We start from the raw sequence: 176,110 nt of genomic DNA, 5'->3' as shown, positions 1-176,110 counted from the left end.
TCACGAGTTAAAGCGATTCGTAATAATTTTAGAGTGCTAGACACACATGATTTATTTAAAATCTACTGTAATGATTGCTTTCATATTTAGCTATATTAACTCATTGGCCGAAACTTTTAATGCCTATAGAATATTTTATCATCAAGATTCTAATATCTCTTTAGCTCGTCAATTTATACAAGATAGAATTAGCTTAAAAGATTCAAAAATCTTTATTGTAAAAAACCAAGAAAACTGTGTCGTTGGCTTTATTCAGCTTTATTCAGCTTTATCCAACATTTTCATCTGTATCTATCAGTAAAGCTTGGATTTTAAATGACTTATATGTAGATAAAGATCACCGTAGACAAGGTATTGCTGAACATCTCATGACAAAAGCCATTGAATGGGGCCAAATAACCCAAGCTAAATATTTAGCACTAGAAACTGGCTTAGACAACCTAGCAGCCCAAACACTGTATAAACGTATGGGTTTCATTGAACAAAACCAGACTATGTTCTTTGAATTTCCTTATTAAAAAACTTGAATCACCTCATATTTAAATATGGGGTGAAAAACGACATTATTATGTAAATCATATTAGGAGTAATAGGTTAGTTAAATTTTGCAATTCAAAGAATTATTTATAATCATACTTACGTGTTAAATAATCTGAAATAAATGTAAATGTTAAGCATAACGCAATTAAAACGATAGACAACATACCCACCACCGGAAAGTCCGTGCCACCATCTGAAATTTTACTATACAGTACTAAAGGTAAAATATTCAGTTGGGTCCCTGACAGTGCTAAAGCTGTGCCATACGCCCCTAGAGCCACAGAACACATCACACATAAAGAGGTAATCATTGCAGGTAATACTTGAGGAAACAAAATAAAACGATAACTTTGTAATGTCGTTGCACCAAAGCTTTTAGATACATCAATCTGACGCCAGTCAAAGCTTTGAAATACAGGCAATAAAATAAATACTGCTCTTGGAATCAGGTAATAACAATACGCCATGCCCAAACCGATTGGGGTAAAAATAATATTACCAATATACTGATCTGAAAAACCCACTTGGCCTAGTAACTGCGTAACAAAACCTGCACGACCAAAGACCAATATAAAGCCATAAGCCACAATTAATCCACTAAAGACCAATGGTAAAGAAATCAGTATGCTAAAAAACTGTCTCGTAGTATCAGAACAACGGCTTAAATGAAATGAAATAAACAAAGCAACTACAAGCGATGCAAAAGAAGCCATCACTGAGAGCACAATACTGCCCGTAATACTACTTAATAAATAGCTGTCTGATAACATTCGGTTAAACGTTGCAACAGGTGCTTGCAACGGTTCATAAAAAACAAAGACCACTGGAGCAATGAAAAAAAACAAATAACACACCAGTACAGGCACAATTGCCAACCAACCATTAAATATTTTTTTAAAACTCACAATGGTCTCCTTAAATTTATTGTGAAAGGACTGCAGAAGCCCAACGCTTATCTAACTCAGGTTTAATCTCTGCCGCTGCATTTAAATCGAGTGGTTTAATTTGAGAAGCTGGTTTAAGCTTATCTTTCACACTCTCAGGTAATGGCGTACTTGTAACCACAGGACGAACAAAACCTTCAGCAAATAACGCTTGCCCTTTTGATGACATTACGTAGTTGGCCCATAGTTTTGCCGCCTCAGGGTTCGGGGCATTTTTAACTAAAGACATCGCATAAGGTGCGGCCAAAGATACTTCTTTTGGAATCACAACAGCCACGTGATCACCCATACCATCTTTATTCATGGCTTTTAGACCGTCATTTTCATAACCAATCCAAATTGGAATCTCGCCCTTTAAAAACTGTGCATATGGCGTTGTACCTACAACACGTAAAATATTGCCCGATTTTTGCAATTTACCAAAATACTCAACGCCTGGGTTAATATTTTTCATTGTACCGCCCTGACTCAAGTTGGCAGTCAGCACGACCACTTGACCTTGGCCTGTCGTACGAGGGTCTTGATACACAATACTATTTTTATATTCAGGTTTTTGTAAATCGGCCCATGACTCAGGTACATTTTTAACGAGTTTTTTGTTGACTAAAATTGCAACCGTTAGCGAATGAACAGTAAACCATTGGCCATTGCCCTCTTTAAATACTTGCGGAACTTTATCAAAATTTACAGGTTTATAAGAGGCCACTAAATTTTTCTTAGCTGCATCAATTGCAGATGCACCAAAATAATATGCTGTATCTGCCTGCGGGCGATGCTTTGATTTTTCCAAAGCCACGACAGTTGCAGCTGAGCCTAAGTCATTATAAACAATTTCAACGCCAGGATAGCGCTTTTTGAAATCAGTAAATAAACTACTCCAATTTGCCCAAGTTGGCCCAGTATCAAAAGACACCACCATGCCTTCTTTTTTGGCTTTCTCATACTGTTGCTGTTCGTTTGGGTATAACTCTCCCCCTTCCAAAGGATTTGCAAAAGTAGATGCTGCTGACATAAACAGTACAGCACCAAGCATTGTATTTAACAGTGTTGATTTCATAATGAATTTTCCATAATAAGATGTATTGCATATGCAGGGATTGAAATACGCTGTAATTGATCACAAGGAAAAGCCGTATGTACTTTGACTACTTCACCTTGACTTTCAACGACATACTCATTAAAACCACCTAAAAATTGAGAACTGACCACTTTATTTATATCAATCACATTTACTTCACTGACAGATGGATTAATAATAATTTTTTCAGGTCTAACCATCACATTGACTTTTGAGCCCACTGCCAAAGATGTTGCTGTAATGCTTAAAACTCCTAACGCAGTTTTCACAGTGTCTTGCGTAAGTACCGTACCAATCCATACATTTGCTTTACCCACAAACTGAGCAACTGCTAACGAGTTTGGTCGATGATAAATATCTTGCGGTGATGCAGACTGTTGAATTTTCCCTTTACCCATGACAGCAACTTGATCGGCCATAGTCATGGCTTCTTCTTGATCATGTGTAATTAAAAATGTCGTAATATTAAGTGCTTTTTGAATACGTTTAATCTCTGTTCGCATCTCTTCTCTAAGTGATGCATCTAAAGCAGATAAAGGCTCATCAAGTAACAAAGCTTGTGGTTCAAAAATTAAAGCCCGTGCCAATGCAACACGTTGTTTTTGACCACCCGACAACTGACTTGGATACTTCTCTTCCATACCCGCCAAGCCAACCAAATCAATCATGTCTTGAACTTTGGTTTGAATGTCTTTTATACGATTAATTTTTAAAGGGTAGGCAATGTTTTGTGCCACGGTATAATGTGGAAATAATGCATAATCTTGAAAAACAATGCCCAATTTACGCTCAGCACATGAAAGATGATGCTGATTCTTATGGTTAATCCAAATTTCACCGGTATTAGGCTGCTCAAAACCCGCTAATAATTTAAGTAAAGTCGTTTTACCACAACCACTTTGCCCCAATACCGCAACAATTTCGCCTGTTGCAACCGATAAAGAAATATTATCAACACCAGCGCCACTGTTCGGATAAGTAAAAGATACTGAACGAAACTCTATCATGAGATTAAAAACCCTTTCTTTTAGTCCAAGGCTGCCAACTTGACAATAACGACATACTGGTCGCCATACACAGTAAAATGACTGTTGCCGCACAGGCCAAACCTGTTGCACCATAAAATGCTTGTAGCAATAAAGTTGGATACGTTCGGTTCATAAAGCCTGCAATAAAGTTGCTGAGTTGGAACTCACCCAATGAAATTGCAGCAACTGTCACTAAACCTGAAAAAATTGACTTTGATGCCAACGGTAGGAATATTGTTCTGAACCGTGTTAATCCATTTGCACCAAATGACTGCGCAACCTGATCTAAAGACACCAAAGGTGAACGAGAAATTTCAGCAGTCACAGTAAAATAAAAATATGGAAATGTAATCGCCCAGTGCCCAAGTATAAGTAACCACGTTGTACCTAACCAAGGCGTTACTTCTTGACTAAAAACTAAAATAAATCCAAAAGCTAAAATCAATTCAGGTACAGCAATTGGCAATAAAGCTAAAGTACGTGTAATACGCTGTATTCGCTTATTTTCACTCATGTGTAGCTGATAAACCAACGGTGTAATCATGATAAAGTTGAGTAAACATACACAGATACAGACAATTAAACTGGTGATTAGCGCACGTTTATAGGATGTAGATTCCCAAATTTCGAGATACCACTGCGTAGTAAAACCTGTTGGGAGTAAGCTATTTGTCCAACCTTGCCCAAAAGAGCCAACTATTAATAAAATAATTGGCAATAACAAATAGATTAAATACAAATAGGTGACTTTTTTCATGATCACAAAGATTTAAAATGATTGTTTATGATCATATTTTTAAAACATGACAAAACAATGAAATATATTATTGGTCATAAAAATTTAATAATACTGCAACTACTGCCGACAAAATCTCATCAATCTTATCACTCACCACCACACCTTGAACAACAGGTGCAGTCGATGTTGCAAACACAGGCTTACCGTAATGTAGGCCATAAGCTATTTCACTTAATGTGCCCATACCACCACCAACAGCAATTAAACTAAAAGCAGACAATGCGATCAAAGAGTTTCTTGTTGGCCCCATATTTGTAGTAACAATTTGTTTTACATACTTATTTGCATCAAAAATATGGTCTGTTGGAATTAAACCAATACTTGTACCCCCCTTTTGATATACTCCTTTACATACGGCTTCCATCACGCCATTACGGCCACCACAAATCACGGGCAAACCAATATCAGCCAAACACTCACCTAGTTTTTCAGCAAAAATATACTCTTGCTCAGACGCCTCTTTAGGACCAATCACCCCAACAGGTGCAATCTGTAAGTATTGCGCATATTGTTTTAATAAAATCAGACACTGTTTTGTATCATGGCATTGTGTTAAAGCATCTATTAAATGATTGTGTAATGAAATGAGTCTAATCTGTGTAGAACGTTGATTACAGTACAAGATATGGCTATCTGTACATACTGTAAATTTTAAATTTGAGATTATTTTATGCATAAGATCATATATAATTCATAAAGTATGATTAAATTTGATCATAAAAGATCATTATGACATTTTAAGGAAAACTATGTCTAAAATTAGACAACACCAACTACTCGAAATTGTTAAAAAAAATGGCTATACCTCTATTGAGCAATTAGCAGTACAGTTGGAATGCTCACAACCCACCATTCGTAGAGATATTACAAAACTATGCAATGACAACCTACTACAACGTTTTCATGGTGGTGTGAGTCTGATTCATAGCAATGATGTACGCTTAGGGCATACCTTCAAATCATCTTATATGGTGAAAGAAAAAAGCCAAATTGCTCAATATTTACTAGAAAAAATAAAATCAATAGAAAGTGTTTTTTTAGATACAGGCACAACCTGTGACCAAGTTGCTTATGAAATGAATAAGCTCAGCAACAAACAAGTCATTACCCACAATTTATCAGCTGCACTTATTTTAGCAAAACAAGATAAACACACAGTAATTGTTTTGGGAGGCATTATTCGTGGTAGTGATGGTGCTGTAACAGGAGATGAAACTTACCGTCAAATTAAAACTTACATCGCAGATATGAGTATTGTATCTGCATCGGGTTTAGATCTTACTGGCAACGTACTCGATTTTGATTTAGAAAAAGTAGAAGTAAAAAAATCAATGATGCGGGCATCAACCACGCGAATTTTACTTTTAAGTTCTGATAAATTTAGAAAAACAGGCGTAAAAATTGTTGCATCTATTACAGACTTCGACTATTTGATTACAGACCAACAACCCGAACCGGCATACACACAAATGCTTAAGGCAAATCGAGTTAAGCTCATTGTGGCATAAAAAAATACCCTAGCATTCTAAAACACTAGGGTTTTCAGATTATAAAATAATCCTACACAAGAACGATTAACGGTTGTTTTTATCTTCGTCTTGATTATCTTCAAATTTTTGCTCAGCTTCAAAGTTATTGCTTTGAGGTGCTGCGCTGAAGTTGCCTTGGTTAAAACCACCACCGAAGCCACCTTGGTTACCACCACCGAAGCCACCTTGGTTACCGCCACCGAAGCCACCTTGGTTACCGCCACCGAAGCCACCTTGGTGCCCACCACCAAAACCGCCTTGATGTCCACCACCGAAGCCACCTTGGTTACCGCCAGCGAAACCACCTTGGTTACTACCACCACCAAAACTGCTTTGGCTGTTCGGATTAAAGTTTGCACCTTGCGTTGTACCAGTTGCAGGAGCACCTGCTGGACGAGGGTTTCTTGCTGGTACAACTGTAGAAATCGCGTGTTTATAAACCATTTGGCTGACAGTATTCTTTAAAAGTACAACGTATTGGTCAAATGACTCAATGTGGCCTTGTAGCTTGATGCCATTTACCAAGAAAATAGATACTGGAATACGCTCTTTGCGCAAAGAGTTTAAGAAAGGATCTTGTAAGGTCTGGCCTTTAGACATGTTATTTACTCCAAAAAAATAAAAATGAAACTAGCGCAAAACTGGCTTTAGTTTTTTAAAAATTTATAAAAAAGACAGTTTGCAGATTTTGCGTTATCTGTAACAGTTTCGCAAGTGTTCTTGTGCTTGTTTTATAGATAAAAACGTTACAATTCGATGTTTTTCACCTAAAGAACGTAACCAAGTGAATTGTCTTTTCGCAAGTTGTCTGGTTGCAAAGAGTGCTTTGTCCTCCATATTTTTAGTATTTGCATCTTTTTGTTCTTCATTGAGTAAGAACTCAAGTGCTTGGCGATAACCCACTGCCCGCATGGAGGGTGTTTCGGCTGTAAGATCATATTTACTTGTTAAATATTTTACTTCACTTAAAAAACCGATATCCCACATTTTATTGAGTCTTTGCTCAATTGACTGATGTAATTTTAGCCGATCTGGGACTAAAGCATAATTATGAAAATTGTAATGATATGGTAGTGATTTAGGTTGTTCTCTTTGTATTTGTGTAATTGAACGCCCTGTTAAACGATACACCTCTAATGCACGAATCATTCTTTGCTTATCTGAAACAGAAAACTTTTCAGCTGCATCAATATCAACCCGTTGCAACTCTTCATGTACAGATTGCCAGCCATGCAGCTCTGCCTGCTTTAATATTTCATCACGTACACTCTGATCTGCACTCGGTAAATGGTCAGATAAGCCCTCAAGCAATGCCTTAAAATACAGCATTGTACCGCCCACTAAAATAGGTACTTTACCCTGTGCGTGCGTTTGATCTATAACACGTTTTGCATCTATAACAAACTCAGCCGCAGAATAGACTTCTAACGGCGTAATTAAATCAATTAAGTGATGTGGATACTGCTGTTGCTCTTCTACAGATGGTTTTGCTGTTCCAATATTCATATCTTTATATACTAAAGCTGAGTCTACTGAAATCAACTCAAAGCCACCTTGTTCATATAGCTCACAAGCCAGTGCAGTTTTACCACTAGCAGTTGGTCCCATTAAATTAATGACAGGTAAGGTATTGCTCATGAATCACTACTCTCCTCGAGCAAATAATTTATCTAACTGTGATAGTGGAAAAGCACGCCATGTTGGTCTGCCATGATTACACTGGCTTGCAAATGCCGTCTGTTCCATTTGACGTAATAACGCATTCATTTCGGGTAAACTCAATTGCCGATGCGCACGCACCGCACCATGACACGCCATGCCTGCTAAAATTTGATCTCGTTTTTGCAGCAAGCCTAAAGCTTGGTCATTTGGGTCTAAGTCATTGAGTAATTCAGATACCAAATGCGTTAAATCTGCTTGATGTAAAATTGCAGGTACACCACGTACAATCAGTTCATGTTGACCATATAAATCAAGCTCTAAACCGAATTTTTCAAATTGTGCTTTACGTTGTTCAAATTTTTCAATTTGAGATACGCTTAGGCTAATTATTTTAGGAATTAACAGCTGCTGCGATGCCCAAAACTCGGTATTGTCCCAGCTCGCTTTCATTTGTTCAAAAACAATTCGCTCATGTGCAGCATGCATATCTACAATAATTAAGCCTTCGGTATTTTGTGCCAAAATATAAATACCATGTAACTGAGCAATTGCGATACCTAAAGGGTGTTCATCTTTAGTTTGCGCTGTTTCAATCTGTTCAGCGTCACGTAATGGCGCCAAATATGACTGCAAAGCATTTTGAAAATGTGGCCCAGAAGGTACACTTGTCGGCCGACCATAGTTTACCGAAGACTTAACTTGCGCTTGATTGAATGTTGTTGTTAATCCATCATTACTTTCATGCGATATTGAGCCTTGTAGAGGTGTTTGTTTAACTGGCTGTTGATGTAAACCAAGCGTCTCTTGTAGTCTAGGCTGGGGCATCATTGTTTGATGCACGATAGGTGCTTTAACAGCTTGGCTTAAATCAGCAATCGCGGTTTGAAATTGTGCCAAAACCTCTTTTGCAGTATGACGTACAAACTCATGCACACTTCTTTGATTTAAAAAGCGCACTTCGTGCTTTGTCGGGTGAACATTAACATCTACAGTGTCTGGCTCAACTTCTAAAAACAACAAATACCCTGCATACTGATGTCCATGCAAAATACCGTCATACGCCATACGTAGTGCATGAGAAATGGTTTTATCTTTCACAATACGACCGTTCACATATACATATTGTAAATCGGCTTGAGGGCGTGCATCTGAGGGGTGACCTAACCAACCACTCAAACGTATTCCTGTCATTTCTGCATCAACCCAATATGCGTTGTCTGCAAAAGCCTTCCCTAAAAGTTTCTGTACACGCTGTAATCGCAATGCGCCACTGGTTGCTTTGGGTAAATTAAGCTTAATTTGATCATTATGCTCAAGCATAAAACGCACATCAAAATACGTCAGGGCTAAACGGCGTACTACCTCTTCTATATGTATAAACTCAGTGGATGGTTTTTTTAAAAATTTACGCCGTGCAGGGACATTAAAAAATAAATCTTGTACACGAATATGTGTACCACGATCACACGCACAGGCTCTCACCTGTTGGTGATTAAATGCAGTACCATTAATTTCAAGCTGATAGCCCACACCTGAGTCATCTTGGCTACTTGTAAGGCTTAAACGAGAAACTGCAGCGATAGACGCTAAAGCTTCCCCACGAAAACCTAAACTGGCAATCGCATGCAAATCATCAGGCGTTTTTATTTTACTTGTAGCATGACGCATCACAGCAAGTGCTAGATCATCGGCATGAATACCAACACCGTTATCTATAATCTCAATGAGTGTGCTACCACCTTGTGCCACTCGAATAATGAGCGAGTTTGCCCCTGCATCAATCGCATTTTCGAGTAACTCTTTCACCACAGATGAGGGGCGTTCAATGACCTCACCTGCAGCAATTTGATTGGCTAAGGCCGCATCTAACGTTTCAATTCGCTGTAGATTAGCGTTTTGCATTCAGATGTTCCTGTATTAACTCAATTAATCGTTTAGAATCACTTTCAAAGGTAAATTTACGGGCCTGCTCGTCTTCTGTTTTTTCAATGCGTAAAGTAATGTCCGCCATTGGAATTTCACCATCACCTTTCGATGGCCACTCAAATAAAAATAAAGCATGATCTTCTTCTAAATAATCACGAATACCCATGAGTTCAAGCTCATACGGATCATCTAAACGATATAAGTCGAAATGGAAGATATTACGACCATCAATATGATATGGTTCAACAATGGTATATGTCGGGCTTTTCACCGCCCCTTCATGCCCAAAAGACTCTAAAAAGTAACGTGTAAAGGTGGTTTTACCCGCCCCTAAATCACCAATTAAATACACGACCCCTTCAGTAAAACAACTGGCTAACGTATCTGCATAACGCTGAGTGTCTTGTATAGATAAAACATCTAAAGTGAGGCTGTGTAACATAGTCTTAAATCATAGAAAAAAATACCTTAGCATGATAACATTGCAACACTTGAAAACCTACTATTCACCGTTTATTTGCCTACACTATAGCACCTCATTTATGTCAGCTCACGACCTTAAACCACCCATGATACACGGCGTCAGTGCCAGTTGTGTTGTACTGCCATCACATACCAACTATAAGACCATTTTTGAGTTTTTATGTGCACATTTTCAACATATTCACGCAAGTGAATGGCAAAAACGCTGTGATGATGGCTTGGTCTTTGATCAATATTTAATGCCTATAAATACATTCACGCCATATCAAGCTCAGCAACATATTTTTTATTATCGTTTTTTAGCGCATGAAGTAAACGTACCGTTTCCACACCACATTATTTTTGAAAATAACGATATTCTTGTAGTCGACAAACCGCACTTTTTAACAGTCAGCCCTACAGGGCGTTATGTACAACAAACACTTTTAGTTCGTTTAAAACAACAGACTGGTATTGAAGATTTAAGCCCCATTCATCGCCTAGATCGTGAAACAGCCGGTTTAATCATGTTTTCTAAAAAGCCAACAAACCGTGCTGCATACCAACAACTATTTGCAGATCGTAAAGTTACCAAGCATTACCATGCGATTGCACAATATACATCAAGATTATCTTTTCCATATCAATTTCAGTGCCATATGAAAAAGGGAGAACCCTTTTATACCATGTGTATTGACCCACACTTACCCGTAAATAGTGAAACAATGATTGAGTGCCTCATGCATAACCAAAACTATGCAAAATACCTACTCAAACCCAGTTCAGGTAAACAGCATCAACTGCGTGTACATTTGAATGCTTTAGATATTCCAATTCTGTATGACCCGTTTTATCCTCTCGTCACGCACAAGGAAGAACACGACTTTCGCCAGCCTTTGCAATTGCTTGCATACATGTTGGCCTTTACAGATCCAATCACAAAACAAAATATGCAGTTTTTTTCTCGCCAAAGCCTGACATTGCCATAACAATGTAATGACAAAATAGTGCGTATAGATATTGTAATTGCTTAAATTTTAGCTAAAATAAATGCATATTAATTTACAATGAATTGGCTTAGCGTCATGAGAAAAACTGAAGTCTATCAAGTGCGTTTAGACTCACAAGAAAAAAAGCAAGCATTTGCCGTATTCAAACAATTGGGGATTACGCCTGCGCAAGCCGTGCGTCTTTTTTTTAAGCAAGTCGTTATTACTAAATCGATTCCATTTTCTATTGAAAATCAGAATATCAACCTAGACTCACTCAAAAATAAAAAGACCAACACTGCTTACGAACAACACAACATGAATGATGATGAGTTTTTACAAACGCTCCAAGCACTACTCAACAACAAAGATAATCCGTAAATATTTATTGATGCTGTAGTTTTAATAAGTCAGAGGCCTCTAAATACTGCCACTCGCCTTCTGCCAAAGTTTCAGGCAAAACCCACTCCCCGATTTGACTTCGATGCAACGTATCTACTGCATTCCCTGTTGCTGCAATCATACGCTTTACCTGATGATAAATACCCTGATGAATCGTGAGCTGTAAAGTGTACTCATCAACCTGTACTAGATCTGTGGCTTTATATAGACCAATTTCATTACGCAGTGCAACGCCTTCTGCTAACTGTTCAATCTGTGTGGCATCTATTGGGTCTTTTGTTGTCACTAAATATCTTTTTGCAATATGTTTTTTCGGATGAGTTAATCCATGCAACCACTTGCCATCATCTGTAAATAAAATAAGTCCTGTTGTATCTTGATCTAAGCGTCCAACTGCTTGTAAGCCACGGTTAATAAGTAACTCAGGCACTAAATCAAATACACTTAAATGATAGTCTGGTCGGTGTGAACACTCATAGCCTTGTGGTTTATTGAGTGCCAAGTACACATTTTCACGGTACTGGTACACCGTATCATTCACCGAATATTCAAGTCCTTTAGGATCTACATGCTGTTTAATACTTTTACAGACTTCACCATGCACAGAAACAGCACCAAGCTCAATTAAAAATTGGCATTCTTTTCTTGGGCCAAAACCTTGGGAAATTAACAATTTATCTAAACGCATTTGACTAACCTAAACCATGTATAAACTACAGTTTACTAAAAGGTTGTGATTTTATGAACTTTTTATGACTTATATATCAGCAATACAGATAAAACAGGCTACAATGTCGTAAAACAACGACTTAATTTCGCATATGGCTTCTATTGATATCAATCTCACCGCACTTTTTATTCTCTTGGCCTGTGGTGTGATGAGCCAAAATTCGTCGGTCACCATTGCAAGTGTCATCTTAATTATTGTGCGTATTACACCGCTGTCTCAATATTTTCCATTCATTCAAAACCATGCTTTAAGTTTAGGTGTCACCATACTTACCATAGGTGTTTTAGCCCCAATTGCAAGCGGTACCATTGCAGGAGAAACGCTTCTTAAATCTTTTGCCAGCTATAAATCAATTTTAGCCATTGTGATTGGTTTAATCGTTGCTTGGCTTGGAGCACGCGGTGTTCGCCTCATGAGTGCACAACCAGATGTTGTTGCAGGGCTATTGATTGGTACCATTGCAGGTGTAGCACTTTTAAAAGGCGTACCTGTTGGTCCACTCATCGCAGCAGGCATTTTATCTTTGTTTATATATCAGTCTTAGCGCATCTACAATAAGGTGTATACCGCTTATCATTTTAAACAACGCTTCACCTAAGATGGGTAAAACTCCTTATACTTTCTGTATAACATTAAAGATTAATCATATGAAAATTGCTGTCATTACCCCATATTTTAGCGAAAGTATCGAGATGATTAAACGCTGTCATAACAGCGTATTAAAACAGCAAGATAATATCGTACACTTTCTTATTGCAGATGGCTTCCCACACCAAGAAATTAATACGTGGGAGTGCCAACATATGACTATACCAAATACTGCAGATTATGGTGATACTCCAAGGGGAGTTGGTGCTGCAATTGCCTCTGCTTTAGATTTTGATGCAATTTGCTTTTTAGATGCAGACAACTGGTACGATGATGAACATATCAGTAATATTGTTTGGACCTATGAAAACTACGGTAATTCACCTGTTATTACAGTGGCTAGAACATTATATATTGCACCACAACAACGCTTAGGTACATGCACACACTCTAATGGTAAAGATTTTGTTGATACGAACTGCTATTTTTTTAGAAAGGAAGTATTTTCTTTACTACGTTTATGGCTTTTTAAACCCAAGGCACAATCACTCTATGGTGACCGCATTCTTTGGGATATGTTAGTCAAAACAGATATTATGAGAACCCATATTACTACACCAAGCGTTAACTATACAACTGACTATGCGGCGCATTATGCACAATTTGACAAACCCACTCCACCTCACGCACGTGTATATTGCACTGAAAAGAAACACTTCATTCGCTTTGACGAATATTTAAAGCAAGTTGAAGTAAAAAAAATACAATAGCGCCAATGTGGCTTTAGAATATAAAAAAATATGGCATGTGTTAAGTGCTATTCTTGCTATTAAATGCTTAATAATATTGCACACGCTTTTTTGAAAACTTTTCTAGTTGTTTTAAAAAGCCTTCAAAGTAACTTTTGTCTTTACCTTCTGTACGATAACCTGCATATAAAGTACGGCGTAATCCTTGCGGTGAAACACACGTTAAACGTCGACTAGTGACCCAACCCTTTTGCTCGTACTCATTAACTACCCAATCAGGTAATGCGGCTATACCACGCCCACTTGCAACCAATTGAATTAACATTTGCGTCAAATCTGTCGTACGCACACTTTTCGGCTGTATTTTTGCAGGGATAAATAAATGTGACATAATATCTAAACGGTGTTTATCTACAGGATAGGTGACTAATGTTTCATTGGCCAAGTCTTGTACAGCAATCTGTTGAGCACGAACCAAAGCATGTGTATTTGAAAGTACTAAACGAGACTCGTACTCAAATATTGCAAAATATTCAATGCCTTTAAGCTCTATAGGATCTGCTGTAATCAGTACATCAAACTCACCATTTTGTAATAATTCATGTGGATTAGACTCAAATGCTGGTGCAAAATCTAGATCTACATCTGGATACTGGTGCCGATATTGATTCAATAAGGGCATTAACCAATCAAAACAGCTATGACACTCAGAGGCAAAAATAATACGCCCAGTTTGGCCATGTATAATTCGTGTTATATCACTGTGTGTGAGATGAATTTGCGGTAAAATGTCATCAGCCAATTTAAGCAAACGCTGTCCAACACTAGAAAATTGTACCGGCCGACTACGGCGATTCACCACTTCAACACCATACCAATGGTCTAACTCTTTCAATTGGTGTGAGATCGCAGATGGGGTTAAACATAAATCACCAGCAGCAGCAACGAGTGACCCATGCTCTCTTAAAGCCAATAATGTTTTTAGATGACGAATTTCTAACATAGTCACTATATTTCACTTAATAAAATTCACTATATCATAAATATAATGAATTTTAATCACCTTGTACATATTTCATAATGATATGCCTATTGTCGCATATAACTTTCGCCATATCGGAGCAGTAAACTTCATAGATTTATTTAACCATATACACTATAAAAAATAGCCATATGTAAAAATGAGTGTAAAGCTTATAAAACCAATAAACACTAGACCAAATCGGATACAGTCCATGTTTTATTTTATCTTTATGTGAATAACAGCACACTAGAGTTCAAAGCAGGTTATTTTTTCTTGTAGAATGGAAATAACTATTTTTTTAAAATAATCATATGAATACACAAAATCAGTCCAATCACTCTTTATTTTTTGCTTTACTTTCACTCGCTATTGGTGGCTTTTGCATTGGTACCACTGAATTTGCAGCAATGGGATTACTTCAAGAGATTGCAAGCAACCTCAATATTTCTATACCCAGCGCAGGCCATTTAATTAGTGCCTATGCATTAGGTGTACTTGTTGGAGCACCTGTTTTTGCTATATTGGGTGCAAGAATTCCAAAAAAGAAATTCCTTATTGCACTAATGTTATTTTATGGCCTTGCTAACATTACTACAGCATTTGTACACAGTTACGATATTATTTTGCTCTCTCGTTTTGTTGCAGGCTTACCTCATGGTGCCTACTTTGGCATAGCTGCCTTAGTGGCGGCAGAACTGGCTGGGCCAAAACGTCGTGCTACAGCTGTAGCACGAATGATGCTGGGTTTAACTGTTGCCAACGTGATTGGTGTGCCTTTAGCCACTTGGATTGGTCAAAACTTCGGTTGGCAAGCAGGCTTTGGTTTTTCTGGTACTGTAGCGTTCATCACGATTGCTGCTATTTTATTTTTCGTACCTAATATTGCGATTAAAGACAATGAAAGCATTTTAGAAGAACTACGTGGTCTCAAAAATATAAACATGTGGCTTACGCTTGCTGTAGGTGCAATTGGTTTTGGTGGCATATTTGCGGTTTATAGCTATATTTCACCCATTTTACTCAATTATACCCACCTGAGAAATGACCTTATTCCTGTGGTATTGGCCATTTGGGGCATCGGTATGGTTTGCAGTAACTTTGTTAGCGGATATTTTGCAGACAAGAATCTGACCAAAACAACCATAGGTATTTTAATTTGTTCTACTTTATCATTTTGTATTGCATTAATGATGATGGGCAACATATATACCGCTGTATTGGCACTATTTTTAATTGGTATTAGTGTGATGGGCCTTGCGACTACACTCCAAACACGTTTAATGGATGTGGCCGGAAATGCTCAATCTTTAGCAGCAACACTCAACCATTCAGCACTTAACTTTGCAAACGCACTTGGAGCATTTTTAGGTGGTTGGGCCCTGAACAAAAACTTAGGTTGGCTATCGCCCATTTGGATTGCGATTGTCTTAACTTTAGGTGGATTAATTATTTTTTTAATTGCGCTAAAAGTAGAAAAACGCACCCGTATTCATTAAAAAGCTAATCATCCGCTGTGGGTTTCTGTGTACGATATAACCCACAGTTTCCTGAAAATAAATATGCAAGTAAACAAATGATCGTTGCATAAACAATACTTGATGTACCAAATAATTCTACGGCCAAAATTAAAGAGGTGATTGGGGCTTTACTTGCACCTGAAAATATACCAACCAAACCCATCGCCGCCAATAATGACAATGGCAAAGGTAAGAAGCCACCGAGTGCATTACCAAGTGTTGCACCAACAAAAAATAATGGTGTAATTTCTCCACCTTTAAAGCCAGACCCCAATGTTAATGCAGTAAATAAGGTTTTATTCAAGAAATCTGTTACAGGTAAAGGTACATAAAAAGCTGCAATCACTTTATTTACACCCAAACCATTAAACTCTTGTGAACCCACCCAGAGAGTAAGTAACATTAAAACAATACCACCAACCATTGCTCTAAATGGCATAAATGGAATCACTTTTTTGAAGCCTACACTTGCATAATGAATTGACGCAATAAATAACCGTGCAGCGACTCCAAAAATCAAGCCTGCAACAATTAAACTTAAAAGTATTTTTAAATTAATGTCAGGATAGCTACTGACCACATAAAATACGTGGGGGTGTACAATATCAAAAGCCTCTGGAATTTTTGCTGCAATTAAAGAGGAAATAAAACAAGGAAAAACGGCAGAGTAACGCAAATTACCCAATGCTGTAATTTCTAGTCCATACATAGCTCCTGCTAGAGGCAAGCCAAAAATACCTGCAAAACCAGAGCCAATACTTGCCATAAGAAAAATCTTACGATGATCTCTTGATACTCGTAATACTTGTGCAATATGGTCTGTAAGTGCTCCTGACAGTTGTACAGCAGGCGCTTCTCTACCTGCAGACCCACCAAACAACTGCGTCAAAATCGCACTAAAGAAAATAAGTGGGCTCATTCGTTTTGGAATAAATGATTTAGGCTCGTGAATTTCGTCAATCAACAAATGGGTGCCTTTTTCAATAGGCGTACCAAAGCGATAAAACAGATAACCAATAAATAGTCCAACGAAAGGCAAAAAATAAATTAAAGCTGGATACAGAGCACGGACTTTATTGGCAATATCAAAACAACTAAAAATAAGTGTTGAAGCTAAGCCAGAAATTAGTCCGATTGCAATAGATGCACACAACCAATACCCAGTATATTTTATAATTTGATGATATTCAGAAGATGGAAAGATTTTCATGGCTATGATTACTGGCACATGATAACCATGTGACCAATCTTTATTAATATTACATTTTATTATACACACATTGAACGATGACCTATACGTTATCTAAACGTAATTTTCACCAGATTTGATGATTGTAGCACTACCTATTTCAAAATGAGACATCGTAAATGATGTCTCATTTTGAGAAAATACTACATATAAAATTTTTATGATTTCTTTGCTTTTGAAAACTCTGTTTCCATGCTTTGAGCACGATCAATCGCGGCTTGCATGGCTTCATCTACAGTTGCTTTTAAACCATTTTTATCAAAAACGTTCAGCGCTTCAAAAGTTGTACCTCCTTTTGAGGTTACATTCGCTCTTAGCTGATTAAAGCCTAAATCTTGCTCGTGTTGTGCTAAAGCAACAACACCTTTCGCTGTTTGTAAAATCAGCTCACGGGCTTGAGCTGAATCAAAACCCAAAGCCATTGCTTTATCTTGCATAGCCTCTAAAAATAAAAATAGGTATCCGGGCGCACTCCCTGCAATGGCAATTACATGGTTAATTTCACTTTCCTTATCAACCCAAACCACTTTCCCAACAGCAGACATTAAATCTGTTGTAAATGATTTATCTTGTACAGTGATTGCATCATCTGCAAATAAACCACTGACACCCTCACCCACGAGTGACGGTGTATTAGGCATAATACGAATAATTTTTAAATTTGGACTTAAAATATCTCGGTACAGTTGTACAGCTGTTCCAGCTGCAATCGTTAAAAATAGCTTTTGATCTATATTTGAAATACCTTTTAAACCTTCACAGACTTCTCTCATTAGCTGCGGTTTTACCGCAAGTACCACAACATCTGCTTTAGACGCGGCATCTACATTATCTGCCGTTGCTAAGACACCAATTTGATCGCTAAAGCGTGTGCGTGTTGCTTCACTCGGTGCAGATACTGTAATTAAACTTTTTTCATAGCCTGATGCAATCAGCCCAGAAATAATCGCAGCGGCCATATTTCCACCACCAATAAAAGCAATCTTACGTTGCATCATCATCCCACTCCCAAATATTTAGTATGCTTTAATCTTACATAAAAAGATGAATAAATAAATCAACAGATTACATTTCTTTAAATAGCCTGTGACCCAAATAGGCTACCTCCATGCATTATTACTGTCCATATGATCTATTTCATTCGCAATAATTATGCAACATTACATTTTTAATATGACTTAAAGAGGTTTGTATCTTTAAATACGCAATCAAATGTAAATAACATCCATTGATTTACTGTATGTTATTTTTTAGATACTTTTGCAATCTAACCATCAGACTGTTTTTCTTTTAAATAAATATAATCATAAACTCATAGATCTTCACTTGTAGCACTCGAATATGATCACATCCCTCTCACTTCAAGGTAAAATAAATCAGAAATTAGCTAAGATTGCTTTAAATCTAAATACAAAGTTTCTTTAATTTCTTCCATGACAATATAACTATGTGATGACGCCGATGCGGGCAATTTTTTTAAAATATCTGCTAAAAGTCTACGGTAAACACCCATTTCCTTTAGTCGAGCTTTGACCAAATAATCAAATTCCCCTGAAATTAAATGACACTCTAGCACTTCTGGAATATCAGATAAGTTTCTAGCCACATGATCAAACACATCCCCAGATTTAGCAGAAAGTTTTATTTCCAAAAAAACCAATAGATTACGATCTACATAAGCAGGATTAAGCCGAGCATGATAACCTGTAATCACACCTTCTCGCTCTAACCGTTTCACACGTTCAGAACAAGGTGTCGTAGATAAATTAACTTGTAATGCCAACTCACTAATCGCAATACGACCTTGTTTTTGCAGTATATCTAAAATTTGATAATCAATTCGATCTAACTTACGCATTTTTACTCATTTTACCTAGTTTGACGTGAAAATATATTGAATATTGACTATTAAAGCATTAAAAATAGCAAAATTCACTCTTAAAATAGCAATATACTAGGTAAATTCACTTATAAATTTTGCAGGAAATCCTCATGCACGTGATTGTTCTTGGTAGCGGTGTAATTGGTACAACCAGTGCTTACTATTTATCAAAAAGTGGTGCACAAGTGACGGTCTTTGATAGACAACCCAATCCTGCAAAAGAAACCAGTTTTGCCAATGCAGGCCAAATTTCTCCGGGATATTCAACTCCGTGGGCTGCGCCCGGTATTCCAATCAAAGCGATGAAGTGGATGTTTCAACAACATGCACCACTTGCAATCAGCCTCGATGGTAGTGCATGGCAATTGCAGTGGATGGCACAAATGCTCAAAAATTGTAACCCTAAAAGCTATGCAATTAATAAAGAGCGTATGACTCGTGTGGCTGAATATAGCCGTGATTGCTTACGTGAATTACGCAGTGATACAAATATTGCCTATGAACACCGCTCAAAAGGGACACTACAAGTCTTTCGTAAAGAATCTCAACTTGAAGCCGTGCAACGTGATATTGCTGTACTCAAACAATGTGGTGTGCCCCATCAACTCCTTTACAGCAATGATTTAGAACATGTAGAACCCGCTTTAAGCTTTGCAAAAGATAAATTGGTGGGTGGGTTACACTTACCCAATGATGAAACCGGCGATTGCCATATGTTTACCAATGCTTTAGCCAAACTTGCCGAGCAACAAGGTGTTGAGTTCAAATTTAATCAAAATGTACAACAGTTGGTTATTGAAGGTAATGAAATTAAAGGTGTTCTAGTCGATGGTGTTGTACACACTGCCGACCGCTATGTATTAGCTTTTGGTAGCTATAGCCGTGACTTTTTAAAACCATTAAATCTAGATATTCCTGTTTATCCTGTTAAAGGCTATTCACTAACCGTTCCAATTACAAATGCAACACGAGCACCAGAATCAACAGTACTTGATGAAAGTTATAAAATTGCCATCACACGTTTTGATGATCGTATTCGTGTTGGCGGTATGGCAGAGCTGAGTGGTTTTGATTTAAGCCTCAAACAAAAACGCCGAGCTACTTTAGAAATGGTTACCAATGATTTATTTCCGGGTGGCAACACCACTGAAGCTACTTTTTGGACAGGTCTACGCCCAATGACGCCTGACAGTACGCCAATTATTGGTGCAACACGGTACAATAACTTGTTTTTAAATACAGGGCACGGCACACTCGGTTGGACCATGGCTTGTGGCTCAGGAAAACTCATCAGTGATTTGGTGCTCAATCAAACGCCAGACATTAGCACTGATGGCTTATCTTTACAGCGTTACATGTAAGCTCGTACTTATTATACAGGAAGTTGAAAATGCCACGCCCTATTCAGGCCATTATTCATAAAAGTGCATTGAAAAATAATCTTGCTATTGCACGAAAACATACAGGCAATACACAAAGATTACTCACAGTTGTCAAAGCCAATGCCTATGGTCATGATATTGACAATGTATATGATTGCTTTAAAGATGCAGATGGTTTTGCCTTACTCGATTTAAACGAAGCTGTACGCTTAAGAACATTAGGGCACCAAGGTCAAATTTTATTGCTAGAGGGTCTATTCCAAGAGGCAGATTTAAACATATGCGTACAATATCATTTGAGCTTTGCAATCCATGGCTTTCATCAAATTGAATGGTTAAAATCTTATCAAGGTGAAGCAAAATTTGAAGTATTTCTAAAAATGAACAGCGGTATGAATCGCTTAGGTTTTAAACCTACAGCTTACTCGTCCGCTTGGCACACGTTAAAACAACTCAATTGTGTAGAAAAACTGCATCACATGATGCACTTTTCAGATGCAGATGGTGACCGTTTTGGAAAAAATGGCACTGACGAGCAATATCAAAACTTTCAACGTACAATCAGTGATTTGCCAGGAAAACAATCCGTCAGCAATAGTGCAGCCATGTTACGCCACCACAATATCCCTTCAGATTTTGTACGAGCAGGTATTGCACTCTATGGCAGCTCACCCGACTACCCTACCCATACTGCCACAGATTGGGGGCTAGAACCAACAATGAGTTTACGTAGTGAAATTATTGCCGTACAACACATTGATACAAATGAAAGTGTTGGTTATGGATCGAAATTTATTGCCAAGCAACCTATGAAAATCGGTATTGTTGCTTGTGGTTATGCAGATGGTTATCAACGTATTTCACCAACGGGTACGCCTATCTTAGTCAATGGCGAACGCACAGTGCTCATTGGCCGAGTAAGCATGGACATGTTAGCGGTTGATTTAACACAAACCAATGCGGAAATTGGCGCTGAAGTAGTACTTTGGGGGAAATCTCAATATGGCACAATACTGCCCATCGATGAAGTAGCAGCGGCTTCAGGCACTTTAGGCTATGAGCTGATGTGTGCAGTAACTACACGTGTACAACTTAAGCTCGCCGATTAAACCCCAAAAACAAAAAATAGGGCTAAATCAGCCCTATTTCTATTTTTCAATAAAAAACCACGTTCGTATAAACGACGCATGGCAGTCCAAATTTGGACAAAACTGTGATAAAGCGTTTTTACTTCGCTTTATATATGTATATAGCCATCATCCCATAAAAACATATAAATGCCTAGCACTTATATGTTACTAATCGTAGCTAAATTTTTATTCAATCAACTAAGAGCTCAAAAGCTCAATATTTGTTTTACATACGGTCAAAGATATACTATTTTGCTACCAATCTATTTGTTTCAATACATATTGTGCATATTAGGCACTGTTTTTGTATGCCTGTTACATACAACATAGCATTCAAACTACCCATTTATATACTAAAATTAGGCGATTAAGTATGAATAGAGCATTAGTTTTGTTTTCTGGAGGGCAAGATTCAACCACATGTTTAATGTGGGCACTTGAGAATTTTGATGAAGTGTATACGGTGGGTTTTGAGTATGGACAAAAACACCATGTTGAAATGCAATGCCGTAGCCAAATTTTACAATCTATAGAATCTCTAAAACCAACATGGAAAAACAAATTAAAATTAGATCATATTTTTAATTTAGATTTCTTATCGCAAGTTAATACAACGTCTCTTACTCACGAAGTCAATATTGAACAAACTGAAAAGTACCCAAATACATTTGTACCTGGTCGTAACTTAATTTTCTTAAATGTTGCAAGTACTGTGGCTTATAAGCATGACATTGAACATATTGTCACAGGCGTATGTGAAACAGACTTTTCTGGTTATCCAGACTGCAGAGACAATACGATGAAAGCACTTCAAGTTGCTCTCAGTCTAGGACTAGATAAAAAGTTAGTAATTCACACACCACTCATGTGGATTGATAAATGTGAAACTTGGGCTATGACCCAGTCTCTAGGCAGTCAAAGTGCTGTAGATTACGTAATTACAGAAACACATACTTGCTACAATGGTGACCGCACACATTTATACCCATGGGGATACGGTTGTAATGCTTGCCCAGCATGTGAGCTCAGAAAAAATGGATTTGACGCGTTTATAGCAAATAAGACGACCTAGTATTCATTGAGTTTATATTTTAATCTTTACTCAGACAAAAAACCGTATAACACTTTTGGCCTACTGCCATTTTGCTATACGGTTTATACTATAAAACTATATGCACCTACTTAAAATAATAAAGTACACACCATTTTTTGAGTTTCATTATCTATTTCTATAGGCAAATCCTCTGTTTCAGTCATCAGAATAAAGCCATGTCTCAAGTAAAACTGTTTTGCAATCATATTACTTTTAGAAACGTTTAATACCGCCTGATGATACCCATTATATTTCGCCAATTTTTTCATAAATACCATAAGCTGGTCGGCAACCCCTTTTCCGCGAAACATTGGATCAACCCACATTGCGATAATCTCAAACTCAAGTAGCGTATTTTTAGTCCATCCAATCATACCTATCGGTACTTTGTCATACATTGCTAAAGCATATTGATGTTGGTTTTTAGATGATGCTCGATTACACCACTCTAACTTAGTATATTGTTGAGCAGTTGTATACGTTGTTGCAAAAGCACTTGGACTATCTAACAAAGATCGTAGACGAATATTTTTCAAAATCATCCAATCTTCTACTACGGTTAAACGAACCAAAATTGTATGATGAGCATCTGATGTCATAACACCCAACCTATTCAACGCTACCAATTCAAATGAGTAAAAATTTAATCACATTTTTATTTATAATGAATATTACTGTGGCCCTAACAGGCGGTTCAAAATTCACATTCATAATGGTTAAAATTAGATTTTTAATAACCATATCATTAACTGATAAACAAGATATAGCTAATTCTTTCAACTCAATGAAAATATACTCTAGTGCTTCAAGGTTATTTTTATGAATTATAACAAATACATGGCAGATAATTAAGATTCAATCACTCAAAAGATTCTTGTTATCGAGCCATGTGTGTTTCACACTATACCATTATTAGTACTGTACCAATGGCACAAGCTTACCTAAAAGCTCTATTAGGCTTGGTGTATCAGTCACACCAAAATACTCTACACTGTCTGTATATAAAGCAAAAATTACAATATATTGATATAAATCAGTTCTTACATCTTTTGCAATCAATACAGTAATATATTTAGGTGAGTTTTCAGGATTAAAAAACAAACTTTGATCACAAATATAACCTAACTGTTCAATTGCTTGCTCTTGAGTCGTCGGCTCGCCCAAAGCTTCGACTTCTTTATTTAACTCTGTACTAAAGTCATATTTAGCTTCACCCCAGCCTGTTCTATAGTTATATTCATACATAATAAAATTTACTCGACACCATGAAAACAGCTTTCACCATATCATGAAGCTGTATTTATCCCTAATCGATTTCATCCAAAGTAAAATATTCAGTGTACTCATTTAAATTTTAACAGGAAAAATATGCAGAATATTGAAACGCATCCTCTAGAGCCATTTCTACCGGCTGGTACGAAAATACTAATGCTAGGTAGTTTTCCACCGCCTCAAAACAAATGGAAAATGAATTTTTATTATCCAAATTATCAAAATGATATGTGGCGAATTATGGGGGTTATTTTTTTTAAAGATAAAGATTATTTTTTAGATCTACAGCATAAACAATTTAATTTAGACCGTATCACACGCTTTTTAGAAAAAAATTATATTGGTATTTTTGATACAGCATACAAAGTCATTCGCACCAAACAAAATGCATCAGACTTACATTTAAATATTGTAGAACCAACCAATCTCTTAAAATTACTCAAAAAAATCCCCAATTGCCATACAATCATGACAACTGGGGAGAAAGCAACACAGGCGATGATGTTGCATTTCCCCGATACAGCCATACCTAAAATTGGTCAATCAAGCCAAGTTACTATTCAAGATAGATCATTTGGCTTATATCGTTTACCCTCTAGTTCTAGAGCATATCCTTTAGCTTTAGAAAAAAAGGTGGAGGCATATCGGCATTTTTTTCAAGAGGTTCAAGCTCGTTAAGAACTTAATGTACCGCTTGAATTTTATCCAAGAAAATACGAGCACGTTCATGACGTTCGTCAATATTTTCAAAGAAATCTTTTGTAGAGCAGTCTTCTAAAATCTCACCTGCATCCATAAAAATCAAACGGTTAGATACTTTCTTAGCAAAGCCCATTTCGTGAGTTACACACATCATGGTCATACCTTCATTTGCAAGTTGAACCATAACGTCTAGAACTTCACCAACCATTTCAGGGTCAAGCGCAGATGTTGGCTCATCAAACAACATACAAACTGGGTCCATACATAAACCACGTGCAATCGCAATACGTTGTTGTTGACCACCAGAGAGCTGACCTGGAAATTTATCTTTATGGGTGATCATACCAACACGTTCTAGGTACTGTAGTGCTTTCTTTTGAGAGTCTGCTAAGTTACGGCCCAATACTTTCACTTGAGCAATAGTTAGGTTTTCCATCACAGTCATGTGAGGAAATAGCTCAAAATGTTGAAACACCATACCCACATGTGATCTAAATTGTGCCAAATTGGTTTTAGGATCTTTTAGCGATACACCATTAACAATAATATTGCCTTTTTGAAATGGCTCAAGTGCATTAACAGTTTTAATGAGTGTTGATTTTCCCGATCCCGATGGACCACATACAACAACCACATCACCTTTTTCAATTGAGGTTGAACAATCTGTCAATACTCGGAAGTCACCATACCATTTAGAGATATGTTGGATGTCAATCATTGGCATATTTAATTTCCCTACTAACGTATGATGGCTATTTTTTCTTGTAAACGTTTCACTAAACGAGACAAGAAGAAAGAAATAGCAAAATAAACGATCGCAACTACTGCATAAAATGTTGCTTTAGTTTCTGGGCCATAAGTATTGGCGAGTGTATCGGCATTACCTAAAAAGTCAGGTGCACTAATAACATAGACCAAAGAAACATCTTGAAATAAAATAATAGTTTGTGTGAGTAGCACAGGAAGCATGTTACGAAAAGCCTGTGGTAACACAACGTAGCGCATGGATTGGCTATAGGTAAAACCAATCGCATAGCCTGCTGAAACTTGTCCTTTAGAAATAGATTGTATTCCTGAACGAACAATTTCAGAGAAAAACGCCGCTTCAAAGATTGCAAATGTAACTACACTTGAAAACAGCGGACCATAATAAGTATCTGTTTGGAATTCAAAAACTTTTGGGAGTAAAAAATAAAAAATAAAAATAACTTGAATTAGTGGAATACCACGAAAACAATCTACATACACTTTCGAAAAATTACTAGCAAACTTATTGTTTGATAAACGCATCATTGCGAGTGGGGTACCAATTAAAATACCACCAATCATCGATAAAACTGTGACTGTCAGCGTAAACTGTAAGCCTTTTAAAAGTGCCTGAGATACTTCTGCATGTTGTAGTAAACTAAAATCCATGCTTATTTACCTCCCGAACCTAGACCAGGTACAGCCATTTTTTTCTCAATCCAAACCATTAAATATTTGATTGAATACGTTACAACCAAATAAACAGGTGTAGATAAAATCAAAATAACAATATCTTGAGATGTTTCTTCTCTCATGGTTTTTGTATAAGCAAAAAAGTTCAATACACTTAATGCATATAACACCGCCGAGTTCTTAAACACGTTCATTGCTTCTGATGTTACTGTTGGCCAAACCATGCGGTAGGCAACGGGTAACACTACGTAACGATAACTTTGTGCTGTGGTAAAACCCATTGCGGAAGCTGCAAATTTTTGACCACGAGATACTGTTAAAATACCTGCACGAATATGTTCAGATACACGTGCTGCTGTGTACAGACCTAAAGCAAACACACCTATTGCAGCAGGATGCGTATTCAGTAAACCCTTCCACCAACCACCAGCAACTAATTCACCACTACCACTACTGATACTATGTGGTAAAAATTCTGGGAAAATGAATGCCCAAAAGAACAACTGTACAATTAATGGTACGTTTCGAAATATCTCTACATAGACATTACCCACACCCGCTAACCATTTGTTAGGTAAGGTACGAGAAACGCCAAGTAACGATCCAAGAAAAAAAGCGATTAAAAATGCGCCAAATGCTGTCCACACCATAGTGAACACACCTGAGCCAAGCATTTGTAACCATGTTGGTGCTTCTGCAGCTGCAGAGTAGCTTTGTCCACCAATATGTTGGCATATTGACTCAGCCCACCCAGCCTTATCTACCCCAAATTCATTTGAAGCAGAGCAAAATGCTGTCCAATTTAATGAACCAAATGACATAAATCCCCCTAAAAAAATAGACTGACCACCTTTGGGAAGATGGTCAGTATTTAGCCCGCTGGTATATTAGATACCAACGTCAGTAGGATGTTGTTTCAAACGCTTGAACGATTCACTTTGATGCATGTTCAAGTTTACATTTTTAGGTGGAATTGGTGATTGGAACCATTTTTTGTACAATTGATCCATTTGACCAGACTTCCACATACCTGTAACAACACGATCTGTAACTGCTTTAATTTTTGTATCGCCTTTAGCAATCATAATACCGTAAGGTTCAGATGAAAGCACAGGACCTACAATTGCAAAGTCTTTTGGATTAGATGATTTTGCAATTAAACCTGCAAGGATATTGTCATCCATTACAAATGCTGCTGCACGACCAGATGCAAGCATTGCGAATGAATCTGCATGATCTTTACCGTAAACGTTTTGTACATTTACTTGCTGACCTTTTTCATTCATTTTAATGTATTTGTCTGATGTTGTACCTTGTGTGGTTACAACAGCTTTACCATTTAAATCAGCAATACTTTTAATACCAGAATTTGCCTTAACAGCCATACGAACTTCAGTTGCATAGTAGTTTGTAGAGAAACCTACTTGCTCTTGACGCTGTTTAGAATTTGTAGTTGTACCACATTCCATGTCAATATTGCCTGACAAGAGTTCAGGAATACGAGTAGATGATGTAATTGCCTTATATTCTACTTTCAGGTTTGGCATTTTTAATTCTTTTTTAATTTCATTTGCAACATTGTCACAAATATCAACAGCATAGCCTACAGCTTTGCCGCCAGAAACATATGAAATAGGATCCGATGATTCACGGTGACCAATAATAATTTTGCCACTTGTTTTAATTTTTTCTAATGTATCAGCAGCGTTTGCCGCAGTTACTAGACCGCCAAAGCTAGACACCATTAATGCTGAAACTAGCACAGATTTTGATAAAAATTTCATTCCGTAAACCTCTATGACTTCGCCCTGTTTTAGTTTCTTTTTAAAGATAAAAAAGATTACCAAAACCCTAACTAGATATAAGCAAATACTGTACCAACTTTGAATCAATTATCATATTTGGTTAAAAAGTGTCTATCTGAAATGATTATCATACTGTATTGGTTAAATTAATTGTTTTTGTAAATTAATATTTATTTAATATAAGTTAGGTATGTGTATTTTTTCACACAAAACCCTATCGCACCAAAATTAAGCAAATAACAAAAATAACGCCCAATTAATGGGCGTTAAATCACTTTAAATTACAATGCCTTTTTGTATATATGATAAAGATTGTGCTAGAACATCTTCAGGTGACTGGGTCGCATCTATTCTTTTCACTCTTTGAGGCTGTGTTTGATATAAATATTGGTACCCTGAACGCACTTTATTAAAAAATGAAATTTTTTCTTGCTCAAAACGATCTAATTCACCCCGTGCTTTCGCTCTAGCAATACCCACTTCTACAGGAGCATCAAGCCAAATCGTCAGATCCGGCATACGAGTAATAAATTTTTGGTTAAGTATCTCTAATTTTTCTGATTCAAGTCCACGTCCCATTACTTGATAAGCAAAACTTGCATCAGTAAAACGATCACATAATACAATCTGGTTGGCATTTAATGCAGGTAAAATAACCTGTGTTAAATGTTGGCTCCGGGCAGCATACATCAACAAAAGCTCTGTATCAGAGCACATTTTTTCTTGGTGAACTTCCAACAACAATGCTCGGATACGCTCAGCAATCACTGTACCTCCTGGCTCACGTGTTAGAGTTACCTCCTTATTTTCTTGTAGTAAGGTATTATTAATTCGCTGAATGAGCGTGCTCTTACCGACACCTTCTGTGCCTTCAAAACTAATAAACATTTAAGGTGTTGCTCCATCTTTTTTAGATCTGAGTACCGAAAGGTAGTCTTGCACTGCTTGGTTATGGTCAGTTAAATTTTCACTAAATTTATGACCGCCATTACCTGTTGCCACAAAATAGACATTTTTTGAGTCATCTGGGTGCATCACTGCATTTATAGATTTTGCGTCTGGTAGTGCAATAGGTGTTGGTGGCAGTCCAGCAATCGTATAAGTATTGTACGCTGTTGGTGTACGTAGATCTTGTTTAGTAATTTTACCATTGTAACGCTCTCCCATACCATAAATGACTGTGGGATCTGTTTGCAGACGCATACCTAACTCTAAACGACGGGCAAAAACACCTGATACTTGAGTCAGCTCACGATCAAGACTGGTTTCTCTTTTAACAATTGAAGCCATGATCAGTGCTTCATATTTATTTTTATAAGGTAAACCCTTTGCCCTGTTTTGCCATTCGTGATCTAAAGTATCCATTTGGCGATGATATAGATGTAAGATAATTTTTTTATCTGTTTCACCTTTCATAAAAAAATAGGTATCAGGTGCAAGTAACCCTTCTAAATTTTGATAAGGAATAGCCAAAGCTTTCATCATCTCTGCTTCAGGCAAGTTTACAACTGTTTTTACAACATTTGGGTCTTTTCTCAAACGCTCAATCAGTTGTTTTGATGTTGTTCCATCAATCACCATAATTTTATTCATTTGTGCATTATCTGCATCTGACATCAAGTCAAAAACCTGTTTTACAGTCATTCCTTGATGAATTTCATATACACCCGCTTTTAATTGGCTCTGTATAAATAGTTTACGGTACAATTTCAGCACAAAAGGAAAATTAATTTTGTTTTGTTCAGCTAATTTATCAATTAAACCGCCATAAGTTTCTCCAGTATTGATCGATACAAACTGCTTATTGGCTGTAATTGGGTAAACTCTCCCTAAACTCATTTTATATATGACAGAACTCATCAGTATTGCCACAACAATAAAACATATGAGCCACACTCGTGCTGTCAGTATTTTTTTTACTTTCGTTTTCAATGATTTTGTAACCATTATACTTGTTCCAATACCAGCAGATTAAATAGCGATTTCGTTATAAAAGTGTTCAAATCACGCCCTGAGAGGGTGTGTACTGCCTGCATTGGACAGAGCGCATTACAAAAAAATAAAGCATCGACTTTGTCCAACATATGCTTAAATATATCTGTTTCGTACACAACAATACCTAAATTACGCATTCGAGATAAAATTTCTGTCCGCATCACACCATGTACTCCATTGCCACTTAATTCAGGGGTATGCCATGCACCATTTAGATATAAAAAGCAGTTACTACTCACCCCTTCAACCACCTTGCCTTCATGGTCTAAAACCAATGCTTCGCTCAAGCCTTTACTGTTTAATTCATGCTTTAGCAAAACTTGTTCTAAACGATTTAAAGATTTCACACCAACCAATGCTGGCATCAATTGTGTCGCGATAGGTAATGCTAAGACATCAGCAACAATCTCATTGTAGTTCGGTTTAACCACCTGACTTGCGTAAAATAACACATAAACATCTGCTTTTTGTGAAGCAGAAAATCCATAACCACGTGGGCCTTCTCCACGACTTATAATCACTTTAATCGTACCTGTAAAATACTGAAGTTGACTGGCTTTTTTCATATCTTCAATAAGATATTCTACGTAGTGCCAATCTGGTGTCAGCATGAGCTTTGCACAATCTCGTTTTAGACGTTGTACATGTAAAGGCCAAAGTGATATATGGTTTAGCTGTATTTTTGCCGTTGTAAAACAGCCATCACCATACTGAAAGGCTCGATCTTGAATTGCAACGCAATAGGGTTCGAATAATACCCCATTTTTCAAACACAGCTCCACACCTACCCCTTATACATATACATTGACGCACATAGTTTAGTGGGATTATGCTTTAATTTCTTGCTATTTTATTTAAAAAATCATGTTTTACCGACAATCTTAATACGTTACGCTTTACTGATGAGAAATTTGTGAATATTGTTTAATCAAAACTAAATCTTATAAAATAACAGTGTATCTTGAGACAGTATTTAATATCTTGTAGGAAAAATATCATGCAACCTTTCAAAATACATGTGATCGATGTCGGAAATGATTCACAAAACTATATTTGGCTGATTGAAGAGCAAAAGACTAAAAATACTGTAGTGATTGATCCAACTGAATCTGCGTGTGTGATTGATTACTGCATCAAACATGAACTGAATATGAAGTGTATTTGGCTGACTCATTGGCACAAAGATCATACAGGCGGTGTCTGTGGCTTACTTGAAATGCATCAAGTCCCTGTTTATGGTCCTATGTACGAGCAACAAAAAATCCCAATGATCACGCATGCTTTAACAGATGGTGATTTTTTTGAATTTTCAGACTTGAAAATAGAAGTTATCTATACGCCCGGGCATACACTTGGACACATTTGCTACTACATCCCTGAGATATCCAGTGCTTTTGTTGGTGACACTCTATTTGCATTGGGATGCGGTCGTATTTTTGAAGGAACACACCAACAAATGTTTAACTCATTACAACGTTTGTCAGCATTACCTGTAAATACCCGTATTTACTGTGCTCATGAATATACGCTGTCGAATGCTCAATTTGCACTTACCATAGAGCCACACAATTTATTATTACAAGATCGTGCTAAAAACATAAAAGCCCTGCGGTCACTCAAGAAAATCACGTTACCAACCACTTTATCAATAGAACTAGAAACAAATCCATTTTTACGTGTTGAATCTATAGATGAGTTTAGTCATATTCGAACATTAAAAGATCACTTTTAAAAAAATTGATCTAAATACTTTTAAATACCCTTTACAAAAGTAAAAAAAAATCACAATTATTATATCAATTCACCCTTTAAAATATATGAAATAGCCCTATAAACTATCTTAATGATCAACACTAAGGGGTGTTATTAAAATGAAAAAAGTCGTTAAAGCAAAAAATTTAATTGCGTTTAGAATTTGGCTAGAAAACCTAGGTTATTCAGTGAAAAGTCTTACAGACAATCGAGGCTTTACTTTTAGTTTTAAAAAGGAGTATGGGTTAGTAACCTGTGAACTATCTGGAAATCCGCTTGCAATGCAATTGGGCGAAGAGTTTGAGGATCATTTAAAAGCTTAAAATTATCTATATTTTACCAGTTATTAAATAGATGAATTAATTCACTGCAGTTAATTTAGAACATAACGGCCATAAAATCACAAATAAGACCGTTATTACTCATATAAATTTTAAATGCTTGAGAATATACATACTCCTCAAGCAAAAGCACAACAACGTAAAAATATTCTTAGAATTAAGAAAACTACTTTTATACTGCAAGCATCGTATTAAAAATTAAGACATACCATCTAGTAATGTGACCATAACTTCGCCAGCCCCTTGTCTGATTTGTTTGATTTGTTGATATTCTTTAGAAAAATAACATGCTTTTGCTTGATCTAAAGATTCAAACTTTATCACTACGTGTTGCTGATATGATTGACCTTCTAAATTTTCAGACTGTCCACCACACACAAGTAGCTCTCCATTATATTGATTAATCACACTTGGCGCTTTTTGCATATATTCATTAAATTTTGCTCCATCTGTAATGTTTACGTGTGCAACCCAATATGCGGCCATACTCTTTTCCCTTTAAAATTGAGCTGGAGATTAGCTCTTTATGACTATAAATAAACCTACTTAGACACATGTTTTAATCACTGATGACAACTGGTCTTTACAACATATGGATGAATATAGACATAATAAAATTAGACTCTACCCATCCAACATTGCATTTTTACTAGATTAACCTAAAATAACGGAAACAAAGTTGATTTTAATTACCACCAATGTTTCCAAAAAGGAAAGAATTATTTGTTATGCAAGAGCTAAAAAATTTAGTTGTATTTACAACTGTAACGGAGCTACATAGCTTTTCTAAAGCAGCTGACAAATTGTTTCTTACAAAATCAGCCATTAGCAAAATTATTTTTAAATTAGAACAAGACTTAAAAGTTACTTTATTTCATCGAACAACCAGAGAACTTGCATTAACCAATGAAGGTGCTATTTTTTATGAATACAGCAAAAAAGCAATTAGGGAATTAAATATTGCCAAAGAACTTATTCATAATCATCAACAAAAGATTGTGGGAACGGTCAAAATATCAGTTCCTGTAATTTTAGGAAAAAACTATATCAGTCCACTACTAAGAAACTTATTAAAAGAACAGCCAGAATTAGTTTTATACACATCATTTAATGATAAATTTATTGATTTTAATCAAGAAGATATTGATATTGCTGTCCGTACAGGCCATATACTTCCAAATAGTAATTTATCCTATTGTAAAATAGGCAATCACAAAATGATTGTTTGTGGATCACAAAAATATTTCGAAAATAAAGGCATTCCTATGTCGTTAGATGACTTACAAGACCATGACGCTCTAATTTATGTACGTGACGGATTTATTCATAGTTGGAAGTTTTTAGATGGCCAATCCAACATTATGGAAATACATCCCAAAAGTAGATTTATCACAGATAACAGTGAAGTTATTTTTGAATCCGTATTGGCTGGTGAAGGTTTAGGTTGGTTGCCTTCATGGCTTGCTCAGCCTTATATTGAAAAAGGACTACTCAAAGAGGTTTTACATACTTATCCTAGTTTGAACTTTCCAATCCATATTGTTTGGAAAAAGTCGAATTTTTTACCCTCTCGTATTAGACTCGTTATAGATACCCTTAAATCTGCACATTTTTCTTACTTCAAGTAATGCGTTACATTAAAACCCAAATAGAGTTATATACTCAAATTTCTTTATACTTATTCATTATAGCTATTGTTATGGGTAAATTATTACTTTTCGGAAAACTATGCTCATAATATTCATATAACCATATTATATATATCTGAAATAATTCAAACATTTACTCTAAAATTTCATTAAAAAAACAATGACATTAAAAAATTAATATTTTTTTCAATTTAAAAATGACTAAAAATAGAATAGTAAAAACTTATTATCATGAATATCCAAATAAAGAATTTAAAAATTATATGATGATCTTCAATTTTTTTACTTACAAGAAATGATAGAAAAACACCTAAATACAAAATCAGTAAAATTTTAAAAAAAGATACTAAACTTAGCGTCATATTTATAGTGGATATCGCTGGAATACTAAGAATTGTCGAAAAAAATAGTAAATTCGAAAAAAATGATAAATAGTATATTCTATAATCCAATCCATTTTTTATCAAAAAGCATAGGCTACTTCTATATTTATAATTAAATAGATACCCAATTTTCCCTAAAGATACTGCAATAAAAGAAATAATACTTAGAGAAATTAAATTTATAATTTTAATGTTTTCCCAATAAAAGTAACCCTTTATAAAATAGATAACTAAAGGTAATATTGAGATGATTATTAAAATAATTTTTTGGAAAAAGATCTCTTTTAATAAAATGTACTGCAATATAATTTTATTAAGATTAAAATTCAAACTAGAATTCCTACTTATTTTTATGCAATTAATGTTGTAATATCTTGTATTTGATTTTTCATTTAAAATCTGAATATTATTTGATAATTTATAGAATGAAAAGATTAATAAGATAATATTTATTAAAAGCGATATATATAATTTCCCTAATATTGGAATAAGAAAAATACTTATATATGTAAATAAACATAGAGATAAAAAAATAATCCTATTGGCTGTAACGATCGTTAGCTGAATATTCAATAGAAGTAAAATATAAGACAGTATCGTTAAAAAACTTAAAAAAATATTTAAGTGATTATTGTGATAAAAAATACTAAACAGTGATATTAAAAATGGGATCAATAGCACAGTATTAGATATAAGTATAATAAAAATATTTAAAAAATAGTGACTATATTTTCCTAAATTATTTTTTACTAAAAAATAGTACTCTACTCCACCTAATATAGATTTTTTTTGTGCGAGTACTGATACTAAGTAAATAACTAAAAAACCACTCCAAATTAAAAAACTATCTAATACAGATATAGGATCAATTAACCTCACTACAAATGTAGACAATGAGCTTAGAATGAGAAAAAACATTGGTCCTAAAAGTAATGTTAAAAGTAAAAAAATATTTCTATAGTTTTTTAAAACACTAAAAGTCTGTTTTGAAAAAAATAATATTCTCCAGTAAAAAACTGTATAAAAGGCTTTAAAATTTAAAAACATATAAGACCTAATGAAAGTTATTCAATCGATTAATTTCTATTTTTCTTACAAAGGTATTGTTTAAAATACATTCATCATGACTCGTAATAAATATTATTCGATCTAAACTCATTTTTAGTAAAATATCATTAAATATATCGACTGAATGACAATCAAGACCATTCGTTGGTTCATCCATTACTAATATTTTACAATCTGTCATGAGTGCAGAAATTAACATAAATTTTTTTGCTGTCCCTAGTGACATATTTTCAAACTTTGTATGTTTATGTTTTTCTAAGTTAAACGCATTCATTAAAAAAATACATCTTTCAAATTGAACTTTTCTAATCGTAGATATTAATTCTAAAAATTCAATTCCTGTTATAAATGGATACGCTAATACCTTATCTGGGATATATGCTATCTCAGTATAATTCGTTTTATCGTTACAGATCTGATTATTCATCAAAACATGCCCTAAATCTGGTTTTAAATCGCATGCAATAATTGATAGTAATGTCGATTTACCAGATCCATTTTCTCCCACAAAAGCATATATTCCATATTGATTGAAATCATGGTTAATGGCATTTAAAATTACTTTTTTATCAAATTTTTTTGTAATATTGACCAATTTAAAACTAAAGTCTTCCATACTCCCCCTCTCCCCCTAAATAAAATTTTATAGTGAAACCAGTCAGAAAAATTTAATAAGTAAAAACTACAAAATACTGGCGCAAAAGCTTTTAATATTATTTTCTGTACGCAGAATTCGTAATTCTTACTACAAGAATTATCAATACTTTTTTAATTTATGAAATGATACCCTATCGATGACTGTAACCACACTAACACACCATAGTACTGGCTCATATGTACTTTTTTATTCATAAAGTTATTTTACAAAACATTAAACTAAACTACCTAATAATCACTTATACATTTTAACAAAATCATATTTAAATCAGTATAAAGATGCTTGATTATTCATCCGTGTCAAAACGATAGATTAGATGGCTATAACGATAGTAAAACATAAATGATTCAATGGTAAAATTATTCCTTCCCATTGGTGAATTTAAAAAAATGAAAAAAACGCTTCTATTTGACTTAGATCAAACCCTTCTTAATCGAAATGAATCTTTAATCAAATTTCTTAACTGGCAAGTGAATTTCTTTAAATTAGTTCCACCAAACCTAAAAGCATCTTTCATTCATCGATTTATTGAGCTAGAAAATAATGGAACCGTATGGAAAGATATTGTTTATAATCAGTTAATTAAAGACTTCAACATTAAAAAATATAATCAACAGCAGTTGCTTGAATCATATATTAATGATTTTAATAAGTTTTCTACATCATTTGAATGTGTAGAAGAAACAATTCAATTGCTTCATAAACAAGGGTATCAGATGGGGCTAGTATCCAATGGAAAAACACCTTTTCAAGAGCATAATTTTTATGCTCTTGGGCTATCTGAGTATTTTTCTCTTGTTGTCGTTTCAGAAGCCATTGGTTTAAGAAAGCCTGATCCACAGATTTTTATATATGCCTGTACACAATTCAATTGTATGCCTTTAGATTGTATTTTTATTGGAGATAACCCCAAAGCTGATATTGAAGGTGCAAAAAAAGTAGGTATGCAAACAATTTATTTTCATCCAATACTAAGCCTTGAATCTCCATTTTCTGATGAAAGTATTCATCACTATAACCAGTTAGAAGATGCAATAAAAAGATTGGAAGAAAAAATTATTTTATAAATATTCACATTTAGATTTGACCACTTAACGGTTGGATTAAGTACTTAGAAAGTACGATAGCTAATTTAATAGTTAATAGAATTCGAAGAGGATAAGGAAATAAAGCCTGAAATGCTAAAAAATGAAAATGCTTTAAATAAATATGATATATATTTGAAGGCCTCATCATTCATCTAAACCTTTATATCATATGAAAAATAAAATATAGAATGACATAAACATCATATGGTTTTTCTTATAAAAAAACTAAAAAAGGAGCTTTGATTTGTTTAAAAAAAGACCCTCTCATTCTGCATGGATACTTAACGAGTTTAGAGTCATTTGGTACTCGCAGGCTATTGCAACCATAGGTATAGCAATACACAATATTGCTCTTCCAATCATTGCCATCCATTTTTTACATGCATCTGTAATTGAAATTAGCTTAATATCTACAGCGCGCTATTTACCAAATTTACTATTTAGTATTGGTATCGGGTCTTTTGTTGATCGAGCAGATACAAAGCGAGTTGCAATTTATGCAGAGTTGACTCGGTTTATTCTAGTTTTATCCATACCTGTTTTATACTTTTTTTATACCATTAATATTCAATTCATTATAGCAATTGCGTTTTTAATTGGTATCGCTCGAATATTTTTTGAGCTGTCCATGTCTTCATTATTTCCAATAATCATTCCTTCAGATAAACGCCTTTCTGCAAACTCAAATCTTGAGGTGATTTCATCTGTGGGTGAAATTAGTGGTCCTGGCATAGGCGGATTTATTATAAGTATTATAGGGGCGATATTTTCATTATTAATTAATGCCTTAACATTTTTTATTTCAGCACTATTTATTACTCAGCTTAAAGTACAAGATAAAGATAAAAAAAACCTTACTTCGCTTCCTAAATATTCATTCTTCGATGGATTTCGTGAGCTTGCATCAAGGCCAACACTTATGGGGATTGTACTCGTAAGTGCAATATCAAATTTAGGATTCATGGCTGTCCAATCTGTCTATTTTGTAGTGACTCTAAATTTATTTGGATTTAACACATTAATTGCCTCTACTCTATTAATTTTTAGTGGTATCGGCTCACTTTTAGGAAATTTGTTGGCACGATGGCTCTGCCAATTTTTTAGTGTCAAATTTTTAATGCTGTGCTCAATCACAATCATGGTTATGGGCTCTATCATTATGATACTTGCAACAGGACCTATTTGGATTACTGCTATATTTATTTCACTCGGATACTTTTTGTGGGGACTTTGCCTTGGATTATTTAATATATATTCAACGACTTACCGTCAAAGTGTTGTACCACCAGAAACTATGGGAAAGATTGTAGGTACTGCAAGAACATTAATTTATGGCACAATGCCTTTAGGTGCACTGGCTGGTGGATTCATTGTCGAGTTTTTAGGTTCAAGACAAGTATTTATTTTCAATTGCTTAATTAATTTAATCTCATTGATGATTCTATTTTTCAGTTTACGCAAATCAGAGGACATTATTTTCTGATGGTTAGAATAAATTTGCAAATAACCATTTTGTTCGTATCATATAATGTCTATTAAACACATGTCATGACTTCGTTTAAATTGAATAACTTATAAATGATGTAAATCAGAGAAACTCTTTTCTAAATTTCAGACACAAAAAAAGCAAGACTTTTAATCTTGCTTTTTTAATGGTGGGGATGAAGAGACTCGAACTCTTACACCTTGCGGCGCTGGAACCTAAATCCAGTGCGTCTACCAATTTCGCCACATCCCCAATCATGGCAGAGGATAAAGGATTCGAACCTTTACGAACGGTTTTGGAGACCGTCATGCTACCATTACACCAATCCTCTATAACACACTTTCATGTGTTGGTGGGGGCGAAGAGACTCGAACTCTTACACCTTGCGGCGCTGGAACCTAAATCCAGTGCGTCTACCAATTTCGCCACGCCCCCAATGGCTGTGTATATTATAGATAACCATTATTGCTGACAAGCCTTTTTATTAAAAAAATTACCGCATGTGCAAATATCAATCAAAATTAAGAAAAATACATATAATTTCAAGCAATCTGTTGATTTAATATACTTTTTAACTGCTGTAAGCTCTGTTTTCTTTGTTCTACTCGCTTGCTAAGCATAATATCTAAGATCGGCTGTAACACTTTATATACCTCAGGCAAAGTATAAAACTCACACTGACAATGTAAAACTGCCCAATCATGATAATCTTGAGCAAATAGTTTTTTTTGTGTGAGCCATTCATAAATCACAATACCAAGCGCATAAAAGTCACTTGCTTGCGTTTTTAAAGCACCATGAAACAACTCTGGTGCCATATAACGTGGGGTGGCATGTGTACCTATAATCGCTGTGCTGTAATGAAAGCTATGTTCAAAATCAATTAAATAAAGACCTTGTAAATCTGCTAAAAAGTGATGTTTTTTTATATCGCCATGCACATAACCTAGAGCATGGAATTGAAATAATACCTGACAGACTGCTTTTATTCGTTGCTGTACTTCACAGAAATTTTGAGGAGCTAACGCAAAATGGGGATTTTTATGAGGCAATAGTATTCCCTCTCCCCCCATCTCAATACCATTTATCTGTGTAACATTTACAATTTGATTGGGTAGTACACATCTAACATTTTTATGCATTTGATAAAAAAGGAACTCTCTTTGCCATCCTTCTACATACACCTGACTATATGCTTCAATACTTTGAGTTTGCTGACATTTAAGCCAATATTGTTGTTCATTTTGTATCAGTCGATATAACTTTCGACCATACTTTTCACTGCTTTTACGGTGGCATGCGTGCACGGCATAAGGCTTATTTAAATCAAAACACATTGGACATTAACTCGTATTTTGTTGTTTTTCTAAATCAGCCACAATGTGCTCAATGGTCTTACCTACACGTGCATGCATTTCTATCATAGATAATTTTGGCCATGTGGCACGTTCGCCTTCAAGTTGTAATTTTTTAAAAATTTCAGACGTTGGATTTTGTAATAAATAGGTATAGTGGCGTAAACTATATTGACCAATAATATTAATATCACCATAGTAATGCTGGTCTACAATGCCATAACCATGATCAAGTAGTCGCCTAACTTGTGGCACAGCACCAACACGCTCACGGGTGAAATCCATCACACCTTTCACCAACAATTTTCCTTGCTGGCGTACTATTTTTTCGGGCCAACTCAGTACATCTTGTCTATAGCGTTCTACATCGGTTTGCATAAATGGCACAACATGGGGGTTGGCTTGACTAGCAATACTGTAATTCATGTTATACAAACGAGCCATTTTTTCTTGTGGAAAATCACTGCGCACACTGCCATCAACCCACTGGGTATCCCCTAAAAATGGCACATATTGCCCATCATTACGTTTTGCCAAAAGCTTAATGGGCGAAAATAATATTGGCACAGCACAAGAAGCCAATACCGCACTCCAAATCAAAACATCTGGCGAGGTATACTGATTTAACAACTGGGGCTTTTGTGTTGCATTATACGGCGCAACAGCAATATTTAAATGCAAACCTGACTTTTCATACGCTTCAGCAAAAGTAAGATCACCTAAATGCGCCATTAAGAATTTCTTTAATGCTTCATTACTAGTAAAGCCACTCGGTTCTTTTAATAGCATTTTAAACGATTTAAACTGAAACACATCACTAAATAAATTTTCACTTTGTGTGAGTACATCCAACTTATCTGCATCAATTGTACCTAATAACGCTGCCATGACTGCACCCGCACTGGCTCCAGACAATACATTAGGCAACAAGTCTTGTTCTTTAAGTGCTTTACACACACCACTATGAAATAGCCCAAGTGTTGCCCCACCTGAAAACATTAAAGCAGGCTGGCCATATGCAATTTGGCAATGGTTAAAAAACTTCTGTTTTTGCTCAAGATTCATTTCTGCATTTGGCAACTGGGAGATATCACTCAAACACGTACTCACCTCCGCCACATAATCTTCAATGACTTGTTTTGTACCCAAACGGATGACTGAAAAAAGCATAGGATGACAAATGTTAGCAATATCGTAACTGAGCCCCTCTCTAAGTAAATGAATAACTGCAGGGATATTATGTTGTGCTCTGTATTGTCTTAATGCATTCAGCCGGCTTAAAATCACGTCTGCATCAAAATAAGAAGACTCTAAGTCATGTTTCCATGCCAAAGCATCTGTATATTGGTCTAATTCAAAAGCAATATGTTGCCACTGTTTATAGTTCTCTGCTTTAGCCAGCTGATGTTCTAATTTTTTTATTTTAAACGTCTGTTGAATATTTGACGTATGTTTGGAAATTAAATCAAGCATAACTTACCTCGAACCCATCATCACATGCACTATAATCACAGCAATGTTTTGTTTGTTGTGATTTAAATATAGCATTTATAAAACTGCTTATCGTAAAGAATTTACGACGTTCATCTATACATTATGTAAAAAACACGCCAAGATCATGTGCACATTCGATTTTTTGGCCATAACAATGCAATTACACATTCCAGATGCACTCATAAATACCCTCTCTGATGTACTTAAAAGACTGCAACAAAGCCTGCCCGAATTAAGAAAAGATACCGATTTTTCTGCCCCTGCCTACCATTGGAAAAATAAACAACTTATACCGATTTATAATCCAAAAGCCATTTATTTAGATGATTTAAAAGGGATTGAGCGACAAAAAGAAAAAATCATTCAAAATACCTTACAGTTCCTTCATGGCTTACCTGCAAATGATATTTTACTTACAGGCTCACGTGGTACAGGTAAATCTTCAATTGTAAGATCTTTATTACACTCTTACCAAAGCCAAGGTTTGCGTCTGATTGAAATTGAACGCAATGATTTATGTGATCTACATTTAATTGAGAAGTTATTGGTTGGCCGACCAGAGAAATATATTATTTACTGTGATGATCTTGCATTTAATGCCGAAGATGAAAATTACCGTAGCTTAAAAAGCGCGCTAGATGGCTCACTACAGTCTGGTAATAACCAATTTATTGTTTATGCAACCAGTAACAGACGACATTTACTACCAGAGTTTATGCATGAAAATACACCTGTGACTCGTGTTGATGTCCCTCAATACAACGAGTTGCATCCTCAAGAAGCCATTGAAGAAAAAATTTCCCTTTCTGATCGTTTTGGCTTATGGCTTTCTTTTTATCCCATGGATCAAAATTTGTATTTAGAGATTGTAGAACACTACCTACAAAAATCAGGTCTTGAATATAATGAACATGTGAGAGCTGAAGCATTAAGATGGAGCCAAAGTCGAGGACAACGCTCAGGGCGTGCCGCATATCAATTTTCTAAACATTGGGCCGGTATGCAACAACTTAGCCAACTTTAATTTATGAATGACAATAAAAAAGCCTCCGGCATTGCGGAGGCTTTTTTAGATCACTTTTTAAAATTAAGCAGTCATTGTTTTTACTGAATTTACAATTGCTTCAACAGTAATACCAAAATGCTCAAACAATGCTTTTGCAGGTGCAGACTCGCCATAAGTACTCATACCAATCACTTGACCATCTAAACCAACAAATTTCCACCAGTAATCTACATGTGCAGCTTCTACCGCAACACGTGCACGAATGGCAGCTGGTAATACTGATTCACGGTATGCAGCATCTTGCTTCATGAATTCTTCAGCACATGGCATAGACACAACACGCACACCCTCTAATTGAGCATACGCTTGCATTGCAAGATCAACCTCAGAACCTGTAGCAATAATAATTGCTTGCAACTCACCTTTTTCTTCAGCAAGCACATAACCACCTTTCACAATATTTGCAATTTGTGCATCTGTACGTGTTTGGAAAGCCAAGTTTTGACGAGATAAAATCAATGCAGATGGGCCATCTTTACGTAATAAAGATGATTTCCAAGCCACTGCTGTCTCTACAGTGTCGGCAGGGCGCCATGTATTTAAGTTAGGTGTATTACGTAAAGATGCAATTTGTTCAATCGGTTGGTGCGTTGGACCATCTTCACCCAAACCAATCGAGTCATGCGTATAAACATGAATGACACGTTGTTTCATTAATGCAGACATACGTACTGCATTACGCGCATATTCCATAAACATCAGGAATGTTGCAACATAAGGAACAAAACCGCCATGCAATGCAACACCATTTGCAATCGCTGTCATACCAAACTCACGTACACCGTAATACACGTAGTTACCTGCTGGATTGTTTTGTACGCCTTCACAACCTTTCCATAGTGTTAAATTTGAACCAGCCAAGTCAGCCGAGCCACCTAAAAACTCTGGAAGTAATGGGCCAAATGCTTGTAGCGTATTTTGGCTTGCTTTACGGGTTGCAATAGTTTCTGCTTTTGCTACAGTTTGTGTAATAAACTCATCTGCTTGAGCCACAAAGTTTACAGGTAAGTCACCATGCGTACGGCGTAATAGCTCTGCAGCTTCAGTTGGGTATTGTGACTCATACTTGGCAAACAACGCATTCCATTGTAATTCAGACTGTTGACCTTTTTCTTTAGCATCCCACGCATCATAGATGTCTGCAGGTACTTCAAATGCTGGCGTATCCCAACCAAGCGCTTGGCGTGTTAATGCAATCTCATCTGTACCTAGTGGCGCACCATGGCTTGACTCTTTACCTTGTTTATTTGGTGAACCTAAACCAATCACTGTTTTACATACAATAAGCGTTGGCTTATTCAGCTCTTGTCTTGCCTCAACCGTTGCGTTACGAATCGCATCTTGGTCATGGCCATCTACATGCAATACTTGCCAACCATATGCTTTAAAACGCTGGTCTGTATCATCACTAAACCAACCTTCTACTTCGCCATCAATGGAAATACCATTGTCATCGTAGTAAGCAACGAGTTTACCTAGACCTAAAGTCCCCGCTAAAGAACATGCCTCATGGGAAATACCTTCCATTAAACAACCATCACCTAAAAATACATACGTGAAATGGTTTACGACATCAAAGTTTTCTTTATTAAATTGTGCAGCAAGGGTTTTTTCTGCCAAAGCAAAACCAACTGCATTGGCAATACCCTGACCTAGAGGGCCTGTTGTTGTTTCAATACCTGGTGCATAACCCAATTCTGGGTGACCTGGTGTTTTTGAATGAAGTTGTCTAAATTGTTTTAAATCATCTAAAGATAAGTCATAACCTGTTAAATGAAGCAGTGCATATTGCAACATTGATCCATGGCCATTTGAAAGGACAAAACGGTCGCGGTTCAACCATTGTGGATTCGTTGGGTTGTGGCTAAAAAATTCGCGCCATACAACATCAGCAATATCTGCCATCCCCATTGGTGCACCTGGATGCCCTGAGTTCGCTTGTTGAACAGCATCCATCGCTAATACACGAATCGCATTGGCAATGCGACGTTCATTTAAAGGGGTAGTCATAGATCAGATCCAAAAATAAATCAAAAAATGTGAATAGGTATTTGAGCTGTGCGTATTGTCTTAAAAAAAAGCGACGGGGTAAAGACTCTAAGTCATGATTTATGTACTAAAAGGGGTTCTATTACTAGAAAACATTCAATATGTGTATTTTTTAGTGACAATTAAAGACTGTGGCATAAACAAAGTCATATTTTTAAAGATAATCATAAATCGTAAATGACAGCGCTTCTATTACTGGTTTATTTTAAAGGCATGGTTGAACCTCTAGTGAGCGATAGAAAATTAAGAACGATTGATTACGCTAAAAAGTACAAACAGATCTATTTTGAAACCTTTTTAAGTTACAACTTCACAACAAGACTATGTCAGGACTCAACCAATTTATAAACATCTATTAACAGCAAAAAATCTAAATATTGCTAACATTATTATGTGTTTCATATATTTAAGGTATAACAATGAAAGTTAAAAATACAGTTTTAGTCGGTACTCTTTGCTCTATAGCCAGTTTGAGCACATTTACACATGCTGCTGAAACAGCAACCAATAGCAATGGCGTCCTACAAACAATTTCACAGGACTATCAAGACGTTAAAAAATCTGCAACGACACGTGCAGAAGATCTAAAAGGTGATGCTAAACAAGCTTGGCAAAAAGCTGAAGAAAAAACAAATGCAGCAGGTAACAACATTAAAACAGATTCGAGCAAAGCAGACACCACAGTGAAAGATAAGTATACTGAGGCTAAAGATGCAACAAAACATAGCTATGAAAAAAACAAACAATCTGTTGAAAAAACGGCGAATGAAGGAAAAAAGTACACATCAGAAGCATTGAATAAAACCAAAACAGATACAGCAGGCAAATGGGATAAGACAAAGAACTATACTGCAGACAAATGGGACAAAAGCAAAAATTATACTAGTGAAAAATGGGATAAAACCAAAGGCTACAGCAAAGAAAAGACAGCTCAAATGAACCAAAGCTTGAAAAAAGAGACTCAAGCTGTTTCAGAAAAAACTGGAGAAATGAGAAAAGATGCTGGTAATAAAGTAGATAGCTTAAAACAAGCTATTACTAATTAATCGACTCACCCATTTAAAAGCCTGTTTAATCTCAAAACAGGCTTTTTTTTAACAAAAATAATGAATAAAACTAAAAGAATTGTTTCTTTGCAAGAATTTTATTCAATTAATGCAACTGCCTCTAGTGATTCTACCGAACTCAATGTAAAATGCTTGGTCTTTAAAAAATTACTGCTATAGGACTTTCATGCGCGAGTACGCTGTTTTTACTTCGGAATCTGTAAGCGAAGGTCATCCAGATAAAATGGCCGACCAAATTAGTGATGCAATTCTAGATGCTATCTTAAAAGAAGACCCTCATGGTCGGGTTGCCTGTGAAACATTAGTAAAAACAGGGGCTGTTGTACTAGCGGGTGAAGTTACGACTACAGCAAATATAGATATGGAGTCTATCGTTCGCAAAACAGTCAACGACATTGGCTACAACCACTCTGACTTAGGTTTTGATGGTTCAACATGTGCTGTGATTAACATGATTGGTAAACAATCTCCTGAAATTGCGCAAGGAGTTGACCGTCAAAATGCTGAAGATCAAGGTGCAGGTGACCAAGGACTCATGTTTGGCTACGCAAGCCGTGAAACAGATGTACTCATGCCTGCGCCCGTATCTTACGCACATCGTCTAATGGAACAACAAGCAAGACTACGCCGTAATGGCACGTTGGCATGGTTACGCCCAGACGCAAAAAGCCAAGTGACTTTTGCGTATGAAAATGGTCGTCCAGTACGTTTAGATGCCGTTGTACTGTCTACACAGCATGACCCAGACATTTCACAAGAGCAACTCAAAGAAGCTGTTATTGAAGAAATTATCAAACCAATTATTCCTGCCGATATGTTTCATGCTAGTACCAAATTCCATATCAACCCTACAGGAAAATTTGTTATTGGTGGCCCTGTAGGTGACTGTGGTCTAACAGGTCGTAAGATTATTGTTGATACTTATGGTGGTATGGCACGCCATGGTGGTGGTGCTTTTTCTGGAAAAGACCCATCAAAGGTAGACCGTTCAGCAGCTTATGCAGGTCGCTATGTTGCTAAAAATGTTGTTGCTGCTGGCCTTGCCGACAAATGTGAAATTCAAGTCAGTTATGCCATTGGTGTTGCAGAACCAACATCCATTTCAATTAATACATTTGGCACAGCTAAAGTAGATGAATCACTGATTATTGCTTTGATTCGTGAACACTTTGATTTAAGACCATATGGTATTACACGTATGCTTAACTTAATTCAGCCAATGTACCAACAAACAGCGACTTATGGCCACTTCGGCCGTGATGGTTCAGACCATGCATTTACTTGGGAAAAAACCGATAAAATGCAAGCATTACGCGATGCTAGTGGCTTATAATCATATGACATCATAAAAAAAACCCACGTTTATGTGGGTTTTTTTAATTTCAATGGAAAGGATATATTTTTAATGTTAATTAACCAAGGCAAGTTTAGAGAAAGAGCCAACCGTAGCAAAGGCTATAAGGGCTCTGAAAACCATGTCTGTAAGCTAACTAGCCATGGTTATGATAAAACAGAGAAAAAAATGCCTGTAAAAAACGAAAATTTGTTAGAAGTTAAATCTAAAGAAGAAGACTGATTTAGGTACATTCTACTCATCTAAAATAAACTATTTAACGTCTTTCATATTAATCTTTTTAACATCAGGGTTCACTTCTTTCGCTTCCCCATCAATCACTTGAGAACCACTTTTTCCACGTGATGAGTTTTGTTGTCCTTGCATTTGCTTCATAAGGTCTTCAAATGGATTTGCACCGCCTACTCCACCCCCCATCATACCGCCCATCATTTTATCCATCATGGCCTGCTGACGTTTTGCCATCGCACCCATCAGCGCAGAAACTACCATTTTTTGTACAGGCGGTAGTAAAATAAGTAATGCAATTAAATCTGAAATAAGACCAGGTATAATCAATAAAATACCCGCAATTGCCATGGCAACCTTACGTGATACATTGGCATCTAAAGCCATTTGTCCTGACATTTGCATTTGTTGCAACTGTGGCATAATAGTCGCAGTACTCGAACGCAGTAACTTAAAACCAATCAGTGCAGCAAAGATAAACCAAAAAAACACATACCAGCCACTAATAAACTGAGCAACGCCAATCCATACTGCAATTTCTAAAATTGCGCCGATAACAACCATAAAAACAATATTCATGAAATTTTGCTTACCTTTTAACACTCAAATAAAATCAGATAAAGTTGTCGCAAAATGCAACACTACTTTTATATTTCCGTTTATAAGATAAGGCCTTTTTATAAAAATTAAAGTCAATTTAAATATAAATTAAACAAATAACATGCTCTATTGGCATAATCATGCTTAAAACGTTCTATACTGCCCTAAGAAATCTACAAACTGCTTTTTATTATGTCTTTAATTATTGGGATTGATCCGGGTTCTCGCCTCACAGGTTATGGCATTATCGAATGCCAAGGCAGTGAGCTTAGATTTGTTGATGCAGGTACCATTAGAACAGAAACCCAAGAAATACCAGAAAGACTCAAAAGAATCTTTGCCGGTGTAGAACGTATTGTTAAATTCTATGGTCCAACAGAAGCTGCTGTAGAACAAGTATTTATGGCACAAAATCCAGACTCAGCATTAAAACTAGGACAAGCACGTGGAGCTGCAATTGCAGCACTGGTCAATTTAGACTTAAAAGTTGCAGAATATACCGCAAGACAGATCAAACAGTCTGTTGTGGGCTATGGTGCTGCAGATAAAGAACAAGTCCAAATGATGGTTATGCGCATTTTAAAGCTCACCATTAAACCCCAATCCGATGCGGCAGATGCCCTCGCTGCCGCCATTTGCCATGCACATGCTTCTGGTAGTATGAGTAAAATGGCTGTACTTAATGCGCTCGGTGGCATGGCTCGAGGCCGTAGTCGCACTAGCTCTAGGCGCAGATAAATCAAATAATGTCATACGAAAGATTTACAAATCCAAAGAAGTTTGGAGTATTTTGCCTAATCACAACAGATTATTTTCGGTATGATGACACTATAAAATGACACTGCAACTGATGTGGAATACAACATGACTGTAAGAAATGATTGGAGCCGTGAGGAAATCCAGAAACTTTATGATCAACCCTTTTTAGATCTTGTTTTTGATGCCCAGCGTATTCATCGTGAGAATTTTCAAGCAAATAGTATTCAAGTAAGTACTCTCCTCTCTATTAAGACAGGTCGTTGCCCTGAAGATTGTAAATATTGCTCACAGTCATCTCGTTATGACTCTAAATTAGAAGCTGAAAAACGTATTGCCATTGAAAAGGTAATTGTTGAAGCAAAAGCAGCCAAAGAAGCAGGTTCTTCTCGCTTTTGTATGGGAGCCGCTTGGCGTAACCCACATGAACGTGACATGCCATATGTATTGGAAATGGTTCAAGAAGTAAAATCTTTAGGACTAGAAACCTGTATGACATTGGGTATGTTAAATCAATCACAAGCTGAACGCCTAAAAACAGCAGGGTTAGATTATTACAACCATAACTTAGATACCTCTCGTGAGTATTACAGTAATATTATTACAACACGTACTTTTGATGATCGCTTAGACACCCTAGATCATGTACGAAATGTCGGTATGAAAGTATGTAGCGGTGGTATTGTTGGCTTAGGTGAAGGCAAACAAGACCGTATTGGTTTATTACATGAATTGGCAACACTGCCTATTCACCCAGAGTCTGTACCCATTAACATGTTGGTTCCGATTGAAGGTACACCACTTGCAAATGTAGATAAACTCGATACCACAGAATGGATCAAAACCATTGCTGTAGCCCGTATTATTATGCCAAAAAGTTATATACGCCTTTCAGCAGGACGTGAGGCACTCAGCGACTCAGATCAAGCTTTAGCATTTATGGCTGGTGCAAACTCTCTATTCTCTGGTGAAAAGCTACTGACTACGCCAAATGCAGGTGAAGGCAAAGACAAAGTATTATTTGCAAAACTGGGTTTAACCCCTGAAAAACCAAAACCAAGCGTTGCCGAGTTGTCAGTTGATGCAATGGCACTCTCTGCTTAAACAAATCCAATAAAAAAGCCACGTTCAAATGACCGTGGCTTTTTTATTTATTATTTTGTTACCTTTTAATCAAAATTAAATCATTCAAACACTACACTGAAAGTATTCGATAAAAATAGATAGTCATACAGACATGCATTATAAAATTTTAGCTACACTCACAACAGCATTTATGCTCATTGGCACATGTCAAACCCATGCAAATAGCACAGAACAATATCAGTTAGAACAAGTCGTCACTTTAGTCCGTCATGGCATTCGCCCACAAACAAATACTGAAGCACTCAACGAAGCGACAGGGAAAACATGGCCAACATGGTCTGTACCCGATGGCCATCTTACCGCCCGTGGTTATAAAGGTATTGTAAATCAAGCACAGTATCAAATTGACTTGTGGCAACAACAAGGCTTAGCGATCACACCAGCACAGCCGTGTGAAAAACAGCAAAGCCAGATTTTTATTTGGGCTGCACCTGATGAGAGAACACAAAAAACAGCGCAAGCTTTTTCTGAAGGTATTAATCCACAATGTCATTTTAGCGTCAATGTGAGTAAATATGAACAAGACCCGTTATTTGATGCATTAAAAATGGGGAGTGCTGAATCGAATTTTAAGCAAATTAAGCAACAATTCAAACAAAAAATAGTCAGCCAAGAATATGCTCAAGCACGCTACAACAATGCAGGACAAAGCTTAAAAAATGCGGTATGCGCTCCCAACGGTTGCCAATTTTTAAGTGAGCCATGGAAATTAAAACTGAGTCAAAAAGGCCAGCCTAAACTCAGTGGCCCTGCCAATGAAGGAGCAAATATTGGAGAAACCATTCGCCTACAATATAGTGAAAATTTCCCACTTGACCAAGTGGCTTTTGGTCATGTTCACAATGCCGATGATGTCAAAACAATGATGCAATTGCATCAGGCAAAATATATATATCTTAACGACCTTATGCCTTATGCCCAAATGGGCGGGTCTATTTTATATCAACAAATACTCAATGCACTTTCAACGACAGAGACTGCAAGCCCACTACACCGCCCATTGGTTATTTTTGTGGGCCACGATACCAATATTTCTGAAATAAAAACCTTACTCGGTTTTCACTGGCAACTTCCACAATATTTAGCAGATGATATTCCACCGGGAGGTAGTTTAACGTTTAGCAAATATAAAGAAATTAAGACTCAAAAGCAGTTTGTTAAAATAGACTTTAGTGCGAGAACACTCGACCAATGGCGACAACTCACATCACTTTCAAACAAACAGCCTCTACCTCAAGCGACACTACAATATAACTACTGCAAGTCAACGCCTGTAGGTGTACTTTGCCCACTTGATCAATTTTTGAATGATGCACAGAAAAAAATTGTACCAACCACAATAAAACAGCCATTATTTCAATAATCAGTATTCTTCTTCGTCATGAATTGTATACAATTCATGACAGCTTTTCGTTATAAATTGATACGGTAATACAATGCAAAAAACTTGGTCTGACCTTGATCACTACATCGAATCTCACCTTATTCCTCAAGATGTAAGATTACAACAAGCAATAGATAACACAGACCAACACGGTTTATCTAATCACCTTGCAGTTGCCCCAAATCAAGGCATGCTATTACAAATGCTGATACAAATGAATAATGCAAAACGGGTGCTAGAGATTGGAACATTTGCAGCCTACAGCACATTGTGGCTCGCGCGTGCGTTACCTAAAGATGGTTATTTACTTACCATTGAAGGTAGAGATAGCCATGCTGCTGTTGCACAAGAAAACATCAGAAATGCGAAAATGGATGTCAATATTGACTTACACATTGGTATGGCTACAGATGTACTCAATGCACTGCCTCAAAATACACCGCCTTTTGACTTTATTTTTATTGATGCAGACAAAGGGAGCTACCCTACTTACTTAGAACTGGCGCTTCAATTTAGTCACACTGGTAGTATTATTGTATTAGATAATGTAATTCGTGCCGGAGATATTATAGATCCGAGTAATAATAAACCAAGTATTACTGGAATTAGAGAAATGTTTGAAGCATTAAAAGACCATCCGAAACTTCTTTCTTGTACTGCATTACAAACAGTTGGTAGTAAAGGCCATGACGGTTTAGCGATTGCTATTGTCAAGTAAACAAAAAATAGCCAAACAAAATTTTATCTTTATAAACAATTAGATAGTTATAAAGAAATATATTATCCATAAAGTTATCCACAGTTTTTGCGGATAACTTTACGATCACGATTATTTTGCTACAATTAACGGTACAGTAATTTCACGGTACACTTTTGTGGTAATACTACCTAAGAAAAATTGTTGAATGCGACTTTGGCTAAATGCACCTAGAATAACAAATTGAATACCATGCTCGCGTTGATATTCAATAATCCCTTGTGCAACATCACCATGACGATGTTCTACTACAACATCAAAACCATGTTCTTTTAAATAAGCCTGCGGTGTCTCTAATACTTCTGGATAATCACCGACGTATAGTAAATGACATTGTAAATGTTTAAACAAATCACTTTCTACAACACTGTGAAGCATTTTTGTACAGACTTCTGAGTATTCATAAGCAAAAATAAACCGTGTTGGTGGCTTGAAATGTTCACTTACCGTCATAACTGTGCATTTTGCACCACGAATAAAGTTTTCAACATTACCACCGAGGTCTTTATTCTTTTCGACAGAACTATCACCAACTTTACCAATCAGTGCAATATCATCTTCTTGTAAAGCACCTAAGCTTTGTTCTAAAAAGTCACCTTTTTCTTGTACAATAGAAACACTTAAACCATGTTTCTCTTCAATTTGTTGCTTAATGTGTTTAAGTAAATTATTACTATAATCTAACGCAAGACTACTTTGTTTTTGCTCTAATTCAGCGAGCTCTTTCAAAAGCATTGCATTACTTTCAAAACCAATAACACCACTAATTTCGCCTAAATGATAACTAGATGGGTAATAATCTAAAACTTGTAATAACACAAGCTCACGGTGAGTTGTTTTTGCAATCCACGCGGCTGCTTCAGCAATAGCATTAACACATGGAGATGAGTCAATACACGCAATAACACGTTTCATTTTTGCCTCTCTTACGAGTTTGTTTTATACATAATCGTTATTTTTAAACTTAACACAAGTAGATAACCGTGCAACTGTTTTATGTGAATTCAATAGATAAATCCGTTCATTTATGTATCAATCATTACGAAACTTTAGCCATTTGGCAGGATTTCCAGCCACAACTGCATAAGGCTCTACATTTTTCGTCACCATGCTGTTCATACCAACGACTGCATGATCACCAATTTTCACACCATCTCTGATGCCACTATGCGCCCCTAGCCAAACATCTTGGCCTATTTCTATGCCTTTAGATGTGACAGGTTGTTGATAAATCGCAGTATCTTGCGCTGTCCCATGATTAAATGCATACAAATGTGTATAAGCCGCTAACCTTGCTTGGTCATGTAAAATAATACCTGCTCGCCCACCATCTAAAATACAATGGTGATTAATCGCGACCTCTTGACCAATTGTTAACGGACCATGTAATACGCAATCTGCGGCAATAAATGTATTGTCTGCTATGGTTATTTTTCTCCCACGTTCAGCAAAAATATGAGCCAAGGGCGAAATAAATACATTTTTACCAATCTCAATGGTTTCCATATCCATTAAATAGGCTTGGTATTCTTGTTGCCACGCCACAGCCCACTGTTTATGATTATCTTTTAATCGCCAATATAACCATGGCATATAATTTAAACGATGCTTATGCTGTTCTCTATATTTAAGCAGTGGATCAGTCATCATCAAGTCCTTTGAGCCGTTCTCTACCACGGGTTATATCTTGAATTTTTTGTGCAAGTGTATCTTTTTGATGTACTTGTATTTTAGCCACCACACCTACCCCATTGGCATGATATTCTTCAGTAAATATAATATCTTGTTGTAGTAATTCGTACTGTAAAATAGGCCACTCACTAAAATTACACTCAAAACAAACTTCTATTTTTTCTACCAATTCTATTTTTTCTACTAAAAGTAATGCTTTTCCTGCTGTTCCACCATAAGCACGTACTAAGCCACCAGTACCTAATTTTACACCACCATACCAACGATTCACCAATACTAAAATATTGGTCAATTCATTGCCCTCAATGGTTGCTAAAATTGGTCTACCTGCTGTACCTGATGGCTCACCATCATCATTGAACCGTATATTATGGCCAATTTTCCATGCCCAGCATTGATGAGTTGTCGAAGTATCTTTGTAGTCATCTAGAATATTTTTTACGTCTTCTTCGGTTTCAACAGGTATTGCAAATGTTTGAAACCGACTTTTTTTTATGTCCTCTTCATAAGCCACTGTTTCTAAAATCGTAAAAGACATACTCACCCATGATAATATTAAATTTAAATAACCCGAACCCTTAAACATGATTCGAGTTATATAATAGGCGTTTTATATAACCATCATTTAAGTTTCGGGATAAATTATGCACGTACCACACGGTATTTACCAACACTATAAAGGTCAAAAATATCAAGTTATAGGCACTGCCAAACACAGTGAAACACAAGAACAGCTCGTAGTATATCAATGCCTATACGGTGATTTTTCAGTTTGGGTTAGACCTTTAAACATGTTTATAGAACAGGTCACTTTGCCAAGTGGTGAACGTGTGGCTCGTTTTCAATTTATTGAAGTGAATTGCTAGGTTTATTTAAATCCGTCATTGGCCAACGAGGTGTTGTCGTAACCACTAAGCTATCGCATGCACCTTGTTTTAAACGCTGATACCCCGCAAAAGCAATCATTGCACCATTATCTGTACATAAAGCTGGCTCTGCATAAAACACCTCTGCTTTGATTTTAGGCAAAGCCTGCTCTAGCTGTTCACGCAAACGCACGTTTGCACTCACACCACCTGCTATGACTAAACGTTTTAATCCAGTCTGTTTTAAGGCATTCACTGATTTTTTAACTAAAGTATCTACAATCGCTTCTTGAAAAGATGCTGCAATATCTGCATCTCTATTTTCACCATCAAGTTTTTTTAATTGTACTGAAACAGCAGTTTTTAAGCCACTAAATGAAAATACTAAACCTTTATGTAGCATTGGCCGTGGAAAATCAAATGCTTTAGTATTTCCTTGCAAAGCAAGTTTGGCGATATTTGGTCCACCAGGATAAGGTAAATTCATCATTTTAGCGACTTTATCAAAAGCCTCGCCTGCCGCATCATCAATTGATTCGCCTAGCATCTCATACTCACCAATACCATATGCTGCCATGAGTTGAGTATGACCACCTGAAACCAATAGGGCGACAAAAGGAAATGCGGGTGGTTGCTCTGAAAGCAAAGGGGCAAGCATGTGTCCTTCCATATGATGCACACCAATTGCAGGTTTGTTTAAAGCAAAAGCCAAGGTACGGCCAAATAAAGCACCTGTCATCAGCGCACCCATTAATCCAGGGCCTCGTGTATAAGCCACGGCATCAATCTGTTGCTTTTGAATATTTGCTTGACTCAATAAACGATCTAACAATGGCACCATTTTGCGCACATGGTCACGAGAAGCGAGTTCAGGTACTACGCCGCCATACTCCGCATGCAATTGCATTTGTGTATAAAGCACTTGACCAAGTAAGCCTTTTTCACTGTCATACAGTGCAAGTCCAGTTTCATCACAAGATGTTTCCAAGCCTAGAACAATCATTTATACGCCTATTTTTCATATTCAATTCACAGCAAAGCCATTATAGGCTTGTAGTCTGAGATGTAAATGAGTAAAATACTGCACTTCACTTGTTTTCTAGTGCATACCGTACTAGATTTTATCCATAATATTGAGGATTCTTAATGCCACAAGTTAAATTGAAAGAAGGCGAACCAGTAGACGTAGCAATCCGTCGTTTCAAACGTTCTTGCGAAAAAGCGGGTGTTTTAGCAGATGTTCGTAAGCGTGAATTCTATGAGAAACCAACTCAAGAACGTAAGCGTAAAAAAGCTGCTGCTGTTAAGCGCTACCAAAAGAAATTGACTCGCGAATCTGTACGTACTACTCGTCTTTACTAATTAATTTGTGACTCAGGCTGCTTGTATGAATAACTTAAAAAACCAAATTACCGATGCATTAAAAACCGCTATGCGTGCGAAAGAAATGTCAACGTTAACTGTTATTCGTAGCTTACAGGCAGCAATTAAGCAAATTGAAATTGATGAGCGTGTAGACCTTGATGAAAATCGAGTGCTCGCAATTGTCGAAAAGCAAGTTAAACAACGTAAAGAGTCAGTAAAAGCTTTTGCTGCTGCTGGCCGTGACGATTTAGCTAGTAAAGAGCAAGCCGAAATTGAGATTTTATCTCAATTTCTACCAGTTGCTATGACTGAGGAAGAACTTGACTCTATTATTGCACAGATTATTTCTGAGCAAGAAGCTACTAGCATGAAAGATATGGGTAAGGTGATGAATTCTCTACGTCCGATCATAGCCGGACGTGCCGACCCTTCTGTTGCATCTACTAAAATTAAAGCACAGCTCAACAATTAACTAATAATTTGGTGAGTTAATCGCTTTTAGCATTTCCCATAATACTCTCTTTTCTTTAGGATTATTGATCAAATCAGTAATACCTACCGTCTTAATAGCAATATCTAAATCCAATACTTTTGGTAATCCCCCAAGTAAAATAATACGTTGCCCCAATGATGTACTGTCAATAAATCCATTAACGTAACTGTTTACATAATCACTTTGCTGAAAATCAGCCAAGTTGATTGGCCAACGCAGTTCGGTTATTGTTGCGCCCAAAGCAGATCTCAAACTTTCAACAAATATTTTTTCTTGCGCTAAAAGCTCAGTATAATTTAACAAGATACTACATTGATCTATTGTTAATAAAGCCAAGGTAAATGGCAATATTTGTAGTGCAATTTCTGAAGTGACTTCATGCACTGAAGTAACCTCTAGAGACCTAGTTTGATGCTGATCTTTAGTTAAACCAATAATCTCTTCATTTAATATCTGTATGTCATGTTTTGATTGAAGATGTGGCTTTTCCACAACGATATTTTGTAATGTAGGTAATGGCTCTATTACTGGTTCATTCAGATCAAATTTTTCATAGGCCTGATCACGCCAAAATTGTGTTGCCACAAAACTTTTAGGCTGCGTTTCTTTTAAAATCCACACATCAACACCCATACTATTTAATAGGTGTCGCTGTTGCTGTGACATCAGATCATTCATAAACTGTGAAACTTACCTCTTGGGCTTAGTATTTTATCATTTCATCGGTCTAGATAAACTACATTATCATCATATTATTATGATTTAATACTCGATCAACCATCACGCTGCTTTCAAAACCAAAACGCCAGTACAGTAATTTGAGCACATCTAATTCTTCTTGTGTAATTACACGGTCATTCCATAAACACTGTTCAGCAATATATAAAAACTTCAATCGATCTCTAAGCAATAGGCCTGACATGTGATGTAAAATTAAGCCAAGATCTACCTTCGTTTGATCGATAAGTATATCTTCACCAACAAGTTGTAATAAGATTTCTATACGACGTTTTTTTTGACTCTCTTTCCCAAGGTGTTGCACATGTAACAGTGCATCAACCAATACAGTAAGTTCTGTTGAAATACTATCGCTTGATGTTGGCATATGTACAGGCAAAAGGTTTAGTTTAGCCTTTACTTTTTCTAACAATAAAATATCAAGTAGGCCTATATAACCATCACTTTGTGTAATACTTGCTAAACGTGTTAAAAATTTGCGTGCCATACTTAATGGCATTGGCTTGAGTTGTTCACACGCATCTAGAAAAATTTGTATATGTAAACGATGATCTATATTTTCCAATGCTTCAATAATTGCGTGGCTTACAGCAGCTGTTTGTGGAATAAAAGCTTTATATTGTCGAATCATCAAAATAGCCACTAAAACCTCTCTAACTCCTGTCGCTGTTTGTAATGCACGAATTACAACCTGAGGCTTTTCTATGGTTTTTCGTGCAATCGGATTAAGCGCATATACTTGCTCATGTTCAAAATCTAGAGCATGAGCAAATCGAAGAGAAGGTAAAGGTTTAGGTGCAGACCATAAAATGTGTGTTGCCCCAAATTCTTCATATTCAAAGGGTCTAAATAATTTAAAAGATGTTAAATGCGTGAGTTTTTTTAATTTTTCTTGCTGTAATTCTTTAATCAAATGAGGCGATAAGCAATAAATACGACTTTTAATACTAGGATGTGTATTTAACCAACTTTGTGGACTCAGTGAATTTGCAAAACACATATGAGCAATTGATTCTGAATATGAGCTATGTATTTGAGAACCGGCATGATGCACATAAATTCTCAGAAGCGTCTGCAAATTAGTATCACTATGGAGTAATACTTGCGTCTGTAAGTCATTTTTAAATGTTCGACCAGACAATGTAAAATACTTTACCAGTCGAGAGATTAAAAGTCCTAAGCTTCCCATCAACCAAATCATACCGCCAACAGCAATTAATACTGTTTCAAACTTATGACGTTGTTCCTTTTCATCAGAAATATCAGAGCGAAATCCTCGACGTGCAATTTCACTGCCGAGTTGATTGAAAGTAATCAATGCGCTAAATAAGATTTTTAAACGAATATTTTGCTGTGCTTCACCGGTAATGATTTGATTAAATGTATAACTTAACAAGCCATGTAATTCCAACTCATCTAAATTTTGTAATGCGCCCCAAGTTAAAATAATTACTGTATCTGTGTCATCTGCTCCCGCAGTTAATGCATTCACCCCTACTTCATCGGGTAAAATATAAACCGAAGGCACAACAATATTAAACTGTTCAGCAAGTGACTCTGTGATTTGCACTGCAATTAACTCTTCTGGCGTACACTCAGAAATATCCAAATAACGAGCATTCATTTGCCGTGCTAATGAGTGGCCACCTTTTCTAAAAATGTATATTTCATACATTAAAGAAGTGACCATAATTGCCATTACACAAATGAGAAAAGTTTGACTATAGCGGTTCCACCAAATCGACTGTGTTTGGTCTAAGTAATAGACAATAAAACCAAATGAAAAATTCAAAATCGCCAATGTAAGCACAATGGCAAATAAACAAATAACCGTTGCAATAAACAGATTCTTTTTATGCATGGTCGTTGCTCTATGCTGTCTCAATTTCAACCATTCCTAGGTAAGACTATTCCATGTTACATATCTAATATGGTGATGAAAAAGAGAGAATTATTTGACAACAGCTTGCCAAGTTTATATCTCCACTCTCAAAACCAGTTTTTTATTTTTATAAATATGCTTTTTATCTACAATAGCATAAATCAACCATGATTATACTCAAAACACGAGATCGTTCAGCAAATAAAAAGTGGGCTTACACCCACTTCTTAGTTGTTTATTTAGGCTTCTGTGATTCCGGTCAAATCAACAGATGCTGCATCTATATTGACATCAATATAACTGTCTTTTTCCTTCGCTTTGTCTGAACGGCTTTGTTCCAAGTGATTCAGATAAGCTGTATCTATGTCACCTGTCACATATTGGCCATCAAATACAGAACAATCAAAGTCTGTTACTTGTGGGACTTTAGGTATTCTAATCGCATCTTTTAATTCCTCCAAATCTTGGAAAATTAAACGATCTGCACCAATCAATGATCTGATTTCTTCAACACTACGTTCAGATGCAATTAGTTCATTTTTTGCTGGCATATCAATACCATACACGTTTGGATATTTCACCATAGGTGCTGCAGAAGCAAAAAACACTTTTTTAGCACCAGAGTCACGTGCCATTTGAATAATTTCGTTACACGTGGTACCACGTACAATAGAATCATCAACCAATAAAACATTTTTCCCTTTGAACTCAAGTTCAACTGGATTCAGTTTTTGACGTACAGACTTTTCTCTTTGCTGCTGTCCTGGCATAATAAAAGTACGGCCAATGTAACGGTTTTTCATAAAGCCTTCTCGAAACTTTACACCGAGAACATTGGCTAACTCTAAAGCCGAAGTACGACTGGTATCTGGAATTGGAATCACAACATCAATATCGTGAGTTTCACCCCATTCTTTTAAAATGCGGTGAGCCAGTTTTTCACCCATCTTTAAACGTGCTTTGTAAACAGAAATACCATCAATAATGGCATCTGGACGTGCAAAATAAACATATTCAAAAATACATGGGAAGTATTTTGGATTAGTCGCACATTGCTTAGTGAACAGATTACCTGCTTCATCAATATAAATGGCTTCACCTGGTTCGATATCACGCTCGACTTTAAAACCAAGTGCTGTAATTGCAACAGATTCTGATGCAATAATGTATTCTTTTTGACCATTATCGAGTTCGCGTGAACCATAAATGAGCGGTCGAATGCCATTAGGATCACGAAAACCAACCAAACCTTGTCCTGTAATCATGGCTAACACACCATATGCTCCACGACAACGCTGATGCACACGATGTACTGCGTAGAAAATATCTTCTGGTGTTGGACGTAATGTTCTCAGTTTCTGTAACTCATGTGCAAACACATTCAGTAGTACTTCTGAGTCAGAATCAGTATTCATATGACGCAAGTCAGTTTCAAACAGATCTTGTCTGATGTCATCTGCATTGGTCAAATTACCATTATGAGCCAATGTAATGCCATACGGCGAGTTGACATAAAATGGTTGCGCCTCTGCACTGCTTGACGAGCCTGCAGTTGGATAGCGGACATGACCAATGCCGTAATTGCCTTGCAAAGCACGCATATGGCGCGTATGAAACACATCACGCACTAAACCATTGTCTTTTCTCAAAAACAAACGCCCGTCTTTGCACGTGACTATGCCCGCAGCATCTTGGCCACGATGTTGTAACATTGTCAAAGCGTCAAACAATAATTGGTTTACCGGTGATTTTCCAGCGATCCCAACAACTCCACACATAGCAACCTCGCAATCAAGCTTGGATTAATTAAAAGGATTTTCTGTAGCATGTTCAGATGAACTTCTTTTCAATGAAGATTCTGAACTAACAGGTGAGACAGGCTGTGTCTCTGTTTGATGAAAATGTTGTATTGCCTCATGAGCAACATCTTTTGTTACACCTGTAGCAATCGGAGCATATGGCAATAGTGTTTGTACAATACGTGACTGCTGCCAGTTCTGTGTAGTATTGACCCAAGGCTCTATGCCTTGCATGGTAATCAATATAACAAAGACACTTTTAAGCACGCCCAATATACCGCCAGTAAAACGATTGAGTGGGCCCAAATTTAAACTGACAAAGATTTTATTGATAATCGCAGAAACCAACCATGTTAACGCGACAACCATTAAAACTAAAGTCGCAAATGCAACAATTTTTTGCACAACCATGTCATGACTTAAACCGGACATCAGGGGCGCAAGGTCACCTGCATATTTTGCACCAATAAATAGTGCAAAGAACCAGCCTACCAAGTTCGCCAAGGCTTGAATTAGTCCTTGTCGCAAACCACTTACTCCTCCCAACACCACCATCACAACAATAACAATATCTAAGGTATTCACTTATTAAGCCATCGCTTGAATACTATCTTGCACAAGTTTTGGGCCTGTATAAATTAGGCCTGTATAGATTTGTACTAATTGAGCACCTGCATTTTGTTTTGCTAATGCTTGATCACCCGTTAAAATGCCACCAACACCAATAAGCGGTATATCTTGTTTTAAGCGTTCTGCAAACTGCTTCAAACACACTGTACTTTTTTCAAAGACTGGTGCACCAGATAAACCACCTGCTTCATCTGCATGCGCGAGGTTTTCTACACCTTCACGTGATAGTGTCGTATTGGTCACAATTAACCCATCAATATTATATTGAAGTAAAGCGGATGAAATAAAATCAATATCTTCTGTAGTTAAATCTGGAGCAACTTTTAAAACCAGCGGTACGTAATGTTGATACTGTTCTGCAAGCTCAAGTTGGCGCGCTTTCAGTGTAGAAAGTAGGAGTGTTAATGCATCGCCACTTTGCAAACTTCTTAAATTCTTTGTATTAGGTGATGAAATATTTACTGTAACATAAGAGGCATAATGATAAACCTTATCTAGGCAGTATAAGTAATCATCGACTGCATTTTCTACAGGTGTATCTGCATTTTTACCAATATTAATGCCAAGTATGCCCGTATATTTCGCCATTTTCACATTTTCGACCAATTGGTCTACACCATCATTATTAAAACCCATACGGTTTATAATGGCTTGTGCTTGAGGTATTCTAAATAAACGTGGTTTAGGATTTCCACTTTGGGGCCGTGGTGTCACTGTACCTATTTCGATGAAGCCAAAGCCTAAACTAGCAAGTGCATCAATGTGTGCACCATTTTTATCTAATCCAGCCGCTAATCCAACAGGGTTTGGGAATTCAATTCCCATACACGTGACTGGCTTTTGTATCGTTTTCGACTTAAGGAAGCCCAATCGATGTGCTCGATCTAACCAAGATAATGTCAACTCATGTGCACGCTCTGGTGACAAAGAAAATAACAGAGGTCGAGCGAGTGAATACATCATATGCAATCAAGTTTATTTGCTTTAACTTGGCGTATTATAGGGCATTTAACTTTATAAATACTATGCTTTATGAGTTATTATTTTTCATAAAACTGTCACACTGTGTATAAACGACTATTTATTCTTGGGAATAAAAGAATCCGTTAGCTCCGATAAACCTTTAGCAATGACTGCTTGGTTATATACGCGTGATTCAGCCAATGCAAATGGATGAAAATTTTTCGCCAATAGTATTTCTTCAATATGTGCCACTACATTCATATGGCAGACCACAACAATATGTTCAAAATCGATGTAGGATAACCACTCTATAGCAGCTTCAGCATCATCATCAGGTTTAATATAATCACATAGCATCACGGGAATATTCGAATACTGTTGTTGTATATGTTTAAGTGTTTGTTGTGCTCTAAGCAATGGACTTACTATAAATAAATCTGGCTGAATAATGGCATTTTTCAAATACTGTGCAGTCTGTTCAGCTTGATCATGGCCTCTTTGTGTTAATGGCCTAACCATATCATTACCATCGGCTCCAGCTGGATGTGCTTCACCGTGACGAACCAATGTAAGTTGCATTTTCACACTCCAAAATTATTTAGACAATAGATTATGTTGATGTGGCAGAACAAATTCAACATCACTACGATGACCATTTTTCATAAGCGACAATGCCATATTAAGTGCAGGTGCTTGTTCAAAAATAACCTCATATAAAGCATTTGTAATTGGCATATACACATCTAGTTCCAGCGCACGTTTACGTACCTGTATCACCGTATTAATCCCTTCAGCAGTTTGCCCTAATGCTTTAATGGCTTCATCGAGTGATTGCCCTTTTCCAAGTGCAAAACCAATTTGATAATTACGACTTAGTGCACTGTTGCAAGTAGCAAATAAGTCACCAACACCTGAAAGCCCTAAAAATGTGAGCGGATTTGCCCCGAGTTTTACTGCAAAGCGGCTCATTTCTGCTAGAGCACGTGTCAGAATCATACTACGGGTGTTCTCACCAATCTTATATGCAGCAGCCATACCCATGGCAATTGCGTAAATATTTTTGAGTGCACCACCTAGCTCTACACCATAAATATCATCACTAGCAAACACACGAAAGACTGCGCTATGTAATGAAGTCTGTACAGCATGTCGAACAAGGTCTGAATGACTTGCTACTACTGTACCAGTTGGCATACCTGCTACAATTTCTTTCGCTAAATTAGGGCCAGAAACTACACCATAAGGTACTTGCGGTAACTCTTGTTGAATAATTTCACTCATAAAACAAAAGCTATTCGGCTCAATCCCTTTGGTCAAAGAAATCACAGCTTGCGCAGTCATAAATGGTTTAATTTGCTGTAAAATTGCTCGAAAAGAGTGGCTAGGTATAGCAACCAAAATCAAATCACAACCTAAAACAGATTCTTCTAATGAAGCAGATATTTTAAGCGCACTATCTAATTCAAAATCGGGGAGATATTTTTTATTAATACGCGTCTGAGTAATTTCGGTCGCAACATCAGCACTGCGGATCCACAATGTGGTATCACAACCATTTCTCGCCGCCATATTGGCCATCGCTGTTCCAAAACTGCCACCACCCAAAATCGTAATTTTTAGTTGAGCCTGATTACCCTTAGGTTTTGTTACTGCTTCAGAGAATACCTGTTCTATCATTTTCAAATTACTTCGCTACTAAATCCGCATCACTTTGCCATACAGAAATGTGACCATCTAAAGGATGATTTGTACGTTGTTGTAACGCTTTATCCGTTGTTCCAATATAAATGATGCCAGAAATGTAATCGCGCTCTTGTAAGCCAAGTGCTTTTTTTAATGTACTCGATTCAACCACTGCGCCTGTACGCCAAATAGTGGAAAACCCTTGTGATTGCAGTGACAATAAAAAGTTTTGTACTGCTGCACCTGTACTTAAAATTTGTTCATAGTGCGGTACTTTAGGATGATCCGTGAGCGTTGTGAGCGCAAGAACTAACAGTGGCGCTCTGAGCGGATGAGCTCTTACACGCTCTACTTGAGCTGGATCTATACCATCAAAATCTTCCATAGAGTGTGATAGTAAATCACCAAAGGCTTGACGTTTTTCATCATCAACAATGACAAAGCGTGTTGGTTTAAGACGATGGTGATCTGGTGCTGTGAGGGCGGCTTGAAAAGCACGGTCTAGTTGCTGCTTATTTGGTGCAGGTTCAGCTAAAAGCCCAACTGATTGGCGTTGAAGCATATTTTCATGTATTAAATCAACAGATGATAATGTCATAAATCTCTCAATCAGCTTTATTAAATTTTATTTAGGTTAGCACAATCTAAAAAAAGTACGCCAGTATTATTACGTAGACTAAACACAGCGAACATATTATTTTTATTTAATACAATCTAAAAAAAACACAAGCCCATCATATGAACTTGTGTACGTAGAATTAACAGTAGCCGTCTAAACGTGTCAAAGGTAATTTTTGCCCAATCGCTTTTTCTATATCGGGTAAGTAAAAAGCATCATCTTCTGAAAGAAAGCTTATACTTACGCCTTGCGCACCAGCACGACCTGTTCGGCCAATACGATGAACATAATCATCCGACTGCTCTGGTAACGTATAGTTAATCACATGTGAAACACCATCAACATGTATACCGCGCCCAGCAACATCTGTTGCAATCATAATATGATGCTTACCCGACTTAAACTGATCAAGCATTTTCAAACGCTTATCTTGTGAAATCTCACCTGACAACATCACTACAGCATAATTGTCTTTTTTAAGCTGATCATAAATTTTACGTACTTGATCACGCCTATTTGCAAAAATCACTACTTTTTCAATAGGTTCTTTAGACAAGATTTCTTTAAGCAACTTGTATTTATCTTGTTTTGATACCACATAAACACGTTGCTCTACATCTGCATTGGTTTTCTTTTCCGGTTCAATTTCAACAGTTACAGGTTCACATAACCACTGTCTAGCTAAATTGAGCACGTCATAGCTGAACGTTGCAGAAAACATAAGGGTTTGACGTTGTTCTTTACGTGATGCAAAACGAACAATTTTCTTCACGCTAGGAATAAAGCCCATGTCAAGCAAACGGTCTGCTTCATCTATAACTAAGAATTCAATTTGATCAAGCCAAATCTCTTTTTGTTCAGTAAAGTCGATTAAACGGCCGGGGGTTGCCACAATAATATCTATAGCATGTTGATCAAGCTGTTTTTTCTGCTTATCAAAATCTACTCCGCCCACTAAAGTCAAAACATTTAATTCAGTAAATTTAGTCAGCTCTTTGGCATCTTGCTCAATTTGAATCGCTAACTCTCGGGTTGGCGCCAAAATTAAAGCCCGTGGTTCGCCACGGTATCGTTGTTGTTGTATTGGATTGTTCAACAAATCATTAATAATACTAATTAAAAATGCAGCAGTTTTCCCCGTACCTGTTTGTGCACGGCCAATGGCATCATGCCCTGCTAAAGTAAACTGAAGTACGCGTTGTTGTATGGGAGTCATCGATTTAAAACCAAGCGCATCAATCGCTTGTTTTAACTGTGGGTGTAAATTAATGGTTTCAAAACCTGCTGCCATTCTAAATGAATCTCTAACTCGATTTAATGAAAGAGCATTATAAACAAAAACACCCCGAAGTGTTAACTATCGGGGTGTCATATTCAGCAATTTGCCAAATACTTAGTCTAAAGGCTGAACTTCTTCAGCTTGAAAACCTTTTTGACCTTGTACAACAGTGAATTCAACACGTTGACCGTCACGTAGTGAACGGTGGCCATCGCCTTGAATAGCACGGAAGTGAACGAATACATCGTCGCCGCCATTGCGTTGAATAAAGCCAAAGCCTTTAGTATCGTTGAACCATTTAACTACGCCTTGTTCACGTACTGTCATAAGTTAATCCTCAGTGATATTGAAAAGGACCACCCGGTGTTGCAAACAGCAGAGTTAACAAGGGTTAAAAAATTTATTATTTCTAAGCCTGTGATCATTTCTGTAAAACTATCAACAAAATCCGGTTACATCCAAAAAAAATGCACTTAGAGCAAAGCTGTGATATTCAACTTCTCTCTAATTACTATTCGAGAGTAACATGCTTAAGACGTAATTGATACAATATTTTCAACAAATCTTTTATTGTTTTTATGAATTATAGTGTTGGACTAACATTACGTTTTTAATTCTTTAAATATAGCTTTTTAAATCAATATGTTTTTGCTAACATAACCTGAATATTTGAAGTATTTACAGATTTTTATGAACTCACAACACGTACAAAAATTTGTTACTGTTGATGCAAAAAATAAACCTTGCCCTTTGCCACTACTCATGCTCAAACGTGCGCTTAAAGAACACCCTCATCAAGCGTTAAAATTAATCACTTCTGATCCCAATAGTGAATTAGATGTTATACGTTTTTGTCATTTACGCAACATAGAGTGTGATTTGACTCAAATATCAGAAATAGAGTTTCATTTCAACATTCAATGTAACGGCAAAAATACTTAGAAACCAATAATTGATATACTTATTTACATTTATATACGCTTTTCACCTTAATCTATCTTGTAAAGCGAATTATCATAAAACCCACGTGAAAACGTATCCCATTAAGGAGTATCCATGACTGACAGCAGCAGCAATCTACCGATGCCCCTGTCGTTGTCTGCACCAGGTGCAAATCTGGGTGCATATATCAGTAGTGTCAATCAGATTCCCATTTTAACGCCTGAGCAAGAAAAAGAGCTGGCTAATCGTTATTTTTATAACCAAGATTTAGATGCTGCAAAACTACTTGTAATGTCACACCTTCGCTTTGTGATTCATATTGCACGAACTTATGCAGGATATGGCCTACCACAAGGTGACCTCATACAAGAAGGGAACCTTGGCCTCATGAAGGCAGTAAAACGTTTTGACCCAAGTATGGGCGTACGTTTAGTTTCATTTGCAGTGCATTGGATTAAAGCTGAAATTCACGAATATGTGATTAGAAATTGGCGTATTGTTAAAATCGCAACGACTAAAGCACAGCGCAAACTGTTTTTTAATCTTCGAAGCTTAAAAAAATCAAGTAAACGCCTTACACTTAAAGAAGCAGAATCAATTGCAAAAGATTTAAACGTTACACCAGAACAAGTCTTAGAAATGGAAGGGCGTTTAACATCCTATGATGCAGCATTTGAAAGCCAAAATGACGATGATGATGAATCAAGTCACTATGTCGCACCTGCCCTTTACCTTGAAGATAATCGCTACGACCCTGCCCGTCTTGCTGAAGATGAAGACTGGGAGGAACAAAGTAACAATGCGCTTCATGATGCAATGAGTGACTTAGATGACCGTTCAAGAAATATTTTACAACGGCGCTGGCTCGATGATGATAAATCAACATTACATGAGCTCGCATCTGAATATAATGTTTCTGCTGAACGAATTCGCCAGTTAGAAAAAAATGCCATGGAAAAAATTAAAGTAGCGATGTCTTCAAATTAATTCAACTATATTATCTTGATGATCCAATGAACTGGTAGCGATAAACGCTACCCTTTCTTTTTATGCATGCTTATACTTATGTCCACAATCATAGATTAAAGGATAGCAAAAGATGTGGCTTGCGATTTCTGCAATTAATTTAGCAATAGCTGTCATTTTGGGTGCTTTTGGCGCACATGGACTAAAAACACGTGCAAGTGCCGAACAACTTACATGGTGGCATACATCAACAGAATATTTTTTCTATCATGCCATTGGACTCCTTGCACTCGCGATATTAGCTAAAGCTGTCCCTCTATTTCCAATTAAAGCAAGCTTTATACTCATTCAGGTCGGTATTTTATTTTTTTGTGGATCGCTCTACATCATGAGCTTAGGTGCACCACGTATTTTTGGCGCAGTCACCCCTTTTGGGGGCTTACTTATGATTTTAGGTTGGTTAACACTAGCTTACCATGCTGTAAAATTTAAAGCCTAACAATCAAATCAAATATATCGTCACACTATACTTACATCATGGTAGTGTGATTTTTTTACGTCTACGACCAAGCCAAATATGAAACGGAATAAGGCCAATCACTAAAATACCAACCCAAATATGTATGAGCTTAACAACCCCAATCCACCCCTCACCGCTGTAATACAAACCAACACCACTAAAAGCCAATAACAACATAAACACCAGTGTAGGAATACCCGATTTCACATTACGTTTAGTTTCTAATGAACGTTGAATGTGTATTGGAATGAGTGTACCAATTAAAATCAACATCATACTGGCGCACACTCCATGTAATTTTAAACTATAGACTGTCATTTCACTCGGGTCGTATCCTTTCCAATCTTGGCTATACGCAAAATACAAACCAGTCACACTTAAAATAAACCAGATCACATATAGCGTATATTTCTGAATTTTAGGCAATCGAATTGATGTTTTCATCATTCACTCTCAAATTTTTCTGTAATTAACCCTTGTGCCCCAAAACGTTTAAAACATTCATGATGAGTATTTTGGCTGAGTACCAACACTTTTGTTAAAGCATCTGCTAACCATGCCTGTGGTGCGATGACAGTAAAACTTTTTTCAGTAATCATAGACTGTTGTGTCAAAGGATGAATTAAATGTGATACTTGCTGATGATGATGGTTTTTTGTCGCAAAATAACTGCCTGAAGTTGCCATTGCACCCTCAGATAAACGTCCTAAATATTGTACCTGTTGCGGCTGAACAGGGTTACGGATATAAATGGGTTCCTCAATATTTCCCATCACACGTAAATCACCACCTGCATTAATTACAGCATTTGTAATACCCTGTTGTCGTAAACAATGTATCGCAAGATCTACTGCAAAGCCTTTTGCAATACCACCCAAATCTAAACATAAAGGCTGCTTAAACAATATTTTATGATCAGGAAGTAATATCATATCTTGTTGAGAGGCTCTCAGAAAAACTCTATTTTCATGTGCATGATGTGCTGGTAAAAAACCATAGTCGACTAAGATTGGTGCAATACTGCAGTCAAATAAACCATTCGAATAGTCATGTATTTTTTGGGCACGCTGTAATATTGCATACACCCAAGGGTGGGTTTGAACCGCATTTAAATGTGCTGTTGCATTGAGTTGATTAAGAGCACTGCTTTTATCATGAAAGCTCATTAAAAATTGTATTTCTTCAATCACTTGATATGCTTTAGATATAGCAACATGAACCCACTCTATAGCATGTTGCATCTTATTTGGCACATATACATGAATGTCTACAAAGGTACCTAACAACGGACGAGAGCGTGTTATTTTAATGATTTCAGTTCCATTGCATATAAAGCCATTGCACGATGCACACCATCTGTTAAATGTTTAGAAGACAATGTTGCACCACTAATATTTTTAATATCTTTACCTAATGTCAAAGCAGAACTTGCAGTTTTACCCACAAATTGATCACGCCATGATGCATTTCTGACTTGATCACCATATGTTTCTGTATATTGCATGACTTCAATCTGCTTAATACTGCCATTGGCATGAATCCCGACTGCATAAGTAATCATTTCATGCTTACCAATCACCTGATCTATAATCAGCCAATCGCCTTCTTTTGTTTTAAAAATTTGATCTGTTTTAAGTGCTGAATCAATACCTGAAATTTGCTTAAGTTGTTTAATTTGCTCTGGTTTCAATTGAATATTTTCCTTTATCAACATTTGATTTGGAAAAATAACTTGTTTCACTTGTTCAGTGGTGAGATATATTGTTGCGTGGGAAACAATAGGGGTTATAAGTAATGCTGTACCCAAAGAAGTTGTCCATTTCATAACCACTGGCCTTTATGTTTTTATTGGGCTGTATTTTTCATAATCTATCTTAAAGATAAATTAAAAGATTGTACAAAAATTAATAAAAATTTAAGAAAAAATGATAATCATTAACACTCAATAAAAAAGAGTAACCAAAGTGCTACGAATTTCATTACAAAAAACGATCTTATCTTTATGCTTAGCATGCAGTCTGAGCAGTGCTACTCACGCAGGTGAAGGCCTTTTTGGGTTTTTATACACTCTAGATATGCAACCTAAAGGTACATATGAATTTGAGCAACGTGCGGATGTCACACATGGACAACAAACAGGTTCATACAATTTAGGAATGTACCGCACTGCTCTCGAATACGGCTTATCAGATAATCTACAAGTTGCAGGCTATTTAAATGCCTACTCTATTCAAGCCAAGAAAAACTACACTAATCCAGACATGTGTGATGGCGATGCTAATCCGTGTAATGCAGGTTTTGGTGTGCCATCCAGTGCACACGATGCAGATTCATACAGAAAATTCACGGTTGATGGTGGCTCATTAGAGCTCATTTGGCGAGCAATTAATCCTGTAACTTCACCTGTTGGTGTAGGTTTATATGTTGAACCAACGCTTGGCCGACTTGAAGACTCTCTTGAAGTACGACTTTTACTTCAATCAAACTTTCTAGATGACCGCCTTATTGTTGCACTGAACTTATTATACGAACCAGAAAAAGAGAAGTACGATAATGCAGGTACGATTCGTAACTCTATGGGAGATATTTTATACGGTGCAAGCTACCGTTTTGCACCCAATTGGTCTGCAGGGATAGAAGGACGTTTACATACAGACCATGATGGTTATTTCTGGAATGAACATACGCAAACGGCTCACTTTATTGGCCCAACAATCCACTATGCATCACAAAAATGGTGGGCTACTGCAGCATGGCGCTACCAACTTCAAGGTAAGTGCTTTGCAGATGGCACAGCAGACTGTGCAACAGGCTATAACAAAGTTTCAGATAACCACGGGCGCAACCAATTTGTTGTTAAATTTGGCTTACCATTTGGTTAATAATTCAAATAAAACCTCTGAGATTTATTTTTCTCTCAGAGGTTTTCACCATCACAAGACCAAGTGATTACTGTTTTAATTCAACCAACATATACACCCAATCGAGTTCAGGACAGATATAACCTAATTGGGTAAGCGCAGCAGTTATTTGCCCTCTATGATGCGTTGCATGATTAAATACATGTAATAATGTTTGGCCATAGGGTAAACAATACTCAACGCCTGTAGATGACCTATAGCGTAAATCACTCTCTAATATAGATATTGGTATCGTCTCAATAAATGATTGCCACTGTACTGTTTTTTCTTGTAACCCAAGGAGTAGATCCATTTTATTTGGCAAAACCATTTGGTTTAACTGCCATCGAGGTGGTTCTAACTGATTAAATCGAGCAAACCACAATGTTTCACCCACATACATATGATTAAGCGTACCTAAAATACTATTAAAAAATAGACCTCGATCTTGTATAAAGTCTTGTTCAGACACCTGCATGAGCGTTTCATTTAAACGAGCAGTTGCCCAAATATGATAATCAGAAAAATGTTTTAATGTCTCAATGTCCAACCCAACCACCTTTGCTATGATGCAAGATACGAATAGCATACCGTTAGCAGTAAAACAAAAAATAGCCAACCCCAAATATAAACTCAACATGAAAAACCTTTATTTATTATATATTATATAAAAAAATGCACGTGCCTATAGCACGTGCATCCAAGCACTCAATTTATACTGTCACAGGGGTTAAAACTTCACGGCCATCTAAATGAGCCTTAATATTGTCAGAGACTAAATCTGCCATCGCTTGGCGTGTTTCATACGTACCACTAGCATAGTGTGGCGTTAAAACGACATTATCCATGCTCAATAATGGACTATCAACACAAGGTTCCACTTCAAATACATCTAACCCTGCCCCTGCAATTTGGCCTGTTTGTAAACTATGAATTAAAGCATCTTGATCAATCACTGAACCACGCGCAATATTAACTACAAAAGCAGTCTTTTTCATTTTCGACAACACGTCTGCATTTAAAATATGTTGAGTTTGACCTGTACTTGGAAGTGCAAGCACCAGTACATCGGCTTGTTTAGCCAATTCATCTACGCTGTCTACATAACGATATGACACATGTGATTTTTTACTACGGTTATGATAAACAATTTCCATACCTGCCGCTTCAGCACGTTTTGCAATCGCTTCACCAATATTTCCCATACCTAAAATCGCACAAACTTTTCTTGCTGTATTTCGAGTCAGTGGATACTCTGCTTTGGCCCACTGCCCTGTTCTTACAAAACGATCTGCTTGTAAAAGCTGTCTAGACAATGCATATGTCATCATCATGGCTGTATCTGCAACACAGTCATTCAAAACATTTGGGGTGTTCGTTACAACAATATTTTTTTGGTTTGCATATGCCACATCAATGCTGTCAAAGCCCACACCGAAACTGGCAATAATTTTTAATTCAGGCAATTGGTCTATTAACGCTGCTCGAATACCTACATTATTACTCGTAGCCACAATGTTAAAAGTATGACCATGTTGTTTTAAAAAATTACTGGGATCTTTCTCTAGTACAAGCTGATGTACTGTACTAAATGTGGCTTCTAGTGCCTGAATATAAATCTCAGATTGCGTACCAAGGAGTAATATTTTTGTATCTATTTTGCCAGCCATGTTGAGCTCCGTTATATGAGAGGTGAGTTTTATTGCTTTATTTGACTATGCCTTAAAAAGTAAGCAGATGCTACATGTAAACACTAAAAATGATTAAAATAAAATCAAATATAACAATAGACTGGACCATACAAAGTGGTTAAAAAATAATAGATTAAATGCTTTTTATTTACTCAAGATTGGCATGTATCTATACAACCTATTTATTCAACGTTTTTTATAGTAAAGTCACTTCACATTGTTCTAGTTTTTTATTAAATTTAAGGCCTGCTTGTGTCAACACTCAATCAAATTTTTGAAAATATTGCAGCACATACACCCATGATGCAGCAGTATCTAAATGTAAAAATCCAACACCCGCATAGCTTATTATTTTATCGTATGGGTGATTTCTACGAATTATTTTTTGATGATGCAAAAAAAGCTGCCAAACTACTCGGTATTACCCTCACTCATCGAGGAAAAAGTGGTGGTGACCCTATTCCTATGGCTGGCGTACCTCACCATGCAGCAGAAGGTTACTTGGCTAGACTTGTTAAACGTGGTGAAACCGTTGCGATTTGTGAACAAGTCGGCGAAGTCACAGGCAAAGGGCCTGTAGACCGACAAGTTGTACGTATTTTAACCCCAGGTACACTGACTGATGATGCACTGTTAAATAGTACACAAACATCGAACTTAGTTGCGTTAAGTATTAAACAAAATCAAGTGGGTATTGCTTTACTCGATTTAAGCTCTAGCCTTTTTAAAGTACAACACATTGAATTTAAACCTGAATTACTTAGTATTGAACTGTCTCGGCTTATGCCAAGTGAAATTTTGATTGATGAAGATTTAATTGATGAAAACATCATAGATTTAATTAAAAAACAACAAGAATGCCCGATTACAAAACGTCCCAATGTAGACTTTAATGTTAAAAATGCACATAAGACGCTATGTGACCAGCTGAATGTTTCAACACTTGCAGGCTTTGGGATAGATCATTTACCACTCGCTCAAGCGGCAGCGGCAGCGCTCATTCACTACGCCAAAGAAACCCAAAAAACGGCGTTACCACATATTCAAGCCATACAGGTTGAACAAAGCCAAGACTTTATTGCTCTAGATCCTGTTACACGGCGTAATCTCGAAATTGTTGAACCGCTATTTGAACACGGTACATCTTTATTTGACTTGGTGAATGACTGTCAAACAGCAATGGGGGCTCGCTTATTACGCCGCACACTCATGCAACCGCTCAGAGACAGCGCAATACTCGAACAACGGCTCGATGCCATTCGCCATATGCTTGAGTATGACCATGAAAATAATATTAGAGCTCCACTGAAACACATTGGTGACATTGAACGTGTTTTAAGCCGAGTGGCTTTAGGGACAGCTCGTCCTCGTGATTTGGTTTTAATTAGACAAGCATGTGCTCAACTTCCCGAACTCAAACATACCTTAGAACCTTTACTCAGGTTAACGCCATCAACCAAGCTACTTCACTATTTAGCCCAAGAAATTGGTGATTTTGAATCACTGCACCACTATTTATTGGCTGCAATTGTAGAAACACCACCGGTGTTACTACGTGATGGACAAGTGATTGCAGAGGGTTTTGACCCAGAGCTTGATGAGCTCAGAAAAATACGTGACCATGCAGGACAATTTTTAATTGATCTTGAAGTCAAAGAAAAACAAGCGACAGGTATTAACACTTTAAAAATTAGCTACAACCGTGTCAGTGGCTATTACATCGAACTTTCAAGAGCGCAAGCTGAGCAAGCGCCCACACACTATATTCGCAGACAAACGCTTAAAAATGTTGAGCGTTATATTACACCTGAATTAAAGGCCTTTGAAGATAAAGTGCTCTCTAGCGAATCACGTGCTTTAGCCCGTGAAAAAATGCTGTTTGAACAGATTCTTGAACAACTGCGTAGTCATTTAGGTCAACTTCAGTGTATGAGTAGTGCCATTGCACAGCTTGATGTACTCAGTAATTTTGCTCATCAGGCAAGACTTAACCATTGGACACAACCTGACTTTACTGTAGAAACAGGCATACACATTACTGCAGGTCGTCACCCTGTGGTCGAATCACTCAATAAAAGTCCGTTTACACCCAATAATACCCATTTAGACCATCAACATCGTTTGGCTATTATTACAGGGCCGAATATGGGCGGTAAATCTACATTTATGCGCCAAACAGCACTGATTACCTTATTGGCACATTGTGGTAGTTTCGTGCCTGCTGAACAGGTTTTACTTGGCCCAATAGACCGTATTTTCACACGTATTGGTTCAGCAGATGACTTGTCTACAGGCAAATCTACATTTATGGTAGAAATGACAGAAACATCTCAAATTTTACACCATGCAACACCGCAGTCTTTAGTACTGATGGATGAAGTTGGGCGTGGTACAAGTACCTATGATGGCTTATCTTTAGCATGGGCATGTGTACTCGACTTATCGAAGCGTATTAAATGTTTATGCTTATTTGCGACCCATTATTTTGAACTGACCGAACTCGGTTCAGACCCCAATATAGATAATTATCATGTGACTGCCAAAGAAATAAATGGCAACCTCATTTTACTACACAAAGTACAAACAGGCCCTGCCAGTCAAAGTCATGGTTTGCAAGTAGCAAAATTGGCAGGTATTCCAAACAATGTCATCAAAGAGGCTCAAAAAAAGCTCAAGCTGTTAGAGAAACAACAGCTCTCTATGCCAAATACAGCACAACAAAGTGACCTATTTAGCCAAATTGAACCTGAAGTGCTTGAAAAAGTCATTCACATTGAAACACCCTCACGCATCGATCAAATGGTTCGTGAGCTAGATCTCGATGACATGACTCCCAAACAAGCACTAGAAAGACTTTATGACTTGAAATCTAAGCTTTAATCAGACAAAAATCTCGTACTTACACCATCATAAGTACGAGATTCAATATATTATTTAATGCTTAGAATATCGGTTAATCGACTTTGCACATGGTGCAAGGCATGCGCATAACCTTGTTCATAAACCTGTGCCTGATGTGTGGCTTCGTGCCAGTGTTGGGCATACTCTTGTTCTAACTCCTTCATGAAACGTTGTAACTTTTGTATTTTATGTTTGTTTATATCTTTAGCAATACTGGGTTTATGTCCACCACGCTTTGCGTTTTTAATTTGTTTTTGTTGATTTAATTCTGTTTTACTATTCATTCGACCATCCATATAAGCCATCTAAAGAACATCTCAAACAACCACACTATGAGCATGCAAAAATTTGTTTAAAAAAATATGACAATAACTTTTTTTTCACAATTTGAAACACACATTAGATGATATTAATTATCATTAATCAGAAAAATTCATATGCAAGTGCCTTATTCATAGATTTTAATAATTAATATCAATAAAAGGAATTGTTAGTTACCCCATTTTTTGCCTACAATATGAGAATCAAAAATCAACACCAAATTTTTTAGGTAGCTGTCGCTATGACCTTTGTTGTCACTGAAAACTGTATTAAATGTAAATATCAAGACTGTGTTGAAGTATGTCCTGTAGATTGCTTCTATGAAGGACCAAACTTTCTTGTTATTCACCCTGACGAATGTATTGACTGTGCATTATGCGAACCTGAATGCCCAGCCAATGCAATTTTTTCTGAAGATGAATTACCTGAAGGCCAAGAGGTATTTATTGCAATAAATGCAGAATTAGCAGAAGCCGAAAACTGGACTAACATTACCGAAATTGGTGAACAACCTGAAGACCGTGACGAATGGAATGGTAAAGCTGACAAATTACAATATTTAGAAAGATAAATTGAAAGACCAGTACTTACTGGTCTTTTTTTATTTATACACAAATTAATTATTTTTCTATTTAAAATATCACGTAAAATACGCTCAAGTCGTCTTCTCTCAACTTGATCTCTTCATATGACTGCACTACCACGTAAAAAGTCTTTTTTGTGTTTTACACTGTCATTTCTGTTGATGTCATGTCAATCAGTACAAGATCCTATTGTTGTTACACCTAAAAATATACCCTCTAAACAACTTATCATTGATACCAATACACCTGTTCGTGTAGAAAACACGACTTTAGCTCAGGCTAAACCCATACCGACAAGCTACACACAATGGTTAAGTCAAAAGAACCATGCTCAACAAGCCAAGGCTTATGAATCTTTTTTAGAAAAACACCATTTGGCCAATCTAATACCCTCATTCGAATTACTACGCACAGCAAGAGATTGGCAAAAATGCTTTGGACAAGAATATGCTGTACCTAGCCAAGAGCTTTGGCAAAATCAGATCGCTACACTCAATGTATTCAAACAGCTGATAGAACAGCATGTACTTAGTGATTTTGAGGTGACATCTGTCTACAGAGATTTGCCAACCAACCAATGTGTCGGTGGTGCAAGCGAATCACGCCATTTATATAACTCAGCAATAGACTTTAGAATTGGACCTTCAAACCCACAAGCCGCTGACCTAGAGCGTATTGCATTGGCTAAAGCTCAATTATGTAAATTTTGGCAACAATATGGTGCTGGCCTCAATATGGGTTTAGGCGTGTATGCCTCTGGGCAAATTCATATAGATACCCAAGGCTATCGAACATGGGGTGCAAATTTAAACCGTAATACATCTGCATGTACGTTTTAAGGCAAAAGGGAATTTTATGAGCAACCGTCTGAGTCATTTTTTACTGAGCCCAGAATTACTACCTTTTCATTTATGTGTGGTTGGCTTAATCACTATGAGCGCAATAGAAACCATTGGTTTTTATTTTGGGAAACATCCATTTTACTTTTTAAAATCAATCACTCCAACGCCTTTATGGCAAAGCTTTTCATCAGTGAAGTTCTCTAAACTCCTTATTTTACTTTTCTTTTTACTTAACTTTAGTTTTGCAGGCTACTTTGTCCAATTTGCTTATTTTTCCTACCAGAAAAGTTTTAGCACCATGCTATATGTCTTACCATTGACTACGATTATTGCAACTTTTTTTACCATATTTATGGTGCATTGCTTAAATCAAGTCATCACACCACGTTATCGCTATAAAGCGCCGAATTTAGTGGGTCGACTGGCAACCATTTCGAATGGTCAAGCTTCAAGTACTCGTCATGCCGAAGCAAGAGTACGAGATGAATATGGAAAATTACACTATATTCAGGTCTTTGCCGACTTTGGTACAATACCTATACGTAGCCAAATTATTATTGTGAAAGCATCTCGTCAATTTTATATTGCAAAAAAGATCAGTGATTCGCACCACTTATTTGATACCCAACATATCACACAGTAGCAGTGAGGTTTCCCACTGCTCCTTCTACACTCATTCTAATGTGATGATGTTATGTCGTCTGTGGTTTTTTTGACAGCAGTAGCTTTACGTTCAACAGCAAAATGATTAAAGAAAATATTTAAAAATACCGCAACAATACAAGTTGTGCTAATCCCCGAATGAAATAATGTTTGTACCCATTTTGGGAAGTGCATAAAAAAGTCAGCACTAATAATGGGGATCATTCCTGCTGAAATGGCAACAGCAACAATAATAAGGTTTTTTTGCTCACGAAAATCAACTTGTGCCAAGGTACGAATACCGCTAGCTGCCACTGTACCAAATAATACGAGCCCAGCACCGCCAAGTACAGGCGTTGGAATTGCAGCAACAAAACGACCCATAATAGGTAATAAACCCAGTAATACTAAAATTGCACCACCTGCTGCAACAACAAAACGGCTTTTAATGCCCGTAATTGCAACCAAGCCCACATTCTGTGCAAAAGCACTTTGCATAAATGTACCAAAAAATGGCGCAACTGCCGATGACAGCATATCTGCACGTAAACCATTAGCAATACGTTTTTGGTCTGCCTCTGTACCTACAATTTCACTCACTGCTAAAATGTCTGCTGTCGTTTCAGTCAATGTCACAATCATCACAATACACATGGCAATGATTGCAGGCAGTTCAAACGTTGGCATACCAAACTCTAAAACACTAGGGAACGCCATCCAACTTCCTGTTGTCACTTTTGAAAAGTCACAGAATCCAAGTAAATAGGCGAAAAGTGTTCCAAGTACAATCGAAGATAAAACGGCTAAACGGCGTATTGCAACTGAACCGAACTTACTTAAAAGCAATAAGATCAATAGAGTCATGGCAGCCAAACCCAAATTTTCTAGCGAGCCCCAATTTGGTGCTTTATTATTTCCACCCATGACCCATCTCAAGGCAACAGGCAGTAATGACAAACCAATAATCGTAATCACACACCCCGTCACCACTGGTGGGAAAAATCTGACAATACGTGCAAAAAATGGCGCAATAATTAAACCAACAATTGCGCTGGCAAATACAGCCCCTAAAATGGCCTGAAACCCACCGCTAGATGTACCAATCGCAATCATGGTTGCCACACCCGCAAAAGATACCCCTTGTACCAAAGGCAATTTTACACCAAACCATTTCACACCAATCGTTTGCAGCAATGTTGCTAAACCGCCTACAAATAAAGAGGCTGTAATTAGCATACCAATTTGACTGGCATTCAAACCAACCGCTGTACCCACAATGAGTGGTGGCGCAACAATACCACCATACATCGTTAATACGTGTTGTAAGCCATAAGCAAAACTCTTCCCAAGTCCTAAATATTCATCTTCTGGTGAAGAAAACCCTTTTACTTTGCTCATGGAAAACCCTATTTATTGTTTATTTCATGTAACACCTGAAGCAATAGCTGTGCCAAAGCCTCTAAAAAAGCACTATAGACAATGGTCTAATCTTATAATTCACCATTACAAGCCATCATTTTTTTTAAATACAGTTCATAATTTTGTTATAATAAAGTGACTTTGATTACATTGTTTTCTTGTGAAAAAACAGCATCAACGCCCACATATTCCCATTGGCTCACACTTAATTGTGAAGCACTTAGGCTACAGTCACCACGGCATATATGCTGGTCGGGGGCGTGTTATACATTATTCAGGTTTTGCACATCTTTTTAAAAAACACCCTATCGAACTTACTCAATTTAAAAAATTTTCACACGGTAAACAGGTTTATATTCGTACTTATCAATACCCAAAATTTTCAGGCAAAGCCATTGTACGGCGTATGCGTTCACGTATGCATGAAAATCAGTACCATCTCATTATTAATAATTGTGAGCATTTATGTAGCTGGGCCATTACAGGTGTAGAAAGTAGCCCTCAAGTGGTTAAAATGATGAATCGACTCACCACCATTGGCTATGTCAGCTCACTCATGAGTTATATGAATGGTCTGTTTATTACCATTGCAACAGCATGTTTTGCACTCGTACTTTATATCAAGAAAAAATTACGCGATAAAACTAAGCACAATTTTATAAAAAGGAACAATAAAAAATAAAGGCTTTTGATATATATCAAAAGCCTTTAGGTGTAGAGAAATAATGACTTATTTAACGTCAGGTTTAAAACTATCTTTTAAATCTAATATACGATTAAACACTAATTTATCCACACTATGATCATAGCGATCTGCAACAAAGTAACCTTCTCGCTCAAACTGAAAGCGATCTTCTGCAACTGATTGAGCAAGTGCAGGTTCAACCACTGCTTGTACCACATTCAATGAGTCTTGATTTAAATGCACCAAAAAGTCATCACCTGCATCTGGATTCGCTTCGTTAAACAAGCGATCATAAATACGAACTTCGGCAGGTATACCATGTGTCGCTGATACCCAGTGAATCACACCTTTTACCTTACGACCCTCTGGTTTTTTACCCAGTGTATCTGCATCGATTGAACATTTAAGTTCAATCACATCACCTTGCTCATTTTTAATGACTTCATCACAGCGTACAACATAAGCATGGCGTAAACGAACTTCACCGCCCACAGTCAAACGTTTAAAACCTTTCGGTGGTACTTCTTCAAAGTCTTTACGATCAATGTAAATATCTTGCGTTAACGGAATGACTCGTTCGCCTAAATCTACATTTGGGTGGCGTGCATGTACCAAATCCATCGCTTCAGGTAAATTGGTCAGGGTCACTTTTAAAGGCTCTAGCACCGCCATACCACGTGCTGCGGTATGTTCTAATGACTGACGAATACAGAATTCGAGCATTGCTACATCTACAATACCATCCGTTTTAGATACACCTACGCGCTTACAAAAATCGCGTAAACCTTCGGGTGTAAACCCACGGCGACGCATACCGACCACTGTTGGCATACGTGGGTCGTCCCATCCATTCACGTAACCACCTTCAACCAAACGGCGCAGCTTACGTTTTGAAGTAATCGTGTAGTCAATATTTAAACGAGAGGACTCATACTGACGTGGTACATCTTTTGAATGCACCTTAGCAATCACCCAATCATAAAACGGACGGTGGTCTTGGAACTCTAGCGTACATAAAGAATGTGTTACCCCTTCAATCGCATCAGACAGTGGGTGTGCATAGTCATACATTGGATAAATTTTCCATGTATTGCCTGTTTGATGATGTGAGGTATGTAAAATACGGTACAAAATCGGATCACGCATATGTACATTCGGGCTAGCCATATCTATTTTAGCACGCAGTACAGCCTGCCCTTCGCTATACTCCCCCGAACGCATTTTTTCAAACTGCTGTAAATTGTCTTCTACACTCACATCACGGTAAGGTGAATTTTTACCCGCTTCAACAAAGTTACCTCGGTTGAGTTTAATTTGTTCAGGTGTCTGTAAATCGACATACGCATCGCCTTGTTTAATCAGCACAACTGCCCACGCATAAAGTTGCTCAAAATAACTTGATGCATAACGAGCTTCACCGCTCCACTCAAAGCCGAGCCATTGAATATCATTGGCAATACCAGTGACGTATTCTTGTTCTTCTGCATCTGGGTTTGTATCATCAAAACGTAAATTACACTGACCATTAAACTCGTTTGCCACCCCAAAGTTTAAACAGATCGCTTTTACGTGACCAATATGTAAATAACCATTTGGCTCTGGTGGAAAACGTGTTACCACTGTTTGAGTACGCCCCTCGGCCAAGTCGTCAGTAATAATTTGACGTACAAAGTCTAAGCCGGCCTGTTGTTCTTGCTGCACAGACTCAGTAGAGGCTAGACGGTCTGTCGTCGGGTGATTAGGCAGATTTGAAACAACATCGTTTGGCTTCATAATAGATTATTCACTTCTATAAAGTTAAATTTTGACTAAATGGAACATCATCTTGGCTTTTTTCAAAGATAATTGATGTTTATACTTGCTATCTAGTTTACAGTTTGCTTATGCTTCTCTCAACCAAAAACCCATGGCGAATGTGCCCATGATTAGGAGATTATGAAATGAGTTTTCCTCTTGTCGAGTTAAACACCAATAAAGGACGCATTGTTCTTGAACTGAACAGTGATAAAGCACCAAAAACTGTGGCTAACTTCTTAGAATATGTTCGTGAAGGTTTTTATAACGGTGTAATTTTTCACCGTGTGATTGAAAACTTTATGGTTCAAGGCGGTGGCTTTGACGAAAACTTTAAAGAAAAGTCAACACGTGATTCAATTGAAAATGAAGCAGATAACGGCCTAAGTAATGATGTAGGTACTGTTGCTATGGCACGTACCCAAGCACCTCACTCTGCATCTGCACAGTTTTTTATTAATGTAAAAAACAACAGCTTCTTAAACCATTCAGGTAAAACCACACAAGGTTGGGGTTATGCTGTTTTTGGTAAAGTAACTGAAGGCTTAGACATCGTTGACAGCATTAAAGCAGTTCGTACAGGTAACCGTGGTTACCATGCTGATGTTCCTCTAGAAAATATTGTGATTGAATCTGCTAAAATTATTTCTGAATAATTACAGCACATCATCATAGTGACAACCTACCTATTTATTTCAGACTTACATTTGTCTGAACAGCACCCTCGACTGGTTCGGGGGTTCTTCAATTTACTTGAACACTATAAAGATAAACACACACAGCTATATATTTTAGGTGATTGGTTTAATGCTTGGATTGGTGATGACCAGCAAAGCCCTTGGTTAGATGAAATAATTGATCAATTACAACGCTTCCAACAGGCAGGCAATTGCATTTATTTTCAAGCAGGCAACCGTGATTTTGCACTGGGTCCAAAGTTTTTAAATCATTTTGCAGGGATACATCTACCCGAAACCTATACTGTACAGATTGCAACAGAAACCTACCGTTTAGAACACGGTGATGCGCTGTGTACAGATGATATTTCATATCAACGCTTTAAAAAAATCATTCGCCACCCTCTAATACTTTCAAGTTTAAAAAAAACACCACTCGCTTTTAGAAAAAAACTCGCCAATGGCTTTAGAAAAAGAAGTTCTCAAGCGCACCAGCATAAAAAACCAACAATTATGGATGTCAACTCAGATGCGGTACACCATGCCATCGCTCCTGTCAATTTTCTTATCCATGGACATACTCACCGCCCACAAATACACACTGTAGCGCAAAAAAATCGTATTGTATTAGGTGATTGGCGTGAAGATATTGGTGAAGCCTGTGTTTTAGAAGTATCTGAAAAAGGACTACAGCACTACTTCAAATGGCAATTTTAATTATATTTAAAGGCCTATAGTCATCGTACTGAACACTTTATATCTAATTCATTGATTAACTTATCTAGCTATTGCTTAATTTTTAAAAGCAGTTGGATATATATCTTTATATATTTCCACAATATTTTCTGGAGGTTGCCCTAGTAAATATTGTGCAGTTTTATTATAAAATAAAAATATAGATGAGCTTAAAATTAAGACTCCTGTTATAAATATACTCGTTTGGACATTAAAATTAACAGTAACCCAGCCCATAAATTGAATAGAGAACGGATTTAAAAAAGATGATAGAAAAGCAACCCCAGCGATCATTCTTGACAAATAATTTTTAGGTGTAGCTAGAGACCTTAAAACGCATATATTAATGTTAAAAATAATAAATCCAAAACCACCCATCACAAAATATAAAATATTTAAATAAATATTATTTGAGAGAGAGCTAAAAATAAAGCATCCGCCTAATAAGATTACGCCAATAATGATCGTATTAAACTTTCCAAAGGTATTTATCATTATCTTATTTAGAAATAAACTTCCCATAAGTATTCCAAAACAAAAAGCTGACTCTATATAAGAAATAAATAGTGGATTGGCATTAAAATTTGTATTAACCCATATTACAAGAGTAGCAGTGAAAAATGGAAATAACCCAGCATTCAATAACACACATGTTAATGCCATATCTCTTTCAGATTTTGTTAAAAACACACAAGCAATGCCATTAGATATATCTGTAAACCAGTTTTTTATATATTTATTAAAATTCCCTTTGATTTGATTGGTATCATCTAATTGTATTCTCAAAAATTTAAAAGATAGAATCAATGAAATTAAAACTAAAACAAACGAAATAATAAATACTAATGAGGTTCCACTTGTTGCTAATAAATAAGCTCCAAAAACTGGTGCAACCATGCTTAGGGTAGATTTAAGTGATGATCTAATAGAATATGCATCTGTAATTTCCTCAGGATTCGACAATATTCTAATCAAACTTGATCCTGTCGTATCCCGTAAACTAGATACTAAACTCATACTTATTAAAATGATTGAAAAAATATAAATGTGGAAATTCGAATGATAAGATAATACAGTTAATGCAAAAATGAAGATTAAATTTAAAAAGACACAGAACCTGTAAATTAATATTTTATCAAAATAATCAGCTATTGGTGATAATATTGGAGTGGAATATATTTCAACAAATGTTGATAAGGTAAATAATAAAGAAAAAATCATTATAGAATTAGTTTCTTTTAACGCATACCAAGAAATACTAATGCGAACACAGTTGCTGGCTAAACTGACCAGAACCTCACAAGCAAGAAAAATATATAAATTTATACTCAATCTCATTTTTAATGAATATCTCAAAATAAAAAATGATGGATTTTATGCCATCATTTTTTGGTGTATCAAAAGTATGCTGAATAAAAGACGGGTAAAACTTTAATAAAATAGAGAAATACAAATCACTCTACATATCAAATGCCCTACCTGCCTGAGTAATAATATAAAGAAAAATGTCAAAAATATGTTTTTTGCTCACTCTTTGTCTTACTCAATATTTTTTCTTCGTTTAGAAACAATGACACCTGAAATAATGACTAAGATCGCTAAAATACCAGTAGATGTAATTTCATGTGTATGTTTCGGATCAAAAAACATCACCGTCAATGCTACTGCAATAAATACGATCACCGCCCATGTAAGATATGGATACAACCACATTTGCATACGTATAGCTGTACCACTTTGAATTAACTGCTTACGCATTCTTAATTGAGAGACAGCAATGACCAAATACACCAACAAGGCTATTGCACCCGAGCTATCTAACAAAAAGTTAAATACTGCTGCAGGAGCTGCATAGTTTGCAAAAGTACATAAAAATGCGACTGCTGTTGACAGTAATACTGCATAAGCTGGCGTTCTTGATTTATTCAGTGTTTGTAAAATTTGTGGTGCATCACCACGTTTTGACAATGAAAACACCATACGTGATGCAGTATAAAGTGCTGAGTTTAAACAACTTGTCACTGCAGTAAGTACAATAATATCAACAATTAATTTGGCATAAGGGATATTCAGTAGTTGTAATACCGCTTGATACGAGCCCATTTTTGCAAGCATTGGGTCATTCCAAGGCACTAAGCTCACTACAATAAAAATTGACAACAAGTAAAATAATGCAATTCGCCAAATCACTGAATTTGTTGCTTTAGTAATTTGTTTTTCAGGATCTTTTGATTCTGTGGCTGCAATTGTTACAATCTCAGAACCCATAAATGAGAACATTGTTGCAAGCAAAGCACCGAGCACAGCTCCCCAACCATTAGGTAAGAAACCACCATGTGCATATAAATTACTCACACCACTTACGTGAGGATTGGACGAAAAACCAAAAATTGCAGCGAGTCCAATAAAAATAAACGCAATAATAGATACGACTTTAATGGTTGAAAACCAAAACTCAAATTCACCATAATTTTTAACGCTAAATAAGTTGGTGATCGTCAGCACCGCTGTTACGACAAAAGCAAACACCCAAATAGGAACGTCAGGAACCCAAGAGTTCATTATCGCAGCTGCCGCATTGGCTTCAAAAGGAATCACTAAGACCCAAAACCACCAATACATCCAACCAATCGTAAAACCTGCCCACTTGCCAATTGAACGATCTGCATATGTTGAAAATGAACCACTGTCTGGTTGAGCAACTGCCATTTCAGATAACATTCGCATCACCAGTACAACCAACGTACCTGCAGCCAAATAAGATAAAAGTACAGCAGGACCTGCTGACGCAATTGCATGGCCTGAACCCACAAACAATCCTGCACCAATTACCCCTGCAATAGACAGCATGGTTACATGCCTATTTTTTAGCCCCTGAGAGAGGTCTTGTGAAGTTTCTTTTGTCATAAGATCACCAAATCCATTGTAAATATTTTTATTACATTCTTACACTAAGAAAGCACATATAATGCCAATCCAAGAAGACTAGCTATATTTTTAACTATAAAAAATAAAAACAACCAACTATTGTTTTTTATTTAATCAAATAAACCTTACTTTAACCTAAAAATAGAAGTTTAAACCAAATTAACTTCAGCATTCACTTTCAAAAAACATAAACTAAGACCCAGATTTACAAACGATATAGTCCTAAAAGCACCAAATAAGTGCACACTAATACGCTTGATCAAATAGCAATGGAACTTTAGCGGCTGTTGCAATACGGTTCATATAACGTAGTGTTTGCGGTGCAAACTGTATACACGCAACAATACTCAAGCTACGTAACCATGGAAATATAATAAAATCTGTTAAATTAATATGCTCGTGTTTAGAAATTAATTGATCTAAAGCAGCCAATTGTTTATTCATCATTGGAATATAAATATCACTTTGCTCAAGCAATGCATCTAATGCGCCAAATACCTCTGTTTCTCGTTCAATAAAAGCTTGTCGTGATATAGGTGTTGAAATTTCTGTAAAATCTGCACGGACAAAACGAGGCACAATTAATTTTGTAATGAGCTTTAAATTACTATCGACCCATGCTTTTAATTCACTATTAACAGGATCTTGTGCGTAACGAGGTTCGTTCAATGTATCTAGATAATGTACAATATCTAGACTTTCTGTCATATATTGACCATCTGGACGTTGCAATATGGGCACCACTTTTTTTCCCACCAAATGCATCGGAGTTTCAGCGTCCCCCTCCATAATGACAGCATATTGCATGGGTAAGTTTTTAAAACCCGCAATCATTCGTACTCTCAAGCAAAATGGGCAGTGCTCATAAATATATGCTTTCATTACGATGAACTCTTTTAGATGAATATTTTTATCTTACGCAATGCCCGTAACTCTGCAATACTTATCTGCAATTATTCAATAAATAATAATGCTAAACGCACTTGATCATATCCCATACGAGGCTGGGTGAGCTCTACAATTGGGCGTAGTTTAATCGAACCGCTCTCGGAAAAATGGTCTGAATCTTTAGATTTTTGCAGTTTTTTATAAATTTTTCTCACTTGTTCAACGACATCTCCACCAGGGCTTGCTGTACTAATATCAAGACCATGCTCTTTTTGAAGCTTTTCTAAATGCTTAATAATGGTCGATGGTGCTAAACCACGCTCTTGAGCAATATCTTGAATATCGTAACCATTTTCAAATAAATCTCGAGTCGCCTCTAAAGTATTTAAGTTGAGGGTACTTTGGGCATGCTGCGTAATTTTGTTTTTATTCTTCTTAATTTCAACCTCATTAAGCGTACCACCACAATGCCTTATAAACGCTTTATGTTGTTGCTCTAGATCAGTATTTTCAAAATGTTGCTGCGCTTCTTCAGATAACTCTTGAAATCTTCGATCTGCTTTCATAGCAAGTGGATCTAGTGCCAATGCTTTTGCATCAAAACCAAGCAACCTTAAACCATGAATTGACTTCAGACGTGACAATGCAACATAGCCTTGCCCATTTTCAAAGGTATTAGAAAGGTTAATTTCTGCAGCATCTAATGTCATTCCTTGGCTTTTATGAATCGTAATTGCCCAAGCCAATCGCAATGGAATTTGTTGAAAGCTCGAAATAACTTTACCTTCTTCATTTTCAACAGACCATGTTTCTGGTGCGACCAATAAAGTTGTACCATCTGTAAGCTGTACTTCTGGTAATAAACCAAACTCATCGTCATCTTCAAAACCAATTACCTCACCCAAACTGCCATTGATATATCCCATATCAAAGTTATTTTTAACGAACATGACTTTAGCATGTTTTTTTAATACTAGCGTTTCGGGTGCCCTCACAGATGATTTTAACGTTTCTAAGAGCTTAGCATTACCTTCTAATGTCGCTGGAAAAGTATGTGATTCTTGGCTTAATTGCTGTAAATGTTGTTCATTTAAGCTGTCTACATCCATATTATGGGTATACAGACGAGTATATGTTTCACCAATTTTTTGCTGCTTTGTTTCTTTCAATGCCAACTCATGCGTTGTCGTAATTGAGGCTGAACGAATGGCATTTAAAATTTGGTTGAGTGTTTCATCTTCTTGACGATGTTGCTCTGTGAGATAGCAAATTCTAAATTTGGCTTCAACCCATGCTTCAGACATAAAACAAAATTTGTCTCTATTACGTTCACCTTGGCGACCTACAGGAGGTAACTGAAAGAAGTCACCCGCTAAAATTACTTGTATACCACCAAACGGTTCATCACTTTCTTTAAAATACTTTAATACCTGATTGACTAAATTGAGCTGTTTGGCATGCAGCATAGAAATTTCATCAATCACTAAAACTTGTGCACTTTCTAAGTGTTCTTTTAAATATTTACGCTCTTTCATACGCTTAAGATCATCTTGTGTTAGATAATCTTTAATACCTATACCACTCCATGTGTGAATCGTCATACCATTCATATGCGTGGCTGCAATACCTGTAGACGCTGTAATCGCCACAGTCACTCTGCGCTCTTTTAGGTATTGTATATATTGATTCAGTGTGTATGTTTTACCTGCCCCTGCCGACCCTGTCAAAAATACATTTTCACCTGCTTTTAATAGTTTCAACGCAGTTTCTTGTTTCATACGGCCACTTCAAAAAAATAATTTAGATAGCCTACCTACTTTTCTAGCGAATGTTAAGCTTTTAGCCACTAAAAGCTGTGCTAATATACTTTATCGCTTACGCCATCTCACACGAATAAAGGTATTGCTTATGCATCACTCGCATCAAATAATTTATGCCATAAAACATGTTGCTTTTGAGGACTTAGGCTCACTTGAAGATATTTTTTATGCGCATGGCTATCGTGTACGTTATTTCGATGCAGGCGTTGACTCACTCGAAACTGCCCTAAACTATGAAGGCTTAACTGTTATTTTAGGCGGTCCAATTGGTGTCAATGACAGTGCAAGTTACCCTTTTTTAAAGCACGAATTAGCCTTACTTAAATTACGTCTGATACATAATAAACCGACTTTGGGCATTTGTTTAGGTGCTCAGCTCATGGCAAAAGCTTTAGGTGCTGACGTATATGCAGGTCAACATAAAGAAATTGGCTGGGGTCCATTAGAAGTTATAGGCCATAACAACATTTTATCGCCTTTGGCAGATATTCCCGTATTACACTGGCACGGCGATACCTTTGACCTACCTACTAGAGCCAAATTACTGGCGAGTTCTAAATACTACCCGCATCAAGCGTTTCAAATTGGTCAAAGTCTAGCATTACAATTTCATTTAGAAATAGATACGTATTATATTGAACAATGGCTCATTGGGCATCACCATGAACTTTTTCACCATAAAATAAATATTGATCAAGTCAGAGAAGAGAGTGAAAAATATGGTGACCTATTAAAAGCAGCAGCAAAACAAGTCATTACGCAATATTTACAGCAAATTCACTATCAGAGTTTATAAATATGTTGTAAGACATATCTCATTCAAATCATGATTGACTGATCGTACACTCAATAAATCTAAATAAATGGGTCACCTAGGTATCCCTAATATATAAAAGATACAGCCCATGAAATATTATTTATGTACGATCCACGCTATTTTTATAAGTACATACCTTTATTTTTCATGGCACCAACCTTTCGTAAAAGTTAAATAGCATTTGACTTCATCATGGCAGTACTTAAAATAGCGTCTTAACAATGTGATGTGATGTGATGTTTAAAATGACGAGTAACAATCCAATTGACCCTCAAATTGTCGAACTTGATGATTTGCACGAGCATCGTGAAATTGTGACATTTATGCGCCGTTCTTCACCATTGAACACCTCACAGCGTACTGCACTTGAACAACACCAAAACTTTATTTTATCTTACCCTGTCGGTGATTTACGCCAATACTTTGAGAAGCCAGAGCAGCCTCTGACTGTAGAAATTGGCTTTGGTATGGGAAGATCTCTCGTACAAATGGCATCTGCCAACCCTGAGCGTAACTTTGTAGGTATAGAAGTCCATGTACCGGGTATTGCACAGTGCGTATATGAAGCAGGTATTGCAAATCTCAACAACTTAAAAGTACTCGATGCAGATGCGATTCATGTACTGAAAGCCATGCCAGACCACAGTATTAACTGCATACAGCTTTATTTCCCAGACCCTTGGCAGAAAAAGCGACATTTTAAACGCCGTTTTGTTGCACATGAACGTATGGCATTGGTTGAAGAAAAACTGGAAATGGGTGGTACATTCCATTCAGCAACAGATTGGGAACCTTATGCAGAATGGATGTTAGATGTGCTCGATAACCGTCCAAACCTAGAAAACCTTGCAGGGCGTGGCAACAGCTACCCTCGCCCAGATTGGCGACCACTCACTAAGTTTGAACGTCGTGGTATTGAAGCAGGCCACGTGATTAATGACTTTATTTTTAAAAAAATAAATTAAAGTCATACTCTTTTATTTTTTATCAGATGGAATTTTTACATGTCGATGCTGAATTTGCTCACTCAATAATTGGTACGTAGTAGCATAGCTTGGCATGTATTGCTGCAAAAACTCTAGATGTTGCTGTAAAATCCCTTCATCATGTCGCATCGCTGGCCCTGTTTGAGCAGTTACGGGGTCAATTTGCGTCGCTTTTTGTGCAGTTGCCAAAATGAGTGGGGCAAGAAGTTTAAAATCAACGCCCTGTGCTTGTACAATCTGCTGTGCAATATCATAACAATAATTAGAAAAGTTACAGGCAAAAACCGCAGCTAAATGTAAACTTAAACGCTGTGCTGAACTATATTCATACACTTTTTTTGATAACTGCTCGCCTAGCTCGTACAAAATATCAATATTTTCGACAGCATTCGCTTCAATAAAAATAGGAACATTTGACCAATCTATCTGAGATCCCATACTGAAGGTTTGCAGTGGATATAAAACACCAGCATTTTTTATGTGATCAGAAATCACTTTTACATCTGTGCTACCAGACGTATGTACCACTAAAAAACCTGATGATTTATCTAACTTAGAAACAACGTCTTTAATGGCTTGATCTGCAACAGCAATAATTAAAAGGTCTATATTTGTATTTATATCACTGATATCAGTTAATGCACGTGCACCTAATGTGTGTGCAAGTTGCTCGACATGGGACTGCTTCCGACCACATACATCAACCCATATATGACCATAAGCTTTTAAAGCACTGGCCAAATGCGTTGCGACTCGACCCGAGCCTATGATACTTATACGCATTTTTCACTCCCTATACCCAAATAAATAAAGCGCCCAAAGGCGCTTTATTTGCAAGTCATTACCCATTTATGCTTCTGGGCTGCTTTCTTCAATTAATGGCTTTAATTCGCCATTTTGGAACATTTCAAGAATAATATCACTACCACCAATCAATTCGCTTTTCACCCATAGCTGAGGGAATGTTGGCCAGTTCGCAATTTTAGGCAATGTTGCACGAATATCTGGATTATCTAAAATATTCACATAAGCAAACGGACGACCAATTTGACTGAGTGCCTCTACCGCACGTGCAGAGAAGCCACACTGTGGAAATTGTGGTGTACCTTTCATGTACAATAACACTGCATGTTTCGCGATTTGTTCGTGAATCAATGCTTCTGTGTCGCGTGCTTGTTCAGTCATTTTTGTTCCTTAGTTCATTTACACTTCATTGACTATGATAACGCATAGATGTTGTCTTGTGTACAGCTTTTCAGCAAAGACATGATGCAGCATTAACGATATGCTACAAAGTGTACGGCGCCAAAAATAGCATGAGATTAATTCACAGGAACAACCAGTGTCGGATCAATTGCTTTACCATCCGATCTTACTTGGAACTCAAGCATGACACGATTGGTACCAGACGACCCCATTTGAGCAATTTTCTGTCCTGCTTTTACTCTTGCACCACTTTGTACAAGCATCATACTGTTGTGTGCATACGCACTAATGTAACCATTACTGTGTTTAATTAAAATGAGATTACCAAACTCTTTTAAACCATCATCTGCGTAGACCACTTGACCATCTGCAGCAGCAAATACTGGATCTCCTACCTGACCTGCATAGCGAGTACCTTTAATGTTTTTGCTTAAGTCATATCGTGCAATGACTTGACCATTTGAGGGTTTGACCCAGTGTAATGCATTACTCGCCACAGGTGTCGCAACCGATGGGACTGTTTTAACTACAGGAGGTGGGGTAACTTTTACAATGTCTGCAGGTGGTAGCGGAATACTTTGCGTTTGAATCGGTGGAATACTTTGTGTACGTACTGGTGGTGTCGCTTGTTGTGCGTTGTACCCAACACTAGATGGCTCTGCAGAACCTTTGAGCTTTAAATTTTGGTGAACGTAAATGGTATATGGTGCAGGAATACCATTCATTTGAGCAACAGTAATATAATTCAGCCCATATCGAGTTGCTATGCCACTTAAAGTATCGCCAGGTTTTACAACATAAGCTGCAGGCGCAACCTGAGTCATTCTCGTTGGTGAACTAATTTCAGGTTTAGATGCACACCCCACCAATAAAACACTCATTAAAGGCAACCCAAGCAACACAGTACGAGAGAATTGCCATACACTTTGGTTGGTCTGTTTTTTTATTAAAATTGACATTACTATTCCTTATTCTTCAAACGATTGGTTTGATGAGTCTAAGACTAACAAAAAAGCTATCACAGGTTGTGAAATAAATACCTATTTTCACAAAGCAATAACATCAATACATTGAACCATCTAAACCATAGGTTCAATAGCTTGTTTTAATTGCTCCAAAATCGCATAATTTGTTGCATCCATTTGTATAGGTGTCACACTAATATAACCGTGATTAATCGCATAAAAATCAGAAACCTGACCCGTACCTTCATCTAACGTTTCAACAATTGCTTCACCTGCAAGCCCAATCCAATAAACATGATGTCCTCTTGGGTCTACATGACTGGTAATTGGTTTAGCTTGTTTACGTTGACCTTGATACGTCACTCGTGTGCCTCGAATTTGCTCGGCAGGTAAAGAAGGAATATTTACATTTAAAATATGACGTTCAGGTAGCTGTGGCAATCCTTTCAAAACAAAGTTATGGACCCATTGGGCCGCATATTCAAATGCATTGGGTTCCTGGTAATCATTACGTTGTTGACCCACCAAAGAAACAGCAATTGCAGGTTGTTTCATTAAACGCCCTTCAAATGCTGCACCAACTGTACCCGAGTACAACACATCATCACCCAAATTAGAGCCACTATTAATACCGCTGACCACTAAATCAAACTCAAAATCGAACAGACCATTCATAGATAAATACACACAGTCTGCCGGTGTACCATTCACAGCCCACACATCTGGCATAATTTCTACAGGACGCAAAGGTCGATCTAAACTCAGCGCACTTGAAAATCCACTTTTTTCAGACTCTGGCGCAACAACAATCACTCGGCCTAATGGTTTTAGCGCTTTGGCTAAAGCTTGAATGCCCGGAGCAAACACACCATCATCATTTGAAACTAAAATATTCACAATTCACCACCAAAATTAAAAATAAATAAAAACAATATCTTATAAAATCAGAATATCACTATGTTTTATTTTTACACATAAAAATGCCGACTATAAAAATTTAAACAACACTTTATACAGCTTTTATACAGTTTATTGCTTTCATTCTAAAGAAAGTTGTTTAAGATCATAAATATCTTTTAAAAATATGATGTATTGAAAGTACGACTTATGATGAAAAAACCATGTATCCGCACATTCACTGCCTACCTCATGAGCAGTATTTTATTTGTTTTGCCTGTGAGTCAATTACAAGCCAAAACAACAGAGAGCGATGACAAAAATATCGATGTAACCCCACAACAAGGAGGTATTACTGACGAAGAACTCGCAGCTATTTATGTACTTTCTGAACTATGTACAGACTACGGATTCAAAAAAGATCCAGACTATCGCAGTGGCTATGCCGAGCTGGTTAAAGAAAATATGTCTGGAATACAAAATCCTATTAATGCCTTACAACTGCGTGCAAAACAAAAAGATTTTAAACCCTTTTTAGAGCAAGCTAGACAAGATGCAAACAAAGCTGGTGAGGCTGAAAACAAAGAAATTTGTAAAGAAATCTCTTCTTTAGCAAAAAGCCCTTAAATTCTGCTAAAGACAGGGCAAATAAGCACATAACACATATAGAAGTTAGCCAAAATTTGCCCTACAATGCCCACCTTAATTACACGACTCTAACCATTGGAATGATCCTCAATGAGCAGAACAAGCACCCTTGCTGCGCTCCTACTTTTACCATCACTGTCGTATGCAGCAACTGTACTCTCTTCACCACCTGAATTAGATAACAAATCATATGTCCTGATGGATTATCAGACAGGACAAATTCTTGCAGCCAAAAATGAGAATGAAAAGCTCGCTCCTGCATCAATGACTAAAATGATGACCAGTTACATCGTTGAACAAAAACTTCTCAAAGGACAACTCACAGAAAATGAAAATGTGAGAGTAAACGAAGATGCTTGGTGTCGTGGCAATCGCTCAGAATCATGTATGTTTGTCCCTTTAAATGGTACAGCTAGTGTCATGCAAATGTTACGCGGTATTATTGTCCAATCAGGTAATGACTCTGCTAAAGCCATGGCTGAGCACATTGCAGGAAATGAAGGTACATTTGCCCACATGATGAACCAAGAGGCAAAACGAATTGGGATGCAAAACACCAATTTTATGAACTCAACAGGTTTACCTTCTGAGGGACACTACTCCACAGCCAAAGATATGGCTGTTTTGGCACAACATATTATTCATGACAGTGCAAAGTACTACCCAATTTACTCAGAAAAAGAGTTTACCTTTAATAATATCAAACAAGGTAACCGTAACCCATTACTCTACACAGACCCTACTGTAGATGGCTTAAAAACAGGTCACACTAACGAAGCAGGCTACTGCCTCACAACATCAAGTAAACGTGGACCAATGCGTTTAATTACGGTTGTTTTTGGTGCACCGAGTGTGAACGCACGTGCAATACAAACACGTGAGCTATTGGCTTGGGGATATGCAAACTATGAAACAGTTCGTGTAAAACCTGCAGGCCAAACCCTTAAAAGCGTAAAAGTATGGTTTGGTACAGACAATGAAGTGCCTGTAGGCTTAGCAGATGATTTCAGTGTTACTATGCCAAAAGGTCAAGCTGGCGACATTAAAACAGACTTACAGATTTCAACTGCTTTAAATGCCCCCCTGCAAAGTGGGCAAGTGATTGGGAAATTGGTTGCGTCTCTTAATGGTAAAGTCATTTCAGAAAAACCTGTCGTTGCTTTAAAAGCAGTCGAAGAAGCAGGTTTCTTCTCTAGAATGGTTGACCATATCAAACAATTCTTCAGTAATTTATTCTAATTTACGAGCAGGCATAGCATCATGTACTTAAATTGCGTAAAATACGCTTTTTTAGCGCATGGTGCATCTAAGCATGGCAAATGATTGGTCTACACATGTGACGGTTGCCACTGTCATTGAAAAAAATGGGCAATACCTGTTTGTTGAAGAACATAGCGAAGGTATTGTACATACTGTGTATAACCAACCTGCTGGTCATGTAGAGTACAATGAAACGCTCATTGCTGCTGCGAAAAGAGAAACTCTAGAAGAAACAGGCTATTGTGTTGAAATTGACCACCTCGTTGGCATTTACAGCTATACCCCACCGATGGCCCCAGATCGCACATACTTTAGATTTTTTTTTGCTGCACACATAGTTAATGATGTCGCAAATACAACTCTTGACCCAGATATTATTCGCACTGTTTGGCTAAGTAAAAAAGAATTAGAAAATACAGCTCAAGCACGTAGCCCTTTAGTACTTAAATCCATTCAAGATTATGAAAAAGGTCAAAAATATCCTTTATCAATCATCTATGAACACCCGTTTTCTTCTCAACCTACTTTAAATTTGGATACATAGTCCTATGCAACAACGTGTCATCGTCGGTATGTCTGGTGGTGTAGATTCTTCTGTTTCTGCGGCTTTATTACTTCAACAAGGCTATCATGTTGAAGGTTTATTTATGAAAAACTGGGAAGAAGATGATGGCACCGAATACTGTACGGCACTAGAAGACCTCGCCGATGCACAAGCTGTCGCAGACAAACTTGGCATTACTTTACATACAGCTAATTTTGCCATGGAATACTGGGACCGAGTGTTCGAACATTTTCTTGCAGAATATGCAGCAGGTCGTACGCCCAACCCAGATATTTTATGCAATAAAGAAATTAAATTTAAAGCATTTTTAGACCACGCCATGACTTTAGGTGCAGACTTTATTGCCACTGGCCATTACACACGGCGTGGTGAAACACAAACTAATGCTCAAGGTCAAAATTATGCCCCTTTACTGCGTGGTATAGATCAAAATAAAGACCAAAGTTATTTCCTACATGCAGTTAATGGTCAAGAAATTAACAAAACGCTTTTTCCTGTGGGTCATATTGAAAAACCTGAAGTTCGCCGTATTGCTGAAGAACTTGGCCTTGCAACTGCCAAGAAAAAAGACTCTACAGGCATTTGCTTTATTGGAGAAAGACGTTTTAACGACTTCTTAAAACAATACTTACCTGCACAACAAGGGAAAATTGTACTCGAAGATGGACAAGAAGTTGGTGATCATCATGGCCTCATGTATTACACCCTCGGACAACGTGGTGGTATTGGCTTAGGTGGCATTAAAGACAGTCAAGAAGGCGCTTGGTTTGTACTTTACAAAGATTTAGAAAATAATCGCTTAGTTGTTGGTCAAGGCCATGAAAATCCACTCATGCAAAGTACAATACTTTGGACCACTGCTATAGATTGGGTTGCAGGCGAGCAAAGCATTCCCAATACAGGTTTTCGTTGCACAGCAAAAACTCGTTACCGCCAACCCGACCAAGCATGTACGTTATTTATAGATGAACAATACGGTGTTCGCGTAGAGTTTGATGACCCACAACGTGCAGTTACACCAGGTCAAAGCGTGGTGTTCTACACAGATGACGTGTGTTTAGGCGGTGGTGTTATTCACCATAGCAATGCACCAACCCCGGACTTTATTCACTCATAAGAGGATAGACAGGCATGGTTGATCAACCATTTCAACAGCCTAGCATACTCACCGATGCTCAAAGCAGAACCCTTGCGCTTGCAGGGGTATTTCAAGCGGCTCAACTCACGCATTTGACTGCGCTTGCAGGTACGCAACGTAGTAGCGATAGTTGTGCTTTTTATTTTGAGCAACTCATTAAAGCCAGTCTAAACATACGCCCAAGCTCAAACCAACCATCAAAACTAAATCCACTTGATTTATTTGGACATTTCAACTCACTTACCCTTGGGCTACAAAATTTAGAAGACAGCGTGAATCAACCATTTTCACCACACCATAAAGCAAAAACACCCAAATTACCCCAAGCAAAACTTGCGACTACGTATGCCATTTCACTCCTGCAATTAGAAAAAAAAATCTACAGTAACCCTATCTTTGTAGAGAAAATCACTCAAACACAGCAAAAGATACTCAAACAACTGTCTTTTTTTGATCAAAACTATTTACATCCCAGCATTATTGCTAACCTCGCACAAACCTACCTAGATACAGCAGCACAAATAGAACCTCGTATTTTGGTCAGAGGTAGCCCAGAAGCTTTTAAAGATACACAACATACCAACCGTATACGTGCCATCCTATTTACAGGTCTGCAATTGGCTCATCTTTGGCGGCAAATGGGTGGACGGTCTAGACACTTAATTTTCAGTAAACGTAAAATCAAACAAAATATTCATGCCATTGCTCGTATGCAATTTCAACTTGCAGACAAGTAACAATTTTAGGTGTTATCACACACTATATTTAAAGGAAAATGTATGAACGCTTTAACAGCACTTTCACCACTAGATGGTCGCTATGCGAACAAATGCGATGCGTTGCGCCCTTTCTTATCAGAATACGGCTTAATTCATGCCCGCGTTACTGTGGAAATTCGTTGGTTACAATCTTTAGCAAAACATGCTCAAATTCAAGAAGTACAGCCATTTAGCGAAGCAACAAATCAAGCACTAGATGAAATTGTAAGCCAATTCAGTGAAGCTGACGCACTGCGTATTAAAGATATTGAACGTACGACAAACCACGATGTTAAAGCAGTTGAATACTTCCTTAAAGAAAAAATTGCACACCTAGACGAATTAAAAGATGCTGGCGAATTCATTCATTTCGCATGTACATCTGAAGACATTAATAACCTATCCCACGCGCTCATGCTTAAATCAGGCCGTGAAGTACTATTAGAATCAATGAATCAGATTACAACTGCTGTAGCAACACTTGCAAAAACACATGCAGCACAGCCAATGCTTTCTCGTACTCACGGACAAACAGCGAGCCCAACAACACTAGGCAAAGAAATGGCCAATGTTGCATATCGCCTTGCTCGCCAAATCAAACAATTTGAACATGTTGAATTATTAGGTAAAATAAATGGTGCTGTAGGTAACTATAACGCACACTTGTCAGCCTACCCAGAAATTGACTGGGCCGCTCATGCCCAAAACTTTGTTGAGTCTCTTGGATTAAACTTTAATCCATATACCACTCAAATTGAACCACATGACTATATGGCTGAGCTTTTTGATGCTTTACGCCGCTTTAATACCATTTTAATTGACTTCAACCGTGATGTATGGGGTTACATTTCTTTAGGTTACTTCAAACAAAAGCTAAAAGATGGTGAAGTTGGTTCTTCAACCATGCCACATAAAGTCAATCCGATTGACTTTGAAAACTCAGAAGGTAACCTAGGTATTGCCAATGCAATTCTCGCTCACCTTGGTGAAAAACTACCAATTTCTCGTTGGCAGCGTGACTTAACAGACTCTACAGTACTGCGTAACATGGGTGTTGGTTTTGCACAAAGTCTAATCGCATTTGAAGCTTGCTTAAAAGGTGTGGGCAAACTTGAGCTTAACGCACAACGCTTACTTACTGATTTAGACCAATCACAAGAAGTATTGGCAGAGCCAATTCAAACCGTTATGCGTCGTTATAACATTGAAAAACCTTATGAAAAACTCAAAGCACTTACACGTGGCCAAGCCATGACACGTGAAATGATGGTCAACTTTGTCAATAGCGATGAACTCGCCCACGTTCCTGAATCTGAACGTGCTCGTCTTGTAGAGCTTACACCTGCAACTTATGTAGGCAATGCAACAGCGCAAGCCAATGCAATTGACAGTCACATTAAAGCACTATAATTAAAAATAAGGGGGTAAGTTATTGTTAACTTGCTCCCTTATTTACAAGACTTCTGTACAAAAACCTCTACATTAAACATATTTCAAAAGCTGGGTCAAAATTAGACACTTTTGTGTATACATCAGCAATAAATTATAAAGTTTTACTTTCATTCATATACGTTAAATACAAGTTCCAACATATTTGGTAATTTAAATACATCCTGTTTAAGTGATCTTAACATTTACTCTATACATATTTTATATACACATATTAAAATAAATAATCATTTACTTTAGCAACTTATTTAAAAAATCAACGGGTTGACACCACAAATACCACAATTCTCCATTGTCTGACATAAAAATACGATATTGCTGACACTAGTTCAGCATCAGTGACTACAACATACAGTTAAATATCATCGCTATAATGATTAAATCAAATATAAATATTTGCAACACAAATAAAATAGACAACGGAATCAAAGGACGATTCAATGAAAGGCAGACATCAACTATATATAGGTATTATCGCAATGGCACTTGGAACTCTGAGTCATGCAGCAACTCTCACCAGTCAGCCTTACGGAACAACAAAAAATGGACAGCAAGTGACTCGTTACACCATGACGAACAATCAAGGGGTTTCGGTATCATTTATTAATTTTGGTGCAGTCGTTACACAAATTATCACACCAGATGCAAAAGGTGATAAAGAAAACATTGTACTTGGTTTTGACAATTTACATGGCTATGAAGTCACAGATACGCAAGAAGGGATTCACTTCGGCTCAATGATTGGGCGCTATGCCAATCGTATTGGCCAAGGAAAGTTTAGCTTAGATGGTAAAACATATACGCTTGAAAAAAATAATGGCCAAAATACCTTGCATGGTGGCTCATTGGGCTATGACAAGCGTTTATGGAATGTAAAACCATTAGTCACTCAAGGTGATACCGTAAAAGCGGCTCTCACCTTAACTAGCCCGAACGGTGACCAAGGTTTTCCTGGCAAACTTGATGTTGAAGTGATTTACAGCTTATCAGACCAAAATGAATTTAAAATTGAGTATAAAGCTAAAACAGATCAACCTACTGTTATTAACTTAACAAACCACAGCTACTTTAATTTGGCTGGGGTAAAACATAGCCCTTATGGCATTTTAGACCATGTCGTTCAAATACATGCAGATCGTGTTTTAGAAACAGATCAAAACTCATTACCTACAGGTCAAATGATCGCAGTGAAAGGTACGCCTTTTGACTTCACAACAGCAAAAACTGTTTCAAAAGATATTCGCCAAAATAACCAGCAACTGGCATATGGTTATGGGTATGATCAAACATGGGTACTGAACAAAAATAGTGCGAGCGCGCCACAATCTGCAGCTAAAGTTATAGACCCAAAATCAAAACGTACTTTAGAAGTACTTACAACTGAACCAAGTATACAACTGTACACAGCAAACCACTTACATGGTAATGTCATGGGTAGAGACGGCGTATTGTATCGCCAATCTGATGCATTGGCTCTAGAAACACAACACTTTCCAGACAGCCCAAACAAACCGAACTTCCCATCTACTCGCTTGAATCCAGATCAAACGTACCACAGTGTAACTATTTATAAATTTGGTGTTGAAAAATAATGCATCTTAACTAATTAGAGCTTCATTCAAAGCCTTTGCAAAAAAAAATGTAAAGGCTTTTTTAATGATTAAGCGTTTTAATTTTAGGACATTACATTCTAGATTAGATATTTAAATATAAATTCAACACAATAGAATAATAAGCATATCTTAAATAAAAAGGTGCAATCATGAACACTTACTTACATCATCATCAAAACCGTGGCCACGTACAAATAGATTGGCTAAATACCTATCACAGCTTTTCATTTGGTCAATGGTATGACAGACGTTTTATGGGTATTGGTGCTTTACGTGTGATTAATGATGACACCATAGCAGCACATCGTGGCTTTGGTACTCACCCCCATGACAATATGGAAATATTAACCTATGTCGTTTCTGGTACGATCACCCATAAAGATAGTATGGGTAATCATGGCCAAATACATGCGGGTGAATGGCAGTTAATGAGTGCAGGAACAGGCGTTGAACACAGCGAAGTCAACGAACATGATACTCCTGTACACTTATTTCAAATCTGGATTCATCCAAATGTCAAAAATGCTGAACCAAACTACCAGCAAGTCGCACTCGACCCTAAAAAACACCCAAATGAATGGCACACTATTGCTGGACCTACCGATCATGCTTTAATGCATATTCGTCAGTCTGCTGAAGTTAAAACAGCTTTTTTTGACTTAGATCAACAGCTACCAATTACACGACAGCACGATATCAACTATATTCACGTTATCTCAGGACAGGTTAAGATTGGCCAACATATACTCAATCCTGGTGATGCTTTGGCTTTTACCGAGGAAGACCACATCACGGCACTTTCCAAAGATACTCATGTGATTTGGTTTGATTTACCAAAATAAATTAAAAAAGCCACCCTTAACTAGGGTGGCTTTTTTGTCACTGTACAACCAGTATAATTTGGCGGAAGCGGTGAGATTCGAACTCACGGAGGGGGTAAACCCTCGTCGGTTTTCAAGACCGGTGCATTAAACCGCTCTGCCACGCTTCCAATGTGCGCAATGATATAAATAAAATGGCTGTATTGCAAATGATTTATATCATAAAGCAAATTAAAAGCACAAAAAAACAGCAATCACTTTATTTATACCTACTCCTTCATACGTATATATACTCATTTTAATAAAGCAATTAGGCATATAGAAGTTTGTTTTTTAAACAGGTCAATATAAAATTTTGAAGGTATTTTTAAAAAAATGAGATTGTTTTTTTAATAGAAAAATCAAATTAAATGCTTGAGTTTAATCATAAAAATTTGTAACAATTTAAAACCAAAAAATTTAAAATTTATTTTCAAGAAAAAGTCAAGTTTGACTTTTGATATTCATCACATTATTATGCACTCAATCTCACAACATGGCTATTTTTCCACCTATATTGCAATAAAGATCATTTAACGACTTCAATGCAATATAAACTCAACTTTAATTCTTGCTATACATATAGCAAACATGACTGCCCCCTCAACACTTTAGCAACTTACGCAAGCATTAGACGGATGTCTTTTTTAGCTTCATTGGGTGGTTATTCTCTGTCGTGGAGTCACTATGCAAAACAAACTATCGGGTGTAGCGAGGCGTTTGCGCCTTACATGTCAAACAAACAAACTGCCCGTTCGCTTATCCATTATCACAGCACTGGCGATGCTACCACTATTGCAACTACATGCGATCAGTTCTAAAAAAGAAACGAACGAATATGTAGATGTCATGAATAACAATCGACTCACTGTCGTATCTGTTAAAAGTCCAAACACCGTATTTAATAACGGTCAAAGTCTACATGGTTTTGGTTACGATCTGATGCGTAACTATGCAAAAAGCTTAAATGTACAACTTGACTTTAAAATTGTTGCAGATGAAACAACAGCGCTCCAACTTGTTGCAGATGGCAAAGCCAATATGGCACTCACCAATGCTTCTATGCAGACCATTGAAAATAAGAAATTAAACTTCTTTTCCGCCACATGTGGTAACTTAAACTCACTTGAGAAACATGGTCTTTCAAGCAATATCAGTTTGGTTGTAAGCAATGCAACAGATCCACTGGCACAAACAGCCACGGGTTTCACGTGTAAAGCCAACGACAATGGATACATTGATCAATTAGCTTCATTTTACAACCACAATACAGTAGATGAAAACTCATGGGAAACCATTGAGCAAGATCTCAAAAAGCGTATGCCTATTTACAAGGCAAGTTTTAAGCGAGAAGCACAGAAATATAACTTTGACTGGCAATTTCTAGCAGCAATGGGCTATCAAGAGTCATACCTTAAACCAAACTCAGTTTCTCCCACTGGCGTTCGAGGTTTAATGATGCTCACCAACAACACTGCCAAGGCTATGGGCGTTACAGATAGAAATAACCCACAGCAAAGCATACAAGGCGGTGCTAAATACTTAGATCAACTTTTAGAGCAGTATGAAGATATCGCCTATCCAGACCGTGCTTGGTATGCTTTGGTTGCATACAATATGGGACCTGGTGCTTTATCAACAATACAATCTAAAGTGTCCAAACAAGGTAAAAATCCAAACGAGTGGATTAACATTTATACCTACCTTAAAACACATCAGGTGTCAAATGGTAAATATAAACAAGCTGTACAGTACGTTACTCGAATACGTGCGTATATCGAACATATTCAAAGCAATGAGGCTGGCACGCTTGATGTATAAATGACAGATATAAAAAAAATGAGCGTAAAGCTCATTTTTTTTATATCTTAAAACCACATCACTATACAGTCTTGGACATTTTCACTTTCTGAAAAGATCAACAGCGAAGCAGTTTCACTTATTGAGTTAACTCAACTTATACCACTTGGGTATGTTCCAAAATATGATGAAAAAGTTCCTTTTGAGCAGGGCTAGGCTTAGCTGTTTGTAATGCCATCAGCTGAGACATATCCCCTTGAACTTTAATTTTACCCGTCATAAATGCTTGCATTGCAGCAGTCATATCAAATTCTAAAAATACCTTTCTCAACGTTTGAGCATTCATCGTTAATGTTGTTCTCGCTTGCTCAGAAAGTCCCTTATGCAACTTCCCTGCAGCTAAAGAAAGCTCTTTCACGCCTGTTTCTGAGTCAGAGACTATCAAATTAATGACTAAGCTTTGCAATGCAGGTGACAAGTTTAAATCACCTGCTTGAGCTGCTAGCGTTTCAACTTGAGCGAACCACTCTTCTGTTAAAAATACAGGCATGTTATTTCCTTTCATTTATTGAAGTTTTAAACGATCAATGTCGTCAAAATAATATATTTAAATTCACATTGAGATACTTAACAATGCAGCGAAATATATCATTAAAAATGGTACAACAAATCAAAGGGCGAGATATACCACCCTTCACTTAAATTATGCCATATAGCCTAGATTAACAACATCTAGCTTATTTTTATCTGTATCAACACTCTTTAGATCGAATTCTCGTTGCTGATCCAACTTTTCAAAGTCAAATAACTCACGATCAGCCAGCTGTGATGGTGCTACATTTTGCAATGCACCAAAAATACTATGTAAACGCTTAGGATGTGCCTTATCCCACTCACGAAGCATATCATTGAGCATTGCACGCTGTAGGTTCTCTTGAGAGCCACATAAGTTACATGGAATAATCGGAAACTTACGCATCTGTGCATACTTAATAATGTCTTTTTCTTCCACATATGCAAGTGGACGAATCAAGATATTTTTTTTATCTGAAGATAAAAGCTTAGGTGGCATTGCCTTTAAACTACCACCATGAAATAGATTCAAAAAGAAAGTTGCAAGAATATCATCACGATGATGCCCTAAAGCAACCTTCGTTGCCCCAATTTCTTGTGCAAAACCATACAATGAGCCACGGCGTAAACGTGAGCACACCGCACAATACGTTTTGCCTTCTGGCGTCAGTTTCTTAGTAATACTATAAGTGTCTTTTTCTAAAATATAGTATGGAATATTATTTTCTTCCAAATACTTTGGTAAAACATCTTCTGGGAAACCAGGTTGCTTTTGATCTAAATTAACAGCAATAACGTCAAAATTAATCGGTGCGATACGTTTGAACTGTAACAAAATATCTAGCAACGTATAGCTATCTTTCCCACCAGAAACACACACCATTACTTTATCGCCGTCTTCGATCATTTTAAAATCACGGATGGCATGACCTACTTGCCTACGTAGCTTTTTTAGTAACCGATAATACGATGAACTCGTTGGTAGCTCAGGCTTAAAATTAAATCCTTGCTCGGACTCAATTGGAGAGTACATAGACGACACAAACCATTTGAAAAAAATAGGTAATAATTTTATATGATTCTTTAGCTATTCGCATCTATCTTATCGATGAATTACATAAGATATTTCAATTTATGCGCCGTAGAAATTTACTTTATGATGTCGTATTTTTCCATATAAAGTGATTTTTTAAGACAAGAAATAAATTAAAACGTAAAAAAGTGTCAATTATTAAGCACTTTCAACTAAAATTTAAATAAATAGTTTTAGTAAACTCAGTTGTCCACAAATACTGTGGATAAACCTGTGGATTGTCACCATCTTGACAAAACTAAGCATAGGTAACATAAGGCTTTCCATTGGTTTGGTTATTTTTTAACCTATAACTAAAATACATTAAAATCAACAACTTAATTAAGTCAATATAAAAAATTTAAAAATATTTTTTATTTTTTATCAAAAAAATAAAATGCTGAAAAGATCAACTATTTACAATATGTAACAACTTACACCGTGCAAAAATATGAAAAATAAATATGTCTAAATTGTTACAAAATCTAATAGATTAGATTTACAACCATCAAAATAAAAAATTATTTTTAATTTCAAATAAAAAACAATGAATTACCACAAAAAAAACACTTTAAATAAATCTGCTCAAATCTAATCAACATATGTCAAAAATGATTTAATTCTTAGCTTAAACAACATAAATCAACCGTAGTTTTTTTTATTTTTCCGCAGTTAGTGCTAAGCTAAAAATATGATCAAAAAAACCTCTACAGAGGAAGGAGTCAATTTGAGTAGGCAGAGTACCAACCCGATCTCTGAAAATATTTGGCTACATCTAGGCGCAAGCGCTTTTTTCAGAGCACACCAAGCATATTATTTAAATCAACTAAAGCAAAAAGGAAATGACAACTGGCATGTGAGCCTAGCAAACATTCGCAATAGCTCATCACAAGAAACACTAAAAAAACTGCAACAACAAAATGGCGCTTACACGCTCGAGATCATTTCTCCTTCCGGAGATTTTAATTACCAAACAATTGAGTGTCTTGACCAAATTTTATTATGGGATCACAAACTCCAATCGACCGTCGACGTTGGTGCCAATCCAAACACAAAAATTATTTCTTTTACTGTGACAGAGGGCGGTTACTTCCTCAAAGAAGATAACCACCTTGACCTAGAACACCCAGCCATTCAAAACGATCTTTTGGCCAATGGTGAAATACAAACATTATATGGCGTGCTCTACGACATACTAGACTTACGCATGAAACAACAAAGTCCACCTGTGACCTTATTATGCTGTGATAACTTACGTAGCAACGGCGATAGCTTTGCTAAAGGACTCCATGATTTTGTAGAGGCCAAAGGGAATACAGCGCTATTGACTTGGATTGAGCAATTCACTTCTAGCCCAAACAGTATGGTCGACCGCATTACACCCAAAGTGAATGAGAAAAGCATTGCTCGAGTTCAAGCTCAGCAACATATCTCAGATGCTGTACCTATCAGCTGTGAGCACTACACTCGATGGGTATTAGAAAAAGATTTTGTAAGTGATCGTCCAGATTTAGCTAAAGTAGGCGTTGAATTTGTGGATGATGTTGTCCCTTACGAAGAAGCAAAAATTAGACTGCTCAACGCAAGTCATAGTGGTTTGGCTTGGTTTGGTGCACTGCATGAACACATATTTATTCACGAAACCTTGGCACACTCCATTTGTAATACGCTGACTCATTATGCTAAATATGATGTTAAAACTGCGTTAGAGAGCCATAAAATTTACATCAACACCGATGTTGAATGTAAAACTATTCTAGACCGCTTCAGTAGTCCGTACGTTAAAGATACCGTTGCAAGAGTTGCCTCTGACAGTATTTCTAAATTACGTGGTTTCATTCTACCGACCATTAAAGATTGTCTAGCACAAAATAAAATACCAGAGCATGCCTTGAAACTGGTTGCTTCGTATTTTTACTTTTTAAAACGTTACCACCAAGATCAATTGCCATTTGAGTATCTAGATAGTGCATTAAATGACATACCAATCACTCAAGTTTTCCAAGATTCTGACCCTGTGTTTGCATTTGCAACACATATCGGACTATTTGGCTCACTTGCTGAAGATAAAACTTTCTATACCACGCTCATCGAAACAATTCACTCATTTGATCTCGTTGAATAACGATAAAAGAGAATAAGGAAAAGAAGATGAAACAGTATAGAAAGAGTATTTACATCGTAATAGCAACTATAGTTGCTGTGTTCGTCTCTGTTGCTTTACTTTACCGTTGGCCCGTTGCCCTAGGTACACTAGCTGCATGGGTCACTACAGGTTCATTTTCACTGCAAGTAATTCATATGATTCGCCAAAAAGACACCAAAGGCGTTTCTTTAGGCATGTATACTGCACTATTTTTTGGTGTTACAAGTTGGACATTTTACGGCTATAAAATGAATGATGTTCCAGTAATGACTGCAAATGGACTAACAGCTTTACTTGCAATTACTGTCATTGTACTCAAGCTATATAATGAAAGACCCTCGGTAAAAAAGCCAAAACCTCAAGCAAAAGTTAAAGCAAAGACAACAACAGCTATTCGCCAACAACAAATCGGCTAGCCAAATCGAATCTTTTGCTGACTTTAGCGTGTTGATGATGAGTAAGATCTCAACTTAGATTATAGGTCTTACTCATCATCAAAATTTGGCTTTACGACATTTTAGCTTGCTTTTAGTTTTACAAATTGATAAAAGCATTAATCAATAGATTCAGCGAATATTTCCCATATTGAAAAAACATCACGTGACCATGCTTGGGGTTATGGCATATGGCATTTATATATCCTCTATAGTGCATGCAGGTAATATTTACAGCTACCAAGATGCCAATGGTGAAATGCTCTTTACCAACCAAGTACAGACCAATACATTATTGAAAAAAGTGACGGTCACGTATTACCCAGACAGCAACATCCACAGTTACAAAAACTGGGGGAAAAGTGAAGCTTCTGTGTTACCTAGTTTTAGTAAAAATAAAAATACCTTCGATCAAATTATCAGTAGTGCTGCACAAAAACATGGGGTTCCTGAAGGGCTCATTAAAGCCATTATGCACACAGAATCTAGTTTTAATGTTCATGCACAATCACCTGTTGGTGCACAAGGCCTAATGCAGCTCATGCCTGCTACAGCAAAACACTTAAATGTATCAGATAGCTTTAACCCACAAGAAAACATTCATGGTGGAGCTAAGTATATTGCTTCATTGCTCAAGCAATTTAATGGTAATACACGCCTAGCTCTTGCCGCATATAATGCTGGCGCAGGTAATGTGAGCAAATATGGTGGCATTCCCCCATTTAAAGAGACTCAAAATTATGTCGAGCGCGTACTCAGCCGATACCATAATCTTTATCAGAACCAATTAAACTTAGTGGCTAGTGAATCTACAATTCAGGCGAATAAGACAAGCCAACATATTGCTCACAACACACAGCACTATAATAAGAAAATTATTCAAACAGCAGATGGCACATTCACTGAAGTACTCGTACAGCAATAGTTTAAAGCCATATTATGGTAAAATATTCAAAAATCTAACAAATAGCGCTTGAAATTTAAAAAATCAAGCCACATAGTAAATGCTAAGGTTTATTGCTTATTATTATAAGGTAATAGCTTCTTTTTTCTATTATAGAGGATCTACTCAATGATGCGGATTGGTTTGTTCTTGCTAACCAACCTCGCGGTACTAGTTGTCGCTGGTCTTATTTTGTCAGTTTTAGGTGTCGGGAGTTATCACGGCGCAGGCGGTCTAAAGTTAGGTAACTTACTGGTTGTCTGTTTTGTGTTTGGTATGGTTGGCTCTTTTATATCGTTATTCATGTCAAAATGGATGGCTAAAAAAACCACAGGTACAGAGCTCATTAACCCCAATGCGCCACGCAATCAAGCAGAAGCGGTTTTACTGCAAATGGTTGGTGATCTGTCGCAACGTGCTGGTATCAAAATGCCAGAAGTGGGTATCTTTCCATCGTATCAATCTAATGCTTTTGCAACAGGTTGGAATAAAAATGATGCTTTAGTCGCTGTATCAAGTGGCTTGCTTGAGCGCATGAATCAAAACGAATTACGTGCGGTGCTTGCGCATGAAATTGGTCACGTTGCCAATGGTGACATGGTCACATTGTCATTGGTTCAGGGCGTGGTCAATACCTTTGTTATGTTCTTTGCACGTGTGGTTGGTGATTTTATTGACCGAAATGTATTTGGTCGTGAAGATGGTCAAGCACCGGGTATTGCCTACTTTATTATTACCATGGTCTTAGATATTGTGTTTGGTATCTTAGCCAGTGCTGTTGTGATGTGGTTCTCTCGCTACCGTGAATATCGTGCAGATGAAGCAGGTGCTCAACTTGCAGGTAAACAAGCCATGATTTCTGCATTGTTACGCTTACAGGCAGAAACAGAGCTACCAGATCAAATGCCAAAAGAAATGAAAGCGCTTGCCATTACCGAAGGTAAAGAGCAAGGTGGTTTCAGTTTAAGTGCATTATTTCAAACTCATCCAACCATTGAACAACGTGTAAGTGCTTTACAACGCTTAAATTGCCCTTAATTACAGCAAAACATACTTAATCGATATTGCGCTTTGACAACAAAGGGCATATTTTTTAGACAAAAAAAAGCCATACTCTGTCAGTAGGAGTATGGCCCAAAAATAGGAAATTACAGCAGAATTCCTATGCTTTGTATAATAAAAACCGAAGCTTAAATAAAACTTAATTTAAATTAATGATCATGAGAAAAGAAAAAACTATGTGCTTTAGATTTAAAAAGACAATCCAATCTCTCTCTAAAAGCCCCCTACACAATAACGTAATAAAACACTGCGACAAATTTTGACGCAAGTGACTAGAGAATCATGCTATTTTTTGGCATGATGTAAATACCACAAATAAGGAACTTGTTAAAATTAATGAAAGAAATGCGCTGGCTAGAGCTGCTTTCCGCGATTAGGCTAGGAAGCAAAAAAAGTCGTAACGAACTTGGCAGAAGCCCTTTTCATAAAGATTATGACCGCATCGTATTTTCACAAAGTTTTAGACAACTCAACCGAAAAACACAAGTGCATCCACTCACCCAAAACGATGGTGTGCATACTCGTTTGACCCACTCATTAGAAGTGTCTTGTATTGGGCGCTCACTTGGTATGTTAGCTGCCGAGAAAATTAAAGATGACCTTCCTTCATGGGTCGAACCGACAGACGTGGGGGCAATTATTCAAGCTGCTTGCCTTGCACATGACATCGGTAATCCACCTTTTGGCCATGCAGGTGAATATGCCATACGAGAATGGTTTGATCATGCTGCACAGCAAGGTAAAATTGACCAACTCAGCCCAGAAGAACAAGCAGATGTAAGACAATTCGAAGGCAATGCTCAAGGGCTTAGACTTATTACTCGCATTGAAGATCACCCAGAAGATGGCGGTATGCGCCTTACTTTTGCAACACTCGGTACATACCTTAAATATCCATGGCTATCGCATATCATTACCAGTGATGACACGAAACAAGCATATCAGCGGAATAAATTCGGTTGTTATCAAAGTGAAAAACATATCTTAGAAAATATTGCAAATAGATTAGGACTGATTGAACTCGGTTCATATCACTACTGTCGCCATCCACTTACCTACCTGTTAGAGGCCGCAGATGATATTTGTTATGCCCTGATTGACCTAGAAGATGCTATGAGTTTAGACATGCTCAGCTACGAAGAAGTTGAACCTATTTTTATAAAACTCATTGCAGATTATGGCATCCCCCACGAACTTTCTTTAACATGGGTCACATGGCAACAAAAAATTTCTGCCCTACGTGGCCGTGCCATGAAAAGACTCGTAGAAGAAGTCGCTAGTACATTTGCCAAATATCAAACGGATATTTTAAGAGGTCAATTTAAAGGAACACTGCTCCAGTATTGCTCACCAGACATTGCTCAAGGCATTGATGCCGCAAAAAGCTTAGCAAGAGATAAAATCTTTGCACATAGACAAAAAATGGATTTGGAAATTGTGGCGCATATGAGCCTACAACATATCTTAGATGCGTTTATTCCACTCACAGACCCTGCCCGTCAACTCAGTTTTAAAGATCAAAAACTTATGACGATTTTGCAACAATATGGTATTCATTTTGGCATAAGTCATTACGAAAACATTATGCAAGTTCTCGACATTGTTGGTAAATTTTCAGATCATCAAGCATATGACATCGCACAAATTTTACAAGGTCAAAGACCTACATATCGATAAAAAGGACATCACATGATTGGTTGCTTAACTGGCGAAGTCATTGCACTAGAAGCACCGACTGTACTGCTTCAAGTGCATGGTGTAGGCTATGAAATAGATACCCCCCTATCTACTTTTTGTCAGCTACAAAAAGGGCAAACGATAACATTATGGACACATTTGGCTGTACGAGAAGATGCCCAATTGCTATATGGTTTTACAGAAGCACGAGAAAAAATCCTCTTTCGTACATTACTAAAAGTCACAGGTGTAGGCCCCAAAATGGCGCTGGGTATTTTATCTACCCTCAGTGTAGACTTACTCATACAAACCATAGAACATGATGACATTAACACCCTCACTAAAGTCCCAGGTGTAGGTAAAAAAACAGCTGAGCGCTTAATGATTGATTTAAGAGATCGAATTAAATCACTACAACACCACAGTACGACAACGCCTCTTAGTATGCAGAATACCACTGACCTACACGCATTCTCAGCACATACTGCTGTCGCTGAAGCTGAAGCTGCACTACAATCACTCGGCTACAAACCCCTTGAAGCCAAGAAAGTCATTGCGACAGTTAAAGATCAACATACTGAAGTTGCCGATATGATTCGTGCTGCTCTTAAATCAATGATGAAATAACATACCCATGCAAGATAGAATGATAAGTGGCTTTGAAAAGCCAGAAGACCAAATTGATCGCGCCATTCGCCCCACTACCCTCAGCGACTACATTGGTCAACCTGTGGTTCGAGAGCAAATGGAAATCTTTATTGGTGCAGCGAGAGGCCGTGCTGAAGCGCTGGACCACACCCTCATTTTTGGCCCGCCAGGTTTGGGAAAAACAACGCTTGCGAATATTATTGCTCGAGAAATGGGAGGCAGCTTAAAGTCAACATCAGGCCCCGTATTAGAACGTGCAGGCGATTTAGCAGCCCTACTCACTAACTTAGAGGAAGGTGATGTTCTATTTATTGATGAAATTCACAGACTTTCTCCAGTCATTGAGGAAATTCTATATCCAGCCATGGAAGATTACCAACTTGATATTATGATTGGTGAAGGTCCTGCTGCGCGTTCTATTAAACTTGATTTGCCTCAATTTACCCTTGTTGCTGCCACTACTCGTGCAGGATTATTAACTTCACCGCTCCGTGATCGTTTTGGTATTGTACAAAGACTTGAATTTTACTCTGTTGCAGATTTAACTTTTATTGTTGAGCGTTCATCAAGACTCATGAATGTACCAACAACCCAAGCAGGTGCAAAAGAAATAGCTCAACGCTCTAGAGGCACACCACGTATTGCTAACCGCTTACTACGTAGAGCAAGAGATTATGCTCAAGTCAAAGGTACAGGAGAAATTACTCAAGAAATCGCACAATTGGCATTAGATATGCTTAACGTAGATCGCTCGGGATTAGACACTCTAGATCGTCGCTATTTAAGTATGCTCATAGAGCGTTTTGATGGTGGCCCTGCAGGCGTAGAAGCTTTAGCTGCTGCAATGGCAGAAGACAGTGGCACACTCGAAGATGTTATTGAACCATACCTCATACAACAAGGCTATGCCATGCGTACAGCAAGAGGACGTATTGCAACTAATCTGGCCTATTTACAATTTGGCCTTACCCCACCAGAAAAACCAACACACTAAAAAACGAGTTATGTATGTCACATTTCATAAAAAACAAAGACAACACATTTTTTTCCCAGTCCGTATATACATTGAAGATACAGATAAAGGTGGGATCGTTTACCATGCGAACCATATACGTTACATGGAACGTGCACGTACCGAATGGCTTCGTGTTTCAGGCATTGCGCATTATTGGCATCAAACAGACTATAGTTTTGTCGTACGCCATGTAAATATTAAATACATAAAACCAATTCTAATGGATGATCTCATACAGGTCGGTGTACAAGTTATTTGTTGTAAAAGTGCATCTTTAGTATTGCAACAAAATATTTATCGTGGTGAAATCTTGCTTGCTACAGGCGAGGTCGAATTAGCATGTTTAAATGCCAATATGTCACCGTGTAGACTTCCCGAAGAAGTAAAAGAAATATCTCAGCCACCAGTGACACAGAACTAAGCTTAATATTATGACAACTCCAAATTCAACATCGTTACACATCAGTGATCTGGTTTTACAAGCAAGCCCTGTTGTTCAAGCTGTCATGCTTATTCTTCTGTTTACGTCTATTTACAGTTGGTACGTTATTGCAAAACTCTCTATGGGTTTTAATAAAGCAACTAAACAAGATGACCACTTTCAAAAAATATTTTGGTCTGGTGCTGAACTCAATACATTGTTTAATAATGCACAGCTCAATTCAAACCGCCACGGTTTGGAAGATATTTTTTATGATGCCTATCTCGAATTTACCAAACTACAAAAAAATGACAGTACGATTACCCAAAAAATAGATGGCACTGAACGTATACTTCATGTTGGACTTTCAAGAGATCAAAGTCGATTAGAGCAAGGTTTAAGTGGCTTAGCAAGTATTGGTTCCGTTGCACCCTATATTGGTTTATTTGGTACAGTTTGGGGTATTATGAATGCATTTATTGGACTCTCTGCGGTAGAACAAGTCACACTTGCAACTGTTGCACCTGGTATTGCTGAAGCACTCATTGCAACTGCAATTGGTCTTTTTGCAGCAATTCCATCTGTATTAGCTTTTAACCGCTTCACAACAAAAAGTGAAGCGATTTACTCAGATCGTGCACTTTTTGCAGAAGAAATGATTACTGTGCTACAACGTCAATCTATAGAAGCGGCAAAGGATCGTGCATAATGGCAATACAACGCTCAGGACGCTTTGCACGTATCAAAAAACCGCTTAAAAGCGATATGAATGTTGTGCCTTATATTGATGTCATGCTTGTACTCTTGGTTATTTTCATGGTAACTGCCCCGATGATTACCAGTAGTATTAAAGTCGACTTACCAAAAGCCAGTTCACAACCATTTGAAGCGAAATCGCCCCCTGCCATTGTAAGTTTAAATGAGCAGGGAGAATACCTATTACAGTATGGTCAATATCACGACCAAAAAATGTCACTCGATACACTCAAAATATCGTTAACAAATGAACAAAAACAAGCACAAAGTCAGCAAAAGCAACTGACCGTACTGATTAATGGCGCACAATCTAGACCTTATGGTGAAGTTGTGGCTCTCATGGCATCACTACAAGATGCTGGCCTAACCCAAGTGGGTTTACTGACTGACCCAGCCAAATAATGTATGAAAAAATTTCAACAGCACAATTTGAATCAAGACAATATAAAAGCCCTTGGTTTTACCATAGGTATACATGCTATTGCCTTAACAGGACTTCTTTTTTTAGGTACTACACCTCCGCCTAAACCACCCAAAGAACTTAAAACATTTCTAGTCAGTTCGGATCAACTACCCCACTCTCAAAACACTAGCGAAGATACAAAACAAGAACCTCCCGTAACCGTTCAGTCTTCTGAAGAGCAAACTGATCATCAACAACTTACAGAAACTCTCGCAGTCGCAACTGCTGCGCAACAAACACTGCTAAATAAACAAAAAACAGAAGAAAAACGTCAAGCTGAAGCGGATGCAAAAAAAGAAGCCAATCTTGCTAAGCAAAAAGCCGAGGCTGAGGCAAAACGCCAAGCTGAAGCTGATGCGAAAAAACAAGCCAATCTTGCTAAGCAAAAAGCCGAGGCGGAAGAAAAACGTCAAGCTGAAGCGGATGCAAAAAAAGAAGCTAATCTTGCTAAGCAAAAAGCCGAGGCTGAGGCAAAACGCCAAGCTGAAGCTGATGCGAAAAAACAAGCCAATCTTGCTAAGCAAAAAGCCGAGGCCGAGGCAAAACACCAAGCTGAAGCTGATGCGAAGAAACAAGCCAATCTTGCTAAGCAAAAAGCCGAGGCTGAAGAAAAACGTCAAGCTGAAGCTGATGCGAAGAAACAAGCCAATCTTGCTAAGCAAAAAGCCGAAGCTGAAGAAAAACGTCAAGCCGAAGCTGACGCGAAGAAACAAGCTAATCTTGCTAAGCAAAAAGCCGAGGCTGAGGCAAAACATAAAGCTGATGCCGATGCGAAAAAACAAGCCAATCTTGCTAAGCAAAAAGCCGAAGCTGAGGCAAAACATAAAGCCGAAGCTGACGCGAAGAAACAAGCCAATCTTGCTAAGCAAAAAGCCGAGGCTGAGGCAAAGCACCAAGCCGAAGCTGACGCGAAGAAACAAGCTAATCTTGCTAAGCAAAAAGCCGAGGCTGAGGCAAAACATAAAGCTGATGCCGATGCGAAGAAACAAGCCAATCTTGCTAAGCAAAAAGCAGATGCAGAAGAAAAACGTCAAGCCGAAGCTGACGCAAAACACAAAGCAGATGTAGAAGCAGCTGCAAATAAGAAAGCAGAAGCAAAACGAATTGCATCAGATGCAAAAAATCAATTTACCAAAAAAATTGAAAAGTCTTGGGATGTTCCACCCGGTACAACTGGTAAAAGAGCAACGGTACGAGTCACACTGACTGCTTCAGGGCAAGTAGCATCAGTATTAGTTAGCTCAAGCGACCCAGATGTTAAAGCCAGCGTAGAGGTTGCCATCAGACAAGCAGCGCCTTACCCGATGCCTGCGGACCCAGACGCACGGCGTGAAGCACAAACTTTTAATGCAACATTTACAGCACAATAACACTCTATTGAAACCATCTGGGTTAAATTAGTATGCATCATGCTATTTTGGCTTAAGTTTAACCTTTGTTATACGTGAAAATAATTATGGAAATGAACCGTAAACATTTACTTGCTATTATATTAGCACTGACATGTGGCCCAATCATCACAACAACGACTGCACAGGCTCAACTACAGTTAGAAATTGCAAAGTCGCCAGATGCAACTGCACCTAAAATTGCAATTGTACCGTTCGACAGTGACCCTAATATATACAGTATTGTAGAAAATGACCTCAATCACTCTGGTAAATTTACAAGTGCATCAAAAAATCTACCCGCAACGTCTTCACTCAATAGCATAGATGCCAGTAGTTGGGCAAATGCAGGCGTACCTTTTGTTGTAGTCGGGAAAGTTAGCCAACCAGACCCGAATAGCTACCAAATTCATTACCAACTTTTTGATGTTGAAAAAAAGCAATTTTTGCTTAACGAAGTATTAACTGCGCCTATATCTAGAACACGCCAAGCAGGTCATGCCATTAGTGATGCAATCTATCAAGCACTTACAGGTATACCGGGTAGCTTTAGTGGCAGAATCGCTTATGTCCTTCGAAATCCAAATTTACCGGACCAACGCTATACCTTACAAGTTGCAGATACAGATGGCGAAAGACCCATCACAGTACTGGCATCACACTACCCTATTTTATCACCCACATGGACACCAGACGGTAAATCCATTGGCTATGTTTCATTTGAAACAAAAAGACCACGTATTTATTTACAAGACTTATCTACAGGGCAAAGACAAGTCCTGACCAGTTACCCAGGGTTAAATGGAGCACCTAGCTTTTCCCCAGATGGTAAATCTATGCTGTTTACCGGCTCTATGGATGGTAACCCAGACATTTACCAAATGAATTTAGAAACACGTCAAATTGAAAGACTCACTAAAGATTCAGCGATCGATACCGAAGCAAGGTATGCACCTGACGGTAAATCTTTTATTTTCACTTCTGATCGTGGTGGTTCACCGCAAGTTTATCGCTATAATTTTGACACTGCTGCAATTCAACGCATCACGTTTAGAGGTACATTTAACGCACGTAGCACTTTAAGTTCAGATGGTAAAAAACTGGCAATGGTTAGTCGTCAAAGTGGCAATAACTTTAAAATTGCAATACAAGATCTAAACTCTGGCGTATATAGTGTCATCACCCCAACAACACTCGATGAATCTCCAAGCTTTTCTCCAAATGGGCAAATGGTTGTATATGCCACACAAGAAGGAAATCGTGGCCTACTATCGATCGTATCACTTAATGGACAATTTAGAATGAATCTACCAAGCGAACAAGGTGAAGTCCGTGAACCTGCTTGGGCCCCTAAATAAGACGACTGGAGTCACCAATGAATAAAAAGTACCTCGTTTTACCTTGCATAATGTCAGCACTCCTATTTACAGGGTGTGCTGCACGAAAACCTGTAACACAAACAACTATGCCCGTGGCTGAAACACAAACACCCATAGCTGTAAATACCAACGGACTCAGTGATGATGCTGCATTAGATGCTAAGAATCTTAAAGGGGCTTCATCTAAAGGAGTCACGGCAGCAAATAAAGCCTTTTTAGCAAACCGTGTGGTACATTTCGACTATGACAGTAGTTCGATTTCTCAAACAGATTATCAAACCCTACAAGCCCATGCACAGTTTTTACAAGCAAACCCTACATCACACGTTGCACTCGCAGGTCATACCGATGAACGTGGTACTCGTGAGTACAATATGGCACTCGGTGAGCGACGTGCCAAAGCAGTACAAAGCTATTTGGTTTCTATTGGCGTAAATACAAGTCAGCTTGAATCCATTAGCTATGGTAAAGAAATGCCAGTAAACCCTGCACATACACCTGAAGCATGGTCTGAAAACCGCCGCGTAGAAATTAACTACGAAGCTGTACCGCCACTGTTGGTACCATAAAACCTATTTAAAAGTGCTCTTTTTACAGAGCACTTTTTTTGTGTCTAATATTGCTACAGTCATATTTTCGCAAGATTGTAGTGATTCAATTAAATCATGTTTATTGTATCGCTTGTATTCAGGCTTAATCTCATAATCAGCCCAAGCTTGCTTGCTTAATTCTTCAGATATTTCATTAATATCTATAGATTCGGTCGATGTTGGCATTTCATCAAATTTTTTTGTTGTCATCTGTGCCACCTTACGGGCAAACTTGTTATATAATAAACATAGCACGTTCTTAGCAAATTGTAAGCACTCATAGAACAAACATGCATAGTCATCGTTAGAAACCTTTACACCATTAAGTTTCATCTATAAAACACCAGCTCACCATTTTGCTAAGAAAAAATTGTAATTTTCGGAGCCTTTCGTTATGTCGAACACCACCTTGTCCCAATACTTACAACAACAAATGGGGAGAATACCAACTGAACTTGCTGAGGTTATCAATGCAATTGCTACATGCTGTAATATTATTGACTACAATTTACAACAAGGGGCAATTGCAGGCATTTTAGGCAGTGCTGAACATGAAAATGTACAAGGTGAAACACAAAAAAATCTAGATATTTTTTCGAATGAACAATTCATCAACGCATTACAAAAACACCCACACGTTGGTGGATTCGCTTCAGAAGAGCTTGAAGAATTCTTACCTGCACAAGAAAATGGTGAATATTTAGTTTTGTTTGACCCGCTTGATGGATCAAGCAATATCGACATTAACATGTGTGTTGGTAGTATTTTTTCTGTACTACCTTCGAAAAATAAAGTAACTCAAGCCGAAGATTTCATGCAGCCTGGGACAAGCCAAGTAGCTGCAGGTTACGTCATGTATGGTCCATCAACCATGCTTGCTTTGACCTTTGGTGCAGGCGTTATCTTATTTACTTATGACATTGACATAAAATCTTTTGTACTTACCCAAGAAAATGTAACGATTCCACGTACGACTCAAGAATTTGCGATCAACTCATCAAATCACAGACACTGGGAAAAGCCTGTTCAGCGTTATATTTCAGAACTACTCGATGGTAAAACAGGTGTTCGAGGTAAAGACTTTAATATGCGCTGGATCGCATGTATGGTTGGAGACATACACCGTATTCTTAGCCGTGGTGGTATTTTCATGTACCCTTTTGACTTAAAAAACACAGGTAAACCAGGCCGCTTACGTCTAATGTACGAAGCAAATCCGATGAGTATGCTAATTGAACAAGCCGGTGGTGATGCCACAACTGGGCGTGAGCGTATTATGAGCATTCAGCCAACGGGCCTACATCAACGTGTTCCTGTTATTTTAGGTGCAAAAGATGAAATTGAGCTTTTAACAAGCTACCATTAATTCACTTTAATCCTTTATCTATCTAGTACAAAACCTTAAGTTTTGTACTTTTTTGGCGACTAACATGTCTATAATTTATCTAGAATCGAAAGATAATCCTAAAATTAAACACTTACGTGCATTAATTGAGCAAAATCAATACCGAAAAAAACAACAGCAAACCGTTTTAGAAAGTACACATGCATGCCTTGCATGGCTAGACAGTGGACAAAAAATTCATGCTTTTTTTACCACTGAAGCTGCACTAAAGCATCCAGATTTACAAGATATTCAAGAACTACATACAGGACATATCTTTATTATCAGCGAAGTACTCTATAAAAGTTTAAGTACACTTGGTACGACCATCGCTTGCTTGGCGGTGATTGATATTCCAAGACATACTCAAACGATTAATTACAACGTTGATACTTTAATTCTTGATGATGTACAAGACCCTGGTAACGTAGGTACATTACTACGCTCTGCGGCAGCGGCGAATATTAAGCAAATACTGTGCACACCTGCTGTGGCCTCACTGTGGTCACCACGGGTACTTCGTGCAGGCATGGGTGCACACTTCTCTTTGTGTTGTTTCGAGCGTGTAGACTTAACAAATGTATTACCGCAATTTGAAATTCCTGTGTATGCTACAAACTCTCATCAAGCCAATACGCTATACGAACAAGACCTCAAAAACCCTTGTGTTTGGATATTAGGTAATGAAGGTCAAGGCATATCTGAATTTGCATTGGCACATGCAAAAGCTGTAACCATTCCACAACCCGGTGGCCAAGAATCACTCAATGTTGCAATTGCAGGTTCAATTTGCTTTTTTGAGATGGTCAGACAACGTACATAATCGCTGTACGCCAAAGACATTAAGCAAATAAATTATTTATAATGTCAACCGAACTTAACCATTGTACGTTAATAAGACAAGCAATGGTTAAATTAAGGTAGGTATTTGATGGTAGGATTATCAATATCCATGGATCTGGTACCCCCAAATACGCAAGCAGATCTTCGGCATGTATCTGCAAAAAGTAGCGAACAGCGTCTAAGTGCATTTATGCACGAAGTCAGCGGACGTGCTTTAATTATGATGGAGTCCGCAACGAAAAACACAGATATTGCCATGGATTTGGTACAAGAAGCTTTTATTTCACTTTACAAAGCATATTCAAAAAAACCAACCGAAGAGTGGTATGCCCTATTTTATACCATTTTAAATAACAAGCTTTATGATTGGAAAAGAAAAGAACAGAGATCAGCTATTCCATTTTCACTATTTAAAAAGAAAAACCTAGACTTTGAAGATGATGCGCCCGAAGAGCAAATTGCAGATGATTACCACATTGACCCTGCAGAGATCCTTAGTCAACATATGACGATAAATGAGATCAAGGAAGCCATTGATAAACTGCCAATACGCCAACAGCAGGCGTTTATGCTTCGTGCATGGGAAGGTTTTAGTACTAAAACAACAGCAGAGATTATGCAATGTAGTGAAGGAAGTGTAAAAACTCACTATTACCGTGCAACACAAGCTTTACAGCAGATGTTAAGTTATTTGAGTCCATATCATCAAAACAAAGGTATGACAGATGAATAAGAATCCATTTGAGCAAAAAATCACTAAAACATTAGATACTTTAGCAAAACAACATCCACAATCACCACAGGTCATTTCCAACGTACTTAAAGACATTCGAGATCAAAAGCAACGTCAACGAAATGGTTGGAAAATAACCAGTCTTGCTTTTGCTGCGGTGCTTGCGAGTATTATTATTGCACCAAATATTTTTCATATTATGAGTAAAGATGAATCAACTCAAACAGCCATGGCTACAACTGAAAAGCTGTCCCCTCAAATGGTAGAGGACCTAGAAATGGTTATGGTTTTTGGAGAGAATAATTTACGTCATGGAAGTTAAAAAAATCACTCTTGCCATCGTGAGTGTGGCTTTTTTGCAAACGAGTTTTGCAAGTCTTTGGCCATTTTCATTACATACAACACCCTCTGGTCTAAATAACAATGACGATAACTGGAATGAACTGAGTACATCTCAGCAGCAAGTATTACTCCAACACTATCAAAACTTAAAAGATATTCCTGAACAACAGCGTACAGCTTTACAGCAAAAAATGGAATGGTTCACACAACTTTCCGAAGAAGAACAGCAACGTTTACGCTTAGCATGGCAACACATGAACACCCAGCAACGCAAACAATTGCAATACCAAATTGAACAAGCCAAAAGCAAAGAAGAACGTGAAAAAATTCGTCAGCAGTATATTGAAAAATATATGCCGACAACACCGTAACTAGCTATACTACTTTCTAGACTTGTTTATATTCATCAATCAATGCATATATTTGTTTTAATGTTGATGTTGAAAGCTTGGTTTTTTCACCATGTAATACGTTTTCTAAGCGGTCTAACATTTGCAATAACAGTGATGTTTGATATGGGCCATAATCTAATAAATAGTCGATAATTTGTGGATCTAACATGACACCACGGCGAGAAAGTACCGAATCAACTAAAGCAACACGATCTGCATGTAAACTTCCATTAGGTAATCGTACACTCACTGCTTGCGTCAAACGTGACTGTAAGTCTGGCAATTGCAATTTAAGCGAAATAGGTGCTTCTCTCGAAGAAAAAATAAGTTGTCCACTAAATTCATGATGATGATTAATTAAATGAAAAATGGCTTTTTGCCAACCAATTACACCACTAATCGCCTCAATATCATCTAAAGCAACAAGATCATAACGCTCCAAAGCACTTAAAGCCTCTATAGGTGCATCTAATAGCTCTAATAGCGATACCTGTATGGCAGTTCTACCTGTTTCTAAATACAAATCACAAACAGCTGAGAGTAAATGACTCTTCCCCGTACCAGCTTCACCATATACATAAAGACGGTCAATTAAACCACTATGAAGTTGACGAATCACATCAACCAGCCCAGCCCAACTTGGGCCAGAAAAGTCACTGATGCAAGCATCTAATTGTGGTTCAATCTGTAATTGTAATTGTCGCATAACTATTTTTCATCTTGGTCATCACGTTGCTTAGGTTGCTCAGATGCTTTCACACGAATATCTACATCTAAATGCTCAGACTGTACTTTTACTGTTTGTGCATCCTCTAGATCATTTAACCCGTACTGTTCACCATACAAATTAGAATTTTCATAAAAATCACGAATATGTTTGAGTAAAACAACAATAACAGCGGCTACAGGTAATGCGATTAGCATTCCTAAAATACCACCAAGTTGGGCACCTGCCAATACTGCAAAGACAACTGCAACAGGCGATAAGCCTATTTTATCGCCTAATAAAAAGGGTTGTAAAATATATCCCTCTATGGCTTGCCCTATCATAAATACCACGCCCACTAAAAGTAACTGTGTCCAATCTAGGCCAAATTGAAAAAATGTAGCAGCGACTGCAGAAATAATACCGACTGCAAAACCAAGATACGGAATAATACTGGCAAGTCCTGCGACCATACCAATAATCAGCCCGACTTCTAAACCAATAAGCTGTAGACCGACCGCATATACTGTACCCAACAAGACCATGACTAAAAATTGACCTTTAACAAAAGCGCGGAGTACCGCATGGCACTCTGATACAATTTGTAAAGTTAATTTTTCATATGGACGTGGAATTAAGCGATGCATTTGTTTTAGCATGCGAGGCCAATCTAGTAGAAAGTAAAATGAAATAATCGGAATCAGTACAACCGTACCGCCAAGCTGAATAAAATTTAAACCAGATTGTGCCAAACGTAATAATAATGACTGAATACTGTCTACACTATAATTGGTTTGAATATACTGCATTAAAGTATCAGTAATTTGATTGGCATTAATTGCCATTGGCTCTAACTTAAAGGTATGTGTAATCCAAGGTAAAGCCGTGTGATTGACCCAATAAATCACACCAGGAATACTGTCTCTTGCATAAACAATCTGCTTCCATGCCAATGGAATAATATACCAAACTGCTAGCACTAAACCAATGCCAATACCCACGAAAACCAGTGTCGTTGATAACCAACGAGGTGAACCGAGACGCGTTAACTTATTGACCAGTCCGCTAAATAAATATGCAATAAAAAATGCTGCAACAAAAGGAATAACAACAGGTTTAAGTATAAAAAGCAGCCAAGCCAGTAGTGCTAAGCCAATCAGAAAAAAAATTCTACCCAATGTACGATCTATCATGACCCTTCGCCTATTAAAATTATTCACGATTTATAAGGATAATTCAGTTAAAGATAACATTTTGTTGGATAAATAACGTAACAGTTTCGTATATTAGGTTATAATCGCCACGGCAAAGCGGAGACTTCTATACATGAGCAACTCGACTTCTAATCCCAATACCAGTTTAAGTTACAAAGATGCAGGCGTAGACATTGAGGCAGGTGATGCCCTCGTCAGCCGCATTAAATCAGTCGCAAAACGTACCACACGCCCAGAAGTCATGGGTGGTCTTGGTGGTTTTGGTGCACTATGCAAAATACCAAAAGGTTACGAATCACCTGTCCTAGTTTCAGGTACAGATGGTGTAGGTACAAAACTACGCCTTGCGCTTAATCTCAACAAACATGACACCATTGGTCAAGATCTCGTGGCAATGTGTGTGAATGATTTGCTAGTCTGCGGTGCTGAACCTTTATTTTTCTTAGACTATTATGCAACAGGTCACTTAAACGTCGATGTTGCTGCAGATGTAGTCACTGGCATTGGTAAAGGCTGCGAGTTAGCAGGTTGTGCTTTGGTTGGTGGTGAAACTGCCGAAATGCCAGGCATGTATGAAGGCGAAGACTATGACCTTGCTGGATTTTCAGTCGGTGTCGTTGAAGAAAGTAAAATTATTGACGGTACTCAAGTCAAATCTGGGGATGTACTGATTGCAGTTGCGTCATCTGGGGCACATTCTAACGGCTATTCTTTACTGCGTAAAATTTTAGACGTAAAAAATGTAGACTTAACACAACAGATTGATGGTCGTATTCTCTCTGATGTCGTCATGGAACCTACTCGTATTTACGTTAAACCAGTACTCGAACTATGTAAACAAGTTCAAGTGCATGCTATGGCACATATTACAGGTGGTGGCTTACCAGGAAACTTACCACGTGTTTTACCAAATGGTGCTCAAGCTGTTGTTAATGAAGCATCTTGGCAATGGCCTGAATTGTTCCAGCTTCTACAAAAAGAAGGTAACGTAGAACAATTTGAAATGTATCGTACTTTCAACTGTGGTGTAGGTATGGTAATTGTTGTTGATCAAAATGATGCAGATAAAACTATTGAGATTCTTACAACTCAAGGCGAAAAAGCATGGAAACTTGGTCATATTCAAGAAGATGTAGCATCTATTGAAGGTGCAGATGAAAAGATTCGTGTGATTTTCAACTAATGAGAATTGCTGTACTGGTTTCAGGGCATGGCAGTAACCTACAAGCACTACTTGATGCAAACTTATCAGGTCAAATTGTCGGTGTACTGTCAAATAAACCGACTGCGTATGCGCTACAACGAGCACATGCAGTCGGCATTGCAACACAGACCATTGAACATCAGAACTATGTAAGTCGCGATGCATTTGATCAAGCTGTTCATGCTCAACTACTCGCATGGAATGTCGATCTGGTTGTCCTTGCAGGGTTTATGCGTATTTTAAGCCCAACCTTTGTTGAACAGTGGGAAGGAAAAATGTTAAACATTCACCCTTCTCTACTACCAAAACACAAAGGTATGCACACCCATGTCAAAGTGCTCGAATCAGGTGATACACAACATGGCTGTACTGTTCATTTTGTGACAGCGCAACTTGATTCAGGGCAAGCGTTAGCACAAGGTGTTTTAAACGTTCATGCAAATGACACCCAAAATAGCTTAGCGGAGCGTGTACATCAACTTGAACATGTGGTTTATCCTATGGTTGTCGAATGGATTTGTTCTCAAGACCTTGTGTATAGGTCTCAAGGTGAAATTCAACTCAAACAACAGCAGTTAACACATCCGATTCAAATACACGAAAAGCCATAAAAAAAGCGCATCAAATGATGCGCTTTTTATCTATTTATTTAAGCTCAATGTTTTGCTCTGCACCTATTTTCTGCCGTACAGACTCACCAAAACCCTGCCCCATTTCAGCACCCATTTTTCCAAGTACAGACTCTAATGGACTATACTCTACGGTATAATTGACGCTTTTATCTAGATCAAGTTTACGCATAAGCGTTGTCACATTACCAGCTTGATCTGCTAGACCTAAATGAATCGCTTGCTCACCAGTCCAAAATAATCCTGAGAAAATCTTTGGATCTGCATTTTTTAAACGATCACCTCGACCCTGTTTTACTGCATCAATAAAGTGTTGATGTACATTGTCTAAAACAGATTGAACATGCTCTTTTTGAAATGCATTAATCGGCTTAGTCATGCTTAAAATATCTTTATTTTCACCAGAAGTCATAGTTCGGTCTTCAACACCCAGCTTTTGTGCTAAACCACTCACACCATAATTCGGCATAATCACACCAATCGAACCAACTAAACTTGATGGATTAACCCAAATTTCATTGGCTGCTGATGCAATATAATAAGCACCCGATGCGCCTATATCACCAATAACAGCATATACTTTCTTTTCTGGATACTTTTTCTCTAGATATCTAATTTCTTGCCAAATATTATCTGACTCTACAGGAGAACCACCCGGCGAGTTAATATTTAATACAATCGCTTTACTATTTTTAGCTTCAAATGCTTTTCTTAATGCTTTAATTGTGTCTTCACTATTTACATCTTTACTACTGGCACTAATGGTTCCGTTAATATCGACAATACCCAAGTGACTCACATTTGATGCTTTTTCAGTATCACTTGGACTGACTGAACACCCTCTAAATAAACCAAGGAGTACAATGAGTGTGATCACAAAAGAAAGGATTTTGAAAAATATCCCCCAACGTCTTGCACGGCGCTGTTCTTGTACAGATGAGAGTACAATCTCTTCCAACAACTTCCACTCGTTACTCTTATTTTGGTTTGCTTCTTGGGGTCCAGAATTGTTAGGTTTTGGTGGCCAATCAGACATATATTACATCCAAATCATTAAAAGTTATTATATTATATACGCTCAGCGCACAAATATTGTGTAAATTCAATATTTTCCACTATAATCCATAACACTAAAAAAACACACTATAGTGCTACGCAATTACATGCCTAATAACCGCTTAAACACGAAATCTATCATGTATCGTATGCTAAATTTCATGAGTAAACAACCACTACCTCTAACTCGTGTTTTTGCACGTCTACTTGCCTTAATGACCTACCGCACATCTCTTGCAAAAGTCACGAGGGTTGCCAGTTTGAACATTCATATTGCACTGCCAGAGCGTACAGCCGAAGACCGACAGTATATTATTAAAAAAGCAATTCAATATGAGCTTACATCATATTTCGAATTTTTTAATGTATGGGGTGCTAGCAATGAAAAAAACATCCAACGTATTCATAATATTGAAGGAGAAGATATCTTTCAAAAGGCTCTAGCCACACAAAAAGGTCTGATTTTAATTGTGCCTCATTTCGGCACTTGGGAAATTATGAATGCATGGTGTGCTCAATATACAAAAATGACCATTATGTATAAGCCAATTAAAAATAAAGATGCAGATATTTTTGTACGTTCTGCCCGCAGTCGTGAAAATGCAACACTTGTTCCTACAGATGAACATGGTATTCGACAAATATTTAAAGCTCTCAAACAAGGTGGCACAACGGTTATCTTACCTGACCATACACCGCATGCAGGTGGTGCAATGGTGAATTACTTTGGTATTCCCTTGGCATCAAGTCATTTAACAACAAAGCTAATTCAAAAAACCCAAGCGACTGCACTTTTTTTATACACCATTCGTAATACAAATGGAGGGTTTGATTTATATATTCAAGCTATGCCAAATGGAATCTACGATTGCCCAGACAATCAAGGCACTCTAATCATTCATCAACAAATTGAAGCACTCATTCAAAAGCACCCTGAACATTACCATTGGAGCTATAAACGCTTTAGAGCACATCCAGAATTGCACGATATCTACGATATTGCACCACGAGATGCTTTAGTCAAAGTACAACAGGTTCGATTGAAAAATAAATCACCAATTTAACCATAGCTTGCTATTGCGGTAAAATTCGGTATTTACAACGCCATTATCTTGTACTGCCATATTAATTGTACCCACCTTACTGGTCACAATAAGTGGGATGTTTAGTTGTCTCAAGCGTTCTTGAACTTGGCTGTGTGGATGACCATAACGGTTCATATAGCCTGCTGAAGCAATCGCAAGTTTTGGATTATAGTGCTGTAAAAAATCTAAAGAAGAACTATATTTACTGCCATGATGTCCGAGTAGTAATATATCTACTTTCAAATTTGGGTACAGTGCCATGAGCTGGCGCTCTGCAAAATCGCCTGTATCCCCCATCATTAAAATGTGCTGTGGCAGTCCTTGCTTAGGCTGATATGTTAAATATACCACGCAAGAATAATCATTCGATGACGTTTCGACTTGAGCCAAATCTTGTTCATTTGGCCATAAAATTTGTATGGTAAGACCATTTATTGTATGGATCTGACCACGACTGCAATAAGAAAATGGAGTTTTTCGATTTAAAATATCAGGGCGCTCATTACTACTCACCGCTTTAATATGAATATTTTTTTGTAATTGTTCAAATGCACCACTATGGTCTATATCTAAGTGGGTTAGTATGACTTGATCTAACTCAGAAACTCCTTTTTTCATTAAAAATGGCAACAATAACGCTTTTGCTACACTAAAATGTTGCTCATTAAAATGCCCGCCCGTATCAATAAACATACGGTGCTCTAGCGTTTGCACAAAAATTGCTTGCCCCTGCCCAACATCCAATACACTCAATACAAAAGGAGCTTTTGTCTGACTTGGTAAAAATAGTACCAGAATGCAAGGAATCAAATATAGCCGTGGGATTACGCCTTTCGGTAGCAAAAGCAGTAAGGCAATGACACTTAAAATTAACACTTTCCAGCCTGTTAATGCATAATACTGTGGCTGTAAACCAAACGATTGTATGTAAGATAAAATTAAAACGAATACAGACAAAATGTAGTCAACAATCCCAAAAATCCATGTGCTGAGCACAGGACTCAACCAATATATACATGCTGAAAAAATATTTAAGGGAACAACAAAAATACCAATCAATGGAATCGCAATCCAATTACTCAGCGGTGTTAACCACGACATCTGATGAAAAAACCATAAAGTGATTGGCGTTAATGCAATAAAAATATAAATCTGTGAATAGAAGAACTGATATAAAGTCTGTTTTATTTTTTGTAGGTTCGATGTTGTTTCCGTATTACTCACTTTTTCATAAATCACGATAAGTATAAAACACGCTCCATAAGACAACCAAAATGCCGCCGAAAAAACACTCAATGGTTCTATGAGCAGTAACATGCTCGCACTTAAAAGGATTAACATTGAAGTAGAAATACGGTATTTTAAAAATAAAAATACCGTCATTAAAATAACGGTAATAAGTGTGCGAAGGGCAGGTATTTCAAACCCAACAAAACCACTATACAACAAAACCCCACTCAATAATGGCACTGATAACACATATCTTTTAGGCCACTTTAAATACAATCTAGGAAAAAACCATACAATAATGTAATGGCAAAATGTAGACAAAATCATTGCAAATACTAAAACATGTGGGCCAGAAATCGCCAATAAATGCCGAATACCTAAATCTTGAAATAATTGCTGTACTTCTGGTGAAATGAAACTTTCATCGGCACTTAATAATGCTAAAATTAGGCCGGATTGTGAAAAATTTTGTTGTAAAATAAACTGTCTATAATCTAAACGTTTTTGTTGTAAAAATAATTGTAGACGTTGCCAGAGCTGCTGTTGTTTCATTACAAATGGCTGATATTGAATTTGAGAATTCAGTACCGCAGGAAGTACTCGCTCAAAAGATTGAACCTGTAACCGCCCCATTACTCCTTGCTGTAATGACCATTGTTCCTGATCAAAAGCATATGGCACAGCATAACCATGTATGGGGGAAACCTTACCTGTCACCCAATAATAATGACCCAATTGAAAAGGGTTTTGTGGAAATTTCTTTTTAGATAAAGATACTTGCCACACTGTTGTGGTCTTTGACGATGGATTAAAAACTACAATACGCTGCTGTATGTTCTCAGGTTGTTGCTCATCTATTTGCTGAATATAAACTAAGGCACGTACTTCTTGGCTCACTAAAATACGTTGAGCCAGCTGTATTGTCAGTGACTGCTGTGCATTCCAAAAACCTAAACAAAACACAGTTAGCAATAAAGCACACCATGTCGGCCAACGTTTTAACGTACGAAGCTGGGTAACATAAGTACCCAGTGCGTACACAATTAACGTCATTATGAATAGAAAAATGGGAAGTACAATGGTTATTGCACCCCACCCTCCAAGACAAGCATGACCTAATATCCATGCCAAAAATACCGCATAAAACATATTTTTATCATTAACTCATACAACAGTTATCTATTTACATGCCTTTAAAGATGTGACTGAGTTTTAACCCAAAGACCATCTTCCATATGTAAAATACGATCTGCAGACTGTGCTAATGCTTCATCATGCGTCACAATCAACATGGCCATATTAAATTCACGGCGTAACTCATTAAGTAACTCAAAGATACCAGTCGCTGTTTTACGGTCTAAATTGCCTGTAGGCTCATCTGCTAGCATAACTTTAGGTTTAGTGACCAATGCTCGGGCTAATGCCACTCGCTGACGTTCTCCCCCTGACAACTCACCCGGCTTATGCGTTAAACGGTGTGATAAACCCACTCGCTCAAGTAAAAAATTTGCTTCAGTCTTTACTTGAGCAAAACTTGTACCCTGCCTAAGCATTAAAGGCATCGCTACATTTTCTAATGCAGTAAACTCAGGTAACAAATGGTGGAACTGGTATACAAAACCTAAATTCTGATTACGTAAATAACCACGTTGCGTTTCATTAAGTGCATCAAAACGAGAGCCATTGAGCTCCACTTCACCAGAGGTCGGTAAATCTAGACCGCCCAATACATGCAATAATGTACTTTTACCTGAACCACTTGCCCCGACAATCGCAACAAATTCGCCTGCATGGATCTGTAACGATAAATCTTTTAATACTTGAACGCTATTTTTGCCTTCATTAAATGTTTTAATGACATTTTTTGCTTCTAAAACCACACTACTCATAACGTAATGCCTCCGCAGGCTGTACTTTTGCTGCACGTACAGCAGGGTAAATTGTTGCCAAAAAACTTAATATAAATGAAACAGATACAATAAGCACTACATCTTGCCATTTCAAATATGAAGGTAGATAATTAATAAAATATGCATCAAATAAATGCCAACCCAAACGTGTATTTAAAAAGTCAACAATTTGACTGACACTAGTTGCCAAAATCACACCAATAATTGCACCCGCCAAAGTACCAACCACACCAATAATTGTGCCCTGTACCATAAAAATACGCGTAATGGTCGCAGGCGAAGCACCCAACGTACGTAAAATTGCAATATCTGATTTTTTATCAGTCACCACCATCACCAGTGAAGACACAATATTAAAAGCAGCAACTAAAACAATTAAAAATAGCAATAAGCTGACCATTGCCTTTTCCATTTGTATCGCACTAAACAGATTACCGTGCGTATATGTCCAATCAGAAGCATAAAAACCCACAGGCAATTCATGTAAAATATCTTGGCTCACTTGGGGTGCTAGAAATAAATTATCCAATTTCATACGAATACCTTGTGCACCATCAGGCAAGCGTAACAACGTAGATGCATCGTATAAATTGATATAGCCCATGCTAGAATCAACTTCTGCGCCAATACTAAAAATACCTACAATTTTAAATCGTTTAAAACGTGGCACAACACCCGCAGGTGACGGCGTTGCTTCAGGTAAAACTAAAGTAACACTATCATTTAGGCCCAAGCCCAATGCATCGGTCAGTTGCTTTCCAAGTACAATGCCAAAGTCACCTTTTTGTAATGCATCTATACTGCCTGCCACCATATGGTTTTGAATAATGGATACATTTTCCTCGTATTTAGGCTCAATACCAGACACCATAAGGCCCGACACTTGCCCCTGTGCAGTCAACATGCCTTGCAACTGTGTAAATGGCGCCACGCCTGTCACATGTTTATGCTTGGCAATATCTTCAGCAAGTTTTGGCCAATCGGTAATAATTTGCCCCGAAGACACAGTCGCTTGTGGCACCATACCTAACACACGTGTTTTTAGCTCACGGTCAAACCCATTCATCACAGATAGTACGGTGATTAGCACAGCAACACCTAGCGTTAAACCAATCATAGAAGCCAATGCAATAAACGAAATAAAATGATTACTGCGTCTAGCACGGGTATACCTTAGGCCGATATACAATGAAATAGGTTTAAACATAAGATTTTTATTCCAATTTTTATAACATGACAATGCAATTGTATTGTACGAGCGATAGTATATTGATTTCGCTTAAATTTAAACATGAAAACTAAGGCAAATGGTAAACAACTGTATAGCGCAAGTGACTAAAAAACTATATGGCTTTGACTTTACGTTTCTGACGCAAAATGGTTTGATCTAAGGCACTTGAAAACTCACGTTTGTCTTTTTCACTGAGCGGTTTAGGGCCACCTGTTTGTACCCCTGCACCACGTAAAGTGTCCATATAATCCCTTAAATGCAAACGTGCCTTAATATTAGCAATGGTATAAATTTCACCACGCGGATGAATAGCAACACCACCTTTTTCAATCACCTCTGAAGCCAAAGGAATATCTTGTGTAATCACAATATCATCTGCTGTCATTTGAGCCACAATTTCTTTGTCTGCTTGATCTGCACCACTCATCACTTGTAGTGATTTTATACGTACAGACGGGGTGATACCCAACGGCTGATTGGCGACAAAAATAACTTCAAGTTGATAGCGATCAGAAGCTCTAAAAATAATATCTCGGTATATTCTAGGCAATGCATCTGCATCAACCCACAATTTAAAATTCAGCACAGACAATCATCTTAAGTACAAATAAAAATCTATTGTAGCAAATAACACAATACTTCATGGCTTTGCTTTAATGTTTACCATGCCAATATCCACAAAATGCATAAAAAACCATCAAGCAATAGGGTAAATAAGCCAGTTTCACACAAATAATCACAAAATAGACTTGAAAAAGCCCCGTATCTACACGATAAAAGAGCATAGAATCAATGTATGAAGTCTTAAAATATGCAAAACAATAAACCAGAAATTATTGCCATCGAAGACCAGCACTTTGGTAGTCATGTCGAACACTGGAGTCTTCTTACTGAAAACCCAACTCAAACCATACCACAATGGCTAGGACAAGCACTCGACCAACCAGATATGCCAATGGGTTTATGTGAACAAGAGTCAGATATTGACCCTGCAAGCTGGCTCATTCTTGGCCCTAAAAAAAGCATGATTCAGTCTGCACAAGTCATTGCTGTAGAAAATAACCAACCTCGTGCAGTAAAAACAGCGTTCCCAACACTTTCTAGCCCCTACAAAACTACAGCAACCATTGACCGTATCATTTGCTCACGTTCAGGTTGTCAGGCTGTTTTATCTTTAAACATTAACAACTCTACACTTTATGCATTTGACAGCTTATACAGTGTGAATAAAAACCAATATCAAGCTCAGCAAAAGTATGCTGTTGCACTATCAGCATGGTCATATGCGCTAGAAGTTGTAGATGCACATGAACATATTGTGGTTGATGACCCTGCATCGATTAAACATCACAGAGCACTCAATGCCATTTTAGCGGCGAATGATGGTATTGCACCAGATAACTTACAAGCACAAATTGATGCTTGGCAACCTCAAAGCGAAGAAGATAAAGCACCGCTTAAAGTTGATTTTTCTAAAATGGTGGCCTATTTACATGGTGAAACTTTAGGTCAGGAAGATGAAGCATGGTTTCAAGGTCAAATTGTGGGTAAAAGCACCACAACCTTTAAAGAACAGACCTATACCCTATACGATGTAACCATATTGCTTGAAGATAATGCTGAAGCAACCCTTATTCGTGTTGCAACGCAAAATTTAAATGACCAAAACTACCAAATTGGGCAATATATTCGTGGTAACGTGTGGATTACGGCGAATATTTACTCTACAATAAAGTAAAAATCATGAACATATAATAAATATTGTATGATTGGAACTGCTGAATGAAAATGATGCCCGAACAAATGACAACAATCACAGAACAGCAAACCCCAACAAAACTCAAAATCGATGCTGGGGCGATTTGCTTTTTTTTACTGGGTATATTTATTGCTGCCTTTGCATTACACCACATTTTTATTGTTTAAAATGTGGTGTAACAAAAGACAGTTAACGATGTGCCTGAGCAAATTTTTCCATAAATTGCACCAATGCCTCTACCGCTTCTAAAGGTACAGCGTTGTAAATACTTGCGCGCATACCACCCACTGAACGATGCCCTGCTAAATTTAACAGATGGTGTTCTTCAGCTTGTTGTAAAAATAACTGATCTAGGCTGTCATTAACTAATGTAAATGGTACATTCATTAGTGAGCGGTTGTCTTTAACAATTGGGTTATCATAAAAGTCACTTTGATCGATATAGTCATACAACCGTTTTGCTTTCGCTAAGTTTTTTTCATGAATAGCTTTTACTCCACCTTGCTCTAATAACCACTCAAATACTAAGCCTGCTAAATACCAAGAATATGTCGCAGGCGTATTGAGCATTGACTGGTTATGTGCTTGATTAGCATATTTAAGCAAAGATGGAATTTCAGGCTTGGCTTGATCCAGCAAGTCATCACGTACAATCACTATCGTTAACCCTGCTGGGCCAATATTTTTTTGTGCGCCCGCATAAATTAAACCAAATTGAGATATATCAATCGGTGCAGATAAAATACTTGATGATAAATCTGCAACTAACGGGGCTTTGGTTTTTGGAATATCTTTAAACTGTACACCACCAATAGTTTCATTTTCACAATAATGCACATAGCTGGCATCTTCTGAAAAATTCCAAGACTGGCTTTGCGCAATCCCAGTTTTTCCATTGACGTTAACAGTGGCATCAATCACATTGACCTCACCATAACGTTTCGCTTCTTTAATTGCTTTATCTGACCAAATACCTGTTTTTATATAATCTGCTTTAGCATTTTTACCAAAAAAGTTTAAAGGAATCGCAGAGAATTGTAATGTTGCGCCGCCTTGTAAGAACAATACTTTGTAATTAGAAGGAATATTTAATAATTGACGTAAATTTGCCTCTGCTTTTTCAGCAACAGCCACATACTCTTGACTACGGTGGCTCATTTCCATAATGGAAACACCTGTGCCTTGCCAGTCTAAAAGTTCACGTTGTGCTTTTTCTAATACAGCAGTCGGCAGTGCAGCAGGACCTGCACAGAAATTATACGCGCGCATGATATTTCCTTTAACCTAAATATAAATGAGAAAACGACAACATGCATTTAATCATAGAATAAAAAAACGTGCAGTAATTAAAATACATAAATAACAGTGAACTAGGGTTTAGTTATAGATATGAATGAAATAAAAACAACGCCTTATTTCACCCCCCTACAACTGCATATATTAACGATAATATTCAAGTAATGTTTCTTGAGAATTATGAATGACCTCTCCATCTTTTGGTTTTATACGCACCCAAGAACCATCGCTGTTTAATGCCCAAGCACGCTGATTATCTTTTAAGTAATTAATAAATCCTTGCTGATAAATCACTTTACGAAGTGCAGGGTCTTCAATTGGAAAACATGCTTCAACACGGTTAAATAAGTTACGGTTCATCCAATCTGCACTTGAACAGTAAATTCGTGACTGCCCTGCATTGCTAAAATAAAACACACGTGTATGCTCTAAAAAGCGCCCAACAATAGAACGTACTTTAATATTGTCAGATAAACCGGGTAAGCCAGGACGCAAACAACAAATTGAACGAATAATCAGATCAATTTTCACACCCGCGGTAGAAGCTTCATATAACTTATTAATCAATTGGACTTCTGTGAGCGCATTAACTTTAATAATAATATGCGCCTCTTTACCTGCTTTAGCATGGGAAATTTCATCATCTATACATGCAAGTAAATGACTATGTAAAGTAAATGGTGCATGGTAAAGCTTTTTCAGCTTAGCCATTTTACCCATACCCGTAAGCTCTTGAAAGATACGGTGTACATCTTCACATAGCTCTTTACCAGTAGTCAGTAAGCCATAGTCTGTATAAATACGGGCATTACCTGCATGGTAATTTCCTGTACCTAAATGTGCATAACGTACTAATTTATTATTTTCACGGCGCACGACTAAAATCATTTTGGCATGTGTTTTATAACCCACAATGCCGTATACAACGACTGCCCCAGCTTCTTGCAACACATTTGCCACTTCAATATTTGATTCTTCATCAAAACGTGCACGTAATTCAATCACAGCAGTGACTTCTTTGCCATTGCGAGCAGCTTCAGCAAGGACTTGCACGATCTCTGAATCTGGACCGCTACGATATAAGGTTTGTTTAATTGCCAGTACTTTGGGGTCTCTTGCCGACTCACGCAGTAAAGTAATTACAGGTGCAAAAGATTCAAACGGATGGTGTAGCAAAATATCTTGCTTCTTCATTGCAGCAAAAATACTTTCTGATTTTTTCAATACTTTTGGAATGGCTGGTGTAAAAGAGTCATATTTTAAATGTGGACGTTTAAAACTAGAAACCAAGCGTGCCAAATTGACTGGTCCATCAACTTTGTACATTTGCTCTGCTGATAATTCAAACTCATTTAATAAGTATTCATAAATGTGCTTCGGACATCCTTGTGTGACTTCTAAACGTACTGCACGGCCAAAACGTCTTGAGCTCAACTCACCTTTCAGCGCAATAGCAAGGTCTTCAACATCTTCATTGAGCTCTAAATCTGCATTACGTGTGACTCTAAATTGATAAGAGCCTGTGGCTGTCATGCCAGGAAATAAATCAGAGACATGTTCATGAATAATTGCTGAGAGCATAACATGATGCTCTTTCCCATCGGTTAATTCATCAGGTAACCGTACCACTCGTGGTAATGAACGCGGTGCAGGAACAACTGCCAAGTCGATTTGTCGGCCAAATGCATCCTTACCATCTAAAGTCACAACAAAGTTTAAGCTTTTATTCACTAAGCGAGGAAAAGGGTGTGCAGGGTCTAGACTAATTGGTGTCAGTACAGGTGCAACTTGTTCTTGAAAATATTTTTTAATCCAAACAGACTGCGCAGGCGTAAGTTCACCACGGCGTAAAAAACAGATGTCTTCATCTGCTAATTTGGGCAATATTTCTTGGTTTAATATACGATACTGACGTTCAACTGCTTCACGGGCTGTTTTAGAAATTTGCTCTAAGACTTGCTTTGGTGTTAAGCCATCAGGCGTATGGCTTTCATTACCTAAAGTAAGCTCTTCCATTACCCCTGCAACACGAATCTCAAAAAATTCATCTAAATTACGAGAAAAAATGAGTAAGAAGTTTAATCGCTCTAGTAATGGGTGTGATGGATCGACTGCTTGCTCTAAAACACGTAAATGAAAGTCTAAAATAGACAATTCACGATTAATATAACGTGCATTGTATGCATAATCCGGTGCAATCGAATTAATTTGCTGACCAGTGGTTAATACATGTTCTTCAGTACTCATACAGCCTTCCATCTTAAGCCTTTTCTAATTTATCCCACATTATGAAGGATATTTATGGCAATTTGATAAAATAATGCTTAAAACACACTCAAACTCTATCTTTATTTTATGGGATTTGACTTGAGTTCATATATTTTGCAATAAATCGCTGTCTAAACAAAAATTTAGCATCATTTTTATGGGTTTGATAATACTTAGGGTTTGGCAATAATGCAGCTAAAAACATGGCTTGTCGTTGGTTTAAATGCCGACTACTACAATTAAAATAATGTCTCGATGCAGCTTCAATACCATAAATTCCTTGGCCGAATTCTACCGAATTTAAATAGACTTCTAAAATTCGCTGTTTAGACCAGATTTGTTCCATAAATACCGTAACAATCGCTTCTTGTGTTTTACGGATATAACTACGCTGATTATATAAAAATAAATTTTTTGCCAATTGTTGTGTAATAGTTGACCCCCCTGCGACAACTTCACCATTTTTTTCATTTTTGGCCAGTGCAGTTTGTACACCATTCCAATCAAAACCATGATGCTGGGTAAACTTACCATCTTCTGCAGCAATCACTGCTTTTTTAATCGCTGAGCCCATACGATCATAACTAATCCACTGATGTTGAATCTCTAAATCATCATTTTGGAACATTGCAATACGCATAAACATTGTTTTTTCTACAGGATGGCTCTTCCACCAATATAAGCTAGAGATAATCCATATTTGCACCAACAATAGTAAAGCCAATACGATAAAAATCAAACGTGCAAATATCACTCTCATTAATCCAACTTTCTCCTCTGGCCTGCTTCTGCTAAGCTGATGATATTCCATATGTGCAAAACACAGTACTAAAAATGCAACAACCTTTATTTTACCGTAGCAAACTTAATATTCATTTATGGTGGCTTAGCGCTGTAGTTATTATTATCAATATATTGCTTTACTTATACCAAATAAGCCATGGTGTAGATAGTGCAGATCCCAAGTTAACCGATGCAATAAAATGGGGAGCAGACTATGCACCGCTCACTTTACTTCTGCAACCAGAAAGACTATTTACTGCCATGTTTTTTCATTTTGGCTTTATACATTTGGCCTTAAATATGTGGGCACTCTATATTTTTGGACAAGTAGTTGAACAGATTTATGGCCGTATATATTTCTGCATTATTTATATTTTCTCTGGTATTTTCGGCAATCTACTAACTGACGTGATCAGTATTTATAACAGTCAAATTGCAATGAATACACACCACTTTTCCAATGAACTTTTACCGCATGTGAGCGCAGGGGCTTCTGGCGCAGTTATGGGTTTAGGAGGTGCACTTACTGTATTGGCATATTTACCATCACATGCATCTTACCCCTTTATATTAAGCAAAAAATCTTTAATGATAGTCATGCTACTCAATCTAGCAATTGGCATTTTCACCCCTAATATTAACAATATTGCGCACCTCAGTGGTTTTGCCATGGGTGCACTACTAACTCTCATATGGTACATAACAAAACAAAAATTCAATCTAGTGATGGCCAAAATCTGTGGCTTAGTTTTTGCTTTAGGGATGTGTCTAAGTTTATATGTTTACTGCATATATTATAGCAAAACTGTACTCGAACTTTGGCAAGCTTTACTTTCTGCCAATGCATTTACTTAAGCCAACATACACCATATTTTATTTTGAACATCGAAATCTTAGGCAATTTAAAAGCATGGCTGTTTACATACAACCATGCTCTACGTGACTAATCTAAATGCCTTAAACTTTGCAATGGTGCTATTTCAGATAAATAGTTTAATCGATAACGCCCTATCACAGCACATAATAGTGTCATGGCTATAGGTAAAATTAACCATAGCTCTAAATGTAATTGTGGACTTAAACCAATTTGGCGACTGGCAATAAAACCTATTAGCTCAGCAAACAAACAGGCTGTAATACCCGAAGCCAAACCAATAAAAGCAAATTCAAGTGTCATCATATGGCGAATATTGGCTTTGGTACTCCCAAAAGCTCGCCACAAAGCGACTTCTCGTTTACGTTCTTCAATTAAAATATTAATACAGGCCATTAATACCAAAAATCCAGACAAGGCCACCAATAACGCTAGCACCGTCATAATTTTCACCATGACTCCCATTAACTGCTTCACTTGTTCTAAGATCAAACTAATATCAATAAAGACTGTCGTACTGTAGTGCTGAATGAGGGGTAATAATTGTGATTTATCTGCTTCGGGTACAAAGAAACTGCCTAAATAGCTACCTGCATTACTATCGAAACTGTTTGGTGAAAATACAAAATAAAAGTTGGGGCTAAAACTTTGCCATTGTACCGAACGTATATTAATCACTTTCGCCTGAACATGGCCTTCTGGCAAACTAAATGTGAGCTCATCACCTATTTTAATATCGAGTTTCTTCGCAACGTCTTGCTCTACAGACACTTCTTGAGCATGTTTAAATGCACTTTCCCCCTGAATAATTTTATTGTCGGTCGGATATTGTGGTGCTTGCGTTAAATTGAGCTCTCGTTGCAAACTTTCATTACGGCGTGTATCTGCCTCAGAAAATGCTTGGCCATTTTTAGCAATGAGTCGACCTCGAATGTTTGGATACAAAGCCGTATGTGCCCAACTTTTGCTTTGTAGCTCTTGCATAAAATCAGGCTGATCGGTCGGAGGTAGCCCATATACAAATTGATTTGGTGTATTGGCTGGTAATTCAGCCTGCCAACGTGACAATACATCAGAGCGCAATACAATTAAAATAGCAATTAAACTTAACCCTAAAGACAATGCTGTGACTTGTAAAGCACTGTACTGCGGTGTTCTGACGTAAGTCGACCACGTATTTTTAAGTTTTTTAATGCCTTTAAATACCAGCCATAACATGCCATACATTACAACTGCAAGCGAACCAATTCCGACTAATACTTGTAAAGTAAGCACAAGACTTTGCGTTAAAACAACCCCTAAAATAGCAAGGCTTAAAAAACCTGTTACTACGGTAATTACAGTGTATCTATTTAAAGAAGGTAAAGCACGCAATACACGTATTGGGGGCGTTGTTAGAAGCTGATAAACTTTAGGAAATACAAACCCAATCAGTACTAAACCACTGGTTAAAAATGCAATAGGAACTGCTTCGAGTAATACACTCCCCCATGCAATATCTAGATTGACTTGTGGAATAAACTGCAACATAAGCTGTAATAATCCATACCCCAAACCAATGCCTAATACACTACCAATACATGCGGAACCCAACATCACCAGTGCCATTAAGGTAAAAAAAGCCACGATTAGATTTTTTTTACTTGCCCCTAAACAACGCATTAACGCAATATAATCTTGATTTTGCTGTACATAGCGCTGTGCGCTTAATGCAATTGCTAAGCCACAAAGCAACACTGTTAATAAGTTACTCAATTGTAGGAATTTTTCTAAGTTTTCAATCGGCTTAAGTAAGCGTGTATTACTGTTTTTAGCATCTTTGAGTTTTACGACCCCAACCTCATCTGTCGTGCCTGAAGTGGTTTGCTTTTGCTGTGTATCAAACCATTGTTGGTAACGTGCTAAAGGTGCATTTTGCGCAGATGTTAAAAGTAAGCGGTAATCAATTCGACTGCCTGGTTGAATCGCTTGCGTTTGAGCAATATCGTCTTGATTGATTAAAACTAAGGGTGAAAATGCACTAAAACCAGTTTCTTGATTACTGTCTTTTTCAATCAATGCAGTAAAGTGTAATTTTGCATCTGCAATATTGACCATATCACCAAGTTTGACAGCTAATAAATCTTTCGCTCTCGGGCTCAGCCAAACTTCACCTTTAGGTACACTCTTGTGTGGTGAAGGATTGACGACCAACTCACCTCGTAGTGGAAAATTAGGTTGTATAGCTTTGACCAATACCATAACAAACTGCTGGTCAGTACTGGCCATTGTACTAAACACAGTGACTTCTGATTGAGTTAAACCCTCTGCTTGGGCTTGCGCACTGTATTTTTTATCGAGTGGCTGATTACTGTTTAACACCACATCTGCAGCCAACAAATCTGCGGCTTGTAAATTAATCGCTCGTTTAATTTGGTCACTGGCCAAATTTAATGCTGTTGTTGCACAAATGGCTAAACTCAATGCCATCATGAGTAACCAACTGCTTTGACTCCGAAAACTTTGTTGCAATAACGGTTTAATCAAATGATTCATTCAGCCACCTCGCTTTGAAAGGGCTTGAGCTCCCCTTCATGCAAGACATAATGCTTTTGACAACGCTTTGCTAATTCTAAATGATGCGTCACCAAAACTAATGTTACGCCCAGATCTTTATTTAAATCAAACAGCAACTTTTCAATGTCTTGAGCAGTATGTTCGTCTAAATTACCTGTAGGCTCATCGGCAAAAATAATTTTAGGTGATGTAATTAACGCACGTGCAATTGCAACCCGTTGTTGTTCCCCACCCGAAAGTACTTTAGGCGTTTGGTCTTTTTGTTTTAATAAACCTACTTTCGCTAATAACTCGACTGCTTTCACTTCAGCATCTAAATAATTGAACGCTGCACTTAAACGCAGTGGCAACATGACATTTTCAAGTGCAGTCAAATGGGGTAACAACTGAAATGATTGAAATACAAACCCTATGTTTTGCTGTCTTAAATGCGCTCGCTGTTCCTCATTTAGATTATGTGCAGCTTTACTAGCAATCCATAGTTCACCTTCACTGGCTTGGTCTAGCGTAGCCAAAATACCAAGTAAAGTCGATTTCCCCGAACCTGAGCGGCCTGTAATAGCCACTTGCTCACCTTGTAAAATATCTACATTCAGTGAACGTAGCAATGTAACATCTTGATGATCTCGCTTAATTTTATGTGAGAGATGCTTCGCTGAAATGATAACTTGTGCCATGATTTACCCATTAACTGACTTTAGAAGGACGACCTACACATGCTGAAGGCAAAACACTATATTAAACAAATCGGTGCGATCAGTTTCATCAGTTTTGTTGTTTTATTGCCATTACAGCAGGCGATTGCTGCTAAAATTTTAGTACTTGGAGACAGTCTAAGTGCTGGCTATGGCATTGATGTCAATAAAGGTTGGGTGAAACTACTCCAGCAAAATCTTGACCAACATGCGCCCAAAAAGCATCAAGTGATTAATGCCAGTGTAAGTGGTGAAACGACTTCAGGAGCTTTAGCTCGACTGCCTAAACTTTTACAACAATATAAACCCGATGTGATGCTACTTGAGCTCGGTGGTAATGATGGTTTAAGAGGTCAACCACCGCTAAGTATTCAGCGTAACTTAGAAAAAATGACACAAATGGCACAACAAAACGGTAGTAAAGTGGTATTATTTGGTATGAAAATTCCACCTAATTATGGTGGGACGTACACGAAAGCCTTTGAGCAAAATTATACTGTAATTAGTCAAAAGTATAAATTAGCATTGGTTCCTTTCTTTTTAGAAGGCGTTGCTGGAAATAATCAGCTCATGCAAGCCGATCTGATTCATCCAAATGAAAAAGCTCAAAAAATACTACTCAACAATGCTCTACCGCAGATTAAAAGCGCTTTATAAAAGCGCCTTTAATCCTGTAAGTACATTAACTTAGAAGTCGAAAAATTCAACTTTACCTGTTTCAAGTGAATACTCAGCACCCACGACTTTTAACTTTCCTTGCTCAATTAAGTGCTCTAATACTGCAGAGCCATGACGTAATTGATTTACAGATGCAAATACGTTCGAACGGATTGCATGCTCACAAAGCTTATTCAAATCATCTTTAAGTTCAGTTTGCATTAAAATTTCAACAGATGGACGTACACGACTTACAATAGACATCAGATTATTTGATGTACCATGGTTAGGATTACGCAAAGTTTCAATGGTTGCTTTCACTGCACCACAGTGGCTATGACCTAAAACCACCACGACAGCACAGTCATAACTTGCTGCTGCAAACTCAACACTACCTACTTGTGAAGGTGCGACAATATTGCCCGCAACACGGATGACAAACAAGTCACCTAAACCTTGGTCAAAAACAATTTCAGCAGGTACACGTGAATCAGAACAGCCCAATACAATTGCAAATGGATTTTGATCTGCGGTCAGTAATGAGCGTTGTTCTTGTGAAATAAGATGAGGAATCGATGATTCACCATTAACAAAGCGTTGATTTCCCTGTTTTAAACGGTCTAAAGCTTCTTGTGAAGTCAACATAATCCGATCCTATGAAATATAATTTGTAGTCAGTATTTTATGATTCAAAACATCACTTGTCATTAACAAAAATGATCTTGCGCTGTGAAAGAAAAAATAAAGTATATCTTGTTCTATGCTAGCCAAGTATACACATCACATGTATAGCAAAAATCAGGCTATAATTTTGTTAAAATTTATTCTAAGATCAAAGCCGAAATGACAGATTCTGTAGAAACTCATCCGTTGATTGAACAGTTAATTCAACAACATATTGCCTTTATAGAACAACAGTTCTTAGACACCAAACAACTGCAACAAGAAATCACTGCACTGTGCCAATGGCTCACACGTCAATCCTTAAAAGACATTATTACTCTTGAACAGTTGCACATGGCTTTGCGTAATGTATTCATCGATAAAGAAATACCACAAAGTACACTTATACAAGGTTCAATTTACTTACACCAAGCACTCCTTCATCCAATCAACCAAAATACAACTATTGCAGAGATAATTAACCCGCTACACCTCGATGCTTTAGCGCAATACACTGCAAGTAAAAGCACACAACGTAAGTATTTAATCGAAAAAATCACCAAACACCCTGCATTTGCAACCATGGCTAGCCAATTGCTACAACAAGTTTTAAACGATTATTTTCAAAATCATTTAAGTGATACAAGTAGCCATGTTGGTCGTTTTATGAAAATCGGGAAATCTGTACTAGAAAATGTAACCGATCTCAACTTAGCACAAGCGATACAGCAGTACTTAGAAAAAAATGTCTCTAAAATGGGCACACTGGCTGAAAAAATGCTCAATCAGCACTTAAACGACGAAAAAGTATATCAACTCCATGTACAGCTATGGCATGAGCTCAAAAATACGCCTTTGTCTCATATACAACACTATATTGACCCCAATGATCTACCACAGACCATCCCTCTATTACACCAATTTTGGGATCATTTTAGATATAGTGAGTTTTTTGAACAGCAACTACAGCACGCTCTTGAAGCTTGGTATACACACCATCAAAATCAAAGTGTTTTAAATTTACTCCAAGCGATTGGTACATCGGAGCATCAGCTCAATACACAATTACACGGCCCTGCTGAACAAATCATAAAACAGTTTATTGCTGATGGTGGGCTCAAAAAACACTTACAACCACAATTAAAGGCCTTTTATTATGCACCGAGTACGCTGAGTTTACTCAAGCAAATATAAAAAAAGCGTGCTCTAAAAGCACGCTTTTTCAACCTTAGCTTACTTGTAGTAAGCACCTTCAGCTTGGCTATGGTCGGTTTCATCAACCACTCGTTGTAATTCAGGAATAAATTCTTTCAATGTGGTTTCTACACCTTGCTTTAAAGTGACATCAATTGCAGAACAGCCCTGACACCCGCCTCCAAATTTGAGCACTGCAGTAAGACCATGCTGTTCATCTTCAGTAACTGTCACCAAACTACAATTTCCGCCATGGCTTTCTAGCCCTGGGTTAATTTCAGATTGTAATACATAGGTAATACGTTCTTCCATAGATGCATCTGCACCTACGCGAGGCACTTTAGAGTTTGGTGCTCTAAATGTAAGCTGACCACCAAAGCGGTCTTTGTTGTAATCAATGACGGCATCTTTCAAATAAGGAATCGATGGTGCATCAATATATGCAGGGAAATTAGCATAATCTTGCTGGTAATCCGATGTGATCACTTCATCCGGTGCGCTATATGCCATACAACACTCAGCACGAGGTGTTCCTGCATGTTCAACAAATACTCTTACACCAATGCCTGGTGTATCTTGTTTTGCCAACAACCCACCTAAATACTCTTGTGCTGATGGTGTAATGAGTAAATTAGGGATTTCTTGAGTTTCTGCATCGGCAGTGCTGACATTTTGTGTAGACATATCCATTTTCCTCAACATCAATACGCTATCTTAACTTAAATCGTGTTCAATAGATAAAATTCAAGCTATCATTTTTTGTGTTTTATATGTTTTTCCATCAAGATCATTTTGTGTCATTATAAACATCCATTAAAATCATGAATTATATTATGCTAAATTTACCTTTTAATCATAGTATTACTATCATCATTATTACTGTGGTGATTTCATTGATTGCTTTTTCTAACCAAAAAGCCATGAATCGACTTATTTTTTGGCCTCCTGCCATACAAAAAGGGCAATTTGACCGCTTCATTACACATGGTTTTGTACATGCAGATGGTATGCACCTTTTATTTAATATGATTACCCTATTCTTTTTTGGCAGTGTGATTGAGAGTTTTTACCGCCAGTACTTATTTAATATGGGATTTGTATTGTTTTATATGGGTGCATTGGTTATTGCAATTTTACCAAGCTATTTAAAACATAAAAATGATTTTCAGTGGGCATCTCTTGGTGCGTCAGGTGCAGTATCTGCAGTATTATTTTCTTATATTTTATTTAAGCCATGGAGCTTAATTTTTGTCTTTTTTGTACCTGTACCCGCCATTATTTTTGCACTACTGTATGCAGGATACAGCATTTGGGCAGGTAAAAAAAATCAGAGTAATACTAATCATAGTGCGCATCTATGGGGTGCTGCTTACGGTGTTGTTGTCACTATCTTAGTTGAACCACAAATTTTGCCACATTTCTTAACACAACTGACCCAAATTCCATTCTTTTAAACAAAAATACATGCAATAAAAAAGCACGTTTTAACGTGCTTTTTTATTCTTACATCATTATTAATTTACAAATTTACGTGCATTACGGAACATACGCAACCATGCACCGTCATTGTCCCAAGACTCTGGTGACCAAGAGTGTTGAATGGCACGGAAGTTACGTTCTGGGTGTGGCATCATAATCGTAGCACGACCATCTTCAGACGTTACCCCTGCAATCGCTTGCGGTGAACCGTTCGGATTCATTGGATAGTGCTGTGTTGCCTGCCCATGACTGTCTACATAACGTAAAATCACTTGGCTATTGCTGTTTAACTGTGCCAAATGGTCATCCGTTGTCACGACACGCCCTTCACCATGCGCTACAGCAATCGGTAAAATTGAACCTTGCATGTCTTGTAGCAATACAGATGTTGACTTTTCAATCGCAACGTTAATGCTACGTGCTTCAAACACTTCACTGGTATTGCGATGGAAACGTGGCCATGCTTCAGCACCAGGAATAAGCGGTGCAAGTTGTGACAGCATTTGACAGCCGTTACAAATACCTAAGCTAAAGGTTTCTTTACGAGTAAAGAATCGCTCAAATTGGTCACGTAATTTTTCGTTAAATAATACAGATTTGGCCCAACCACCACCTGCACCAAGAACATCACCATACGAGAAACCACCACATGCCACTAAACCTTCAAAATCTTCTAGGCTTACTCGACCTGCCAGTAAATCACTCATGTGAACATCAATGCTATTGAAACCGACTTTATCAAAAGCAGCGGCCATTTCAATATGACCATTCACACCTTGCTCACGCAAGATCGCCATGTTTGGACGACGTAAGTTTAAGTAGGGTGCTTCAACCGCTTCATTCAGATCAAATGTAGGTTCAGCAATTAAACCTTTATGTGCTGCATCTGCAATTAATGCATACTCTTGATCTGCCGTTTCTGAGTTGTCACGTAAGCGTTGAATTTGGTGAGACACTTCTGACCATGCGTGTTGTAATTCAGTACGTGTTAGGGTTAAATCATTTACAACCAATTGATCGGTATTGTTGACTGTACCCACAACAGATACTGCATCTTTCAAAATGCTATCTGCAAGTTCGCTACTTAAGACTTTCCAGTCTGCTTGAATCAATTGCACCACAGCACCAATTTCTTCAGCAAATAAGCTATCAATGCTTTGTTGTTCTAACTTCACACCAAGGCGTGAAGCAAATATCATTTCACTGACTGTTGCCAATAAACCACCATCACCAATATCATGATAAGCATGTATTAGACCACGTTGGTTCCAATCTTGAATTAAGGCAAAGAATGCTTTTACATCGTCAAAGCTGTCTACATCTGGTGTAGTTGTACCGAGCGCTTTATACACTTGAGCCAAAATAGACGCACCAATACGATGCTGACCTTTAGATAGGTCTATACGTACCAACACACTATCTTCAAGTGCTTTTAACTCAGGCGTAAGGGTTCTACGTACGTCAGATACAGGGGCAAATGCTGTAATCACTAAAGACATTGGAGAGGTGACAGACTTATCCACACCTTCATCTTGCCAAGTGGTACGCATAGACAATGAGTCTTTACCTACAGGAATGGCAATACCTAACGCAGGGCAAATTTCCATACCAATAGTTTTTACTGCTTCAAACAATGCTTGGTCTTCACCTGCTTGACCTGCAGCTGCCATCCAGTTGGCTGAAAGCTTCACATCGCTCAATTTTGCAACGTCTGCAGATGCAATATTGGTCAGCGCTTCTGCCACTGCCAAACGTGCTGATGCCGCAGGGTTTAGCAAAGCAACAGGTGGACGCTCGCCCAAGGCCATTGCTTCACCGACATAGCCTTGAAGGCTTGTAGTCGTCACTGCTGCGTCTGCAACAGGTACTTGCCAACGACCGACCATTTGATCTCTTGCCACCATACCCGTAATTGAACGGTCACCTATGGTAATTAAGAATGACTTAGATGCCACTGTTGGATTTTTTAATACACGGAAAATGGCATCTTTTAGATCAATTTTTGTGGTATCAAATGCTGTACCTTGACGTGGCATGCTGTCATATGAGCGTTGCATACGTGGCGTACCACCTAGCAATACTTGCATTGGCATATCTACTGCATTATTTTCAAATAATGGATCTTCTACCGTTAAGTGACGTGCTTCAGTCGCCTCACCCAATACCGCAAATGGGCAGCGTTCACGCTCACAGATCGCTTCAAATTGAGCCAAACTTTCTGGATGAATGGCCAATACATAACGCTCTTGTGCTTCATTTGACCAAATTTCCATCGGAGACATACCCGGCTCTAGCGATGGAATTTTACGTAAGTTGAGTACCGCACCCAACTCATGATCATTGACCAATTCAGGCATGGCATTAGACACACCACCTGCACCGACATCATGTACCGATACAATCGGGTTTTCATTTTCTAAACGCCAGCATGTATCAATAACTTCTTGGCAACGGCGTTCCATTTCTGGATTCTCTCGTTGTACTGATGCAAAGTCTAAACTTTCACCCATTGTACCGCTATCTACAGATGAAGCCGCACCACCACCCAAGCCAATTAACATGGCAGGACCACCCAGCACAATCAGTAAATCACCGGGTTGAATTGGATCTTTTTCAACATGATCAGGACGAATATTACCGTAACCACCTGCAAGCATAATTGGCTTATGAAAGCCTTTCATTTCACCATGCACTTCTTGTTCAAAGGTACGGAAATAACCGTTTAGGTTCGGACGACCGAATTCATTATTAAACGCAGCACCACCCAGTGGGCCTTCAATCATAATTTGTAGTGGTGATGCCATACGTGACGGCTTACCATACTTCACTTCCCACGGTTGTTCAAAACCAGGAATATTCAAGTTAGATACTGTAAAACCGGTTAAACCTGCTTTGGGCTTACCACCACGACCCGTTGCACCTTCATCTCGAATTTCACCACCCGAACCTGTCGCAGCACCTGCAAATGGTGAAATAGCCGTTGGGTGATTGTGTGTTTCCACTTTCATTAAAATATGAGCAGCTTGGCTTTTATATTTGTAAGTATAATGGCCTTGTTCATTTTGTTTTGGATAAAAACGAACCGTGTCATGCCCAACCATGACTGATGCATTGTCTTTATATGCAGACAGGACATTATCTGGCGATTCTTTATAGGTGTTTTTAATCATTTTGAACAAGGATAATGGTTGCTTTTCACCATCAATCGTCCATTCAGCATTAAAAATTTTATGACGACAATGCTCAGAGTTCGCTTGAGCAAACATCATGAGTTCGATGTCATTGGGGTTACGTTGTAGCTTTGTGAACGCTTCAACCAAGTAGTCAATTTCTTCATCTGATAATGCAAAACCAAAACTTTGGTTTGCTTCCACCAAGGCCGATTTTCCTTGGTTTAAAATATCGATCGTATTCAGTGGTTTTGGCTGGGTTTCAGTAAAAAGTGCTTGCGCATCGGCAATTTGATCGAAAACATTTTCTGTCATACGGTCATGTAGAGCAAGTTTAAGTGCCTGACTGACCGATGAAACACCTTTAAGTGTATACAACACACCACGCTCTATACGATGAATTGGTGTATTACAGTTTTTAAAAATATCGGTAGCTTTTGAAGCCCATGGTGAAATAGTACCCACCCGAGGTGTAACAAGAACTTGAACTTCACCATTTGCAGGTTGTGATAGCGTAAAACTCACGCCATCATTGAGCAAATGTTCTGCTGCATTAAGTTCCTGCTCGTTGAGCGATTGATCGAACAGATAAACCCACTGGCTTTCTATAGATTGAACGGTACTAAAAGACGATAAACGTGATAATAGCTGCGTTTTTTTGAAAGTAGAATGTGCTTGTGCACCGGCCACGATAAACATGTTGATTTTGGCTCCACGGGTAAGTCTTCGCACCTTACCGCAATGTGACTTAGAGAGAGCGTTATCATACTGCTTATTCAATATTTCGGCTAGCTTAAAGCCAATGAATCTCTGATTAAAATCAAAAATATAATGATTTAATTCATTTACAGCAACAATACATTTCGGCTTTTAAATATTATTGTGATTTGTTTTAACCTACAGCAGACACATTAAACAAACTACCAATCCAAAATGTAAACAACATCGCCACAACACCCCACAACATCACACGAACTACACCTCTAATGATTGGGCTTCCTCCGGCATAACTTGCAACTGCACCCAGTAAACCTAAAGACAGCACCCCAACAATAATAATGCCGTACTCTAAAACATGGCGTGGTAACAATAAAATTGCAAGAAGCGGGAAAACTCCACCCAAAATAAAAGAAACAGCAGAAGCGACAGCTGCAAGTAAAGGCTGTGCGGCAGTTTCTTCATTAATACCGATTTCATCTCTTGCATGAGCAGCCAGTGCATTATGTGCTGTGAGTTGCTGTGCCACTTGAAAAGCCAATTCATGGTCTAAACCGCGGTGAATATAAATTTTAGTGAGCTCAAGCAACTCTAGATCTGGACTTAAATCTAAACTTATTGCTTCCATACGTAAGTCGGCATCTTCAATATCCTGTTGAGATTTCACAGAAATATACTCGCCTGCCGCCATAGATACAGCGCCTGCAATCACACCAGCAACACAAGTAATCAAAAGTGTATTGGCTGTTGCACCACTTGCAGCCATACCAACCACTAAACTAGTAACTGAAATAATGCCATCATTTGCGCCTAAAACAGCAGCCCTTAACCAGCCTGAACGTTCTGTGTAATGGTTTTCTTCATGATGTGAGTGACGAGACATAACCTACCTTTTTACCTAGTTTGCGTAAGCATCAGTTTATCTTTACTGTAATATGCAACTTTTTATTACAAATCACATATTTTCTAATCATTATAGATAAATAAAGGGTCTTATTTGGAAGACCCTTTATTTATTTTTGAATACAACACACTTGGTATTATACTCTTTCCCTTATGCACGCTCTAAATAATCGCCTGTACGTGTATCTACACGAATACTTTCTTCTTGCTGAACAAATAAAGGAACACGAACCACAGCCCCTGTTTCTAAAGTTGCGGGTTTACCACCTGTACCAGCAGTATCACCTTTCACACCCGGATCAGTTTCAACGATTTTTAGAATCACAAAGTTTGGTGCACTTACAGTCAATGGAACACCATTAAACAACATGATTGAACATTTTTCATTTGAATCGTCTTTCAACCATTTTGTCGCATCGCCCATAGCAGTTTTATCTGCAGCGATTTGCTCAAATGATGCAGGGTCCATAAAGTGCCACATTTCACCATCGTTATATAAGTAGTCCATTTCTACTTCAACAATGTCTGCACCTTCTAAAGACTCATTCGATTTGAATGTTTTCTCTAAAATTTTACCTGTACGTAAATTACGTAATTTCACACGACTAAAGGCTTGGCCTTTACCCGGTTTTACGTATTCATTTTCTGTAATTGAACAAGGATTACCATCAAGCATGACTTTGAGGCCTTGCTTAAACTCATTTGTAGAATAATTGGCCATGACTGGCACGCTCCGAACTTACTAATTTAAATCGATTAATGCTAGACTAGCATTATTTTTAACAGATGGCATGATAAACTATTTGTACCGTGAGCAAAACTGGAAAAGTCAACTGAATGACTTAATTACAGATCCTCAAGAGCTCCTTGACATACTTTCGCTCTCTCCAGATGTATTATTATCAGGTGCGATACTGGCATCTCAACAATTTAAGTTGCGTGTTCCTCGCTCATTTGTAGACAAAATGGAGAAAAATGACCCTTTCGATCCACTACTATTACAAGTATTACCACACCATTTGGAACTTGAAGAGCACGCAGGCTTTATCACAGATCCTTTAGGTGAAGAAGCAGCCACGCAATTACCTGGGGTATTACACAAATATGAATCACGCTTCTTACTCACACTCACAGGTGCCTGTGCCATACATTGCCGTTATTGCTTCCGCAGACATTTCCCCTACCAAGAAAATTTACCTAAAAATAAAGATTGGCTAGAGATCAAAACTTATATTGAAAGCCAACCATACATCAATGAGGTCATTTTAAGCGGGGGTGACCCACTTACACTCTCTAATCAAAAAATAAACACATGGCTTGAACGAATTGCATCCATACCACAGATTAAATTTTTACGTATACACTCTCGTGTACCTATTGTTATTCCAGAACGCTTAGATCAGGAATTACTGAACACTTTGGCCTGTAGCCGTTTAAAAGTGATTTTAGTCATTCATTCAAATCATGCCAATGAAATTGATGAACGAACACAATATTATTTAAAACAACTACATCAACACAATATTACATTGCTCAATCAAACAGTACTTTTAAAAGGCGTAAATGACTCAGTAAAGGTCTTACAAAATTTGAGTTATCGACTATTTGAATGTAACGTCATGCCATATTATTTACACGTATTAGATAAAGTCAAAGGCGCTCAGCATTTTGATTTAAGCCAAGACCATGTTACAACCCTATACAACGAGCTATTGGCTCTATTGCCTGGCTACCTTGTACCTAAATTAGTACGAGAAATTGCAGGTGAAAAAAATAAAACGCCTATCGTGACTCAGTTTAATCCTACTAGGTAATTTAATGGCCACAGCGCAATTTGTTTCTGTCAATATTTTTACACAAGATACTGAGCATACAAGGTCAACGCTCAGTTTTTGTGAACCCAATACACATCACTTAAATATATGGATTTATGCAATATCTGATGAACCCATAGGAAACCGCGCTAAAGCTTTACTCAATGCATTGATTGAGCTTTCTGAATTAGAGATACAACCTTGTTTAAAATTTAAACTGGTACAAACAATACACCACCCTATTGACCAAATGGTCGAATATTTAAAAACACTGGTGAAAGAGCAATCTATTTCTGACTCATTGCATAACGAAAATGTTTTAGACTTAATTGAATCTTTTAGATGTTATTTAGCCAAACTATATACAGATATTTTTTATGCACTGCGTAAAGTCGTTAACGATACTGTATTTTCAGTAAAAAACTATTTTGTTCGTAAAAAGCAAAATACGCTTTCTTGGTATGCCTGTTACCTTGCATTAGAGCAATTTAGCTTAGTGACATGTCACCAACATATGCTCTATAGAGAAGCCTTAGAAGGCCAATGGCAACATACTCACCATCTCTACCTACTCGCATGCCAGCATCAATATGAAAATGTGATTATCAATCACTCACAAGACTGCATTTGTAGCCAAAGTGAAATTGAGTCGATTTCTATTTTATATAAGCAAATGCTATTGCTCTATTTACTCAATACGCAACAAGTGCGACCCAGTGAAACGTATGCTCTTTATCAATGTAGCTCAGAATGGGCGCAGTTAATACGTGTGACTGCTAAAAAAGAACCTTTATCACGGTATATTGTTGAATACAAAACAGATATGCCTCCAACCCCTATAAATGAAGATCAGACACATACCGTAAAACAAAGTTTTTTTTACATTAATGTCAATGATTTATTTAAACGTATTCAACTTGCAAATGCACCATCCCAGCGTCACTTATCTGCAAAAGAGCAACTATATCTAAACAGCTCACTCATCTTTCATATCACCAATACGCTGAATCAGTCTTCTGAGCGTCGTTATGAAAGACACAATTTTAATTCAAGTATTCAAGTTTGTTTTGGATTAAGATCAGTACACTACCGGCTTACACAAGCGATTTTAAAACACCAAAATACACTAAAAAAGCAAGCGAGATACACAAAGAATAGGACCAAATCACTACATGTTATACCTAAAGATAGTATGTCTACGACTAATCTAGATTTTGATGAAAATATATATGACTGTTATATTTTAGATGTAAGTGTTAATGGCTACCGTATGCAGCGGCAAGGTAAGCCTCCTCAGCATCTACATGCTGGTGAATTTCTAGCTGTACAAGAAAATAATCAAAGCCCTTGGCGTTGCGGACTCATTCGTTGGGTTAAACAATTACCAAACAAAGACTTAGAGTTTGGTGTTGAAATTTTATCACAACACATCACCCTATGTTATATACAGCAATACAATGCCTTACTCGAAAAATATATTTATAGCCCGACACTTTTACTAAAAAAAGATATTTTAGGCCAACCTTGCTTTTTTTTGGCGATGCCAATTTTAGATAGATTACCAACTCAAAAACGAGTACAGTTGTATCTTGCTAATCAAACCATTTCTATTTATGTTGGACACAAAGAACTAGAAAACCCTAGTTTTATTCTATGTAATTTTGACTTTTTAACACTTGAAGATCAGAGTAAATTTAATCATCTTATTTCAAAGTATGATACATTACTCAAAAATATGGATTTATGAGACTTGTAACATGATGGATCTTGTTCGAATCGAAAATATACGAGTAATTGTTATTGATGATAATCAAATTCAATACAACCACCTTATGGATATCTTCCATGCGCAAGGGCAAAGTGTCACGGCAGTGCTTTTAGATGATTTATTGACTCTACAAAAACACATTAAAAAAACATGGGATATTGTTTTTTATAGTAAAGCATATGATTTTGACCAAGATAAACTCTTTGAGTTAATCAAGCACTCTAAACAAGCCTACTTACCATGCTTACACTTAGACCATCAAGAAAATACCAAAAACCGCTATGCCTTAAATAGCTATTTCTTTGATCAGGTCAATTTAAACCACCCAAAACACTTATTATTCACGTTTAATAAAGCGCTTCAATTTAGCTATTTATGGCAAGAAAAACAACGTTTAGATAAAGATTTAGAAAACATTCAGCAGCAAGTTAAAACCACCTCTGAACATATGCAAGATGCATCTATGGTTGTTCAAGAAGGTATTATTATGGAAACAAATCAGTATTTTAAAGATATGTTTCAAATAGATGATGCTTTTGGTTTACCCTTGTTAGATGTTTTACAGCCCAAAAATTCTGAGCAATTTAAACAACAACTCAAATTAATTAATGTAAATTCTGCACAAACTTATCACTTAGAAATAGAATCCATAAATACTGTACTCAAAAATAAAAATCTCAGTCTAAAGATTTTTTCAAATCAAGAGGAAGAAAGCCTACATATTTCAATTGGACAACACCAAGTTACAGAGTTCACTAAAAATAAAGCACCCAAGTATTTTGAACAGGTTAACCAAATTATCTCCAAACACAGCGGTACCACTAGTGAAAACATTCTTATTAGTTTATCAGTTAACCTTAATATAGATGCCTCTGAACTGACTCAGGAAGAATACATTGGGCAGTACATAAGTGATACGACTACACAAATTAAAACGTTTTTTTCAGATGGTTTCATTACTGTAAGCCCATTTCAATGGATTGGAGTTGCACAAATAAAAGCACCTTTAACGTTCGGTGAAATACAGACGCAACTTAATCATTTAGTAAAATCATCTACACTCCCACTTCAACTGGGCTACTGCATCTTTAATGATACGTTAAAATCTGAAGACCAATTTTATGCGTTATATGCGAAAAGCCAAACAAAAACCACAGCACATATAGCTGAATCTACGCATGGAAAAATAGAACAAGAGACAATGCCTGTTCTAGAAGCACCTTCCCTGAGCTTAGTAGAAAACGAAGATAAACCTACGATACAAACTATAGATACTCCAATACCGCAACCTGCGGAGCAAATACCTCAACCAGAAATGTTTAGCCCACCAGCACCTCAAAGTACATCAATACCTGTACCTGAAAATGATACATTTGCAACTCATAGCAACTATCAAACAGGTGTAAAATACCAACAAGTATATGATAAATATGATACGAATCAGCATATGTTTGAAGCATCTACCACTTACGTAGATGCAAATGGTATTAGCTATAACTTAAATTATGCAGATGAGCCACCACTTATAAATAGTGCGTCTTTAATTCAAATAGATCAAAATACCATTAAAACTGCCTGTCAAAATCTCTACCACTTTTGTCAAACTACCCCTGATGCCAATATTATTATTAATTTACACCACAGTAGTCTTGAAAGTCCTTTAGCCTCTTATCTTACTAGCGTATTGCAACAAACACCGGGACTAAATGCCAATAAAATTATTTTACAATTTAATGCCTTAGATATTATTAATCTGAATTTACAAATACATCCAACTTGGGCAATGCTCAAACAAATGAATGTAGGTATAGGATTACGTCATTTTAATTTTAATAATCGAAAAATTACTTTACTCGGGCAAATACAGCCTAAAATCTGCTTTATGGCACTCAACTTAGAGCAAATTTTATCAAACGTTACACAACATCAATATATTCAAGACCAGTTTAGTCACTTTAAAAATACCGACTTTGTCATTCCCAACCTCAACGATATGAATGAGTTTGCAAATGCATGGAATGTAGATTGTCGCTACTTACAAGGCCAATACTTCCAAGATAAACTTGATCAAATGACCAATATTTAGCAGACATAAAAAAATGGGCAATAAGCCCATTTTTTTTACTTCTGATATTAACGCTTAATTGTGCGAGACATACCAGAAAAACGTTGTTTGAACTTGTCAATACGACCGCCCGTGTCAACGCTTTTTTGCTTACCAGTATAGAACGGGTGGCAAGCTGAACAAATATCTAAATAAAGAGAATCTTTGTTGCTTGCAGATTTAGTTTCAATAACGTTACCGCAAGAACAAGTTGCAACAAGTGCTGTATAATTTGGATGAATATCTTTACGCATATTCAATACTCCTAAAGAAGAAAGGCTTAAGCTGTTTTCGCAATCAACCGCTCTTTTTACATATATGTAAAAAGGAAAGCCGTAAGGCAGGCTAACACGACAACAGACCATTCTTTTGGCTCACCGAAGCTCCTAAAGCTAGGGCAAAGCACAACAAGTCGCATGATTATATAATATTTAGCAAACGATGGCTAATATTATTTGATTACCTAACTTTGGCTACGCGCGTATTGGTCTTGCTGAATCAGTTCAATTAAATAACCATCTGGATCTTTAACAAAAGCGATTACTGTTTGACCACCTTTCATTGGCCCTGCAGATCTAACAACCTCACCACCACGGCGTTGAATATCTTCACAGGCATCGTATGCATTATCTACACCTAAAGCAATGTGTCCATAAGCATTGCCTAAATCATAGCTACTGGTATCCCAGTTATACGTAAGTTCTAATACGGTATGATTAGATTCATCACCATAACCAACAAAAGCCAATGTAAAACGGCCTTCTTCAAAATCATGACGACGCAATAAACTCATACCAAGTACTTCAGTATAAAAAGCCAAAGAACGCTCTAAGTTGCCTACACGCAACATGGTATGTAACATTCGCATAAATAATATCCTTATTCTAGCATTAAGTCGTTTGGTGGTCTTTTAACAACCGAGCAACCCACCACACCAAAATTAAAACTGGAATACCCATCAATGTGGTCATTAGGAAAAATTGAGGATACCCAACATGGCTAACAATAGTACCCGAATAACCACCCAATATTTTCGGTGTGAGAGTCATTAACGAGCTGAAAATTGCATACTGAACTGCAGTGAAAGATACACTGGTTAAACTCGACAAAAATGCAATAAAAGCAGCACCTGCCAGTCCCGAAGCTAGATTATCAATGATAATTGCAAAATACAACCACGTTGAACTGTAGGTTTTAAGGACTTTACCTTGTATGATCACATGATCAACTGAAAGATCTACAGGCGCTAAAGGCTGTAAATCTATCGCTAAAGCAGTCGTGTGAGTTGTTGTTGTATATAATAATTGTTGTTGGTTTAAAGGCAAATTATGACTGTCATACGCTATCGCTGTGATCTGACGAGTTGGACTTTTCTCCAGTAAATTTACAGGCATGACTGCCGAAAAAATGCCATCTTTATCTATTTTTGCCATGTAACTTTGCGTGTCTAATTTAAGCTCAATATTTTTTATTTTTGAATCTGACATTTGACCTCTGACAACAATATCTTGTCCTTGAGGTAAGGAAACCACATTGTTACCTGCAATCGGAAATAAGGCGATATTATTTTGGCCTTTAATTAAAAATGGCAGTTGTGCAGTCACCTGACTGCTTGCATCATTTTTATATTGTGTAGTGATCTTTAATATTTTTTGTTGCTCAAGCAATGCTGTAGGGATAGAAATTTTCCAATAACCCACATCATCTGGCTGTGCCGTGAGAGTTTGACCCGCCATATGCACATGTACTGTATCTAGCGTTTGACCTGACTTCACTAGACCAATAAACATTAAATTGGTTGTACTTGCCAATATCGCACCAATAAACATGAGCTTCATGACATTAAAACGCTGTGCTAATAATCCACCTAAAAAACCACCAATTAATGAAAATATAACACCGTACACTTTAACAGCTTTAGCAATTTCTTCTTTAGTAAAGTTTAAATCTTGATAAAACACATTAGAAATCACCCCTGCAATAATGTCAGAAATTCGATAAAAACCGATAAGCAAAAGCAAAAATAACGCCAGTTTCACCCCATAACGCACAAAAAAGTCTTGGATTGGACTGACCCAAATATCTAGTGCCATCTGCTTTTTCACAGCGCCCCATTTCACCAATGCAGTACCTACACACAACGCAACTGCTACAGCAGATAAAAATCGGATGGTTTCTAATAAAAACAGTAAAAAGTTATCTTTAACATGCCATATTTGCTCTAAGTAGTTTACAGCAGGGCTAAGTACAATATAACTCAACACAAATGTTGCTACAGCGAAGAAGAACACCATAACCAAACGTAAATAGTCACGGCCATGATAATCTCTAGCCACACGTTTTACATTAGGCTCATGAATAATACATGTGGTCACCACACCCGCTAACATAACAACTGCCATTGCCATGTAGGTCATATGCCATGCATTGTAAATATAATTCCCTTTAGATGTACCCAACCAACTCGCTAAAAATAATGCACCTGCCCCTGCCACAATCATACCTAAGCGATAACCTGCATTATAGGTAGATGCCAGTACAGTTTGTATTTGTGGATTGCCCAATTCAATTCGATACGCATCTATAACAATATCTTGTGTAGCTGCTGAAAAACCAAGTAAAACTGCACCAATCGCCATTTGAATTAAGTCATGTTGCCCTTGTGCAGGGTCTGCATTGGCCATGATTAATATTGAACCCATAATACTCAACTGGGCCAACAGCAACCAAGCCCGTCTACGACCTAACTTTGCAGTGAGCCAAGGAATTGGTATTTCATCAACCAATGGAGCCCAAACAAATTTAAATGAATAGCCAAGTGCGGCCCAACTAAAAAAAGTGACTGCTGATTTATTAATGCCCGCCTCACCTAACCATAAAGACAAGCTAGAAAAGATCAGTAAAATAGGAATACCCGCCGAAAAGCCGAGAAACAACATAATGAGCGCACGGCGGTCAAGAAAACTACGAAACGCATTGGCCCAGCTTTGGTTTGGCATATTCATATCAATTACTATTTTAATTAAACTCTAAAATACTATTCAAACGCTTTCGGCAATATCTTGCAATAAGCACTGAGTAAATTATTATTTTTAATCTGAATCTGATACTCTAAATGTGGTTTAAATGAAAAAAATATACCTTTTTACATCTAAACCCCGTATTGTACTTTTGACACCACCCTGACTCTATAGAACAAAGCAGATGAATTCAGTATTACCCGTAAACACAGCAACAAAAAAGACCACCCAAAAACAACTTATTACTTCTGCTTTTGACCAACCTGCCATAGAAAAAACACTCAAGAAAACGGCACTCAAACCAGAAAAGCTCACCCATGTTACTAAACTGTCTAATATTCCTGCATCTACACGGCGCATCAAACCACTCAATAATTTTTTAGGACAAGACCGTGCTCGTGCTTCAGTTGAAGCTGGTATTGCACTGCCGTACTCTGGCTATAACATTTTTGCAGTTGGTACAGCAGGTTTAGGCAAACGTACCATGATTAAGCGCTTGCTAGCTCAGCATGCTAAATCTATGCCAACACCAAATGATTGGGTGTATGTCAATAACTTTGAACATGCACGCAAACCAATTGCGTTACGTTTTCCAACTGCACAAGCAGCACTATTTCAAAGTCAATTGCATGAGAACTGGCACACCATACTCAAACAACTTGAACGTCGTTTTAGTGCTGAAAAATATAGTGATGCTGTAGAAAAAATTCGCCATAAAACAGGTCAAGAGCAACAAGAAGCTCTGATTGAGCTCACACAAGAAGGTGAAACCATTGGTGTAAAACTGGTTTCTAAAAATGAAGACAATTGTTTTGTACCTGTCCATCACAAAGATGGTCAAACACAAGAAATGACTCAAATTGACATTGATGCTCTCAGTAAAGAAGAACGCACTGAAATTGCAAAAAATGTACGTAGTATGAATAAAAAGCTAGAACGTTTAGGCCTAGCACTCGGTGACATTGAAGATGTTGCACGCGACCAAGTCACAGACTTAAACCGAGAGATTGCACAAGATGTAATCATCCCACGCATTGAAAAGTTACTCAAATCGTTTCAAGGTGTCGAAGGTTTACAAAACTATCTTGAACGCTATGCTGCCGATATTATTAACAATATTGAAGCTGTACTTGAGCAAGCAGAAGATGACTTTATTCCGGCTCAATTTAGTCGTATACCATCTCGCTACCAAGCCAATGTTGTAGTGACTCATGAAAAAGATCAAGGCGCACCTGTCATTTTTGAAGACTTTCCAACCCATTACAACTTACTTGGGCATGTGGAACAACTGACACAAAATGGCACCATCACTACAGACTTCACGCTCATTCGTGCAGGTGCATTACATCGTGCTAATGGTGGTTTTTTAATTTTAGAAGCCGAACATTTGCTCGAACAGCCTTATGCTTGGCAGGGGCTAAAACGTGCACTCAAATCTGGACAACTCAAATTGTCTTCACTTGAGCATATGCTTACGCTCACAGGTAGTATTTCTATTGAACCTGCCTCTATTCCACTTGAGTTAAAACTCGTATTACTTGCTGAACCTGAAGTATATTACGAAATTTTAGAGTTAGAACCCGAGCTTGGCAGTGTCTTTAAAATTCGAGCAGACTTTACAGATACCTTAGAGCGAAATACAAGTAACGAACAAGCCTACATGCAACTGATTGCCGACTATGTTCAAGTGGATAAACTCTTACCATTTGATCGCTCGGCACTTGTAGCTTTACTCACAGATTCAAGCCGTCAAGCAGAAGACCAAAGCTCATTATCGCTACATGCTTCAACCTTGGGTGATTTAATTCGTGAATCACATCATCACGCCCTACAAGCAGGTGATAAAATAGTCACACAAAACCATATTAATACGGCATTACAACATCGCCAGTATCGTTTAGGCTATTTACGTGAGCTATATTGGCAAGATCTATCACGCGGTACGCAACTCATTGAAACACAAGGCCATCGTTTGGGCCAAATCAACGCGCTGTCTGTGATTCATTATGCAGATGTCGAGTTTGGTCTACCTTCTCGCTTAACTGCGTCTGTATATCAAGGTGGTGGTGATATTTTAGACATTGAACGTAGTGTAGAGCTTGGTGGTTCATTACATGCTAAAGGTGTGTTGCTGATGTCGAGCTTCTTAAAAGCACATTTTGGTCGTGAACAAATTTTGCATTTCTCTGCAGCGCTTGCATTTGAACAAAGCTATGGTCAAGTTGATGGTGACAGCGCAACAGTTGCTGAACTTTCTGCACTGATTTCTGCAATCAGTCAAATTCCGCTCGACCAATCTTGGGCTATTACAGGTTCTATGAATCAATTAGGTCAAGTACAACCGATTGGTGGCGTAAATGCCAAAATTGAAGGCTTTTATGATGCATGTAAATTACAAGGTTTAACGGGCAAACAAGGTGTTATTATTCCTCGTCAAAACATGCAACATTTAATGCTCCGCCAAGATGTCATTGATGCGGTTGAATCAGGCCAATTCCACGTACATGCCATTGATACCATTGATCAAGCACTTGAAATACTTATGGCACGACCTGTGGGCATACTGGGTAAGAAAGGCCAATATACGAAAGGCTCTATTTATGCTGCGGTCATGGATCAATTGAACTATTGGCAATCTATTGAAGATGGCTCTGTCGAAGAAGAAAAGCCAAAGAAAAAGAAGAAAAAAGCCAAGTCTACGAAAAAAGTCGAAGACAGTCCCAAAGAGAGCCAGCCTGAAACAACACTGATGAAAAAGAAATAAGTGATGTAACCTCAAGACCTGTAATTCCACAGGTCTTGAACTTATACAGTAGAAAAAAAGTATATGGACCTTAATTTTTGTTTTTTTCTGATGACAGTTTTAGTCATTAACTTGACCCCTGGCCCTGCCATGCTTTTTGTCATTCAGGAAAGTATACATTCTGGTGTAAAGTCAGGTATTCAATCTGCTTTGGCCGTTGAAATTGGCGTATTTTTTTATGTAATACTGACCTCTTTTGGCTTGGTTGTTATTTTTAATCATGTACCAATACTTTACAAAGTCATAGAAACACTTGGCGTTTTATATCTACTGTATTTGGCTTTTCTAAGTTGGCCAAGAAAAAAAGGTGGTATAAATACAACACATCAGCACCAACACCGTAAGTCTTTTATTTATGGTGTATTTATTAATTTACTTAACCCTAAAATTGGCTTATTTTTTCTTAGCTTACTACCACAATTTATTTCACCAACAGCCCAACCCCTGTGGTTATATTTTTTGTGCTATGGGCTGATTTTTAACTTTAGTGGCTTCATGATCAATATATTTGCAGCACTTTCAGCAAATTATTTGAAAAATAAAAATAGCCACTATGGTCAATGGATCCATTATATTTCACCACTAATCTTTATATGTATTGCTTTTATTGCCATAACTAGATTATTTATATAGGCGATGGATTACAACAAAAACAATGACTTGAGTATTATTGGTACAATATCATTAACAGCCACAATCTATAGACTCTTCTACTTGTGGATTCTCCCCTTCAGTCTTATGCCCATCTCGCTTCCACCAATCTAAACCACCAATGAGTTCTTTGACCTTAAAACCCAAAGTTAGCATTTTAAATGCAGATTTCGTAGACGCATTACAGCCAATCCCATCACAATACGTCACATATATTGGCTCTTTAGATAAATGAGCCAACGTTACTTCTGACATATTTCGATGAGGTAAATTTACAGCATTCGGAATATGCTCTTTTGTATACGCTTCTGTACTTCTGCCATCTACAATAATAATATTTTCACTCGCCTTTAAAGCTATAAATAAATCCCACGAGTCAATTTCATAATTGAGTTTTTCTTCATAATAAGCTCGTTGTTTTGCAGTCATTTTAACGCTCCATATTTTCGTTAATTTATTTAATTTCTATAACCTCAAAATACTGATTACCTTTCACTTCTTTTTTTCATTTTAATACAAACACTAAATCTTGTAATAACATAAAAATCAGCATTCATGACACGAATTAAAATATAGGGAGTCCGAGTATATATAGCATCCAACATGTATAAATATCACTTACCAAACAACTAACTATGCTCTAAATGCCGAACGATTAAATCTTTTGCTTCTTGTAGTGCAATCGATTGTTGTGTAAGTTTTTCTTTTTCCTCACTTGTAGCATTTGGATTTTTATCTGGGTGACATTTCATTATTTTTATTCGATACGCCTTCACAACCTCTTCTTTTGTAGCACGGTTACTTACACCCAAACACGTATAAGCCTCATTTAAGGCATGACTCGAGTTGTGTTGGCGATATGCTGAATCATTAAAGTCTTGCTGACGATGTGTTTTAAATAAATTAATAATCGCTTGATAATCATGCTGTTTTAACCATAATCTTTCGGCTAAATCAGCCAATACAACCTGCATACTTTGGTCACTTAAGTCATTTAAATACAATGCCTGAGCACATAATTTAAATATCTCTAATGTCGAATCATAATCGAGTTGTTGTTGTAGAATTGAATCTATTTGCCTTTGAATAGCATGGTCTTTTTGTTTAAGCATATCTCGCAAATAGATATAATCTTGCTCAGACTTACAATAAGACTCAAACATAGATTTCACAAAATTAACTTTTTGTGATGTCCATGGCTGACCTTGAAATTTTGCATAATGACTTACCAAATGAATGATTGGAGCTAGCCATTCAATGGTCACTTCATTGTTATAACGTTGACCTTGTGTATTTTGCCATGTGCTAGAGGTGACCTTTTTCTTTTGTATTTTACTTGAGGAAACAAATAACCCAATAATAAAACCAATGACACCTCCGATCGGCCCACCAATCAAACTACCAATCGCTGTTAATAAAATAATCTTCCAAAAAGAGACCAATAAGCCTAAAAAAAACACTGCAACAAAGATAACAATAATTGCCCAAACCATCTTTTTAAATGCCCCTACACCTTTATCTTTTAATGATTATATGCTCTGCAAGCGAAGTGCGCTGGCCTATAAAAAATACAGTACAACATTCACTAAAACAGAAGTACCATCAAATCGAACAACTTGATGGCACCTCATAACATCACATTAAATACGATAAAAAGTTTCTTCAACTCGCCCTGTTAACATGTGCTCAAAAAGTGGGGTGTTTTTACCTTGTGATCGCATAGTTTTGCGATCAAGTTGCCATGTTTGTGTCGGATTAACTAAAACCCAACCACACTCTTGTTGCCAACGATTCGCCATATTCGCTACTTTGGCTGGCGCAAGCGTTACTTTTTCAACCCATTGCAACGGCGTAAGTACACCTTCTGCGACAAGTTGTACGCCAAGGGCAACAAAGCTATCAAACGCAGAAATACCCGCTTCTGTTTCTGCAAATGGTGCAAGCTTAGCCGATGCGCTTAAAGGTTCGTGATGTGTACAAATGGCATCAATCACGCCTGACTGTACACCTTCACGTAACTGTAACTGATCTTTACGGCTACGTAGTGGCGGGCGAACATGTGCAAGCGTATTAAACCCATCAATCAGCGTATCAGTTAAATGTAACTGGTGCATGGCCACATCTGCTGTAATATGCAGGCCTTTATTTTTTGCAATACGAATCAGCTCAACAGATGCACCACAAGACAACAAGCTAAAATGGGCTTTTACGCCAGTGGCTTCAACCATGAGCAAGTACTTAGCAATCGCGATCGTTTCTGCCAAAGGTGAAATCATAGGTAACCCTTGACGTGAAGCGACAAAGCTTTCATGCACACAACCATCTTTGGCAATATTGGCCTCTTCTGCATAAAAAACGACTGTCATATCTACACCTGCTGCGTACTCTAAAGTACGCAACAATACATCATCATCTAAAAATGATGCATTAGCATTAGACACAAATGCACAACCGCCTTTTTTTAGCCCTGCCATATTTGCAGGTTGTTTACCTTGTAAGCCTTGAGTTTGTGCACCAATAATATTTAAATGAATCTTGCCATCATGCCATGCTTTTTCAATGAGGCCCTGTATAAGGGAGCCATTGTCTTGCACAATTGGTTTAGAATCTGGTGGCGTGACAACATGCAAAATGCCTTGCTCACGTGCAGCTTTTCCTTCAGATTTCAATGTGCCGTGTTGTTGTTGACCTGGTTCTCGTAATCGAGCACACAAATCAACCATACTTGGCATGAGCCAACGCCCTTGCCCATCAATCACTTGTTGTGGTTGTTCTATATAATCAACACGTTGACCTTGTTTTAAATACACAGTTTCCACGTGGTCTATCTGGTTTACAGGATCCAAAACACGTACATTTTCTATTTTAACACTTGTCATGATGTCTATTCCTCTTAAACCATTGAACCTGCATCAAGTAATCCTTGTGCCTGTAACTGTCCATTCATAGACAATGCTAACACTGCCATCCGCACTGCAATTCCATTGGTGACTTGGTTTAAAATCACTGACTGAGCACCATCGGCAATACTTGAAGTAATTTCTACACCGCGGTTCATTGGCCCTGGGTGCATCACAATACAATCAGGCTTAGCCAATGCTAAACGTGCTTCATTTAAGCCATACATTTTATGAAACTCAAGCTGTGAAGCCAGTGCTGGCGATTCAATGCGTTCATTTTGAATACGCAAAGTGATAATCACATCGCAGTCTTTTACACCTTCGTCCATTTGGTTAAATAAACGTACCCCTTCGCCATATTCAGAAAAACCATACGGCAACAAGGTATTCGGTGCAATCACTCGAATATCTTTACAGCCTAATGTTTGTAACGCTGCAACATCTGAGCGGGCCACACGTGAATGCTTAATATCACCAATAATTGCAATACTCAGTGCTTCAAATGGCTTTTTGGTTTCACGGCGAATGGTTAACATATCAAGCATGGCTTGGGTCGGATGCGCATGTTGGCCATCACCTGCATTAATAATAGCAACATTCGGACACACATCTTTGGCAATAAAGTGTGCCGCGCCTGAAGATGAGTGACGTACCACAAAAATATCGGCAGCCATGGCTTGTAAGTTCCACAACGTATCTCTAAGGGTTTCGCCTTTGGCTGTACTTGAACGTGCAATATCAATATTTAATACATTGGCAGATAAACGTTTTGCAGCTGCCTCAAATGTAGTTCTGGTTCTGGTCGAATTTTCAAAGAACAGGTTCATGACTGTTCGCCCTTCCAATAATGGCGAAGTAATCAGTTGATTATTATCATTTATAAATGTTTCAGCGGTATCTAAAATGGTATTTAAAGTCTCTTTACTCAGACCTTCTATGGTTACAAAGTGTTTTAAGTTCCCATGTTCATTCAGTTGAATCTGACTTGGAGCATGCAATTTAGCCAAATGCATCAGTGATTCCTTTGTCCTACGCTAAGTTGACATATTGTATCGGAAAATAAGAATAATTCGCAGTCACGTGGCAATAAAAAAGCTATAAATAACACAAGCCAAATAGGGGTAAAATACGTTAAAATCCCTCTTTGCTTGTTTTTGTTTTGGAAGTTTGCATGAATTCACCGCAACGTTTATCTACATATTGGGTTACCTGTGCCGATGGTCTTGAACCATTACTCGAAGAAGAAATCGCTCATTTGGGTGCAACCAATGTAGAACGTAAAGCTGGTCGCTTAATTTTCAAAGGTACACTTGAAACAGCTTACCGTATTTGTATGTGGTCACGCCTTGCGTCACGTGTGGTCATGCCAATTTATGAGCATGACATTGAACAAAACCATGATGTGCGTGACGTTGCTGAAGAGCTTTTTGAAGGTGCAGTGAATTTTGATTGGTCACTTATTTTTGCACCCCAAAGTACATTTGCTATTCGTTTACACGTTGAGCGTGATGTCAAAGTAAACAGTCAGTTTGCCACGTTACGTGTAAAAGATGGTGTGGTTGACAATTTCATGGAAAATGTCGGTCGCCGTCCAAGTATTGATATTAAACAACCTGAAATTACACTATATGTATTAGCAGGTAAAACATCTCATATTTACTGTTTAGATTTATCTGGTGACTCATTGCATAAACGTGGTTATCGCCACTATATGACTGATGCACCAATTAAAGAGAACTTAGCCGCAGCCATTTTACATAAGGCAAAACTGCTCGAGCGTAAACCCGCTGTTGTGCTTGACCCAATGTGTGGTTCGGGTACATTTATTATTGAATCACTCATGATTTTAACCGACCGAGCACCGGGTTTAGTCCGTCGTTTTGGTTTTAATGGTTGGCATGGACATGACCATGACTTATGGATGAGCATTAAAGCTGAAGCAACCGAACGTCATGCCACAGCATTACTGAAACCACTACCACGTTTTTATGCATATGATGCAGATTGGGATGCAGTAAAAGCCACTAAAAACAATATTGTTGCTGCAGGGTTTGAGTCTATATTAGATCAAATTCAGGTTGAAGAACGTACCCTTGCCGACTGGCCTGATTTTAACCTCAGTGACAATGAGCAAGCATTTATTGTCACCAACCCACCGTATGGTGAGCGACTTGGTGATAAAGCCTCTAACCGTGCTGTGTATTTAGGTATTTCTGCATTACTACAAAAAGCTTTTCCAAACCAGTATGCTGCGATTATTGCAGCGCAAATTGAAGAAGCTGATGTTTTGGCATTTAATGAGCCTCAAACATTACGTTTAATGAATGGTAAACTGCCAATTTATGTACGATTTGGTACAATTAAGCCCCTCGTAAACAACACGCCATTTTTAGCCAGATGGCAAAATCAGCCTGTTGAACTTGAAGAGGCGCAAGACTTTACCAACCGTCTACAAAAAAATATGGTTGCCTTAAAAAAATGGGCTGTTAAAGACGGCGTTTATTGCTTACGTTTATACGATGCAGATTTGCCTGACTTTAATGTTGCAGTCGATCTTTATGGTGACCGCTTACACGTACAAGAGTATGCTCCACCAAAAACCATTGACCCAGAAAAAGCAAAAAAACGCTTTAATTTGGCATTGGCTGCTCTTCGTGCAGTGACAGGCTTAGGCCGTGAAGCTATCTTTATTAAAACACGTGCTCGCCAGTCTGGAAAAACACAGTATGAAAAACAAAGTACAGTGTCAAAACGATTTGTTGTTAAAGAAGGCAAAGCGAATATTTTAGTCAATTTAACAGACTATTTAGATACAGGCTTATTTTTAGACCATAGACCCATTCGCTTGCGTATTGCCAGTGAAGTGAAAGGAAAACACTTCCTGAACTTATACAGCTATACATCCACTGCAAGTGTACATGCCGCTTTAGGTGGTGCAGCCAGTACTACGAGTGTTGACTTATCAAACACCTACCTTAATTGGTCAAAAGAAAACTTCGTGCTTAATGGTTTAACCGTAGACCATGCAGATGAACAACACATGTTTTTTGCAGCAGATTGCTTTGAGTGGCTTAAAGAAGGTCATGAACAATATGACATGATTTTCATCGATCCACCAACCTTCTCTAACTCGAAAAAGTTTCATGGTACATTCGATGTACAGCGAGATCACCTATCTTTATTAAAACGTGCTATGAACCGTTTAAGCTCTGATGGTACTTTGTATTTTTCAAACAACTACCGTGGCTTTGAAATGAATGAAGAAATTGAAGCCATGTTTGATGTAGAAGAAATCACACAAGATACAATTGGCCCTGACTTTAAACGTAATCAGAAAATTCATCGTGCTTGGAAAATTAAACACTTTGCAGTCTAAAAAAGAAAAACCGAGCATAATTGCTCGGTTTTTTAGTTTAATCTAGCTTAATTTAGTTTTCCATTTTCAAACTTGCCAGTAAATTGTAATGAATGATCGGTTAGTTTTCCTTGATACATATTCGCCATATCTTTCATATTGTTTTCTGTCAGTTCTGGGCGAAGCAATTGAATAAGACCTTTATCGACTTCCATACCATACGTAAACGTCACTTTTTGTGGAATAGTATACGCAATGTCTGGCCAGGTAGCAGAATATTTTCCTGCGTTAAGCATACCATCAACATGAAAATTCAACTTTTGATGATTCACTTCAATGACATTTTCTTTTGAATTAAATTTTAGACCTTTTTCTAAAACCAGTGATACCGCTTTTGCTATCTTAGTCATTTTTTCTTGAGCAGGTAAGCATTGTTTTTGTAATTCATTGATTTCAGAAAATGCGTTTTGTGCTTCTACTTTAGCAACATTTTGTATTTGCGAGTTAAAAACCAATTTATTTAACTGATACGGCCCAAATGTAGCATTACCAACAGAGAAAGCTTGTACTGCTGATAACTTGTCATTTTGATCAAAGGTTTCAAATTTATATTTAATCAAATTAACATCAATCTTTTGATTAAAATCTGTTTGAATTGCATCAATCGTAATCTCAGATGTATTTGGAATGATTTTTTTCATAAATCCATGATCTGACTTATAAACTATATTTTTAATTGTTAACTCTTTTAAATTTTCATTTTCTTTCACATGAAGTTTAGGTACATTCAGCACAAAATCTTTATAATAAACATCGCCATCTTGTTTCTTTGCTTTAAACGCCACGTTCAAACCAGCCCAATCAATTTGGTATTTATCTTTATTTTTAATAATACTTGGACTGTTTAACTTCACATCTATTTGCCCAAGCCAACTCATATGTGCATCCAAAGTAACCACGGGCTTATTATCAAATAATCTTTTAATTTCATCATTTTCAACATCAATTTTTGATTGAATGTCATAGCCAGTTAAACCACGAGTCACATGGTCAGTACCCTTAATTACAACACTTCTTTCTTGCTTACATGGATCTGCAAAAATCTCAGCCTCCCAACTTACATCACCTGAAAAAAGACCCATGTTAAAATTAACTTTTTTTGACTTTATATTGTTAGCATATGCTTGATCTGCACTATACATCGCTTTTAATTCTTTATCTGCGTAAATACTTGCACCAAATACGCTACAACCGGCAACACCAATGGCCACAACCACTATTATCTTTTTTTTATGACTCACTGACACAATAAAACCACCCTGATAAAATATTACAAATACTATACATTTTAGCAACCAAAAACTCAAAACAAATCACAAAAAAATATCAAAATATGAAAAAAATCTCTTTAATTATTTGCTAAAAAAAGCCATTACGTTGTAATGGCTTTTTAAAAGTATAAAATACGATGTAAGAAACTTAGGGTGTATTGACTATATAAAAATAGCGAGATAGCAAACTTAAATCGCCAAATTTAAATTTACTACTCTCTATGCCTCATACAATGCTAAATGATCAACACTGATCATTATCGATAATCTAATCGTAATAAACGATGCTTCTCATATCAGAGCACCCCAGCACTCTGCAGGATTAAAGAATCAAGGTATATCAAAAAGCATTGGTGGGAATAGCTCAAAAATACATTTAGCCGTTGATTTTTATAGCAACTCAATTGAAATTATAGTGACAGATACACAAGCCAATATTCCACGCAAATGCAATACTCACTCCAATAATCATCATATGGATTAGAATTTATATAAAATTAGACATTTAGTTGAAAATACATTTGCAAGATTGAAGCACTTTAGAGGAATAGCAACTCGATATGACTAGCTAATGTGGTGGGCTTTAGCTTGCATATACATTTGGTTAACATTATGAATGTTAACCACACCCTATAACTAAAACTACCTGTGATTTGCAGCAAATTGATTTATTCTTACAACTTATTCATAATCTTGACCTATTGATATAATCCTCCCTTAAAAAAATAAACCGATAAAAAACAATAACAACCCTATGCCACATACATAAGGGCAACATTTATTAAAAAAAATTTCAATTTTATGATATAGAGCTTCTCCTTTATCATCTCTCTGTTGTGCTTTCAAAAGCCTTTTTTTAGTAAGCTTTGAGTATCCTAAAGTACCTACTTGTATCCAAAAAAGAAAACCTCCTACCACTAAAAAAACTCCAATTTTTGATATCAATGATAATTCCATATATATAAATCCCAATATATTGATTATTAAATATTTTTATCTAATAAAACCTATCGATTTAAGCTAAAGTAAAAGTTTAAAAAAACCCAGTTATCAGTGTTTGACGTGACATATTGTTCCCCCTATAAAACTTTTAAATGATTAATTTGCTTGAGTACTTTGCTTTGAATAATTTGCCAATCTTTTAAATGTACAAATTGATATTTGGCATCGATATGTACATGCGTATCTGCAGATAAAATAAACCACTGATTACAATCACGTGCATTAGGATATGGTGATCGATCATCACAAGTGATGAGTGTACTCACGTCTCCGTTACTATTGTAGCCAACATATATATCTGTTGTATCCTTGTAACCATAACTTTCTATCCATCTAGGATGGGGCTTATATTTTTGTAATCCATATACATTTTCTGTGGTTTTTTCATAAGTGTTGATGTAATGGACTTTCTCTAAATGCTCTTTATCTGAAAGACGAGTTTCTATTGTTTGGTTGCGTAGAATGTCTTTTAAATACCCTGCTTGAACGTGTTTATTGGACTCCACTGAAACCGTAACCCATTGGTTATTTGCATCATTCCGCTCTGCTTCATACTTGTCTGCTGAGTGGTTAATCGGATCTGAAAGATACTTCACCAATAAAAGGTCTGTTGGATAATGTAGCGTAAAGTAGAATCTTAAAAATCGGGAATCATAGGTACGCTGTGGTTTTGGCCTACATTTCGGGTCTATATCGTCAAATGTCCAAACTGGGCAAATTTCATAATCGATATAGCTAATCCCATTTCCAAGTTTCATTTTTATGCCATCAAGGTTGCCTATATAATAAGGCTGACCGTAGGGGTCTTTTTCAACTTGTGGACTATTTGCTGCAGACTCTTTTTGATGGCATGCCATGGTCAAAAGCGACAAACATAACAGTGCGGTCTTTTTTAATGTAGACACCATATTTTATTTCCTGTTAGCTGACATTTAAATAAAAATACTCTTTTAAAAATTAATAAAATAAATCAAACACTCTTGAACTAAAGCCCCCCGTAATTTGCAGTAAATTAATTTGTGCTTGTAAAAACTGATATTTCGCTTGAGTCAGGTTTAATCATTTCCACTCAGCTCTTCATCCATATTAATCGTTTGTTTTGCTTTCACTTCACTTCCCCTTCACTGTAAAAGATTGAATCAGTTTTTCTGAATCTTGTATAAGTTGTTGCCAATGCGGTAATAACTCAGACCTAAAGTCAAGTTTTAAATACCTCATATTGCGATCCTGTAGTAAATTGTTTTTTTCTAATTCACACATCGTTATACCCATTTTGAAATACAAGCAGCTAATCACCAGAGTGACTTTTTTATCGCCCGTTTCTTGCCAATACACCTTCTTTTGACTCCCTTCTTCTTCAACAACATCAATTTGATATAGCCCTAAGTTTGAATTAAACTGTTTTTTTTCTTTAAATTCTTGTTCAGACATTTCTTCACTAGAACCTATAATACTTTTTCTTAATTTGATTTTTAATTCTCTTGTCATACCTTCTTTTATATATTTTTTTATAATTTTTTCTCCTCCCTCACTAGTAAGTATTTGAGATTGCTGTATAGAAATACTTAAATCATCAGGTTTTTCCAAATAATTAAAACTACCTGTAGGTGACATTGCAGGCCATGACACTCTAAAATTCGCACTACTGATGGGGTCATTACAGCCTTTCGCTTCATGTGCTTGGGTGCTATTCCCTCCCCAGTAATCCACCCCTTGATATTCGACTTTAGATAAAAATAAATATCTACGGTCAATACGCATCTGCTGATGACCTAACATGCCGCATTCATACGGTTTTTCACGTATGCTTGGGGTTGAAGGACCACTTATTCCACGTATAAAACTCACGAATAAAAATAAACAAATGAACCCAATAAAAGCCATGAAACACCAACCAAGAACCTTTAACAGATCTAAAATAATTTTATTCATAACGCTCCCTATTTCTTGTTAATCCCAAAGTTTCATCATTCTTTTAAAGCTATTATTACTATTCAATAAGTGCTATTTAAAAACTTGCCTAAACATAAAAATTTAGTGATTGCCCTACTTTAAAAATTTAAAAACCCAGCTATAAGTGTTTGACGTGACATATTGTTCCCCTATAAAACTTTTAAATGATTAATTTGCTTGAGTACTTTGCTTTGAATAATTTGCCAATCTTTTAAATTCACAAATTGATAATGAGCTTTGATATTGACATGCGTATCTGCAGATAAAATAAACCACTGATTACAATCACGTGCATTAGGATATGGTGATCGATCATTACAAGTGATGAGTGTACTCACATCTCCTTTACTGTTATAAGCAACGTATAAATCAGTTATATTCTTATAACTATAATTTTCTACCCATCTAGGGTGGGGCTTATATTTTTGCAACCCATAGACATTTTCTGTGGTTTTTTCATAAGTGTTGATATAATTGACTTTCTCTAAATGCTCTTTATCTGAAAGACGAGTTTCTATTGTTTGGTTGCGTAGAATGTCTTTTAAATACCCTGCTTGAACGTGCTTATTGGACTCTACTGAAACCTTAACCCATTGGTTATTTGCATCATTCCGCTCTGCTTCATACTTTTTCTTTGAATCATTCGTTGAGAAAAAACCAGAGAAATTAAGCAATAAAAGATCTGTTGGGTAATACAAAGTAAAGTGAAATCTTAAAAATCGAGAATCATAAGTACGTTTAGGTTTTGGTGTACATTTTGGGTCTATATCGTCAAATGTCCAAACTGGGCAAATTTCGTAATCGACATATTCAATTGCACTGCCCAGTTTCATTTTTATGCCATCGAGGTTGCCTATATAATAAGGCTGACCGTAGGGGTCTTTTTCAACTTGTGGACTATTTGCTGCAGACTCTTTTTGATGGCATGCCATGGTCAAAAGCGACAAACATAACAGTGCGGTCTTTTTTAATGTAGACACCATATTTTATTTCCTGTTAGCTGACATTTAAATAAAAATATTCTTTTAAAAATTAATGAAATAAATCAAACACTCTTGAACTATTTACCGCTTTAAATTATTTGTGTGCTAGACTTGGTAGAACAAACATAAAAACTGAAAATGCGGCTGCAACTACAACTCCTGAAAAGAAATGAATAAAACAGGCACTAACGTTTCTATAAAAAATATGATTATTTCCCTCTAACTTATCAAAGAGTAATCTAAACATTTTTGCTAGAAAAACTGAAACAAGTCCAGCGTATAAGTTAAACCGACTGACATCAGGAACGATATAAATTCCTTTGCTTTTCATAGATACGATATAAATAATAATAGGCCAATAGGTAAACATGCCTAAAACTATAAAAAGGCCTAAAACTAATGGTGGTTCTGATTTTTCATCATTCACAGCTGCTTCCCCACTTTGTATTCAATAACCTCATGAAATGACTCCTGTTATATTTAACTGACATCAAAAGTGAGCTCTCTACTAAAAAAATAACCCCATAACAAAAAGGAATAACCCAATACCACACATATAGCGCCAAACTTTCTCTGCTTGGTAAAAGACAATCTCATCACGATCGCCTTTTTTACATGCTTCAAGTCGCTCTTCTTTTGTACGTTTAGAGTCATCTAGAGCATCTATACGTATCCATAAAAAAACCCCGATGATAATAGAGTAACCGCCAATTTCTGACATTAACGATAGTTCCATACTTTTCCTTTTAAAATAATTATCACCAACCTAAAGAGAATCAATCATGAATCTTTTATTTCTAGAGTTACTACAATATTAAACATATAAAACTATCGCATTAAATGTATACTAATATTCATTATATCTATTTAATGTGTCTTTTAACTTATTATTTTTTTTAAAAACAAAAAAAGCCATTACGTTGTAATAGCTTTTTAAAAGTATAAAGTAAGACTAAAAAACTTAACTCAATTTACGTTTATCAAATACCAACTGACCGTGATCACCATGTACGACAATCTGATCACCTGCTTCAAATTCAGCAGCTAGAATTTTTTGTGCAA

The 176,110-nt window shown here is 37.3% G+C and carries 176 protein-coding genes, 4 tRNA genes and 1 pseudogene (1 of these 181 only partly in view); 83 read left to right on the top strand and 98 right to left on the bottom strand.

Translation table 11 applies throughout. The features are described from left to right. Nucleotides 1-236: 236 nt before the first annotated feature. Nucleotides 237-518 carry a GNAT family N-acetyltransferase gene (locus tag BLS38_RS13105; RefSeq protein ID WP_244518150.1) on the top strand — a complete coding sequence of 94 codons (282 nt, stop codon included), beginning with the start codon at nt 237-239 and terminating at the stop codon, nt 516-518. A gap of 102 nt (nt 519-620) precedes the next feature. On the opposite strand, the gene BLS38_RS03570 is transcribed toward BLS38_RS13105, so the two are convergent. The 5 genes from BLS38_RS03570 to BLS38_RS03550 form a co-directional block, all read right to left on the bottom strand. Beyond that, on the bottom strand, nt 621-1,445 hold the full coding sequence (locus tag BLS38_RS03570; protein ID WP_092746962.1) for an ABC transporter permease: 825 nt from the start codon (nt 1,443-1,445) through the stop codon (nt 621-623). A 16-nt stretch (nt 1,446-1,461) separates the two neighbouring features. Then, the gene (locus tag BLS38_RS03565) at nt 1,462-2,541 is read right to left on the bottom strand and encodes an extracellular solute-binding protein (protein WP_092746961.1); all 1,080 of its coding nucleotides are present in this window, start codon (nt 2,539-2,541) and stop codon (nt 1,462-1,464) included. After that, nucleotides 2,538-3,569, bottom strand: coding sequence for an ABC transporter ATP-binding protein (locus BLS38_RS03560; RefSeq protein WP_171258526.1), 1,032 nt, complete (start codon nt 3,567-3,569; stop codon nt 2,538-2,540). Before BLS38_RS03560 ends, BLS38_RS03565 begins: the two co-directional genes overlap by 4 nt. A gap of 4 nt (nt 3,570-3,573) precedes the next feature. Further along, the gene (locus BLS38_RS03555; RefSeq protein ID WP_092746959.1) at nt 3,574-4,347 is read right to left on the bottom strand and encodes an ABC transporter permease; all 774 of its coding nucleotides are present in this window, start codon (nt 4,345-4,347) and stop codon (nt 3,574-3,576) included. A 67-nt stretch (nt 4,348-4,414) separates the two neighbouring features. Continuing rightward, nucleotides 4,415-5,065, bottom strand: a complete 651-nt coding sequence (locus BLS38_RS03550; RefSeq protein WP_092746958.1) for a TIGR00725 family protein — start codon at nt 5,063-5,065, stop codon at nt 4,415-4,417. A 73-nt stretch (nt 5,066-5,138) separates the two neighbouring features. Here BLS38_RS03550 and BLS38_RS03545 point away from each other — a divergent pair, with 73 nt between their 5' ends. Next, nucleotides 5,139-5,897 carry a DeoR/GlpR family DNA-binding transcription regulator gene (locus BLS38_RS03545; protein WP_092746957.1) on the top strand — a complete coding sequence of 253 codons (759 nt, stop codon included), beginning with the start codon at nt 5,139-5,141 and terminating at the stop codon, nt 5,895-5,897. A gap of 66 nt (nt 5,898-5,963) precedes the next feature. Here BLS38_RS03545 and hfq read toward each other — a convergent pair whose 3' ends face one another. The 4 genes from hfq to tsaE all read right to left on the bottom strand — a co-directional run bounded on the left by hfq (nt 5,964) and on the right by tsaE (nt 9,948). Beyond that, nucleotides 5,964-6,518, bottom strand: coding sequence for an RNA chaperone Hfq (gene hfq, locus BLS38_RS03540; protein ID WP_092746956.1), 555 nt, complete (start codon nt 6,516-6,518; stop codon nt 5,964-5,966). Between the two features lie 93 nt (nt 6,519-6,611). Beyond that, nucleotides 6,612-7,556 carry a tRNA (adenosine(37)-N6)-dimethylallyltransferase MiaA gene (gene miaA / locus BLS38_RS03535; RefSeq protein WP_092746955.1) on the bottom strand — a complete coding sequence of 315 codons (945 nt, stop codon included), beginning with the start codon at nt 7,554-7,556 and terminating at the stop codon, nt 6,612-6,614. Nucleotides 7,557-7,562: 6 nt separating this feature from the next. Further along, nucleotides 7,563-9,482 carry a DNA mismatch repair endonuclease MutL gene (mutL, locus tag BLS38_RS03530; protein ID WP_092746954.1) on the bottom strand — a complete coding sequence of 640 codons (1,920 nt, stop codon included), beginning with the start codon at nt 9,480-9,482 and terminating at the stop codon, nt 7,563-7,565. Then, the gene (tsaE, locus tag BLS38_RS03525) at nt 9,469-9,948 is read right to left on the bottom strand and encodes a tRNA (adenosine(37)-N6)-threonylcarbamoyltransferase complex ATPase subunit type 1 TsaE (RefSeq protein WP_092746953.1); all 480 of its coding nucleotides are present in this window, start codon (nt 9,946-9,948) and stop codon (nt 9,469-9,471) included. The genes mutL and tsaE overlap by 14 nt, the downstream gene beginning before the upstream one ends. A 100-nt stretch (nt 9,949-10,048) precedes the next feature. Here tsaE and BLS38_RS03520 point away from each other — a divergent pair, with 100 nt between their 5' ends. After that, nucleotides 10,049-10,957, top strand: a complete 909-nt coding sequence (locus BLS38_RS03520; protein ID WP_092746952.1) for a pseudouridine synthase — start codon at nt 10,049-10,051, stop codon at nt 10,955-10,957. Between the two features lie 96 nt (nt 10,958-11,053). Beyond that, nucleotides 11,054-11,338: a type II toxin-antitoxin system RelB/DinJ family antitoxin gene (locus BLS38_RS03515; protein WP_092746951.1), complete on the top strand. Its 285-nt coding sequence runs from the start codon at nt 11,054-11,056 to the stop codon at nt 11,336-11,338. 4 nt (nt 11,339-11,342) lie between these two features. On the opposite strand, the gene BLS38_RS03510 is transcribed toward BLS38_RS03515, so the two are convergent. Continuing rightward, nucleotides 11,343-12,047, bottom strand: coding sequence for a pseudouridine synthase (locus BLS38_RS03510; RefSeq protein ID WP_092746950.1), 705 nt, complete (start codon nt 12,045-12,047; stop codon nt 11,343-11,345). A gap of 133 nt (nt 12,048-12,180) precedes the next feature. Here BLS38_RS03510 and BLS38_RS03505 point away from each other — a divergent pair, with 133 nt between their 5' ends. Then, nucleotides 12,181-12,633, top strand: coding sequence for a DUF441 domain-containing protein (locus tag BLS38_RS03505; RefSeq protein ID WP_092746949.1), 453 nt, complete (start codon nt 12,181-12,183; stop codon nt 12,631-12,633). A gap of 103 nt (nt 12,634-12,736) precedes the next feature. After that, nucleotides 12,737-13,447: a glycosyltransferase family A protein gene (locus BLS38_RS03500; RefSeq protein ID WP_092746948.1), complete on the top strand. Its 711-nt coding sequence runs from the start codon at nt 12,737-12,739 to the stop codon at nt 13,445-13,447. A 67-nt stretch (nt 13,448-13,514) separates the two neighbouring features. Here the strand turns inward: BLS38_RS03500 and BLS38_RS03495 are convergent, their stop codons facing one another. Then, complete coding sequence (locus BLS38_RS03495) at nt 13,515-14,429, bottom strand: LysR family transcriptional regulator (protein ID WP_092746947.1); 915 nt, start codon at nt 14,427-14,429, stop codon at nt 13,515-13,517. Nucleotides 14,430-14,761: 332 nt separating this feature from the next. On the opposite strand from BLS38_RS03495, the gene BLS38_RS03490 reads away from it, so the two are divergent. Continuing rightward, on the top strand, nt 14,762-15,946 hold the full coding sequence (locus BLS38_RS03490; RefSeq protein ID WP_092746946.1) for an MFS transporter: 1,185 nt from the start codon (nt 14,762-14,764) through the stop codon (nt 15,944-15,946). 4 nt (nt 15,947-15,950) lie between these two features. On the opposite strand, the gene BLS38_RS03485 is transcribed toward BLS38_RS03490, so the two are convergent. The 3 genes from BLS38_RS03485 to BLS38_RS03475 all read right to left on the bottom strand — a co-directional run bounded on the left by BLS38_RS03485 (nt 15,951) and on the right by BLS38_RS03475 (nt 19,074). Beyond that, entirely contained in the window at nt 15,951-17,177 is a 1,227-nt protein-coding gene (locus tag BLS38_RS03485; RefSeq protein ID WP_092746945.1) for a chloride channel protein, read from the bottom strand. Nucleotides 17,178-17,374: 197 nt separating this feature from the next. After that, nucleotides 17,375-18,214, bottom strand: coding sequence for a pyrroline-5-carboxylate reductase (proC, locus tag BLS38_RS03480; RefSeq protein ID WP_092746977.1), 840 nt, complete (start codon nt 18,212-18,214; stop codon nt 17,375-17,377). Nucleotides 18,215-18,603: 389 nt separating this feature from the next. Next, nucleotides 18,604-19,074 carry an Lrp/AsnC ligand binding domain-containing protein gene (locus BLS38_RS03475; protein ID WP_092746944.1) on the bottom strand — a complete coding sequence of 157 codons (471 nt, stop codon included), beginning with the start codon at nt 19,072-19,074 and terminating at the stop codon, nt 18,604-18,606. Nucleotides 19,075-19,208: 134 nt separating this feature from the next. Here BLS38_RS03475 and BLS38_RS03470 point away from each other — a divergent pair, with 134 nt between their 5' ends. The 3 genes from BLS38_RS03470 to queC all read left to right on the top strand — a co-directional run bounded on the left by BLS38_RS03470 (nt 19,209) and on the right by queC (nt 22,682). Continuing rightward, nucleotides 19,209-20,459 carry a D-amino acid dehydrogenase gene (locus BLS38_RS03470; RefSeq protein ID WP_092746943.1) on the top strand — a complete coding sequence of 417 codons (1,251 nt, stop codon included), beginning with the start codon at nt 19,209-19,211 and terminating at the stop codon, nt 20,457-20,459. A gap of 29 nt (nt 20,460-20,488) precedes the next feature. Further along, complete coding sequence (gene alr, locus BLS38_RS03465) at nt 20,489-21,589, top strand: alanine racemase (RefSeq protein ID WP_092746942.1); 1,101 nt, start codon at nt 20,489-20,491, stop codon at nt 21,587-21,589. A gap of 394 nt (nt 21,590-21,983) precedes the next feature. Continuing rightward, complete coding sequence (queC, locus tag BLS38_RS03460) at nt 21,984-22,682, top strand: 7-cyano-7-deazaguanine synthase QueC (RefSeq protein WP_092746941.1); 699 nt, start codon at nt 21,984-21,986, stop codon at nt 22,680-22,682. A gap of 110 nt (nt 22,683-22,792) precedes the next feature. On the opposite strand, the gene BLS38_RS03455 is transcribed toward queC, so the two are convergent. Next, entirely contained in the window at nt 22,793-23,302 is a 510-nt protein-coding gene (locus BLS38_RS03455; protein ID WP_092746940.1) for a GNAT family N-acetyltransferase, read from the bottom strand. Between the two features lie 313 nt (nt 23,303-23,615). Next, a complete protein-coding gene (locus tag BLS38_RS03450; RefSeq protein WP_092746939.1) occupies nt 23,616-23,948 on the bottom strand; it encodes a hypothetical protein in 333 nt (110 codons plus the stop codon). 123 nt (nt 23,949-24,071) lie between these two features. On the opposite strand from BLS38_RS03450, the gene BLS38_RS03445 reads away from it, so the two are divergent. After that, on the top strand, nt 24,072-24,653 hold the full coding sequence (locus BLS38_RS03445; protein WP_092746938.1) for a uracil-DNA glycosylase family protein: 582 nt from the start codon (nt 24,072-24,074) through the stop codon (nt 24,651-24,653). Between the two features lie 4 nt (nt 24,654-24,657). Here BLS38_RS03445 and BLS38_RS03440 read toward each other — a convergent pair whose 3' ends face one another. The 7 genes from BLS38_RS03440 to pabC form a co-directional block, all read right to left on the bottom strand. After that, nucleotides 24,658-25,401 carry an amino acid ABC transporter ATP-binding protein gene (locus BLS38_RS03440; RefSeq protein ID WP_092746937.1) on the bottom strand — a complete coding sequence of 248 codons (744 nt, stop codon included), beginning with the start codon at nt 25,399-25,401 and terminating at the stop codon, nt 24,658-24,660. A gap of 14 nt (nt 25,402-25,415) precedes the next feature. Beyond that, nucleotides 25,416-26,093: an amino acid ABC transporter permease gene (locus BLS38_RS03435; protein ID WP_092746936.1), complete on the bottom strand. Its 678-nt coding sequence runs from the start codon at nt 26,091-26,093 to the stop codon at nt 25,416-25,418. Nucleotides 26,094-26,095: 2 nt separating this feature from the next. Beyond that, nucleotides 26,096-26,938 carry an amino acid ABC transporter permease gene (locus tag BLS38_RS03430; protein WP_092746935.1) on the bottom strand — a complete coding sequence of 281 codons (843 nt, stop codon included), beginning with the start codon at nt 26,936-26,938 and terminating at the stop codon, nt 26,096-26,098. 66 nt (nt 26,939-27,004) lie between these two features. Beyond that, complete coding sequence (locus BLS38_RS03425) at nt 27,005-27,862, bottom strand: amino acid ABC transporter substrate-binding protein (protein WP_425283455.1); 858 nt, start codon at nt 27,860-27,862, stop codon at nt 27,005-27,007. Between the two features lie 336 nt (nt 27,863-28,198). After that, on the bottom strand, nt 28,199-28,810 hold the full coding sequence (gene tmk, locus BLS38_RS03420; RefSeq protein WP_092746933.1) for a dTMP kinase: 612 nt from the start codon (nt 28,808-28,810) through the stop codon (nt 28,199-28,201). Next, on the bottom strand, nt 28,811-29,869 hold the full coding sequence (gene mltG / locus BLS38_RS03415; RefSeq protein WP_092746932.1) for an endolytic transglycosylase MltG: 1,059 nt from the start codon (nt 29,867-29,869) through the stop codon (nt 28,811-28,813). Next, complete coding sequence (gene pabC / locus BLS38_RS03410) at nt 29,869-30,687, bottom strand: aminodeoxychorismate lyase (RefSeq protein ID WP_092746976.1); 819 nt, start codon at nt 30,685-30,687, stop codon at nt 29,869-29,871. Before pabC ends, mltG begins: the two co-directional genes overlap by 1 nt. Nucleotides 30,688-30,914: 227 nt before the next feature. Here pabC and gloB point away from each other — a divergent pair, with 227 nt between their 5' ends. Together gloB and BLS38_RS03400 are read left to right on the top strand one after the other, a co-directional pair. Next, nucleotides 30,915-31,649, top strand: coding sequence for a hydroxyacylglutathione hydrolase (gene gloB / locus BLS38_RS03405; RefSeq protein WP_092746931.1), 735 nt, complete (start codon nt 30,915-30,917; stop codon nt 31,647-31,649). A 139-nt stretch (nt 31,650-31,788) separates the two neighbouring features. Continuing rightward, entirely contained in the window at nt 31,789-31,992 is a 204-nt protein-coding gene (locus tag BLS38_RS03400; RefSeq protein WP_092746930.1) for a hypothetical protein, read from the top strand. Nucleotides 31,993-32,208: 216 nt separating this feature from the next. On the opposite strand, the gene BLS38_RS03395 is transcribed toward BLS38_RS03400, so the two are convergent. Beyond that, on the bottom strand, nt 32,209-32,496 hold the full coding sequence (locus BLS38_RS03395; protein WP_092746929.1) for a DUF1330 domain-containing protein: 288 nt from the start codon (nt 32,494-32,496) through the stop codon (nt 32,209-32,211). A 242-nt stretch (nt 32,497-32,738) separates the two neighbouring features. On the opposite strand from BLS38_RS03395, the gene BLS38_RS03390 reads away from it, so the two are divergent. Further along, nucleotides 32,739-33,638, top strand: a complete 900-nt coding sequence (locus tag BLS38_RS03390; protein ID WP_171258525.1) for a LysR family transcriptional regulator — start codon at nt 32,739-32,741, stop codon at nt 33,636-33,638. Nucleotides 33,639-35,096: 1,458 nt separating this feature from the next. Here the strand turns inward: BLS38_RS03390 and BLS38_RS03380 are convergent. Then, complete coding sequence (locus BLS38_RS03380) at nt 35,097-35,726, bottom strand: ATP-binding cassette domain-containing protein (protein ID WP_092746926.1); 630 nt, start codon at nt 35,724-35,726, stop codon at nt 35,097-35,099. 431 nt (nt 35,727-36,157) lie between these two features. On the opposite strand from BLS38_RS03380, the gene BLS38_RS03375 reads away from it, so the two are divergent. Both BLS38_RS03375 and BLS38_RS03370 read left to right on the top strand, forming a co-directional pair. Next, on the top strand, nt 36,158-36,835 hold the full coding sequence (locus BLS38_RS03375) for an HAD family hydrolase (protein ID WP_092746925.1): 678 nt from the start codon (nt 36,158-36,160) through the stop codon (nt 36,833-36,835). Between the two features lie 265 nt (nt 36,836-37,100). After that, nucleotides 37,101-38,339, top strand: coding sequence for an MFS transporter (locus BLS38_RS03370; protein ID WP_092746924.1), 1,239 nt, complete (start codon nt 37,101-37,103; stop codon nt 38,337-38,339). Between the two features lie 170 nt (nt 38,340-38,509). Here the strand turns inward: BLS38_RS03370 and BLS38_RS03365 are convergent. From BLS38_RS03365 to BLS38_RS03345, 5 genes are all read right to left on the bottom strand, one after another. Next, nucleotides 38,510-38,594 (bottom strand) — tRNA-Leu (locus BLS38_RS03365). A 5-nt stretch (nt 38,595-38,599) separates the two neighbouring features. Beyond that, a tRNA-Trp gene (locus BLS38_RS03360) sits at nt 38,600-38,673 on the bottom strand. Nucleotides 38,674-38,692: 19 nt separating this feature from the next. Beyond that, nucleotides 38,693-38,777, bottom strand: a tRNA-Leu gene (locus BLS38_RS03355). A gap of 107 nt (nt 38,778-38,884) precedes the next feature. Then, nucleotides 38,885-39,649, bottom strand: a complete 765-nt coding sequence (locus BLS38_RS03350; protein WP_171258524.1) for a protein kinase domain-containing protein — start codon at nt 39,647-39,649, stop codon at nt 38,885-38,887. A gap of 36 nt (nt 39,650-39,685) precedes the next feature. Then, complete coding sequence (locus BLS38_RS03345) at nt 39,686-41,170, bottom strand: DUF3336 domain-containing protein (RefSeq protein ID WP_092746922.1); 1,485 nt, start codon at nt 41,168-41,170, stop codon at nt 39,686-39,688. A 175-nt stretch (nt 41,171-41,345) separates the two neighbouring features. Here BLS38_RS03345 and BLS38_RS03340 point away from each other — a divergent pair, with 175 nt between their 5' ends. Further along, on the top strand, nt 41,346-42,215 hold the full coding sequence (locus BLS38_RS03340; protein ID WP_092746921.1) for an ATP-binding protein: 870 nt from the start codon (nt 41,346-41,348) through the stop codon (nt 42,213-42,215). Between the two features lie 63 nt (nt 42,216-42,278). On the opposite strand, the gene tkt is transcribed toward BLS38_RS03340, so the two are convergent. Beyond that, nucleotides 42,279-44,267, bottom strand: a complete 1,989-nt coding sequence (gene tkt / locus BLS38_RS03335) for a transketolase (RefSeq protein WP_092746920.1) — start codon at nt 44,265-44,267, stop codon at nt 42,279-42,281. 458 nt (nt 44,268-44,725) lie between these two features. Between tkt and BLS38_RS03330 the strand changes: the two genes are divergently transcribed. The 3 genes from BLS38_RS03330 to BLS38_RS12970 all read left to right on the top strand — a co-directional run bounded on the left by BLS38_RS03330 (nt 44,726) and on the right by BLS38_RS12970 (nt 46,949). After that, nucleotides 44,726-45,352, top strand: coding sequence for a hypothetical protein (locus BLS38_RS03330; RefSeq protein ID WP_092746919.1), 627 nt, complete (start codon nt 44,726-44,728; stop codon nt 45,350-45,352). A gap of 187 nt (nt 45,353-45,539) precedes the next feature. After that, nucleotides 45,540-46,706, top strand: a complete 1,167-nt coding sequence (gene metK, locus BLS38_RS03325) for a methionine adenosyltransferase (protein WP_092746918.1) — start codon at nt 45,540-45,542, stop codon at nt 46,704-46,706. A 72-nt stretch (nt 46,707-46,778) separates the two neighbouring features. Beyond that, on the top strand, nt 46,779-46,949 hold the full coding sequence (locus BLS38_RS12970; protein WP_171258523.1) for a hypothetical protein: 171 nt from the start codon (nt 46,779-46,781) through the stop codon (nt 46,947-46,949). 30 nt (nt 46,950-46,979) lie between these two features. On the opposite strand, the gene BLS38_RS03320 is transcribed toward BLS38_RS12970, so the two are convergent. Then, on the bottom strand, nt 46,980-47,534 hold the full coding sequence (locus tag BLS38_RS03320) for an FxsA family protein (protein ID WP_092746917.1): 555 nt from the start codon (nt 47,532-47,534) through the stop codon (nt 46,980-46,982). Nucleotides 47,535-47,747: 213 nt separating this feature from the next. Between BLS38_RS03320 and ruvC the strand changes: the two genes are divergently transcribed. The 4 genes from ruvC to BLS38_RS03300 all read left to right on the top strand — a co-directional run bounded on the left by ruvC (nt 47,748) and on the right by BLS38_RS03300 (nt 51,559). Further along, nucleotides 47,748-48,293: a crossover junction endodeoxyribonuclease RuvC gene (gene ruvC / locus BLS38_RS03315; protein WP_092746916.1), complete on the top strand. Its 546-nt coding sequence runs from the start codon at nt 47,748-47,750 to the stop codon at nt 48,291-48,293. 126 nt (nt 48,294-48,419) lie between these two features. Then, nucleotides 48,420-49,415 (top strand): biotin synthase BioB, encoded by a 996-nt coding sequence (gene bioB, locus BLS38_RS03310; protein ID WP_092746915.1) that lies wholly within the window; start codon nt 48,420-48,422, stop codon nt 49,413-49,415. Between the two features lie 133 nt (nt 49,416-49,548). Continuing rightward, nucleotides 49,549-50,820 carry a histidine-type phosphatase gene (locus BLS38_RS03305; protein WP_092746914.1) on the top strand — a complete coding sequence of 424 codons (1,272 nt, stop codon included), beginning with the start codon at nt 49,549-49,551 and terminating at the stop codon, nt 50,818-50,820. Between the two features lie 73 nt (nt 50,821-50,893). Further along, nucleotides 50,894-51,559, top strand: coding sequence for an O-methyltransferase (locus BLS38_RS03300; protein WP_092746913.1), 666 nt, complete (start codon nt 50,894-50,896; stop codon nt 51,557-51,559). Between the two features lie 111 nt (nt 51,560-51,670). Here BLS38_RS03300 and BLS38_RS03295 read toward each other — a convergent pair whose 3' ends face one another. From BLS38_RS03295 to BLS38_RS03285, 3 genes are all read right to left on the bottom strand, one after another. After that, entirely contained in the window at nt 51,671-52,513 is an 843-nt protein-coding gene (locus BLS38_RS03295; RefSeq protein WP_092746912.1) for a universal stress protein, read from the bottom strand. Between the two features lie 117 nt (nt 52,514-52,630). Further along, nucleotides 52,631-53,248: an acyltransferase gene (locus BLS38_RS03290; RefSeq protein ID WP_171258522.1), complete on the bottom strand. Its 618-nt coding sequence runs from the start codon at nt 53,246-53,248 to the stop codon at nt 52,631-52,633. Then, complete coding sequence (locus tag BLS38_RS03285; protein ID WP_092746910.1) at nt 53,238-53,828, bottom strand: IMPACT family protein; 591 nt, start codon at nt 53,826-53,828, stop codon at nt 53,238-53,240. Before BLS38_RS03285 ends, BLS38_RS03290 begins: the two co-directional genes overlap by 11 nt. A 106-nt stretch (nt 53,829-53,934) precedes the next feature. Here BLS38_RS03285 and BLS38_RS03280 point away from each other — a divergent pair, with 106 nt between their 5' ends. Beyond that, a complete protein-coding gene (locus BLS38_RS03280; RefSeq protein WP_092746909.1) occupies nt 53,935-54,156 on the top strand; it encodes a DUF1653 domain-containing protein in 222 nt (73 codons plus the stop codon). Here the strand turns inward: BLS38_RS03280 and tsaD are convergent. Then, complete coding sequence (gene tsaD, locus BLS38_RS03275) at nt 54,137-55,159, bottom strand: tRNA (adenosine(37)-N6)-threonylcarbamoyltransferase complex transferase subunit TsaD (protein WP_092746908.1); 1,023 nt, start codon at nt 55,157-55,159, stop codon at nt 54,137-54,139. The two genes, BLS38_RS03280 and tsaD, sit on opposite strands and share 20 nt — an antisense overlap. Nucleotides 55,160-55,302: 143 nt before the next feature. On the opposite strand from tsaD, the gene rpsU reads away from it, so the two are divergent. Next, on the top strand, nt 55,303-55,518 hold the full coding sequence (rpsU, locus tag BLS38_RS03270) for a 30S ribosomal protein S21 (RefSeq protein ID WP_004652785.1): 216 nt from the start codon (nt 55,303-55,305) through the stop codon (nt 55,516-55,518). 25 nt (nt 55,519-55,543) lie between these two features. Next, complete coding sequence (locus BLS38_RS03265; RefSeq protein WP_092746907.1) at nt 55,544-55,993, top strand: GatB/YqeY domain-containing protein; 450 nt, start codon at nt 55,544-55,546, stop codon at nt 55,991-55,993. Here the strand turns inward: BLS38_RS03265 and BLS38_RS03260 are convergent, their stop codons facing one another. The 10 genes from BLS38_RS03260 to BLS38_RS03215 form a co-directional block, all read right to left on the bottom strand. Beyond that, nucleotides 55,994-56,680 carry a hypothetical protein gene (locus tag BLS38_RS03260; protein WP_092746906.1) on the bottom strand — a complete coding sequence of 229 codons (687 nt, stop codon included), beginning with the start codon at nt 56,678-56,680 and terminating at the stop codon, nt 55,994-55,996. 70 nt (nt 56,681-56,750) lie between these two features. Then, nucleotides 56,751-58,637: a M48 family metalloprotease gene (locus BLS38_RS03255; RefSeq protein ID WP_425283449.1), complete on the bottom strand. Its 1,887-nt coding sequence runs from the start codon at nt 58,635-58,637 to the stop codon at nt 56,751-56,753. 236 nt (nt 58,638-58,873) lie between these two features. Next, on the bottom strand, nt 58,874-60,412 hold the full coding sequence (gene purF / locus BLS38_RS03250; RefSeq protein WP_092746904.1) for an amidophosphoribosyltransferase: 1,539 nt from the start codon (nt 60,410-60,412) through the stop codon (nt 58,874-58,876). A gap of 24 nt (nt 60,413-60,436) precedes the next feature. Then, nucleotides 60,437-61,018, bottom strand: coding sequence for a CvpA family protein (locus tag BLS38_RS03245; RefSeq protein ID WP_092746903.1), 582 nt, complete (start codon nt 61,016-61,018; stop codon nt 60,437-60,439). A gap of 3 nt (nt 61,019-61,021) precedes the next feature. Further along, on the bottom strand, nt 61,022-62,026 hold the full coding sequence (locus tag BLS38_RS03240; RefSeq protein WP_092746902.1) for a quinone-dependent dihydroorotate dehydrogenase: 1,005 nt from the start codon (nt 62,024-62,026) through the stop codon (nt 61,022-61,024). Between the two features lie 114 nt (nt 62,027-62,140). After that, the gene (sixA, locus tag BLS38_RS03235) at nt 62,141-62,605 is read right to left on the bottom strand and encodes a phosphohistidine phosphatase SixA (RefSeq protein WP_092746901.1); all 465 of its coding nucleotides are present in this window, start codon (nt 62,603-62,605) and stop codon (nt 62,141-62,143) included. Nucleotides 62,606-62,620: 15 nt separating this feature from the next. After that, nucleotides 62,621-63,703, bottom strand: coding sequence for an NAD(P)H-dependent glycerol-3-phosphate dehydrogenase (locus tag BLS38_RS03230; protein ID WP_092746900.1), 1,083 nt, complete (start codon nt 63,701-63,703; stop codon nt 62,621-62,623). Between the two features lie 7 nt (nt 63,704-63,710). Then, a complete protein-coding gene (locus BLS38_RS03225) occupies nt 63,711-64,307 on the bottom strand; it encodes a nitroreductase family protein (protein ID WP_092746899.1) in 597 nt (198 codons plus the stop codon). A gap of 160 nt (nt 64,308-64,467) precedes the next feature. After that, on the bottom strand, nt 64,468-65,619 hold the full coding sequence (gene rhlB, locus BLS38_RS03220; protein WP_092746898.1) for an ATP-dependent RNA helicase RhlB: 1,152 nt from the start codon (nt 65,617-65,619) through the stop codon (nt 64,468-64,470). Between the two features lie 102 nt (nt 65,620-65,721). After that, the gene (locus BLS38_RS03215) at nt 65,722-65,934 is read right to left on the bottom strand and encodes a cold-shock protein (protein WP_092746897.1); all 213 of its coding nucleotides are present in this window, start codon (nt 65,932-65,934) and stop codon (nt 65,722-65,724) included. A gap of 363 nt (nt 65,935-66,297) precedes the next feature. Between BLS38_RS03215 and BLS38_RS03210 the strand changes: the two genes are divergently transcribed. The 3 genes from BLS38_RS03210 (at nt 66,298) to BLS38_RS03200 (ending at nt 68,014) form a co-directional block, all read left to right on the top strand. Next, nucleotides 66,298-66,549, top strand: coding sequence for a sulfurtransferase TusA family protein (locus BLS38_RS03210; protein ID WP_092746896.1), 252 nt, complete (start codon nt 66,298-66,300; stop codon nt 66,547-66,549). 114 nt (nt 66,550-66,663) lie between these two features. Then, entirely contained in the window at nt 66,664-67,536 is an 873-nt protein-coding gene (gene rpoH, locus BLS38_RS03205; RefSeq protein WP_092746895.1) for an RNA polymerase sigma factor RpoH, read from the top strand. 112 nt (nt 67,537-67,648) lie between these two features. After that, nucleotides 67,649-68,014, top strand: a complete 366-nt coding sequence (locus BLS38_RS03200; RefSeq protein ID WP_092746894.1) for a DUF423 domain-containing protein — start codon at nt 67,649-67,651, stop codon at nt 68,012-68,014. A 36-nt stretch (nt 68,015-68,050) separates the two neighbouring features. On the opposite strand, the gene BLS38_RS03195 is transcribed toward BLS38_RS03200, so the two are convergent. Genes BLS38_RS03195 through BLS38_RS03185 form a run of 3 tightly spaced genes read right to left on the bottom strand, consistent with a single transcriptional unit; the run spans nt 68,051 to nt 69,860 of the window. Continuing rightward, nucleotides 68,051-68,479 carry a hypothetical protein gene (locus BLS38_RS03195; RefSeq protein ID WP_092746893.1) on the bottom strand — a complete coding sequence of 143 codons (429 nt, stop codon included), beginning with the start codon at nt 68,477-68,479 and terminating at the stop codon, nt 68,051-68,053. Further along, nucleotides 68,479-69,321: an FAD:protein FMN transferase gene (locus BLS38_RS03190; RefSeq protein WP_280137745.1), complete on the bottom strand. Its 843-nt coding sequence runs from the start codon at nt 69,319-69,321 to the stop codon at nt 68,479-68,481. Before BLS38_RS03190 ends, BLS38_RS03195 begins: the two co-directional genes overlap by 1 nt. A gap of 14 nt (nt 69,322-69,335) precedes the next feature. Next, nucleotides 69,336-69,860: an FMN-binding protein gene (locus BLS38_RS03185; protein WP_092746891.1), complete on the bottom strand. Its 525-nt coding sequence runs from the start codon at nt 69,858-69,860 to the stop codon at nt 69,336-69,338. 139 nt (nt 69,861-69,999) lie between these two features. On the opposite strand from BLS38_RS03185, the gene BLS38_RS03180 reads away from it, so the two are divergent. Further along, the gene (locus BLS38_RS03180) at nt 70,000-70,917 is read left to right on the top strand and encodes a DUF6662 family protein (RefSeq protein WP_213030494.1); all 918 of its coding nucleotides are present in this window, start codon (nt 70,000-70,002) and stop codon (nt 70,915-70,917) included. Between the two features lie 67 nt (nt 70,918-70,984). Here the strand turns inward: BLS38_RS03180 and BLS38_RS03175 are convergent, their stop codons facing one another. Together BLS38_RS03175 and BLS38_RS03170 are read right to left on the bottom strand one after the other, a co-directional pair. After that, nucleotides 70,985-71,485 carry a DinB family protein gene (locus BLS38_RS03175; protein WP_092746890.1) on the bottom strand — a complete coding sequence of 167 codons (501 nt, stop codon included), beginning with the start codon at nt 71,483-71,485 and terminating at the stop codon, nt 70,985-70,987. Nucleotides 71,486-71,648: 163 nt separating this feature from the next. After that, the gene (locus BLS38_RS03170) at nt 71,649-72,605 is read right to left on the bottom strand and encodes a 2-hydroxyacid dehydrogenase (protein WP_092746889.1); all 957 of its coding nucleotides are present in this window, start codon (nt 72,603-72,605) and stop codon (nt 71,649-71,651) included. Between the two features lie 321 nt (nt 72,606-72,926). Between BLS38_RS03170 and mutS the strand changes: the two genes are divergently transcribed. Beyond that, nucleotides 72,927-75,506, top strand: coding sequence for a DNA mismatch repair protein MutS (gene mutS, locus BLS38_RS03165; RefSeq protein ID WP_092746974.1), 2,580 nt, complete (start codon nt 72,927-72,929; stop codon nt 75,504-75,506). Between the two features lie 50 nt (nt 75,507-75,556). Here mutS and BLS38_RS03160 read toward each other — a convergent pair whose 3' ends face one another. Continuing rightward, nucleotides 75,557-75,811 (bottom strand): hypothetical protein, encoded by a 255-nt coding sequence (locus tag BLS38_RS03160; protein ID WP_143230101.1) that lies wholly within the window; start codon nt 75,809-75,811, stop codon nt 75,557-75,559. A 278-nt stretch (nt 75,812-76,089) separates the two neighbouring features. Between BLS38_RS03160 and fdxA the strand changes: the two genes are divergently transcribed. From fdxA to BLS38_RS03145, 3 genes are all read left to right on the top strand, one after another. Then, on the top strand, nt 76,090-76,419 hold the full coding sequence (gene fdxA / locus BLS38_RS03155) for a ferredoxin FdxA (protein WP_092746887.1): 330 nt from the start codon (nt 76,090-76,092) through the stop codon (nt 76,417-76,419). A gap of 174 nt (nt 76,420-76,593) precedes the next feature. Continuing rightward, nucleotides 76,594-77,271 (top strand): YcbK family protein, encoded by a 678-nt coding sequence (locus BLS38_RS03150; protein WP_092746973.1) that lies wholly within the window; start codon nt 76,594-76,596, stop codon nt 77,269-77,271. Between the two features lie 16 nt (nt 77,272-77,287). Beyond that, the gene (locus BLS38_RS03145; protein ID WP_092746886.1) at nt 77,288-77,917 is read left to right on the top strand and encodes an OB-fold-containig protein; all 630 of its coding nucleotides are present in this window, start codon (nt 77,288-77,290) and stop codon (nt 77,915-77,917) included. A 35-nt stretch (nt 77,918-77,952) separates the two neighbouring features. On the opposite strand, the gene BLS38_RS03140 is transcribed toward BLS38_RS03145, so the two are convergent. Beyond that, nucleotides 77,953-79,314 (bottom strand): nucleobase:cation symporter-2 family protein, encoded by a 1,362-nt coding sequence (locus BLS38_RS03140; RefSeq protein ID WP_092746885.1) that lies wholly within the window; start codon nt 79,312-79,314, stop codon nt 77,953-77,955. 181 nt (nt 79,315-79,495) lie between these two features. Between BLS38_RS03140 and BLS38_RS03135 the strand changes: the two genes are divergently transcribed. Beyond that, nucleotides 79,496-80,017, top strand: coding sequence for a lecithin retinol acyltransferase family protein (locus BLS38_RS03135; protein WP_092746884.1), 522 nt, complete (start codon nt 79,496-79,498; stop codon nt 80,015-80,017). A gap of 48 nt (nt 80,018-80,065) precedes the next feature. On the opposite strand, the gene BLS38_RS03130 is transcribed toward BLS38_RS03135, so the two are convergent. After that, nucleotides 80,066-81,793, bottom strand: coding sequence for a glutamine--tRNA ligase/YqeY domain fusion protein (locus tag BLS38_RS03130; RefSeq protein ID WP_092746883.1), 1,728 nt, complete (start codon nt 81,791-81,793; stop codon nt 80,066-80,068). 167 nt (nt 81,794-81,960) lie between these two features. Here BLS38_RS03130 and BLS38_RS03125 point away from each other — a divergent pair, with 167 nt between their 5' ends. After that, a complete protein-coding gene (locus BLS38_RS03125; RefSeq protein WP_092746882.1) occupies nt 81,961-82,470 on the top strand; it encodes a peptidylprolyl isomerase in 510 nt (169 codons plus the stop codon). 18 nt (nt 82,471-82,488) lie between these two features. Beyond that, nucleotides 82,489-83,208 carry a UDP-2,3-diacylglucosamine diphosphatase gene (locus BLS38_RS03120; RefSeq protein WP_092746881.1) on the top strand — a complete coding sequence of 240 codons (720 nt, stop codon included), beginning with the start codon at nt 82,489-82,491 and terminating at the stop codon, nt 83,206-83,208. Between the two features lie 75 nt (nt 83,209-83,283). On the opposite strand, the gene BLS38_RS03115 is transcribed toward BLS38_RS03120, so the two are convergent. The 4 genes from BLS38_RS03115 to BLS38_RS03100 all read right to left on the bottom strand — a co-directional run bounded on the left by BLS38_RS03115 (nt 83,284) and on the right by BLS38_RS03100 (nt 88,820). Further along, entirely contained in the window at nt 83,284-84,564 is a 1,281-nt protein-coding gene (locus BLS38_RS03115; protein WP_092746880.1) for an MFS transporter, read from the bottom strand. A 201-nt stretch (nt 84,565-84,765) separates the two neighbouring features. Further along, nucleotides 84,766-86,133: a GABA permease gene (gene gabP, locus BLS38_RS03110; protein ID WP_092746879.1), complete on the bottom strand. Its 1,368-nt coding sequence runs from the start codon at nt 86,131-86,133 to the stop codon at nt 84,766-84,768. A gap of 267 nt (nt 86,134-86,400) precedes the next feature. Then, a complete protein-coding gene (gene grxB, locus BLS38_RS03105; RefSeq protein ID WP_092746878.1) occupies nt 86,401-87,036 on the bottom strand; it encodes a glutaredoxin 2 in 636 nt (211 codons plus the stop codon). 71 nt (nt 87,037-87,107) lie between these two features. Then, nucleotides 87,108-88,820: an AAA family ATPase gene (locus BLS38_RS03100; RefSeq protein WP_092746877.1), complete on the bottom strand. Its 1,713-nt coding sequence runs from the start codon at nt 88,818-88,820 to the stop codon at nt 87,108-87,110. Between the two features lie 130 nt (nt 88,821-88,950). On the opposite strand from BLS38_RS03100, the gene BLS38_RS03095 reads away from it, so the two are divergent. Continuing rightward, nucleotides 88,951-89,658 (top strand): glutamine amidotransferase, encoded by a 708-nt coding sequence (locus tag BLS38_RS03095; RefSeq protein WP_092746876.1) that lies wholly within the window; start codon nt 88,951-88,953, stop codon nt 89,656-89,658. A 266-nt stretch (nt 89,659-89,924) separates the two neighbouring features. Beyond that, complete coding sequence (trmB, locus tag BLS38_RS03090; RefSeq protein ID WP_213030495.1) at nt 89,925-90,644, top strand: tRNA (guanosine(46)-N7)-methyltransferase TrmB; 720 nt, start codon at nt 89,925-89,927, stop codon at nt 90,642-90,644. Between the two features lie 12 nt (nt 90,645-90,656). Here the strand turns inward: trmB and BLS38_RS03085 are convergent, their stop codons facing one another. The 4 genes from BLS38_RS03085 to surE all read right to left on the bottom strand — a co-directional run bounded on the left by BLS38_RS03085 (nt 90,657) and on the right by surE (nt 93,733). After that, a complete protein-coding gene (locus BLS38_RS03085) occupies nt 90,657-91,448 on the bottom strand; it encodes a Rossmann-like and DUF2520 domain-containing protein (RefSeq protein WP_092746874.1) in 792 nt (263 codons plus the stop codon). Nucleotides 91,449-91,514: 66 nt separating this feature from the next. Continuing rightward, nucleotides 91,515-91,850 (bottom strand): Grx4 family monothiol glutaredoxin, encoded by a 336-nt coding sequence (grxD, locus tag BLS38_RS03080; RefSeq protein ID WP_092746873.1) that lies wholly within the window; start codon nt 91,848-91,850, stop codon nt 91,515-91,517. Nucleotides 91,851-91,987: 137 nt separating this feature from the next. Further along, nucleotides 91,988-92,830 (bottom strand): peptidoglycan DD-metalloendopeptidase family protein, encoded by an 843-nt coding sequence (locus BLS38_RS03075; RefSeq protein ID WP_092746872.1) that lies wholly within the window; start codon nt 92,828-92,830, stop codon nt 91,988-91,990. A 120-nt stretch (nt 92,831-92,950) separates the two neighbouring features. Further along, nucleotides 92,951-93,733 carry a 5'/3'-nucleotidase SurE gene (gene surE / locus BLS38_RS03070; RefSeq protein WP_092746871.1) on the bottom strand — a complete coding sequence of 261 codons (783 nt, stop codon included), beginning with the start codon at nt 93,731-93,733 and terminating at the stop codon, nt 92,951-92,953. Between the two features lie 210 nt (nt 93,734-93,943). On the opposite strand from surE, the gene BLS38_RS03065 reads away from it, so the two are divergent. The 8 genes from BLS38_RS03065 (at nt 93,944) to BLS38_RS03030 (ending at nt 102,006) form a co-directional block, all read left to right on the top strand. Next, complete coding sequence (locus tag BLS38_RS03065; RefSeq protein WP_092746870.1) at nt 93,944-94,360, top strand: MCR_0457 family protein; 417 nt, start codon at nt 93,944-93,946, stop codon at nt 94,358-94,360. A 111-nt stretch (nt 94,361-94,471) separates the two neighbouring features. Beyond that, nucleotides 94,472-95,620, top strand: coding sequence for a D-alanyl-D-alanine carboxypeptidase PBP5/6 (gene dacC, locus BLS38_RS03060; protein ID WP_092746869.1), 1,149 nt, complete (start codon nt 94,472-94,474; stop codon nt 95,618-95,620). A gap of 73 nt (nt 95,621-95,693) precedes the next feature. Beyond that, complete coding sequence (locus BLS38_RS03055) at nt 95,694-96,185, top strand: NUDIX hydrolase (RefSeq protein WP_425283448.1); 492 nt, start codon at nt 95,694-95,696, stop codon at nt 96,183-96,185. 4 nt (nt 96,186-96,189) lie between these two features. Next, nucleotides 96,190-97,323 (top strand): tRNA 2-thiouridine(34) synthase MnmA, encoded by a 1,134-nt coding sequence (gene mnmA / locus BLS38_RS03050; protein WP_092746867.1) that lies wholly within the window; start codon nt 96,190-96,192, stop codon nt 97,321-97,323. 14 nt (nt 97,324-97,337) lie between these two features. Then, complete coding sequence (locus BLS38_RS03045; protein ID WP_092746866.1) at nt 97,338-98,081, top strand: DUF489 family protein; 744 nt, start codon at nt 97,338-97,340, stop codon at nt 98,079-98,081. A gap of 42 nt (nt 98,082-98,123) precedes the next feature. Next, the gene (gene purB / locus BLS38_RS03040) at nt 98,124-99,512 is read left to right on the top strand and encodes an adenylosuccinate lyase (RefSeq protein ID WP_092746865.1); all 1,389 of its coding nucleotides are present in this window, start codon (nt 98,124-98,126) and stop codon (nt 99,510-99,512) included. Nucleotides 99,513-100,030: 518 nt separating this feature from the next. After that, nucleotides 100,031-101,143 (top strand): aldose epimerase family protein, encoded by a 1,113-nt coding sequence (locus BLS38_RS03035; protein ID WP_092746972.1) that lies wholly within the window; start codon nt 100,031-100,033, stop codon nt 101,141-101,143. 170 nt (nt 101,144-101,313) lie between these two features. Beyond that, on the top strand, nt 101,314-102,006 hold the full coding sequence (locus BLS38_RS03030) for a pirin family protein (protein ID WP_092746864.1): 693 nt from the start codon (nt 101,314-101,316) through the stop codon (nt 102,004-102,006). A 59-nt stretch (nt 102,007-102,065) separates the two neighbouring features. On the opposite strand, the gene BLS38_RS03025 is transcribed toward BLS38_RS03030, so the two are convergent. Next, nucleotides 102,066-102,155: transfer RNA gene (locus BLS38_RS03025), tRNA-Ser, on the bottom strand. Nucleotides 102,156-102,711: 556 nt separating this feature from the next. On the opposite strand from BLS38_RS03025, the gene BLS38_RS03020 reads away from it, so the two are divergent. Beyond that, nucleotides 102,712-103,845 (top strand): transglycosylase SLT domain-containing protein, encoded by a 1,134-nt coding sequence (locus tag BLS38_RS03020; RefSeq protein WP_092746863.1) that lies wholly within the window; start codon nt 102,712-102,714, stop codon nt 103,843-103,845. Nucleotides 103,846-103,981: 136 nt separating this feature from the next. Here BLS38_RS03020 and BLS38_RS03015 read toward each other — a convergent pair whose 3' ends face one another. Together BLS38_RS03015 and ttcA are read right to left on the bottom strand one after the other, a co-directional pair. Then, nucleotides 103,982-104,374 (bottom strand): SCP2 sterol-binding domain-containing protein, encoded by a 393-nt coding sequence (locus BLS38_RS03015; protein WP_092746862.1) that lies wholly within the window; start codon nt 104,372-104,374, stop codon nt 103,982-103,984. A 153-nt stretch (nt 104,375-104,527) separates the two neighbouring features. Beyond that, on the bottom strand, nt 104,528-105,430 hold the full coding sequence (gene ttcA, locus BLS38_RS03010; RefSeq protein ID WP_092746861.1) for a tRNA 2-thiocytidine(32) synthetase TtcA: 903 nt from the start codon (nt 105,428-105,430) through the stop codon (nt 104,528-104,530). A 730-nt stretch (nt 105,431-106,160) separates the two neighbouring features. Between ttcA and BLS38_RS03005 the strand changes: the two genes are divergently transcribed. The 13 genes from BLS38_RS03005 (at nt 106,161) to pal (ending at nt 118,370) form a co-directional block, all read left to right on the top strand. Then, nucleotides 106,161-107,594 carry a mannitol dehydrogenase family protein gene (locus BLS38_RS03005; protein ID WP_092746860.1) on the top strand — a complete coding sequence of 478 codons (1,434 nt, stop codon included), beginning with the start codon at nt 106,161-106,163 and terminating at the stop codon, nt 107,592-107,594. A gap of 26 nt (nt 107,595-107,620) precedes the next feature. Then, nucleotides 107,621-108,031, top strand: coding sequence for a SemiSWEET family sugar transporter (locus tag BLS38_RS03000; RefSeq protein ID WP_092746859.1), 411 nt, complete (start codon nt 107,621-107,623; stop codon nt 108,029-108,031). A 190-nt stretch (nt 108,032-108,221) separates the two neighbouring features. After that, nucleotides 108,222-108,974, top strand: coding sequence for a lytic transglycosylase domain-containing protein (locus tag BLS38_RS02995; protein WP_092746971.1), 753 nt, complete (start codon nt 108,222-108,224; stop codon nt 108,972-108,974). 147 nt (nt 108,975-109,121) lie between these two features. Then, a complete protein-coding gene (htpX, locus tag BLS38_RS02990; RefSeq protein WP_092746858.1) occupies nt 109,122-110,030 on the top strand; it encodes a protease HtpX in 909 nt (302 codons plus the stop codon). A gap of 360 nt (nt 110,031-110,390) precedes the next feature. After that, nucleotides 110,391-111,731: a deoxyguanosinetriphosphate triphosphohydrolase gene (locus BLS38_RS02985; protein WP_092746857.1), complete on the top strand. Its 1,341-nt coding sequence runs from the start codon at nt 110,391-110,393 to the stop codon at nt 111,729-111,731. 12 nt (nt 111,732-111,743) lie between these two features. Further along, nucleotides 111,744-112,358, top strand: coding sequence for a Holliday junction branch migration protein RuvA (gene ruvA, locus BLS38_RS02980; protein WP_092746856.1), 615 nt, complete (start codon nt 111,744-111,746; stop codon nt 112,356-112,358). 7 nt (nt 112,359-112,365) lie between these two features. Further along, nucleotides 112,366-113,373 carry a Holliday junction branch migration DNA helicase RuvB gene (gene ruvB, locus BLS38_RS02975; RefSeq protein ID WP_092746855.1) on the top strand — a complete coding sequence of 336 codons (1,008 nt, stop codon included), beginning with the start codon at nt 112,366-112,368 and terminating at the stop codon, nt 113,371-113,373. Between the two features lie 10 nt (nt 113,374-113,383). Further along, nucleotides 113,384-113,815, top strand: coding sequence for a tol-pal system-associated acyl-CoA thioesterase (gene ybgC / locus BLS38_RS02970; protein WP_092746854.1), 432 nt, complete (start codon nt 113,384-113,386; stop codon nt 113,813-113,815). 10 nt (nt 113,816-113,825) lie between these two features. Further along, nucleotides 113,826-114,524, top strand: a complete 699-nt coding sequence (tolQ, locus tag BLS38_RS02965; RefSeq protein ID WP_092746853.1) for a protein TolQ — start codon at nt 113,826-113,828, stop codon at nt 114,522-114,524. After that, on the top strand, nt 114,524-114,973 hold the full coding sequence (gene tolR / locus BLS38_RS02960; RefSeq protein WP_092746852.1) for a protein TolR: 450 nt from the start codon (nt 114,524-114,526) through the stop codon (nt 114,971-114,973). Before tolQ ends, tolR begins: the two co-directional genes overlap by 1 nt. 3 nt (nt 114,974-114,976) lie before the next feature. Further along, entirely contained in the window at nt 114,977-116,404 is a 1,428-nt protein-coding gene (gene tolA, locus BLS38_RS02955) for a cell envelope integrity protein TolA (protein WP_092746851.1), read from the top strand. 86 nt (nt 116,405-116,490) lie between these two features. Beyond that, nucleotides 116,491-117,780, top strand: a complete 1,290-nt coding sequence (gene tolB / locus BLS38_RS02950; RefSeq protein WP_092746850.1) for a Tol-Pal system beta propeller repeat protein TolB — start codon at nt 116,491-116,493, stop codon at nt 117,778-117,780. A 17-nt stretch (nt 117,781-117,797) separates the two neighbouring features. Further along, complete coding sequence (gene pal, locus BLS38_RS02945) at nt 117,798-118,370, top strand: peptidoglycan-associated lipoprotein Pal (protein WP_092746849.1); 573 nt, start codon at nt 117,798-117,800, stop codon at nt 118,368-118,370. A gap of 3 nt (nt 118,371-118,373) precedes the next feature. On the opposite strand, the gene BLS38_RS02940 is transcribed toward pal, so the two are convergent. Further along, nucleotides 118,374-118,601 (bottom strand): NF038105 family protein, encoded by a 228-nt coding sequence (locus BLS38_RS02940; protein WP_092746970.1) that lies wholly within the window; start codon nt 118,599-118,601, stop codon nt 118,374-118,376. Nucleotides 118,602-118,785: 184 nt separating this feature from the next. Here BLS38_RS02940 and BLS38_RS02935 point away from each other — a divergent pair, with 184 nt between their 5' ends. The 5 genes from BLS38_RS02935 to BLS38_RS02915 all read left to right on the top strand — a co-directional run bounded on the left by BLS38_RS02935 (nt 118,786) and on the right by BLS38_RS02915 (nt 122,064). After that, nucleotides 118,786-119,757, top strand: a complete 972-nt coding sequence (locus BLS38_RS02935; RefSeq protein ID WP_092746848.1) for a class 1 fructose-bisphosphatase — start codon at nt 118,786-118,788, stop codon at nt 119,755-119,757. A 64-nt stretch (nt 119,758-119,821) separates the two neighbouring features. After that, on the top strand, nt 119,822-120,598 hold the full coding sequence (locus BLS38_RS02930) for a TrmH family RNA methyltransferase (protein WP_092746847.1): 777 nt from the start codon (nt 119,822-119,824) through the stop codon (nt 120,596-120,598). Nucleotides 120,599-120,727: 129 nt separating this feature from the next. Beyond that, a complete protein-coding gene (locus BLS38_RS02925) occupies nt 120,728-121,351 on the top strand; it encodes an RNA polymerase sigma factor (RefSeq protein WP_092746846.1) in 624 nt (207 codons plus the stop codon). Beyond that, nucleotides 121,344-121,673 (top strand): hypothetical protein, encoded by a 330-nt coding sequence (locus BLS38_RS02920; RefSeq protein ID WP_092746845.1) that lies wholly within the window; start codon nt 121,344-121,346, stop codon nt 121,671-121,673. The genes BLS38_RS02925 and BLS38_RS02920 overlap by 8 nt, the downstream gene beginning before the upstream one ends. Beyond that, nucleotides 121,663-122,064, top strand: a complete 402-nt coding sequence (locus tag BLS38_RS02915) for a DUF3106 domain-containing protein (protein ID WP_092746844.1) — start codon at nt 121,663-121,665, stop codon at nt 122,062-122,064. Before BLS38_RS02920 ends, BLS38_RS02915 begins: the two co-directional genes overlap by 11 nt. Nucleotides 122,065-122,080: 16 nt before the next feature. Here BLS38_RS02915 and hda read toward each other — a convergent pair whose 3' ends face one another. Beyond that, nucleotides 122,081-122,791 (bottom strand): DnaA regulatory inactivator Hda, encoded by a 711-nt coding sequence (hda, locus tag BLS38_RS02910; RefSeq protein WP_092746843.1) that lies wholly within the window; start codon nt 122,789-122,791, stop codon nt 122,081-122,083. Nucleotides 122,792-122,793: 2 nt separating this feature from the next. After that, entirely contained in the window at nt 122,794-123,984 is a 1,191-nt protein-coding gene (locus tag BLS38_RS02905; RefSeq protein ID WP_092746842.1) for an AI-2E family transporter, read from the bottom strand. Nucleotides 123,985-124,117: 133 nt separating this feature from the next. On the opposite strand from BLS38_RS02905, the gene purM reads away from it, so the two are divergent. Together purM and purN are read left to right on the top strand one after the other, a co-directional pair. Next, nucleotides 124,118-125,188, top strand: coding sequence for a phosphoribosylformylglycinamidine cyclo-ligase (gene purM, locus BLS38_RS02900; protein ID WP_092746841.1), 1,071 nt, complete (start codon nt 124,118-124,120; stop codon nt 125,186-125,188). Further along, a complete protein-coding gene (gene purN / locus BLS38_RS02895) occupies nt 125,188-125,820 on the top strand; it encodes a phosphoribosylglycinamide formyltransferase (protein ID WP_092746840.1) in 633 nt (210 codons plus the stop codon). The genes purM and purN overlap by 1 nt, the downstream gene beginning before the upstream one ends. Nucleotides 125,821-125,854: 34 nt before the next feature. Here purN and sppA read toward each other — a convergent pair whose 3' ends face one another. Next, on the bottom strand, nt 125,855-126,874 hold the full coding sequence (gene sppA / locus BLS38_RS02890; protein ID WP_092746839.1) for a signal peptide peptidase SppA: 1,020 nt from the start codon (nt 126,872-126,874) through the stop codon (nt 125,855-125,857). A 181-nt stretch (nt 126,875-127,055) separates the two neighbouring features. On the opposite strand from sppA, the gene BLS38_RS02885 reads away from it, so the two are divergent. Then, nucleotides 127,056-127,958 (top strand): lysophospholipid acyltransferase family protein, encoded by a 903-nt coding sequence (locus BLS38_RS02885; RefSeq protein WP_244518146.1) that lies wholly within the window; start codon nt 127,056-127,058, stop codon nt 127,956-127,958. On the opposite strand, the gene BLS38_RS02880 is transcribed toward BLS38_RS02885, so the two are convergent. The 4 genes from BLS38_RS02880 to BLS38_RS02865 form a co-directional block, all read right to left on the bottom strand. Next, entirely contained in the window at nt 127,947-130,358 is a 2,412-nt protein-coding gene (locus tag BLS38_RS02880; RefSeq protein ID WP_092746837.1) for a DNA internalization-related competence protein ComEC/Rec2, read from the bottom strand. The genes BLS38_RS02885 and BLS38_RS02880 overlap by 12 nt on opposite strands. Nucleotides 130,359-130,402: 44 nt before the next feature. Then, a complete protein-coding gene (gene lolD / locus BLS38_RS02875; RefSeq protein WP_092746836.1) occupies nt 130,403-131,098 on the bottom strand; it encodes a lipoprotein-releasing ABC transporter ATP-binding protein LolD in 696 nt (231 codons plus the stop codon). Further along, a complete protein-coding gene (locus BLS38_RS02870; protein ID WP_092746835.1) occupies nt 131,091-132,326 on the bottom strand; it encodes a lipoprotein-releasing ABC transporter permease subunit in 1,236 nt (411 codons plus the stop codon). Before BLS38_RS02870 ends, lolD begins: the two co-directional genes overlap by 8 nt. 136 nt (nt 132,327-132,462) lie before the next feature. Continuing rightward, nucleotides 132,463-132,936 carry a YaiI/YqxD family protein gene (locus BLS38_RS02865; protein ID WP_092746834.1) on the bottom strand — a complete coding sequence of 158 codons (474 nt, stop codon included), beginning with the start codon at nt 132,934-132,936 and terminating at the stop codon, nt 132,463-132,465. 225 nt (nt 132,937-133,161) lie between these two features. Here BLS38_RS02865 and BLS38_RS02860 point away from each other — a divergent pair, with 225 nt between their 5' ends. Next, nucleotides 133,162-134,088, top strand: coding sequence for a hypothetical protein (locus BLS38_RS02860; RefSeq protein ID WP_092746833.1), 927 nt, complete (start codon nt 133,162-133,164; stop codon nt 134,086-134,088). 44 nt (nt 134,089-134,132) lie between these two features. After that, nucleotides 134,133-134,276 (top strand): hypothetical protein, encoded by a 144-nt coding sequence (locus tag BLS38_RS12965; RefSeq protein ID WP_171258520.1) that lies wholly within the window; start codon nt 134,133-134,135, stop codon nt 134,274-134,276. A 22-nt stretch (nt 134,277-134,298) separates the two neighbouring features. Here BLS38_RS12965 and serC read toward each other — a convergent pair whose 3' ends face one another. The 3 genes from serC to mtgA form a co-directional block, all read right to left on the bottom strand. After that, nucleotides 134,299-135,378 carry a 3-phosphoserine/phosphohydroxythreonine transaminase gene (gene serC / locus BLS38_RS02855; RefSeq protein WP_092746832.1) on the bottom strand — a complete coding sequence of 360 codons (1,080 nt, stop codon included), beginning with the start codon at nt 135,376-135,378 and terminating at the stop codon, nt 134,299-134,301. A 171-nt stretch (nt 135,379-135,549) separates the two neighbouring features. Next, nucleotides 135,550-137,652 (bottom strand): polyphosphate kinase 1, encoded by a 2,103-nt coding sequence (gene ppk1, locus BLS38_RS02850; RefSeq protein ID WP_092746831.1) that lies wholly within the window; start codon nt 137,650-137,652, stop codon nt 135,550-135,552. A gap of 106 nt (nt 137,653-137,758) precedes the next feature. Continuing rightward, nucleotides 137,759-138,433, bottom strand: a complete 675-nt coding sequence (mtgA, locus tag BLS38_RS02845) for a monofunctional biosynthetic peptidoglycan transglycosylase (RefSeq protein WP_092746830.1) — start codon at nt 138,431-138,433, stop codon at nt 137,759-137,761. Nucleotides 138,434-138,507: 74 nt separating this feature from the next. Between mtgA and BLS38_RS02840 the strand changes: the two genes are divergently transcribed. Next, nucleotides 138,508-139,311, top strand: coding sequence for a rhomboid family intramembrane serine protease (locus BLS38_RS02840; protein ID WP_092746829.1), 804 nt, complete (start codon nt 138,508-138,510; stop codon nt 139,309-139,311). An 88-nt stretch (nt 139,312-139,399) separates the two neighbouring features. Here the strand turns inward: BLS38_RS02840 and BLS38_RS02835 are convergent, their stop codons facing one another. Beyond that, nucleotides 139,400-141,865, bottom strand: coding sequence for an ABC transporter permease (locus BLS38_RS02835; protein ID WP_092746828.1), 2,466 nt, complete (start codon nt 141,863-141,865; stop codon nt 139,400-139,402). After that, on the bottom strand, nt 141,862-142,563 hold the full coding sequence (locus BLS38_RS02830) for an ABC transporter ATP-binding protein (protein ID WP_092746827.1): 702 nt from the start codon (nt 142,561-142,563) through the stop codon (nt 141,862-141,864). The genes BLS38_RS02835 and BLS38_RS02830 overlap by 4 nt, the downstream gene beginning before the upstream one ends. A 39-nt stretch (nt 142,564-142,602) precedes the next feature. Between BLS38_RS02830 and BLS38_RS02825 the strand changes: the two genes are divergently transcribed. Further along, nucleotides 142,603-143,238 carry an arylesterase gene (locus tag BLS38_RS02825; protein ID WP_092746826.1) on the top strand — a complete coding sequence of 212 codons (636 nt, stop codon included), beginning with the start codon at nt 142,603-142,605 and terminating at the stop codon, nt 143,236-143,238. Nucleotides 143,239-143,268: 30 nt separating this feature from the next. Here the strand turns inward: BLS38_RS02825 and BLS38_RS02820 are convergent, their stop codons facing one another. Beyond that, entirely contained in the window at nt 143,269-143,883 is a 615-nt protein-coding gene (locus BLS38_RS02820) for a carbonic anhydrase (RefSeq protein WP_092746825.1), read from the bottom strand. Between the two features lie 198 nt (nt 143,884-144,081). On the opposite strand from BLS38_RS02820, the gene BLS38_RS02815 reads away from it, so the two are divergent. Further along, nucleotides 144,082-145,095, top strand: coding sequence for a hypothetical protein (locus tag BLS38_RS02815; protein WP_092746824.1), 1,014 nt, complete (start codon nt 144,082-144,084; stop codon nt 145,093-145,095). A gap of 39 nt (nt 145,096-145,134) precedes the next feature. Here BLS38_RS02815 and nfuA read toward each other — a convergent pair whose 3' ends face one another. Continuing rightward, entirely contained in the window at nt 145,135-145,779 is a 645-nt protein-coding gene (nfuA, locus tag BLS38_RS02810) for a Fe-S biogenesis protein NfuA (RefSeq protein WP_092746823.1), read from the bottom strand. Nucleotides 145,780-145,928: 149 nt separating this feature from the next. Between nfuA and BLS38_RS02805 the strand changes: the two genes are divergently transcribed. Further along, nucleotides 145,929-146,549 carry a rhomboid family intramembrane serine protease gene (locus BLS38_RS02805; RefSeq protein WP_092746969.1) on the top strand — a complete coding sequence of 207 codons (621 nt, stop codon included), beginning with the start codon at nt 145,929-145,931 and terminating at the stop codon, nt 146,547-146,549. Nucleotides 146,550-146,609: 60 nt separating this feature from the next. Here BLS38_RS02805 and purL read toward each other — a convergent pair whose 3' ends face one another. The 3 genes from purL to efp all read right to left on the bottom strand — a co-directional run bounded on the left by purL (nt 146,610) and on the right by efp (nt 152,085). Beyond that, nucleotides 146,610-150,443 (bottom strand): phosphoribosylformylglycinamidine synthase, encoded by a 3,834-nt coding sequence (purL, locus tag BLS38_RS02800; RefSeq protein WP_092746822.1) that lies wholly within the window; start codon nt 150,441-150,443, stop codon nt 146,610-146,612. A 193-nt stretch (nt 150,444-150,636) separates the two neighbouring features. Then, on the bottom strand, nt 150,637-151,344 hold the full coding sequence (locus BLS38_RS02795) for a VIT1/CCC1 transporter family protein (RefSeq protein WP_092746821.1): 708 nt from the start codon (nt 151,342-151,344) through the stop codon (nt 150,637-150,639). A gap of 171 nt (nt 151,345-151,515) precedes the next feature. Further along, nucleotides 151,516-152,085 carry an elongation factor P gene (efp, locus tag BLS38_RS02790; RefSeq protein WP_092746820.1) on the bottom strand — a complete coding sequence of 190 codons (570 nt, stop codon included), beginning with the start codon at nt 152,083-152,085 and terminating at the stop codon, nt 151,516-151,518. Between the two features lie 70 nt (nt 152,086-152,155). On the opposite strand from efp, the gene epmB reads away from it, so the two are divergent. From epmB to BLS38_RS02775, 3 genes are read left to right on the top strand one after another with little or no spacing between them, the layout of a single operon-like run. Then, the gene (epmB, locus tag BLS38_RS02785; RefSeq protein WP_092746819.1) at nt 152,156-153,178 is read left to right on the top strand and encodes an EF-P beta-lysylation protein EpmB; all 1,023 of its coding nucleotides are present in this window, start codon (nt 152,156-152,158) and stop codon (nt 153,176-153,178) included. Nucleotides 153,179-153,182: 4 nt separating this feature from the next. After that, nucleotides 153,183-154,925, top strand: a complete 1,743-nt coding sequence (locus BLS38_RS02780) for a hypothetical protein (protein ID WP_092746818.1) — start codon at nt 153,183-153,185, stop codon at nt 154,923-154,925. 10 nt (nt 154,926-154,935) lie between these two features. Beyond that, entirely contained in the window at nt 154,936-157,032 is a 2,097-nt protein-coding gene (locus BLS38_RS02775; protein WP_171258519.1) for an EAL domain-containing protein, read from the top strand. A 47-nt stretch (nt 157,033-157,079) separates the two neighbouring features. Here the strand turns inward: BLS38_RS02775 and rpmE are convergent, their stop codons facing one another. The 3 genes from rpmE to BLS38_RS02760 all read right to left on the bottom strand — a co-directional run bounded on the left by rpmE (nt 157,080) and on the right by BLS38_RS02760 (nt 160,055). Beyond that, nucleotides 157,080-157,304, bottom strand: coding sequence for a 50S ribosomal protein L31 (gene rpmE / locus BLS38_RS02770; RefSeq protein ID WP_092746816.1), 225 nt, complete (start codon nt 157,302-157,304; stop codon nt 157,080-157,082). A 209-nt stretch (nt 157,305-157,513) separates the two neighbouring features. Then, nucleotides 157,514-157,918 (bottom strand): lactoylglutathione lyase, encoded by a 405-nt coding sequence (gloA, locus tag BLS38_RS02765; RefSeq protein ID WP_092746815.1) that lies wholly within the window; start codon nt 157,916-157,918, stop codon nt 157,514-157,516. A gap of 22 nt (nt 157,919-157,940) precedes the next feature. Further along, entirely contained in the window at nt 157,941-160,055 is a 2,115-nt protein-coding gene (locus BLS38_RS02760; protein ID WP_092746814.1) for an AmpG family muropeptide MFS transporter, read from the bottom strand. Between the two features lie 199 nt (nt 160,056-160,254). Here BLS38_RS02760 and BLS38_RS02755 point away from each other — a divergent pair, with 199 nt between their 5' ends. Together BLS38_RS02755 and BLS38_RS02750 are read left to right on the top strand one after the other, a co-directional pair. Next, a complete protein-coding gene (locus BLS38_RS02755; RefSeq protein ID WP_092746813.1) occupies nt 160,255-162,834 on the top strand; it encodes a Lon protease family protein in 2,580 nt (859 codons plus the stop codon). 90 nt (nt 162,835-162,924) lie between these two features. Then, nucleotides 162,925-163,506, top strand: a complete 582-nt coding sequence (locus BLS38_RS02750) for a LysE family translocator (RefSeq protein ID WP_244518144.1) — start codon at nt 162,925-162,927, stop codon at nt 163,504-163,506. Between the two features lie 51 nt (nt 163,507-163,557). On the opposite strand, the gene BLS38_RS02745 is transcribed toward BLS38_RS02750, so the two are convergent. The 4 genes from BLS38_RS02745 to BLS38_RS02730 all read right to left on the bottom strand — a co-directional run bounded on the left by BLS38_RS02745 (nt 163,558) and on the right by BLS38_RS02730 (nt 167,437). Beyond that, nucleotides 163,558-163,953 carry a rhodanese-like domain-containing protein gene (locus BLS38_RS02745; protein WP_092746811.1) on the bottom strand — a complete coding sequence of 132 codons (396 nt, stop codon included), beginning with the start codon at nt 163,951-163,953 and terminating at the stop codon, nt 163,558-163,560. A gap of 200 nt (nt 163,954-164,153) precedes the next feature. Next, nucleotides 164,154-165,017 carry a DnaJ domain-containing protein gene (locus BLS38_RS02740; protein WP_092746810.1) on the bottom strand — a complete coding sequence of 288 codons (864 nt, stop codon included), beginning with the start codon at nt 165,015-165,017 and terminating at the stop codon, nt 164,154-164,156. Between the two features lie 147 nt (nt 165,018-165,164). Further along, nucleotides 165,165-166,403 carry a dihydroorotase gene (locus BLS38_RS02735; protein WP_092746809.1) on the bottom strand — a complete coding sequence of 413 codons (1,239 nt, stop codon included), beginning with the start codon at nt 166,401-166,403 and terminating at the stop codon, nt 165,165-165,167. A gap of 14 nt (nt 166,404-166,417) precedes the next feature. After that, entirely contained in the window at nt 166,418-167,437 is a 1,020-nt protein-coding gene (locus BLS38_RS02730; RefSeq protein ID WP_092746808.1) for an aspartate carbamoyltransferase catalytic subunit, read from the bottom strand. A gap of 158 nt (nt 167,438-167,595) precedes the next feature. On the opposite strand from BLS38_RS02730, the gene rlmKL reads away from it, so the two are divergent. After that, entirely contained in the window at nt 167,596-169,800 is a 2,205-nt protein-coding gene (gene rlmKL / locus BLS38_RS02725; RefSeq protein ID WP_092746807.1) for a bifunctional 23S rRNA (guanine(2069)-N(7))-methyltransferase RlmK/23S rRNA (guanine(2445)-N(2))-methyltransferase RlmL, read from the top strand. A 47-nt stretch (nt 169,801-169,847) separates the two neighbouring features. On the opposite strand, the gene BLS38_RS02720 is transcribed toward rlmKL, so the two are convergent. Next, nucleotides 169,848-171,086 (bottom strand): DUF945 family protein, encoded by a 1,239-nt coding sequence (locus BLS38_RS02720; RefSeq protein ID WP_171258518.1) that lies wholly within the window; start codon nt 171,084-171,086, stop codon nt 169,848-169,850. Between the two features lie 307 nt (nt 171,087-171,393). Between BLS38_RS02720 and BLS38_RS02715 the strand changes: the two are divergent. Beyond that, a pseudogene (locus BLS38_RS02715) lies at nt 171,394-171,675 on the top strand (transposase family protein); the annotation flags it as partial. 152 nt (nt 171,676-171,827) lie between these two features. Here BLS38_RS02715 and BLS38_RS02710 read toward each other — a convergent pair. The 7 genes from BLS38_RS02710 to clpB all read right to left on the bottom strand — a co-directional run. Beyond that, nucleotides 171,828-172,067 (bottom strand): hypothetical protein, encoded by a 240-nt coding sequence (locus tag BLS38_RS02710; RefSeq protein WP_092746805.1) that lies wholly within the window; start codon nt 172,065-172,067, stop codon nt 171,828-171,830. 122 nt (nt 172,068-172,189) lie between these two features. Continuing rightward, nucleotides 172,190-173,020: a hypothetical protein gene (locus BLS38_RS02705; protein WP_092746804.1), complete on the bottom strand. Its 831-nt coding sequence runs from the start codon at nt 173,018-173,020 to the stop codon at nt 172,190-172,192. Nucleotides 173,021-173,222: 202 nt separating this feature from the next. Continuing rightward, nucleotides 173,223-174,044: a hypothetical protein gene (locus tag BLS38_RS02700; RefSeq protein ID WP_092746803.1), complete on the bottom strand. Its 822-nt coding sequence runs from the start codon at nt 174,042-174,044 to the stop codon at nt 173,223-173,225. A 170-nt stretch (nt 174,045-174,214) separates the two neighbouring features. Continuing rightward, nucleotides 174,215-175,048: a hypothetical protein gene (locus BLS38_RS02695; protein WP_092746802.1), complete on the bottom strand. Its 834-nt coding sequence runs from the start codon at nt 175,046-175,048 to the stop codon at nt 174,215-174,217. Between the two features lie 94 nt (nt 175,049-175,142). After that, nucleotides 175,143-175,475, bottom strand: coding sequence for a hypothetical protein (locus BLS38_RS02690; RefSeq protein WP_092746801.1), 333 nt, complete (start codon nt 175,473-175,475; stop codon nt 175,143-175,145). An 81-nt stretch (nt 175,476-175,556) separates the two neighbouring features. Then, nucleotides 175,557-175,784: a hypothetical protein gene (locus tag BLS38_RS02685; RefSeq protein WP_143230099.1), complete on the bottom strand. Its 228-nt coding sequence runs from the start codon at nt 175,782-175,784 to the stop codon at nt 175,557-175,559. Between the two features lie 225 nt (nt 175,785-176,009). Beyond that, a protein-coding gene (gene clpB / locus BLS38_RS02680; protein ID WP_092746799.1) for an ATP-dependent chaperone ClpB crosses the window boundary here: on the bottom strand, nt 176,010-176,110 show its end. Its footprint extends 2,479 nt past the window's final position; the window shows 101 of its 2,580 coding nt (coding positions 2,480-2,580); its start codon lies beyond the right edge, outside the window — the gene reads right to left on this strand; its stop codon occupies nt 176,010-176,012.

Origin of the sequence: Acinetobacter boissieri, from assembly GCF_900096955.1 — a bacterium.
GTDB classification, from domain to species: Bacteria; Pseudomonadota; Gammaproteobacteria; order Pseudomonadales; family Moraxellaceae; genus Acinetobacter; species Acinetobacter boissieri.
The sequence above is the reverse complement of the archived record's forward strand: the minus strand, read 5'-3'. Positions and strand labels throughout refer to the sequence as shown.

Excerpts from the sequence above, each read along its gene's own strand:
- BLS38_RS03565 (WP_092746961.1), bottom strand. The coding sequence starts at position 2,541 with ATGAAATCAACACTGTTAAATACAATGCTTGGTGCTGTACTGTTTATG.
- BLS38_RS03560 (WP_171258526.1), bottom strand. The coding sequence starts at position 3,569 with ATGATAGAGTTTCGTTCAGTATCTTTTACTTATCCGAACAGTGGCGCT.
- BLS38_RS03555 (WP_092746959.1), bottom strand. The coding sequence starts at position 4,347 with ATGAAAAAAGTCACCTATTTGTATTTAATCTATTTGTTATTGCCAATT.
- BLS38_RS03550 (WP_092746958.1), bottom strand. The coding sequence starts at position 5,065 with ATGCATAAAATAATCTCAAATTTAAAATTTACAGTATGTACAGATAGC.
- BLS38_RS03545 (WP_092746957.1), top strand. The coding sequence starts at position 5,139 with ATGTCTAAAATTAGACAACACCAACTACTCGAAATTGTTAAAAAAAAT.
- hfq (WP_092746956.1), bottom strand. The coding sequence starts at position 6,518 with ATGTCTAAAGGCCAGACCTTACAAGATCCTTTCTTAAACTCTTTGCGC.
- miaA (WP_092746955.1), bottom strand. The coding sequence starts at position 7,556 with ATGAGCAATACCTTACCTGTCATTAATTTAATGGGACCAACTGCTAGT.
- mutL (WP_092746954.1), bottom strand. The coding sequence starts at position 9,482 with ATGCAAAACGCTAATCTACAGCGAATTGAAACGTTAGATGCGGCCTTA.
- tsaE (WP_092746953.1), bottom strand. The coding sequence starts at position 9,948 with ATGTTACACAGCCTCACTTTAGATGTTTTATCTATACAAGACACTCAG.
- BLS38_RS03520 (WP_092746952.1), top strand. The coding sequence starts at position 10,049 with ATGTCAGCTCACGACCTTAAACCACCCATGATACACGGCGTCAGTGCC.
- BLS38_RS03515 (WP_092746951.1), top strand. The coding sequence starts at position 11,054 with ATGAGAAAAACTGAAGTCTATCAAGTGCGTTTAGACTCACAAGAAAAA.
- BLS38_RS03510 (WP_092746950.1), bottom strand. The coding sequence starts at position 12,047 with ATGCGTTTAGATAAATTGTTAATTTCCCAAGGTTTTGGCCCAAGAAAA.
- BLS38_RS03505 (WP_092746949.1), top strand. The coding sequence starts at position 12,181 with ATGGCTTCTATTGATATCAATCTCACCGCACTTTTTATTCTCTTGGCC.
- BLS38_RS03500 (WP_092746948.1), top strand. The coding sequence starts at position 12,737 with ATGAAAATTGCTGTCATTACCCCATATTTTAGCGAAAGTATCGAGATG.
- BLS38_RS03495 (WP_092746947.1), bottom strand. The coding sequence starts at position 14,429 with ATGTTAGAAATTCGTCATCTAAAAACATTATTGGCTTTAAGAGAGCAT.
- BLS38_RS03490 (WP_092746946.1), top strand. The coding sequence starts at position 14,762 with ATGAATACACAAAATCAGTCCAATCACTCTTTATTTTTTGCTTTACTT.
- BLS38_RS03485 (WP_092746945.1), bottom strand. The coding sequence starts at position 17,177 with ATGAAAATCTTTCCATCTTCTGAATATCATCAAATTATAAAATATACT.
- proC (WP_092746977.1), bottom strand. The coding sequence starts at position 18,214 with ATGATGCAACGTAAGATTGCTTTTATTGGTGGTGGAAATATGGCCGCT.
- BLS38_RS03475 (WP_092746944.1), bottom strand. The coding sequence starts at position 19,074 with ATGCGTAAGTTAGATCGAATTGATTATCAAATTTTAGATATACTGCAA.
- BLS38_RS03470 (WP_092746943.1), top strand. The coding sequence starts at position 19,209 with ATGCACGTGATTGTTCTTGGTAGCGGTGTAATTGGTACAACCAGTGCT.
- alr (WP_092746942.1), top strand. The coding sequence starts at position 20,489 with ATGCCACGCCCTATTCAGGCCATTATTCATAAAAGTGCATTGAAAAAT.
- queC (WP_092746941.1), top strand. The coding sequence starts at position 21,984 with ATGAATAGAGCATTAGTTTTGTTTTCTGGAGGGCAAGATTCAACCACA.
- BLS38_RS03455 (WP_092746940.1), bottom strand. The coding sequence starts at position 23,302 with ATGACATCAGATGCTCATCATACAATTTTGGTTCGTTTAACCGTAGTA.
- BLS38_RS03450 (WP_092746939.1), bottom strand. The coding sequence starts at position 23,948 with ATGTATGAATATAACTATAGAACAGGCTGGGGTGAAGCTAAATATGAC.
- BLS38_RS03445 (WP_092746938.1), top strand. The coding sequence starts at position 24,072 with ATGCAGAATATTGAAACGCATCCTCTAGAGCCATTTCTACCGGCTGGT.
- BLS38_RS03440 (WP_092746937.1), bottom strand. The coding sequence starts at position 25,401 with ATGCCAATGATTGACATCCAACATATCTCTAAATGGTATGGTGACTTC.
- BLS38_RS03435 (WP_092746936.1), bottom strand. The coding sequence starts at position 26,093 with ATGGATTTTAGTTTACTACAACATGCAGAAGTATCTCAGGCACTTTTA.
- BLS38_RS03430 (WP_092746935.1), bottom strand. The coding sequence starts at position 26,938 with ATGTCATTTGGTTCATTAAATTGGACAGCATTTTGCTCTGCTTCAAAT.
- BLS38_RS03425 (WP_425283455.1), bottom strand. The coding sequence starts at position 27,862 with ATGGTGTCTAGCTTTGGCGGTCTAGTAACTGCGGCAAACGCTGCTGAT.
- tmk (WP_092746933.1), bottom strand. The coding sequence starts at position 28,810 with ATGTTTATTAGTTTTGAAGGCACAGAAGGTGTCGGTAAGAGCACGCTC.
- mltG (WP_092746932.1), bottom strand. The coding sequence starts at position 29,869 with ATGGTTACAAAATCATTGAAAACGAAAGTAAAAAAAATACTGACAGCA.
- gloB (WP_092746931.1), top strand. The coding sequence starts at position 30,915 with ATGCAACCTTTCAAAATACATGTGATCGATGTCGGAAATGATTCACAA.
- BLS38_RS03400 (WP_092746930.1), top strand. The coding sequence starts at position 31,789 with ATGAAAAAAGTCGTTAAAGCAAAAAATTTAATTGCGTTTAGAATTTGG.
- BLS38_RS03395 (WP_092746929.1), bottom strand. The coding sequence starts at position 32,496 with ATGGCCGCATATTGGGTTGCACACGTAAACATTACAGATGGAGCAAAA.
- BLS38_RS03390 (WP_171258525.1), top strand. The coding sequence starts at position 32,739 with ATGCAAGAGCTAAAAAATTTAGTTGTATTTACAACTGTAACGGAGCTA.
- BLS38_RS03380 (WP_092746926.1), bottom strand. The coding sequence starts at position 35,726 with ATGGAAGACTTTAGTTTTAAATTGGTCAATATTACAAAAAAATTTGAT.
- BLS38_RS03375 (WP_092746925.1), top strand. The coding sequence starts at position 36,158 with ATGAAAAAAACGCTTCTATTTGACTTAGATCAAACCCTTCTTAATCGA.
- BLS38_RS03345 (WP_092746922.1), bottom strand. The coding sequence starts at position 41,170 with ATGCTTGATTTAATTTCCAAACATACGTCAAATATTCAACAGACGTTT.
- BLS38_RS03340 (WP_092746921.1), top strand. The coding sequence starts at position 41,346 with ATGCAATTACACATTCCAGATGCACTCATAAATACCCTCTCTGATGTA.
- tkt (WP_092746920.1), bottom strand. The coding sequence starts at position 44,267 with ATGACTACCCCTTTAAATGAACGTCGCATTGCCAATGCGATTCGTGTA.
- BLS38_RS03330 (WP_092746919.1), top strand. The coding sequence starts at position 44,726 with ATGAAAGTTAAAAATACAGTTTTAGTCGGTACTCTTTGCTCTATAGCC.
- metK (WP_092746918.1), top strand. The coding sequence starts at position 45,540 with ATGCGCGAGTACGCTGTTTTTACTTCGGAATCTGTAAGCGAAGGTCAT.
- BLS38_RS12970 (WP_171258523.1), top strand. The coding sequence starts at position 46,779 with ATGTTAATTAACCAAGGCAAGTTTAGAGAAAGAGCCAACCGTAGCAAA.
- BLS38_RS03320 (WP_092746917.1), bottom strand. The coding sequence starts at position 47,534 with ATGAATATTGTTTTTATGGTTGTTATCGGCGCAATTTTAGAAATTGCA.
- ruvC (WP_092746916.1), top strand. The coding sequence starts at position 47,748 with ATGTCTTTAATTATTGGGATTGATCCGGGTTCTCGCCTCACAGGTTAT.
- bioB (WP_092746915.1), top strand. The coding sequence starts at position 48,420 with ATGACTGTAAGAAATGATTGGAGCCGTGAGGAAATCCAGAAACTTTAT.
- BLS38_RS03305 (WP_092746914.1), top strand. The coding sequence starts at position 49,549 with ATGCATTATAAAATTTTAGCTACACTCACAACAGCATTTATGCTCATT.
- BLS38_RS03300 (WP_092746913.1), top strand. The coding sequence starts at position 50,894 with ATGCAAAAAACTTGGTCTGACCTTGATCACTACATCGAATCTCACCTT.
- BLS38_RS03295 (WP_092746912.1), bottom strand. The coding sequence starts at position 52,513 with ATGAAACGTGTTATTGCGTGTATTGACTCATCTCCATGTGTTAATGCT.
- BLS38_RS03290 (WP_171258522.1), bottom strand. The coding sequence starts at position 53,248 with ATGATGACTGATCCACTGCTTAAATATAGAGAACAGCATAAGCATCGT.
- BLS38_RS03285 (WP_092746910.1), bottom strand. The coding sequence starts at position 53,828 with ATGTCTTTTACGATTTTAGAAACAGTGGCTTATGAAGAGGACATAAAA.
- BLS38_RS03280 (WP_092746909.1), top strand. The coding sequence starts at position 53,935 with ATGCACGTACCACACGGTATTTACCAACACTATAAAGGTCAAAAATAT.
- tsaD (WP_092746908.1), bottom strand. The coding sequence starts at position 55,159 with ATGATTGTTCTAGGCTTGGAAACATCTTGTGATGAAACTGGACTTGCA.
- rpsU (WP_004652785.1), top strand. The coding sequence starts at position 55,303 with ATGCCACAAGTTAAATTGAAAGAAGGCGAACCAGTAGACGTAGCAATC.
- BLS38_RS03265 (WP_092746907.1), top strand. The coding sequence starts at position 55,544 with ATGAATAACTTAAAAAACCAAATTACCGATGCATTAAAAACCGCTATG.
- BLS38_RS03260 (WP_092746906.1), bottom strand. The coding sequence starts at position 56,680 with ATGTCACAGCAACAGCGACACCTATTAAATAGTATGGGTGTTGATGTG.
- purF (WP_092746904.1), bottom strand. The coding sequence starts at position 60,412 with ATGTGTGGAGTTGTTGGGATCGCTGGAAAATCACCGGTAAACCAATTA.
- BLS38_RS03240 (WP_092746902.1), bottom strand. The coding sequence starts at position 62,026 with ATGATGTATTCACTCGCTCGACCTCTGTTATTTTCTTTGTCACCAGAG.
- sixA (WP_092746901.1), bottom strand. The coding sequence starts at position 62,605 with ATGCAACTTACATTGGTTCGTCACGGTGAAGCACATCCAGCTGGAGCC.
- BLS38_RS03230 (WP_092746900.1), bottom strand. The coding sequence starts at position 63,703 with ATGATAGAACAGGTATTCTCTGAAGCAGTAACAAAACCTAAGGGTAAT.
- BLS38_RS03225 (WP_092746899.1), bottom strand. The coding sequence starts at position 64,307 with ATGACATTATCATCTGTTGATTTAATACATGAAAATATGCTTCAACGC.
- rhlB (WP_092746898.1), bottom strand. The coding sequence starts at position 65,619 with ATGGCAGCAGGTTTTGAAACCATTAATTTACACCCACAGTTAAAACAA.
- BLS38_RS03215 (WP_092746897.1), bottom strand. The coding sequence starts at position 65,934 with ATGACAGTACGTGAACAAGGCGTAGTTAAATGGTTCAACGATACTAAA.
- BLS38_RS03210 (WP_092746896.1), top strand. The coding sequence starts at position 66,298 with ATGAACTCACAACACGTACAAAAATTTGTTACTGTTGATGCAAAAAAT.
- rpoH (WP_092746895.1), top strand. The coding sequence starts at position 66,664 with ATGACTGACAGCAGCAGCAATCTACCGATGCCCCTGTCGTTGTCTGCA.
- BLS38_RS03200 (WP_092746894.1), top strand. The coding sequence starts at position 67,649 with ATGTGGCTTGCGATTTCTGCAATTAATTTAGCAATAGCTGTCATTTTG.
- BLS38_RS03195 (WP_092746893.1), bottom strand. The coding sequence starts at position 68,479 with ATGAAAACATCAATTCGATTGCCTAAAATTCAGAAATATACGCTATAT.
- BLS38_RS03185 (WP_092746891.1), bottom strand. The coding sequence starts at position 69,860 with ATGAAATGGACAACTTCTTTGGGTACAGCATTACTTATAACCCCTATT.
- BLS38_RS03170 (WP_092746889.1), bottom strand. The coding sequence starts at position 72,605 with ATGGCTGGCAAAATAGATACAAAAATATTACTCCTTGGTACGCAATCT.
- mutS (WP_092746974.1), top strand. The coding sequence starts at position 72,927 with ATGATGCAGCAGTATCTAAATGTAAAAATCCAACACCCGCATAGCTTA.
- BLS38_RS03160 (WP_143230101.1), bottom strand. The coding sequence starts at position 75,811 with ATGAATAGTAAAACAGAATTAAATCAACAAAAACAAATTAAAAACGCA.
- fdxA (WP_092746887.1), top strand. The coding sequence starts at position 76,090 with ATGACCTTTGTTGTCACTGAAAACTGTATTAAATGTAAATATCAAGAC.
- BLS38_RS03150 (WP_092746973.1), top strand. The coding sequence starts at position 76,594 with ATGTCATGTCAATCAGTACAAGATCCTATTGTTGTTACACCTAAAAAT.
- BLS38_RS03145 (WP_092746886.1), top strand. The coding sequence starts at position 77,288 with ATGAGCAACCGTCTGAGTCATTTTTTACTGAGCCCAGAATTACTACCT.
- BLS38_RS03140 (WP_092746885.1), bottom strand. The coding sequence starts at position 79,314 with ATGAGCAAAGTAAAAGGGTTTTCTTCACCAGAAGATGAATATTTAGGA.
- BLS38_RS03130 (WP_092746883.1), bottom strand. The coding sequence starts at position 81,793 with ATGAAGCCAAACGATGTTGTTTCAAATCTGCCTAATCACCCGACGACA.
- BLS38_RS03125 (WP_092746882.1), top strand. The coding sequence starts at position 81,961 with ATGAGTTTTCCTCTTGTCGAGTTAAACACCAATAAAGGACGCATTGTT.
- BLS38_RS03115 (WP_092746880.1), bottom strand. The coding sequence starts at position 84,564 with ATGAGATTGAGTATAAATTTATATATTTTTCTTGCTTGTGAGGTTCTG.
- gabP (WP_092746879.1), bottom strand. The coding sequence starts at position 86,133 with ATGACAAAAGAAACTTCACAAGACCTCTCTCAGGGGCTAAAAAATAGG.
- grxB (WP_092746878.1), bottom strand. The coding sequence starts at position 87,036 with ATGAAAGCATATATTTATGAGCACTGCCCATTTTGCTTGAGAGTACGA.
- BLS38_RS03100 (WP_092746877.1), bottom strand. The coding sequence starts at position 88,820 with ATGAAACAAGAAACTGCGTTGAAACTATTAAAAGCAGGTGAAAATGTA.
- BLS38_RS03095 (WP_092746876.1), top strand. The coding sequence starts at position 88,951 with ATGCATCACTCGCATCAAATAATTTATGCCATAAAACATGTTGCTTTT.
- trmB (WP_213030495.1), top strand. The coding sequence starts at position 89,925 with ATGACGAGTAACAATCCAATTGACCCTCAAATTGTCGAACTTGATGAT.
- BLS38_RS03085 (WP_092746874.1), bottom strand. The coding sequence starts at position 91,448 with ATGCGTATAAGTATCATAGGCTCGGGTCGAGTCGCAACGCATTTGGCC.
- grxD (WP_092746873.1), bottom strand. The coding sequence starts at position 91,850 with ATGACTGAACAAGCACGCGACACAGAAGCATTGATTCACGAACAAATC.
- BLS38_RS03075 (WP_092746872.1), bottom strand. The coding sequence starts at position 92,830 with ATGTCAATTTTAATAAAAAAACAGACCAACCAAAGTGTATGGCAATTC.
- BLS38_RS03065 (WP_092746870.1), top strand. The coding sequence starts at position 93,944 with ATGATGAAAAAACCATGTATCCGCACATTCACTGCCTACCTCATGAGC.
- dacC (WP_092746869.1), top strand. The coding sequence starts at position 94,472 with ATGAGCAGAACAAGCACCCTTGCTGCGCTCCTACTTTTACCATCACTG.
- BLS38_RS03055 (WP_425283448.1), top strand. The coding sequence starts at position 95,694 with ATGGCAAATGATTGGTCTACACATGTGACGGTTGCCACTGTCATTGAA.
- mnmA (WP_092746867.1), top strand. The coding sequence starts at position 96,190 with ATGCAACAACGTGTCATCGTCGGTATGTCTGGTGGTGTAGATTCTTCT.
- BLS38_RS03045 (WP_092746866.1), top strand. The coding sequence starts at position 97,338 with ATGGTTGATCAACCATTTCAACAGCCTAGCATACTCACCGATGCTCAA.
- purB (WP_092746865.1), top strand. The coding sequence starts at position 98,124 with ATGAACGCTTTAACAGCACTTTCACCACTAGATGGTCGCTATGCGAAC.
- BLS38_RS03035 (WP_092746972.1), top strand. The coding sequence starts at position 100,031 with ATGGCACTTGGAACTCTGAGTCATGCAGCAACTCTCACCAGTCAGCCT.
- BLS38_RS03030 (WP_092746864.1), top strand. The coding sequence starts at position 101,314 with ATGAACACTTACTTACATCATCATCAAAACCGTGGCCACGTACAAATA.
- BLS38_RS03020 (WP_092746863.1), top strand. The coding sequence starts at position 102,712 with ATGCAAAACAAACTATCGGGTGTAGCGAGGCGTTTGCGCCTTACATGT.
- BLS38_RS03015 (WP_092746862.1), bottom strand. The coding sequence starts at position 104,374 with ATGCCTGTATTTTTAACAGAAGAGTGGTTCGCTCAAGTTGAAACGCTA.
- ttcA (WP_092746861.1), bottom strand. The coding sequence starts at position 105,430 with ATGTACTCTCCAATTGAGTCCGAGCAAGGATTTAATTTTAAGCCTGAG.
- BLS38_RS03005 (WP_092746860.1), top strand. The coding sequence starts at position 106,161 with ATGATCAAAAAAACCTCTACAGAGGAAGGAGTCAATTTGAGTAGGCAG.
- BLS38_RS03000 (WP_092746859.1), top strand. The coding sequence starts at position 107,621 with ATGAAACAGTATAGAAAGAGTATTTACATCGTAATAGCAACTATAGTT.
- BLS38_RS02995 (WP_092746971.1), top strand. The coding sequence starts at position 108,222 with ATGCTTGGGGTTATGGCATATGGCATTTATATATCCTCTATAGTGCAT.
- htpX (WP_092746858.1), top strand. The coding sequence starts at position 109,122 with ATGATGCGGATTGGTTTGTTCTTGCTAACCAACCTCGCGGTACTAGTT.
- BLS38_RS02985 (WP_092746857.1), top strand. The coding sequence starts at position 110,391 with ATGAAAGAAATGCGCTGGCTAGAGCTGCTTTCCGCGATTAGGCTAGGA.
- ruvA (WP_092746856.1), top strand. The coding sequence starts at position 111,744 with ATGATTGGTTGCTTAACTGGCGAAGTCATTGCACTAGAAGCACCGACT.
- ruvB (WP_092746855.1), top strand. The coding sequence starts at position 112,366 with ATGCAAGATAGAATGATAAGTGGCTTTGAAAAGCCAGAAGACCAAATT.
- ybgC (WP_092746854.1), top strand. The coding sequence starts at position 113,384 with ATGTATGTCACATTTCATAAAAAACAAAGACAACACATTTTTTTCCCA.
- tolQ (WP_092746853.1), top strand. The coding sequence starts at position 113,826 with ATGACAACTCCAAATTCAACATCGTTACACATCAGTGATCTGGTTTTA.
- tolR (WP_092746852.1), top strand. The coding sequence starts at position 114,524 with ATGGCAATACAACGCTCAGGACGCTTTGCACGTATCAAAAAACCGCTT.
- tolA (WP_092746851.1), top strand. The coding sequence starts at position 114,977 with ATGAAAAAATTTCAACAGCACAATTTGAATCAAGACAATATAAAAGCC.
- tolB (WP_092746850.1), top strand. The coding sequence starts at position 116,491 with ATGGAAATGAACCGTAAACATTTACTTGCTATTATATTAGCACTGACA.
- pal (WP_092746849.1), top strand. The coding sequence starts at position 117,798 with ATGAATAAAAAGTACCTCGTTTTACCTTGCATAATGTCAGCACTCCTA.
- BLS38_RS02940 (WP_092746970.1), bottom strand. The coding sequence starts at position 118,601 with ATGACAACAAAAAAATTTGATGAAATGCCAACATCGACCGAATCTATA.
- BLS38_RS02935 (WP_092746848.1), top strand. The coding sequence starts at position 118,786 with ATGTCGAACACCACCTTGTCCCAATACTTACAACAACAAATGGGGAGA.
- BLS38_RS02930 (WP_092746847.1), top strand. The coding sequence starts at position 119,822 with ATGTCTATAATTTATCTAGAATCGAAAGATAATCCTAAAATTAAACAC.
- BLS38_RS02925 (WP_092746846.1), top strand. The coding sequence starts at position 120,728 with ATGGATCTGGTACCCCCAAATACGCAAGCAGATCTTCGGCATGTATCT.
- BLS38_RS02920 (WP_092746845.1), top strand. The coding sequence starts at position 121,344 with ATGAATAAGAATCCATTTGAGCAAAAAATCACTAAAACATTAGATACT.
- BLS38_RS02915 (WP_092746844.1), top strand. The coding sequence starts at position 121,663 with ATGGAAGTTAAAAAAATCACTCTTGCCATCGTGAGTGTGGCTTTTTTG.
- hda (WP_092746843.1), bottom strand. The coding sequence starts at position 122,791 with ATGCGACAATTACAATTACAGATTGAACCACAATTAGATGCTTGCATC.
- BLS38_RS02905 (WP_092746842.1), bottom strand. The coding sequence starts at position 123,984 with ATGATAGATCGTACATTGGGTAGAATTTTTTTTCTGATTGGCTTAGCA.
- purM (WP_092746841.1), top strand. The coding sequence starts at position 124,118 with ATGAGCAACTCGACTTCTAATCCCAATACCAGTTTAAGTTACAAAGAT.
- purN (WP_092746840.1), top strand. The coding sequence starts at position 125,188 with ATGAGAATTGCTGTACTGGTTTCAGGGCATGGCAGTAACCTACAAGCA.
- sppA (WP_092746839.1), bottom strand. The coding sequence starts at position 126,874 with ATGTCTGATTGGCCACCAAAACCTAACAATTCTGGACCCCAAGAAGCA.
- BLS38_RS02885 (WP_244518146.1), top strand. The coding sequence starts at position 127,056 with ATGAGTAAACAACCACTACCTCTAACTCGTGTTTTTGCACGTCTACTT.
- BLS38_RS02880 (WP_092746837.1), bottom strand. The coding sequence starts at position 130,358 with ATGTTTTATGCGGTATTTTTGGCATGGATATTAGGTCATGCTTGTCTT.
- lolD (WP_092746836.1), bottom strand. The coding sequence starts at position 131,098 with ATGAGTAGTGTGGTTTTAGAAGCAAAAAATGTCATTAAAACATTTAAT.
- BLS38_RS02870 (WP_092746835.1), bottom strand. The coding sequence starts at position 132,326 with ATGTTTAAACCTATTTCATTGTATATCGGCCTAAGGTATACCCGTGCT.
- BLS38_RS02860 (WP_092746833.1), top strand. The coding sequence starts at position 133,162 with ATGCAAAACAATAAACCAGAAATTATTGCCATCGAAGACCAGCACTTT.
- BLS38_RS12965 (WP_171258520.1), top strand. The coding sequence starts at position 134,133 with ATGAAAATGATGCCCGAACAAATGACAACAATCACAGAACAGCAAACC.
- serC (WP_092746832.1), bottom strand. The coding sequence starts at position 135,378 with ATGCGCGCGTATAATTTCTGTGCAGGTCCTGCTGCACTGCCGACTGCT.
- ppk1 (WP_092746831.1), bottom strand. The coding sequence starts at position 137,652 with ATGAGTACTGAAGAACATGTATTAACCACTGGTCAGCAAATTAATTCG.
- mtgA (WP_092746830.1), bottom strand. The coding sequence starts at position 138,433 with ATGAGAGTGATATTTGCACGTTTGATTTTTATCGTATTGGCTTTACTA.
- BLS38_RS02840 (WP_092746829.1), top strand. The coding sequence starts at position 138,508 with ATGCAACAACCTTTATTTTACCGTAGCAAACTTAATATTCATTTATGG.
- BLS38_RS02835 (WP_092746828.1), bottom strand. The coding sequence starts at position 141,865 with ATGAATCATTTGATTAAACCGTTATTGCAACAAAGTTTTCGGAGTCAA.
- BLS38_RS02830 (WP_092746827.1), bottom strand. The coding sequence starts at position 142,563 with ATGGCACAAGTTATCATTTCAGCGAAGCATCTCTCACATAAAATTAAG.
- BLS38_RS02825 (WP_092746826.1), top strand. The coding sequence starts at position 142,603 with ATGCTGAAGGCAAAACACTATATTAAACAAATCGGTGCGATCAGTTTC.
- BLS38_RS02820 (WP_092746825.1), bottom strand. The coding sequence starts at position 143,883 with ATGTTGACTTCACAAGAAGCTTTAGACCGTTTAAAACAGGGAAATCAA.
- BLS38_RS02815 (WP_092746824.1), top strand. The coding sequence starts at position 144,082 with ATGACAGATTCTGTAGAAACTCATCCGTTGATTGAACAGTTAATTCAA.
- nfuA (WP_092746823.1), bottom strand. The coding sequence starts at position 145,779 with ATGTCTACACAAAATGTCAGCACTGCCGATGCAGAAACTCAAGAAATC.
- BLS38_RS02805 (WP_092746969.1), top strand. The coding sequence starts at position 145,929 with ATGCTAAATTTACCTTTTAATCATAGTATTACTATCATCATTATTACT.
- purL (WP_092746822.1), bottom strand. The coding sequence starts at position 150,443 with ATGTTTATCGTGGCCGGTGCACAAGCACATTCTACTTTCAAAAAAACG.
- BLS38_RS02795 (WP_092746821.1), bottom strand. The coding sequence starts at position 151,344 with ATGTCTCGTCACTCACATCATGAAGAAAACCATTACACAGAACGTTCA.
- efp (WP_092746820.1), bottom strand. The coding sequence starts at position 152,085 with ATGGCCAATTATTCTACAAATGAGTTTAAGCAAGGCCTCAAAGTCATG.
- epmB (WP_092746819.1), top strand. The coding sequence starts at position 152,156 with ATGATAAACTATTTGTACCGTGAGCAAAACTGGAAAAGTCAACTGAAT.
- BLS38_RS02780 (WP_092746818.1), top strand. The coding sequence starts at position 153,183 with ATGGCCACAGCGCAATTTGTTTCTGTCAATATTTTTACACAAGATACT.
- BLS38_RS02775 (WP_171258519.1), top strand. The coding sequence starts at position 154,936 with ATGATGGATCTTGTTCGAATCGAAAATATACGAGTAATTGTTATTGAT.
- rpmE (WP_092746816.1), bottom strand. The coding sequence starts at position 157,304 with ATGCGTAAAGATATTCATCCAAATTATACAGCACTTGTTGCAACTTGT.
- gloA (WP_092746815.1), bottom strand. The coding sequence starts at position 157,918 with ATGCGAATGTTACATACCATGTTGCGTGTAGGCAACTTAGAGCGTTCT.
- BLS38_RS02760 (WP_092746814.1), bottom strand. The coding sequence starts at position 160,055 with ATGAATATGCCAAACCAAAGCTGGGCCAATGCGTTTCGTAGTTTTCTT.
- BLS38_RS02755 (WP_092746813.1), top strand. The coding sequence starts at position 160,255 with ATGAATTCAGTATTACCCGTAAACACAGCAACAAAAAAGACCACCCAA.
- BLS38_RS02750 (WP_244518144.1), top strand. The coding sequence starts at position 162,925 with ATGACAGTTTTAGTCATTAACTTGACCCCTGGCCCTGCCATGCTTTTT.
- BLS38_RS02745 (WP_092746811.1), bottom strand. The coding sequence starts at position 163,953 with ATGACTGCAAAACAACGAGCTTATTATGAAGAAAAACTCAATTATGAA.
- BLS38_RS02740 (WP_092746810.1), bottom strand. The coding sequence starts at position 165,017 with ATGGTTTGGGCAATTATTGTTATCTTTGTTGCAGTGTTTTTTTTAGGC.
- BLS38_RS02735 (WP_092746809.1), bottom strand. The coding sequence starts at position 166,403 with ATGACAAGTGTTAAAATAGAAAATGTACGTGTTTTGGATCCTGTAAAC.
- BLS38_RS02730 (WP_092746808.1), bottom strand. The coding sequence starts at position 167,437 with ATGCATTTGGCTAAATTGCATGCTCCAAGTCAGATTCAACTGAATGAA.
- rlmKL (WP_092746807.1), top strand. The coding sequence starts at position 167,596 with ATGAATTCACCGCAACGTTTATCTACATATTGGGTTACCTGTGCCGAT.
- BLS38_RS02710 (WP_092746805.1), bottom strand. The coding sequence starts at position 172,067 with ATGGAATTATCATTGATATCAAAAATTGGAGTTTTTTTAGTGGTAGGA.
- BLS38_RS02705 (WP_092746804.1), bottom strand. The coding sequence starts at position 173,020 with ATGGTGTCTACATTAAAAAAGACCGCACTGTTATGTTTGTCGCTTTTG.
- BLS38_RS02700 (WP_092746803.1), bottom strand. The coding sequence starts at position 174,044 with ATGAATAAAATTATTTTAGATCTGTTAAAGGTTCTTGGTTGGTGTTTC.
- BLS38_RS02695 (WP_092746802.1), bottom strand. The coding sequence starts at position 175,048 with ATGGTGTCTACATTAAAAAAGACCGCACTGTTATGTTTGTCGCTTTTG.
- BLS38_RS02685 (WP_143230099.1), bottom strand. The coding sequence starts at position 175,784 with ATGGAACTATCGTTAATGTCAGAAATTGGCGGTTACTCTATTATCATC.